The organism is Arthrobacter sp. ov407 (assembly GCF_900102895.1).
Taxonomy (GTDB): Bacteria; Actinomycetota; Actinomycetes; order Actinomycetales; family Micrococcaceae; genus Arthrobacter.
Map to the genome: position 1 here is coordinate 1 of NZ_FNGD01000001.1, position 227,964 is coordinate 227,964.

The 227,964-nt window shown below is 67.4% G+C and carries 207 protein-coding genes, 2 tRNA genes and 1 pseudogene (1 of these 210 only partly in view); 122 read left to right on the plus strand and 88 right to left on the minus strand.

All coding sequences use genetic code 11. The features are described from left to right. Positions 1–654 precede the first annotated feature (654 nt). Both purD and BLS42_RS00010 read left to right on the plus strand, forming a co-directional pair. Positions 655–1,965 carry a phosphoribosylamine--glycine ligase gene (purD, locus tag BLS42_RS00005; RefSeq protein WP_090575958.1) on the plus strand — a complete coding sequence of 437 codons (1,311 nt, stop codon included), beginning with the start codon at positions 655–657 and terminating at the stop codon, positions 1,963–1,965. A 59-nt stretch (positions 1,966–2,024) separates the two neighbouring features. Continuing rightward, a complete protein-coding gene (locus tag BLS42_RS00010; protein ID WP_090575961.1) occupies positions 2,025–2,951 on the plus strand; it encodes a phosphoribosylaminoimidazolesuccinocarboxamide synthase in 927 nt (308 codons plus the stop codon). A gap of 53 nt (positions 2,952–3,004) precedes the next feature. On the opposite strand, the gene BLS42_RS00015 is transcribed toward BLS42_RS00010, so the two are convergent. Next, entirely contained in the window at positions 3,005–4,270 is a 1,266-nt protein-coding gene (locus BLS42_RS00015; protein WP_090574554.1) for a helix-turn-helix domain-containing protein, read from the minus strand. A 130-nt stretch (positions 4,271–4,400) separates the two neighbouring features. On the opposite strand from BLS42_RS00015, the gene BLS42_RS00020 reads away from it, so the two are divergent. Continuing rightward, complete coding sequence (locus BLS42_RS00020; protein ID WP_090574559.1) at positions 4,401–4,619, plus strand: hypothetical protein; 219 nt, start codon at positions 4,401–4,403, stop codon at positions 4,617–4,619. Between the two features lie 165 nt (positions 4,620–4,784). Here the strand turns inward: BLS42_RS00020 and BLS42_RS00025 are convergent. The 5 genes from BLS42_RS00025 to BLS42_RS00045 all read right to left on the minus strand — a co-directional run bounded on the left by BLS42_RS00025 (position 4,785) and on the right by BLS42_RS00045 (position 12,477). Continuing rightward, positions 4,785–4,861, minus strand: a tRNA-Pro gene (locus tag BLS42_RS00025). Between the two features lie 140 nt (positions 4,862–5,001). Continuing rightward, positions 5,002–6,915: an ABC transporter ATP-binding protein gene (locus BLS42_RS00030; protein ID WP_090574562.1), complete on the minus strand. Its 1,914-nt coding sequence runs from the start codon at positions 6,913–6,915 to the stop codon at positions 5,002–5,004. Beyond that, on the minus strand, positions 6,912–8,735 hold the full coding sequence (locus BLS42_RS00035) for an ABC transporter ATP-binding protein (protein WP_090574565.1): 1,824 nt from the start codon (positions 8,733–8,735) through the stop codon (positions 6,912–6,914). The genes BLS42_RS00030 and BLS42_RS00035 overlap by 4 nt, the downstream gene beginning before the upstream one ends. 439 nt (positions 8,736–9,174) lie before the next feature. Then, complete coding sequence (locus tag BLS42_RS00040) at positions 9,175–10,122, minus strand: metallophosphoesterase (protein ID WP_090574569.1); 948 nt, start codon at positions 10,120–10,122, stop codon at positions 9,175–9,177. 3 nt (positions 10,123–10,125) lie between these two features. Continuing rightward, entirely contained in the window at positions 10,126–12,477 is a 2,352-nt protein-coding gene (locus BLS42_RS00045) for a transglycosylase domain-containing protein (RefSeq protein WP_090574572.1), read from the minus strand. A 37-nt stretch (positions 12,478–12,514) separates the two neighbouring features. On the opposite strand from BLS42_RS00045, the gene BLS42_RS00050 reads away from it, so the two are divergent. From BLS42_RS00050 to BLS42_RS00060, 3 genes are read left to right on the plus strand one after another with little or no spacing between them, the layout of a single operon-like run. After that, positions 12,515–12,670 (plus strand): Sp36 family protein, encoded by a 156-nt coding sequence (locus BLS42_RS00050; RefSeq protein ID WP_003797879.1) that lies wholly within the window; start codon positions 12,515–12,517, stop codon positions 12,668–12,670. A gap of 2 nt (positions 12,671–12,672) precedes the next feature. Beyond that, on the plus strand, positions 12,673–13,275 hold the full coding sequence (locus BLS42_RS00055) for a RidA family protein (RefSeq protein WP_090574578.1): 603 nt from the start codon (positions 12,673–12,675) through the stop codon (positions 13,273–13,275). A 16-nt stretch (positions 13,276–13,291) separates the two neighbouring features. Continuing rightward, positions 13,292–14,203 carry an NUDIX hydrolase gene (locus BLS42_RS00060; protein WP_090574581.1) on the plus strand — a complete coding sequence of 304 codons (912 nt, stop codon included), beginning with the start codon at positions 13,292–13,294 and terminating at the stop codon, positions 14,201–14,203. A 307-nt stretch (positions 14,204–14,510) separates the two neighbouring features. Here the strand turns inward: BLS42_RS00060 and BLS42_RS00065 are convergent, their stop codons facing one another. Beyond that, positions 14,511–15,188: a Crp/Fnr family transcriptional regulator gene (locus BLS42_RS00065; RefSeq protein WP_011693220.1), complete on the minus strand. Its 678-nt coding sequence runs from the start codon at positions 15,186–15,188 to the stop codon at positions 14,511–14,513. A 222-nt stretch (positions 15,189–15,410) separates the two neighbouring features. Between BLS42_RS00065 and BLS42_RS00070 the strand changes: the two genes are divergently transcribed. Continuing rightward, the gene (locus tag BLS42_RS00070) at positions 15,411–16,595 is read left to right on the plus strand and encodes a MarP family serine protease (RefSeq protein ID WP_090574583.1); all 1,185 of its coding nucleotides are present in this window, start codon (positions 15,411–15,413) and stop codon (positions 16,593–16,595) included. Between the two features lie 31 nt (positions 16,596–16,626). Here the strand turns inward: BLS42_RS00070 and BLS42_RS00075 are convergent, their stop codons facing one another. From BLS42_RS00075 to acs, 3 genes are all read right to left on the minus strand, one after another. Beyond that, positions 16,627–17,775, minus strand: coding sequence for a DUF2332 domain-containing protein (locus BLS42_RS00075; RefSeq protein WP_090574586.1), 1,149 nt, complete (start codon positions 17,773–17,775; stop codon positions 16,627–16,629). A gap of 2 nt (positions 17,776–17,777) precedes the next feature. Beyond that, on the minus strand, positions 17,778–18,254 hold the full coding sequence (gene aroQ / locus BLS42_RS00080) for a type II 3-dehydroquinate dehydratase (RefSeq protein WP_090574589.1): 477 nt from the start codon (positions 18,252–18,254) through the stop codon (positions 17,778–17,780). A gap of 180 nt (positions 18,255–18,434) precedes the next feature. Next, positions 18,435–20,465: an acetate--CoA ligase gene (acs, locus tag BLS42_RS00085; protein WP_090575964.1), complete on the minus strand. Its 2,031-nt coding sequence runs from the start codon at positions 20,463–20,465 to the stop codon at positions 18,435–18,437. A 432-nt stretch (positions 20,466–20,897) separates the two neighbouring features. Here acs and BLS42_RS00090 point away from each other — a divergent pair, with 432 nt between their 5' ends. From BLS42_RS00090 to BLS42_RS00100, 3 genes are all read left to right on the plus strand, one after another. Beyond that, entirely contained in the window at positions 20,898–22,322 is a 1,425-nt protein-coding gene (locus BLS42_RS00090) for a hypothetical protein (protein ID WP_090574592.1), read from the plus strand. A gap of 99 nt (positions 22,323–22,421) precedes the next feature. Beyond that, a complete protein-coding gene (gene nth / locus BLS42_RS00095) occupies positions 22,422–23,189 on the plus strand; it encodes an endonuclease III (protein WP_090575967.1) in 768 nt (255 codons plus the stop codon). Beyond that, complete coding sequence (locus tag BLS42_RS00100; RefSeq protein ID WP_090574595.1) at positions 23,186–23,866, plus strand: NUDIX hydrolase; 681 nt, start codon at positions 23,186–23,188, stop codon at positions 23,864–23,866. Before nth ends, BLS42_RS00100 begins: the two co-directional genes overlap by 4 nt. A gap of 49 nt (positions 23,867–23,915) precedes the next feature. On the opposite strand, the gene BLS42_RS00105 is transcribed toward BLS42_RS00100, so the two are convergent. Both BLS42_RS00105 and BLS42_RS00110 read right to left on the minus strand, forming a co-directional pair. Continuing rightward, positions 23,916–24,176 (minus strand): YegP family protein, encoded by a 261-nt coding sequence (locus BLS42_RS00105; RefSeq protein ID WP_090574598.1) that lies wholly within the window; start codon positions 24,174–24,176, stop codon positions 23,916–23,918. A 141-nt stretch (positions 24,177–24,317) separates the two neighbouring features. Further along, positions 24,318–26,048, minus strand: coding sequence for a bifunctional 3'-5' exonuclease/DNA polymerase (locus BLS42_RS00110; RefSeq protein WP_090574600.1), 1,731 nt, complete (start codon positions 26,046–26,048; stop codon positions 24,318–24,320). 135 nt (positions 26,049–26,183) lie between these two features. On the opposite strand from BLS42_RS00110, the gene ssd reads away from it, so the two are divergent. The 7 genes from ssd to BLS42_RS00145 all read left to right on the plus strand — a co-directional run bounded on the left by ssd (position 26,184) and on the right by BLS42_RS00145 (position 31,534). After that, positions 26,184–27,293 (plus strand): septum site-determining protein Ssd, encoded by a 1,110-nt coding sequence (ssd, locus tag BLS42_RS00115; RefSeq protein WP_090574603.1) that lies wholly within the window; start codon positions 26,184–26,186, stop codon positions 27,291–27,293. Beyond that, a complete protein-coding gene (locus tag BLS42_RS00120) occupies positions 27,290–28,630 on the plus strand; it encodes a TadA family conjugal transfer-associated ATPase (protein ID WP_090574607.1) in 1,341 nt (446 codons plus the stop codon). Before ssd ends, BLS42_RS00120 begins: the two co-directional genes overlap by 4 nt. Further along, positions 28,627–29,514 carry a hypothetical protein gene (locus tag BLS42_RS00125; protein ID WP_176803075.1) on the plus strand — a complete coding sequence of 296 codons (888 nt, stop codon included), beginning with the start codon at positions 28,627–28,629 and terminating at the stop codon, positions 29,512–29,514. Before BLS42_RS00120 ends, BLS42_RS00125 begins: the two co-directional genes overlap by 4 nt. Before the next feature lie 13 nt (positions 29,515–29,527). Next, positions 29,528–30,157 carry a type II secretion system F family protein gene (locus BLS42_RS00130; RefSeq protein ID WP_256336144.1) on the plus strand — a complete coding sequence of 210 codons (630 nt, stop codon included), beginning with the start codon at positions 29,528–29,530 and terminating at the stop codon, positions 30,155–30,157. A gap of 203 nt (positions 30,158–30,360) precedes the next feature. Beyond that, complete coding sequence (locus BLS42_RS00135; protein WP_090574613.1) at positions 30,361–30,645, plus strand: DUF4244 domain-containing protein; 285 nt, start codon at positions 30,361–30,363, stop codon at positions 30,643–30,645. Further along, a complete protein-coding gene (locus BLS42_RS00140; protein WP_090574618.1) occupies positions 30,642–31,094 on the plus strand; it encodes a TadE family type IV pilus minor pilin in 453 nt (150 codons plus the stop codon). Before BLS42_RS00135 ends, BLS42_RS00140 begins: the two co-directional genes overlap by 4 nt. Further along, positions 31,094–31,534, plus strand: a complete 441-nt coding sequence (locus tag BLS42_RS00145) for an Rv3654c family TadE-like protein (RefSeq protein WP_090574621.1) — start codon at positions 31,094–31,096, stop codon at positions 31,532–31,534. The genes BLS42_RS00140 and BLS42_RS00145 overlap by 1 nt, the downstream gene beginning before the upstream one ends. 106 nt (positions 31,535–31,640) lie before the next feature. Here the strand turns inward: BLS42_RS00145 and BLS42_RS00150 are convergent, their stop codons facing one another. Both BLS42_RS00150 and BLS42_RS00155 read right to left on the minus strand, forming a co-directional pair. Then, a complete protein-coding gene (locus BLS42_RS00150; RefSeq protein WP_256336145.1) occupies positions 31,641–34,067 on the minus strand; it encodes a DEAD/DEAH box helicase in 2,427 nt (808 codons plus the stop codon). Positions 34,068–34,216: 149 nt separating this feature from the next. After that, a complete protein-coding gene (locus BLS42_RS00155; RefSeq protein ID WP_090574624.1) occupies positions 34,217–34,909 on the minus strand; it encodes a GNAT family N-acetyltransferase in 693 nt (230 codons plus the stop codon). Positions 34,910–35,026: 117 nt separating this feature from the next. On the opposite strand from BLS42_RS00155, the gene BLS42_RS00160 reads away from it, so the two are divergent. After that, positions 35,027–35,920: an oxygen-dependent tRNA uridine(34) hydroxylase TrhO gene (locus tag BLS42_RS00160; RefSeq protein WP_090574628.1), complete on the plus strand. Its 894-nt coding sequence runs from the start codon at positions 35,027–35,029 to the stop codon at positions 35,918–35,920. Positions 35,921–35,953: 33 nt separating this feature from the next. Here the strand turns inward: BLS42_RS00160 and BLS42_RS00165 are convergent, their stop codons facing one another. Together BLS42_RS00165 and BLS42_RS00170 are read right to left on the minus strand one after the other, a co-directional pair. Further along, entirely contained in the window at positions 35,954–36,496 is a 543-nt protein-coding gene (locus BLS42_RS00165; RefSeq protein ID WP_256336146.1) for a hypothetical protein, read from the minus strand. Between the two features lie 111 nt (positions 36,497–36,607). After that, positions 36,608–37,066, minus strand: coding sequence for a hypothetical protein (locus BLS42_RS00170; RefSeq protein WP_090574631.1), 459 nt, complete (start codon positions 37,064–37,066; stop codon positions 36,608–36,610). 212 nt (positions 37,067–37,278) lie between these two features. Here BLS42_RS00170 and BLS42_RS00175 point away from each other — a divergent pair, with 212 nt between their 5' ends. Further along, positions 37,279–38,073, plus strand: a complete 795-nt coding sequence (locus BLS42_RS00175; protein ID WP_090574634.1) for a MerR family transcriptional regulator — start codon at positions 37,279–37,281, stop codon at positions 38,071–38,073. 207 nt (positions 38,074–38,280) lie between these two features. Beyond that, the gene (locus tag BLS42_RS20435) at positions 38,281–39,837 is read left to right on the plus strand and encodes a DUF7059 domain-containing protein (RefSeq protein WP_256336193.1); all 1,557 of its coding nucleotides are present in this window, start codon (positions 38,281–38,283) and stop codon (positions 39,835–39,837) included. 57 nt (positions 39,838–39,894) lie between these two features. Here the strand turns inward: BLS42_RS20435 and BLS42_RS00185 are convergent. Continuing rightward, positions 39,895–41,175: pseudogene (locus BLS42_RS00185) on the minus strand (MFS transporter); the annotation flags it as partial. 67 nt (positions 41,176–41,242) lie between these two features. Between BLS42_RS00185 and BLS42_RS00190 the strand changes: the two are divergent. The 7 genes from BLS42_RS00190 (at position 41,243) to proC (ending at position 49,691) form a co-directional block, all read left to right on the plus strand. Next, positions 41,243–41,950, plus strand: a complete 708-nt coding sequence (locus BLS42_RS00190) for an ArsR/SmtB family transcription factor (protein WP_090574643.1) — start codon at positions 41,243–41,245, stop codon at positions 41,948–41,950. 192 nt (positions 41,951–42,142) lie between these two features. After that, positions 42,143–44,881: a type I DNA topoisomerase gene (gene topA, locus BLS42_RS00195; RefSeq protein ID WP_090574646.1), complete on the plus strand. Its 2,739-nt coding sequence runs from the start codon at positions 42,143–42,145 to the stop codon at positions 44,879–44,881. Between the two features lie 116 nt (positions 44,882–44,997). Further along, positions 44,998–45,504: an SseB family protein gene (locus tag BLS42_RS00200; protein WP_090574649.1), complete on the plus strand. Its 507-nt coding sequence runs from the start codon at positions 44,998–45,000 to the stop codon at positions 45,502–45,504. Positions 45,505–45,587: 83 nt separating this feature from the next. Next, a complete protein-coding gene (locus BLS42_RS00205) occupies positions 45,588–46,592 on the plus strand; it encodes a Ppx/GppA phosphatase family protein (protein WP_090574652.1) in 1,005 nt (334 codons plus the stop codon). A gap of 112 nt (positions 46,593–46,704) precedes the next feature. Beyond that, entirely contained in the window at positions 46,705–47,046 is a 342-nt protein-coding gene (locus BLS42_RS00210) for a YciI family protein (protein WP_090574655.1), read from the plus strand. A gap of 22 nt (positions 47,047–47,068) precedes the next feature. Then, positions 47,069–48,370 (plus strand): RNA polymerase sigma factor, encoded by a 1,302-nt coding sequence (locus BLS42_RS00215; protein WP_090574658.1) that lies wholly within the window; start codon positions 47,069–47,071, stop codon positions 48,368–48,370. 487 nt (positions 48,371–48,857) lie between these two features. Continuing rightward, complete coding sequence (gene proC / locus BLS42_RS00220; RefSeq protein ID WP_090574661.1) at positions 48,858–49,691, plus strand: pyrroline-5-carboxylate reductase; 834 nt, start codon at positions 48,858–48,860, stop codon at positions 49,689–49,691. 15 nt (positions 49,692–49,706) lie between these two features. Here the strand turns inward: proC and BLS42_RS00225 are convergent, their stop codons facing one another. Together BLS42_RS00225 and BLS42_RS00230 are read right to left on the minus strand one after the other, a co-directional pair. Then, entirely contained in the window at positions 49,707–50,345 is a 639-nt protein-coding gene (locus BLS42_RS00225) for a potassium channel family protein (RefSeq protein ID WP_028277721.1), read from the minus strand. 40 nt (positions 50,346–50,385) lie between these two features. Beyond that, the gene (locus BLS42_RS00230; protein ID WP_090574664.1) at positions 50,386–51,816 is read right to left on the minus strand and encodes a TrkH family potassium uptake protein; all 1,431 of its coding nucleotides are present in this window, start codon (positions 51,814–51,816) and stop codon (positions 50,386–50,388) included. 117 nt (positions 51,817–51,933) lie between these two features. Here BLS42_RS00230 and BLS42_RS00235 point away from each other — a divergent pair, with 117 nt between their 5' ends. Together BLS42_RS00235 and BLS42_RS00240 are read left to right on the plus strand one after the other, a co-directional pair. Further along, positions 51,934–53,157, plus strand: coding sequence for an acetoin utilization protein AcuC (locus BLS42_RS00235; protein ID WP_090574667.1), 1,224 nt, complete (start codon positions 51,934–51,936; stop codon positions 53,155–53,157). A gap of 81 nt (positions 53,158–53,238) precedes the next feature. After that, complete coding sequence (locus BLS42_RS00240; RefSeq protein ID WP_090574671.1) at positions 53,239–53,787, plus strand: ArsR/SmtB family transcription factor; 549 nt, start codon at positions 53,239–53,241, stop codon at positions 53,785–53,787. A gap of 69 nt (positions 53,788–53,856) precedes the next feature. Here the strand turns inward: BLS42_RS00240 and BLS42_RS00245 are convergent, their stop codons facing one another. Then, a complete protein-coding gene (locus BLS42_RS00245; protein WP_090574674.1) occupies positions 53,857–55,206 on the minus strand; it encodes an alpha-hydroxy acid oxidase in 1,350 nt (449 codons plus the stop codon). 319 nt (positions 55,207–55,525) lie between these two features. Between BLS42_RS00245 and BLS42_RS00250 the strand changes: the two genes are divergently transcribed. The 3 genes from BLS42_RS00250 (at position 55,526) to BLS42_RS00260 (ending at position 57,367) form a co-directional block, all read left to right on the plus strand. Continuing rightward, positions 55,526–56,650 carry a 3-deoxy-7-phosphoheptulonate synthase gene (locus BLS42_RS00250; protein ID WP_090574677.1) on the plus strand — a complete coding sequence of 375 codons (1,125 nt, stop codon included), beginning with the start codon at positions 55,526–55,528 and terminating at the stop codon, positions 56,648–56,650. A gap of 197 nt (positions 56,651–56,847) precedes the next feature. Next, positions 56,848–57,069, plus strand: a complete 222-nt coding sequence (locus BLS42_RS00255; RefSeq protein ID WP_090574680.1) for a helix-turn-helix domain-containing protein — start codon at positions 56,848–56,850, stop codon at positions 57,067–57,069. A gap of 199 nt (positions 57,070–57,268) precedes the next feature. Beyond that, complete coding sequence (locus tag BLS42_RS00260) at positions 57,269–57,367, plus strand: 30S ribosomal protein bS22 (protein ID WP_003792170.1); 99 nt, start codon at positions 57,269–57,271, stop codon at positions 57,365–57,367. Between the two features lie 195 nt (positions 57,368–57,562). Here the strand turns inward: BLS42_RS00260 and BLS42_RS00265 are convergent, their stop codons facing one another. Then, positions 57,563–58,381, minus strand: coding sequence for an HAD family hydrolase (locus tag BLS42_RS00265; RefSeq protein ID WP_090574683.1), 819 nt, complete (start codon positions 58,379–58,381; stop codon positions 57,563–57,565). A 130-nt stretch (positions 58,382–58,511) separates the two neighbouring features. Between BLS42_RS00265 and BLS42_RS00270 the strand changes: the two genes are divergently transcribed. Then, positions 58,512–58,784, plus strand: a complete 273-nt coding sequence (locus BLS42_RS00270; protein ID WP_090574688.1) for a glutaredoxin family protein — start codon at positions 58,512–58,514, stop codon at positions 58,782–58,784. Positions 58,785–58,858: 74 nt separating this feature from the next. Then, positions 58,859–59,554, plus strand: coding sequence for a redox-sensing transcriptional repressor Rex (locus BLS42_RS00275; RefSeq protein WP_090574690.1), 696 nt, complete (start codon positions 58,859–58,861; stop codon positions 59,552–59,554). Between the two features lie 81 nt (positions 59,555–59,635). Here the strand turns inward: BLS42_RS00275 and BLS42_RS00280 are convergent, their stop codons facing one another. From BLS42_RS00280 to BLS42_RS00290, 3 genes are all read right to left on the minus strand, one after another. Further along, entirely contained in the window at positions 59,636–60,505 is an 870-nt protein-coding gene (locus tag BLS42_RS00280) for a polyadenylate binding domain-containing protein (RefSeq protein WP_090574693.1), read from the minus strand. Positions 60,506–60,721: 216 nt separating this feature from the next. After that, positions 60,722–61,459, minus strand: a complete 738-nt coding sequence (locus BLS42_RS20440) for a hypothetical protein (RefSeq protein ID WP_090574696.1) — start codon at positions 61,457–61,459, stop codon at positions 60,722–60,724. A gap of 206 nt (positions 61,460–61,665) precedes the next feature. Continuing rightward, the gene (locus BLS42_RS00290; RefSeq protein WP_090574699.1) at positions 61,666–62,214 is read right to left on the minus strand and encodes a YceI family protein; all 549 of its coding nucleotides are present in this window, start codon (positions 62,212–62,214) and stop codon (positions 61,666–61,668) included. Between the two features lie 213 nt (positions 62,215–62,427). On the opposite strand from BLS42_RS00290, the gene BLS42_RS00295 reads away from it, so the two are divergent. Genes BLS42_RS00295 through ccsB form a run of 5 tightly spaced genes read left to right on the plus strand, consistent with a single transcriptional unit; the run spans position 62,428 to position 67,378 of the window. Then, positions 62,428–63,093: a histidine phosphatase family protein gene (locus tag BLS42_RS00295; RefSeq protein ID WP_090574702.1), complete on the plus strand. Its 666-nt coding sequence runs from the start codon at positions 62,428–62,430 to the stop codon at positions 63,091–63,093. A 2-nt stretch (positions 63,094–63,095) separates the two neighbouring features. Continuing rightward, positions 63,096–63,716: a TlpA family protein disulfide reductase gene (locus BLS42_RS00300; protein WP_176803077.1), complete on the plus strand. Its 621-nt coding sequence runs from the start codon at positions 63,096–63,098 to the stop codon at positions 63,714–63,716. Positions 63,717–63,729: 13 nt separating this feature from the next. Next, positions 63,730–64,485, plus strand: a complete 756-nt coding sequence (locus tag BLS42_RS00305; RefSeq protein WP_090574705.1) for a cytochrome c biogenesis CcdA family protein — start codon at positions 63,730–63,732, stop codon at positions 64,483–64,485. Further along, entirely contained in the window at positions 64,485–66,260 is a 1,776-nt protein-coding gene (locus BLS42_RS00310; protein WP_090574708.1) for a cytochrome c biogenesis protein ResB, read from the plus strand. The genes BLS42_RS00305 and BLS42_RS00310 overlap by 1 nt, the downstream gene beginning before the upstream one ends. Further along, a complete protein-coding gene (ccsB, locus tag BLS42_RS00315; protein ID WP_176803079.1) occupies positions 66,260–67,378 on the plus strand; it encodes a c-type cytochrome biogenesis protein CcsB in 1,119 nt (372 codons plus the stop codon). The genes BLS42_RS00310 and ccsB overlap by 1 nt, the downstream gene beginning before the upstream one ends. 513 nt (positions 67,379–67,891) lie before the next feature. Here ccsB and BLS42_RS00320 read toward each other — a convergent pair. Both BLS42_RS00320 and BLS42_RS00325 read right to left on the minus strand, forming a co-directional pair. Continuing rightward, positions 67,892–68,881, minus strand: a complete 990-nt coding sequence (locus BLS42_RS00320; protein WP_176803081.1) for a hypothetical protein — start codon at positions 68,879–68,881, stop codon at positions 67,892–67,894. 263 nt (positions 68,882–69,144) lie between these two features. After that, a complete protein-coding gene (locus tag BLS42_RS00325) occupies positions 69,145–69,573 on the minus strand; it encodes a PLD nuclease N-terminal domain-containing protein (protein ID WP_090574710.1) in 429 nt (142 codons plus the stop codon). Between the two features lie 151 nt (positions 69,574–69,724). Between BLS42_RS00325 and BLS42_RS00330 the strand changes: the two genes are divergently transcribed. Continuing rightward, the gene (locus BLS42_RS00330; protein WP_090574714.1) at positions 69,725–70,048 is read left to right on the plus strand and encodes a DUF4229 domain-containing protein; all 324 of its coding nucleotides are present in this window, start codon (positions 69,725–69,727) and stop codon (positions 70,046–70,048) included. 98 nt (positions 70,049–70,146) lie between these two features. Here the strand turns inward: BLS42_RS00330 and BLS42_RS00335 are convergent, their stop codons facing one another. The 4 genes from BLS42_RS00335 to BLS42_RS00350 form a co-directional block, all read right to left on the minus strand. Beyond that, entirely contained in the window at positions 70,147–71,028 is an 882-nt protein-coding gene (locus BLS42_RS00335) for a 1,4-dihydroxy-2-naphthoate polyprenyltransferase (RefSeq protein WP_090574717.1), read from the minus strand. Positions 71,029–71,095: 67 nt separating this feature from the next. Further along, positions 71,096–72,241: an AMP-binding protein gene (locus tag BLS42_RS00340; RefSeq protein ID WP_090574720.1), complete on the minus strand. Its 1,146-nt coding sequence runs from the start codon at positions 72,239–72,241 to the stop codon at positions 71,096–71,098. A gap of 23 nt (positions 72,242–72,264) precedes the next feature. Further along, positions 72,265–73,218 carry a 1,4-dihydroxy-2-naphthoyl-CoA synthase gene (locus BLS42_RS00345; protein ID WP_090574722.1) on the minus strand — a complete coding sequence of 318 codons (954 nt, stop codon included), beginning with the start codon at positions 73,216–73,218 and terminating at the stop codon, positions 72,265–72,267. Between the two features lie 21 nt (positions 73,219–73,239). After that, complete coding sequence (locus BLS42_RS00350) at positions 73,240–73,680, minus strand: VOC family protein (protein WP_090574725.1); 441 nt, start codon at positions 73,678–73,680, stop codon at positions 73,240–73,242. Positions 73,681–73,908: 228 nt separating this feature from the next. On the opposite strand from BLS42_RS00350, the gene BLS42_RS00355 reads away from it, so the two are divergent. Beyond that, a complete protein-coding gene (locus BLS42_RS00355; RefSeq protein WP_143019124.1) occupies positions 73,909–75,261 on the plus strand; it encodes a hypothetical protein in 1,353 nt (450 codons plus the stop codon). Here the strand turns inward: BLS42_RS00355 and BLS42_RS00360 are convergent. Next, complete coding sequence (locus BLS42_RS00360; protein ID WP_090574733.1) at positions 75,218–75,967, minus strand: CPBP family intramembrane glutamic endopeptidase; 750 nt, start codon at positions 75,965–75,967, stop codon at positions 75,218–75,220. The genes BLS42_RS00355 and BLS42_RS00360 overlap by 44 nt on opposite strands. 143 nt (positions 75,968–76,110) lie before the next feature. Between BLS42_RS00360 and BLS42_RS00365 the strand changes: the two genes are divergently transcribed. Further along, on the plus strand, positions 76,111–77,760 hold the full coding sequence (locus BLS42_RS00365) for an ABC-F family ATP-binding cassette domain-containing protein (RefSeq protein ID WP_090574736.1): 1,650 nt from the start codon (positions 76,111–76,113) through the stop codon (positions 77,758–77,760). Between the two features lie 78 nt (positions 77,761–77,838). Here the strand turns inward: BLS42_RS00365 and BLS42_RS00370 are convergent, their stop codons facing one another. Further along, on the minus strand, positions 77,839–79,575 hold the full coding sequence (locus tag BLS42_RS00370; RefSeq protein ID WP_090574738.1) for a hypothetical protein: 1,737 nt from the start codon (positions 79,573–79,575) through the stop codon (positions 77,839–77,841). Next, complete coding sequence (locus BLS42_RS00375; protein WP_090574743.1) at positions 79,572–79,829, minus strand: hypothetical protein; 258 nt, start codon at positions 79,827–79,829, stop codon at positions 79,572–79,574. The genes BLS42_RS00370 and BLS42_RS00375 overlap by 4 nt, the downstream gene beginning before the upstream one ends. 536 nt (positions 79,830–80,365) lie before the next feature. Here BLS42_RS00375 and BLS42_RS00380 point away from each other — a divergent pair. After that, the gene (locus tag BLS42_RS00380; RefSeq protein ID WP_090574746.1) at positions 80,366–81,823 is read left to right on the plus strand and encodes an amino acid permease; all 1,458 of its coding nucleotides are present in this window, start codon (positions 80,366–80,368) and stop codon (positions 81,821–81,823) included. Between the two features lie 84 nt (positions 81,824–81,907). On the opposite strand, the gene BLS42_RS00385 is transcribed toward BLS42_RS00380, so the two are convergent. The 6 genes from BLS42_RS00385 to BLS42_RS00410 form a co-directional block, all read right to left on the minus strand. Next, positions 81,908–82,741, minus strand: a complete 834-nt coding sequence (locus BLS42_RS00385; RefSeq protein WP_176803083.1) for an aldolase/citrate lyase family protein — start codon at positions 82,739–82,741, stop codon at positions 81,908–81,910. Continuing rightward, on the minus strand, positions 82,726–83,511 hold the full coding sequence (hpaH, locus tag BLS42_RS00390) for a 2-oxo-hept-4-ene-1,7-dioate hydratase (protein ID WP_090574749.1): 786 nt from the start codon (positions 83,509–83,511) through the stop codon (positions 82,726–82,728). The genes BLS42_RS00385 and hpaH overlap by 16 nt, the downstream gene beginning before the upstream one ends. A 1-nt stretch (position 83,512) precedes the next feature. Further along, the gene (gene hpaD, locus BLS42_RS00395; protein WP_090574752.1) at positions 83,513–84,601 is read right to left on the minus strand and encodes a 3,4-dihydroxyphenylacetate 2,3-dioxygenase; all 1,089 of its coding nucleotides are present in this window, start codon (positions 84,599–84,601) and stop codon (positions 83,513–83,515) included. A 61-nt stretch (positions 84,602–84,662) separates the two neighbouring features. After that, positions 84,663–86,177 (minus strand): 5-carboxymethyl-2-hydroxymuconate semialdehyde dehydrogenase, encoded by a 1,515-nt coding sequence (gene hpaE, locus BLS42_RS00400; RefSeq protein WP_090574755.1) that lies wholly within the window; start codon positions 86,175–86,177, stop codon positions 84,663–84,665. Positions 86,178–86,186: 9 nt separating this feature from the next. After that, positions 86,187–86,891, minus strand: a complete 705-nt coding sequence (locus BLS42_RS00405) for a GntR family transcriptional regulator (protein ID WP_090574758.1) — start codon at positions 86,889–86,891, stop codon at positions 86,187–86,189. After that, complete coding sequence (locus BLS42_RS00410; RefSeq protein ID WP_090574761.1) at positions 86,884–88,365, minus strand: fumarylacetoacetate hydrolase family protein; 1,482 nt, start codon at positions 88,363–88,365, stop codon at positions 86,884–86,886. Before BLS42_RS00410 ends, BLS42_RS00405 begins: the two co-directional genes overlap by 8 nt. Before the next feature lie 221 nt (positions 88,366–88,586). On the opposite strand from BLS42_RS00410, the gene BLS42_RS00415 reads away from it, so the two are divergent. Next, the gene (locus tag BLS42_RS00415) at positions 88,587–90,488 is read left to right on the plus strand and encodes an FAD-binding monooxygenase (RefSeq protein WP_090574765.1); all 1,902 of its coding nucleotides are present in this window, start codon (positions 88,587–88,589) and stop codon (positions 90,486–90,488) included. A 330-nt stretch (positions 90,489–90,818) separates the two neighbouring features. On the opposite strand, the gene BLS42_RS00420 is transcribed toward BLS42_RS00415, so the two are convergent. The 3 genes from BLS42_RS00420 to BLS42_RS00430 all read right to left on the minus strand — a co-directional run bounded on the left by BLS42_RS00420 (position 90,819) and on the right by BLS42_RS00430 (position 92,831). Further along, positions 90,819–91,676 (minus strand): prephenate dehydratase, encoded by an 858-nt coding sequence (locus BLS42_RS00420; protein WP_090574769.1) that lies wholly within the window; start codon positions 91,674–91,676, stop codon positions 90,819–90,821. Between the two features lie 100 nt (positions 91,677–91,776). Next, positions 91,777–92,547, minus strand: a complete 771-nt coding sequence (locus BLS42_RS00425) for a dienelactone hydrolase family protein (RefSeq protein ID WP_090574772.1) — start codon at positions 92,545–92,547, stop codon at positions 91,777–91,779. A gap of 107 nt (positions 92,548–92,654) precedes the next feature. Next, positions 92,655–92,831 carry a CsbD family protein gene (locus BLS42_RS00430; RefSeq protein WP_090575991.1) on the minus strand — a complete coding sequence of 59 codons (177 nt, stop codon included), beginning with the start codon at positions 92,829–92,831 and terminating at the stop codon, positions 92,655–92,657. A 176-nt stretch (positions 92,832–93,007) separates the two neighbouring features. On the opposite strand from BLS42_RS00430, the gene BLS42_RS00435 reads away from it, so the two are divergent. The 6 genes from BLS42_RS00435 to BLS42_RS00460 all read left to right on the plus strand — a co-directional run bounded on the left by BLS42_RS00435 (position 93,008) and on the right by BLS42_RS00460 (position 97,836). Next, positions 93,008–93,481, plus strand: a complete 474-nt coding sequence (locus BLS42_RS00435) for an SRPBCC family protein (protein ID WP_090574775.1) — start codon at positions 93,008–93,010, stop codon at positions 93,479–93,481. Continuing rightward, positions 93,481–94,158 (plus strand): pentapeptide repeat-containing protein, encoded by a 678-nt coding sequence (locus tag BLS42_RS00440; RefSeq protein ID WP_090574778.1) that lies wholly within the window; start codon positions 93,481–93,483, stop codon positions 94,156–94,158. Before BLS42_RS00435 ends, BLS42_RS00440 begins: the two co-directional genes overlap by 1 nt. Before the next feature lie 108 nt (positions 94,159–94,266). Then, a complete protein-coding gene (locus BLS42_RS00445) occupies positions 94,267–95,478 on the plus strand; it encodes a thiolase family protein (RefSeq protein WP_090574781.1) in 1,212 nt (403 codons plus the stop codon). Continuing rightward, on the plus strand, positions 95,478–96,293 hold the full coding sequence (locus BLS42_RS00450; RefSeq protein WP_371129476.1) for an enoyl-CoA hydratase/isomerase family protein: 816 nt from the start codon (positions 95,478–95,480) through the stop codon (positions 96,291–96,293). Before BLS42_RS00445 ends, BLS42_RS00450 begins: the two co-directional genes overlap by 1 nt. A gap of 2 nt (positions 96,294–96,295) precedes the next feature. Further along, on the plus strand, positions 96,296–97,168 hold the full coding sequence (locus tag BLS42_RS00455) for a 3-hydroxyacyl-CoA dehydrogenase family protein (RefSeq protein ID WP_090574783.1): 873 nt from the start codon (positions 96,296–96,298) through the stop codon (positions 97,166–97,168). A 32-nt stretch (positions 97,169–97,200) separates the two neighbouring features. Further along, on the plus strand, positions 97,201–97,836 hold the full coding sequence (locus BLS42_RS00460; protein WP_090574786.1) for a GNAT family N-acetyltransferase: 636 nt from the start codon (positions 97,201–97,203) through the stop codon (positions 97,834–97,836). On the opposite strand, the gene BLS42_RS00465 is transcribed toward BLS42_RS00460, so the two are convergent. Further along, positions 97,821–98,657: an SGNH/GDSL hydrolase family protein gene (locus tag BLS42_RS00465; RefSeq protein ID WP_090574789.1), complete on the minus strand. Its 837-nt coding sequence runs from the start codon at positions 98,655–98,657 to the stop codon at positions 97,821–97,823. The genes BLS42_RS00460 and BLS42_RS00465 overlap by 16 nt on opposite strands. 188 nt (positions 98,658–98,845) lie before the next feature. Between BLS42_RS00465 and BLS42_RS00470 the strand changes: the two genes are divergently transcribed. Continuing rightward, positions 98,846–99,526: a tyrosine-protein phosphatase gene (locus BLS42_RS00470; protein WP_090574792.1), complete on the plus strand. Its 681-nt coding sequence runs from the start codon at positions 98,846–98,848 to the stop codon at positions 99,524–99,526. Positions 99,527–99,550: 24 nt separating this feature from the next. Next, positions 99,551–101,863 (plus strand): S1 family peptidase, encoded by a 2,313-nt coding sequence (locus tag BLS42_RS00475; protein ID WP_218122060.1) that lies wholly within the window; start codon positions 99,551–99,553, stop codon positions 101,861–101,863. Positions 101,864–101,977: 114 nt separating this feature from the next. Here the strand turns inward: BLS42_RS00475 and BLS42_RS00480 are convergent, their stop codons facing one another. Both BLS42_RS00480 and BLS42_RS00485 read right to left on the minus strand, forming a co-directional pair. Then, on the minus strand, positions 101,978–103,186 hold the full coding sequence (locus BLS42_RS00480) for a globin domain-containing protein (RefSeq protein ID WP_090574795.1): 1,209 nt from the start codon (positions 103,184–103,186) through the stop codon (positions 101,978–101,980). 148 nt (positions 103,187–103,334) lie between these two features. Then, a complete protein-coding gene (locus tag BLS42_RS00485) occupies positions 103,335–103,751 on the minus strand; it encodes a PaaI family thioesterase (protein ID WP_090574798.1) in 417 nt (138 codons plus the stop codon). A gap of 166 nt (positions 103,752–103,917) precedes the next feature. On the opposite strand from BLS42_RS00485, the gene paaZ reads away from it, so the two are divergent. Together paaZ and BLS42_RS00495 are read left to right on the plus strand one after the other, a co-directional pair. Then, positions 103,918–106,020: a phenylacetic acid degradation bifunctional protein PaaZ gene (paaZ, locus tag BLS42_RS00490; protein WP_090574801.1), complete on the plus strand. Its 2,103-nt coding sequence runs from the start codon at positions 103,918–103,920 to the stop codon at positions 106,018–106,020. Between the two features lie 175 nt (positions 106,021–106,195). Then, positions 106,196–106,603 (plus strand): VOC family protein, encoded by a 408-nt coding sequence (locus tag BLS42_RS00495; protein WP_090574805.1) that lies wholly within the window; start codon positions 106,196–106,198, stop codon positions 106,601–106,603. 213 nt (positions 106,604–106,816) lie between these two features. On the opposite strand, the gene BLS42_RS00500 is transcribed toward BLS42_RS00495, so the two are convergent. The 4 genes from BLS42_RS00500 to BLS42_RS00515 all read right to left on the minus strand — a co-directional run bounded on the left by BLS42_RS00500 (position 106,817) and on the right by BLS42_RS00515 (position 110,288). Beyond that, a complete protein-coding gene (locus BLS42_RS00500; protein ID WP_090574808.1) occupies positions 106,817–107,674 on the minus strand; it encodes a DUF427 domain-containing protein in 858 nt (285 codons plus the stop codon). A 101-nt stretch (positions 107,675–107,775) separates the two neighbouring features. After that, a complete protein-coding gene (locus tag BLS42_RS00505; protein WP_090574811.1) occupies positions 107,776–108,381 on the minus strand; it encodes a TetR/AcrR family transcriptional regulator in 606 nt (201 codons plus the stop codon). A 31-nt stretch (positions 108,382–108,412) separates the two neighbouring features. Further along, complete coding sequence (gene paaK, locus BLS42_RS00510) at positions 108,413–109,741, minus strand: phenylacetate--CoA ligase PaaK (RefSeq protein ID WP_090574814.1); 1,329 nt, start codon at positions 109,739–109,741, stop codon at positions 108,413–108,415. A 16-nt stretch (positions 109,742–109,757) separates the two neighbouring features. Continuing rightward, on the minus strand, positions 109,758–110,288 hold the full coding sequence (locus BLS42_RS00515; RefSeq protein WP_090574817.1) for a hotdog fold thioesterase: 531 nt from the start codon (positions 110,286–110,288) through the stop codon (positions 109,758–109,760). A 91-nt stretch (positions 110,289–110,379) separates the two neighbouring features. On the opposite strand from BLS42_RS00515, the gene pta reads away from it, so the two are divergent. Further along, a complete protein-coding gene (pta, locus tag BLS42_RS00520) occupies positions 110,380–112,491 on the plus strand; it encodes a phosphate acetyltransferase (protein WP_090575999.1) in 2,112 nt (703 codons plus the stop codon). A gap of 29 nt (positions 112,492–112,520) precedes the next feature. Here the strand turns inward: pta and BLS42_RS00525 are convergent, their stop codons facing one another. Next, positions 112,521–112,784, minus strand: coding sequence for a hypothetical protein (locus BLS42_RS00525; protein ID WP_090574823.1), 264 nt, complete (start codon positions 112,782–112,784; stop codon positions 112,521–112,523). 193 nt (positions 112,785–112,977) lie between these two features. On the opposite strand from BLS42_RS00525, the gene BLS42_RS00530 reads away from it, so the two are divergent. Both BLS42_RS00530 and BLS42_RS00535 read left to right on the plus strand, forming a co-directional pair. Next, positions 112,978–114,147 carry an acetate kinase gene (locus BLS42_RS00530; protein ID WP_090574827.1) on the plus strand — a complete coding sequence of 390 codons (1,170 nt, stop codon included), beginning with the start codon at positions 112,978–112,980 and terminating at the stop codon, positions 114,145–114,147. A gap of 60 nt (positions 114,148–114,207) precedes the next feature. Then, on the plus strand, positions 114,208–114,771 hold the full coding sequence (locus BLS42_RS00535; RefSeq protein WP_090574831.1) for a GNAT family N-acetyltransferase: 564 nt from the start codon (positions 114,208–114,210) through the stop codon (positions 114,769–114,771). A 198-nt stretch (positions 114,772–114,969) separates the two neighbouring features. Here the strand turns inward: BLS42_RS00535 and BLS42_RS00540 are convergent, their stop codons facing one another. From BLS42_RS00540 to BLS42_RS00560, 5 genes are all read right to left on the minus strand, one after another. Next, positions 114,970–117,453, minus strand: a complete 2,484-nt coding sequence (locus tag BLS42_RS00540; RefSeq protein WP_090574834.1) for a hypothetical protein — start codon at positions 117,451–117,453, stop codon at positions 114,970–114,972. A 7-nt stretch (positions 117,454–117,460) separates the two neighbouring features. Continuing rightward, positions 117,461–118,210 carry a peptidoglycan-binding protein gene (locus tag BLS42_RS00545; RefSeq protein ID WP_090574837.1) on the minus strand — a complete coding sequence of 250 codons (750 nt, stop codon included), beginning with the start codon at positions 118,208–118,210 and terminating at the stop codon, positions 117,461–117,463. Positions 118,211–118,399: 189 nt separating this feature from the next. Further along, positions 118,400–120,616, minus strand: a complete 2,217-nt coding sequence (locus tag BLS42_RS00550) for a S9 family peptidase (RefSeq protein WP_090574840.1) — start codon at positions 120,614–120,616, stop codon at positions 118,400–118,402. Between the two features lie 27 nt (positions 120,617–120,643). Then, the gene (locus tag BLS42_RS00555) at positions 120,644–121,747 is read right to left on the minus strand and encodes an LCP family protein (protein WP_256336152.1); all 1,104 of its coding nucleotides are present in this window, start codon (positions 121,745–121,747) and stop codon (positions 120,644–120,646) included. 75 nt (positions 121,748–121,822) lie between these two features. Next, positions 121,823–122,881, minus strand: a complete 1,059-nt coding sequence (locus BLS42_RS00560) for an LCP family protein (protein ID WP_090574844.1) — start codon at positions 122,879–122,881, stop codon at positions 121,823–121,825. 321 nt (positions 122,882–123,202) lie between these two features. On the opposite strand from BLS42_RS00560, the gene BLS42_RS00565 reads away from it, so the two are divergent. Further along, positions 123,203–123,532 (plus strand): hypothetical protein, encoded by a 330-nt coding sequence (locus BLS42_RS00565; RefSeq protein ID WP_090574847.1) that lies wholly within the window; start codon positions 123,203–123,205, stop codon positions 123,530–123,532. Positions 123,533–123,632: 100 nt separating this feature from the next. On the opposite strand, the gene arfB is transcribed toward BLS42_RS00565, so the two are convergent. Together arfB and rfbA are read right to left on the minus strand one after the other, a co-directional pair. Continuing rightward, the gene (arfB, locus tag BLS42_RS00570) at positions 123,633–124,055 is read right to left on the minus strand and encodes an alternative ribosome rescue aminoacyl-tRNA hydrolase ArfB (protein WP_090574850.1); all 423 of its coding nucleotides are present in this window, start codon (positions 124,053–124,055) and stop codon (positions 123,633–123,635) included. Between the two features lie 88 nt (positions 124,056–124,143). Then, a complete protein-coding gene (gene rfbA / locus BLS42_RS00575; protein ID WP_090574853.1) occupies positions 124,144–125,007 on the minus strand; it encodes a glucose-1-phosphate thymidylyltransferase RfbA in 864 nt (287 codons plus the stop codon). A 52-nt stretch (positions 125,008–125,059) separates the two neighbouring features. On the opposite strand from rfbA, the gene rfbB reads away from it, so the two are divergent. The 9 genes from rfbB (at position 125,060) to galU (ending at position 133,506) form a co-directional block, all read left to right on the plus strand. Continuing rightward, complete coding sequence (gene rfbB / locus BLS42_RS00580) at positions 125,060–126,058, plus strand: dTDP-glucose 4,6-dehydratase (RefSeq protein WP_090574857.1); 999 nt, start codon at positions 125,060–125,062, stop codon at positions 126,056–126,058. 2 nt (positions 126,059–126,060) lie between these two features. Continuing rightward, on the plus strand, positions 126,061–127,527 hold the full coding sequence (locus BLS42_RS00585; RefSeq protein WP_090574859.1) for a sugar nucleotide-binding protein: 1,467 nt from the start codon (positions 126,061–126,063) through the stop codon (positions 127,525–127,527). Between the two features lie 73 nt (positions 127,528–127,600). Then, positions 127,601–128,632, plus strand: a complete 1,032-nt coding sequence (gene paaA, locus BLS42_RS00590) for a 1,2-phenylacetyl-CoA epoxidase subunit PaaA (protein ID WP_090574862.1) — start codon at positions 127,601–127,603, stop codon at positions 128,630–128,632. Continuing rightward, a complete protein-coding gene (gene paaB, locus BLS42_RS00595; RefSeq protein ID WP_254785390.1) occupies positions 128,629–128,940 on the plus strand; it encodes a 1,2-phenylacetyl-CoA epoxidase subunit PaaB in 312 nt (103 codons plus the stop codon). The genes paaA and paaB overlap by 4 nt, the downstream gene beginning before the upstream one ends. Then, positions 128,937–129,866 carry a 1,2-phenylacetyl-CoA epoxidase subunit PaaC gene (gene paaC, locus BLS42_RS00600; protein WP_090574868.1) on the plus strand — a complete coding sequence of 310 codons (930 nt, stop codon included), beginning with the start codon at positions 128,937–128,939 and terminating at the stop codon, positions 129,864–129,866. Before paaB ends, paaC begins: the two co-directional genes overlap by 4 nt. A gap of 11 nt (positions 129,867–129,877) precedes the next feature. After that, positions 129,878–130,462: a 1,2-phenylacetyl-CoA epoxidase subunit PaaD gene (paaD, locus tag BLS42_RS00605; RefSeq protein WP_090574871.1), complete on the plus strand. Its 585-nt coding sequence runs from the start codon at positions 129,878–129,880 to the stop codon at positions 130,460–130,462. Between the two features lie 15 nt (positions 130,463–130,477). Further along, positions 130,478–131,698 (plus strand): 1,2-phenylacetyl-CoA epoxidase subunit PaaE, encoded by a 1,221-nt coding sequence (gene paaE, locus BLS42_RS00610; RefSeq protein ID WP_090574874.1) that lies wholly within the window; start codon positions 130,478–130,480, stop codon positions 131,696–131,698. A 39-nt stretch (positions 131,699–131,737) separates the two neighbouring features. After that, a complete protein-coding gene (locus BLS42_RS00615; protein WP_090574877.1) occupies positions 131,738–132,517 on the plus strand; it encodes an enoyl-CoA hydratase/isomerase family protein in 780 nt (259 codons plus the stop codon). A gap of 98 nt (positions 132,518–132,615) precedes the next feature. Further along, positions 132,616–133,506: a UTP--glucose-1-phosphate uridylyltransferase GalU gene (galU, locus tag BLS42_RS00620; RefSeq protein ID WP_090574881.1), complete on the plus strand. Its 891-nt coding sequence runs from the start codon at positions 132,616–132,618 to the stop codon at positions 133,504–133,506. On the opposite strand, the gene BLS42_RS00625 is transcribed toward galU, so the two are convergent. Next, positions 133,503–133,967: an Lrp/AsnC family transcriptional regulator gene (locus tag BLS42_RS00625; protein ID WP_090574884.1), complete on the minus strand. Its 465-nt coding sequence runs from the start codon at positions 133,965–133,967 to the stop codon at positions 133,503–133,505. The genes galU and BLS42_RS00625 overlap by 4 nt on opposite strands. A gap of 159 nt (positions 133,968–134,126) precedes the next feature. Between BLS42_RS00625 and pdhA the strand changes: the two genes are divergently transcribed. The 3 genes from pdhA to BLS42_RS00640 are packed head-to-tail and all read left to right on the plus strand — an operon-like array spanning position 134,127 to position 138,036. Next, positions 134,127–135,365, plus strand: a complete 1,239-nt coding sequence (pdhA, locus tag BLS42_RS00630) for a pyruvate dehydrogenase (acetyl-transferring) E1 component subunit alpha (protein WP_090574887.1) — start codon at positions 134,127–134,129, stop codon at positions 135,363–135,365. Further along, positions 135,362–136,474 (plus strand): alpha-ketoacid dehydrogenase subunit beta, encoded by a 1,113-nt coding sequence (locus BLS42_RS00635; RefSeq protein ID WP_090574890.1) that lies wholly within the window; start codon positions 135,362–135,364, stop codon positions 136,472–136,474. The genes pdhA and BLS42_RS00635 overlap by 4 nt, the downstream gene beginning before the upstream one ends. A gap of 2 nt (positions 136,475–136,476) precedes the next feature. Continuing rightward, complete coding sequence (locus BLS42_RS00640) at positions 136,477–138,036, plus strand: dihydrolipoamide acetyltransferase family protein (RefSeq protein ID WP_090574893.1); 1,560 nt, start codon at positions 136,477–136,479, stop codon at positions 138,034–138,036. A 41-nt stretch (positions 138,037–138,077) separates the two neighbouring features. Here the strand turns inward: BLS42_RS00640 and BLS42_RS00645 are convergent, their stop codons facing one another. Continuing rightward, a complete protein-coding gene (locus BLS42_RS00645) occupies positions 138,078–138,707 on the minus strand; it encodes a TMEM175 family protein (protein WP_090574896.1) in 630 nt (209 codons plus the stop codon). A gap of 219 nt (positions 138,708–138,926) precedes the next feature. Between BLS42_RS00645 and BLS42_RS00650 the strand changes: the two genes are divergently transcribed. From BLS42_RS00650 to BLS42_RS00665, 4 genes are all read left to right on the plus strand, one after another. Then, positions 138,927–139,742 (plus strand): MBL fold metallo-hydrolase, encoded by an 816-nt coding sequence (locus tag BLS42_RS00650; RefSeq protein ID WP_090574899.1) that lies wholly within the window; start codon positions 138,927–138,929, stop codon positions 139,740–139,742. A 117-nt stretch (positions 139,743–139,859) separates the two neighbouring features. Then, on the plus strand, positions 139,860–141,146 hold the full coding sequence (locus BLS42_RS00655) for a MinD/ParA family ATP-binding protein (protein WP_090574902.1): 1,287 nt from the start codon (positions 139,860–139,862) through the stop codon (positions 141,144–141,146). A gap of 30 nt (positions 141,147–141,176) precedes the next feature. Continuing rightward, the gene (locus BLS42_RS00660; RefSeq protein ID WP_090574905.1) at positions 141,177–141,914 is read left to right on the plus strand and encodes a GAF and ANTAR domain-containing protein; all 738 of its coding nucleotides are present in this window, start codon (positions 141,177–141,179) and stop codon (positions 141,912–141,914) included. A gap of 39 nt (positions 141,915–141,953) precedes the next feature. Then, positions 141,954–143,168 (plus strand): MFS transporter, encoded by a 1,215-nt coding sequence (locus tag BLS42_RS00665; protein WP_090574909.1) that lies wholly within the window; start codon positions 141,954–141,956, stop codon positions 143,166–143,168. A 172-nt stretch (positions 143,169–143,340) separates the two neighbouring features. Here the strand turns inward: BLS42_RS00665 and BLS42_RS00670 are convergent, their stop codons facing one another. Next, positions 143,341–144,366, minus strand: a complete 1,026-nt coding sequence (locus tag BLS42_RS00670; RefSeq protein ID WP_090574912.1) for a phosphatase PAP2 family protein — start codon at positions 144,364–144,366, stop codon at positions 143,341–143,343. 313 nt (positions 144,367–144,679) lie between these two features. Between BLS42_RS00670 and BLS42_RS00675 the strand changes: the two genes are divergently transcribed. From BLS42_RS00675 to BLS42_RS00695, 5 genes are all read left to right on the plus strand, one after another. Beyond that, on the plus strand, positions 144,680–145,729 hold the full coding sequence (locus BLS42_RS00675; RefSeq protein ID WP_090574916.1) for an o-succinylbenzoate synthase: 1,050 nt from the start codon (positions 144,680–144,682) through the stop codon (positions 145,727–145,729). 92 nt (positions 145,730–145,821) lie between these two features. Then, positions 145,822–147,918, plus strand: a complete 2,097-nt coding sequence (locus BLS42_RS00680) for a PhoX family protein (RefSeq protein ID WP_090574920.1) — start codon at positions 145,822–145,824, stop codon at positions 147,916–147,918. Positions 147,919–148,156: 238 nt separating this feature from the next. Beyond that, positions 148,157–149,965 carry an arginine--tRNA ligase gene (argS, locus tag BLS42_RS00685; RefSeq protein ID WP_218122061.1) on the plus strand — a complete coding sequence of 603 codons (1,809 nt, stop codon included), beginning with the start codon at positions 148,157–148,159 and terminating at the stop codon, positions 149,963–149,965. Further along, positions 149,962–151,695 carry a 2-succinyl-5-enolpyruvyl-6-hydroxy-3-cyclohexene-1-carboxylic-acid synthase gene (menD, locus tag BLS42_RS00690; RefSeq protein WP_090574926.1) on the plus strand — a complete coding sequence of 578 codons (1,734 nt, stop codon included), beginning with the start codon at positions 149,962–149,964 and terminating at the stop codon, positions 151,693–151,695. The genes argS and menD overlap by 4 nt, the downstream gene beginning before the upstream one ends. Before the next feature lie 212 nt (positions 151,696–151,907). After that, on the plus strand, positions 151,908–152,867 hold the full coding sequence (locus BLS42_RS00695) for a hypothetical protein (protein ID WP_090574931.1): 960 nt from the start codon (positions 151,908–151,910) through the stop codon (positions 152,865–152,867). Between the two features lie 97 nt (positions 152,868–152,964). Here the strand turns inward: BLS42_RS00695 and BLS42_RS00700 are convergent, their stop codons facing one another. The 4 genes from BLS42_RS00700 to BLS42_RS00715 all read right to left on the minus strand — a co-directional run bounded on the left by BLS42_RS00700 (position 152,965) and on the right by BLS42_RS00715 (position 157,290). Next, entirely contained in the window at positions 152,965–153,741 is a 777-nt protein-coding gene (locus tag BLS42_RS00700; protein ID WP_090574934.1) for an amino acid ABC transporter ATP-binding protein, read from the minus strand. Continuing rightward, on the minus strand, positions 153,738–154,709 hold the full coding sequence (locus BLS42_RS00705; RefSeq protein ID WP_090574937.1) for an amino acid ABC transporter permease: 972 nt from the start codon (positions 154,707–154,709) through the stop codon (positions 153,738–153,740). The genes BLS42_RS00700 and BLS42_RS00705 overlap by 4 nt, the downstream gene beginning before the upstream one ends. Positions 154,710–154,744: 35 nt before the next feature. Further along, positions 154,745–155,698 (minus strand): ABC transporter substrate-binding protein, encoded by a 954-nt coding sequence (locus tag BLS42_RS00710; protein WP_090574940.1) that lies wholly within the window; start codon positions 155,696–155,698, stop codon positions 154,745–154,747. Positions 155,699–155,904: 206 nt separating this feature from the next. After that, positions 155,905–157,290 carry an isochorismate synthase gene (locus tag BLS42_RS00715; RefSeq protein ID WP_090574943.1) on the minus strand — a complete coding sequence of 462 codons (1,386 nt, stop codon included), beginning with the start codon at positions 157,288–157,290 and terminating at the stop codon, positions 155,905–155,907. A gap of 152 nt (positions 157,291–157,442) precedes the next feature. On the opposite strand from BLS42_RS00715, the gene BLS42_RS00720 reads away from it, so the two are divergent. The 4 genes from BLS42_RS00720 (at position 157,443) to BLS42_RS00735 (ending at position 161,963) form a co-directional block, all read left to right on the plus strand. Then, entirely contained in the window at positions 157,443–158,237 is a 795-nt protein-coding gene (locus BLS42_RS00720) for a demethylmenaquinone methyltransferase (protein WP_090574946.1), read from the plus strand. Between the two features lie 12 nt (positions 158,238–158,249). Then, positions 158,250–159,611, plus strand: a complete 1,362-nt coding sequence (locus tag BLS42_RS00725) for a geranylgeranyl reductase family protein (protein ID WP_090574949.1) — start codon at positions 158,250–158,252, stop codon at positions 159,609–159,611. Next, positions 159,608–160,708 carry a polyprenyl synthetase family protein gene (locus BLS42_RS00730; RefSeq protein WP_090574952.1) on the plus strand — a complete coding sequence of 367 codons (1,101 nt, stop codon included), beginning with the start codon at positions 159,608–159,610 and terminating at the stop codon, positions 160,706–160,708. The genes BLS42_RS00725 and BLS42_RS00730 overlap by 4 nt, the downstream gene beginning before the upstream one ends. A gap of 433 nt (positions 160,709–161,141) precedes the next feature. Beyond that, complete coding sequence (locus BLS42_RS00735) at positions 161,142–161,963, plus strand: type IV toxin-antitoxin system AbiEi family antitoxin domain-containing protein (protein WP_090574954.1); 822 nt, start codon at positions 161,142–161,144, stop codon at positions 161,961–161,963. Positions 161,964–162,113: 150 nt separating this feature from the next. On the opposite strand, the gene BLS42_RS00740 is transcribed toward BLS42_RS00735, so the two are convergent. Both BLS42_RS00740 and BLS42_RS00745 read right to left on the minus strand, forming a co-directional pair. After that, a complete protein-coding gene (locus tag BLS42_RS00740; RefSeq protein ID WP_090574957.1) occupies positions 162,114–162,542 on the minus strand; it encodes a hypothetical protein in 429 nt (142 codons plus the stop codon). 20 nt (positions 162,543–162,562) lie between these two features. Next, on the minus strand, positions 162,563–163,228 hold the full coding sequence (locus BLS42_RS00745; protein ID WP_090574959.1) for a trimeric intracellular cation channel family protein: 666 nt from the start codon (positions 163,226–163,228) through the stop codon (positions 162,563–162,565). A 61-nt stretch (positions 163,229–163,289) separates the two neighbouring features. On the opposite strand from BLS42_RS00745, the gene BLS42_RS00750 reads away from it, so the two are divergent. The 8 genes from BLS42_RS00750 to BLS42_RS00785 all read left to right on the plus strand — a co-directional run bounded on the left by BLS42_RS00750 (position 163,290) and on the right by BLS42_RS00785 (position 172,269). Next, positions 163,290–164,036: a sirohydrochlorin chelatase gene (locus tag BLS42_RS00750; protein WP_090574962.1), complete on the plus strand. Its 747-nt coding sequence runs from the start codon at positions 163,290–163,292 to the stop codon at positions 164,034–164,036. Between the two features lie 131 nt (positions 164,037–164,167). Continuing rightward, a complete protein-coding gene (locus BLS42_RS00755) occupies positions 164,168–165,913 on the plus strand; it encodes a nitrite/sulfite reductase (protein ID WP_090574965.1) in 1,746 nt (581 codons plus the stop codon). Further along, a complete protein-coding gene (locus BLS42_RS00760; protein WP_090574968.1) occupies positions 165,910–166,620 on the plus strand; it encodes a phosphoadenylyl-sulfate reductase in 711 nt (236 codons plus the stop codon). Before BLS42_RS00755 ends, BLS42_RS00760 begins: the two co-directional genes overlap by 4 nt. Then, positions 166,617–167,684, plus strand: a complete 1,068-nt coding sequence (cysD, locus tag BLS42_RS00765; RefSeq protein ID WP_256336155.1) for a sulfate adenylyltransferase subunit CysD — start codon at positions 166,617–166,619, stop codon at positions 167,682–167,684. Before BLS42_RS00760 ends, cysD begins: the two co-directional genes overlap by 4 nt. Further along, the gene (locus tag BLS42_RS00770) at positions 167,684–169,108 is read left to right on the plus strand and encodes a sulfate adenylyltransferase subunit 1 (RefSeq protein WP_090574971.1); all 1,425 of its coding nucleotides are present in this window, start codon (positions 167,684–167,686) and stop codon (positions 169,106–169,108) included. Before cysD ends, BLS42_RS00770 begins: the two co-directional genes overlap by 1 nt. A 284-nt stretch (positions 169,109–169,392) precedes the next feature. Further along, a complete protein-coding gene (locus BLS42_RS00775) occupies positions 169,393–170,571 on the plus strand; it encodes an ABC transporter substrate-binding protein (protein WP_090574974.1) in 1,179 nt (392 codons plus the stop codon). A gap of 44 nt (positions 170,572–170,615) precedes the next feature. After that, on the plus strand, positions 170,616–171,341 hold the full coding sequence (locus BLS42_RS00780) for an ABC transporter ATP-binding protein (protein WP_090574977.1): 726 nt from the start codon (positions 170,616–170,618) through the stop codon (positions 171,339–171,341). After that, complete coding sequence (locus tag BLS42_RS00785) at positions 171,331–172,269, plus strand: ABC transporter permease (RefSeq protein WP_090574980.1); 939 nt, start codon at positions 171,331–171,333, stop codon at positions 172,267–172,269. Before BLS42_RS00780 ends, BLS42_RS00785 begins: the two co-directional genes overlap by 11 nt. 98 nt (positions 172,270–172,367) lie before the next feature. Here the strand turns inward: BLS42_RS00785 and BLS42_RS00790 are convergent, their stop codons facing one another. Beyond that, a complete protein-coding gene (locus BLS42_RS00790; RefSeq protein WP_256336157.1) occupies positions 172,368–174,452 on the minus strand; it encodes an alanine and proline-rich secreted protein Apa in 2,085 nt (694 codons plus the stop codon). A gap of 283 nt (positions 174,453–174,735) precedes the next feature. Here BLS42_RS00790 and BLS42_RS00795 point away from each other — a divergent pair, with 283 nt between their 5' ends. The 4 genes from BLS42_RS00795 (at position 174,736) to BLS42_RS00810 (ending at position 179,243) form a co-directional block, all read left to right on the plus strand. Further along, positions 174,736–175,032, plus strand: coding sequence for a putative quinol monooxygenase (locus BLS42_RS00795; RefSeq protein ID WP_090574983.1), 297 nt, complete (start codon positions 174,736–174,738; stop codon positions 175,030–175,032). Between the two features lie 213 nt (positions 175,033–175,245). Next, a complete protein-coding gene (cobA, locus tag BLS42_RS00800; RefSeq protein WP_090574985.1) occupies positions 175,246–176,532 on the plus strand; it encodes a uroporphyrinogen-III C-methyltransferase in 1,287 nt (428 codons plus the stop codon). Positions 176,533–176,620: 88 nt separating this feature from the next. Continuing rightward, a complete protein-coding gene (locus tag BLS42_RS00805) occupies positions 176,621–178,084 on the plus strand; it encodes an FAD-dependent oxidoreductase (protein ID WP_090574988.1) in 1,464 nt (487 codons plus the stop codon). A gap of 154 nt (positions 178,085–178,238) precedes the next feature. Continuing rightward, entirely contained in the window at positions 178,239–179,243 is a 1,005-nt protein-coding gene (locus BLS42_RS00810; protein WP_090574991.1) for a DNA topoisomerase IB, read from the plus strand. 52 nt (positions 179,244–179,295) lie between these two features. On the opposite strand, the gene BLS42_RS00815 is transcribed toward BLS42_RS00810, so the two are convergent. Next, positions 179,296–180,135: a DUF1206 domain-containing protein gene (locus BLS42_RS00815; RefSeq protein ID WP_090574994.1), complete on the minus strand. Its 840-nt coding sequence runs from the start codon at positions 180,133–180,135 to the stop codon at positions 179,296–179,298. Between the two features lie 231 nt (positions 180,136–180,366). Here BLS42_RS00815 and BLS42_RS00820 point away from each other — a divergent pair, with 231 nt between their 5' ends. Next, on the plus strand, positions 180,367–180,903 hold the full coding sequence (locus BLS42_RS00820; protein WP_090574997.1) for a hypothetical protein: 537 nt from the start codon (positions 180,367–180,369) through the stop codon (positions 180,901–180,903). A gap of 76 nt (positions 180,904–180,979) precedes the next feature. Here BLS42_RS00820 and BLS42_RS00825 read toward each other — a convergent pair whose 3' ends face one another. From BLS42_RS00825 to BLS42_RS00845, 5 genes are all read right to left on the minus strand, one after another. Then, entirely contained in the window at positions 180,980–183,748 is a 2,769-nt protein-coding gene (locus BLS42_RS00825) for a cation-translocating P-type ATPase (protein WP_256336158.1), read from the minus strand. A 28-nt stretch (positions 183,749–183,776) separates the two neighbouring features. Continuing rightward, a complete protein-coding gene (ppk2, locus tag BLS42_RS00830) occupies positions 183,777–184,610 on the minus strand; it encodes a polyphosphate kinase 2 (protein ID WP_090575000.1) in 834 nt (277 codons plus the stop codon). 391 nt (positions 184,611–185,001) lie between these two features. Next, positions 185,002–185,682 carry a FadR/GntR family transcriptional regulator gene (locus BLS42_RS00835; RefSeq protein WP_090575003.1) on the minus strand — a complete coding sequence of 227 codons (681 nt, stop codon included), beginning with the start codon at positions 185,680–185,682 and terminating at the stop codon, positions 185,002–185,004. Continuing rightward, the gene (locus tag BLS42_RS00840) at positions 185,679–186,992 is read right to left on the minus strand and encodes an MFS transporter (RefSeq protein ID WP_256336159.1); all 1,314 of its coding nucleotides are present in this window, start codon (positions 186,990–186,992) and stop codon (positions 185,679–185,681) included. Before BLS42_RS00840 ends, BLS42_RS00835 begins: the two co-directional genes overlap by 4 nt. A gap of 103 nt (positions 186,993–187,095) precedes the next feature. After that, positions 187,096–188,538, minus strand: coding sequence for a PucR family transcriptional regulator (locus BLS42_RS00845; RefSeq protein WP_090575006.1), 1,443 nt, complete (start codon positions 188,536–188,538; stop codon positions 187,096–187,098). Between the two features lie 146 nt (positions 188,539–188,684). Between BLS42_RS00845 and BLS42_RS00850 the strand changes: the two genes are divergently transcribed. From BLS42_RS00850 to BLS42_RS00860, 3 genes are all read left to right on the plus strand, one after another. Further along, positions 188,685–190,115, plus strand: coding sequence for a gamma-aminobutyraldehyde dehydrogenase (locus BLS42_RS00850; RefSeq protein WP_090576017.1), 1,431 nt, complete (start codon positions 188,685–188,687; stop codon positions 190,113–190,115). 68 nt (positions 190,116–190,183) lie between these two features. Further along, a complete protein-coding gene (gene gabT / locus BLS42_RS00855) occupies positions 190,184–191,539 on the plus strand; it encodes a 4-aminobutyrate--2-oxoglutarate transaminase (RefSeq protein ID WP_090575009.1) in 1,356 nt (451 codons plus the stop codon). A 290-nt stretch (positions 191,540–191,829) separates the two neighbouring features. After that, positions 191,830–192,702, plus strand: coding sequence for a universal stress protein (locus BLS42_RS00860; protein WP_090575012.1), 873 nt, complete (start codon positions 191,830–191,832; stop codon positions 192,700–192,702). On the opposite strand, the gene BLS42_RS00865 is transcribed toward BLS42_RS00860, so the two are convergent. The 4 genes from BLS42_RS00865 to rarD all read right to left on the minus strand — a co-directional run bounded on the left by BLS42_RS00865 (position 192,669) and on the right by rarD (position 196,712). Further along, complete coding sequence (locus BLS42_RS00865) at positions 192,669–193,628, minus strand: class I SAM-dependent methyltransferase (RefSeq protein ID WP_143019125.1); 960 nt, start codon at positions 193,626–193,628, stop codon at positions 192,669–192,671. The genes BLS42_RS00860 and BLS42_RS00865 overlap by 34 nt on opposite strands. Beyond that, on the minus strand, positions 193,625–195,157 hold the full coding sequence (locus BLS42_RS00870; protein ID WP_090575017.1) for a putative bifunctional diguanylate cyclase/phosphodiesterase: 1,533 nt from the start codon (positions 195,155–195,157) through the stop codon (positions 193,625–193,627). Before BLS42_RS00870 ends, BLS42_RS00865 begins: the two co-directional genes overlap by 4 nt. Beyond that, the gene (locus BLS42_RS00875; protein WP_090575020.1) at positions 195,144–195,548 is read right to left on the minus strand and encodes a DUF7793 family protein; all 405 of its coding nucleotides are present in this window, start codon (positions 195,546–195,548) and stop codon (positions 195,144–195,146) included. The genes BLS42_RS00870 and BLS42_RS00875 overlap by 14 nt, the downstream gene beginning before the upstream one ends. Before the next feature lie 129 nt (positions 195,549–195,677). Then, a complete protein-coding gene (gene rarD / locus BLS42_RS00880) occupies positions 195,678–196,712 on the minus strand; it encodes an EamA family transporter RarD (RefSeq protein ID WP_090575023.1) in 1,035 nt (344 codons plus the stop codon). A gap of 120 nt (positions 196,713–196,832) precedes the next feature. Between rarD and BLS42_RS00885 the strand changes: the two genes are divergently transcribed. From BLS42_RS00885 to BLS42_RS00910, 6 genes are all read left to right on the plus strand, one after another. Then, positions 196,833–198,269, plus strand: a complete 1,437-nt coding sequence (locus BLS42_RS00885; RefSeq protein WP_090575027.1) for an FAD-dependent oxidoreductase — start codon at positions 196,833–196,835, stop codon at positions 198,267–198,269. 112 nt (positions 198,270–198,381) lie between these two features. Beyond that, positions 198,382–199,761 (plus strand): GAF domain-containing protein, encoded by a 1,380-nt coding sequence (locus tag BLS42_RS00890; RefSeq protein ID WP_090575030.1) that lies wholly within the window; start codon positions 198,382–198,384, stop codon positions 199,759–199,761. Positions 199,762–199,906: 145 nt separating this feature from the next. Then, positions 199,907–201,430 (plus strand): acetaldehyde dehydrogenase ExaC, encoded by a 1,524-nt coding sequence (locus BLS42_RS00895; protein WP_090575032.1) that lies wholly within the window; start codon positions 199,907–199,909, stop codon positions 201,428–201,430. An 81-nt stretch (positions 201,431–201,511) separates the two neighbouring features. Further along, a complete protein-coding gene (locus BLS42_RS00900; RefSeq protein ID WP_090575035.1) occupies positions 201,512–201,919 on the plus strand; it encodes a DUF779 domain-containing protein in 408 nt (135 codons plus the stop codon). A gap of 101 nt (positions 201,920–202,020) precedes the next feature. Continuing rightward, positions 202,021–203,601: an amino acid permease gene (locus tag BLS42_RS00905; protein ID WP_090575038.1), complete on the plus strand. Its 1,581-nt coding sequence runs from the start codon at positions 202,021–202,023 to the stop codon at positions 203,599–203,601. 123 nt (positions 203,602–203,724) lie between these two features. After that, the gene (locus tag BLS42_RS00910) at positions 203,725–204,330 is read left to right on the plus strand and encodes a TetR/AcrR family transcriptional regulator (protein ID WP_090575041.1); all 606 of its coding nucleotides are present in this window, start codon (positions 203,725–203,727) and stop codon (positions 204,328–204,330) included. A gap of 8 nt (positions 204,331–204,338) precedes the next feature. Here the strand turns inward: BLS42_RS00910 and BLS42_RS00915 are convergent, their stop codons facing one another. The 3 genes from BLS42_RS00915 to BLS42_RS00925 all read right to left on the minus strand — a co-directional run bounded on the left by BLS42_RS00915 (position 204,339) and on the right by BLS42_RS00925 (position 207,152). Then, entirely contained in the window at positions 204,339–204,989 is a 651-nt protein-coding gene (locus tag BLS42_RS00915) for a DUF2461 domain-containing protein (RefSeq protein WP_090575043.1), read from the minus strand. Positions 204,990–205,162: 173 nt separating this feature from the next. Beyond that, complete coding sequence (locus tag BLS42_RS00920; protein WP_090575046.1) at positions 205,163–206,662, minus strand: catalase; 1,500 nt, start codon at positions 206,660–206,662, stop codon at positions 205,163–205,165. 22 nt (positions 206,663–206,684) lie between these two features. Then, positions 206,685–207,152 (minus strand): Fur family transcriptional regulator, encoded by a 468-nt coding sequence (locus BLS42_RS00925; RefSeq protein ID WP_090575049.1) that lies wholly within the window; start codon positions 207,150–207,152, stop codon positions 206,685–206,687. A gap of 100 nt (positions 207,153–207,252) precedes the next feature. On the opposite strand from BLS42_RS00925, the gene BLS42_RS00930 reads away from it, so the two are divergent. Both BLS42_RS00930 and htpX read left to right on the plus strand, forming a co-directional pair. After that, positions 207,253–208,524, plus strand: coding sequence for an MFS transporter (locus tag BLS42_RS00930; protein ID WP_090575052.1), 1,272 nt, complete (start codon positions 207,253–207,255; stop codon positions 208,522–208,524). Between the two features lie 64 nt (positions 208,525–208,588). Continuing rightward, a complete protein-coding gene (gene htpX, locus BLS42_RS00935) occupies positions 208,589–209,458 on the plus strand; it encodes a zinc metalloprotease HtpX (protein WP_090575055.1) in 870 nt (289 codons plus the stop codon). A 2-nt stretch (positions 209,459–209,460) separates the two neighbouring features. Here htpX and BLS42_RS00940 read toward each other — a convergent pair whose 3' ends face one another. Further along, positions 209,461–209,952 (minus strand): YajQ family cyclic di-GMP-binding protein, encoded by a 492-nt coding sequence (locus BLS42_RS00940; protein ID WP_018773569.1) that lies wholly within the window; start codon positions 209,950–209,952, stop codon positions 209,461–209,463. 198 nt (positions 209,953–210,150) lie between these two features. On the opposite strand from BLS42_RS00940, the gene BLS42_RS00945 reads away from it, so the two are divergent. The 3 genes from BLS42_RS00945 (at position 210,151) to BLS42_RS00955 (ending at position 213,401) form a co-directional block, all read left to right on the plus strand. Further along, positions 210,151–210,405, plus strand: coding sequence for a hypothetical protein (locus BLS42_RS00945; protein ID WP_090576020.1), 255 nt, complete (start codon positions 210,151–210,153; stop codon positions 210,403–210,405). A gap of 161 nt (positions 210,406–210,566) precedes the next feature. Continuing rightward, positions 210,567–210,648, plus strand: a tRNA-Tyr gene (locus tag BLS42_RS00950). Between the two features lie 410 nt (positions 210,649–211,058). Then, the gene (locus BLS42_RS00955) at positions 211,059–213,401 is read left to right on the plus strand and encodes a galactose oxidase family protein (protein WP_090576023.1); all 2,343 of its coding nucleotides are present in this window, start codon (positions 211,059–211,061) and stop codon (positions 213,399–213,401) included. A gap of 44 nt (positions 213,402–213,445) precedes the next feature. Here the strand turns inward: BLS42_RS00955 and BLS42_RS00960 are convergent, their stop codons facing one another. After that, a complete protein-coding gene (locus BLS42_RS00960; protein ID WP_090575058.1) occupies positions 213,446–214,012 on the minus strand; it encodes a LysM peptidoglycan-binding domain-containing protein in 567 nt (188 codons plus the stop codon). A gap of 120 nt (positions 214,013–214,132) precedes the next feature. Between BLS42_RS00960 and BLS42_RS00965 the strand changes: the two genes are divergently transcribed. The 3 genes from BLS42_RS00965 (at position 214,133) to BLS42_RS00975 (ending at position 216,204) form a co-directional block, all read left to right on the plus strand. After that, positions 214,133–214,726: a DinB family protein gene (locus BLS42_RS00965; protein ID WP_090576026.1), complete on the plus strand. Its 594-nt coding sequence runs from the start codon at positions 214,133–214,135 to the stop codon at positions 214,724–214,726. Between the two features lie 153 nt (positions 214,727–214,879). After that, a complete protein-coding gene (locus BLS42_RS00970) occupies positions 214,880–215,056 on the plus strand; it encodes a DUF1059 domain-containing protein (RefSeq protein ID WP_090575061.1) in 177 nt (58 codons plus the stop codon). Further along, positions 215,053–216,204 carry an EAL domain-containing protein gene (locus BLS42_RS00975; RefSeq protein WP_090575064.1) on the plus strand — a complete coding sequence of 384 codons (1,152 nt, stop codon included), beginning with the start codon at positions 215,053–215,055 and terminating at the stop codon, positions 216,202–216,204. Before BLS42_RS00970 ends, BLS42_RS00975 begins: the two co-directional genes overlap by 4 nt. Positions 216,205–216,250: 46 nt before the next feature. Here BLS42_RS00975 and BLS42_RS00980 read toward each other — a convergent pair whose 3' ends face one another. Together BLS42_RS00980 and BLS42_RS00985 are read right to left on the minus strand one after the other, a co-directional pair. Beyond that, on the minus strand, positions 216,251–216,988 hold the full coding sequence (locus BLS42_RS00980; RefSeq protein ID WP_090575067.1) for a VOC family protein: 738 nt from the start codon (positions 216,986–216,988) through the stop codon (positions 216,251–216,253). A 47-nt stretch (positions 216,989–217,035) separates the two neighbouring features. After that, positions 217,036–217,530 (minus strand): DUF1810 domain-containing protein, encoded by a 495-nt coding sequence (locus BLS42_RS00985; protein ID WP_090575071.1) that lies wholly within the window; start codon positions 217,528–217,530, stop codon positions 217,036–217,038. A 185-nt stretch (positions 217,531–217,715) separates the two neighbouring features. Here BLS42_RS00985 and BLS42_RS00990 point away from each other — a divergent pair, with 185 nt between their 5' ends. Genes BLS42_RS00990 through BLS42_RS01000 form a run of 3 tightly spaced genes read left to right on the plus strand, consistent with a single transcriptional unit; the run spans position 217,716 to position 219,467 of the window. After that, the gene (locus BLS42_RS00990) at positions 217,716–218,447 is read left to right on the plus strand and encodes an MgtC/SapB family protein (protein ID WP_090575074.1); all 732 of its coding nucleotides are present in this window, start codon (positions 217,716–217,718) and stop codon (positions 218,445–218,447) included. A 43-nt stretch (positions 218,448–218,490) separates the two neighbouring features. Beyond that, positions 218,491–219,033: a GNAT family N-acetyltransferase gene (locus tag BLS42_RS00995; protein WP_090575077.1), complete on the plus strand. Its 543-nt coding sequence runs from the start codon at positions 218,491–218,493 to the stop codon at positions 219,031–219,033. After that, positions 219,033–219,467: a VOC family protein gene (locus tag BLS42_RS01000; RefSeq protein ID WP_090575080.1), complete on the plus strand. Its 435-nt coding sequence runs from the start codon at positions 219,033–219,035 to the stop codon at positions 219,465–219,467. The genes BLS42_RS00995 and BLS42_RS01000 overlap by 1 nt, the downstream gene beginning before the upstream one ends. 13 nt (positions 219,468–219,480) lie before the next feature. Here the strand turns inward: BLS42_RS01000 and BLS42_RS01005 are convergent, their stop codons facing one another. Next, positions 219,481–219,915 carry a DUF7144 family membrane protein gene (locus BLS42_RS01005; protein WP_176803087.1) on the minus strand — a complete coding sequence of 145 codons (435 nt, stop codon included), beginning with the start codon at positions 219,913–219,915 and terminating at the stop codon, positions 219,481–219,483. An 85-nt stretch (positions 219,916–220,000) separates the two neighbouring features. Between BLS42_RS01005 and BLS42_RS01010 the strand changes: the two genes are divergently transcribed. The 3 genes from BLS42_RS01010 (at position 220,001) to trxA (ending at position 221,325) form a co-directional block, all read left to right on the plus strand. Next, the gene (locus BLS42_RS01010) at positions 220,001–220,234 is read left to right on the plus strand and encodes a hypothetical protein (protein WP_176803089.1); all 234 of its coding nucleotides are present in this window, start codon (positions 220,001–220,003) and stop codon (positions 220,232–220,234) included. A 53-nt stretch (positions 220,235–220,287) separates the two neighbouring features. Then, positions 220,288–220,833, plus strand: a complete 546-nt coding sequence (locus BLS42_RS01015; RefSeq protein ID WP_090575083.1) for an acyl-CoA thioesterase — start codon at positions 220,288–220,290, stop codon at positions 220,831–220,833. A gap of 78 nt (positions 220,834–220,911) precedes the next feature. After that, positions 220,912–221,325, plus strand: a complete 414-nt coding sequence (gene trxA, locus BLS42_RS01020; RefSeq protein WP_090575086.1) for a thioredoxin — start codon at positions 220,912–220,914, stop codon at positions 221,323–221,325. Positions 221,326–221,468: 143 nt separating this feature from the next. Here trxA and BLS42_RS01025 read toward each other — a convergent pair whose 3' ends face one another. Continuing rightward, complete coding sequence (locus BLS42_RS01025) at positions 221,469–221,747, minus strand: putative quinol monooxygenase (protein WP_090575089.1); 279 nt, start codon at positions 221,745–221,747, stop codon at positions 221,469–221,471. Between the two features lie 111 nt (positions 221,748–221,858). On the opposite strand from BLS42_RS01025, the gene BLS42_RS01030 reads away from it, so the two are divergent. Then, on the plus strand, positions 221,859–223,547 hold the full coding sequence (locus BLS42_RS01030) for an AMP-binding protein (protein ID WP_090575092.1): 1,689 nt from the start codon (positions 221,859–221,861) through the stop codon (positions 223,545–223,547). Between the two features lie 172 nt (positions 223,548–223,719). Here BLS42_RS01030 and BLS42_RS01035 read toward each other — a convergent pair whose 3' ends face one another. Further along, positions 223,720–224,700 (minus strand): DNA-3-methyladenine glycosylase family protein, encoded by a 981-nt coding sequence (locus BLS42_RS01035; RefSeq protein WP_090575095.1) that lies wholly within the window; start codon positions 224,698–224,700, stop codon positions 223,720–223,722. A 163-nt stretch (positions 224,701–224,863) separates the two neighbouring features. Here BLS42_RS01035 and BLS42_RS01040 point away from each other — a divergent pair, with 163 nt between their 5' ends. Continuing rightward, the gene (locus BLS42_RS01040) at positions 224,864–225,286 is read left to right on the plus strand and encodes a VOC family protein (protein WP_090575098.1); all 423 of its coding nucleotides are present in this window, start codon (positions 224,864–224,866) and stop codon (positions 225,284–225,286) included. Between the two features lie 38 nt (positions 225,287–225,324). Here BLS42_RS01040 and BLS42_RS01045 read toward each other — a convergent pair whose 3' ends face one another. Continuing rightward, a complete protein-coding gene (locus BLS42_RS01045) occupies positions 225,325–226,518 on the minus strand; it encodes an ArsB/NhaD family transporter (RefSeq protein ID WP_090575101.1) in 1,194 nt (397 codons plus the stop codon). Between the two features lie 70 nt (positions 226,519–226,588). Between BLS42_RS01045 and BLS42_RS01050 the strand changes: the two genes are divergently transcribed. Next, positions 226,589–227,964: the 5' portion of a cystathionine beta-synthase gene (locus BLS42_RS01050; protein ID WP_090575104.1), read on the plus strand. Its footprint extends 10 nt past the window's final position; only the first 1,376 of its 1,386 coding nucleotides appear in the window; its start codon is at positions 226,589–226,591; the stop codon falls past the right edge of the window.

The window sequence follows — 227,964 nt, forward strand, 5'->3', positions numbered from 1 at the left end:
ACAAGCCGGCCTCCGCCGCGAGATCCTGGGCAGTTTCGCCCGCGATGAACCGTTCGACCAAGGCGAGCTTGAATTCGAACGAGTACACCTGTTTTGTCGGCTTGGCCATCAGCGCTCCTCGACCGTGGATTCTCCACCGCAGATAGAGAAGCTGCACCGGCGAGTGAGACACACCCAGCAGCCGCGCAGCCGCTTTATCCGCGATGCCCTTCTCAAACCACGCTACAGCGGCCTCGCGCTGCTCTTCGGATAACGGACTACGTACATGCATAAAACTGCTCCCCGGGAGTCGGAACTGAATTTCTCAGTCCAACTTCCGGGGAGCAGTTCAAACCCGGGAGTGGACATGCTCACGGGCACCTAGAGGGACATGTCCAGCCCCGGTCCTCCGGCATGGACTTTTTCCCCGGCACCACGGGACATGTCCAGCCTTGGGACCCAGGCAGGGACTTTTTCCCCGGCACCACGGGACATGTCCAGCCTTGGGACCCAGGCAGGGACATGGTGGCATTGTGTCCAGTGGCCGAGGCCGGGACTGGGCATGTCCCGCGGGGACTGTCCGCGCCCGGTCGTGCGCCGCCGCGAGGATTGAGCATGTCCAGCGGCCGACACAGCTTAGGAGCCGGCCGGGTGCACCACGTACCCTTGGAGACTGTGAAGGTACTTGTCATCGGCCCCGGCGGCCGCGAACACGCCATTGTCCGATCCTTGCTCGCTGACCCCAAGGTTTCCGAGGTCCACGCGGCCCCGGGCAACGCCGGCATCAGCGCCCTGGTCCCCACATATGCGATCGACGCGAACGATCCCGACGCCGTCGCCGCGCTGGCCGTCAGGCTCACCGTGGACCTGGTGGTGGTCGGCCCGGAGGCGCCCCTCGCTGCCGGTGTGTCAGACGCCGTCCGGGCCGCCGGCATCCCCGTGTTCGGCCCCGACAAGGCCGCGGCCCAGCTCGAGGCGTCCAAGGCCTTCGCCAAGGAAGTCATGGCCGAGGCCGGCGTCCCCACGGCCATGGCCCGGGTGGCCGGCACCGCCGAGGAAGCTGCCGACGCGCTCGACACCTTCGGCGCCCCCTACGTAGTCAAAGACGACGGGCTCGCCGCCGGCAAGGGCGTCGTCGTCACCAACAACCGGGACGAGGCCCTCGCGCACGCCCAAAGCTGCTTCGACGCCGGCGGCACCGTCGTAATCGAGGAATTCCTCGACGGGCCCGAGGTCTCCGTGTTCGTCCTCTGCGACGGCAGCAACACCGTGGCCCTGTCCCCGGCGCAGGACTTCAAGCGCATCTTCGACAACGACGAAGGCCCCAACACCGGCGGCATGGGCGCCTACACGCCCCTGGAATGGGCCCCCGAAGGCCTCATCCAGGAAGTGATCGACCGCGTCGCCCAGCCCACGGTCAACCAGATGGCCAACCGCGGCACCCCGTTCGTCGGCGTCCTCTTCGTAGGCCTCGCCCTGACCTCGCGCGGCACGCGGGTCATCGAATTCAACGTCCGGTTCGGCGATCCCGAAACCCAGGCCGTCCTCGCCCGGCTCAAGACCCCCCTCGGCGGGCTGCTCATGGCCGCCGCCAAGGGCGACCTGGACAAGGTGCAGCCGCTGCGCTGGTCCAAGGACACGGCGGTAGCCGTCGTCGTCGCCGCCGAGAACTACCCGGACACCCCGCGCACCGGCGACCGCATCCGGGGCCTGAAGAAGGTCGACGCCCTGGACGGCGTCCACGTGATCCACGCCGGGACCAAGCTCGACGGCGAAGGCAAGGTCGTGTCGGCCGGCGGCCGCGTCCTGGCCGTCGTGGCGCTCGGCACCGACCTCGTGGAGGCCCGGGAACGGGCGTACGACGGCGTCGAGCTCGTCCAGCTGGACGGCAGCCAGTTCCGCACCGACATCGGCGGTAAGGCCGCCCGCGGCCAAATCCGCGTAACGGCGCCGGGAACGCCGGCCGCGTCGAAAGCGAAGGCGTGAACGTGACCGAACCCGCGGCCCCGACGCCCAAGACCACGCCCGACACCACCCCTGAGACCCTGCCCAAGGGCGGACTGGACACCCCCACGCTGGACCTGCCCGGCTGGCAGCACGTTTACTCCGGCAAAGTCCGCGACCTCTACGTCCCCGCGGACCCGGCCTTCACCGAACGCTTCGGCCAGGACTGCGTCCTGGTGGTGGCCAGCGACCGTATCAGCGCCTACGACCACGTCCTGGCCAGCGAGATCCCGGACAAGGGCCGCATCCTGACCCAGCTGAGCCTGTGGTGGTTCGAACAGCTCGGCGTCGCCCACCACGTCCTCGCGTCCACGGTCGACGGCGGTGTTCCCGCCGCCGTCGAGGGCCGGGCCATGATCTGCAAGAAACTGGACATGTTCCCGGTCGAATGCATCGCCCGGGGATACCTCACCGGCTCGGGGCTCCTGGAGTACCGCGAGTCGGGCACCGTGTGCAGCATTCCGCTGCCCGCCGGCCTTGTCGACGGATCACGGCTGCAGGAGGCCATCTTCACACCCTCGGCGAAGGCCGAAGTGGGCGAGCACGACGAGAACATCACCTACGACGCCGTCGTGGGCCTCGTGGGTGCGGACGTCGCGGCGAATTTGAGCCAGCTGACCCTGGCGATCTACACCAAGGCCGAGGAAATCGCGCGCGGCCGCGGCATCATCCTGGCCGACACCAAGGTGGAATTCGGCCTCGACGCGGCCACCGGCGTCATCACCCTGGGCGACGAAGTGCTGACCCCGGATTCGTCACGCTTTTGGGACGCGGCCACGTACCGGCCCGGCCAGGCCCAGCCGTCCTACGACAAGCAGTATGTCCGGGACTGGCTGACCTCGCCCGAATCGGGCTGGGACAAGGCCTCCGACACGCCCCCGCCCGCCCTTCCGGCCGACGTCGTGGCGCGCACGCGCAGCCGCTATGTGGAGGCTTACGAGAAGCTCACCGGCCGGACGTTCGCCTAGCCCGGACGGGTGTTCGCCTAGCCCGCCCGTTCGCCTGGTCCGGCCGGGCCGGGCTATGCTTCCGCGGAAGCGGCCTCGGCCCGCCGCTGGGCCAGCTTGATCTCGAGCACGGCGTCCAGGGCCTGCTGGACCCGGTCCGAGGCGCCCGCCGCGCTGAACTCCTTCTGGGCTTCCTCAAGGTAGACCAGGGCCTCCGCGGACTCCCCGGCAGCCTTGAGGGCCTTGCCCAGCAGCAGGGAGACCTCGCCTGCCGTGTGCCGGGCCAGCGCCTCCCGCTCGGCGTGGATCTCACGCAGCTTCTGGACGGCGGCCACGATGTCGCCGGTGAGGTAGAGCCAGCGGGCCCGGATGAAGGCGACTTCCAGCTGGTCCGTCTTGTTGCCGCCGACAATCGAGAGGGCCAGTTCGGCGCGCTCGATCGATGACAGGGTCTCGGGCTCGACGATTCCGGAGGAGAGGCGGACCGCGGCGGAGGCCTTGTTGAACCGGGCCCACAGGTCGATGTCATTGGCCGGGGAAAGCAGCCGGCCGGCCCGCTCGTGGTATTTGATCCCCTCGGGGTAGTCGTGGCGCATGAAGGCCACGTTGCCGATCACCCAGGCCACCTCGCCGGCGAGCTGCGACATGGAGTGGTCGTCCATCTGGTCGTTCATGGCCTGGCAGTACTCCCAGGCCTCATCCAGCCGGCCGCTCTCGGCCAGGGCACCGATGAGGGCGCGGAGGGCGCCGATGATCATGGTGGAGCCCTTGGGCAGCTCTGCGCAGAGCCGCACCGCTTCCTGCGCATGCTCGACGGCGGCGGTCAGCTGTCCCTGCCCCTGCGAGGCTGCGGCGAGCATCTGTTCGGCCCGGACGCCGAGCCCGGCCGACTCCGCGGCCATCGGGTGCTCCAGCAGATTCTGGACCACGTCCTTGCACTCCTGCCAGAGGCCCTGCTTGATCAGGCACTCGGCCTGCATATAGGTCATGTTCCACCACGCGCTGGTGTTCTTGGCCTCCAGGGCGATCTTGGCGGCAGCGGCGGCGTGGGTGGCGGCCACGGGATAGTCCCGGAGGTCCCAGGCCTGCCGGGCATACAGCCCCGCGAGCACGTATTCGGCGTCGCTGACGGACACCGGCTGGCTCCAGGCCTCGAGCGCCTTGGGGGCCAGTTCAAGCCGGCGGGCAAGCTCTTCGATGACATCGGCAGTCGGTTCGCGGCGTCCGGTTTCCAGCAGCGAGATGTAGCTGGGGGAGTACAGGTCGCGGCCCAGCTCCGCCTGCGTCAGGCCCCGTTCGAGCCGTTCCGCGCGGAGCTTCTCCCCAAATCCGTTCCCCACGGATACCTCCTAATTCCGGACATTCTTTGTACTAAATGCTTGACAGTCTCTGTAGAAACCATTTTACAATGTGTGTCAACAAGGGTAGTGCTGACTTGGTTAAGGACCCCAACCCATATTGAGGAACTCTATGTTGAAGAAGATTGCAGCCGGCGCCGTTTTGGCGGGCGCACTGGCATTCTCCGCCGCGGCCCCGGCCGTGCTGTCCGCTGCTTCACTTACCGATGTCTCAGACGTTGCCGCCGTCGGCAACTGGCCCGACCCCATGCGCGTGGCCCAGGCGGTGGGCAATTGGCCCGACCCGATGACCCACTCGGTGAACGTCGGCAACTGGCCCGACCCGATGTAGCAACCCCGATGTAGCAGGTCCGGCACAGCCCCGGGAGATTTCTCCCGGGGCTGTGCCGTGTCCGGACAGCGTCCCGCGCCGGGAGGATCACCGGCGCCGGGAGAACACTAAATTGTGCGGGAAACGCAAAAGAGGACCCTCCGCGTGGAGGGCCCTCTTATGTTTTGGTCGGGATGACAGGATTTGAACCTGCGACCTCGTCGTCCCGAACGACGCGCGCTACCAAGCTGCGCCACATCCCGATCCGCTGCTTCAAAAGCAACTTCACAAGAGTATCCGATCAGGGCCCCGGATGTGAAATCGGGCCTGCGGCGACGGTGGGGTGACGACGTCGCCGCGCCGACGTCCCGGCCCGGGGCGGGCCGGTCCCAGCGGGAGCGGTTCAGACCAGCGAGTCCTTCCAGGCGCCGTGCAGCCGGGCGAAGGCGCCGCCGTCGCCGATCAGCTGCGCCGGGGTGCCGTCCTCGACGACGCGTCCGTCGTGCACCACCAGGACCCGGTCCGCCGTCTCCACGGTGGAGAGCCGGTGGGCGATGATCAGCGCTGTCCGCCCGGCGCCGGGGGCGGCGCCCGGTCCGGAGGCCGCGTCCGCGGCTGGCTGCCCGCCGGCCGTGTCCGGGGTGCCGGCCTCCCGCGTGCCGGTCTCCCGCGTCCCGCGCAGGAGCCCCGCGAGGCCCTGCTGGACCATGCGCTCCGACGGGATGTCCAGCGAGGACGTGGCCTCGTCCAGGATCAAGACGGCCGGGCGGGCCAGGAAGGCCCGGGCGAAGCTGATCAGCTGGCGCTGTCCGGCGGAGACCCGGCCGCCGCGCTTGTTGACGTCGGTGTCGTAGCCGTCCGGAAGTTCCATGATGAAGGCGTGCGCCCCCACTGCCCGGGCCGCGTCCTCAATTTCCTCGCGCGAGGCTTCGGGCCGGCCCAGGGCGATGTTGTCCGCGACGGAACCGCTGAACAGGAAGGCCTCCTGGGTGACCATGACAACGTTCCGGCGCAGGTCCTCGGTGGTGAGCTGGCGCAGGTCCACGCCGTCGAGGGTCAGGGACCCGGCGGAGACGTCGTAGAAGCGGGCAATCAGCTTCGCGAGGGTGGACTTGCCGGCGCCGGTCTGCCCGACGAGCGCGACCGTCTGGCCGGCGGGGATGTGCAGGTCCAGCCGCGGGATAACGACCGGGCCGTCGCCGTAGCGGAATTCGACGTCGTTGAAGTCGATGCTGCCCCGCGCATGGTCCAGGGCAACGGGTGTCCTCGGCGGCCGCACGGTGGGGATCTCCTCGAGCAGGCCCGAGACCTTTTCCAGCGCCGCCTGGGCGCTTTGGAAGGAGTTGTAGAACATCGCCATCTGGTCCACCGGCTGGAAGAAGCGCTTGGTGGACAGGATCAGGGCCAGGAGCACACCCACCTCGAGGTCGCCGTTGAGGACCCGGAAACCGCCCGTGAGCAGCACCAGGGCCACGCACACGTTCCCGATCAGCACCAGCCCGGGCTGGAAGATGCCGTTGAGGTTGATGGAGCGGACGGTCGCGCGCCGGTAGTCCTCGGACAGGTCGGCGTAGCGCGCGGCATTCTCGTGTTCCTTCCGGAACGCCTTCACGGCCCGGATGCCGGTCATGGTCTCCACGAAGTGCACGATCAGCCGGGCCGAGACCACCCGGGATTCGCGGAAGGCAATCTGTGAGTGCTTCTGGTACCAGCGGGCCAGGAAATACATCGGCACGCCGGCGGCCAGCACCAGCACGCCGCTGCGCCAGTCCAGGGCGAACACCGTCACGGCCGTAAACGCCATGAACAGCATTCCCGAGGCCAGCGAGCTCACGCCGGAGTCCAGGAGTTCGCGCAGGGCCTCCAGGTCCGAGGTCTGCCGGGCGATGATGCGGCCGGAGGTGTATTTCTCGTGGAATTCCAGGCTCAGCCGCTGCGTGTGGCGGAAGACCCGGACGCGGAGGTCCAGCAGCATCGCCTGGCTGAGCCGCGCCGTCGAGGTCACGTACAGGGCCGTCAGGCCGGCCGCCACGACGGCCGCGGCGAGGTATGCGACGCCGGCGAACACCAGGGGAAGGTTGTCGCCGGCGCGCACGGCCGGCAGGGCGTGGTCGATTCCGAAGGCTATCAGCACTGGCCCTGCCACGCGGGCGGCCTGGGACAGGACGACGGCGCCGATCGTCAGCCAGAAACGGGCCCGGACGGGGCGGATCAGGGAGCCCAGAAGGGTCAGGGAGCGCCGCCGGACGGCCTTGCTCTCGTTCTTGCTGAGGTGCGCGTTGTCCTCATTGGCGGTGCCGAACGTTGCGCTGCTCATCGGGAAATCTCCTCGGACTGGTCCTCGAGGGCGGACAGTTCTGAATCCAGGTCCCGCGGTTCCGGGTCCAGGCTGGCGATTACGTAGCGGTAGTGGCTGTTCTGGGCGAGCAGTTCCGCGTGCGTGCCGACGGCGGCGATCCGGCCGTCCTCGAGCAGGGCCACCCGGTCGGCCAGCGCCACCGTGGAGGGCCGGTGGGCCACGATCAGAGTGGTGGTGTCCGCGAGGACCTTGCGCAGCCTTGCCTCGACGAGGACCTCGGTGTTCACGTCCAGCGCCGAGAGCGGGTCGTCCAGGACCAGCACGGCCGGTTTCGCGGCGATGGCGCGGGCCAGGGCAATGCGCTGGCGCTGGCCGCCGGAGAGGCTGAGGCCCTCCTCGCCGATCAGGGTATCCACCCCGTCCGGCAGGGAATAGGCGAAGTGGGCCTGGGCGACGTCGAGGGCTTCCTCCAGGGCCGCGTCGCGGCCTTCCGCCGACCCGGCGTCGGGCGCGCCGAGCAGGACGTTGTCCCGGACGGAGCTGGAGAACAACGTGGTGTCTTCGAACGCCACGGCAACCGCCGTGCGCAGATCCTCCACGCCGAACTCACGCAGGTCTACGCCGTCGATGGTGATGGAACCGCCAGTGACGTCATAGAGGCGGGGGACCAGCTGCAGCAGCGCGCTCTTGCCGCCGCCCGTGATGCCCACGAGGGCCATGGTTTCGCCGGGCCGGATGTCCAGGGTGATGTTCTTGAGGATCGGTTTGTCCGGGGCGTCCTCGTACGCGAACGCGGCATTGCGGAAGCTAAGGGCACCCTTGAGCCCGGCCGGCCGGCGGGGCTGGTCCGGGCTGGTGATCGTGTTCTGCGCGTCCATGACCTCGAAGTGCCGGTCCACCGCGGACTTCGCGGTGAGGGCCATCGCCAGCAGCATGCCGCAGAACTCGACCGGCGCGGCGACCACGGCGGCGGTGGCGAAGAAGGCCACGAGGGACCCGATGGAGAGCTGATCCGTGGATGCCAGCAGGATGCCGACGACGAGGCCGGCGCCGAGGGCGAGCTCGGGCAGGAGCGTCACCACGAGGCTGAAGGTGGCCAGGTGTTTGGCCTTGACGATCTCCGTCTGCCGGAGTTCCTCGGCCTGTTCGTTGAAGTTCTCCAGGGCCTCGCGGCTGCGGCCGAAAGCCTTCAGGACGCGGATGCCGTGGACGGATTCCTCGACCGTCGTGGCGAGGTCCCCGGCCTGGTCCTGGCTGCGGCGGGCCACCTTGCTGAACCGGGTGCGGAAGCGGAATCCGTAGATCATGATCGGCACGGCGGCGGCCAGGAAGATCAGGGCCAGCTGCCAGCTCATGGCGAACATCACCGCGACGCCGATCACCACGGTGAGCGTGGTGACCACCAGCATGATGGCGCCGAAGGCCATCCAGCGGCGCAGGAAGTTCAGGTCCGTCATGGCCCGGGACAGCAGCTGGCCGGAGCCCCAGCGGTCGTGGAAGGAGACGGTGAGGTCCTGAAGGTGCCCGTAGAGGGAGACCCGCATCCGGGTCTCGACCGTGGTGGCCGGATTGATGACGAACTGCCGGCGCAGGGCCACGAGGCCTGCCTCGGCGATGCCCAGGATCAGGATGAGGAGCGAGGCGCCCCAGACGGCTTCCGCACTGCCACCGGGTTCCAGGGATTCGTTGACCAGCACGCGCAGCACCTGCGGGATGGCCAGCGCCATGACACTGGCCAGCAGTGCGCAGAGCAGGCCCATGACCAGCCGGGGCAGGATTGGCCTGACATGCGGGTAGAGACGGCTGATGGAGGTGAAGAATGAACTCTGCTTGGCCATGCCTGCTTCTTAAGACGCCCGTGCATAGATAGCACCGTTGAATGTAGTTTCCTGTAGCAACTACCCTAGGCCATCCAGTGACCGGATTCACACGTTGTCGTGCGCTCCCAGCATCTCGCCCAGTCATTACGATCCGCAATGGGTCCGGACGGCGGGCGCGTGGCCGCGGGACATGCTCAGTCGTGGCGCCGACCCCAGAGGGACATGTCCAGTCCTGGCCGCAGCCACAGCGGGACATGTCCAGTCTTGGCCGCAGCGGGTGGGCATTGTGGGTCTATGCCCATCGCTCGCGACCTGGGGAGGGCATGTCCCGTGGGCGGGGGCCCGAGGGGAAGGGCGTGTCCACCCGTCAGGCCGTCCACCCGTGCGGGCGGGGGCGCGAGGGGAGGGCATGTCCACCCGTCAGGCCTGAGGGTGGGCAAGCTCAGATGCGGGCAGGCTAGGCGCGGGAGGTCAGCGTGAGCAGGACGGCTTCGGGCCGGCAGGCGATGCGGACCGGGGCGAAGCGGGAGGTGCCGATGCCCCCGGAGACGTTCACCGGCGTCGTACTGCCGTTGCTTTCCCACGTGTGCAGGCCCCGGGCCCGCCAGGTGGGAAGGTCGCAGTTGGTGACAAGGGCCCCGTATCCCGGGACGCAGATCTGTCCGCCGTGGGTGTGGCCGGCCAGGAGGAGGTCGGCGCCGGCTTCGGTGAAGTGGTCGAGGACGCGCTGGTAGGGTGCGTGCGCGACGGCGATGCGCACATGCGGGTCGGCGTCCCGGCCCTTGGTGCCGCGCGGCCAGCCCGCGTACCGTTCGAGGCGCAGGTGGGGATCGTCGACGCCGGAAAAATCGAAGCGCATGCCCTTGAGCACCAGGGACTGGCAGCGGTTGGTTAGTTCCACCCAGCCTGACATGCCGAATTCGGACCTCAGCCGGGGCCAGTCGAGTGTCTCCGGGTCTTTGCGCTGCGCCGAGGGGCCGCGCAAATATGAGGCGGGGTTCTTGAACGTCGGACCGAAGTAATCGTTGGAGCCGGGGACAAACACGCCCGGGAACTCCAGCAGGGGAAGCAGGGCCGCCACGAGAGGGTCCACACCCTTGGCATGGCTAAGGTTATCGCCCGTATTCACCACAAGGTCCGGCCTCAACTCCGCCAGGGACGACAGCCACCGCGCCTTCCGGTGCTGGCCCGGAACGAAATGTATATCGGAGAGGTGGAGGATCCGGAACGGGGCGAACCCGGCCGGCAGGATGGGGAGGGTTTCCTCCCTGAGTACGAACTGGTTCTTCTCCCAAAGCCCGTACCCGGCGGCGGCCGCCCCTGCCGCCGTCCCGATCGCGGCGGTCACGGCAAAGCCGCGTCCGATGCTTCGAACGCGGCTCGCCAGATCATTTCCCCAGGTCATCGGCTACGGCCCCTTGCTGGGCGTCGGCTTTGGGTCGGCCGGCTTCGGGTCGGCCGGCTTCGGGTCGGCCGACGGCGGCGCGGACGGTGCCGGGTTCTGCGTGGCCGGAGGCGTGAAGTTGTTGTTGTTCCCGCCGTTGTCGTTGTTGGGCTGCTGGTACGGCTCCGCCAGCAGGTTCGACGGCGGCTCCGGGAACGGATCGGTGCCGTGCGAGGGGGCGATCTCGGCCATGAACCTGGAGAACATCGGCCCGGCGATCATGTACCCGTCGATGCCCTGGTAGAACTGGCCGTTCACGGTGATGTTCTGCCCTGCGCGCATCTGGTCAAGGAGCGGGTCACCGAACCACGCCGCCGTCGCCAGGCCGGTGGTGTGCCCGACCACCCAGGTGGAACCGTTGTTGTTCGACGTACCGGTCTTGGCCGCGATCGGGAAATTGGTACGGGTGGAAATGCGTGGCTGAATGAGCGCACCGGAGCCGCGGTTCAGGACCTCCTGCAGCGCGTGGTTCACGCCGCGGGCGACTTCCGGCTTGATGGCGTCCCGGCAGTTCGTGGCCTGGGCGGGCAGCTGGGCCCCGGTCGCATCCGTCACGGACGTGATCGCGATGGGATCGCAGTACCGGCCGTCGTTGGCGAAGGTGGCGAACGCACTGGCCATGGTCAGCGGCGACGTCTGGGTGGACCCCAGGAGGTTGGCCAATTGGGACATGTTGATCTTCGGATGCGCCTCGAGGATCTTGCCGGTTTCCTTCTCAACTGTGGGCAGGCCGGAGTGCAGGCCGACGGCGTCCACGATCCTTTGAATTCCGCAAAAGTCGAGCTGAGAGGCGGAGGCGAAGGTGATCGTGTTGATCGAGTTGTAGAGGCCCTTGAGGACCGTCATGGGCTTGTAGTAGCCTTCTTCGGCATTTTGCAGGTCCTCCGCGGCGCCCAGTTGCGCGTCGTGCTCCGGGGTGCTGTAGGCGCCGGTGGTGGTGCCGCAGGAGTTCTTCCACTGGAAGCTCAGGGGGTACCGTCGCACGGAGCCGTCCACCACGGTGTTCATGGACTTGCCCTCGTCCAGCCATTCGGCGAACGTGAATGGCTTCATGGTCGAGCCCGGCTGGGCACCGCCGAGACCGTTGAGGTCATTGCCCTTCTCGTCATACTTGTCGACATTGAAATTGAGCTGGGTGTCGAACTTCCCCTTGGCCGGCAGCCACGAGGTGTTTTGGGCCATGTTGGTGATCTTGCCGGTTTTTGGCTCCACTGAGACCAGCGCGGCGCCCCATTTGTCGGGATTGGCGCCGGCTGCAGCGTCCACCTGGGCCTGGGCCACGGCCTGGGCCTTCGGATCCAGCGTGGTCTTGATGGTCAGGCCGCCGCGGAAGATCTTCCGCTCACGCTCGGCAGCGTCGGCCCCGTAGGCCGGATTGTTCAGGAGTTGGTGGAGCACGTAGTCGCAGAAGTACGGCGACGTCTTCGAATAGGCACAGCCCTGGCGAGGCTGGGTGACCTTGGTCTTGACCGGCGTCTTGACCGCAGCATCGTAGTCGGCCTGCTTGATCTTGCCCTGGGTCAGCATCGCATGGAGCACGAGGTCGCGGCGGACCTTGGCGTGCTCCGGATTAGTGATCGGGTCATAGTAGGAGGGGCTGTTCACAACGCCGGCCAGCAGGGCCGCCTGCGGCAGGGTCAGCTTCTTGGCCGTGGTGCTGAAGAAGAGCCTGGATGCGGCCTCGATGCCGTAGGCGTCCCGGTTGAAGAACACGATGTTCAGGTAGCCCTCAAGGATCTGCTCCTTGGTGAACTTCTTCTCCAGCGCGATGGCCAACTTCATCTCGCGGAGCTTGTCCCCGACGCCCTTGTTGACACCGTTAAGGAGGACCTCGTCACCCTTGCCTTCGGCCTCCAGCGAGGAGTTGATGACGTTGTTCACGTACTGCTGCGTAATGGTGGACGCACCCTGCTTGTTGCCGCGGGCGGTGCTCACGAGGGCGCGCAGGATGCCGGTGGTGTCCACGCCGCCGTGCTCGTAGAAGCGGCTGTCCTCGATGGCGATGACCGCGTTTTTGATGTGCGGGGACATCTGGTCCAGCGAAACACGGGTGCGGTTTTCGGCGTAGAGGTTTGCGATCGGGCTGCCGTCGGCAGCCAGGATCGTGGTCGACTGGCTCGGCGGATCGACCTTCAGCTCTGCGGGAAGAGTGTCAAAGAACTGGATCGAACCGCTCGCCGCGCTGCCCGAAACGGCCGCCGCGGGGACCAGGAGGCCCGCCACCAGGACACCGCAAATAGCGCTCACGCCCAGGAAAAGAAGGATCTTTCCGAGGGTGGTGGCCGTGTCGAATAAAGGGTTCTTGCCAGTCGCCATGTTTTCCACTTTACCGGCAACGACTAGGCTTTATGTCATGACCAAATGGGAGTACGCCACGATTCCGCTCATTATCCATGCCACAAAGCAGATCCTCGACCAGTGGGGCGACGACGGCTGGGAGCTTGTCCAGGTTGTTCCGGGCCCTGACGGAAACGGCCTGGTTGCCTACCTGAAGCGGGAGAAGCAGTAGCCATGAGCACCCCCTCAGAAGCCGTTCCGGCCACTCCGGCGGGCGCCGAAAACGTCTCCGAAAACACCGCTGCCGCGACGGCCGGCACGGCGAGCCACGCCGCCGGCGCGGGCGCGTCGTCCGCCGTCGAGCAGCGCTTGGCCGAACTGGGCCTGACGCTCCCCGACGTCGCGGCCCCGGTCGCGGCGTACGTTCCGGCCGTCATTTCCGGCAACCACGTCTACACCTCCGGGCAGCTGCCGTTCATCAACGGCAAGCTCGAGGCCACCGGCAAGGTGTCCGCCGGCTCAGCGGGCGCCTCCGATGAGTGCACGGTGTCACCGGAAGACGCGAAGGCCTACGCTGCCGTCTGCGCCGTGAACGCCCTGGCTGCCGTCAAGAGTGTGATCGGCGACCTCGACCGCATCACGCGGATCGTCAAGGTTGTCGGGTTTGTTTCCTCCGACCCTTCCTTTACCGGCCAGCCTGGCGTCATCAACGGCGCCTCGGAGCTGCTGGGCCAGGTCCTCGGCGACGCCGGCCAGCACGCACGCTCCGCCGTCGGGGTATCCGTCCTGCCGCTCGACTCGCCCGTCGAAGTCGAACTGATCGCCGAATTCGCCTAGAAGACCGGTCACTTCGTTGCCTCAGTTAGAACGTCGCCTGTTTGTTCTGCCCCCCGATCTCGAGGGAGCAGCCCGTAGCTGGATTGAACACGGTGAGCGGACGCCCCGTGCGCCCCGCTTTGCTTCCTCGGTGATCCTCCTGCGGGACTCGCCCACAGGTTTGGAGACCTGGCTCGGTTACCGGACGGGGGCATCCCCGCTCGGGGTCCTCGCCTTCCCCGGCGGATCGCTGGAAGCGTCCGACGACGACGCCGTCGGCTGGCTTGGCCCCTCGCCCCAGCACTGGGCCGAGCACATGGGGACGTCCGACGTCGGGCTGGCGCGCCGCCACGTTGTCGGCGCCATCCGTGAACTGTTTGAGGAGACCGGTGTCCTGCTGGCCGGCCCCGACCTGTCCACCACGGTGGAGCTGACCTCCAGGGCCGACTGGATGCGCGCCCGCGAAGCCGTGGCGGACCAGGAGAAATCCTTCACCGACCTGCTCGCCAAGCGCGGGCTCTCCCTGCGCACTGACCTGCTCAAGCCCCTGGTGAACTGGCTCAGCCCCGATTTTGCGCACCGCCGGTTCAACACCCGCTACTTCGCCGCCACCGTGCCCGTGAACCAGCAGCCCTCGTTGCTGGCGAGCAAGGGTGTGTGGGGCCGCTGGGTGTGCGTCCGGAGCGTGGTGAGCGAGCGGGACACCACCGTGCTTGGCGACGAGGTGGGCCAGGAGAACACCGTCGGCCGAACCCTGGGCGAACTCCTGGTGCCCGGCTCGGAGATCATGCTCGAGAAGATGGCCAAGGCCAACGGCTGCATCGCCTACCTCAGCTACAAGCGCAAGGCCCACGTCTACCAGCCGAAGCTCGTCGAGGAAGAAGGCCGGCTCATGCTCGAAGTCGAAGCCGCCAAGACGATTGCCGGCGACCCTCAGCGGGAACGCTAGGCCCCGGAACGCGGGTTCAGGAGGCTCTGGGTCGGGGCTCTGGGTCGGGACATGCCCTTCCCTGGCCCGCACGGCTGGACATGCCCTTCCCTGGTCCGCATCGCTGGACATGTCCCTTCTTGCCGCGTGCCGGCCGGGGACATGCCCTCCGTTGGCTCTGGCCGGTGGACATAGTGGCATTATGTCCAGTCCTTGCTGCCGGGGCTGGGCATGTCCCGAGGACAAACAGGCAGAGGAAGCCTTGGATTAACGACAGAAGGCCGGTCCCGTTCCCGGGGCCGGCCTTCGTGGTTGCTGCTGGGGATCCCTAGCGGGAACGCTGGCGCAAGCGCTGCATGTCAAGAATGACGACGGCGCGGGCCTCCAGGCGCAGCCAGCCGCGCTGCACGAATTCAGCCAGGGCCTTGTTGACCGTTTCGCGGGACGCGCCGACCAGCTGGGCGAGCTCCTCCTGCGTCAGTTCGTGGGCGACCAGGACGCCGTCGGTCGCCGGGCGGCCGAAGCGGTCCGCCAGATCCAGCAGTGCCTTGGCCACGCGGCCCGGCACGTCGGAGAAGACGAGGTCGGACAGGGAGTCGTTGGTGCGGCGCAGGCGGCGGGCCAAGGCCTGCAGCAGCTGGGCCGAAACCTCGGGGCGGGTGCGCAGCAGCGCGTTGAGGCTCTCGTTCTTCAGGCCGGCGAGACGCGTCTCGGAAACGGCGGTTGCCGTGGCCGTTCGCGGGCTGGGGTCGAACAGTGCCATTTCACCGAAAAGTTCGCCCGGGCCGAGAATGGCGAGCAGTGATTCGCGGCCGTCCGGCGACGTGCGGCCAAGCTTCACCTTGCCGGAGACGATGAAGTAGAGCTGGTCACCCTGATCGCCTTCCCGGAATACCGAGGCACCGCGTGAAAGGTCCACCTCGGTAAGTTCGTCCGTCAGCAGACGGAACGCCTCGTCGTCGAGCGTGGCGAAAAGGGGCGCGCGGCGCAATACCTCGATATCCATGAAATCTCCTGATTAGCTGTGTCGGCTGGGGCGCTTCAGCCATTCTTTCAGAATTTTGGAGCTTCTGTGACGTAGTTGGCACTGAAACGCCCGAAGGGGCCGAAAGCGCACGGCTCGGGAAGTCGGCGCAGATCCCGGCAGGCCCGCCGGGCTGGCGCCCGATCGGCAAACGTTCAGCTTACACCGCTAGAATCATGGCTGACCTGTCTGTAAGGAGCCCCGGTGTTTGGCTTGACCATTTTGGACCTGGTGTTGGTTGTGGCGCTCTTGTCCTACCTGATCCATGGCCTTCGCAACGGCTTCCTCGTGACGCTCGGAGGCATCGCCGGCTTCGCCGCAGGCGCGGTCGCCGCCTTCGTGTCCGTTCCCATTGTCAGCGGGCTCGTGGAGGACAGCGGCTGGCGCCTGACGGCGATCGTGGCCACCGCCGTCCTGCTCATGATCGTGGGGAACGGCCTCGGCACCATGATCGGACGGCGGATCCGCAGCGTGGTTCCGTTCAGTCCCCTGCAGGCGGCGGACCGCCTCGTCGGGGGAGGCGTGAACGTCGTGGTGTCCGCCCTCGTAATGTCGATGCTGGCGTTCAGCATCGGAGCCCTGGGCGTGCCGTTCGTTTCCCAGCAGCTCGCCGAGTCCAAGGTCATCGGCTTCATCGACGGCATGACGCCGACGCCGGTCAAGGCGTCGATGGCTCAGCTGCGCTCTGCCGTGATCGGCGAGGGCATACCCACCCTGCTGGACGGCCTCGGCACCGGCCAGCCCGTCGCCGTCCCGGACACCAGCACGGACACGCCGGCGCTGAACAAGGCCGCCGCGTCGGTGCTGAAAATCGCCGGAACCGCGTACCAGTGCGGTCAGAACCAGACCGGTACCGGCTTCGTGGTGGCCCCCGGGCGCGTGGTGACCAACGCCCACGTGGTCGCCGGAGTCGACGAACCGGTGGTGGAGACGCCCGGCGGCGGCGCACTGCCCGGGCGTGTTGTGTACTTTGACACCCAGCATGACCTCGCCGTCGTGGCGGTCGACGGTCTGCAGTCGGCGCCACTTCCCCTGACGTCCGATCTGCCGTCCGGCAGCGCCGCGGCCTTCGCCGGCTATCCGCACGGCGGCCCTTTCCAGTCCAAGCCGGCCAGGGTGCAGGACATCACCACCGTGCTCGTACCCGATATCTACGGCAACAATGCTGCCCCCGAGGACGTCTACCGGCTCGCCGGGGACGTGCAGCCGGGCAATTCCGGAGGCCCGCTGCTGACCATGAACGGACAGGTGGCCGGGGTTGTCTTTGCCAAGGCCACCACCGAGTCCGCTCTCGGGTATGCCATCACCATGCATGACCTCGGCCCCGTGGCGGCGCAGGCGCCGGGTCTGGGCAATGCCGTCTCGTCCGGACAATGCGTCAAGAAATAGCCGGACCGCCACCCTCCGGCTAGAGCCACAGCTAGAGCCACTCCAGGCTCTGCCCATGCGGGCCCGCGATGGCCGCCGGCTGGCCGTCCTGCAGCAACAGGAACCGGCCGCGGAGCCGGGCGTCATCCATTTCCGGGACCACGTTGGACCCGTCGGCCTGCGTAACCACCGAGTGGCCTTCGTTCGAGAGCCAGTGGCAGCCCCGCTCCGCCGCAAGATCCTCCATGGTGCGCCGGAACCGGGAGCGGCCGCCGGCATCCAGATACGCCATCACGGCGCTGTGAAAAACCACCAGGGCGGCGTCGGCCGGGGCGCGGCCAGCGAGTTCCAGGAGCTGGTCATTGAGGTCGCCGGCCACCAGCAGCGGTGGCCGTTCCTGGGCGATTGCGATCGCCTGGCGCAGCCGTTCGAGCCGGAACTCCTGCTCCGGCCAAACGAGGGCTTCGAGCCAGGCGACGTCGTCCGGGTTGTGCAAGTCCAGGGGGTTGAGATCGATCCCGGCGCGCCATACCACCTTGGGAATTTTCGCCGGCAGCGGCAGCGGCACCGGGCCCGAGGTGAGACAGTGCAGGACCGGGAACGTGCCGGGCGTGGCGCCGGCCGGCGCCAGCCGCGTTGTCCGTGCTTCTGCGGCCTCCGCCGCACCGGCCCCAGAACCATCCGGTCCGTCGGCCCGTGCGCCGACAAACTCGTAGCCGTAGCGGTCAGGGAACAGCGCCAGCCCGGCCGAGGCGCCCACCTCGATAAGGGCCAACGGCCGGCCCTCCGCAGCCGAAATCTGTGCCAGCGAGGGCAACAGGGTGGCGCATCGTCCGGCCTCGTTCGTCTGCGTGGACCGCGAGAGCACGATTTCCGAGACCTCGGCCCAGTGATCGTCCAGGAAGGTCCGGAACTCGCGGTAGGGGCCGACCTGCGCGCCGAGGAACCGCGCCGCGGCGAGGATCAGCAGCGGCTGTCGCTTTTTGTGCGGCCACTGATCGATCCGCCGGATCAATTCGGCGTCCCCGGCGATCCCCACGGCCCACGCCGCATAGCACGGGGAGGAACCGGGCGCATCGACCGTGCCGAAGTGCCGGTACCACTGCGCGGTGCCGGAATCAGTGCCGGAATCAGTGCCCGAATCAGTGCCCGAATCCGTGGCCGAGTCCCCGGCTGCCGCCGCGTGCTCCGTGGGGGACATGCTCAGTCCTTGTCCGCGTGCAGTCCCGCGAGGTATTCCACCGCGAAGCGGTAGCCCAGGATCCCGGCGCCGGCGATCACGGCCTTGCTGATGTCCGAAAGGTAGGAATGGTGCCGGAAGGCCTCGCGGGCGTGAACATTGGTGATGTGCACCTCGACCGTCGGCAGGGCAACAGCGGAAATGGCGTCCCGGATGGCCACGGACGTGTGCGTGTAGGCGCCGGCGTTGAGCACGATTCCCACCGCCTTCCCGCGTGCGGCGTGGATGGCGTCCACCAGGGCACCCTCGTGGTTGGACTGGAAGCACTCGACGTCCAGGCCGAGTGCCGCGCCGGCGTCCTTGGCGAGCTGTTCGACGTCGGCCAGCGTCGCCGTCCCGTATTTCTCCGGCTCGCGGGTGCCGAGCAAGTTCAGGTTGGGTCCGTTGAGTACCAGAATGGTGCCGCGGCCTGCGCCGCTGGCGGGGGTGGCTTCAGTCATGTCTGCAAATCTATCGCGCCGCAGCCCGCCGCGCTGTTCGTTACCGCCGCACCGTTCGCCACGGGAAGGGTGCCCGCTGCGGCGGCGCCGACCAACAGGACGGACGACGACGGCGGCGCGGCCCACCAGAGTGGGCAGCGCCGCCCCCGGCCGGTCGGCTGATCACGAAACGTGCGGCGGCTATTTCTTCAGGGACTGCGCGATCTGTGCCATCACAGTGTTGTCCGCCAGAGTGGTCGCGTCGCCCACCTCGCGGCCCTCCGCGACGTCCTTGAGCAGGCGGCGCATGATCTTGCCGGACCGGGTCTTGGGCAGTTCGGGGACCACGAGGATGGTCTTGGGTTTGGCGATCGGACCGATTTCCTTGCCCACGTGGTTGCGGAGCTCCTGGACGGTGGCGTCGCCGGAGTCCACGGCGTCCCCGCGAAGGATCACGAAGGCGACGACGGCCTGGCCGGTGGTCTCGTCCGCGGCTCCGACAACGGCGGCTTCCGCCACCGCGGGGTGGCTGACCAGCGCGGACTCGATTTCGGTTGTGGACAGTCGGTGGCCGGAAATGTTCATCACGTCATCCACCCGGCCCAGCAGCCAGATATCGCCGTCCTCGTCCTTCTTGGCTCCGTCGCCGGCGAAGTACATGGTCTCGAAGCGGGACCAGTACGTTTCCTTGAACCGCTCCGGGTCGCCCCAGATCCCGCGCAGCATGGCTGGCCACGGTTCGCGGATTACCAGGAAGCCGCCGTGGCCGTTGGGCACCGATTCGCCGAGCTCGTCCACGACGTCCACGGCGATGCCGGGCAGCGGGACCTGGGCCGAGCCGGGCTTGGTGGCCGTGACGCCGGGCAGCGGGGCGATCATTTGCGCCCCGGTCTCGGTCTGCCACCAGGTGTCCACGATCGGTGCGGGGTGCGCCTTGCGTTCACCGTTCTTGCCGGCGTTGGCACCGATGACCTCGCGGTACCACATCCAGGCTTCCGGGTTGATGGGTTCCCCGACGGAACCGAGGACGCGGATCGAGGAGAGGTCGAACTTGGCCGGGATGTCCTTGCCCCACTTCATGAATGTGCGGATCGCGGTGGGCGCGGTGTAGAGGATGGAGACCTTGTACTTCTCCACGATCTCCCACCAGCGGCCCTGGTGCGGGGAGTCCGGGGTGCCTTCGTACATGACCTGGGTCGCGCCGTTGATCAGCGGGGCGTAGGCGACGTACGAGTGCCCGGTGACCCAGCCGACGTCGGCGGTGCACCAGTAGACGTCGGTCTCCGGGTGGAGGTCGAAGACCGCCTTGTGCGTGTAGGCGGTCTGGGTGAGGTAGCCGCCGGTGGTGTGCAGGATGCCCTTGGGCTTTCCTGTGGTGCCAGAGGTGTAGAGGATGAAGAGCGGGTGTTCGGCGTCGTGCCCGACGGCGGTGTGCTCGGCGGCCGCGGCGCCGACGGTGTCCGCCCACCAGTGGTCCCGGCCCTCGTGCCAGTCCACGTCCTGGCCGTTGCGCTTGACCACCACGACGTTCTGCACGGTGTGGCCGTCGCCATCTCCCGCGCGGGACAGGGCGTCGTCGACGGAGGCCTTCAGGGGGCTGGGCTTGCCGCGGCGGTAGGTGCCGTCTGCCGTGACCACGAGCTTGGCCTCGGCGTCGTCAATCCGGGAACGCAGGGCATCGGCGGAGAAGCCGCCGAAGACCACGGAGTGGATGGCACCGATCCTGGCGCAGGCCAGCAGGGTGATGACGGCCTCGGGAATCATGGGCAGATAGACCGCGACGCGGTCGCCCTTGGCCACGCCCAACGACTCGAAGGCGTTCGCGGCCTTCTTCACTTCCTCGGTGAGCTCTGCGTAGGTGTACGTCCGGGTGTCGCCGGGCTCGCCCTCGAAGTAGATCGCCACCCGGTCCCCATGCCCTGCCTCGACGTGCCGGTCCAGGGCGTTGTAGGCGGCGTTGACCTGCCCGCCGACGAACCACTTCGCGAACGGCGGGTTGGACCAGTCCAGCGTCTGGGTGAAGTCCTTGCTCCAGCTCAGCAGTTCCCGGGCCTGCTTCGCCCAGAAGGCGGGACGATCGGCGTCGGCCTCGGCGTACTCGCCGGCGGCGACCACCGCATTCGCCGCGAACTCGGCCGAAGGCGCGAAACGGCGGTTCTCTTGGGACAGGTTTTCGAAGGCGTCGCCGTGGGGCGCCTGCGTGGCCATGGAGCCGGGTGTCTGCTGGGACATGGTGAACCTCATCATTCATCGATCCGGGCTGCGCGGCCGTGCGCGTCGCCTCCACGCCGGGCCGCATGCGCGACGTCGGGCGGCGGCAGACCGCGGCAGTGCCGCTGGAGCTGTCTGGAATAAACACTAATACGTGGGTCCGACCAAACGTGCGCCCCGTCACAAACAGCGCCGTGAGCGGTGTTTGTTAAGCGCCGAGTGGTCCGTGGGCGGAGCCGGGCGGCGGCACGGCGGAAGCATCCGGGATTCGGTAAGCCGGAGAATTCTGCTGCGTCCGCCCTCGGCTCGTCAGCTAGTGATCGGCCATCCACTTGGCTAGGCTGAGATGAAGTTGTGACATCCGATGGAGGCGACAGAACCCGCTTGCGGTTCTGTCTTTGCCTGCCGTTAGACGGCGCTGTCCAGAGTGCCGCCATGCTAAGGAGATACGGAATGAACGAGCAAAACAACGGGCAGCTCCGGGCGCCCGCCCAGAGCCAGGGTGGAACCCAGAGCCAGGGTGGAACGGCGCAGCCGGGGCCCGCCGGGTACGGGGATGCGCCACGCTTCACAGTGGACAAGAAGGCCGCGAAGAAAACCGAAGCCGTCCTCGGTCCCTTCACCATCCGTGACCTCACCGTCTTCGGCTCCACGCTGCTTCTATTCATCGCCTCGCTGTTTCCGATGTTTGCCTTGGCCTACAACCTGTGGAACCTGGGCAGTCTTTTCTTCCTGGGCCTGGGCATCGTGCTTCCGCTCATTGTCACCGCGTTGTTCGTGGCCCGCCGTCTCAGCCCGACGACCAAGATCCGGATCGGATCCCTGTCGATCGACCAGTTCGCGTCCGTCGTGGCGTCTTTCACGCTGGCCTTCTTCTTTCTTGCCGCCGCCGGGGCGTTCGTGCCGAGCATGCTGATAGCGCTCCTTGGCGCCGTGGGGCTCTTCGCGGCCACCGTCCTGGCCCGCTGGATCCCGTTCTTTGCCGGCGATTTCCTGGGCCGGGAGGAAACGCCTGCCCACATCGTGGCTCGTGAAGCTGTTGCCCCGGTGCACAAGCCCCGGGCGCCCAAGACGCCGAAGCAGCCGAAAACGGCCAAGGACTCCTCGGGAACAGACGCATCCAAGGCGGCAGCATCAGGGGCAGTCGCCTCCGGTGCGGCAGCATCCGGCACGGCCGCGGGCTGGGGCAAGCGCCCGGCCACCGGCGCCACGGCTGCCGCACCAGCTGCAACCTCACCGGCGGTGCCGTCGGCAGGGGCACCTTCGGCTGGGGCGCCTTCGGCGGGTGCGGCATCCGTTGCGGCGCCGGGTGCTGCGGCTCCCAGCGCACCGGAGACCCAGATCTCGGGCGTTGTACCGGCAGCCGGCGCGGCTGCCCCAGCGCCGTCCGCCTCATCGACGCCGTCGGCGTCGGCCCGTTCCACTGACGCGGCTGCATCCGGCGCGGAAAAGACCCAGGCCGCCGGCGTTCCGGCGTCCGCTGCTGCCGGTGCCGCTGCCGCCGCCGCCCCTGCGTCCGCCGCTGAACAGACCCAGGCCGCCGACGTTCCGGCAGCCCCCGGCGGCAATGCCCCCACCACCGTCAACCCCCAGGTCCGGCCGCAGGAGCAGGTCCGGCCGCAGGAGCCCATCGGCGCCACCGTGGATCCCGCCAGCCGGCCCGCCGAGGACGATGTCCACCCGGTGCACGAGGCGTTCTGGTTCGCCGTCGCACAGCCCCGCACCGCCGTCGACGAGCGCACCGGAGCCCCGGCGTTCGTCATTGAACCCGGCGGCTGGGTCCTTGCCCTTGAGGACCGCGGCAACGAATTCCTGGTCCAGCACACCGACGGCCGGTTGGGCGTTTTGCGGGACCTCAGCAACATCGAACGCGGTTAGCCCGCCCCCGTGGCCACGGAACCCGGCACCACGGTACCCGTCACTCCGGACCCGGGGAGCGCCCGGCCCGGTGCGGCGCGGGCGTCCGGGGAGTCTGCCCTGGCGCTCAAGCGCCGAGCGCGCCGGATCAACCGGGAACTCGCGGAACAGTATCCGTATGCCCACGCGGAGCTGGACTTCCGCAGCCCGTTCGAGCTCGTGATAGCTACCGTGCTGTCCGCACAGACCACGGATGTGCTGGTCAACCAGATCACGCCCCTGCTGTTCGCGCGCTACCCGGATGCGCGGCGGATGGCGGAGGCGGATCCGGCCGAGCTGGAGGCCATCATCAAGCCCACCGGCTTCTTTCGCGCCAAGGCCAGAAACCTCCTGGCGCTGTGCACCCGGCTTGTGGACGAGTACGACGGCGAGGTGCCGGGCCGGCTGGAGGATCTGGTGACGCTGCCCGGCGTCGGGCGGAAAACCGCGAACGTCGTGCTGGGCAATGCCTTCGGCATTCCGGGCATCACGGTGGACACCCACTTCGGCCGCCTGGCGCGGCGGTTTGGCTGGACCGAGTCGGATGACCCGGTCCGGATCGAGTCCGACGTCGCTGAGCTGTTCGAGCCGAAGGACTGGACCATGCTCTCGCACCGCGTCGTCTTTCACGGCCGCCGCGTCTGCCACTCACGCAAGCCGGCCTGCGGCGCCTGCGCCGTCGCCAACTGGTGCCCCAGTTACGGTGCCGGCGAGACGGACCCGGAGAAGGCCAGGAAGCTGCTGAAGTACGAACTCGCCCCGGGGCAGGAGGAACTGCTGGCGCGGTTGTTGGCCGAGACGCACCGCGCCGCCGAAATCCGGATGGAATCGCAGAGGAAGCAGCCGTGACCGCGCGCCAGGACCTCGTCGATCTCGTTGCCGCAGTGGAGGCGGGCACTGCGCCGGCCCCGGATCCGCGCTGGCGGGAACTCGCCGTCGAACCCGGCGAGCGGGTCCGCAGGGCCGCCGTGCTCATGCTCTTCGGCGCGTTGGACAACGTTCCGGCGCTGTCAGAGAAGTTGCTGGCACCAGCCCATTTGGACGTGCTGCTGCTGCAGCGGGCCCAAACCCTGGAGGACCATCCCGGACAAGTGGCGTTTCCTGGCGGCGGCATCGACCCGGGTGAATCCGTGGTCGACGCCGCCCTTCGCGAGGCGGAAGAGGAGACCGGCCTGAACCCTGCGGGCGTGGACGTGCTCGGGGTGATGCCCGAACTGGCGCTGCCCCGGGGTAATTTCCTGGTCACCCCGGTTCTGGCCTGGTGGGCCGCCCAGTCACCGGTCCGTGTGGTGGACTACGGTGAATCCGCGCAGGTGTTCCGTGTTCCGGTGCGGGACCTGCTGGACCCGGACAATCGGGTGATGGCAACGGTCAGCCGGGCCGGCCAGACGTTCCAGAGCCCCGCCTTCACCGTCAACGGCGTGGTGGTGTGGGGGTTTACCGGGATGATCCTTAACCAGCTCTTTGAACAGCTGGGCTGGGCCGTTCCGTGGGACCGCACGCGGCTCTACGGGATCGATGTGTGAGGCGCGCAGGGTGTGAAGCCCGCAGGGCACCGGCCTGCCGGCCGATCCGCTAGGCAGTAGCCACGGCGCTGCCCGTCAGGGGAGCAAACGCCCGTCCCGGCGACCTGCCGGCGGCGGCTCGCCTGTGCGCACCGGAACGATCGACAACCAGGCCGGTCGCGGCGTTCTCGCGCACGGCGTTGATGCCCGCCGCTGCGCTCTTGATGGAGCTGAAGAGCGGTGACACGGCCACTACCGTGCCATCCGCCGCCGTCAGCCTGAAGAAATAAGCCTTGTCGCCATCCTGCGCGATCTCAAAAATGCCAGCCAAACCTGTGCCTCCCCAATTCCTTGCGTCGTTGCAATGGCCGGCGGATCGTACGGGAATATCGCCGGCCTCTTCGAGGGTAGCCCCGTGACGGAGCCCACACACCTTACCGGCGGGTACGTTACAGGCGGTGACGGCGGGCGCTCATTTGGCGTTGTCGTACGAGTCCACTACGGCCACGCTGACCGGAAATTCCACCGGAATGCGGCCGAACAGCAGCTCCTTCGCGGCATTTGCGGAGTCCTCGATGGCCTTGATGCAGTCCCCGACGGCGCTTTCGGGGCAGTGCACCATTACTTCGTCGTGGAGGAAGAACACCAGCTCGCCAACGGCTGCGCCGTCGGACCGTAGGGCGCGCAGCCGGCGTCGCAGTTCCGCGAGCCAGCACGCCGCCCAGTCAGCGGCCGAGCCCTGGACCACGAAGTTCCGGGTGAAGCGGCCGCGCGAGCGTGCGATCGAGTCCGCCCGGCGCTGTTCTTCCGCGGTGGTGGAGTGCTGGCTCCGCAGCCAGCGCTCCGACGGCGGCGGGCTGCTCCGGCCCAGCCGTGAAGTGACGGTCCTGCCGGCTTCGCCGTCGCGGGCAGCCTGCTCGACGAAGCCCACGGCGCGGGGGTACGTGCGGGCCAGCTGGGGCATTAGCCGGCCGGATTCGCCCGTGGTCGCTCCGTAGATGGCTCCGAGGAGGGCCACCTTGGCTTTTGCCCGGTCGCCGCCGAAACCCTGGGCGGCGATGCCGGCGTAGAGGTCCTTGTCCCGGGCGGCCTCGGCCATTTTGGAATCCTGCGCCAGCGCCACGAGCACCCGCGGTTCCAGCTGCGAGGCGTCCGCAACGATCAGTTTGTGGCCGGGATCGGCGTGGACCGCGCCGCGGATCTGGCGCGGGATTTGCAGCGCCCCGCCGCCGCGCGATGCCCACCGGCCCGACACCACCCCGCCCACCACGTACTCGGGCTGGAACCTGCCGTCCTTCACCCACGTATCAAGCCACGCCCAGCCATTGGCCGCGTGGAGTCGGGCCAGCTTCTTGTAGGCCAGCAGCGGCACGATCGCGGGGTGGCTGGATTCCTTCAGCTCCCACTGGCGGGTGGTCTTCACTTCGATGCCGTTGCGGTGCAGGGCGCGCATGAGCTCCTGCGGGGAGTCCGGGTTCAGCGCCGGCGACTTCAGCAGCAGCCTCAGTTCGGCCGTGAGCGATTCGAGTTTGGCCGGACGCTGACCCGGGCCCGGGCGGGGGCCGAGGTGATCCGCGAGAATCTGCTCGTGCAGTTCCTCCCGCCACGGGACGCCGGTGTGCTGCATTTCGGCGGCGATCATGGCCCCGGCGGATTCCGCCGCGAGCAGCAGCTGCAGCCGCTGGCGCCGGCCGGCGTCAGGGACGACGTCCGCACCGGAGTCCGTTCCCGCCTGGCCAAGCGCTTCCTGCTGCGCGGCGTACTCGACGCGAAGAGCCTCCAGGGATTGGCCGGGACGCTGACCGGGGGCCGGGGCATCGAACAGGGCACCCTGTTCCGGCGGCGGGGCAGGGGGCTGCAGGCCCCGCGGCGGCTGGTGCAGCTCATCGTCCTGCGTCAGCTTCTCCGCCGCCTGTGCATAGTCGGTGTGGGCGGTGAACTCCGAGTGGGCCAGGATCGAACCGCACAACGTGAGGTCGTAGCAGCGCTCAAGCTCCACGCCGGCGCCCAGCAGCGCCGGATACCAGTCCTGTGTGCGGTGCCAGATCCAGCGCGGGTGCCGCTCCTCAAGCCCGCGCACAACCTCGGCGAGGTCGCCGGCGCTGACAAGCCGGGGTTCCGGATTGGACGGTTCAGGAAGGCCATCCGCAGTGAGTTGCTGCAGCGCCGCGCCGTCGGCGTGGGCAGCGAGCAGCAGGTACATAGGGTCAATTCTGCCTTGCTCCGGGGCGTGGTCCGTGCGCATTTCCTGGCCGCGGGTGCAGGATGGCCGCGAGGCTTGTCCACATAGCCCACAACGGCGGTTTCGCTGCGCCTCCGGCGCAGGCAAAGTGGCAGCATGAACAGGCACCAGCGACGTGGTCCGGGCTCGCCGCCTCCGCAGGAGCAGGGGCCCTGGGTCCCCGGGGATTCCGCGGAAACCCTGCTCGTCACCGGGGTCGATGTGCTGCGCAGCGAGGTGGAACGCATAGTCGCAGCGGCCGGCGGCCAGTTGCGGACGGTGCAGGACGTTGCCGAGGCCGCACCGTTCTGGGACGCCGCGGCCGCCGTGCTCGTGGGCAGCGACATCCGCGAGTTGCCGCCCCGGCGGAGGGCCCCTGCCGTGCTGCTCGGCCTCAACGGTGACGGGGACGGGCTGTGGCATCTGGCCGCCGCAGTCGGGGCCGAACGCGTCGCGGTGCTGCCGGACGCGGCCGCCTGGTTGGCGGAATACCTGAGCCGGTCCCGCGCGCCGGAAGCCGGCGGACTCGTTCTGGGTCTCACGGGCGGCTGCGGCGGTGCCGGGGCCACGACGGCCGCCATCTGGATCGCGCAAGCCGCCGCCGGAACGGGAATCCGCGTGCTCCTGATCGACGGCGACCCCTGGGGTGGCGGCCTGGAACTGGCGTTGGCCGCCGAGGACGCCCACGGGCTCCGCTGGCCGGATCTGGCCGGGGTGAGCGGCAGCATCGACCCGGCCCAGCTGGACGATGCGCTGCCGGTCGCCGGCGGATTCGCCTTCCTGTCGTGGCCGGGAACCCGGGACCGTGCGGCGGGCGTGGACGCGACCACCGTGGCCGCGGTTCTCGATGCCGCCCGCCGCGACTGCGAGCTGGTCGTACTGGATATTGGCAGGGAACGGGAGTCGATGCGGGCCTTCGCCGGTGAATGCGACCGGATCATCGTCGTCGCGCCCGCCCGGCTGCGGGCCGCCGTCGCCACGGCCTGGCTGGTGCAGGAGCTTCCACCCGTGGACACCGCGCTAGTGGTCCGGGCCAGTCCCGGCGCCGCCTTGGATGCGCCGCTGATTGCCGACTCCGTGGGGCTTCCCCTTCAGGGCATCATGCCGGACATCAAGGGCCTGGCCGGAGCAACGGAACTCGGCCGCCTTCTGGAAGCCGGCCGGCAGCGCGCCGTCCGCCGCTTCGCCGCCGGAGTCCTTGACCTGAACGGCGGAGAAGACTCATGAGTGCCCATTCGGCCGTGGAACCCGCCGAACCGGAACAGCCCAGCCGACGGGCACCGGGCCGCCGGCGCTCGCAGGGATTTCTCGACCAGACGCTGCTGGATTCCGTGCGCGAGTCCGTGATGGCCGATGCTTCCCCGGTAACTCCGTCGCGGGTCGCGGCCGCGGTTCAGGCGAGCGGACGGCTGCTCGGCACGGCCGGAGCCCTGGCTGCGGTGGAGCGCATCAGCGCGGAACTGAACGGCCTGGGCCCCCTGCAGCCGCTCACCCGGGATCCCGCCGTGACGGACATCTTTGTCAACGGGCCGGACTCGGTCTGGCTGGACCGCGGCGGCGGTCTGGAAAAGGCGCCGGTCGTCTTTTCCGGGGAGCCGCAGATCCGCGCCCTCGCCACCAGGCTGGTGGCAGCCGGCGGCCGCCGCCTGGATGACGGTTCGCCGTGCGTCGACGTCCGGCTCGACGGCGGCTACCGGGTGCACGCGGTGCTGCCGCCCATTTCCACGGCCGGAACCCTCCTGAGCGTGCGCATCCGCCGGGCCACGGTCTTCTCCATGCCCGAGCTGAGGCGCGACGGCATGTTCGGGACCGGGACTTGCGGAAGCCTGGTCCAGTCCGTGCTCGAACGCCTGGTGGCGTCCAGGCTGAGCTTCCTCATCAGCGGTGCCACCGGCTCGGGGAAAACCACGTTACTGGCGACGCTGCTCGGACTCTGCCACCCCGGGGAAAGACTCGTCCTGATTGAGGACGCCGCGGAACTGAATCCGGTCCACCCGCACGTCGTCTCGCTGGAATCCCGGCACGGAAACCTGGAAGGCGGCGGTGCCGTGGACCTTGGCGAACTGGTCCGCCAGGCCCTGAGGATGCGGCCGGACCGGCTGGTGGTGGGCGAATGCCGCGGGGCCGAGGTCCGCGAGCTGCTCTCGGCCATGAACACCGGACACACAGGAGGCGGCGGGACCATCCACGCGAATGAGGCCGCGGCTGTGCCTGCCCGGCTGGCGGCCCTTGGCGCGCTCGCCGGCATGGGCCAGGACGCCGTACGGCTGCAGGTCGCCAGCGCGATCGACGCCGTCGTGCATGTCGAGCGGTCCGAAACCGGGCGCCGTGTCGCGAGCATTGGAATCATGGAGGCCGACGACTCGGGCCTGAGCGTCGCCGTCGCACTGGACATCCAACAGGGCCAGCTCCGCTTCGGCCGGGCCTGGCCGCAGCTGGCGCACCGTCTCGGCCTGGATCCCGGGTTGGCCGGGGCGGGCCCCTCCGAGCTACAGCAGGCGCGGCCCGCCGGGCGCCCGCCGGGTTCCGGACACGAACCCCCGAGGGCATGGACGCTGCGATGACCGCCCTCCTGATCATCGCTTTGGTCCTGGCCGCGTGGCTGGCATTTCCCTCCCCGCGGGCGTCCGGTCAGCGTACCCGCAGGGCATTGCAAGCCGCCGGCGCGGGAAGCTCCGCCGCCGGCGGGCAGCCGCGATCCCGCCGGCGAAGAGCCGGCGGGATCCGTTCGCCCGGCGGGGGATCCGCAGGCACCGGGCCCGTCCCAATGACCGTCGTGGTCCAACAGTTGGCGGCGCTGCTGAAGGGAGGGCGCATCCCCGCCCGGCTGTGGGACGAATTATGGGTCCTATACGGCGGGGACGCTGCGCGGGGCTGGTCCGCGGGCCATGTGGCCGGTGCCGGCCGCCACCAGGCCCGCGCAGGCTCCGGAGCGGTCCTCGGCCCGGAGTCTGTCCGGATCCTTGCGGCCGCGCGTGCAGCCGCCCTGCGCGGGTCCTCCGTGGCCGCGGCCATCCGTCGCGAAGTCTCCGGCGGGTCTGCCGGCGAGGGCACAGTCGCCGCTGCCGCCAGGGAGGCCGTTGGCGTCCGGGCCCGCCGCGACGTGCGCGTGTGGGGCGAGCTCGCCGCATGCTTTGACACAGCCGAGGCCAGCGGTTGCCCGCTGGCCGATGTCCTGGCGCGCTTTGCCGCCCACCTTGAGACGGAGGACGACGCCGAGGCCGCCCGGCAGACCGCCCTGGCAGGGCCCCGCGCAACGGTCCGTCTACTGACCTGGCTCCCGCTGTCGGGCCTGGCTCTCGGCCTGCTGCTCGGCGTGGACCCGGTGGCGACACTGCTGGGTAACCCCTGGGGCCTCGCGGCGTTGGCCGCAGGTGCGGCGCTGACCGCCGTCGGCCGGTTGTGGTCCTCAAGGCTCGTCCGGGCCGCGGCGGAAGCCCCATCGTGACTCCGCGGCCGCCGTGAGGCCCGAACTGACCGGATTCGTGGTGGCAACGAGCCTTGCCGGTGCAGCCGTCGTAGTCCTCACACGCCCGGGTCGGGTCCGCCGGCGGCTCCGGCGCCAATTTCCGGCCCCGGCCGACCCGGCTGACCCGGCTGACCCGGCCGCCCGAGGTCCGGCGCCCCACGCCGCCGGCGGGCACGGACCTCACGGCTTCCCAGGTCTGCGGGACACCGCCATGATGCTGGAACTGATCGGCGCCATGCTGGATGCCGGAGCCGGGCTTGGCCGGTCCCTCGAACTCGTCACCGCCCTGGTGCCACCGGAACTCGGGCGGCAGCTTCGGCCGGTTGTGTCAGCACTCGCAATCGGCGCGGACTGGGACACGGCATGGCGCAGTTCCGGTGCCCGGGCGCCCGAGCTCCTCGCCCTGCGCGACGCCCTTTGCTTCGCCGCGGTCACCGGCGCCCCCTCCTCAGCGCTCCTCTATGCCCAGGGGGCCCGGCTTCGCCGCGAACGCAACAGGGCTGCCGAGCAGCGTGCGGCGGCGCTCGGCGTGAAGCTTGTTGTGCCGCTGGGCCTGTGCTCCCTGCCGGCGTTTGTGTGCCTCGGCATCGTGCCGGTCCTCCTGGGGCTGCTCCCGGCCTGATGCCGGGCCCGCCCCTGACACGAGCAGGGCGGGGGGCTTGCGCTCCGTAGCCACCCGGAGACTACCAGGCAGTTCTCCTCCACAGCCCGCCACCTATGGGCACGTTATCCACTTGGCGGACCTCGGGGCTTACGGCGCAACAACCGAGCCGGGAGAGTCGAACCAGCCGGCGTTCATGCCGGTGTCCCGTGGAAGGAAAGCAGATGTCAATAAATCAGGACACTCCCGCTGCAAGTCGCATGGACACAGGGGAGGGCGGCGTTGCCGAGGTGTACGAAATCTATCCCGGCGCCAGCTCGGTTGCCCCCGTTCAGCCGCACGGGCGCAGGAGGCCGCCATCCGCGCAGGCGGGAATGGCCACCGCTGAATATGCCATTGCAACCCTGGCCGCCGTAGGGTTCGCCGGGGTCCTCGTGTTCATCATGCGCAGCGATGAGGTCCGCGGGTTCCTCCTGAACCTCATCCGGACAGCGCTCACGTTGCCATGACGGCAGTCTGGTGTGGCTGGCGCTGTGGCAGCCGGAGGGAGCCGCCGCCAACCGCGGAGTGTCGCGGGGCGGTCACTGCGGAGTTCGCCGTGGCGTTGCCCTCGGTCGTGCTCCTGCTCGCCCTGCTGCTCGCGGGTTCGGCGGCCGGAGTGACGCAACTGCGCGTCGAAGAAGCGGCCCGCGGTGGTGCCCGTGCACTGGCGAGGGGCGCCGGGGCCGGCGAAGTGGGAGAAATTGTCCGCCGGCTCGCCGGCGACACGGCAGGGGCCGAGGTGACGGTCGACGGCGATTGGCACAGGGTCACCGTGTCCGGCCGCGTCCCAGGGGCCGTCGGTTCTCTCATTCCGTGGGTCCTGAGCGCCAGTGTGATGGCGCGTGCCGAGGTTCCCGGCGCGGCACAACAGCCCCGACTGGATGGCGCGTCCCGCTCCCCGGGGCAGGGCACCTGATGCCGCCGTTCGGTGCCGGGGCCTGCGGGCCGCGGCCCAGAAATCCGTTTCCTGACCGTGCACGGCACCGATGCCGGCCTTCAGAGCGGGGCTCGGGGACCGTCCTGGCCCTGGGGCTCGGGCTGGTGGTCATCATGGCTGTGGCCTTGCTGCTGCTTCTGGCCCAATCGGCCGTCGCGGCGTCGAGGGCTGCGTCGGCTGCCGACCTCGCGGCGCTGGCTGCCGCGGATGCCGCACGCGGAATCACGCCCGGCGAGCCCTGTGCCGTGGCCCGGGAGGTCGCGCTGAAGAACCATGCCGCGATGGTTGCCTGTTCCGAAGGCCCGGACGCCACAGTTCAGGTCCGCACCGAGCTCGGCGCCGGACCGTTCCTCGGGGCGGCTAGAGGGCTGGCCCGGGCGGGACCGCCCCCTCCGCCCGGGAGCGGGTCCACGCCGTGAATGATGCCAAATTGGCTGCGGAATGCCAGGAGCCGCGAATCTACCCGAGGCTGGTCCCGCCGACCTGCCACGGCCGTGCGCCGCCGAAATGCCGCAGGGACGCGGTTCAGGCTCGGAGCGGTTGGGCGGGCTTATCTCCCGTTGGCACGGCCGGGGCCGCCGTTGTGCCGGAGGTGCCGCTATGCATCAGTTCGCTGGCGTCTTTGAGCAACACGTCGATCAGTGTGACGGCAGCGTCCTTGTCGAGCGGGTTGTTCTTGTTGCCGCACTTGGGTGACTGGACGCAGGACGGGCAGCCGGACTCGCATTCGCAGGCCTTGATGGCGTCGCGGGTGGCGGTCAGCCACATCCTGGCCTTGTCGTAGCCGCGTTCGGCGAAGCCGGCCCCGCCGGGATGGCCGTCGTAGACAAAGATGGTGGGCACTCCAGTGTCGGCGTGAATGGCCGTGGACACCCCGCCGATGTCCCAGCGGTCGCTGGAAGCCACGAGCGGCAGGAGGCCGATGGCGGCGTGCTCGGCAGCGTGCAGGGCTCCGGGGAACTGTGCCTCGATCAGCCCGGCGCCGGTCAGCGAGCGGTTGTCCACGACAAACCACACCGCCTTGGTAAATAGGTCCCTGGCGCCCAGTTCCAGCGGTTCCTCGCCGAGGATCTCATTCGAAATCAGCGCCTTGCGCTGGAAGGAGACCACCTGGGTTGTCACTTTCACATCGCCGAAATGCACGGCCACGTCGCCCCACTGGGTGGTACGTTCCGTTTCGAGGACCTCGATTTGGGTCACGTCCCGGGCGGTGGTGTAGTAGTCGGGGTTCGCCCGGCGCACCACCACACAGTGATCGTCTTCATTCAGGTCCTCCACCACATAGCTGTCGCCCTGGTGGACATAGATGGCGCCGGTGTGGGCTTGGTAATGGGTCTGGGGCGAATCCATGGTGCCGAGCAGGGAACCGGTCTCGGCATCCACGATGCTCACCGGCCCTCCGCCATCGGCCCGGAGGTTCACCATGGCGGCGGCACTCTGCGGATGGGTCCAAAACCATCCGGCCGGCCGTTTGCGCAGGTAGCCCTGCAGGACCAGCCGGTCCAGCAACTTCTCCGACGTGGTTCCGAAGAGCTCCAGTTCGGCGAATCCGAGGGGAAGTTCCGCCGCGGCGGCGCACAGGTGCGGGCCCAAGACATACGGGTTGGAGGGATCGAAGACCGTGGCCTCCACCGAGACGTCGAAAATCGCCTCGGGGTGGTTTACCAAGTAGGTGTCCAGCGGGTCGTCGCTGGCCACGAAAGCAGCGATCGCGTCCTGGCCGGCGCGGCCCGCCCGGCCGATCTGTTGGAACAATGACGCTCGCGTGCCGGGCCAGCCTGCGACCAGCACGGCGTCGAGACCGGAAATGTCGATGCCCAGTTCCAACGCGGACGTGCTGGAGACGCCCAGCAGTTCACCTGAGCGCAGCGACTTTTCCAGGGCCCGTCGCTCCTCCGGCAGATAGCCGGACCGGTAGGCGGCCACACGCTGCGGCAGGCTGGGGTCGACCTCGTCGAGGAGGCGCTTGGCGATGGAGGAAATTGTCTCTGCCCCGCGCCTGGACTTGATAAACGCAATGGTCCGGGTGCGGGAGGACACCAGGTTGGCCAGCAGGTCGGCGGTCTCGGCGACAGCGGTCCGTCGCTCCTTGGCACCGTTTTCGCCCCGGAGTTCCGTCAGGGCCGGCTCCCAAAACGCCACGGTGGTGGACCCGTGGGGCGAGCTGTCTTCGGAAACGGCACGCACTGGTGCGCCGATCAGCCGGCCGAAGGACTGCTCGGGGTCAGAGGCCGTGGCGGACGCCGCGATGAAGACAGGTCCGGGATGCGAGCCGCCGGGGCTGTAGTAGGCGCAAATCCGACGCAGCCGGCGCATGAGGTTTGCCACATGGGAGCCGAAGACTCCGCGGTAGCTGTGGGCCTCATCCACGATCACATAGCGGAGGCGCCGGAAGAACCTGGCCCACCACGCATGGTTCGGGAGGATGCCGAAGTGCAGCATGTCAGGGTTGGCGAGGATGAAGTTCGCGTGGTCCCGGATCCAGCGCCGGGAAGCGGGATCGGTGTCGCCGTCATAAGTTTCGGCCCGGACCGTGGGGAGGTTCAGCGCCCGGATCGCGGCCAGCTGGTCGGCGGCCAGAGCCTTGGTGGGGGACAGGTAGAGGGTCACGGCGCCGTCGTCGTGGATTTTCCCGGGATCGGACCGGACCCCGAGCTCGGAACGGTGGATCGCGTCCAGGGCAGGCAGCTGATACGCCAGGGACTTGCCGGACGCCGTGCCGGTGGCAATGACCACGTGCTCTCCGGCGTGGGCCAGTTCGGCGGCCTGGACCTGATGAAGGTAAGGCTCGTGGATGCCCAGGGAACCGTAGGCGTTCACGAGATCCGGGTGGGCCCACTCCGGCCACGGAGCGTTGACGGCCTCGCGGGCCGGGATCGTTCGCACATGACGCAGCTGTTCCGGGTCCGGGCCTCGGCCCAGCAACGGAATCAAGGACTCATGCGGGTTCACTCACATATTCTTTCATCCGGCCTCAAATCGCCCGCCCGCCCAGCAGCGCGCCTGCGGCTCGGCAAATGTTCGTGCGGGACGCAGGGTAACCAAGAGGACGGTACGGTGCCCCGGACGCCCGTTCCCGGACGGGGCAAGCGCGCGGCGCCTCATTCGACGGACAGGTCCGACCCTTCGTCCGAGGTCGACAACATCAGTACGTGGCACACCATGCGCCAGCCGAGGTGCGAATAGAGTTTTTGCCCGTCCAGCGAGGCGAGCAGCAGCCCGGAGTCGACGTCGTGTTCGAACGCCTGGGCCGCCAGTGCCTTCATGATGAAGCTGCCCAGCCCCCGGCGCTGGTAGGCCGGTGCCGTCACGATGTTGTCGAAGATGGCGGTGTGTCCCACCACAAACACGCGTCCGCTCGCGGCGACGTCTTCGCCGGCGCTGACCACCGCGTGGTGGACGCCGTCGGTCCGGGACGTCGCAAGCTTGAGGTCGTCGTCCGAAAGCCAGGGGTCTTCCGCATCCTGGGTCTCCATGTCCACGATCATCATGGTCTGGGTAGCCGAGGTGACATGGATGCCATGCCGCTGTCCCAGGACCGTGTACCGGGCCGCGTCATTGGTCAGGATCGTGAGGACTCTGGCCGGCGCTTCAGCCGTCTTCGCCGCCAGCGCCGCGAACTCCGCCTCGGAGGGATCGTAGGCGAAATATTCCCATTCTTGGGTGGTGTCAGCACGAAAGGCCGCGGGGAACCGTCCCTCCCTGCGCGTCTCAAACCCGCGGCAGCCGGCCCATCCGGCCACCCAGATTTCCAGCAGGTGAGTGGTGTCTTCAACCATGGCGTCAAGACTCATGTGATGAGCGTATTCCAGCGGTGCCACAAGCAACAGGGGCCGGGTCGGGGAAGGCCGCTTGCTTATCCAATTGTGACTGTCGCTCGGCCCCCCACTCCAGCCAGTACCCTTAAAAGCGTGGCTTTAAACAGGATTGTGCTCTTTTACGGATTCACCCCCCTCGCTGACCCGGACGCCGTCCGGCTCTGGCAGCGCGCCCTGTGCGAAAAACTCGGACTGACCGGCCGCATCATCCTGTCCAAGGACGGCATCAACGCCACGGTCGGCGGAGAACTGAACGCCGTGAAGCAATACGTCAAGGCCACCCGGGAGTACACGGGATTCCACGACATCGATGTGAAGTGGTCCGACGGCGGCGCGGCAGACTTCCCACGGCTCAGCGTGAAGGTGCGGGACGAAATCGTATCCTTCGGCGCACCGGGCGAGCTCAAAGTCGACGCCGGCGGAGTAGTGGGCGGCGGAACCCACCTCAAACCCGAGGAGCTCCACGAACTCATTGACGCCAAGAAACAGCAGGGCGACGAGGTCGTGTTCTTTGACGGCCGCAACGGCTTCGAGGCCCAGATCGGCAAGTTCAAAGACGCTGTGGTCCCCGACGTTGCCACGACCCATGACTTCATCAAGGAACTCGACTCGGGCAAATACGACGCCCTCAAGGACAAGCCGGTTGTCACCTACTGCACCGGAGGCATCCGTTGCGAGGTGCTTTCGAGCCTCATGGTGAACCGCGGGTTCAAGGAGGTCTACCAGCTCGACGGCGGCATTGTCCGCTATGGCGAGGCCTTCAAGGACCAGGGCCTGTGGGAGGGCTCCCTGTACGTTTTCGACAAGCGCATGCACCTCGAGTTCAGCGGGGACGCCAAGACCATCGGCGAGTGCGTCCGCTGCACAGGGCCCACGAGCAAGTTCGAAAACTGCTCGAATCCGAGCTGCCGGACGCTCACGCTCTACTGCTCCGTGTGCGCCGCGAGCCCCGAAACCCTGCGCTGCCCCGACGGCTGCGCCGCCTAAGGCACGATCCGGATTTTTGGCTGGCCGGAAACCTCAGATACGGCTCACCCGGTATGCATAGTTCGCCGGTCCGTTCGCATCCACTTTGATCAAGAGCGACGCATCTGCGGCCAGATTCACCACGTTCACCCTGGACGTCCCGCACCGGAGACTCAGGTCCACGAGTTCGTTTGCACCGTCCTCGATGGAAAAGGACACCCGGTGGGTGCTCCGGCAAGCCAGTGTCAGGGCGTAGGTACCCTTGGGCAGCTGGGTTGTGGTCTCCTGCCGCTCCTCGTCGGCCTTCAGCGTCCCAAAACCCGTATGGAAAACCTGCCCCGCGGCGTCGGGGAGTGCATCGTGGACCCAGGCGTCCAGTTCCCCGCCCGACACCGGCTCGTCGAGGTGGGGGTCCCGGGGCAGGGCAGCGTCGGTCGGCGCAGCGGCGACGGAGGTCGATTCATCGTCCCAGTTGTCGGCGCTGTATTCATACTCGCAGCCGGACAGGACCGTCCCGAGAAACACCGCAACTGAGAGCACCACGGCGGCGGCCGAGGTGCGCTGTCGCGGCACCCTGCTCGCCGACACAGTTGGCATACCTTGAGATTAAGGCTGCCCGGGATCAAACGCCAGAGGCCAATGGAACGGACCGGACGGGCCCATCAGCGGGCACTGGCCAGGACCCCGGGACCAGACTGCGGGCGGATCCTACTCCGACGCTGCCAGGTGGTACGCATAGATGAGCGGGGCGTCCACACTGGACGTGCTGAGCGTGACCTCGCCCGCGACGGGCACCTTGATACGGGCGGTTTCGCGGCTGCCGTTGCAGGCGGCTCCTGGTTCGGTCAGTCGGCTGCCGTCCAGGCTGACGGCGAAGAACGCCTTTCCGCCCCCCTCGCAAGTCATGGTCAGGGTGTAGGTGCCGGCGGGCACACTGGAAGCGGCCCGGACGATCGGATCCCGGTTCAGGATCTTGCCGGCATCCTCCAGGACCGTCCCGGGGACCGAGGGCAGGGCGGTCGCCTTCCACGCCGGGACGTCGGCGCTCTCAATCGAACCGGCCGGGGAACATGCCGTTGCGGCCAGTACGACGACGGCGGCAGCCGCACCTGTGAGCGTCCGCCGGACCAGCCGGGTGGCCGGGGCGTGGGAGGAAGGGAAAACCATGCCTCAAACTTACCGCCTTGCAGGCTCCCGTCCGGCCGGACGGACCTCCGAGACGCCTTCTCCCGTGGACCCTTGACTTTGACGCAGCGTCAAAGTTTAGAGTCAGGGGACGGGCCGGCAACGACCGGCCGGCAGGGGAACAGCAGACCGACGGCAGAGAGAAACCCGAAGGCGAAGAGGGAACACGCCGGAGGGAACAGGAAGGTGGAGGCATGGACTGGTCCGTTCAGCAGATCGCGAAATTGGCCGGCACCACGGGCCGGACTTTGCGTCATTACGACGACGTCGGCCTGCTCAGGCCAAGCCGCATCGGCAATAACGGCTACCGGTACTACGGCCAAGAGTCCCTGGTCCGTCTGCAGCGGATCCTGCTCCTGCGCGACTTGGGGCTCGGGCTGCCGGCGATCGCGGACGTGCTCGGCAACGAGGCGGACGCGGAGCATGCACTGGGCCGGCACCTGGCGTGGCTGTTGCAGGAGCAGGACAGGCTGGGGCGGCAGATCGCTTCGGTCCGTCACACCATTGAGGCATTGCAAACGGGAGGAAAGATCATGGCGGAGGAAATGTTCGACGGTTTCGACCACACCAAGTACCGGGAGGAAGTCGAACAGCGGTGGGGCAAGGATGCCTACGCGACGTCGGACGCCTGGTGGCGCGGCATGGGGGCCGGGGAGAAGGCTGCCTGGACGGAGCAGTCCCGGCGGCTCGGCGCTGACTGGGCGGCCGCTGCGGGGTCGGGGATCACGGCGGACAGCCCGCAGGCGCAGGACCTGGCCCGGCGCCACGTCGAATGGCTCCGGGGTATCCCCGGCACCCCGGCGGCGTCGACCGCCGCAGGCGGCCCCGCCGGTGGCAACAAGGGCGCAGGTCCGGGCATCAAAGGGTACGTGACGGGACTTGGCGAGATGTATGTGGCCGACCCCCGGTTCGCCGCGAACTACGGCGGTGCCGAGGGCGCGGCCTTCGTCCGGGACGCCCTGAAGATCTACGCGCAGACCGAGCTCTAGCCGGCCCGGCCCGGGACCAAGCCCGGGGCCAAACCCCGGGACTAAACTTGTCCGGTGACTTCCTCAGCGCAAGGCCCCGCCGCACCGTCTCCTTCAACGCAGGCTCCCACAACCCAGGCTCGTTCAACGCAGGCTCCCACAACCCCGTTCACAGCCGGCAACACCCCGGACGCTCCGCGGAGCGACCTCCCCGGCCTCCTCGGGGCCCTGGCCGCGGACCTGCGGGCCGTTGGCTACACCGTGGACGGGGTTGCGGAGCTGCTCGGCGAGGCTGCGCACTCCGCCCTCGGCCGGGACCAGCTCATCCCTGCGCTGATCGTCGCCGGGCGCTCGCTCGGGGAGCCGGCGAAGGCGGCGCTCGCCGGCGTCGTGCGTCTCTGGCTCCTGTCCGAGCCGCAGCGCGCGGAGACCCTCGACGCCGCCCTCCCCGGCATCCGCACGGAGGGGCTGACTGAACTCGGGCTCGTGGAGCCGTCGGACGGCGACCTGATCCAGGCGAAGGTGGACCTGAGGCCCTACGGCTGGGACCCGACCGTGGGGGAAGACGGTGCCGGCCAGGGCGGAGCGGACCTCTGGGTGGCCAGCGATCTCGCCGCCCACCAGCGCGCAGGCGTCCTCCGCCACGACCACGTCCTGGGGATTGGGCAGGCCTCCACCACACTGGTCCAGGTCACCGCCCGCCGCCGCGTCGCCAGGGCCCTCGATCTCGGCACCGGCTGCGGCATCCAGACCTTTCATCTGTTGCACCATGCCGAGCACGTGACCGCCACGGACATCTCCGAACGCGCGCTGGCGTTCACCCGGTTCAACCTTCTGCTCAACGCCGACGAGCTGCACCTGGACCCGGCCGATCTCGACGCCCGCGTCAGCCTGCGGCTCGGGTCCCTGCTGGAACCCGTCGCGGGGGAGGACTTCGAGCTGGTGGTTTCCAACCCGCCGTTCGTCATCACGCCCCGCAGCCTCGGCGAGGCCGCCACGGACCAGTTCACCTATCGCGACGGCGGCCTGCCGGGGGATGAGATTGTGTCGTCGCTGGTTCGGGCGCTGCCCTCTGTCCTGACCCCGGGCGGAACGGCCCAGCTTCTGGGCAACTGGGAGATCACGGCGGGTGCCGGCTGGGCCGAGCGGCCCCAGAGCTGGGCCAGCCCGGCCGCCGACGTCTGGTTCATCCAGCGCGAGCAGGTGGGCCCGGAGCTGTATGCCGAGACCTGGCTGCAGGACGCCTCGGAAAACCGCGACCGCCGGCTCTACCAGGACTCGTACGCGGCCTACCTCGATGACTTCGCCGCGCGCAATGTGGCGGGAATCGGCTTTGGCATGATCTGGCTGCGGCGGCCCGCCGACGGCGCCGGGCGGGTGCTTTCCCGCTTCGAGGAGATCACGTACCCGATCGAACAGCCGGTGGGGCCACATCTGGGCGCCGCCGTCGAGCGGGCCGACTGGCTGGCCGCCCATGATCTGGCCGCCGCCCACCTGCTGGTCGCGGCGGACGTCACCGAGGAGCGGCACCAGCGCCCGGGGGCGGAACACCCCGGCGTCATCCTGCTGCGGCAGGGTGCCGGGCTGCGCCGCACCAACCTGCTCAGTACAGAGCTGGCCGGCCTGGTCTCAGCGTGCGACGGCGACCTGTCCGTCGGGCAGATCATCGGCGCCCTCGAGGCCCTGCTGGGCGGCTACGAGGGGTTTGACGGCGCCGAATTCCGCACTGGCCTCCTCGAGGAAGTGGGGAACCTGGTTCGCGACGGCTTCCTGCTGCCGGCCTGACACGGCGCTCGCCGCCTCAGCCGCCGCTTCGGCCGCCGCGGTAGCCGCCGGGGTATCGCTGGCGTCCTCCCGGCCGAACCGCGGCAGGACGTACGCCGCGAGGGCCAGGGCCACCAGGGCCCCGGCGGCCCCGGTGAGCACGAAGCTGGCGCGCACCGGCACCAGAGCGCCCAGGAGCCCGCCCAGGGCCAGCGCGCCGATGGAAACGGCTCGCGTCATCCCGCCAACGATCGCCATCGCCTGGCCGCGCCCGCTTTCCGGAATCCGCAGGATCGCGATGGCCCCAAAACAGGCGTTCAGGACGCCGCAGGCCGCGCCCGTCCCCGTGTAGGCCACAAAGAGCAGTTCCACGCTGGGCACCAGCCCCGTCAGGACCAGGAACGCCGAAGCTCCGGTCATGGAGGCCAGCAGCACGCGCAGCCGGACCCGGGGCGTCCTGATCCTCCCGGCCATCGCGGCCCCGGCCGCCATGCCGAGGCCGAAGGCTGCGGACAGGAGGCCGTACTGCGTCTCGGTGGCGCCAAGTTCGTCGCGGGCCAGGAACACCTCGAGCACGTTGGTGGCTTCGCCGACGACGATGAAGAACATCGCCCCGAGGACCAGGGCCCAGACCAGGCTGTCCCGGCGGATCAGGCGCAGTCCGTCGAGCAGCGCAGGTTTCGCCCGGCCGGCCCGTTCGGCCGCCGTGCCGCGGCGGGTCCGGATCAGCAGGGCGCCGAGCCCCATGGCGACGTAGCAGCCGCTGGCCACGGCGAACACCAGGCCGGTCCCGCCCCAGCCGCTGAGCAGGCCGCCCGCGGCGGGACCGGCCATGCCCGCAATCATGACGGTCGCCTGCATGGTGCCCATGGCCCGCGGGGTGCGGTCCTCGCCGACGATCCGCGGCAGCAGGGCCTGCCAGGTGGGTCCGGCCACCGCCTGGGCCGCGTCGAGCAGGAACGTCATGGCAAACAGCACGGGCAGATAGTTCTCCAGGTACTGCATGCCCAGCCCCATGCCGGCGACGGCGGCGGCGCTGACCGCGGAGCTCGCCGTCGCCAAGGTGCGGGAATCCATGGTGTCGGCGAGCCGGCCGGCCCACGGGGCCAGCAGGACCAGCGGCAGCGCCGAGCACAGCAGGTACGCGGCCACCAGCCAGGGCCCGGCGACAGGCGTTTCGCCGGCGGCGGCCGCGTTTTGCAGGTGCAGCATGACGCTGACGACGACGGCGCCCATCCCCGCCGTCGCAACGAACCGGGCGGTGCCGGCAATGAGGAAGTCGCGGTTGCGCCACAGGGGCTGCGCGCCGGTTGTAGGGGCCGGCAATTTATGAAGTGTCTGTTTCATAAATAGGAACATAGCCCGGCCGCGGAATAGGTGTCAAGCATTTCTTTCATAGTTTGGCAGGGCTGGATACACTGGAGGAGTGAACGCAGAAACCCCGACGGCGGAGTCAACGGCTCCGCCGGCCGCCAAGCGCCGGCACCGTCCGGAAAAGCAAGTGGAAATCACCGACCCGAAGGCGATCCGGGCCCTGGCCCACGCCGCCCGGCTGGAGGTCATTTCCGAACTGTATTCCACCCAGGCGAGCCGCACGGCCACCGAGCTTGCCGCGCAGACCGGACTGACTCCCAGTGCCATGAGCTACCACCTGCGGGCACTGCAGAAGTGGGGCATCGTGGTTCCCGCAGCCACCGCCGGGGACGCCCGGGAGCGGCGCTGGAAGGCCGCCGGCACCGATTTCACCATCCACTCGCTGGGGGGCGTGGCGAGCCCGGAACTCGCCGTCCTCGACCTCGAGCTCGACGCCTACCGCCGCCGGGCCCTTGCGTACGCCAAGGCCCGCAACGCCCGGCGCGAGAACGGCGACACCGCCGACGGCCCGTCCTCGGTGGTGCTGGCCAGCAACCTGCTGTACCTGACGCCGGACCAGCGGGCCGAACTGACGCGGCGGGTCTTCGACCTCCTGCGGGACTACGAGCTCGAGGATCCGGACCACGTGCCCGAGGGCGCCGAACGCATGGCCACGATGTGGTCGATGATTCCGGACGACCGCGGACCTGCCGCCGCGAAGCCGTCCGCCGGCAAGCCCGCCGCCGGCACTTCCGCAAAGCCGTCCGCCGGCAAGGCCTGAGGCCGCCCCGGCACCGCCGGATGTTACATCCGGAGCGCCCTCAAAGGCCGCCGGGCACCCGGTCTTATCGCGGCCGGAACCCGCCTCCGCGGGGCCGTCATTTCCGGCCGGATGCGCGGGATTCTGCAAAATATGGTGAACTAGGCGGGTATGGGCGCATCTGCCCGAGCCACCTTTTTCTGTAGGAGCACCGTGCCAAGCAAGGCCAAAACCGGCAAGAAACTCGTGATCGTGGAGTCTCCCGCCAAGAGTAAAACCATCGCCAAGTACCTCGGCGAAGGCTTCATCGTGGAGGCCTCCATCGGTCACATCCGCGACCTTCCGCAGCCCTCGGAGCTCCCCGCGGAACTGAAGAAGACCCCGCTGGGGAAGTTCGCCGTCGACATTGACAACGACTTCAAGCCCTACTATGTGGTGTCCTCGGACAAGAAGAAAAAAGTCGCCGAGCTCAAGGCCCAGCTCAAAGATGCCGACGCTCTCTATCTCGCAACCGATGGGGACCGCGAGGGCGAGGCCATCGCGTGGCACCTGCTCGAAGTGCTCAAGCCCAAGGTTCCCGTCTACCGGATGACCTTCGGCGAAATCACCAAGGAAGCCATCCACCGCGCCATGGACAACCTGCGCGATGTCGACCAGGACCTGGTGGACGCCCAGGAAACCCGGCGCGTCCTGGACCGGCTCTACGGCTATGAGATCTCCCCCGTGCTGTGGCGCAAGGTGGCCCGCGGCCTCTCTGCCGGCCGCGTGCAGTCCGTCGTCACCCGCATGGTGGTGGACCGCGAACGCGAGCGGATGGCCTTCAAGGCCGCCTCCTACTGGGACCTCACCGGCCAGTTCGGCGCCGGTTCCGGCTCCTTCAAAGCCAAACTCGCCGCCGTCGACGGCGCCAAGGTCGCCAGCGGCCGGGACTTCAACGACAACGGCGAGCTCACCTCGCGCAACGCCGTCCACCTCAACGAGGAACTCGCCGCGTCGCTCGCAGCGGGGCTGCAGGACGCCGATTTCCGGGTCCGCTCCGTCGACACGAAGCCGTACACCCGCCGCCCGGCCGCGCCGTTCACCACCTCCACCCTGCAGCAGGAAGCCGGCCGCAAGCTGCGCTTCTCCTCGAAGAGCACGATGCAGGTGGCCCAGCGTCTCTACGAAAACGGCTACATCACCTATATGCGTACGGACTCGTCCGCGCTGAGCAACGAGGCCATCACGGCCGCCCGGCGCCAGGCCTCCGAGCTGTACGGCCCCGAGTATGTGCCGCAGTCGCCGCGGGTCTACAGCGGCAAGGCAGCGAACGCGCAGGAAGCCCACGAGGCCATCCGTCCCGCCGGTGACTCTTTCCGCACGCCGGCCCAGGTGGCCAAGCAGCTCTCCGGCGACGAATTCCGGCTCTACGAGCTCATCTGGAAGCGCACGGTCGCCTCGCAGATGGCTGACGCCAAGGGCTCCACCGCCACGATCCGCCTCGGCGCCGTGACTGTTGGTAACCCGGCCGATCGCCGCGACGCCGAATTCTCGGCGTCGGGCACCGTCATCACCTTCCCCGGCTTCCTCGCCGCCTACGAAGAAGGCAAGGACGAAAGCCGCGGCGACGACGAGTCCGAGGAAGCACGCCGGCTGCCCAACGTGGCCAAGGACGACGCGCTCACCGCGACCGATATTGTCGCCGTCGGCCACGAGACCTCGCCGCCGCCGCGCTACACCGAAGCCTCGCTGACCGCGGAGCTGGAAAAGAAGGGCATCGGCCGCCCGTCGACCTATGCCTCCACCATCTCCACGATCCAGGACCGCGGCTACGTCCGGAAGCAGGGCTCCGCGCTGGTCCCGAGCTGGATCGCGTTCTCCGTGATCCGGCTCCTGGAGCAGCACTTCCACGACTACGTGGACTACGAGTTCACCGCCGACATGGAAGCCGACCTGGACAAGATCGCCAACGGCCAGGCGGCCGGACCCGCCTGGCTCAAGCACTTCTACTTCGGTGAAGACTCTGAGCCCGGCCTCCTGAGCATCGTGAACAACCTCGGTGAGATCGATGCCCGCGAGATCAACTCCATCCCCATCACGGACGAGATCACACTCCGGGTCGGCAAGTTCGGCCCGTACCTGGAAAGCTCCACCGCGACAGTGGATCCCGAGACCGGCGAAGTGGTTGAAGCGGCCCGCGCCAACGTCCCGGAGGACCTGGCCCCGGATGAGCTCACGGCCGCCAAAGCCGTTGAACTCATGGAGACCGCTGCCCCGGAGGAGCGTGTCCTCGGCGCGGACCCGCACACCGGGCACACCGTCGTGGCCAAGAACGGCCGCTACGGCGCCTACGTCACCGAGGTCATCCCCGAGATGACCGAGGAACAGCTGGCCAACCAGCCCGTTGAGTACTACAAGAACGGCAAGCCCAAGCCGCCGAAGAAGCCCGTCAAGGCCAAGCCCCGCACCGGGTCCCTGTTCGCGTCCATGAGCGTGGATACCATCACGCTGGACGAGGCCCTGCAGCTCATGAGCCTGCCCCGCGTGCTCGGCCAGGACGCCGACGGCAACCCGATCACGGTGCAGAACGGCCGGTTCGGCCCGTACCTGAAGAAGGGCACGGACTCCCGCTCGATCGGCTCCGAAGAGGAGATCTTCACGATCACGCTCGAGTCGGCGCTGGAGATCTACTCGCAGCCCAAGCAGCGCGGCGCCCGTGCCGCCGTGCCGCCGCTGGCCGAATTCGGACCGGACCCGGTCTCGGAGAAGAACATCGTGGTGAAGGAGGGCCGGTTCGGCCCGTACATCACCGACGGCGTCACCAACATCACCGTGCCGCGGAGCACCTCGGTCGAGGAGCTGACCCGGGAACAGGCCGTCGAACTCCTCGCCGAGAAGCGCGCCAAGGGCCCGGTCAAGCGCACGACGACGGCCCGCAAGGCACCCGCCCGGAAGGCCCCGGCCAAGAAGTAGGCCCGCCCACCGAATTCGCCGGAAACGCGCGGATTCGCCGGAAATTACCGGCGGATTCGCAGGTTTCCGGCGATTTCGCGTTTGCGGACCGGGCGTGGACGTGATCGAGTAGGAGTATGACTGAACAGCCCGCACACCTGGACAACCAGCCGCTGAACGAACTCGAGGAGCAGCTTGCCCGGGGGGAGCAGCCGGACGCCAACCCGGTGGATGTGATCCTCGCTTTCCTCAACAACGAGGTCTACGTGGTCAGCTCCGACGCCCTGGAGGGCCCCGACTCCCAGGTGGAGCCGCTGGTGCTGGCGAACTCCTCCGGCAAGCCCGTCCTGGCCGTTTTCTCGCACCCCAGCCGCGTCACCGAGCAGTATCTCGCCGCCGCCCCGAACGTGCTGGGCACGCAGGGCGCCGCGATCATCGGCAACCTCGGCGAAGAGCTCGGCATGGTGATCAACCCCGGGGCCGCCTACGGCTTTGAAATCGACCCGGAGGGCGTGGCCAACATCCGCCGCGACTTCAAGCCGACGGACGAGTCCGCTGACGGGACTGCCGCTGCCCCCCAGCCCACCGCCCAGCCCAGTGACCTGGCCGCGGACCGGCCGGCGCAGGACCGCGACCCGGCCTAAGACCGCGACGCCGACGGCGGTATTCTTCGCGAATACCGCCGTCGACGTTAGGCCAGCCGCTGCGTGGGGGGAATAATGGCACCATGCGTCTAGGCGTCCTCGACATCGGGTCCAACACTGTCCATCTCCTGCTGGTCGACGCCCATCCCGGCGCCCGTCCGGTCCCCTACGCCTCGCACAAGCGGCGGCTGTCCCTCGTGCAGTTTCTCGACGACGACGGCAACATTGACGACGCCGGGCAGCATGAACTTGTCGAGTTTGTCCTCGAGGCGTGGGAATTCGCGGCCAAGCACAAAGCCGACGACCTCCTTGCGTTCTGTACGTCGGCCATCCGCGAGGCCACCAACGGCGCTGATGTCCTGGCCCGGGTCAAGGAGGAAACCACCGTCACGCTCCGGGAGCTCACCGGCAGTGAAGAGGCGTCCATGACGTTTTTCGCCGTCCGGCGCTGGTACGGCTGGGGCGCCGGGCCCATCCTCAACCTGGATATCGGCGGCGGCTCCTTCGAGATGGCCCTCGGACAGGACGAGCTGCCCGAGCTGGCGATGTCCGTTCCGCTCGGCGCCAGCCGGCTGACGCGCGACTGGTTGCCCGAAAACCCGCCCTCGGCCAAGAGCATCAAGGAGCTGCGCCGCTACATCCGCTCCACGCTCAAACCCGCGGTGCGCAAATTCGAGAAGCTGGGCCGGCCCAACCTCGTCGCGGGCACGTCCAAGACGTTCCGGTCCCTGGCCAGGATTGCCGGTGCCGCCCCCAGCGCCGCCGGGCCTTACGTCAAGCGGGAGCTGCTGGCCCTGGACCTGGGGCTCTGGGCGCAGCGGATCTCGGCCATGGAGATAGAGGACCGGCTCCACCTGCCCGGCGTCTCCGAGGCCCGCGCGCCGCAGATCCTCGCCGGCGCCCTCGTCGCGGAAGCGGCCCTGGAAATGTTCGAGTTCGACAGCATGGTGACGTGCCCGTGGGCCCTGCGTGAGGGACTCATCCTCCGCCGTCTGGATCAGTTGGTGTTTGAGGGACCGATCGATCCCGCACCGCATGTGGCAGAGCAACCCCCGGCGCGGCTCCAGTCGCCGGAAATAGCTTCCTGAGGCAAGCCGGGCAGCGACGGTTTCGAGACGGTGTCGATCCGGAGCGTCCTCGATCGTGTAATTGCTGAGAGGCCGGCACACCGCCTGCCGATTCGACAAGGAGGCACCCGAAATGACGCAGTACCTGCTCAGCATTTACCAGCCGGACGGCCCTGCCCCGGACCCTGAGTTCCTCGAACCGATCATGCGTGACCTGGCGGCCCTGAACGTTGAATTGCAGGCGGCGGGGGCCTGGGTGTTCGCCGGGGGACTCCACCCGGCGGAGTCCGCGACGGTCCTCCGGCCCAGTGACGGCGAGATTCTCGTGACCGACGGGCCGTTTACCGAAGGCAAAGAGCACCTCGGCGGATTCACCGTGATCGAGGCCGAGGATCTGGATGCGGCCCTTGGCTGGGCACGGAAGCTGGCCGGCGTCACCACGCTTCCCGTTGAAGTCCGTCCCTTCCAGCACTAGCCGACGGGCCGAGGGGGCTGCGGTGGGCGACCATGGTGCAGATGACGCCGCGACCGAGGCGGACATTGCCCGCGTGTTCCGGCTCGAATACGGCCGCGCCGTAGCCGTTCTGACGCGGACGTTCGGGAACATCGATATTGCCGAGGACGCCGTCCAGGATGCTTTTGCTGCGGCGGTCCAGCACTGGCCCTCGGCCGGCGTCCCGCCCAGTCCGGCCGGCTGGATCATCACGACGGCACGGCGCCGGGCGATCGACCGGCTGCGGAGGGAGGCCTCCCGCGAGGACAAATATGCGCAGGCGGCCTTGCTGGCGGCGGCGCGCTCCGGGACCGGACCCGCGCCGGCCGCTGACGAGCAGTTCCTGGCGGAACAGTCAGGAGTCGAGGACGTGGACGATGACACTTTGCGGCTAATTTTCACCTGCTGCCACCCCGCCCTGGCCAGGTCCGCCCAGGTGGCGCTCACGCTGCGGCTTCTGGGTGGATTGACGACGGCGGAGATTGCCCGGGCCTTTCTGGTGCCGGAGGCGACCATGGCACAGCGGCTGGTCCGGGCGAAGGCGAAAATCCGGGATGCGAGGATCCCGTACCGTGTCCCGAAGGGCGCTGAACTGCCCGAACGGCTGCAATCGGTGCTGGCGGTCGTCTACCTCATCTTCAACGAGGGCTACACGGCGGGCCCCGCGGACAGCCCGGCCCGTTCGGAGCTCTGTACGGAAGCCATCCGGCTGGGCAGGCTGTTGGCGTCCCTGATGCCGGACGAGCCGGAAGCGGCGGGAGTGCTGGCACTGATGCTGCTCATTGAGTCCCGCCGTGCCGCCCGATTCGCCGCCGACGGCGGACTTGTGCTGCTCGCGGCCCAGGACCGTGGACGCTGGGACAGCGCCCTGGCCGCAGAAGGCCAGGAGCTGGTGCGCTGGTGCCTCCGCCGGAACCGTCCCGGGCCGTATCAGCTCCAGGCGGCGATCAACGCCGTCCACAGCGACGCCGCGACTGCCGGGGAGACCGACTGGGCGCAGATCCTGCAGTTGTATGACCAGCTGCTGGCCGTCGCGCCCGGACCGGTCGTGGCGCTGAACCGCGCCGTCGCGCTTGCCGAACTGCGCGGGCCGGTTGATGCGCTGGCCGCGGTAGAGGGCCTGGGATTGGAGAACTACTACCTCTTCCACGCCGTCCGCGCCGACTTCCTGGTGCGTCTGCGCCGCTATCCGGAGGCCGCTGAAGGCTACAGGCGGGCCCTGGCGCTGGCCGGAAGCGCCGCGGAACGCCGGTTCCTGGAAGGCAAGCTCCGCAGTCCAGCGTTCGGCGGGGCCGGCGCCGTTTAGGAATCGGGCCCCCGTGCCCTGATTCGGGCCGGTTAACGCCGGTTAAATGAGTAGCGCCGGGCGGTTGGAGCAGGACTTGGGGGAACTCTGCTGCCAACGCCCGGCGCACCGCCGGTTCCGGAGGAACCGGCTATCATCACTCGCACCTGTTGAGGCACTTTCTAAGGTAGTGGCCGATCATGGGCGGACGGCGAAATTTACCTGTGTATTCGCTGACAATCCAAGGGCACACCCCGGGCTGTGGCCCCCTCCGCCACCGGATCCTTACTCGGCGACGGGTCCCTTAAACGGCAAAGGCACCGGTGGTCCGCTGCGGGAAAATGGGGAAACCCGCTGAAACCACCGGTGCCGCGCAGGCATCCGCATGCCTGCTGCATCACTCGCACCCTCAATGAGGTAGCTACAACGCTAGGGCCCGAACATGTGCAATGACTGCGGCGAAGGTGTGAGCTGGCTGGGAATCACGTCCGACTGCAATGATGGGGACATGAGCAACCGAATCGCATTCCTGGGCTGTGGGTCAATGAACGAGGCAATTCTGGGTGGGCTGATCGACGGCGGCGTCGACCCGGCCGATATCGTCGCTACCGTCCGCCGGGCCGAGCGCGCGGCCGAGCTGGCCCAGCGGCACCACGGGATCACGGCCATCGCGGGCGAAGAAGAGCCCGACAACAACAAGCAGGCCGCCACTGGATCCGGCGTCGTCATCCTTGGCGTCAAGCCCGTGGGAATCGCCGATCTGGCACGGGAAATCAGCGGGTCCCTTTCACCGGACACGATCGTCATCAGCGTCGCGGCCGCCGTGTCCCTGGAGCAGCTGGAGGCGGCACTGCCGGCCGGCCAGCCCGTCATCCGCACGATGCCGAACACGCCGGCGAAGTTGGGCCGCGGCGTCGTCTCCGTCTCTCCCGGGACCAACTGCTCCGCCGGGCAGCTCCAGCACGCCAAGGACATCCTCGCGGCCGCCGGCACCGTGGTGGAGATCCCTGAAGACCAAGTGGACGCCCTCTCCGCGATCAGCGGCTCGGGCCCGGCCTACGCTTTCTACCTGGCCGAGGCCATGGCGGAGGCCGGCACGCAACTGGGCCTGGATCCGGAGCTGTCCCTGTTGCTGGCCCGCGAGACCGTCGCCGGGGCCGGCTTCATGCTGGCCGAGCCCGGCGCTGATCCGTCCGCGCTGCGCAAGGCGGTCACGAGCCCGAACGGCACCACAGAACGGGCCATCGCCACGTTTGACGAGCGGGGACTGCCGGCCATCATCGCCGACGGCGCCCGTGCGGCCGCTGCGCGCGCGGCAGAAATCACCCGGCAGCTCGCCTGAGCCGGCCCGGGCGGCCTACGGGCGTGCGGCGAACCGTTCGAGCAGGTCCACGTGGCCCGAAACGATGAGCATGTCCCGCGAGGAAACCTTGGTTTCCGGCCGCGCGTAAGTGAAGTCCTCGCCCGGGGACTTCACGCCCACAATCGTGACGCCGTACTTGGAACGGACCTTGGACTCATCGAGGGTGAAGCCCACGGTCTCGCGCGGCGGGTACATCTTGACGATCGCGAAGTCATCGTCAAACTCGATGAAGTCCAGCATGCGCCCGGAGACCAGGTGCGCGGCGCGGACGCCGGCGTCAGCCTCCGGGTAGATGACGTGGTTGGCGCCGATCCGGGTCAGGATCTTGCCGTGCGAGGGCGTGATGGCCTTGACCCAGAGGTGTTCGATCCCGAGGTCCACGAGGTTTACCGTGATCAGCACCGAGGATTCGATTGAGGTGCCCACGCCGACGACGGCGGAACTGAATTCCTGGGCGCCGAGCTGGCGGAGGGCGTCGATGTTGGTGGCGTCAGCTTCCACGACGTGCGTCAGGACGCTCGCCCACTTCTGGACGAGGGAACGGTCGCGCTCAATGGCCAGGACCTCCCGGCCCTGTTTGACCAGCTGCTCTGCGGTGGATGCGCCAAAACGGCCCAGCCCGATCACCAGCACGGGGGCATTGTGGGCGGGGCGGTTGACGGCGCCTGAGGAACTAGCCAATGATCGGTCTCTCTTCCGGGTAGTGGTACAGCTGGCTGCGCTGGCGCAGGGCCAGGCCTGCGGCAAGGGTGACCGTCCCGACGCGCCCGGCAAACATGAGCAAAGCGAGGACGTAAACGCCCGACGGCGGCAACTCTGCACTGAGGTTGGTGCTTAGGCCCACCGTGGCGAAGGCGGAAATGGTTTCAAACAGGACCCGGTCCAGGGAGGCATGGCTGATTTGCAGGAGCAGGAGGGCCGAGACCGAGACGAGGGTGGCGCCGGCGACGATCACCGAGATGGCCACGCGCATGGTGCCCTCGGGGATGGTGCGGCCGTAGATCTTCACGTCGGCGTCGCCGCGGGCCTCGGCGGTGATGGCCAGGAACATCACGGCGATGGTGGTGACCTTGATGCCGCCGGCCGTGGATGCCGAGCCGCCGCCGGCGAACATGAGGGCATCGGAGAGCAGCATGGTGGTGGACTCCATGTGGTTCTGGTCCACAAGGTTGAAGCCGCCGGAGCGCAGCATGACCGAGGCAAACAGCGCGTGCGTGATCTTCTCGCCCAGGTCCATGTCCCCGATGGTGCGCAGGTTGTCCCACTCCAGGAAGCCCCAGAGGACCGTTCCGGCGGCGAGGAGGATGAAGGAGACCTGGATGGTCAGCTTGGTGTGGAGGTTCCATTTCTTCCACCGCAGCCCGTTCTGGTGCAGCACCATGACGACGGGGAAGCCCAGGCTGCCCAGGAACACGCCGAGCATGAGCGGGACGAGGATCCAGAGATCGGTTTCGTAGGGGACGATTCCGTCCGAATGCGGGGTGAAACCGGCGTTGTTGAAAGATGAAATTGCGTAGAAGACACCGTGCCAGAGGGCCTGCGGGAAACTCTCCCCAAGGAGCAGGAACCGGGGGATGAGGACCAGTGCCAGGGCGGCCTCGATCACGACGGAGGTCACGATCACGATCCGGAGCAGCGTGCCGACTTCGCCGAGCCGGCCGGCGTTCATGGCCTCCTGGGCGATTAGCTTGCCGCGGACACCAAGTCTCTTGCTGACCATGAGCGCCAGCAGCGACGCGAGGGTCAAGGTGCCCAAGCCGCCCACGAAAATGCCGACCAGGATCACGAGCTGGCCGAAGAAGGACCAGTGCACAGCCGTGGAGACCACCGTCAGGCCCGTGACGCAGACAGCGGACGACGCGGTGAAGAACGCCTGATGCAGTGGTGTGGCCTGTCCCGTCGCGGAAGCCAAGGGCAGCGAGAGCAAAGCGGTGAAGACCAGGATCACGAGGCCGAACGCCGAGAGCGCCAGGCGGGCCGGCGAGCTGTTTGCGATGCCGTCAATGAAGTCGCGCAGGCGTGTGAAGATCCACAGGCCTTCCCGCTCCGGCATACCTGGCTGCCAGCTGGCCGGGCTCGTGGACCTCGACTGGCTTTGCGTCATGTTTTTCCTCGGTTGAAACTGCTTCCCCAAGTAGTAAACCACTAAACTCCGGTAATGGCCGGGGGAGCACCCGTGCACGCGCGGGAAGCCGGGGACCGCTCGGGTAGCCTGTGATTGATGACATTCCTGCACGGACTCGCTCAGACCGCGCTGCCGACGACGGTGGTGTGGGCTCCCGCCATGACCGCGTACAACTTTGGCCACTCCCACCCGATGGCGCCGGAGCGCATGGAGCTCACAGCGAAGCTGGCCGGCAGCCTGGGACTGCTGGCCCTTGACCACGTCACGGTGGCGGCACCGGACGTCGCCGCCGACGCGGAGCTGTGCGCGGTCCACAGCCCGGAGTTTGTGGCCGCCGTACGGCGTGTGAGCGAAAACCCGGGCACCCCCGACCACGCCAGGGGCCTCGGAACCGAGGACGACCCCGCCTTTGCCGGCATGCACGAAGCCAGCGCCCGGCTGGCCGGCGGCTCCCTGCTGGCGGCCGCCGCCGTCCTGGACGGCAGCGCGGTGCGGGCGGTGAATTTCGGCGGCGGAATGCACCACGCCTCCCGGGACCGCGCGAGCGGTTTTTGCATCTACAACGACGCCGCCCTCGCGGTCCAGCGGCTGCTCGACGGCGGCGTCCGCCGCGTGGCCTACGTCGACGTCGATGCGCACCACGGCGACGGCACGCAAAGCATCTTCTGGAACGATCCGCGCGTGCTGACTATTTCGCTGCACGAGTCCGGACTGACCCTCTTCCCGGGCACCGGGTTTGCCAACGAGATCGGCGGCCCGGACGCGCAAGGCAGCGCCGTGAACGTCGCCCTCCCGGCCGGCACCGCGGACGCCGGATGGCTGCGGGCCTTCCACGCCGTCGTGCCCCAGCTCATTGGCGCGTTCGAGCCGGAAGTCATCGTCAGCCAGCACGGCTGCGACTCGCACCGGCTTGACCCGCTCGCCCACCTGAACATCAGCGTCGATGGCCAGCGCGAGGCCGCCACGGCCATCGGCAACCTCGCCGCGCGCTACTGCGACAACCGGTGGATTTCCACAGGGGGCGGCGGTTACAACGTGGTCAGCGTGGTGCCGCGGTCCTGGAGCCACCTCATAGCCATCGCCGCCGGCCGGCCTGTACCGCTGCGCACCCCCGTTCCGGAGGACTGGCGGAACTATGTCAAAGACAAGTACGGGGCAAAATTCGGGGTGGAGCCCCCCGAGGTGATGGGCGACGACGTCGACCTCTGGTGGCGGTCCTGGGAAGTGGGTTTCGACCCCAACGACGAGGTGGACCGCACCATCATGGCCACCCGCAAAGAAGTGTTTCCCCTGCACGGACTGGACCCCTGGTTCGACTAGGTCCGGGGCCGGGTGGAGGCCCGGTACCAGGGCAGCAATTGGTGGATGCCATCTGGCGTATATGTCGCTAGTGTGGAGGGCATGGTGACAGACGACGTATTTGCCGTCATTGCTGAGGCAACCAGGCGTGACATTCTGATAGCCCTCCGCAAGGGGGACAAAGCAGTGGGGGAACTGGTCCAGGAGCTTGAAGCAAGCCAGCCCACCATTTCCAAGCATCTCAAAGTCCTCCGCGAAGCGGACCTGGTGAGCATGCGCGCCCAGGGCCAGAAGCGGTACTACACGCTCAACCCCAAGCCGCTCGCCGGGATCGCCAACTGGCTCCAGGCGTTCGACGTCGGCCCCGCTGCGACAGCGGACGCGGCCGCCGCCCTCCACCCCGAACCCAGACCCGCCGCCGTCCCTGATGGCCTGGCCGCAGCGGCCCTCGCGCAACCGGTCGCCGCGCAGCCCGCCGCAGCACTGGCCGGCCGCCCCGCAGGCAGCCCGCTCAGCCCCGCCGTCGTCATCCCGGTGGGAACGGCAGGGGAGGACAAGATGCCCCAGCAGATCGGGCGGACCGTGGGCCGGGCCGCCACCAAGGCCGCCGACCTCCTGGCCAACCTGCCCAAGTTCGGCCGCAAGAAGTAACCCTTCCCGCCCTGCGTATGCCGCCCTGCGTACGCACTCTGCCCACGTTCTGCCCACGTGCTCCGCGTGCTAGGCGCCGAGGATCCTCACGTGTTCTGGGGTGAGGTCCGCGATGCGGCTGACGCCCAGCAGGGCCATGGTGCGTTCCATGTCCTTCTCCAGGATTTGGAGGGCCCGGTCCACCCCGGCCCGTCCGCCGGCCATGAGCCCGTAAAGGTAGGCGCGGCCGATCAGCGTGAAATCGGCGCCGAGGGCCAGTGCGGCGATGATGTCCGCGCCGCTCATGATGCCGGTGTCCAGGATGATCGCCGCGTCGCTGCGGTCCGCCTTCAGCGCGGCAGAGGCCTCGGGGAGCAGGTGGAACGGGATCGGTGCCCGGTCCAGCTGGCGGCCGCCGTGGTTGGAGAGCACAATCCCGTCCGCGCCGTGGTCCACCACCTTGCGGGCGTCGTCGACCGTCTGGATGCCCTTGACCACCAGCTTGCCCTTCCACGTCTCGCGCAGCCAGTCGAGGTCGGCGTAGGTCAGGGTGGGGTCGAACATGGAGTTGATGAGGTCCGCGACCGTCCCCGTGTACCGGGACAGCGACGCGAAGGTCAGCGGTTCGTGAGTGAGGAAGTTGAACCACCATGCCGGCCGGTAGGACGCGTCGAGGACGGTCTTGAGCGTCAGCGCGGGCGGGATGGTCATGCCGTTGCGGACGTCGCGGAGCCTGGCGCCGGCGACGGCGGTGTCCACCGTGACCATGAGGGTGTCGTTTCCCGCCGCGGCGGCACGTTGGATCAGTTCCAGCGAACGGTCCCGGTCCGTCCACAGGTACAGCTGGAACCAGTTGCGGCCGGTGGGTGCGGCGGCGGCCACGGCCTCCAGGGACGCCGTGCCCATGGTGGAGAGGGTATAGGGAATGCCGGCGGCTTCGGCGGCCTGGGAACCGGCGTATTCGCCCTCGGACTGCATCATCCGGGTGAAACCTGTGGGCGCTATCCCCACCGGCAGCCGGGACGGCCCGCCCAGGATGTCGGTGCGGAGGTCGATGCTGGAGACGTCACGCAGGACCCCGGGCCGGAACTCGATGTCCAGGAACGCCTGGCGGGCGCGGCGGAGGGAGATTTCGGCCTCGGCGGCGCCGTCGGTGTAGTCGAACGGTGCCTGGGGCGTGCGGCGCTTGGCCATGTCCCGCAGGTCCCAGATGGTGCTGGCACGGCGCAGCCTGGCGGCCCGGCCGAACTCCGGCTTCTTGAACTGCATCAGGGGAGCAAGGTCGGCGTATTTGGGCACCCGGCGCTTCAATGCGGCAGGGAGCCCGCGGGCGGCCGCCGCAGCGGTGTCTTGCCCGGACGCGGAGGCCGCAGGGTCCGCGGCCGTGGCCCCGGGAGTGGTCGGAGCCTCGGGGTTGCCGGGCGGGACGGTCTGCGTCATGGCTGTCTCCGGTTCTGCAGGATCTTCAGCGTGTGCTCCAGAACACTCTAGCGGTCATGGAGACATCCCCCCGGGGCGGCGGGGCCGGCGAATTGTTACGCCCGTCGTTTGCCCCGGCCGCGGCTCCGGGGCTAGGGTCGACGCTATGACTAACCGTTGGTATGCGTATTTTTCGTTGGCTCTGGAGGGGCCCGCGTCTAACTGACACGCATCCAACTTTCCTTCAGAGCCAACAGGGCAGAGATCATTCTCTGCCCTTCGCCATTTCTCCGGCGGGTTCTGATCAGGGCCCGCTCCGCATCCGGAACAGGACCCGAACATGAGCATCGAAGCAGCACACGGCATTCAGCACTCCACCTCGAACCTGCGCGTTAGCGAGTTCACCCCGCTGCCTAGCCCGCAGGACCTCATGGCGGAACTGCCGCTGGAAGCCCGCCTGGCCGAGGTAGTCGGGCGGGGCCGGGACGAGGTCCGGGCCATCATGGACGGCGTGGACGACCGGCTGCTGGTCATTGTGGGCCCCTGCTCCATCCATGATCCGAAGGCGGGGCTGGAATACGCCCGCCGGCTGGTGAGCCAGGCGGAGAAGCACCGCGAGGACCTGCTGATCGTCATGCGCACGTACTTCGAAAAGCCGCGCACCACGGTGGGCTGGAAGGGTCTGATCAATGACCCCCGGCTGGACGGCAGCCACGACATCGCCGCGGGCCTGCGCGCGGCCCGGGCGTTCCTGCGGCAGGTCACCGCACTCGGCCTGCCCACCGCCACCGAGTTCCTTGAGCCCATCAGCCCGCAGTACGTCGCGGACCTGGTCGCCTGGGGTGCGATCGGTGCCCGTACCACGGAGAGCCAGATCCACCGCCAGTTGGCTTCCGGGCTGTCCATGCCGATCGGCTTCAAGAACGGGACCGACGGCGACCTCCAAGTGGCGCTGGATGCGTGCAGCGCCGCCGCTTCGGCCCAGGCGTTCCTCGGGATCGACGACGACGGCAGGGCCGCTCTTGTGGCCACGGCCGGCAACCCGGACACCCACGTCATCCTTCGCGGCGGACGCAAGGGACCCAACTACTCCGCCGCCGATGTTGAAGCGGCCTCCGCCAAACTCGCCGCGAAGCAGTTGAACCCCCGCCTGATCGTCGACGCCAGCCACGCCAACAGCGGCAAGAATCACCACCGCCAGGCTGAGGTCGCCCTTGAAATTGGTGCCCAGCTGGAAAGCACCGGAGCCGTGGCCGGGGCCATCGCCGGCGTCATGCTGGAGAGCTTCCTGGTGGGCGGGGCGCAAAACCTAGAGGTCAACGCCGCAGGAAAAGTTGCAGCCGCCGGCCGGGACGAACTGGTCTACGGCCAGAGCGTCACCGATGCCTGCATGGACTGGGATGTGACGGCGTCGGTACTTGGCCAACTGGCCGCCTCGGCCCGCACGCGCCGGTCGCGTGCCTGAGGGTTGAACGGGAGGCGCGGGCGCTGCGAGATTTTCGAGATTCCTGCGGAAATCGTGTGGGGATTCCTGAGAAGTCTTTCACATTGGCACCATGAGCAACTAGTGTTGCTAACACATGGTTGTTTGATGGCTCAGCATCGGCACACCGCCATGTCACCAGGTGGGGCTGCCGTTCGCTTGAGCAAAGGAATAGGGAAATGTCTACGGAGGCCAACTTCTCCAAGGCCCGTTTTTTGACCGTGGCCGAAGTCGCGGAACTTATGCGGGTATCAAAGATGACTGTGTACCGTCTTGTGCATTCGGGGGAGATGCCGGCCGTGCGGTTCGGCCGCTCCTACCGCGTGCCGGAAAACGCCGTCGAACAGTACCTCAAGGGTGCCGTCGTCGACCGGAGCGACGGCCACGCCGGAACTGGCTGAACAGCCAGCATTCACAGCGTGAAATGACCGCTTCGGGTCCCGCACTGGGCCCGCGGTCGTGGGGTGCCTCGCAGAGGCGGTACCCTGTTAAGGAACGTTTTACGTCATTGTAAGAACCTGTCAGTTGCTTCAGTCTGCTGCTTAGCCCGTGGACCCTTCCCAACAGGCAGGTACTGCATCTAGCCGGTAAGGAACTTTCGTGGGTTCAGTTATTAAGAAGCGTCGCAAGCGTATGGCCAAGAAGAAGCACCGCAAGCTGCTTCGCAAGACGCGCCACCAGCGTCGCAATAAGAAGTAGCTATACTTCGAAATGCATGAAATGCCCGTTGCCTTCCAGGCGGCGGGCATTTTTCTTGCTCCGGGCCGGTGGGAAGCTTTCGCGCCGGATCCGGACACGGGCTACGAAATCGGACACCGGCGGCCCGGATCCGCGACGCGCAGCTCCGAACGTTGGCGCGCAGGTCCGAAACGTAGGCGGAAAGCTGCGGGGGACCTAGCGGCTGGGGCCGCGGAAGCGGGAGAACCCCCGCCACAGGCCGTAGATGGCCCCGCCGACCGTCGCGGCCTTGAATCCCAGGGTGGCGGCGCGCCGGCCGGCACGGAAGTCGTAGACCGGCCAGTTGTGCTCGCGGGCGTAGCGGCGCAGCTTGGAGTCGGGATTGATGGCAACGGGGTGCCCCACCATGCTCAGCAGCGGGATGTCGTTGTGGGAATCGCTGTAGGCCCAGCAGCGGCCGAGGTCCAGCCCCTGGTCCTCGGCAATTTGCTGGACTGCGACCGCTTTGGCCGGGCCGTGGAGGATTTCGCCCACGAGCCGCCCCGTGTAGGAGCCGTCCAGGATCTCGCCCACCGTGCCCAATGCCCCAGTCAGGCCCAGCCGGGCGGCGATGACGGTGGCCACCTCGATCGGCGTCGCCGTGACGAGCCATACTTTGCGCCCGACCCGGAGGTGCTGCTCCGCCAGGGCCTTGGTCCCCGGCCAGATCCGCGACTCAATCATCTCGTCGTAGACCTCTTCGCCCAGGGCTTCGATGTCCTTCGCTGTGATGCCGGCGGCCAGCTTCAGGGCGGAATCGCGGACGGCGTGGACGTCATCCATGTTTTCGCCGCGCAACACGAACATGAACTGCTTCCAGGCGAACCCGGCAGCCTGCGGCAGGGTGAAGGCGCCGCGCTGGTGAAGCTTGCGCGCCACATGGAAAAGGCTTGCGCCCTTCATGAGGGTGTTGTCGACGTCGAAAAATGCGGCCTCGCCGTGCTGCGTCGAAGCAGCAGGCTCACTGGCCACAATGACGTGTTTCTCCTCGGGCATGCCACGAGTCTAGTCAATGACCGGGCCCGGATCGCCCGCAGGGCGCGCGACGCGACGGCGGGACGGGCCGGCCTCAGGCCGAATGCGCCGCGCGTCGACGCCGAAGCGGCCGCCGGGCTACGGTGGATGCATGGCCAAACCCGCCCACTTCCCCGATGTAGTTCTGATCACCAAAGCTGACTGTCACCTGTGCGCGGAGGCGCGCGCCGTCGTCGGCCGCGTAACCGCTGCGCTCGGTATCGATTGGTCGGAGCAATCGGTGGACGACGACGCCGGGCTGCGTGAGCGCTTTGCCGAGGAGATCCCGGTGGTGCTGGTGGACGGTGTCCAGCGGGATTTCTGGAAGATCGACGAGGCCCGCCTGACGCGGACCCTGCAACGGGTCCTCGGCCAGCCGTCCTGACGGCGGGGTGCTTTGTTGCGTGATGCGCGGGGGCTCTAGAGTGGGAAGCACAACGCGACGCAATGGAGCAGATAGTGACTTCGCTGGATTCATCTCCCGGGCCGGTCCCCGGCGGAGCCGGGACTGCCGTCAAACAGATTCCACCCGCGGCCGTGGCCCGGCTGACCATCTATCTGCGCGCCCTGACCACCCTGCTGGCTGACGGCGTGGACCGGGTTTCCTCCGAGTCGCTGGCCGAGGCCTCCGGAGTTAGCTCCTCGACGCTGCGCAAGGACCTCTCCTATGTCGGCTCCTATGGAACCCGGGGCGTCGGTTACGAGGTCCAGTACCTCAACCGCAAAATCGCCGCTGCGCTCGGGCTGACGCATGACTGGAAAGTCGCGATCGTCGGTGCGGGCAACCTGGGCAAGGCCCTGGCCCGGTACGGCGGATTCGAGTCGCGGGGCTTTGACATTGTGGCAATTTTCGACGCCGACCAGATGGTGGTGGGCAGCGAAGTGGGCTGGTTGCGGGTCAGCGACGCCGCCGATCTTGAGCCGGTCCTGCAACGGACCGGTGCCAACATGGTGGTCCTCGCCTTGCCGGCCGCGGTGGCCCAGGGCGTCTGCGACCGGGTGATTGCCGCCGGCGTGCGGAGCATCCTCAGCTTCGCGCCGGTGATGCTGCAGGTCCCCCGGGGGGTCAACCTCCGCAAGGTCGACATGGCAACGGAACTGCAGATTCTGGCCTACCACGCACAACGGGCGCAGGACCCCGAGGACGCCGACTAGGATCGGCCAGCCCTCCGGTTCCCGCGCCCGCTGAACTGTTCCCTGCTGGGCAGCTCTTGGCTGGGTAGTTTCTTGGTGCAGCTACTTCCCGAAGGGGGCTCCGGGCTGTCCGTAGGGGTTGGCAAAGGACTGGCGCTTCTGGAAATACGGCGAGGCCGCGGGCAGGTAAAGCAACACGATGGCCGCGATGCCCAACAGTGCCGCCAGTGTGGCGAGGCTGAGCGGGAAGATGTTGAAGATCGACAAAGCGGCGAACACCGTGCCCAGAATACGAGCCCAGTTCTTACCCTTGCGGACATTGAATGCGACGAGGGCGTACAGCCCGGCGCTGATCACGGCGAACACCACGATGGTGCCGATCAGGACACCCTTGATGGATTCGAAATCGACCTGCGTGCCGCTCGCTGCCATCTGCTGCTCGAACATGTCCCTGACGGCAGGGGTGTCCAGGGAACCCAATGACACCAGCATCGAGATGACCCACGCGGCTCCGGCTGCGACGATCAGCCAGAACGATGTATTGACCAACTTGGGAGCCTCGCCCGGAGCCTGCGGCTGTTCCGACGGGTACTGGGCGTATGGGGACTGGCCGTACGGGGACTGGCCGTACTGCGGGGCGTTCTGGCCATAGGCCGGCGGTGTTTGCTGGCCGTACTGCGGGGCGTTCTGACCATAAGCCGGCGGCGTCTGCTGGCCGTACTGCGGGGCGTTCTGGCCATAGGCCGGTGGTGTCTGCTGACCGTACTGCGGGGTCTGCGGGGCGTTTTGGCCAAACTGCGGGGCGTTCTGGCCGTAAGCCGGCGGGGTCTGCGGGGCGTTCTGGCCGTTAGCCGGTGGTGTCTGCTGGCCGTATTGCGGCGTCTGTGGGGCGTTCTGGCCGTAGCCCGGGGTGGATTCCCCGCCCGGCTCGGAGCCGTTGGGCGGTGAGGGCTGGACTGGCGGGTTGCTCATGAATCGGTCCTTTGCGTGTCGATCACTGAATCGGCCACCGGGACCAGTGATCCTGCCCTGCCCCCAGCATGGTTTAGCTCAACCGTACCGCGGCCCGGCCGCTGTGTGGATCATTCCTGAGAGGTATTCTCAACCCTCATTCAAAGGCCGGTACGGCTGCAGTCGGGATGCACTGGTGCTGCCAGGATCCAGCTGGTCCCCTGTGGGGCGTCAGGCCTAGAATCGGCCCCGGTTGGCGACAAACCAGGCCTGTGCGTTCGGCAGCCACATGAGCACGGTAGCCACCAGACTGATGATGAAGCCCGGCAGGTTTCCGCCCGCCCGGCCGTCGGCGAGGCTGGCACTGAGGACTGTCAGCACCAAGGAGATGCCGACAAGGATGGTGAGGGCGAAGCGGGCCCACTCCCGGCCTTCCTTCATCTTCATGGCCAGGATGATCTGAGCGGTTGCCAGTGCAAGAGCCACGATGACGAGCAGCAGCACCAGGAACCCGATAGCCGGCGCGAAGGCGATCAGGACGAAAGACCCGAACAATCCGATGATTCCGCCCAGAAGTCCCAGCAGTCCGCCGATAAGCCAGATCCAGTACGAGACCTTCAGTTCGGTGGGCATCGCAGCGACCTTGAACATGCCGGAGAGGCCGCCTACAGGCAGTGCATCGCTGAAGTTCCTGGGACGGTCAGTTGGCATCTCGAAGCGGAATCCGCCCGTAGACGCAGGCTGGCCCTGATACGCCGGTGGGGGAGCCTGATACCCCGGTGGGGGAGCCTGATAGCCGGGCGGCGGTGCCTGGTACCCCGGTGGGGGAGCCTGATAGCCGGGCGGCGGTGCCTGGTATTCGGGAGTGGACGGCGGGTTGGTCGGGGGCTGCTGTGGGCCGGCCGGCGGGACGTTGCCCGACGCCGGAGGCTGGGCGCCCGGCTGCTGTGGCGGTACATCACTCGGGTTGCTCATGGCTCTCACTGTAGACCGCCGTTTCCCTGTTATCTAGGGAATCCACAGGCCCGTCGCGGCGCCCGTCACAGCGCCCGTCCCGGCGTCAGCAGCGGCGCAAACAACAGCGCCCTGCTTCATCGCGAAGATGAAGCAGGGCGCTGGAACCGGCGGACCGGCGTCGGCCGCGGGGACCGGACGGGGTGACCGGAACCGGGTGGTACTGGTTACGCTGCGGGAGCGATGAAGGCCAGTTCCAGGTTGATGGCAACCTTGTCGCTGACCAGCACGCCGCCGGCTTCGAGGACGGCGTTCCAGGTCAGCCCGAAGTCCTTGCGGCTGATGGTGGTTTCGGCGCTGAGGCCGGCGCGGGTGTTGCCGAAGGGGTCTACGGCCACGCCGTTGAATTCGGTCTCGAGGGCCACGGGGCGGGTGATGCCCTTGATGGTGAGGTCGCCCTGGAGTTCGTAGGCGTCGCCCTTGGGGACGATGGTATTGGAGACAAAGGAGATCTCCGGGAACGTCGCTACGTCGAAGAAGTCTTCGCCGCGGACGTGGCCGTCGCGGTTGGCGTCGCCGGAGTCGAAGCTTGCGGTCTTGATCGAGGCATTGACCTTGGAGTCGGTGACGTCCTCGGCGAGGTCCAGGGTGGCTGCGGCATCGGTGAACTGGCCGCGGACCTTGCTGATGCCGGCGTGACGGACGGTGAAGCCGATCTCGCTGTGCGACGGGTCGAGGGTCCAGGTGCCGGTGGTGACGTTTGCGGGAAGTGCCATGGTGATGCTCCTTGAGTCGGGTTGGTACTGCGGTGGTTCGTCTGATCGTTAGTTGAAGCCTCAAAAGTTGAACTCTCAACTAACTGCTTCACCCAGTATAAACATGCATTTGCATCTTTTATTCCAACTCCGGGGAACATTTTTCCAAACTCATCAGTTCTACCTCTCGTAGAAGATTTCAGATCGACCGGCATCTTTGAGAAACTGGTAGACATGCCCCAAGCCACTGTTCATTTGCTCCGCCACGGCGAGGTCCACAATCCCGATGGTGTCCTGTACGGCAGGCTGCCGGAATTCCACCTCTCCGAACTCGGCCGGGAGATGGCCCGCACGCTGGCCGAACACTTCAGGGAGCGTTCCGCGCAAGGGGCCCGGATCGTCCACCTCGCCGCGTCCCCGCTGACCCGCGCGCAGGAGACGGCGCAGCCGATTGCCGATGCCCTGGGTCTCGAGATTGCCACCGAAGCCCGCATCATCGAAGCCGCCAACTACTTTGAGGGTCTCCACGTATCGAAGGCGGAGCTGCTCCGGCCCAAGCACTGGGCCCGGCTATACAACCCGTTGCGGCCATCCTGGGGTGAGCCGTACAAGGAACAGGCCGCGCGGGTCATCGCGGCCGTCCAGGACGCGCGGGTCCGGGCAGTCGAGCTGGGCGGCAACGGGGCTGAAGCCATCCTTGTCAGCCACCAGTTGCCCATTTGGGCCACGCGGCTCAGCGCCGAAGGCCGGCCGTTGTGGCACGACCCCCGCAAGCGCGAATGCACGTTGACCTCCCTCACTTCCCTGGTGTTCGACGACGCCGGCGCTCTGGTACGCGTCGACTACAGCGAGCCCGCTGCCGCCCTGCTGCCCGGTGCCGCCAGCACCCCGGGAGCCTGACCATGGCCGCGAACCGCCACGAACGGGCTCCGCTGTCCCGCCGCAGCGTGCTGACCGCCGGCGGCGCCGCGCTGGCCGCAGTCTTCGGGCTGTCCGGCTGCGCCCAGGACGATGCCCTCGCCAAGCAGGCCAAGGCCGGGGACAACAAGAATTATGTGGCCGGAGACGGGTCCGTGACCGAGTTCGCCGTCGCGGACCGCAAGAGTCCCGTGGCGCTCAAGGGGACGCTGTTCGACGGTACGGCCGTCACGTCGGCGGACTTCCCCGGCAAGGTCACGGTGCTGAACTTCTGGTTCGCCGCCTGCGCCCCCTGCCGGGTCGAGGCGCCTTCGCTCGAGGCGCTGCACCAGGAATTCAAGCCCAAGGGTGTGCAGTTCTTCGGCGTCAACCTGCGCGACGAGAAAGCCACGGCTGACGCCTTCGACAAGACCTTCAACCTGACGTACCCGAGCTTCAACGACAAGGACGGCGCCGTGCTGCTTGCCGTCTCCGGACTCGTGCCCCCCGGCGCCGTGCCCACCACCCTCGTGCTGGACAAGCAAGGCCGCGTCGCCTCCCGGGTCCTGGGCGAAATCCAGCAGGGCACCCTGAAGTCCCTCATCGCCGCCGCCGTGGCCGAGTAGCGCGGTCCCCACTGTGAACAGCCCCTTCGCCGAAGCCATCCTGAACGGATCGCTCCTGCTTGCCATTCCCGTCGCGCTCCTTGCCGGACTCGTCTCGTTCCTCTCGCCCTGCGTCCTTCCGCTGGTGCCCGGGTACCTGGGCTACGTGACGGGACTGACCGGCGTCGACCTGCAAAAGCAAAGGCGCGGGCGCATGCTGGCCGGCATCGGGCTGTTCGTCCTCGGCTTCTCCGTGATCTTCGTGCTCCTCGGCGGGGCCTTCGGGCAGCTGGGCAGCCTCATCACCGGCTCGCAAAACAGGTGGATCACCCAGCTGCTGGGCGTCCTGGTGATCGTCATGGGCGTCGTGTTCATGGGCGGCTTCGGCTGGCTCCAGCGCGATGCCAAGATCCACGCCAAACCACCGGCCGGGCTGTGGGGAGCGCCCTTACTGGGCATCACCTTCGGGCTCGGCTGGGCGCCGTGCATCGGCCCCACGTACTCCGCCGTCCAGCTGCTCAGCCTCTCCGGCGGATCGTCGGCGGCCAAGGGGGCGTTCCTGGCCTTCGTCTACAGCCTTGGGCTCGGGATCCCGTTCCTGCTGATCGCCCTGGCCGTGCGCCGCGGCATCGGCGTGATGTCCTTCTTCCGCACGCACCGGCTCGCCATCCAGCGCACCGGCGGCGGGATCCTGATCCTGCTCGGCATCCTGATGGCCAGCGGTGTGTGGGGCACCTGGGTCTCCGGGTTGCAGTACTGGTTCCAAACCGATGTGAAATTGCCAATCTGATGAGCGAGCGCGTGAACGAAACGAAGAAGAAGTCCGCCAAACCCGAGGCCGTCCTGCCCTCACTGGGTCCGTTGGGCATGCTCCGGTGGGCGTGGACGCAGCTGACCAGCATGCGCACGGCCCTGTTTCTGCTCCTGCTGCTTGCCGTCGCCGCCGTGCCCGGCTCGCTGTTCCCGCAGCGCCCGGCCAACCCGGCGATTGTCACGCAGTACATCAAGGACCACCCGGACTACGGCGGGATCCTGGACTCGCTGCAGCTCTACGACGTCTACTCCTCGGCATGGTTTTCCGCGATTTACATCCTGCTGTTCGTCTCGCTGATCGGCTGCGTGATCCCGCGCGCCATCGCGCACTACAAGGCGATGCGCTCCCAGCCCCCGCGCACCCCCGCCCGACTGTCCAGGTTCCCCGAATACGGCACCCTGGTGATTCCGTCCGACGCCGGGATCCCGGCGTCGGACGCCATCTCCGGCGCCGCAGAGCTGCTGAAGAAGCGCGGATACCGCGTCGACGTCCGGGACCGCGACGGCGCCCGTCCCTCGTTGGGGGCCGAACGAGGCTTCCTGAGGGAAGTCGGTAACCTCGTCTTCCACACCGCGCTGATCGGAGTGCTGGTCTCGGTGGCGGCCGGCGGCCTCTTCGGCTACAGCGGGCAGCGGATCTTGGTGGAGGGCGATACGTTCGTCAACACCCTCGTCGGCTACGACCAGTTCACGCCCGGCACCAATTTCCAGAGCAGCCAGCTCCAGCCGTACTCGGTCCAGCTGGACAAGTTCGACATCAAATTCGACCGTGAGTCAAAGGCAAAGTTCGGACAGCCCATCGACTTCACGGCCGCTGTGACCACGAAGGAAAACCCGGACGCACCCGCCAAGAAGGAAGTGCTCAAGGTCAACGACCCCCTGAGCCTCGGCGGCACCAGCGTGTACCTGACCGGCAACGGCTACGCTCCTGTGGTCACCATCCGCGACGGCGCCGGAAACATCGCCATGCAGGGTCCCGTGGTCGCCAAGCTCCAGGGCGAGAACTACTATTCCTCCGTGGTCATCAAGGTCCCGGACGCCAAGCCGGAACAGCTCGCCTTCGCCGGGTTCTTCCTGCCGACGGCATTCGTCACCGACAAGGGCGTGTCCTTCAGCGGTGATCCGGAGCTCATCAACCCGCAGCTGACCCTGAACTCCTACTTCGGCGACCTCGGCCTCAACGCGGGCTCCCCGCAGAACGTCTTTGAGCTCGACGTCAAGAAGCTGACACCGCTCAACGCCCGCAACCTGGCCACCAAGGGCATCGTCCTGGCGCCCGGGAGCAGCTACACGCTGCCGAACGGCAAGGGTTCCATCAGCTTCGACGGCGTCAAGCGCTACATCGGCGTGGACATCCACCACAACCCCGGCCAGCTCTACGCCCTGATCTTCGCGCTCCTGGCCGTGGGCGGGCTGGTGACCTCGCTCTACGTGAACCGCCGCCGCGTCTGGGTCCGCACCGGCACCCACGCGGACGGCCGCACCATGGTTGAGTACGGTCTCCTGGCCCGCGGTGAGGACCACCGCCTGGCCGGGGAGGCTGCGGCTATCCGCAAGCTCCTCTCCGACGAATGGCTATTGGGCGAGGACGCCACGACCGGTTCCCAGCCCGCTCCCAGCACAACGGCGGATAATGACTGGGCGGATACCGCCGCGAACGGTGCTGGCGGCGCACACGCCACCCCTGAACAACCCGCAGAAGACTTCATCCAGTCAACAGCCGGCTCTTCCGAGTCGAAGAAGGATCAGTAATGTTGTTCTCCATCAACGAAACCATGGGCCAGTACAGCGAGCTCTTCATGCTGCTGGCCGCCGGCACGTACACGGTGGCGTTCATCGCCTTCGCCTGGGACCTGGCCAAGAGCAGCAAGATGCTGCGCGCAGTGGACCTCAAGGCCGCGGAACTCGCCGCGCAGGCGACGACAACCGAGGCCGCGCGCGTGCCCGTCGGCGTCGGTGCCGGGACCGCCGGAGACGACGTTGACCGCTCCGATGCGGACGTCAGCGGCCCTGTAGGCCGTGCCGAGCGTCCGACGTCGGCCGTCTCCGGTCGCGGCACCGCGGCAGGTGCGGGCCAGACCGCCGACGGCAGCATGCGCTACGCCGGCGAGCGGCGCGCCCCCGCCCGGGTGGCCGTCGCGCTGACCGTCCTCGGCGCTGCGATTCACGCGGCCGGCGTGATCACCCGCGCGCTGGGTGCCGGCCGGGTGCCGTGGGGCAACATGTACGAATTCCTCACCACCGGTGCGTTCGTGGCCGTGGCCGTCTTCCTGCTGGTGCTGATCCGCCGCGACCTGCGCTTCCTGGGCACGTTTGTGATCGGCCTGGCCATCATCATGCTGGTTGCGGCCTCCATCGCCTTCTGGACGCCCGTGGGCCACCTCGTGCCGGCGCTGCAGAGCTACTGGCTGATCATCCACGTTTCCATCGCGGTGATGTCCTCGGCCCTGTTCACCCTGACGTTCGCCATGTCCGCGCTGCAGCTCGTGCAGTCGCACCGGCAGAAGACCATCGCCGCCGGCGGTGCCGACAAGCTCGGGTTCATGCGCCTGGTCCCGAACGCCTTGAGCCTGGAGAACCTGTCCTACCGCATCAATGCGATCGCGTTCGTCGGCTGGACGTTTACGCTCATGTTCGGCGCCATCTGGGCAGAGAAGGCCTGGGGCCGGTTCTGGGGTTGGGACACGAAGGAAGTCTGGACGTTCGTGATCTGGGTGGTCTACGCAGGATACCTGCACGCCCGCGCCACCCGAGGCTGGACCGGAACCCGTGCCGCCTGGCTGTCGATCGTCGGCTACCTGTGCGTGGTCTTCAACTTCACGATCGTGAACCAATTCTTCAACGGCCTGCACTCCTACTCGGGACTGTAAGGCACCCCAGGCCACGATTTGCCACGAATGGCCGCTAAGCTACCCCGCTTGGCGGCCATTCGTGTCAGATGAGTGGGGCGTGTGGCGTGGGGCGTGGCGTTGCGGGGCGTGGCGTGGGCGGCGCTCGCGCGGCGGCGCGGGCGCGGGGGCGGTTCGGCGTGGCTGGGCGGGCATGCGTGGCGTGGCATGGCTGGGCGTGGCTGGGCGAGCATGGCGTGGCGTTGGCGTGGGCCGCTGACCTGCGGCGAGTTTCTTTCCGGGGCTGCGCGGGCCGGCACTCCATCGATTCGCCACAGATGGCCGCTATGCCATCGTGCTTAGCGGCCATTCGCGTCCGGCGAGTGTGGCGCGGGGCGGGCACGTTGGCGTCGCCCCGGTTTCGGGCCCGGGTCGTGTCTGTCCGGGGCTCTTTGCGCAATGCGTGGGTGGGGTCATCCGGTCGGGGTTGCGTTCCGGGGCTGCGCGGGCCCGTACTCCATCGATTCGCCACAGATGGCCGCTATGCCACTGTGCTTAGCGGCCATTCGTGTCAGGTGGGAGCTGGGCGGGGCGGGCACGTTGGCGTCGCCCCGGCCTCGGAACCGAGTCGGGAGTCCAGCCGCGCTCCGTCAAGGCCGCACGCACGCGGGTAACCGCAGCCGGCTCCATCCCAGGGGCAAACGGGGTCAAGTGCCATTGGGTCAATACGACGACGCGCCATCCGGCATCCCTGGCGTTCTCATCCCGGAAGATGTCGCTGCGACGCTGGGCCGGGCTGGCATGATGCCCGCCGTCGTATTGGATCGCGATCTTTTCTTGCTCGTAGGAGAGGTCGGGGTCCTGGATCCAGCCGCCGGTCTCGTCGAACATGGGGACGTTGACTCCGGGTTCGGGCAGGCCATGTCGAATCAGAAGCAGCCGGAGTTCGGTCTCTTTGGGGGAGTCCGTGTCGGCGCGCATCAGGGAACGGGCACCCACGGCGCGACGGTAGCCCGCCCTGCCTTGCTTCCCGGCGAGGTAGGCGTCCAGAGCGTCGATGGTTGTCAATGGGTTTCTCCGCCGTAACAGGAAGTCCCCGGCAATCACCAATTCATCGAGGCTCAGTATGCCAGCGAGATCGAACCACGTCCGCAACGGGGAGGTGCAGCTCACTCTGACCCCGGGCACGATCTCCTCCGGTTCAAGTGCTTGCTGATGGCCGACCACATTCTTATGACGCACAGCCCGCTGGCCCGGCCGACTCGTCAGATGGACGACAGCCAGGTTCTCCAAGGCCTGCGGCAGGGGGAAGCCCCACAGCACTGCCGCAGACAGATGGCTCACAATTGCACCCGTCACCGCAGTCAGGGCATGCGCTCGTTCCAGCAAACTATCCGGGGTGGCGGCCATGGCGCGCACTCCGTAACAGGGGCTGACGAGATCCCGGGCCCGGGTCCGGCGTCGGCCCAGCCCGGCAGTGCGGGCCTCGGCCATGGTGAAAGGCTGGTTTCGAAGGTGCGGGGGAAGCTCACGGGGCTTGCGCATACGAGCATTCTGCTCCCGCGCCGAGGGGCCAAGAGGTTATCCACAGAGCGGGCAGGGTGTGGGGGAGGAGTGGACCGAGGGAGCAGCGGGCGCGGGCGCGGATGAGTGGCGGCCATTTGCCGGAGGTGGCCGCTTAGAGGCTGGGGTTCCGGCCATCTGTGGTGAATGGCCGCAGTTGGGGGCCGGGGAGATGCAGTTTGGGTGCCCGGGGTCTGGGGCCTGCCAATAACAGGAATGCCGGCCAGAGGAGGGCCGGAATGGTGCTACTTAGCTTCGTCGGTGCCGGGCGTTCCGGCGTCGCCGGGTTCGTGGGCATCGCCGGCGCCTTCGGTGCCGCCGGCGTCCGCGCTGCCGGCGTCGAGCTTGCGTTCCTTGGCGTCGAATTCTTCCTTGAGTTTCTTGAGCCTGTCGGCCTCGGCCTGGTTGCGGTGGCGGATTTCAAGGTTGCGGAGGAACTCGGGGTCGTCGTCGGGCGCTACCGGGTGGCTGTAGGCGACCGGTGCGGCGTCCGTGGCGCGGGGGCGGCCGATGAGGAACCACAGAGTGGCGCCGACCACGGGGAGGAGGATCTGCACGAAGATCCAGGCGGTCTTCGAGATGCCCCTGGTCAGCCGCGCGTCAGTGCGGATGAGGTCCACCAGTCCATAGACAAACACGGCCAGTATGACGATCGGAACCACTACACGGAGCATACCTTCAGTCTAGCCGTCGGGCGCCTCGACGGCGCCGGTCACTGTGCCGGTCACTCGCCGGTCACTGTGCCCGCGTGCAGGCCGCCGGCACCGCATCCGGGGAGCAGGACGGCCGAAGCGGCGCCGCCGTCCTGGCGGCTAAACTTGAGGGGTGGCTTTCCTCAAATACACCCTGATTCGGCTGGCGCTGTTTGCGCCCTTGTTTGCACTCTTCCTCTACTTGCAGCTGGGCGTGCTCCTGGCCGCCCTGTGCGCCGGGATGATGTCCTTCGCCATCAGCTTCCTGTTCTTCCAGCGGCAGCGCGACGCGGCCACCGCGACGCTCCACCACCGGTTCTCGGGCAAGGCCAAGCCGATGCGCAGCGCCGGCGAGGTGGCTGACGCCGAGGCCGAAGACCGCCTCGTGGACACGAACCCTGACATTGCGGTCCGCACGGACAACCGCCCCAAGGATACGCAGCAGCCCGGGGCCTGAGCCCCGGGCGTGGTTTCAAGCAGTCCTTGAGCAGCCGCGGCTTAGAACCCGCGGCTGAGAACCCGCGGCTCTGCAGCCTCGGCTCAGCAGCCCCTGGCTTAGAACCCGTGGCTGAGGACAAGTCCGAGTGAAAACAGCCCGGCGAAGCCGAGGTTGATCAGCCCGGTCTGTTTCAGGACGGGGATGAGGCTCTTGCGGCGCCGCCCGGCGATCATCAGCCAGGACGGCATGAGGCTGGCCGGGATCAGCAGCAGCACGACCAGCATCCACGGCCGCGCGGGGGCCAGGACGATGACCAACAGGATCGCGACGGCGAGCATCAGCACGTAGCTTTCGCGCGCATGCTTGTCCCCGAGCCGCACGGCCAGGGTTTTCTTTCCCGCCTTTCTGTCGGTGGGGATGTCGCGGACGTTGTTGGCCATCAGCAGCGCGCACGCGATCAACCCGGTGCCGATCGCTCCGATGATGGCGGCGAGGCTGAGCTGCCCCGCCTGCGTGTACGTGGTGCCAAGCGTTGCGACGAGTCCGAAGAATACAAACACGAAGACGTCGCCCAGGCCGAGGTAGCCGTACGGGTTCTTGCCGCCTGTGTAGCCCCAGGCGGCCAGCACGCAGCCGACGCCGACCAGGATGAGCCACCAGGCCTGCGTGATGATCACGAGGACCAGGCCGAACAGCATCGCCAGCCCGAACGCCGCGAACGCGGCCCGCTTGACGTGCTCAGGTCTGGCCGCGCCCGAGCCGACCAGCCGGAGGGGGCCCACCCGGTCCTCATCCGTGCCTCGGATGCCGTCCGAATAGTCGTTGGCGTAGTTGACGCCGATCTGCAGGAGCAGGGCGACCAGAGCGGCCAGCACGGCGTTCAGCAGGATGAACGAATCCATCTCGTAGGCGGCCGCGCTGCCGATCAGCACGGGTGCGATCGCAGCCGGCAGCGTGCGCAGTCGGGCGCCTTGGATCCATTGTGCGGCTGTGGCCACGGTCAGTACCTCGTTGGTTCGTTGAATACTCGTTGGTTGGTTGAAGCGCCGGCCGGAGGCGGCTTGTCTATTTTCCCTGATGGAGTGCCTCCAGCAGGACCGTCATCCCCAGGCGGTCCGGTTTGCCGTTTGGCAGCATGAGCAGCTCCGCGGCGGGCAGCACCGTTTTCGGGGCCAGGGCGCCCAGCGCCGGCCCCCAGGTTTCGTTTCGGCGGGCGGTGAACGCCGCCATGCCTTCCGGGGAGCTGTCGCCCACGGCGACGTATGCAGCCAGGGCGTGCCCCCACTCGGCGGAGGGCACGCCGGCGACAAAGGCCGCCCGCACGCCGTCGAGCCTTTCCAGCTCAGCCTGGACATGGGCGGCGGAAACCTTGACGCCGCCGGTGATGACGACGTCGTCGGCCCGGCCGAGCACGGTGAGCCGGCCGTCAGCGTCTAGTTCACCGAGGTCGCTGGTCCGGTACCAACGGACGCCGTCCTCTTCGATGAACGCCGCAGCCGAGAGCTCGGGGGCCTGAAGATACCCGGCGGCGATGGTTGCCCCGCCCAGCAGGATGCGGCCGTCGTCCTCCACGCGGACCAGGACGTCTTCGAGCGGGAAGCCGTCATACACGCAGCCGCCGCAGGTCTCGGACGAGCCGTAGGTGGTCACCACGCGCACTCCGGCGTCCCGGGCAGCGGCGAGAAGCTCCGCAGGCGCGGGACCGCCGCCGAGCAGGATGGCGTTGAAGCGCCGCAGCACCGCCAGCGTCTCGGCTGAGGGCGCGTCCAGCAGCCTTTGAAGCTGGGTGGGCACGAGCGAGGTGAACCGGATCTTGTCCGTGAGCTCCAGCGCCGCGGCGGTGAAGGCCTCCGGCGTGAAGCCGCCGGACAAGTCCATGACCCACGGGCGGGTCCCCGCAAAGAGCGAGCGGACCAGCACCTGTACGCCGGCCACGTACTGGACAGGGAGCGCCAGCAGCCACTGTCCCTCGCCCTTGAGCGCAAAGGCGGTCGCCATGGACGAGGCCGCCAGGGCCTCGACGGTGAGGACGGTCGCCTTGGGCGCGCCGGTGGACCCGGAGGTCCGCACCACGACGGCCGCGTCCTCGATGCCGGTCGTGTCAGGGAATCCCAGCACCGGTGAGCCGTCCGGCCCCACAGAGAGTTCGACGGCGGGGCCCTCGCCGTGCAGGGCAGCAGCCAGCGCCTTGAGCGCGGGCTCGATGTTCATGGCTCCGGAAATCACAGTGCGCCTTAGAAGTAGTACGGGAACGCGGACCAGTCGGGATCGCGCTTCTCGAGGAAGGCCTCCTTGCCCTCCACGGCCTCGTCGGTCATGTACGCGAGGCGGGTCGCCTCGCCGGCGAAGACCTGCTGGCCGGCCAGGCCGTCGTCCGCCAGGTTGAACGCGAACTTGAGCATGCGGAGGGCCTGCGGGGACTGCCGGGCAATGTCCGCGGCGTACTCCAGGGCGACCTCCTCAAGGCGCTCGTGGTCCACGGCCTCGTTCACGGCCCCCATCCTGACCATGTCCTCGGCGGAATATTCGCGGGCCAGGAAGAAGATTTCCCGGGCGGCCTTCTGGCCGATCTGGCGGGCCAGGAGGGCCGAGCCGTAGCCGGCGTCGAAACTGCCCACGGTGGCGTCGGTCTGCTTGAATTTTCCGTGCTCGCGGGAGGCGATGGTGAGGTCCGAGACGACGTGGAGTGAGTGCCCGCCGCCGGCCGCCCAGCCGTTGACGACGGCGATCACCACCTTGGGCATGGTGCGCATGAGCCGCTGGACTTCCAGGATGTGGAGCCGGCCCGCGCGGGCGGGATCGATGGTTTCCGTCGTCTCGCCGTTAGCGTACCGGTAACCGTCACGGCCGCGGATCCGCTGGTCCCCGCCGGAGCAGAACGAGTGGCCGCCGTCCTTGGGAGAGGGGCCGTTTCCGGTGAGCAGGACCGTGGCCACGTCCGGGGTCATGCGGGCGTGGTCCATGGCGCGGTAGAGCTCGTCCACGGTGCCGGGCCTGAAGGCGTTGCGGACCTCCGGGCGGTCGAACGCGATGCGGACCGTTGGCAGGTCGCGGACCACGGAGCCGTCGGCGCCACGCTCCACCTGCCGGTGGTAGGTCATGTCCTGGAAGTCGTCGAAACCGGACACGGTGCGCCACCGGGTGGGGTCAAAGACGTCGGATACCTTGGCGGGGATTTCGTTGCTCACAGTCCGAGTCTAGTAATCGCGTCAGCCGATGCAGAACTCGTTGCCTTCCGGGTCCGCCATGGTGTGCCAGGAATGCGGTCCCTGGCTGGCAGTCCAGAGGAACGTGGCGCCGCGGGCTTCGAGTGCGGCCCGCACGGCATCCTTGTCCGCACCCGCGAGCCTCACGTCCCAATGGACCCGGTTCTTGACGGTTTTTTCTTCCGGGACGATCTGGAACAGAATGCGGCGGGCGGGGGCTGTGGCGTCGAGTTCGTCGGGCGGGCGGATGGCTGCGCCCTCGCGCCACACGAGCTTGCCGTGGTGTTTCGTGGTGTCCGCCTCTTTGGCGAAGCCCTGATCGATCATGGAGCGGATGAACACGTCGTCCTGCGGCTCCACGGCCCAATCCAGGGTTTCGGCCCACCAGTCGGCGAGCTCGTGCGGGTTCTTGCAGTCGACGGCGATCTGGATGTTCAGTGTCATGGAAAGAACCTACGACGCCGCCGCCGGCCGCGGTAGGGGTTGATGGCGCTCATGCCCCGTCAGATACCCATAAGGGCGCTGCCGCCCGCGCCGAAGTCGCGTCACTGGATCGGCGTTTGCCTTGCCGAGTCTGTCAGTGCGATCCAAACCTCGACCAAAACGAGCATAGACTCGTCATTTGCCGCAGTAGGTGACAACTTTTTTGGGGGCACTTTGTTTAGGACGTCTTTGAAGACTGCAGGATTGTGGCTATTGCTGGTTCTGCTGCTCCTGGTAACCGCGTGGATTCTTCTGACGCTTCCTAAGTCTCCCGGCGACGGCGGGATTGCAGCCTTCATGGGTGAACTCGGGTCGGCAATTCTGGGAGCGGCAGTAAACGCCGCAACGGCCCTCGTCATAACGTTCTACGCCTTGTCGGCTCGGATTCGTCGCCGACGCCGCGACAGAATCATGGCTTCTATTCGACGAAAAGCCGAGCACGGTAGGGCCCTTGTACTCGGAGAAATGTCGATCCCGGGGATTATTCCCGTGGCGTCCTTCGGGAACGACCCCTCGTCGACGCACGTACGCTTCGAGTTTGCTCCGATGGACACCAACCCGCCCCGGGTTCCGGAGGAGTGGCAATTGCTCAGGGACGGACGTTTGCAACAGCTCGTTGCCAAGGCTGCGGCCAGTTCAGTAGTTTTTACCGACGACGAAGCCGTCGATATCGTGGCTGCGGGTGTGGTGAAGACTGCGCGTTCACGTACGGACGGTGAAACCGTCTACCAACTGGTCCCCAGGAGAACCAGCTATTTCCTATGGGCCGCAACGAGCGCACAACTGGACAGAGAACTCACGGAGGATGAGAAGATCTCCGTCAAGGGCCACGGAGCGACCTTGAGGGATCGCTGGGGCAAATGGCCGACGCGCCTCGAGGATCTCAACGGTCTTCCTGCACCTGCAAAGCTGGGTTGCGGCGTGGTCGTTGTGACTCAGGACAACTATATGGTTCTGGGGTTGCGCGGGCGGACCTTCGTAGCCAGCGATTTTGACGCCGACGTTAGTGAAACCCGCGACTCGGTTCACTTCGTTGCCGAAGGGGTATTACCCACGGATTTGGATGCCAAGCACGTGGTAAATCCGGACGTGGCTGCGTTTCGCGGACTAAGAGAGGAACTGGCGGTGGGCAACGATGTGGGGTCGTTGGCCCGAATAACGTCCCTGCGCCGGACGGGCGTATTCCTTGACACTGAGCGATGGCAGCCGTGCTTTGCCTACTTGGCCAAAGTCGACGTTACTTTTGACGAACTCAATACCTTGGTCTTGTCCGCAAGAGATTTCTGGGAAGCAGATCGGCTTGTTCCCGTTTTGTTTGACCCATTCGATGACAAGGTGAAGTCCATGATGTTGGACGTCGATACCGAGCATCGATTCGCGTCCAATCACGCGCACGCTCTGGCCTATTTCGCTCTGCTCAGCGAATTCGGCCTACCGGAGCTTCGTGACTCCCTTCAGAATCGCAAGGGGCTCTTCCCAGACAAGCGCGCGAGGGGAGCTACTGGAGCTGCTCGAGAACATTCGGCGGAATCGCGTAGATAAAGACCACCGCCAGAAGATTCTTGGAGGCATGGACGAAGTAGGAGAACATCACGTTCTTCCCGGTCCAGACGTACACGAATACCAGGACGGCGCCCATGGCGAGGTAGGGCATCAGCACCTGCAGGGTCATTTGCTCCTGGCCCACGATGTGCAGGGCCGCGAACAGGCCCACGGACAGCGCACAGCAGACCCAGAGGTTGATCTTCCGGCTTAGTTTGCCGATCAGCAGGTGGCGGAAGATATATTCCTCAACGAACGGACCCACGATCACCAGCAGCGGCACCATGAGCCAGACCGGGACCTGCTGCATGAGCGCCTGGAGACCGGCCTGATTGGCGGAGGTCTGCACCGGCCCGCTGACGGCCACGAGAACCGCGGTGAGGATGAGCATCGCCACTACGGCCAGCGGCACCATGAGCGCCGTGAACCAGGGCCTTGTGGCCAGGACGCGGAGGTCGCGGACGGCAACGCGCCGCGCGGCGGTCAGGGCAAGGAGGCCTATGGTGGCGTAAAAGATCAGGTTCACCGCATAGGACGCCACCGCTGGATTGGGCGATATCTGCAGCAGCAGCGGCTCCAACAGCGCGCCCGCCACGGCGAACGATGCGGCCACGGCCACATAGAGTCCTACAGTGATGAAATCGAGCCGGGAGAACCGGTAAAGTTCCGGCTGCGGCGCGGGTGGTGTGCGGAGAGCTGTGCCCATGTCCCCAGCCTAGCGCCGAGGCAAGGGGACGCGGTCCGGTACAACGTCCGGCAGGCGCCTCAGTGCCTCATCGGCGGCCTGTGGTGCCATACTGGGGACGCAAGCCGCCGTCGGGCAGGCTGGCACTTACTTGCGAGGACTCCTTGAGCGAACATCTCCGCCTTTCTGGCGTATCTCATGGCTATGGGGACCGCCAGCTCTTTGCCGGCGTCGACATTGCCATAACGGCCGGTGAACATGTGGCGATCGTCGGCGAAAACGGTGCGGGCAAATCCACGCTGCTCCGGATCCTGGCCGGATTCGAGGCCCCGGACGAGGGCACGGCCGTCAGCCACGGCCGCGTGGGCTACCTTGCCCAGACCCACGGCCTGCCTGATCAGTTCACCGTCAGCAACGCGATCGACGCCGCACTGGAATCGCTCCGCGCGCTGGAGGCCGAGCTGGACCGGCTGGAGGAGGGGCTGGCCGGCGCGGAAGCGGACGAACTGGAGCGCTACGGAAACCTGCAGACGCAATACCAGCTCAGAGAGGGCTACGCCGCGGAATCCCGGGTGGAGGCGGCGCTGGACAGGCTTGGCCTGGGCGGGCTGGACCGGATGCGGAGACTGGGCTCGCTCTCCGGCGGAGAACAGGAACGCGTGGCACTGGCTTGCGTTCTGGCCGATCCCGCGGACATCCTGCTCCTGGACGAACCCACCAACCACCTGGACGCCAGCGGCACGGCCTGGCTGGAGGCGCGGCTGGCAGCGCACCGCGGCACCGTGGTGGTGGTCTCCCACGACCGCGTGCTGCTGCGCAAAGTGGCCTCAACCGTGATTGAGGTGGATGCCGAACGCCGGACGGTCAACCGGTACGGCAACGGCTATGAAGGCTACTTGCGGGAGAAGGCCGCCGAACGCCAGCGCTGGGCACAGCAGTACCACGGGTGGCTGGACGCGATGGCCGCAGAACGGCTCCAGGCGGACACGGTCGCGGGGAAGATGGGCTACGCCCGCCAGCGCGACGGCGACAAAATGGGGTTCGACTTCAAGGCCGGCACATGGCAAAAGGCGGCCACCAGCAAGGTCCGCAATGCCCAGGAGCGTCTGCGCAGGCTGGAGGCAAACCCCATTGACCGTCCCCCGGTGCCCCTGAAGCTGGCGACGGATCTGCGGGCGGACGTGGCGGAGGGCCCGGCCCTTGAAGCGAAGGGGGTCGCCGTGCCCGGCCGCCTGGAACCCACGGACTTCCGGGTGCAAGCGGGCCAGAAAATCCTCATCACGGGCCCCAACGGTGCCGGCAAGTCCACGCTACTCTCCGTCCTCGCCGGCACGCTGGACCCGGCCCAGGGCAAAGTAGTGAGGCACGGCCGGATCGGCTACCTGCAGCAGGAGCTGGAACTCCCGCAGCGCCCGGGGCTGCGTCTCCTGCCCGCTTTTGCCGCGGGCCTGGGCGGCAACATCGATGAGCATGCCGAGGCGCTGCTGCGCCTGGGGCTGTTCCGGACCAGCGAATTCCATGTACCGGTGGGCAGCCTTTCCGCAGGGCAACAACGCAGGCTGGCGGTGGCCCGGCTCCTGCTCGGCGGGTTCGGCACGATGCTGGTGGATGAACCCACCAACCATCTTGCGCCCGTGCTGGTGGAACAGCTCGAAGCGGCCCTGTCTGATTTCGAGGGGACACTGGTCATGGTCAGCCACGACCGAGCGCTGGGGGAGTGGTTCAGCACCTGCGCCAAGCAAAGCGAAACCGGGCACGGGGCCGGCGCCGGAAACTGGCTCCGATACGCCATGCGGGACGGCGCTCTGGCGTAGTGGATAGATCCGCCGGAAATGGCTAACGCCCGGGCCGAGGGCGCCGGGCGTTAGCTTTGAAGCTGGAGTGCTCTGGATCTACCGGAACAGGGCCCCGTAGGTCCCCATGATGATCCGGTCGCCCGGGGTGGACTTGCGGATGTAGTCAACCACGGCCCAGTCATCGAGCGAGATGCAACCGGCAGTCGGGATCTTGTTCATGTGCAGGAAGATGGCAAAGCCTGCGTCCTGAACGATGTTGGGACGGTTGTAGTTGATGACCACACCCTGGCGGTAGTAGCCCAGGCTGGCGAACCACCACATGTTCTCGTCCCAGCCGACCCAGGAGGAGGACTCGTGGTACTTGTTGTACGTGGGCGTCCAGGGGTTGCCGCCCCACCGCGAACGGGGGTTCAGCGTGCGGTAGGAAAGCTTCGTTCCCGGGTTGCCCAGGCCGAACGCCTCGGTCACGGAAAACGACCCGGTGGGGGAGAACAGGTTCCGCGTCGGACCGGACGGTACTCCCGGCGGCTTGAACCCTGATTTGCCCACGTAGCCATCAGTCCGCCAGTCCGGCACATACGTTCCGGCGACCTTCATGCAGTACAGGTTGGTCGCATGGTTCTGTCCGTAGGCCTGGGTCCAGGTGAGGAGGACCCGGTTCGCGCCGTAGGTGGGGTACTTGGATTTGCCGTTGTTGAGTTTCTGGCACTCCGACATCCCAAAGATCCGGTATCCCGGTTTCACCGTCCAGCCGATGAACCCGCGCTGGAAGGCCTGGATGCACTGCCCCGGGACGCACTTCTCGTTGGCCAGGGGATATCCAAGGCTGCTGCGGGTTTCCCCGACCCGGAGGTAGCGGGCACCGATTCCTCCCCGGGAGATCCAGGATCCGGTTGCCGAGGACCAGTAGACGGTCCCGCCCTGGAAGCGTTGCAGGCATCCGCCGGCGGCCTGGCCGCAGGTTTTCTCGCCGGTGGGATAGCCCATGACGCCGGCTTGCGCACCGGCCGTTTTCCACCGGTTGTAGAGGGTTCCCTCGACCACCCGTGCGGGGGTCCTCGGGGACCAGAACACGGCGCCCTTCGCGAAGAACTGGGAGCAGCCCCGGGCCGTGAGCCCGCAGACCTCGGCCGAGACAGGCAGTCCGAGCCCGGCGACTTCACCCTTGGCCCGCCACAGGCTGCCGATGCCACCGCGCGACCAGATCTGCTGGATGCCCTTTGTGGTCCAGGTGAGGAATCGCCCGCTGGAGAATTTCTGGATTGTTCCGCCCGTGACCGCGGTTTCGTCCGTGACGGGATAGCCGTAGAGCGCCAGGCCGCCCTGGGCGTGCCAGCGGGGGCCGGTGTGGCCCGCGGTCCGCAGGACCAGGTGTGCGCCCGTTGCCGCGGTCCAGAAAATGGATCCGCCTCCGAACGCCTGGCCGCAGACGCCGAGGGAGCAAAGCTGATTGGCGGTCGGCGCTCCGAGGGCGCCACCGGCACCGTTGAAGGCAGCCCACTTGGCCTTAATCGGGCCCTCGACGACGACGACGGGCGGAACGGTCGGCTGCTCCGTCGCCGGTGGCTGGACAACCGGTGGCGGGGGTTCGACAACGGGCGCCGTCGGCTCCCCGGTAGTCGACGCCGTTGTTGTAGGGGTCGCGCCTAGTTCCGCAGCCGGATCGGCGGGGGCCGAGGCTGACTCAGTTGGCGCTGTAGTGTCGGTCGGCGTCGCCGTGGGGCTGGACGTCTCCTGCGGCAGCGGTGTGGCCTCGGCGAAGGCCGGTCCGACCGCCAGCGGCCCGGCCGCGAGCCCCAGGACCACCGCCGAGATGACAAGTAGTTTTTTCATGGGGCATCCTCTACGGAGACGACCGGCTTGCAGGTCCCGGCGCTGTCCTTGGTCTTGGCAAAGTTCGGTGCTGCGATCTCGGCCGACTGGCCGGCCGCAACGGTTTTGGTGATGATCGTGTGCCCGGCCACCGCCGGGCCGGCCGTGACCGCGATGGCCACGGTGAACACTCTGTTCTTGTCCGTGTTGTTGACGAGGGTGCCCTTGAAGGACCACGACCCGTCGGCTGTTGCGGTGCAGACGTGCTGCCGCAATGCGTCGGGCGCGTTCAGCGAAGTGGAAACATCGGCAGGCTCGGAGTTACCCGGCGCCGGAGATCCTGATGTCTGTGATGTTGATGGTGCTGGCGTTGCTGCGGTGCGGCTTTCGCTGGGTTCGGCGGAACCGCCGCTCGAACACCCCGCTAGTGCGAGAAGCAGCACTGCAGGCAGTAGCGCTCTCTGTTTCATAGTCCCCCCTGACTCACGGCGTTCCCGCCATGGCCTGCACTGATGTTGCAGGCGCACCGGACGGAAAGTCCCCGCCGGTTTGCTCAGGGTAATGGAAACAGGCGCCTGACCTGCGCTTTTGCGTGAAATGACCGGTGTTGTGGCGCTTTCGGGGCGGCTCCGGGTGTTGCCCGGGTCACGCCGGGGTCCTGAGTGCTAGTACGATAGATGAGCCGCGCGAGCTTCGACACTTGTGAGGTTCGGTACATGTCTTAGCCCCTGCAAGAGGGTTGGGCCCGAATTTTGTGTACCTGAATCCGCAGTCCTGTCCCGGCCATACCTCGACCTACAAGGAATCAGCTGTGCCATCACTTACCCCCACAGAACTCAAGAGCGCGCCAGCGGAATCCGCCGTCGACTCGACCCTCAGCGCCGAGGGCTACAAGAAGACCCTGAGCGGCCGCCACGTGACGATGATCTCCATGGGCGGCGCAATCGGCGTCGGCCTGTTCATGGGGGCCGGCGGACGCCTGGCCTCGACGGGCCCGGCGCTGATCTTCTCCTACGCCATTGCCGGCGTGATCGCCTACCTGCTGATGCGGGCACTGGGCGAGCTCATCATGTACCGCCAGACCTCGGGCTCCTTCGTCAGCTACGCCGGCGAAATGTTCGGCAAGAAGGGCGCCTTCCTCTCCGGCTGGATGTACTTCATCAACTGGGGCATGACCGGGATCGCGGAACTGATCGCGATTGGCCTGTACTTCCAGTTCTTCTTCCCCAACGTGCCGGTGGAAGCCTCCGCGATTGCCGCCCTCGCGCTGCTGGTGGCCGTCAACCTGCTCAGCGTCAAGGCATTCGGCGAGTTTGAATTCTGGGCATCCTGCCTCAAGGTCGGCGCCATCCTGATCTTCCTGGCCGTTGGCACCTTCATGGTGGTCACCAACGCCAAGGTGGGCGATGGCCACGCCTCCGTGACCAACCTCTTTGCCGACGACGGCGGGATGTTCCCCAAGGGCGCCCTCGTCATGGTCCTCGTGCTCAACGCCGTGATCTTCGCCTACAACGGCATCGAACTCGTCGGCATCACCGCCGGCGAGATGCAGAACGCCAAGCGCGAAGTGCCCAAGGCGATCCGCGCCGTCGTACTGCGCATTGTGGTCTTCTACGTCGGTTCCGTGCTGCTGCTGGCCATGCTGCTGCCCTCGGACCAGTACAAGGCCGGCGTGTCCCCGTTCGTCACCGTGTTCGGCCAGATGGGCCTCGGCTGGGTGGGTGACGTCATGAACATGATCGTCATCACCGCCGCGCTGTCCTCCTGCAACTCCGGCCTGTACTCGATCGGCCGTGTCTTCCGCACGATGGCCAACAACGGGCATGCCCCGCAGTGGCTCACCAAGATGTCCAAGCGCCACGTGCCGTACGCGGCCATCCTCGCGATCGCCGCTTTCTACCTCGTGGGCATCATGCTGAACATCTGGCTGGGCGGCTCGCACGCCTTCGACCTCGCGCTGAACACCGCCTCGATCGGCGTGATCTTCACGTGGGGCGCCATCTTCGCCAGCCAGATCGCGCTGCGCCACCAGAAGGGCCGCGTCTCCAGCCTGCCCATGCCGGGCTCGCCGTGGACCAGCTGGGCCGGACTGGTCGCGCTGCTGGCCATCACCGTGCTGATCGGCTTCGACACCATGACCAGCAAGACCGGCGAGGTCTTCCACCTGGGCCTCTGGACACTGGCCACCGTTCCGTTCTTCGCCCTGGTGCTGTGGCTGGGCTGGCAGAAGGTCAAGAACAACGCGCCCAAGAGCGAGCTCTACAGCTAGGAAGCGCGACAGTCTGTACAGACTGAACAAACGCGGCGGCGGCCGCCACCTTAACCGGTGGCGGCCGCCGCCGCGTCTAACGCTTCAGTAGCTGGCGGGGGTGCCTCCGGGCTCAGCCCCCGGGTCCTGTGGGATAAAGTCGGCGGCGAGAGCCTCGGAGCCGCGGGCCAGGATGGACACGTCGGCCCCGACCAGCACGAAGGCAGCGCCGGCTGCCAGGTACGCGCGCGCCGTTGGCGGGTTGAAGGCGTTCACGCCGGCGGGTTTGCCGGCCGCTGTGGCGGCGGCAAGGCAGTGTTCGACGGCGGCCCGCACCCGGGGGTGTTCCTGCTGGCCCAACAGTCCCATGGAGGCGGCGAGGTCGGAGGGCCCCAGGAAGATCGCGTCCACGCCGTCCACCGCCAGGATGTTCTCCACCGCGGCAACCGCGGCTTCGGATTCGATCTGCACGGTGACACTGACGGTTTCGGATGCGCGGGCGAGGTAGTCCGGGATCCGGTTCCAGCGCGCGGCCCGGGCCAGGGCAGAGCCGACGCCGCGGACGCCGTGCGGCGGGTAGCGGCTGGCGGCCACGGCGGCCTCCGCCTCGGCTGCCGAGTTCACCATGGGGATCAGCAGGTTCTGGACGCCGAGGTCCAGGTATTGCTTGATCAGCACGGTGTCGTTCACCGGCGGCCGGACCACTGAATGGACCGGATAGCCGTGCACGGCCTGCAGCTGGGCGAGGACGGATTCGAGCCCGTTGGGGCTGTGTTCGGCGTCGATCAGCAGCCAGTCCAGGCCGGACCCGGCGCAGAGCTCTGCAATCAGGGGACTGCCCGAGCACACCCACATCCCGGCCAGCGGACGGCCGGCAGCGCCGGTTTGGTTGCGCAGGGCGTCACGGAAGGTGGCATCGGGTTCTACTCGAAGCGGCATGTAATGCTCCCCAGCGGTCCGTAGTCGGCGTGGACGGTGTCACCTTTGTACACCCAAAGGGGCCGGGTGAACGAGCCGGCGAGGATGATGTCGCCGGCTTTCATGCCGTCCCCGTGGACGGCGATTTTGTTCGCCAGCCAGTGCACGCCGTTGGCCGGGTGGTCCAGGACGCCGGCGGCCACGCCCGTTTCCTCCACGGTCTGGTTCTTGTAGAGGATGGCGGAGACCCAGCGGAGGTCCACGGCGTCGGGACGGACGGGGTTTCCGCCCACCACCATGGCGCCCATCGCCGCGTTGTCAGCGATGGTGTCCACAATGGTCCGGCCCTCCATTTCGATCCGGGAATCCAGGATCTCGAGGGCCGGGACCACGTAGTCGGTGGCGTTCAGGACGTCGAAGATGGTGCAGCCGGGGCCGGCCAGGTCCTTCTTCAGCACGAACGCCAGCTCCACTTCGACCCGGGGGTGGGTGTACTGGTCCCACTCCACGGAGCAGCCGGTTTCCAGGACCATGTCATCGAAGATGGCGCCGTAGTCCGGCTCGGTGATGCCGGTGGCGGCCTGCATCGCCTTGGACGTGAGGCCGATCTTGCGGCCCACGAGGGTCCGGCCGGCGTCCTCGTTGCGGCGCCGCCACAGCTGCTGGACGGCGTAGGAATCCTCCACCGTCATGTCCGGGTAGCGGGCAGTCAGGCGGGGGACCGGTGTCCGGGACCGGCCGGCTTCCAGCAGTTCATCTGCAATGGCCTCGATCGTCGCGGGATCCAGCACGCTAAACCTGCGCTCCGAGCTTGAAGCCCGTCTTCTCGCCGGCGGGGCCGTCCTCTTCCTTGCGGGTGTAGGAGAAACCGTCGGCACCCACGGTCACGGCCATCTCGCTTTTTTCCTCACGGACGATGACGGGCTGCGGGTTGCCGTCGAGGTTCAGGACCAGGGAGGCCTCGGTGTACCAGGAGGGGACCACGGGATTGCCCCACCAGTCGCGGCGCTGGTTGTCGTGGACGTCCCAGGTGATGGTGGGGTTGTCCGGGTCGCCGGTGTAGTAGTCCTGCGTGTAGATCTCGATGCGGTGGCCGTCCGGGTCCAGGATGTAAAGGTAGAACGCATTGGAGACGCCGTGCCGGCCGGGGCCGCGTTCGATCCGGTCGGAGATGCGCAGGGCGCCCATCTTGTCGCAGATCTGGATGATGTTGTGCTTCTCGTGCGTGGCGAAGGCAATGTGGTGCAGCCGCGGGCCGTTGCCGCCGGTCAGTGCGGTGTCGTGCACGGTCTGCTTGCGGTGCATCCAGGCGGCGTACGTGACGCCGTCGGAGTCCTTGATGTCCTCGGAGACACGGAATCCCAGGTCTTCAAGGTATTTGCGGCCGCGCGGGACGTCCGGGGTGACCTGGTTGAAATGATCCAGCCGGACCAGTTCGCCGGCGGAGTAGAGGTCGTAGCGCTGCGTGAGGCGCTCGACGTGTTCGGTCTCGTAGAAGAATTCATAGGGGAAACCGAGCGGATCCTCGACGCGGACGGCGTCGCCGATGCCCTTGGTGAAGCCGTCCTTGCGGCGCTCGGTGCGGCAGCCCAGTTCCTTGTAGTAGGCCTCCGCGGCGTCCACCTCGGCGGGGGACTTCACCCGGTACGCGAAGGCGGCCGCGGCGGCCACGGGGCCCTTGCGCAGCACGAGGTTGTGGTGGATGAACTCTTCCAGGGACCGCAGGTAGATCGTGTTCTCGTCTTCCTCGGTGACGTGCAGGCCCAGCAGGTCCACGTAGAACTCGCGGGACTTGGCGAGGTCCGTGACCACGAGTTCCAGGTAGGCGCAGCGGACGATATCCGGGGCCGGGACGGTAGGGGTGGGGACGAAGTTGGTCATGGTGTTCTCTCTTCTTTGAAAGGGGTCTGGTTGGCGCCGGCCGGAAATTCAGGCGCCGAATTTAGGCGCCGAATTTAGGAGTGTGAACCGTGCCGAGGGTGATGTGGACGGCCTGCTGGTCGGTGTAGAAGTCGATGGACCGGTAGCCGCCCTCATGGCCCAGCCCGGAGGCCTTGACCCCGCCGAACGGGGTGCGGAGGTCGCGGACATTGTGGCTGTTGAGCCAGACCATGCCGGCCTCGACGTTCTGGGAGAAGTTGTGCGCCCGGGTCAGGTTCTGGGTCCAGATGTAGGCCGCGAGCCCGTACTTGGTGTTGTTCGCCAGGGCGAGGGCCTCGTCGTCGGTATCGAACGGGGTGATCGCCACGACGGGGCCGAAGATCTCCTCCTGGAAGATCCGCGCGTCCGGGGCGACGTCGGCGAACACGGTCGGGGCGATGTAGTTGCCCTCGGGCAAGTGCGCCGGGCGGCCGCCGCCGGCCAGCAGCCGGCCCTCGGACTTGCCGATCTCCACATAGGAGGCCACCTTGGCGTAGTGCTCCGGGTGGACCAGCGCACCGACCTCGGTCTTGGGGTCGTGCGGGTCCCCTACCACGATGTTCTTGGCCCGGGCGGCGTATTTGTCGCAGAATTCCTCGTACACGGCGCGTTCCACCAGGATCCGGGAGCCGGCGGTGCAGCGCTCGCCGTTGAGCGAGAAGACGCCGAACAGCGCGGAGTCGATCGCGGCGTCGAGGTCGGCGTCGGCGAACACGACGCACGGGGACTTGCCGCCGAGCTCCATGGACAGTCCCTTGAGGTTGGCCGCGGCGTTGCGGAAAATCGTCTGGCCCGTGGTGGTTTCGCCGGTGAAGGAGATCAGCGGCACGTCCGGGTGCTTGACGAGGGCGTCGCCGGCTTCCTCGCCGAGGCCGTTGACCAGGTTGAACACGCCGTCGGGAAGGCCGGCGTCCTTGAAGATCGTCGCCCAGAGTGAGGCGGACAGGGGAGTGAATTCGGCCGGCTTGAGCACCACGGTGTTGCCGGTGGCCAGGGCCGGGGCGAGCTTCCAGGACTCGAGCATGAACGGCGTGTTCCACGGCGTGATGAGGCCCGCGACGCCGATCGGCTTGCGGTTGACGTAGTTGATCTGGGCGCCGGGGACCTTCATGGCGTCGTCGAACTGGGCCACGATCAGGTCCGCGAAGAAGCGGAAGTTCTCGGCCGCGCGCAGCGCCTGGCCCTTGGCCTGGGTGATAGGCAGGCCGGTGTCGAAGGTTTCGAGCTCGGCCAGCCGCGCCTCCTGGGCTTCGACGGCGTCGGCGATCTTGTTCAGGATCCGGGCCCGCTCGCGGGGCTTCATCTTCGGCCACGGGCCGTTGACGAACGCGTCGCGGGCGGCCGCGACGGCGAAGTCGATGTCTTCCTTCTGGCCGGCGGCGGCGGTGGCGTAGTTCTGGTTGGACACCGGGTCCAGGACGTCGAAGGTTTTGCCGCCCACGGAATCAACGAATTCGCCGTTGATGTAGTGCTGGATGTGGGTGGGAAGGTCCTGCGGAACGTGGTGGGTGGTGGTTTCTGCGGCAGTGAACGTCATTGTTTTTCCTTACTGCTGTGTGGTCTGCGGGGTCGGGAGGTCGTTTGCCGCCGCCTGTGCGAGGTACGCGTCGAGGGTGGCGCTGCGGTGCCGGCGGGCGGCCTTTTCGATGTCATCCGGGCTGGACCCGGACTCGATGAGCTGCAGCAGCGCCTCGTGCTCGTCCACGGACTCGTGGGCGCGGCCGGGGACGAAACGGAACGTGGATGAGCGCAGGGACGCCAGCCGGTTCCAGCCGCGGTGGACGAGGTCCAGGATGTGCGGATTGGGGCAGTGCTCGAACAGGACGCTGTGGAAGTCCTGGTTCAGCCGGGTGAACCGGACGGGGTCGAAGTGCTGCAGGCATTCGCGCATCTCGGCGTTGACGGCCCGGGCGCGGGCCACGTCCGCCTCCCCGATCAACGGAGCCGAGAGGGCTGTGGCGGCGCCCTCGACGATGCTGAGGGTCTGCATCGTGTAGAGGTACTCGGTGGGGTCAATGCCGGAGACGGTGGCGCCGATGTTCCGCTCGAACTTGACCAGGCCTTCGGCTTCGAGCCGGCGGATGGCTTCGCGGACCGGCACCACGCTGACGCCCAGGTCCTCGGCGATCTTTGCCAGCACCAGCCGGTAGCCGGGGGAGTAGCTCCCGTCCACGATCCGGGACTTGACGGCCGCATAGGCCTGCTCGGATTTGCTGACCGTGGCGGCTGCGGCGCTGGCTGTGTCAGTCATGGGCCTTGCCGGCTTCCCATTCCTGGTAGCGGGTCCGCCATGCGGCGTTGAGCGGGTAGAGGCCGTCCACGCTGTGGCCCTGCTGCACCATTTCGGCGATGAAGGTTTCCTCGCGTTCCTGGGCGATGGAATCGTCCGCGAGCTCTTCGGCGAGGGCCGGCGGGATCACCAGGATGCCGTCGGCATCGGCCACGATGATGTCCCCGGGCTGCACGGTGGTGCCGCCGCAGGCGATGGTGATGTCCGTGTCCCACGGGATGTGCCGGCGTCCCAGGACCGCGGGGTGCGGGTTGGCGTAATAGGTGGGCATGTCCATGGCGGCCACGGCGGAGAAGTCGCGCACGCCGCCGTCGGTGATGATGGCCGCGGCGCCGCGGACCTGGGCGCGGAGGGCCAGGATGTCGCCGATGGTGCCGGTGCCCTTTTCGCCGCGGGCTTCCATGACGAGGATCTCGCCCTCGTTGACGGAATCGATGGCCTTCTTCTGGGCGTTGAAGCCGCCGCCGTGGGTCTTGAAGAGGTCCTCGCGGTTGGGGACGTAGCGAAGGGTCCGGGCCAGGCCCACGATCCGCTTCTCCGGCCGCGTCGAGGTCAGGCCGTCGATGCTGACGTTGTTCAGGCCGCGCTTGCGCAGCTGGGAGGACAGGGTGGCCGTGCAGACGCTTTCCAGCTTCGCCTTCAGCTCCGGGGTCAGGATCGCCCCGACGGCCGCGAGCCCGGCCGCTTCACGGGAACCATAGGCCTCCTCCCGCTGGAGGTCATCGGTCTTGGGCCGGGCGCCAAAGTCCGCGAACGGCGTCGTGTCTTCCTCCACCCGGGTGACCAGCCGGCCGGTGGTGAGACCGGCGGGTTCGCCGGCACTGACTTCCACCTCGACGACGTCGCCCGGCTTGGCCACCGAAGCCCCGGCGGGCGTGCCGGTAAGGATGATGTCGCCCTCTTCGAGCGTGAGCAGCTGGGACAGATCGGCCAAGAGCCGGGCGAACGGAAAGAGCAGGTCGCCGGTGGTGTCGTCCTGGACCAGCTCGCCGTTGTGCCACGTGCGGATTCGCAGTTTTGCGGGGTCGACGGCGTCCGCCGCGATCAGGCCCGGCCCCACCGGCGTGAAGCCGTCGCCGCCTTTGGAGCGGAGGTTGGAGCCCTTGTCCGCGTAGCGGAGGTCGTAGACGCCGAGGTCGTTGCTCGCGGTGACCCACTCGACATGGCTCCACGCGTCCTCGATGCCCACGCGGCGGGCGGGCTTGCCGATGATCAGGGCGATCTCGCCCTCGTAGCCGAGGAGTTCGCAGCCGGCCGGGCGCTCCACGCTTGAGGGGGCTGCTGCCGAACCGACTGCCAGGGACGACGACGGCTTCAGGAAGTAGGAAGGCTGCTCCGGTGTGCGGCCGCGCTGGGCTGCCCGGCTGGGGTAGTTGATATGCACCGCGATGACCTTGCGGGCCGCGGCCAGGATGTGGTCGGTGACCTGTTCCAAGAGTTACTCCTCATCGAGTACGAAATCGTATACGAAAACTATGGTCCGGGAACCGTGGAACGTCAACCCCCTTTTCGGCAATTTCCGCAGTGCTTGTAACCCGCGTCATATCTGCCGTACAGTTTTGGATTGGGAATCAGAATTCTATTATCGAACGTCAAGTTCTAATATCGAACACCACGACGGCGACAGGCCGCCACACAACGAAGTGAGGAAAGCCCGTGCATTTCCACCACCACGGCTACGTATCCGGTGACCCGCGAGTCAAGCCGGCCGCCGGCGTCGGCGTCGACCGGCCCACGCAGCTGCCCGACGAGGTTGATGTGCTGATCGTAGGCTCCGGCCCCGCAGGCATGCTCGCCGCGGCCCAGCTGTCCCAGTTCCCGGGCGTCACCACGCGCATCGTGGAGCGCCGCCCGGGCCGGCTGGCGATCGGCCAAGCCGACGGCATCCAGGCCCGCAGCGTCGAGACCTTCCAGGCCTTCGGTTTCGCCGAACGGATCATCGCCGAGGCGTACCGCATCACCGAAATGGCCTTTTGGAAACCGGACGCCGCGGACCCGTCCCGCATCGTCCGCACTGCCCGCACCCTGGACGACCCGGGCGGGATCAGCGAATTCCCGCACCTCATCGTCAACCAGGCCCGCGTGCTCGATTACTTCTCCGAGTTCATGGCCATGTCTCCCACCCGCATGACCCCGGATTATGGGCTGGAGTTCCGCGGCCTGGAGGTCACCGGCGAGGGGGAATACCCGGTCACCGTGACGATGGCCCACACCGCCGGTCCCGACGAGGGCCGGGAGCGCATTGTCCGGGCCAAGTACGTGGTCGGCGCGGACGGTGCGCGCAGCAAGGTGCGCGAGTCGATCGGCTGCACGATGGAAGGCGACCAGGCCAACCACGCCTGGGGCGTCATGGACGTGCTCGCCTCCACGGACTTCCCCGACATCCGCCTCAAATGTGCCATCCAGTCCCATGACGGCGGCAGCATCCTGCTGATCCCGCGCGAAGGCGGACACCTGTTCCGCATGTATGTCGACCTCGGCGAGGTCCCCGCGGACGACCGCGGTGCCGTCCGCAAGACCACCATCGAGCAGATCATCGCCAAGGCCAACGCGATCCTCCACCCCTACACGCTCGACGTGCGCAACGTGGCCTGGCACAGCGTGTACGAGGTGGGCCACCGCCTCACCGACCGGTTCGACGACGTCCTCCCGGAGGAGCTCGGCACCCGCACGCCGCGCGTGTTCATCACCGGCGACGCCTGCCATACGCACAGCGCCAAGGCCGGCCAGGGCATGAACGTCTCCATGCAGGACGGCTTCAACATCGGCTGGAAGCTCGGCCACGTGCTTGAGGGCCGCAGCCCGGACAGCCTGCTCTCCACCTACTCGGCCGAGCGGCAGGTCGTGGCGAAGAACCTCATCGACTTCGACAAGGTCTGGTCGACGCTCATGGCAAAGAAGCCCGAGGAGTTCGAGAACCCGTCCGAGCTCGAGGACTTCTACGTCCGCACCGCCGAGTTCCCCGCGGGCTTCATGACCGAGTACTCGCCGTCGCTGATCGTCGCCGAGGCGGCGCATCAGGAGCTGGCTACCGGCTTCCCCGTCGGCAAACGCTTCAAGTCCGCGCCGGTACAGCGCGTGTGCGACACCAATCCGGTCCAGCTCGGCCACCAGGCCATGGCGGACGGCCGCTGGCGCATCTACGTCTTCGCGGATCCGGCCGTGGCCGGAGCACCGTCGCCGACCACGGATCTCGCCGCGTGGCTGGCCAACGCACCGGACTCGCCGCTCGCAGCCACACCGAAGGGCGCCGACGCCGACGCCTGGTTCGACGTCAAGGTCATCTACCAGCAGGACCACACGGGCATCGACATCGGCACCGTCCCGGCGGTGTTCAAGCCGGAGGTCGGCCCGTTCAAGCTCACCTATCTTGAAAAGGTCTACGGCACCGATCCGGCGGCGGACATCTTCGAGCTGCGCGGCCTCGACCGCGGCGGCGTCGTCGTGGTGGTGCGCCCGGACCAGTACGTGGCCAACGTCCTGCCGCTGACGGCGACGGCGGAGCTCGCAGCGTTCTTCGCGCCCCTCCTGCGGACAGGGCGCCCCGCGGAGGTGTGACCGCGTAGTCACGGTCTCAGCGCCGGCACACGGGCACCCTTCCGATGGCGCAGTGACGCTCCCGCCCAGTTGCTGCTGACCGCACCTCTACGTACCCGCGAATTTCCGGCGGTGCGTAGAGGTGAAGCGGGGTCCGGCACCGAGTAACTGGGGTGGAGCGTCGTCACGCGGGAGCAGGGACGAACGCGGACATCCCGCCCACACCCCGGCCCAGTTCCGCTACGGAAAACGTCCCGTGACACGGCAATCGCCCGGCGCTACGGGTATACCAGCAGCGCCGGGCTTTCTGCGCGTCGCCGGCCCGGATCCGTAGCGAATTGCTGCGGGCGCTCAGCCGGGGACTGTTTGCCCGGTCCGGTATTCGGCGGCGGCATAGACGCCCAAGATGCGCACTTCGGTGGTGAAGAAGTCCAGCTCCTCAAGGGCCAGGCCGACAGGCAGGTCCTCGGGGTGTCCTTCGACGTCGGCCATGAACATGGTTGCAGCAAACTCGTCGCCCACCATGTAGCTCTCCAGCCTTGTCATGTTCACGCCATTCGTGGCAAACCCGCCCAGTGCCTTGAAGAGTGCGGAGGGGACGTTCCGGACGCGGAACAGGAAGCTGGTCACAACCGCTCCCGGCAACGACTCCCGGGACGGCAGGTCCTTTTCCGGCGCCAGGACCACGAACCGGGTGGTGTTGGACGGGTCATCCTCCACCCGCGAAGCCAGCACCTCCAAGCCGTAGATCCGGGCCGCGAGCGGGGGAGCGAGGGACAGCTTGGCTGGATCGTTCCACTCCCGCACTTCACGGGCGGAACCCGCGGTATCCCCGGCAATAACAGGCTTCAGGCCGGCACTGCGGATCAACTTGCGGCACTGACCCAGGGCGTGGATGTGGCTGTGGACCTCGGTGGCCCCCTCGATGGTGCTGCCGGGGATGCCCATCAGGTCGAAATGGATCGGAAGGAAGTACTCGCCCACTATCTGCAGACGGGATTGGGGCAGCAGTATGTGGATGTCAGCCACCCGGCCGGCGATCGAGTTCTCAATAGGAATCATGGCCAGGGCGGCCTCGCCGCTGGATACCAGCTCTAAAGCGTCCTCGAAGCTGGCGCAGGGGACGCTTTCCAGCTCGGGAAACATCTGCGAGCAGGCAATATTGGAATTGGCGCCGGGCTCACCCTGGTACGCAATTTTCTGGACCATGGTCGGTATGGTGTCATGCCGGGAGCCCACGTACCCAACCGTGACGCGGCGGCAATCATGCGGCTCAAATATCCCTGAGCCGGCGGCCGCACCCGGGCGCTCAGCCCTTCAGATGCTTGGCGAAGTGGTCCTCGATCCGCTGCCAGGCTTCCGGGGCCGATTCCGGATCCGGGCCGACGCCCATGACCCGGAAGAGCGGTCGCAGCGCCCTCGGTCCGGTCTCCACGTCGTTGAGGAAGGCGTGCCCGGCGTGCGGGAATTCCTTGATGTCGTGGGCCACGCCCACGCGGTCGAGAACGGACTCGAGTTTCGCGGCCCCATCACGCAGGGTGCGGTCCTTGCCACCGAAGTTGGCCACGATCGGGCAGGCGCCGGCGAGGGACTCCTCGGGGTTTTTGGGGAGCCTGCCGTAGTTGACGGCGGCGGCGTCGAAGCCGTCATTGGCCAGGAGCAGGGCGAAGCCGCCGCCCATGCAGAAACCGATCACGCCGATCTTGCCCGTGGTTCGGCCAGATTCCAGCAGCCAGTCCCGGGCGGTGGCCAGATCGGTGAAGGCCCGCCCCTCGCCCGCAGCCAGCGCACGCATCGTGGCGACGAGGCAGCGGCGGGCGCCCCCGTCGCTGTACAGATCAACGGCCAGCGTCAGGTAACCGGCCGCCGCCATGCGGTTGGCGTGGCGGATGGTGATGTCGTCCAGGCCGAAGGCCTCGTGGACCATCAGGACCGCAGGAAAAGGCCCTTCGCCCTCCGGCGACGCCAGATAGCCGCGCAGCACCGGCGAACCGCCGGCGGCAGCCCTGGCCCGGCTCAGGTCGACGTTGCTGAGATCCCGGCTGACGGGCTGGCCGTGCTCTGCTTCGGTCCGTGCCATGGTGTCCCCTTTATCGGCTGTGTGGGGCCATTCTCGCAAAAGGGCACAAAAAAGCGACGCCGGACGTCCCCCAAAGGAAAATCCGGCGCCGCAAAACTTTGTAGGGACTAGTCCTTCTTGAAGGCGTCCTTGGCGTTTTCGCCGACCTTCTTCGCGTCGGCTACAACCTGATCCTTCTGGCCTTCGGCGCGAAGCTGGTCATTGCCAGTGGCATTGCCAGCAGTTTCCTTGGCCTTGCCGCCCAGGTGCTCTGCTTCGTTCTGAATCTTGTCTCCGACACCCATGGTGTTGGCCACCTTTCGTTTCCGGTTGAAATTCACTGCCGAATCACCATAACACAAAGCATGCTTACTAAATCAAGGGGTGTCGCGGATGATTCTGCAGACCGGTGACGCCGGCAGTGGCGGGGCGGTTCGCGAAGGGATGACCATTTCCCGGACCGCGGGCTAGGCTCGAGGTCATGGACCACAAGACCACGCTCACGCAGCACATCAATGCTCCGGCGGACTCGGTCTGGGCGGTGGTGTCGGACATTCCCGGATCTGCCGCGACCCTGTCCGGCGTCGATTCGATCCAGATGCTCACCGACGGACCCTATGCCGTGGGCACCCGCTGGAAGGAAACCCGCACCATGATGGGGCGCTCGGAAACGGTGGAGATGTGGGTTTCCCAGTCCGAGGCGCCGTCGAACGGCCGCGGCGGCAGCACCACGGTGAAAGCCCTCCAGGGCGGGGCCGACTACACCTCCAGGTTCACACTGGCGGATCGCGACCGCGGAACGGACCTCACGCTGACCTTCGGCGCCGAAGTCATCAAACCGACTCGGTTCAGCAAGATCATGCTCACCGTGTTCGGTCCGCTGGGGATGCGCATCACGCGCAGGGCGCTTGCCAAAGACCTGGCGGACATCGCCGCCAAGGCAGAATCCCTGTGATGGTGCGGCGCGCCGCGGCGGACAAAGCTCCCAAGGTCACAGCCCCCCGCCTCGCGCCGGTCCGGCCGGGGGAACTGCAGGACGATCCTGCCCCGGAGTTCCGCCGCGGGGAACGGTACGACGGCGTCCGGTTCAGCCGCGCGTCGGCAGACGGCCTGGACCTTGGCGGTACGGACTTTGCCGAATGCGAATTCACCGGGGTCTCCTTCAACGAGACGCAGCTGCGTGGCGCCACTTTCCGTGACTGCATCCTGACCGAGGTCTACGCCCCGGTGCTGGCGGCGGCCCGGGCCAGCCTGCGGGACGTGGAGATCGGCAACCCCCGCTGGGGATCGGCAGAGCTCTATGAGTGCGGCTGGCAGTCGGTGCGGATCGACGGCGGCAAGCTCGACTATGTGAACCTGCGCGGGTCCAAGCTCACGGACGTTCAGATCAGCGACTGCATCATCAACGAGCTGGATCTGGGCTCCTGCACCGCCACACGGGTCGCCTTGAAGAACTGCACGATCGGCACCCTTGATTTCACCGGAGCCCGGCTCAAGGACTTCGACCTCCGGGGCACCGACTTCCGCACGATCAGCGGCCTGGGCAGCTTGGCCGGCCTCGTGGTCGATGACTACCAGCTCACCCTGCTCGCCCCATTGCTCGCTGCCCATCTGGGCGTCGTCGTCGCGTAATCCGGGGCATCCGGTTGACCCCCTTGCCCCGCCGTGTAATCTTTATAGAACGAACGGTCGGTAAATTGCTCTGCTGCCGGCCCCGCTTTCTTGGTGAAGGATGTTCTCATGGTCGAGGCTTTTCTTGTTGGCGGTGCCCGCACCCCGGTGGGCCGCTACGGCGGCGCCCTCTCCGCAGTCCGCCCCGATGACCTGGCCGCACTGGTGGTCCGCGAGGCCGTCTCCCGCGCCGGCGTCGATCCGGACACCATTGACGAGGTAATCCTCGGCAACGCCAACGGCGCCGGCGAAGAGAACCGCAACGTGGCCCGTATGGCCACAATCCTTGCCGGGCTGCCCCTTCACATCTCCGGCATCACGGTGAACCGGCTCTGCGCCTCCGGGCTCAGCGCCATCATCATGGCCAGCCACATGATCAAGTCCGGCGCCGCGGACATCGTGATCGCGGGCGGAGTCGAATCCATGAGCCGGGCACCCTGGGTCCAGGAAAAGCCCCGGACCGCCTTCGCCAAGCCGGGCGAAATCTTCGATACCTCCATCGGCTGGCGTTTCGTCAACCCGCAGTTCACCAAGGGCGAGCTCTCCCGGGACGGCAAGATGACTTTCTCCATGCCGGAGACGGCAGAAGAGGTGGGCCGGGTTGACGGCATCTCGCGGGAGGACGCCGACGCCTTCGCCGTCCGCTCCCACGAACGCGCCCTGGCCGCCATCGCCGCCGGCCGCTTCGCCGAGGAAATCGTCCCCGTAACCGTCAAGACCCGCAAGGGCGAGACCGTGGTGGACACCGATGAGGGCCCCCGCGCCGGCACCACCATGGACGTCCTCGCCGGGCTCCGGCCGGTAGTCAAGGGCGGCTCGATCGTCACGGCAGGGAACTCCTCCACCCTCAACGACGGCGCCTCAGCCATCATCGTGGCCTCGGAAGCCGCGATCCAGAAGCTTGGCCTCACGCCCCGGGCACGCATCATCGACGGCGCTTCCGCCGGCTGCGAGCCCGAAATCATGGGCATCGGCCCGGTCCCGGCAACCCAGAAGGTGCTGGCCCGTTCCGGGCTCAGCGTCGATGACCTTGGCGCCGTTGAACTGAACGAGGCGTTCGCGACCCAGTCCCTGGCCAGCATGCGCCGGCTCGGCCTTGACCCGGAGATTGTGAACCGCGACGGCGGCGCGATCTCCCTGGGCCACCCGCTCGGTTCGTCCGGTTCCCGGATCGCGATCACGCTGCTTGGACGGATGGAACGCGAAAACGCGAAGATCGGCCTCGCTACCATGTGCATCGGCGTCGGCCAGGGCACGGCCATGCTGCTGGAGCGCGTGTAGTGGCGGCCCCGGCACTGTCCCTCGACGCGGCTGGCTTCAGCACGCTCCTGGTCGAAGAGCGCGAGGACCGCGTGGTGGTGGTGCTCAACCGCCCCGAGGTCCGCAACGCGATCGACCAGCAGATGGTCGATGAACTCCACACGGTCTGCGCCCATCTTGAGCAGCACCCGAAAGTCCTCATCATCGCCGGCACCGACGGGGTTTTCGCCTCCGGTGCCGACATCGGGCAGCTGCGCGAACGGCGCCGCGACGATGCCCTGCAGGGCATCAACTCCACCATTTTCGTCCGGATCGCCAAGCTGCCGATGCCCGTCATCGCAGCCGTGGACGGCTTCTGCCTCGGCGGCGGCGCCGAACTGGCCTACGCCGCCGACTTCCGGATCGGCACCCCGTCCGTCCGGATTGGCAATCCCGAAGCCGGACTCGGCATCCTGGCCGCCGCTGGCGCCAGCTGGCGCCTCAAGGAACTCGTGGGGGAGCCCGTCGCCAAGGAAATGCTGCTGGCCGGTGCCGTGCTGCGCGCGGACCGTGCCCTCGCCGTCAACCTCATCACCGAAATCCATGAACCGTCCGGGCTGATGGCCGCGGCCCACGGGCTCGCCGACCGGATCGCCTCGCAGGACCCGCTCGCCGTCCGGATCACCAAATCCGTGTTCCACGCCCCGGCCGAGGCGCATCCCCTCATTGACCAGCTGGCGCAGGGGATCCTCTTCGAATCCCAGGCCAAGTTCGACCGTATGCAGACTTTTTTGGATAAGAAATCAGCCAAGAAAACAGAGAAGAAGTCAGCCAAAGATTCCGGGAAGCAGAAATAAACATGGGCAACTCCGTACTCCCCGCCAACCTTCCCGCAGCAGTCGGTGTTCTCGGTGGCGGCCGCATGGGCGCCGGCATCGCCCACGCCTTCCTGATCAAGGGAGTTGACGTCGTGGTCGTAGAGCGCGACGAGGCTTCGGCCGAGGCCGCCCGGGAGCGGGTCGAGTCCGCCGCTGCCAAGAGCATTGAGCGCGGCGCCGTGGACGGCAACCTGGACGAGATGGCTTCCCGGCTCGCGGTCACGGTGGACTACGACGACTTCGCCGGCCGGCAGCTGGTGGTCGAGGCCGTTCCCGAGGACTGGGACCTGAAGGTCACCGCGCTGCGCGGCATTGAGGAACGGCTCGCCGACGGCGCCTACCTCGCGTCAAACACGTCGTCGCTGTCCGTCAACGGGCTGGCCCGTGAGCTGAAGCGGCCGAAAAACTTCCTGGGCCTGCACTTCTTCAACCCGGTGCCGGCGTCGACGCTCATCGAGGTGGTCCTCGGCGAGCAGACGTCCGACGCCCTGGCCCATGCCGCCCGCGGCTGGGTCGAGGCGCTCGGCAAGACCGCCGTCGTGGTGAACGACGCGCCTGGCTTCGCCTCCTCCCGGCTTGGCGTCGCGATCGCCCTCGAAGCGATGCGGATGGTGGAAGAGGGCGTGGCCACCGCTGAAGACATCGACAACGCCATGGTCCTGGGCTACAAGCACCCCACGGGCCCGCTGCGGACCACCGACATCGTGGGCCTCGATGTGCGCCTCGGCATCGCGGAGTACCTGCAGTCCACGCTGGGGGATCGTTTCGCTCCGCCGCAGATCCTGCGGGACAAGGTTGCCCGCGGGGAACTGGGCCGCAAGTCCGGCAAGGGCTTCTTCGACTGGACCAAGTGACCGGCGCTTGTCCGTGCCCCTAGGATGGTGCGGTGACTTCCCTGGACCGCCCCGCGATCGCCCCCATCACGCTGACCGGCAAATACGTCGTCCTTGAGCCGCTGAGCCGGGACCACCACGACGGCCTCGTCGAGGCGGCCCGCGACGGCGAACTGTGGCACCTCTGGTACACCAGTGTGCCCGCCCCGGAACACATGGCCGCCGAGATTGAGCGGCGCCTGGCCCTGCAGGACAGCGGCGACATGCTGCCCTTCACCACGCGGCTGCTCGACCCCGCTACGGGCGGGCCGGGCCGGGTGATCGGCATGACCACCTACATGAACATCGACGCCGCCACGCCCCGGGTGGAGATTGGCTCCACCTGGAACGCGGCGTCCGCACATAGCAGCGGCAGCAACCCGGACTCCAAGTTGCTGCTGCTGCGGCACGCCTTCGAGACGCTGGGCTGCCCCGCCGTCGAGTTCCGGACGCATTGGCTTAACCACCAGTCACGCGATGCGATCGCGCGGCTGGGCGCAAAGCAGGACGGTGTGCTCCGCAGCCACACGCGCAGCAATGACGGCGCGCTGCGGGATACCGTCGTGTTTTCCATTCTGGAACACGAGTGGCCGATGGTCCGCAATGGCCTGGAGTCCAGGCTGGCCAAGCGGCGTTACGGTGCCGAGTAGGCCTTGGCCTCGTTAAGCGATGCGAAGTACGCCTCGTAGCCCTTGACGTTCGGGTGGAAGTTTTCGGGACTGGCCAGGGCCGAACGGTTGAGGTTGATCCACGGGGCCGCAGAGTTGACGCCGTGACCGGCGAAAGCGGCCCGGACATCGATGTACTCCGCTCCCGTGGCCCGGGCAGCGGCGGCGATGGAGCCGTTCAGTCCGTCAGCCAGGTGTGTGGCCTTGTAGATGAAACGGGACATCGGATCACTCTGACCGGGGGCGACCGGATCGTAGAGGTAGGGGTAGCCCGTCACTACAACCTTGGCATTGGGTGCGGCAGCCTTCACGCGCTGGATCATCGCGGTCACGTCACCGGCCAGTTTGTGGCTGGAGATCTCGCCCTCCGCGTAGGCGCTGGCGGCTTCGCACAGCGGATCCGCGGCGGGATTGACCATGGCAGCGCCGCAGGAGGCGAGGATTTCGCTGAACCGGACGTTGTTGCCGCCAGCAGTGATGGTGACGAGCTCGGTGCGCTTGTTCAGCCGCTTCAGCTGGGTGGTTACGACGTCCTGGGTCGTCTTGCCGCTGCAGGCCGCGTTGGCGACCAGCCTGATGGGTTTCGTGTGGGCAGCGAGCTCGGAATAGCTGTTCTCGCTGCGGTAGCAATCATCCAGGTACGGGCCCGCCCCCAGCCCGGCGGCGTAGGAGTCTCCCAGCGCGACGTACGTGGTCCGGTCCACCGCCTGCGCCGGCGCCGCCGCCAAACCGGCCGCCATGGCCAGGCTGGCGAGACCGGCTGCCAGAGCCGTTTGCCGGCGTCGAAGTTTCAGACTTCCCATCGTGTTCTCCTCAGTGGCCCGCTGGATTCAGCGCGCGTGCAGTGACCCCACACCCTGCCATGGTCCCATTGTGTAAAACGTTTGTGAATCCTGCCATGGATCGACGCCGGCACGTGTGCTTAGCTGTCAGGATGACAAGTCCGGCCCGGCCATCAGCGCACGCCAAGGTGAAGCCCATGCCCAGAGCGATGGAGTGGGACGGGGCTGTCAACGCGTGGCATGTGGCCGGTGATGTGTTCCGGATGGGACGCCGGGAATGGCTCACCGAGGCCGGCTGGCGGCAGGCACACCGCCGTGGCATCCGGACCGTCGTCGACCTCCGCAACGAATCCGAAATCCGGCGCCGGGAGACCGATCCGCCGGTGCGGGCGGCAGCCATGGCCGGCTTCGACGTCGTGCTGGCCCCCACCGAAGACCCGGACAACAGCGAATTCCGCGAGCTCTGTGTGCCGTACCTGAACGACCCTGTCTGCTATGCCGACAACGCCAGGCTGTTCCCGCACTTGCTGGTCGGTGTCTTCAGGGCCGTGGCCGCCGCGGAGGGCGGGGTGGTCATCCATTGCTCCGCCGGGCGGGACCGGAGCGGCATGATCGCCGCCATGCTCCAGGACCTCGCCGGCGACAGCGACGAGGCCATTGTGCGCGGCTACCAGCGCTCCATGCAGGGCATCAACGAACACCACCGGCACGCGGCCGTCCCGCATCCCCACGAGCGCTTCCTGCCCGAGAACGTCCTGATGCCCCTGCTGGAATCCCGGGGCAAAAGCCTGCTGGAATTTGTCCGGTCCCTGAACACCGCGGATTATCTGTTCCGCCACGGAGTGACGTCCGCGGAGCTCGCGGCTATCGTGGCAAAGCTCGGCAGATAGGGTTCCCGCAGGTAGGGTGGCCCGGTGAAGACTCCGAAGTTCCAGCCGATGGTGCGGGCCGCCGCCCTCGCGATTGCGCTTGCCGGCACCTTGACTGCTGGTGCGTTGTCCGCCGGTCCGGCGCTGGCTGAACCCGGTACAGACGCACAGGCCCCTGCCGACTCGACGCCGACGCCGACGCCGGTGTCGACTCCAGTAGCGGCGCCGGCCAGCCCCATTCCGGCCGCGCCCCTGCCGACGACGGCTCCGGCAGTTGCTCCGGAAATCAGCGACGCCGGACTCGCGGAGGCCGTCCAGCGCGACCTAGGCATGACGCTCGAGGAGTTCAACGCAGCAGGCCAGCTGGCCCGGCGCGCCGCCGACGCGGCGCCCTCCCTGCGGACCCTGCCCGGCTACCTGGGAATCAGACTGCAGGACGACAAGATCCTCGTCGAAGGCAACGGCGCCGAGCTGCAGGCCCGGGTGAATGAACTGAACGGAACTGGAACCGCGGCACCGTTCGTGCTCGCAGCGTCCCCACCCGAATCATCCGCTGCTCCCACGACCGCTCCCTCTGCTGCACCCGCGGCTGATCCCTCCGCGGCGGAGCTGGTGGCGTCGAGCACCGAGCAGCTGTTCCAAGCCTATGTCCGCGAGGTGGGACCCGCTGGGCTGCAGGCTGTGGCTTACTCCGGGGGCCGTTTCGTCATCCGCACCGGCGGGACCAACGTTGCAGAAGCAGGCCTGTCACAGACCCCGGACCCGCAAACTGCGCCAGCGACGACTGACGCTGCGCCCGGGAAGATTTCCCCGGCAGACTTCGTGTCCCGTTACGCCAATGTCCAGCTGGAGCAGGGGCCCCCAGTCACAACCGAAGCGGACCTCTACGGCGGTGAGGGCTACATCATTGACGCACCTCCCTGGCGGACCATATGCTCGACCGGCTTCGGCGCGTACAGCCCGGCGGGACTGCCGGTGGTTCTGACGGCGGGGCACTGCGCCGAGGACGGCACCGCTGCGGTCATCGGCCTTGAGCCCCCGACCGCGTCCCTTGCAGGCGGTTCGTTACCCCTGCCCGGCCGCCTCGCGCCGCTCGGCAGCTTCGGGTTCAGCCAGTTTGGCGGACGAAGTAACTCGACGGTTTTGAACCCCCGGTGGAACACTGGCGATCCCGGAGGGCCGGGCAACGTGGGTACCGACATCGCCGTCATCGAGGCCCTCAACGGCGGACTCAACGTCCAAGCAGCAGCGACAACGTGGGCCAACGCCGCGAACCCGGGCGCCACGGCCGTCAAGATCATCGGGACGGTTGCCCCATTCCAGGGGCAGGAAGTGTGCCGCTCCGGACGGACCACAGGCTGGTCCTGCGGGCAAGTGGACGAAACCGGCATCTACGTGGTGGGCGGAAGAACTACTGCAGCGGAAGACCTGCGGGCTTTCCGGGGTTTCCTCTCCAAAAACGTCCAGTCCAGTGGCGGAGACTCGGGCGGGCCCTGGATCAGTGGCAACTTTGCCGTGGGCATCCATTCGGCAGGCGAGCCCCGGCCCGAGCCTGGAAAGCCGCCGCTCCCGAACTTCGCCGTCGCCACGACGCTGCAGGACGCGCTTGGCAGGGTCCCCGGCGGTGTCCAGCTGCAGCTGTTCCTGACCAAGCCAACGCTCGCGACGGCCGCAACCGGAACCGTCACAGCCGGCGAGCCAATCACGGGGCACGTGAGTGCCGGTCCGGCCTCCATGGTGGCTCCGAAATCAAAGGTCCGGATCACTGTTGGGGCGCAAAAACTCGAAGTGCCGGTGGATGCTGCCGGGAACTGGCAGTTCCCGGCGCCGTCGTCGGCCGGGCAGTTCAAGTTCTCGGCTGAAACTGTGAACGGCTTCAGCCGTTCCGGGGCAGTTTTCCTCTCCGTGGTCGTATCCGCGCCCGTTTCCACCGGTACCCCCGCCCAGCCGTCAGGAATCGCCGCCTGGGCTCCGGGAACTCCCGCCCGGCAGCCGGCCGCCCGGCAGCCCGGAGTCCCCGCCCGGCAGCCGGCCGCCGAGCCGCCAGGAATCCCGGCCCCGCAGCCGGCCGCCCAGCCGCAAGGAACCCCCACCCCACAGCCGGCCGCCCAGCCGCAAGGAACCCCCGCCCATCCGGTGAGCCCGGCTCAGACGTCTAGCCCTGCACAGGTGCACGTCCCGCCGTCGGACGCCTCCGTCACGGTGAGCGGCGCGCGACCGGATGGCACGTCGTCGGGCAATGCAGGCCAGCTGGCCGGCAGCCTTGCCGGATTGCTGCCCGCCGCCGGTCTCGGCGCCGGAGCCCTGCTGCTCGGCGCCGCTTTCGTGGCGTTCGGCCGGCGCCGGAAGAGCCGCTAGCCAGGGGACTTTAGGCCCGGGCTCGCTGGAAAGCTGCGGGGTCGCCGTACGGCTCCGGCGACCCCGCAGCTGTTGGGCGAACCCGCGGGTCCGGGGCAGAACAATGATCCGCGGCTACTGGAAATCGGCCAGCCAGAGATCCGGGCCGAAAACCTCGTACTGAATGTCCTTGGCAGGGACGCCACCAGCAATCAAGGCGCTCCGGACCGACTTCAGGAACGGCAGGGGACCGCAGAGGTAGTACTCGGCGTCGTCAGGGAGTTCCACGACGCTGACATCCATGAAACCGGTGAACGCGGATCCGGACGCCGCGCCGGCCTCGGCGGGAGTCAGGAACCACGTCTTCAAGGTCCCGTCCGCCAGTTTCGCGAGATCCTCGCTGACCTGCGCGCGGAGCGGGAAGGACGCCTCGCTGTCATCGGCATGCAGGAGCATCACTTGGCGTTGGGAACCGGACTGCACGAGGTGCGAGAGCATCCCGGCCATGGGGGTGATGCCGATTCCGGCGCTGGCCATGACCAGGGGCCGGTCCGTGTACTCCAGCACCACGTCGCCGAACGGTACTGAGAGCACCACCTCGTCGCCCACCTGGACATCGTTGTGGAGCAGCGTGGACATCTCGCCGTCGGGCGTCGGAAGTCCACGGACCCTCTTGACGGCGAACTGCCGGTGCTGCCCGTCGTCGGCCTTGGTCAGGCTGTATTGCCGCGGCTGCTGCACGCCGTCAGGCATGGTCATCTTGAGGGTCACGTACTGCCCCGGAAGGGACGGCTTGACGTCGCGCTCGTCGGTCCGTTCGACGACGAACGAGACGACGTCGTCTGTCTCCTGGATCCGCCGCACCACCCGCCATGTCCGCCAGATGGTTTCGGGGGAGAGGTGCACGGCGTTGTACAGCCCGCGCTCCTTGTTGATGAGCAGGTTCGCCAGCAGCCAGTAGACCTCGTCCCAGGCGGCGGCGACCTCGGGGGTGACGGCATCCCCCAGGACATCCACGATCGCCCACATGAGGTGGTCGTGGACAACCTGGTACTGGTCCGGGCTCAGTCCCAGCGAGACGTGTTTGTGGGCCACCCGGGAGAGCAGATGGTCCGGCACCTGATCCGGTTTCTCCACGAGCATGGTGGCGAACGCCGCGATGGATCCGGCGAGTGCCTGCTGCTGGCGGCCGTCCGCCTGGTTTCCCCTGTTGAACAGGCCGTCCAGGAGGTCCGGGCGTGCCTCGAACATATGTTTGTAGAAGCGCTTGGCGATTTCCTCGACGTGCTCGCCCACTACGGGAAGCGTTGCTTTAATGACTGGAAGTGAAGTGTCTGAGAGCATGGTGGATCCCTTCCGGTGCGACCGGTGATACCCAGCGGCGCCGGGCGATTCAGCACTTCCAAGCTAACAGCCGGAGCAGCGGGCCTTCCGGGCCGATCGGCCCTACATCACCGGGGGCGACCGGGTGTAGGCGGCCTCCAGTCCCGGGTCAGGCCTTGCGGGGCAGCAGCAGGTTGGTGATCCGCAGGGTGCAGAGCCGCTGGCCGGCCTCGTTGGTGATCAGCACCTCGTGGGTGGTCAGGGTGCCGCCGAGATGGATCGGGGTTGCCGTGATCGTGATCAGCCCCTCGCGGGCCGACTTGTGGTGCGTGGCCGAGACGTCGACGCCCACCGCCGTCTTGCCCAGGGTGCTGGCGTGGATGACGGCGGCCCAAGACCCCACGGCCTCGCCCACGGCCAGGGAGGCGCCGCCGTGCAGGAGCCCGAACGACTGCCGGTTGCCCTCCACCGGCATGGTCGCCACCACGCGGTCCACGGACTCCTCGACGATCTTCACGCCCATCTTCTCGTCGAGTTCCCCGAGGGTGATCTTCCACAACTCGGTGCTGCCAGTCTCGGGCGTCATAGCGTCTCCTTTGTTGCCGGCCGGCCGTGGGCCCGGACGGTCGGTGCCGCCGCTGCTAGTGTGTGGCAGGGCTCATTCATGTACTCTAGATCATATTACCGAACGGACGGTCAGTAATGTTCCGGCCGTGTTGATCTTGCTCCCCCGTTGGAAGGACCCGTCAACGATGACCACCACAGCCGCACCCACAGTAGACACTGTCGAGATCGTTCCCAGCTTCATCCGGGGTTCCTGGTGGACTCCGGACGCCGCCTCCGCCGCCGGCGCAGCGCCGGTACTGGACGCCAGCACCGGCGAGCTCCTGGCCAAGGTCAGCACCGAGGGGCTCGACCTCGCCGCCGTCGTGGACTACGGCCGCACCACTGGCCAAGCGGAACTGGGCACGCTGACCTTCCACCAGCGCGCGCTCAAGCTCAAGGAGCTGGCGCAGTACCTCAACGGCCGCCGCGAGGAGTTCTATGCGCTCTCGGCGCAGACCGGCGCCACCAAAATCGACTCGATGATCGACATCGACGGCGGGATCGGCGTCCTGTTCACCTTCGGGTCCAAGGGCCGCCGCGAACTGCCAAACTCCCAGGTGGTGGTGGACGGCCCCATGGAGGTGCTCTCCCGCGACGGCTCGTTCGCCGGCGAGCACATCTACACCCGCATCCCCGGCGTCGCCGTGCAGATCAATGCCTTCAACTTCCCCGTGTGGGGCATGCTGGAGAAGCTGGCCCCGGCCTTCCTCGCCGGTGTGCCCACCATCGTCAAGCCGGCCACCCCCACGGGGTACGTGGCCGCCGCCGTGGTCAAGGCGATCGACGAATCCGGCATCCTGCCCACAGGCTCGCTGCAGCTGATTTCGGGCTCCGTCCGCACCCTGCTGGACCACCTGGACTACCGCGACCTCGTGGCCTTCACCGGCTCCGCCTCGACCGCCAACACGCTGAAGTCCCACCCCAACGTGGTCAAGGGCGGTGTCCGCTTCACCTCCGAGACCGACTCCCTCAACGCCGCGATCCTGGGCCCGGACGCCGTCAAGGGCACGCCGGAATTCGACGCCTTCATTAAGTCCCTCGTCACCGAGATGACCGCCAAGGCCGGCCAGAAATGCACCTCGATCCGCCGCGCGATCGTGCCGCAGGAACTCGTCGCCGACGTCACCGCCGCCGTGGGGGACCGCATCCGCGAACGCGTCGTGCTCGGTGACCCCCGCGCCGAAGGCGTCACCATGGGCGCCCTGGCCTCCCTCGAGCAGCTCGCCGACGTGCGCGCCGCCGTCCAGTCCATGCTCGACGCCGGCGGTGAGCTTGCCTATGGCACGCTCGATGCGCCGAAGGTCACCAGCGCGGACGGAAGCGTCGGCGTCGTCGACGGCGGTGCCTTCATGTCCCCGGTCCTGCTGAGCTGGGCCAACCCGGAGGTCGAGGAAGTCCACTCGCTCGAGGCCTTCGGCCCGGTGTCCTCGGTGATCGGGTACACAGACCTGGCCGACGCCGTCCGCCTCGCCGCCCGCGGCGGCGGCTCGCTCGTCGCCTCGGTCTGCACGAACGATCCCGCCGTGGCGCAGCAGCTGGTCACCGGTATCGCGGCCCACCACGGCCGCGTGCTCATGCTCAACCGCGAGGACGCCCGCAGCTCCACCGGCCACGGCTCCCCGGTCCCGCACCTGGTCCACGGCGGTCCCGGCCGCGCCGGCGGCGGCGAAGAGCTCGGCGGCATCCGCTCGGTGATGCACCACATGCAGCGCACCGCCATCCAGGGCTCGCCCAACATGCTTACCGCCGTCACGGGCGTCTGGCACACCGGGGCGGACCGCAACTTCACGCTCGAGACCGAAGGTCAGCACCCGTTCCGGAAATCCCTGGCCACGCTGCACATTGGCGATGCCATCCGCTCGGAGCTGCGTGAGGTCTCGCTGGAGGAAATCACCAAGTTCGCGAACTCCACCGGCGACACCTTCTACGCGCACACCAACCAGGAAGCCGCCGCGGCCAACCCGTTCTTCCCGGGCATCGTGGCGCACGGCTACCTCCTGCTCAGCTGGGCTGCCGGCCTGTTCGTGGAGCCCGCACCGGGCCCCGTCCTGGCCAACTACGGCCTGGAGACCCTGCGCTTCATCACCCCGGTGGCCGCAGGCGACTCCATCCGGGTGACCCTGACGGCCAAGAAGATCACGCCGCGCGAGACCGACGAGTACGGCGAGGTGGCCTGGGACGCCGTCCTGACCAACCAGAACGACGAAATCGTGGCGACCTACGACGTCCTGACCCTCGTCGAGAAGTAGCCCCTCCCGACGCTCCCTCACGTCCTGCGGGTCCAGCCCGGACGCTCCCTCATCAGTGAGGGAGCGTCCGTTGTCGGGCTGCCGGACGTGAGGGAGCGTCGCTTGTTCGGGGCGCAATTTGCACGGGCTTTCGCCCCCGCTCCGGCGTAAAATCTTGCTCGTAGGAGGTGGCGAAATGACCCTAGTACTCAATAAAGCCACAACAGTCCTGCCAGTCGATGATGCAGCGCGTGCCCGGCATTTCTACGCGGACACTTTGGGGCTCCCGCACCGTGGCGTGGCAGACGACGGAAGCGAATTGTTCGGCTCAGAAGGCGGCCCGATGCTGCAGCTGATGCCAGTCAAGGATGGAAAGCACTCAGAGCACACCACCCTGAGTTTCGAAGTCAGCGAGATCGAACGCACAGTCCAGGATATGGAAGCCAAAGGCGTCATGTTCCAGGACTACGATCGCCCGGATCTCAAGACCGAAAACCACATTTGTACAACGGATTCAGAGAAGTGCGCCTGGTTCATGGACTCCGAGCACAATATTCTCTGCGTGCACGAGAACATCACCACGGCAGCTGATTACCAGCTCTGAGGTCCGGTCCAGCCCTGGAAATTCGGGGGGACAAGATCAGGGTGGACAGAAGCGCGGCGCTCCGGCTCAGCGGGGCGCCCCTTCTGTTGTCCAGACCTTCGGACGGCCTTGGCGGACGCCGTCCGGGCTCTGCCCCGGGTCCGCCGCTGGCCGGGCGGGGGCACATTGACGCAGACACGCCGGCATTCGTCGGCGAAACGCGTGCAGCGGCCGTCAAAGTGCCCCCGGAGGGCTCGGGCGGGACCAAGGGGTTACGGGGCGGGGCTGGAGCACGCCATCGACGCTCACGTCGAGGCGCTCATTGAAGAAGCTGATGAGTCCGTGGATCTGGGCGGCATCGGGGTACCGCCTGTCATAGCTCCACGCGATGTTCCCGCCCTGCCCGGAACCCGGGTAGCTCCAGTAGCTGGCCTGGCCCTTGTAGGGGCAGACGGTCCGCTTGGGGCTCTCCTCCATCAGGTCCAGCCGCACATCCGACGGCGGGATGTAGTACCGCACCGGGAGCAGCGTCTCGTAGAGCAACTGCGCGCTGTGCGTCTTGGCGAGCGTCACGCCGTCGAGCGCCACGTCTACGTTCCTGGACGACGCGCGGATATCAACGCGGTGGAACGGATCACGCGGGTGGCCGATGATCTCCTCATCGTCCTCGAGCCAGTCGAAAGCGGCGAAATCCAGCACCACGTAACCGGCCAGGTCGGGGTCCTCGGGCCGGAAGGCGGCCCGGGGAACCGTTGCCCCCGCCGTCACGACGTCGAGTTCCTCGCCGGCACAGGTGTGCTTGCCAAACTTCGTTCGGGGGTCGAGCGACGTCGGCGGCTCGCCTCGCCGAACGGCGACCGCGTGCTCCTCGACAGAAGCCGCCGGCAGGGCCGGTGGGGCGAGCTCCGCCAACAGTTCCTGCTCCGGCACGGCAAAGATGGGGGTGATCCGCCGCGGTTCCCAAACCAGCCAGGCCTGCACCGTATCGACGACGACGTTTCCGCCGACACTTGCACGGACCCTTTTGGCGGTGGGCTCGTAGCGCAGCTCGGGGAAGGCGCCCATGAGCACCTTCGATAGTCTGGTGGCCATCCTCACAGCGTGGACCCAGCGCCCTGTGCCGTCAAATGACGCCGTCAATGACGCCGTCAATGAGGTGCCGTCAATGACAGCGGAGGCGGGGAAGGGCCCGCCTAGTTGGGGACGTGGAGGCCGTGGAACGCCATGGTGATGACGTCGTCGGCCAGCTTTTCCGGCGACAGCGAGCCGCCGGGCTTGTACCACTCGACGATCGAGTTGATGGTGCCGAACAGCAGACGGGTGACGGTGCGGGGGTCGATGTCCTGGCGGAGCGTGCCCTCATCCCGGGCCTCGGAAATCAGGGCGGCGACCTTGTGGTCGAAGGTGCGGCGCCGTTCCAGCGCGTCCCGTTCGATCTCCGTGTTCCCGCGCAGGCGCAGCAGCAGCGTCACGAAGGGCAGCCGCTCCACCAGCACCGAGATGGTCTGGCGGACCACGAACTCGAGCCGGGCATCGGCCGAACCGGCAGTGGCCCCGGGCTGGTCCAGGATCGCCTCGAGCCCGCCGAGGGCATGGTCCAGGGCGAGCTTCAGCAGGTCGCCCTTGGACGGTACGTGGTGGTAGATCGCGGACTTGGAGATGCCCAGGTTCTCGGCAAGGATGCCCATCGAGGTGGCATCGTAGCCGTGGCGGTTGAAGACGTCGACGGCGATCACCAGCACCGACTGCTGGTCATAGCCGGGGCGGCCGCGCTTGGTGGTGGTTGTTGTGCTGGGCATAGTGGCTAGTTTCTCACGATCGGGTTCTCACTCAGCCCTTGGGGCGCATGTCGTAGATCCGCCGCAGCTTGCCGTTGGACCGCTCCAGCGAGCCGGGCTCGACGACGTCGACCGTGCAGGAGGAGCCGACGTGGATCTTAATCTGCTGCTGCAGTGCCTTGGCGGCGGACGCGGCGCCCTCGATCGTGACGGCGTCGCGGCGTTCGATCTTGACGGTCAGCTGGTCCATGCGCGTGCCCTCGGGCCGGGTCAGTTCCAGCTGGAAGTGCGGGCTGAGCTCGGGGATGCGCAGGGCGATCTCCTCGATCTGGGACGGGAACAGGTTCACGCCGCGCAGGATGATCATGTCGTCGCTGCGGCCGGTGATGCGGCCCATGCGGCGGTGCGCCGGGCGCGCGGTGCCCGGCAGCAGCCGGGTGAGGTCCTTGGTGCGGTACCGGATGATCGGCAGCGCTTCCTTGGTGAGCGAGGTGAAGACGAGCTCGCCCGGTTCGCCGTCGCCCAGCACCACCGTGGGGTCGAAGGCATCGATGATTTCGGGGCGGAAGTGGTCCTCCCAGATGTGGCTGCCGTCCTGCGTTTCCACGCATTCGCCGGCGACGCCCGGGCCCATGACCTCGGAGAGGCCGTAGATGTCGCAGGCCTTGAGGTTCATGGTGGTCTCGAGCTCGTGCCGCATTTCCTCGGTCCACGGCTCGGCGCCCAGGACCGCGTACTTCAGTGACGTGGAGGCCGGGTCGATGCCCTGCTTGATCATCGCGTCGGCGATGGTCAGCAGGTACGTGGGGGTGGCCAGGATGGCGTCGGGCTTGAAGTCCTGGATGAGCGTGATCTGGCGCTCGGTCTGGCCGCCGGAGATCGGGATGACGGTGCAGCCGAGGGCCTCGGCGCCGGCGTGGGCGCCCATGCCGCCGGTGAACAGGCCGTAGCCGTACGCGTTGTGCACCTTCATGCCCGGCCGGACGCCGGAGGCCCGCAGCGAGCGGGCCACAAGCTTTGCCCAGTCGGCGAGGTCCTTCTTCGTGTAGCCCACCACGGTGGCGCGGCCCGTGGTGCCGGAGCTGGCGTGGATCCGCGCGACCTCGTGCTGCGGCACGGCGAACATGCCGAAGGGGTACTCGAGCCGGAGGTCCTCCTTGGTGGTGAAGGGGAACTTGGCGAGGTCGGAGAGCTCACGCAGGTCCGTCGGGTGGACGCCGGCCTCGTCGAACTTGCGCTTGTACAGGGGGACGCGGTCATAGGCGTAGGCCACCGTGTGCTGCAGGCGGCTGAGCTGGAGCGCCTCAAGCTCGTCGCGGGAGATGGTTTCCTCGCGGTCCAGGACAGCGTCGGTAGTGGCGGCGGCAGTTTCTTGGGTCATCTGTGGTTCCCTGTTTCTATTTCTTGGAGATCGTGCGGCTGCGGCCGCGGAACTCGGCGATGAGTTCCACCGCAGGGGCATCGGCGGCGATGTCGGCGGGGAGTTCGCCCGGGACCGTAGCGGCGGGAACCGAGCCGGCAGATGCCGCCGTCGGAGTGCCCGCGCCGGGATCGGCGGCGTAGATCTGGATGTCGTACAGACCGCTGCGCCCGGTGCTGGCGCGGCGGTTGGCGACGGCGGTCAGGACCTGGCCGCGGAAGGCTGGCTTGAGGAAGTTGATGTCGACGCCGGAGGCCACGGTGATGTTGCCCTCGTCGGCCGGGCTCGGGCTGGCCGGGTTGCAGGCCAAGGCGAAAGCAGTGTCGCCGAAGGCGAAGATCATTCCGCCGTGGGCCATGCCGAATCCATTGAGCATTTCCTGCCGGAGCGTCATCCGGATCGTGGCATGTCCGTCGTCCAGTGCGAGAACTTCGATGCCCATCCATTCGGAGGCGTAGTCGTCTTTAAGGATGGGGTGGGTGTCACCGGAAATCGTCAGTTCAGCCATGCCTCGTTGCCTCCAGCTTTATTTACCGAATGTTCATTAGGTAATCCCATGTGGGTGCCCGCTGTCAAGGGGTGTAAGTATGCTGGGACACATGGCCAAGGGAATCTATGTCAGCGCGACCACACCGGGATCCGGGAAGTCGCTCATAGCGCTGGGGCTAGCGGACACGCTGCACCGGCACGCGGACCGCATCGGCTTCTTCAAGCCTGTGGTTCACGGCAACGACGCCGCCTCGGACCCGATGGTGGCACTGATGAAGGCCCGGTTTGATCTTGACGATCAGCGCTGCCGCGGCGGCCTGACGTTCGCCGAGGTCCGCAGCCTCCTGGCCGAAGGAAAGCGCGAGGAAATCAACTCCCGCTGCGTCGAAATCTTCGCCGAATTGTCCCGGCACTGCGACGTCGTGATCGTCGAGGGAACCGACCTGACCGGCCAGGACGCCGCCGTCGAATTTGACCTCAACGCCCGGCTCGCCAACAACCTGGCCGCCCCCGTCGTCGCCGTGGTGGGGGCCAAAGGCCTCACCGCCCCGGAGGCCGCGGACGCCGTCGAGGTGGCCCGCAAGGAGCTCCTCGCGGAGCGCTGCGAACTCCTGGCGATCATGGTCAACCGTGCCGACCCGGAAGACCTCGAGGCCGTCGCCGCCGCGGTGAAGCCCGGCGCGTCCGGCCGGCCGGTCTACGTCCTCCCGGAGCTCGAGGACATCGCCCGGCCCACCACCGGCGAGGTCGCATCGGCCCTGGGCCTCGGCCAGGTTGCCGGCCTCCCGGACCTGGAACGCGATGTCCGTTCCATTAAGGTCGCGGCGATGAACGTCGCTAACTTCCTGCACGTGCTCAACGACGGCGCTCTGGTGATTGTCCCCGGAGACCGGGCGGACGTGCTCGTGGCCTGCCTGGCGTCGTCGTTCTCGCCGGAGTTCCCGGTGCCGTCGGCCCTGATCCTCACCGGAGGCCTGGCCCCGGACCCGACCATCTATTCGCTCCTGGCGCAGGCGCCGTTCCCGATTTTCACCGCTCCCGACGACACCTATGTCACCGCCAAACGCGTCTCCGAGGTCCGGAGCGAGATCTGGTCCGGGCACCGCCGCAAGATCGCCTCCGCCCTGGGGCTCTGGGCCAAGCAGGTGGACGAAACGGAGCTGCTGGAGCGGCTGCACCTGCCGCGGCCGGAACGGATGACACCGCTGCGGTTCCTGCACGACCTCATTGAGCGGGCCCGGCTGCAGCGCCGGCACATCGTCCTGCCGGAGGGGACCGACGTCCGGATCCTGCGTGCCGCCGAGATTTTGCACCGGCGGGACGTCTGCGAGCTCACCATCCTGGGCAACGAGTCGGCGGTCCGCGAGCTGGCGTCCACCCAGGGCATCGACCTCTCGGGCATGAGCATCGTGGACCCCGCGACGTCGGAGCTGCGCCAGCGGTTTGCGGAGAAGTACGCGCAGCTGCGGGCGCACAAGGGAGTGGACCTCGCCCGGGCGCTGGAAGTCATGCTGGATGGCAGCTACTTCGGCACCATGATGGTGCAGCTGGGCGTGGTGGACGGCATGGTGTCCGGCGCTGCGCACACCACCGCCCACACGATCCGTCCCGCGCTGGAGTTCGTAAAGACGCGCGACGGCGTGAAAATCGTCTCTTCGGTGTTCCTCATGCTGATGCCGGACCGGGTGCTGGTCTACGGCGACTGTGCGGTCAATCCTGACCCGAACGCGGAGCAACTCGCGGACATCGCGCTGGCCTCGGCCGAGACCGCAGCCCAGTTCGGCGTGGAGCCGCGCGTGGCGATGCTGTCCTACTCCACCGGCGGGTCGGGGACCGGGGAGGCAGTGGACAAAGTCCGGCAGGCCACCGAAGCCGTGAAGACCCGCCGCCCAGACCTTGCCGTCGAAGGCCCCATCCAGTACGACGCCGCCGTGGATGCCGCCATCGCGCAGTCCAAGATGCCCGGCTCGTCCGTCGCCGGGCAGGCCACCGTGTTCATCTTCCCGGACCTCAACACCGGCAACAACACCTACAAGGCCGTGCAGCAGTCCTCGGGGGCGGTCGCCGTGGGGCCCGTCCTGCAGGGACTCCGCAAACCGGTGAACGACCTCTCCCGCGGCTGCACCGTGGAGGACATCGTGAACACGGTGGCCATCACCGCCGTCCAGGCGCAGTCCGTGGAGCCGGCCACCGAGCCGGCACCCGCGGCTGCCCATGCCTAGTCAGCTGTTGCCCGGTCAGCTGTTTTCCGTCAGCTGTTCTCCGGCTTCGCCAGGTTGTCGGGATCTTCCTGCTTGGCGGGCTCATCGGCCAGGCCCGCCGGCGTGAGATCCAGGTCCTGCAGATCCTCGGGGGCCTCGGCGGCTTCTCCGACCTCGGCGGCCTTGAACTTTCCCGTGTCGTCCAGGGCCGGATTCGCGCCTTCGACGCCGGTGGGATCCGGCTTACCGGACCCGCTGGCCGGCTCGGTGCTGGCCGGCTCGGTGCTGTCTGGCTGGGTCGCGTCGTCAGTCATGGAAATCCCTTCGTGAGTTGTCCAGTTGGTCCGCCGACTCTAGGCGCCTGCCGCGGCTTTCGCAACGGATGGGCGTCCTTGCCAGTCCGGCAATTTATAGTGGAACCCACGGAGCGCTCCGCCAGGCTCCGGCGTGATGCCAGTCCCGACGCACCCTCCGGGTAAGCGTCGAAGCCAAGGCTTAGGAGGCCCCATGCTCGTGCTCGTCATCAACTCCGGTTCGTCCTCGCTCAAGTACCAGGTGCGCGACGTCGAGGCCGGCAGCGTGCTCACCGAAGGCCTGGTCGAGAAGATCGGCATGGGTGCCGGCGGTGAGGGCGACGGCCAGATCGAAGGCCCCCGCGACCACGCCGAGGCGCTGGAGCAGGTGGACGCGGCCATCCACGCGGCCTTGGGGGACCGCGTGCTGGATGCCGTGGGCCACCGCGTGGTGCACGGCGGGGAGCGCTTCGCCGAGCCGGTGCTGGTCAACAACGAGATCACCCGGGCCATTGAACGGCTGAACCCGCTCGCGCCGCTGCACAACCCCGCCAACGTCCTTGGCATCCGCGCGATCTCGAAGAAGTGGCCCGAGCTGCCGCAGGTGGCCGTGTTCGACACCGCCTTCCACCGCACCCTGCCCGAGCACGCCTGGCGTTATGCGGTGCCGGACGAGCTCTACACGAACCACGGGATCCGCCGCTACGGGTTCCACGGCACCTCGCACGAGTACGTGGCGCACCGGGCGGCGGCGCTGCTGGATGTTCCGGTCGAGGAGTTCGACGCCGTCATCGCCCACCTGGGGAACGGCGCCTCGGTCACGGCGATCCGCGGCGGCCAGTCAATCGACACCTCCATGGGATTCACGCCCCTCGAGGGCCTCGTCATGGGAACCCGCTCCGGCGACCTCGATCCGTCCATCCTGGTCTTCCTGGCCCGGACCGGTTGGTCTCCCGAGGACCTGGATTCGATGCTGAACCGGCAGTCCGGGCTTAAGGGCCTGGCCGGAAACAACGACATGCGCTCGGTGGTGGAGGCCGCGGAAGCCGGGGACGCCAAGGCGGCCATGGCCCTGGCGGTCGCGTCCTACCGGCTCGCGAAGTACATCGGCGGTTACCACGTGGCCGTTGGCGGCGCGAAGGCCCTCGTGTTCACGGCCGGGATCGGCGAGAACTCGCACCAGTTCCGGAATCTGGTGGCGCAGCGGCTCGGTGCCCTCGGCGTCGAACTCGACGCCGGGCTGAACCGGGAGCGGTCCAAGGAACCCCGGGTCATCTCCACGCCGACGTCGGCCCTGCCTGTCCTGGTGGTCCCCACCGACGAGGAGCGGGCCATCGCCGAGGCGACGGCCGCCGCCGTCGCCCAGGCATCGGTTGCTCCGTAACCGCCCTTATGGCGGCCCAAAACGGCGCTTACGGAGCAGTCGATGGGTAGCGTTGGAGGCATGACCGAACCCAAGCCCCTCCCTCCGCTGCCCATCCGCACCGAACGGCTAGTGCTGCGGCGCTTTGAAGCCTCCGACCTCGATGCCTTCCATGCCTACCACTCGGTCCCGGAAACCGCCCGGTTCCTGCCCCGCGAGGCCAAGAGTTACACCCAATCGATGGAAACGGTGGGACGGTACGCCAACTTCGAGTTCGAGAAGGAGGGCGACTGGGTGGCCCTTGCCATCGAGGCCGCGGACTCACCCGGGCTGCTCGGCGAGGTGGTGCTGAAGTGGCTGGAGGGGTGCGGGCAGGCCGAAATCGGCTGGAGCCTGGCCCCGGAAGCGCGGGGACGGGGCATCGCGAGCGAGGCCGCCCGGGCCCTGCTCAAGCTCGGTTTTGAGGACCTGGGCTTCCACCGGATCGACGCCAAGCTCGATGCCCTGAACACGGACTCGGCGGCGCTCTGTGAACGGCTCGGCATGCGCCTGGAATCACGGCAGGTGGACAAGTGGCACTACAAGGGCGAATGGGCCACGGAAGTGGTGTACGCCATCCTCGCGGATGAATGGAAGGCCCGCTAGCCGGGCCCCGCGGTTGAACTCGGGCAAGTCCGTCCGGGCGACGCTCCCGCCCAGTTGCTTCTGCCCGGACCACCCGGACCCCAGGAATCCCGGGGCTCCACGGGCCCGGAATCGGTTCCGGCGGCAAGCAACTGGGATGGAGCGCCACCATCCGTATGCCAGCGCGGTGTCAGGCGCGGGCCCGGCCGGACGCCAGGGCTAGGGAGCGGGAGGCGCAGTAGCGGTCGGGACGGGTGAGGCCGTGTCCGGCGTGGAAGTCGGTGCAGTCGCCGGTTCCGTACCGGTGCCCCCGGGCTGCCCTGTCTGTGCGGGCTCTGAAGGTGCCGGCGCCGGGGCTGCAGCCGTGCCGGCCGGCGCCGTGGTCCCGCCGGCGCCCGGTGACGGGGCCTGCGTGCTGCCGGGAGTTGCGCCCGGCGTGGCGCCAGACGTTGCACCCGACGTCGGGGCTGTGCCGGCCTTCCCGGCCGGGGTGACACTGGGGTCGGCCTTGATGATCGCCATGATCTGTTCCTTGTACGCGCTGAGCCGGCCCTGGATCTCCGAGAGCGGCTGGTTCTGCAGGTCCTTGCCGTAGGCCGCGATCTCCTGCCACAGCGCGTTGAGCTTGGCCATGCCGTCGCTGCTCAGGGGCCCGTCGAGGGTGAGCACCAGTTGGCTCGCCAGGGCGTAGGTCAGGCAGCGGAGGCAGTTGTAATTGGCCGCCGCCGAGAGGTTTTCCGGGACGATCACATCGGTCTGACCCACAATCAGGACCACCTGGAAGCCCACCGCCACGGCGGCGCAGTCCGCGCAGCTGGCAAAGGCGTACGCCTCGTTCTTGGTGTCCACGGTGTCGCCGTCGTCCGCCCAGACCAGGGCGAAGGCGACGTCGTAGACCACGGAACCGTCTGTGGTGTTGACCGCGAGGGACTGGTTGCCGTCCTCCTCCGGAGCGGCCGGCCTGTCGAAGGGGAACACCCAAGAAGGGGCAGCCGGAGCCGCGGTGCCCGCTGTGCCTGCCGAGCCGGCTGTGGCTGCCTGCCGGGGCACCAGAACCATGCTCAGCTGCGGCTCGTCGCGGGTGGGCTTCCGGGCGCCCTCGGGCCACAGGACAACGGTTTTGCCCGACTGGCCCTCCGCCATCTGGCCGGTGACGGTGGCCGGGAAGACTGCCGTGGTGGCGTCGGCGAGGGTGCCGCGCTCGTAGGGCTGGACCGGACGGTAGGTCTCGGCGCCGGGCCACCAGGCCCAGGCGAGGCCGGCCGTAACGGCCGCGATCGCAACGATTGCGGTGGCGCGCTGCAGGGCCTTGCCGCGGGTCTTCTGCCACAGCCCGGTGGCCAACTGGCGGACCAGGCGCAGCAGGATGTACAGGATGCCCAGCACCGGCAGTGCCAGGCAGGCGATGGCGATCACCCGCACGGCGGCGTCGGCGACGTCCCCTGCGGCGAGGCTGTGGGAGAGCATGGCCTGCTGCTTCAGGCCGTTGGCCCAGGCGGTGCCCAGGACGCGCGGCAGGGTCAGCACCATGGTGGCCATGCTGAAGAGCAGCAGGGGAACCGTGACCAGCACCCAGATGGTGACCACGGCCCGCGCCCAGGGCTTCAGGAGCCTGGCTTCGGGATCTGTCTTGCGCCACGGCACCAACGCCAGCAGGGTGGGCTTGATGCGCTGGAACAGGTCCGGGACGCCGGTAGCGTCGGCCAGGATGTGATAGCCGTCAAAGCGGACCAGCGGCATCAGCTGCCGGACCATCTGCAGGATCTGGGTAACCACCACCAGCAGCAGCGCATCGAAGCCGGTGGCCCACCAGATGCCCATGATCGCGACGGCCACGATTGCGTTGAAGTAGAGTCCGCCAAGGTCGGTGCGCAGCCGGCCGCCCCGCCCCAGCCGGTAGGAATCGGTGACGTCGGTGTAGAACGCCGGCCACATCAGGTACAGGCCCGTGCCCATGGCGCCGGGGGTGGCGCCGCCGCGGCGGGCGGCGGCGGCGTGGCCGAACTCATGGAAACCGGCCGAGAGCACCGTGACCACTAGGATCAGCAGCACCAGGCCGGGGTTGGCGAAGGCTTCATGGGTGGCCGATGCCAGCCCCTTGACCATCAGCACCCACCAGCACGCGACCAGGAAGGCAGCGGTCACAGCCACCACGATCAAAGGGTTGAAGAGCGTGGCGAACGGCGCCGTGATCTTCCGGGTGCGGTCCGGATCGGTCACCGAGTACCGGAAGCGCATGCCCAGGAGTGGGTTCGATTTCTTCACCGCGGGCTCGGAACCGTCCGCCAGCCGGAGGAGTCCGAGCGGGAGGAGCTGGGAGGTGATCAGCGTCTGGACGTTCTCGGCACTGACAAGCCGTCCGAAACTGTTGCTGACGTGCCCGGCGATTTCTTCCGGGCCCCGCTGGCCGTCGATCGCCTCGAGCACCAGGTACAGCAGGCGGGTGAGCTGGATAGTTTGGCCGTCGGAGCGGCGGACCAGGGACGGGGCTTCCTTGTAGCCGGAACCCTTCGCCTCGCCGATCAGCTGGACGCCGGCGGCCCGCACCGGCACCGGCTGCACGCCGACCGCCACGGACGACGCCGCGCCGGCAGTGCCGGCGTCGGATCCGGCGGCAGTATCGGCGGCAGAGCCGACGCCGCCGGGGGCAGGAGGGAACGGAGGGCCGTCCGGCGAGGACGGCCCTCCGTGCACAGTGCTCATCTAGGTGCTACTGCTTCAGGTCGGACTGCTGGTCAGCCGACGCCGTTGCGTCGCCGTGGATGTCCTGGTTGATGATGGCATCCTGCTGGGCGACGGCGAAGGCGTTGCTGTCGATCGAGCCGATGTTGGCGCCGACGGCCGCATCGATCGGCGCGGCGACGTTGGCGTTGGCAGCCACTGCGCCATTGATGGGTGCTGCGATGCCCGCGTTGGCATCCAGGTTCACGTCGACGTTGAGCAGGTTGCCGCTGAGGGCACCCGCGGTGCCGGCCGCGGCGCCCACGTCCGTCGGCAGTGCGCCGCCCAAGTCCGGGGCCGTGCCATCGGGCAGGACGCCTGCGTCGGCCGTGCCGGCAGGTACGGCGCTGCCGAGATCGGCTGCGGCCGGATCCGTGGCGGCGGCATCCGCTGCAGTCCCGGCATCCGCGCCGGTGCCCTGATCGATAACGCTGTCCTGGGTGGAGTCTGCCGTGGCGTCGCCCGTGATGCCCTGGTTGATGATGGTGCCCTGGTCGGCGAGAGCCTGGGACTCAGACCCGAAAGAGAGCACGTTTGCCGAGGCAGCCGCATCAATCGGCGCGGCAACGTTGGCGTTGGCCGCGATGCCGAGGTCGATCGGGGCCGCGGCGCTGATCCCCAGGTTCAGGTCGGCGTTCAGGTCCAGGACGGAGGCGACCTCCTTGTCCGGAAGGGCCGTGCCGCCCTGCGCCATCAGCTCATCATCAGTCAACGGGGTCATTCCCTGCTCAACGCTCATAACAAACTCCATATCCGGCACGGTGTCTGCTGCCCCCAGTGAGCAGTTTCTCCATCGATGTGCCTAACATCGGGTCAATAGTAAGCATGATGATCATTAATTGGGTATCGGACGCCCAGTCGATTGCTCCGCAACTGCCCTTATGGGCGCTCAAAAGGGCCGTTGCGGAGCAATCGATGGGACATTTGGCTACTTCACGCCGGCTCCCGGGCGCAGTTCGGTGGCGCCAAGGGAATCGGCGACGAACGCATAGTCCCAGGCCCGTTCGCGCCACTGCACGTACCGGCCCGAGGCGCCGCCGTGGCCACCTTCCATCTCGATCTTCATGACAATCGGCTCGCTTCCGGTGTTCACCTCGCGCAGCCGCTGCACCCATTTGGCCGGCTCCACGTAGAGCACCCGGGTGTCGTTGAAGCTGGTGACCGCGGCGATCTTCGGGTACGCCACGGCGCGGACGTTCTCGTACGGCGTGTACGACTTCATGTACGCGTACACGTCCGGGTCCGTGATCGGGTTGCCCCATTCCTCCCACTCCAGCGCCGAGAGCGGCAGTTCGGGGTCCAGGATGGTGGTCAGCGCGTCCACGAACGGGACGGCGGCAACAATCGCCGCATACTTTTCCGGCGCCAGGTTGGCGACCGCGCCCATCAGCAGGCCACCGGCGGAGCCGCCCATCGCGGCGATCCGGCCCGGATCCACCCAGCCGGATCCTGCGAGCCAGTCCGTGGCCGAGATGAAGTCGGTGAACGTGTTCTTCTTGTGCAGCTTCTTGCCGTCGTCGTACCAGTGCCGGCCCAGCTCGCCGCCGCCGCGGATGTGCGCGATCACGAACACGATGCCCCGGTCCAGCAGGGACAGCCGGGGGATCCCGAAGCCCGGATCCATGCTCATTTCGTAGGAGCCGTAGCCGTACACCAGGCCGGCCGCCGTCGAATCTTGCCGGACGGAGGCGTGGCGGAGCACCGAGAGCGGAATCTTCGTCCCGTCCGCGGCCGTGGCCCACTCCCGGGTGGCGACGTAGTCCGACGGCGAGTAGCCGCCCAGCACCGGGCTCTCCTTGCGCAGCAGGAGTTCACCGCCCGGTTGCTCCGGGGTAGGCAGCACGAAGTCGTAGACCCGCGACGGGGTGAAGTAGGAGGTGTAGCCCATCCGGATCACGGGGGCCTCGTAGTCGGAGCCCGCGACGCCGGCCGTGTACAGCTCCTCGTCAAAGGCAGGTTCCACCGCGGCGCCCTGTTCCGGGGTGCCCAGGCCGGCCAGGGGCAGGACCTGGACCCGTTCGATGGTGTCCTTGCGGATGGAGACCACCGCGTGGGTGGAGGTGACCCCGGCGCCGTTGACCCGGACCTGGTCGGAATGGGCGACGACGGTGTCCCAGCTCTGCTCGGCGAGCGGCTTTGCGAACTCCGCCGGGTCCACGAGCGAGACCATGGAATTGATGGCGTCCTTGTTGTGGGTGAGCAGCACCCGCTCCTGGCTCCGGCCCGAGGCGTCCGCCAGCAGGAACGGCTCGGCCTCGTACAGGATGCGCTCGTCGCGGGAGATCACGGTGCGCAGTCCGGCGTCGAGGTCATCAAAGCGCAGCAGGCGGGTCTCGCTGAACTCGGAGCAGCCGATGCTGAGCACCAGGTGGCGCCGGTCGGCCGAGAGCTCGAAGCCGAGCCACATGGCGACGTCGTCCTCCTGGTAGATGACCGCGTCCTCGCTGACGGGTGTGCCGAGCACGTGGGACTTCACCTGGTACGGCCGCCAAGAATCGTCCACGACGGTATAGAAGATCCGGCTGCCGTCGGGGGAGAAGGAGATGCCGTAGAAGACATTCTCGATCACGTCCGGCAGCAGCACGCCGGTGCGCAGGTCCTTGATGCGCAGCGTGAAGCGCTCGTCTCCGGCGTTGTCCACGGCGTAGGCGTAAAGGGTGCCGTCGATGGTCGTGGCGGCCCCGCCCACGGCGAAGAACGGCTTGCCCTCGGCCTCGAGGTTGCCATCGAGCAGGACTTCCTCGCCGGGGATGACGACGCCGGCCTCCACAGCCGGGGGAGTCCAGTCCGCGACGCGGTCCCCGGTGTCCTGGCCGCGCACCCGGCAGTGGATGCCGTACTCCTTGCCCTCGACCGAGCGGGTGTAATACCACCAGCCGTCCTTGCGGTTCGGGACAGAGAGGTCTGTTTCCTGCGTGCGGCCCTTGATTTCCTGGAAGATGGCCTCGCGCAGCGGCTCCTGGCGGGCGGTCACGGCCTCCTGGTAGGTGTTTTCCGCCTTGAGCAGGTCCACGACCTCTGTGGATTCCTTGTCCCGCAGCCACTCGTAGTTGTCCTCGAATGCGTCGCCGTGGTGGGTGCGCACCGAGGGAACTTTCCGGGCGACGGGAGGCTGAGGGGACGGCTGGGCGGGAGTCTGGGTCATGGACCCAATGTACCGAACAGCGGCGCCTCAATTGCCGTTCTGCAGATTGTTGGCCGCCACGTACCCGGCCAGCTTTCCCGAGCCCAGTGCGGCGGAGAGCGCGGCGGTCGCGGCCGGGTCCTGCAGGACAATCGACTGGCCGTCCCGGCTGGTCCCGATGCCGGCGGTCGGCAGTGTGAAAAACACGCCGCGTCCCGGCGCTGTCTTGCGGAGGCTGAAGGCGAGGTTTTCCAGCGACTTGAGGGTGAAGCTTGCGTCCAAGGTCACGTGCGGCAGCACCGTTTTGAGGAGTTTGCGGACGGTGTCGCGGTCCGTCAGGCTGCCTCCGGATGCCATCTTGGTGATCACGGCTTTCAGGAAAGTCTGCTGGTTCCGGACCCGCTGGTAGTCGCCATCGGCGAAGGCATGGCGCTCGCGGACAAAGGCCAGGGCCCGCAGCCCGTTGAGTCGGTTCACGCCGGCCCGAAAATACACCTTGTCATCAGTGGCGCTGGTGAATGCGTGCTTGACGTTGACGTCGATACCGCCGAGCGCGTCTGTCAAGGCCGCGAACCCCTGAAAATCCAGCATCACCGTGTGGTCGATGTGCTGGCCTAGCAGCGCCTCCACCGTTCGCGTCATCAGCGGGAGCCCGCCCAGTTCAAGTCCGGCATTCACTTTCGCGCTTCCGTAACCGGGGATGTCCACCCACAGGTCACGCATGATCGAGATGCCGTAGACGTTCCGCCGGTCCGCCGGGAGGTGGATCAACACGAGGGCGTCGCCGCGCTGATCGGAGGTGGTGCCGCCGGCCGCCTTCGCCCGCTCATTCACCCGGCTGTCGCTCCCGATCAACAAGATGTTGAGGGCGACGGCGGGTGGTTCCGGCGTGGGCGTGGGGCTGGGTGGCGTCGAGGGCGTGGGGTTGGGTGCCCTCCCAGCCGGGGTGACGGCCGGTACCGTGCCTGCGCCCGGAGCCGGGCCCCCAGTCCGCTGCCCGGTGAGGACGTGCGCCGAGACGGCGACGACGGCGACCGCGAGCAGCGCTCCCAGGAGCGGAATGATCCGACGACGACGGCCTGCCGCGGGGGACGGGGGAGTGGACGGGGACGCTGCGGAAGCCGCGGCTGCTGGCTCCGGAGCGTTCTCCATGAACGGACGCTACCACTGCAGCCGGCCGCGGACTATGGGTCCAAGGACCTCCCCTGTCGCCTCACTTGGCGGGACTCAGTTCCCGTTCTCCAGCTTGTTCGCCGCGACGTACTCGCCCAGGGTGTCCGAGGCCATCGCCGCGGAGATGTCGTGGATGGCATTGGAGTCGGTCAGCACGATCGACTGGCCATCCGTGGACGTTCCGATGCCCCCGGTCGGCAGCGTGAACATGACGGTGTTCTGTGCCCGGATGTCCTTGAGTTCGAAGGCCAGTCCCGCCACGGCCCCCGAATCCAAGGACTTGTCGACCGTGACGAACGGTGAGACAGCGCCAACCATGTTGTTGATCGTGATCGGGTTGCTTAGTGTCTGGCTGGCGATCGACTTCTTGATGATGGCCCGCAGGAACTCCTGCTGGTTGCGGACCCGCTGGTAGTCGCCGTCGGCGTAGGCGTGCCGTTCGCGCACGAAGGCCAGGGCTTGCGTTCCGTCGAAGGTGTGCTGGCCAGGGGCGAAGGACTGGCCCGGCAGCGCGTCGGAGGTGAATGGCACTTTGATGTTCACGCTCACTCCGCCCAGAGCGTCCGTGAGGCCCTTGAAACCCTCGAAGTCGATCATCGCCACGTGATCGATGCGCTGCTGGAAGACCGACTCGATGGTCTGCACCATTTGGGGCGTGCCGCCAAGGGCCAGCGCCGCGTTGATCTTCGCCTCGCCGTGCCCGGGGATGTCCACCCAGAGGTCGCGCATGACGGAGATGGTGTAGATGTTCTTGCGGTCAGCCGGGATATGCATGAGCATCAGCGTGTCCGCGCGCTGGTTGGTGGGCGTCCCGCTGGCGGCATCAGACTCGGTGGCGCCGCGGCTGTCGCTGCCCATCACCAGAATGTTCATCGCGGTGTCCGTCTTTTTCGGGCGTGTGGACTCCTCCGGGAAGGCCTGGTCAATCTTGCTGGTACCGGAGTCGAAAGTGCGTGCGAGGTTGAAGAGGTAGCCGCCAGCCACGATCGCGACGAGAGCCACCACCACGGCGACGGCGATCAGCACTTTGGTGCCTCGGCGTTTCCTCGCGGACCGCCGCTCGCTGGATCCGGCCCCGGGGACATGGTCTGCAGTGTCGAAGGGCTGTGTCATGTGTTCCTCTGAGTCGGTCGGGCCTGGTGCCCGGAGTCTATCTCGCAGTACTCAGGCTAGCCCGCCGGAGTATTGAGGGGCGCGGCCTGGACCAGTGCCAAGTGCCGGATGGTCGCCGTGGGGCCTCCCTTACAACACACCGGGGCCGCCGATCAAGACTTTTTCACCACCAAACCCGCACATAACGCGCGGTTTCCCGGATGTGAAGCGCACTGTTGCCTGGGTCACACTCCCTGCCTAGGCTGGGTGCGGTCGCAGCGTGGCGGCCAAAGCGGTCGCAGCGTCGCGGCCAAGCGGTAAATGCACGAACAGGGGAATCGTTTGAACCACAAACTCCGGGTTCTTGTCAGGCTTGACCTCGATTGCGGTCAGGCAGAAGTAGCAGCGCAGGGACATGTGACGGCGAGGAGCCTCCAAGCCTTGTACGTGGTGGTCAAGCGGGCAAACCACCTGAGGGAAGGACTCCACCTGGTGTTGGATGTCAGCCACGCCGTGGTGGAACCGGCGGCCCTCGAACAGCTGCGCGAGTGCTCAGCCACCCATCACCTGCCGGCCACCATTGATCCGCTTCAGTCAGAATGCCAGCTCAGCATCGTGGCGCCGGCGGAAACGGCCGCGGTGCCCCGGGTCCGAAGGCTGGTGGCGGCCTAGAATCCAGCTGCGCCGAGGTCGCCTCTCGAACAAGTTTCTATCTACACGCTTCCGCTGCCCGGGTTGGAAATTGTCGACCGGACGGAGCTGCCGGACGGCGCTACTCCGCTGACGGCCGCTGCCGCTGCCGTTTCGTTGCTGACCGCTGTTCCTTTGCGGCGAGGCGCCGACGGTTCGAGCCCCGGGTGGGTTTGGTCGCCCGGCGGCGGGCGGCTTCGGGAGCGAGACCCTCTGCGACGAGAGCGGAGAGCTTGGCCAGGGCGATCTCGCGGTTGCGCAGCTGAGATCGCCGCTCGGAGGCGGTCACGGTGATCACCCCGGCGATGAGACGTTGACCGAGACGCGTGAGCAGCATCAGGCGTTGGTCATCCGAAAGCGCCGCCGAGCCGGCGACGTTCCATAAAAGTTCGACGCGGCTGTCCGAGGTGTTGACGTGTTGACCACCTGGCCCGGACGAACGCGAGAACCGCCAGCCGAGTTCCGACGCGGGAATCGTGAGCGCGGGCGACACCTCCAGATCCATACAACTAGCGTTGCACAATATCCGTGCGATCAAAGCCCCCACATCTATAGGAGCCCCTGTCCTTGTTCGGCAGCAGCACGCCGCCAGATTACTGGGCCAGCAGATCCAGCAGATACCGTCCGTAGCCGCTCTTCACGAGGGGCTCAGCTCTGGCCCGCAGCTCGTCGTCAGTGAGGAACCCCAGCCGCCACGAAATTTCCTCCGGCGCACCGATAATCAATCCCTGGCGTTTCTGGACGGTTCGAACGAAATTTGAGGCGTCATTGAGATCGTCGAACGTGCCCGTGTCCAGCCAGGCTGTGCCGCGGGGGAGGACCTCGACGTGAAGTTTATCCAGGCCCAAATATGCCTTGTTCACATCCGTGATTTCCAGCTCGCCGCGGGGCGAGGGTTTCAGTTCGCGTGCAATTTCGACAACGTCATTGTCGTAGAAATAGAGTCCGGGCACGGCGTAGTTGCTCTTGGGTGTCAGGGGTTTCTCTTCCAGCGTCAGCACGCGGCCGGCATCGTCGAACTCGACGACGCCGTAGGCCCCAGGATTCTGGACCCAGTAGCCAAAAACTGAGCCTCCGTCGACGTCCGTGTACTGGCCGAGCTGTGTTCCCATCCCTGGGCCGTAGAAGATGTTGTCACCGAGGACCAGGGCCACCGAATCGTTGCCGACGTGCTCTTCGCCGAGGATGAAGGCCTGGGCGAGCCCATCCGGAGCGGGCTGGACTTTGTAGGTGATGCAAACCCCAAATTGCGAGCCGTCCCCGAGTAGCCGACGGAACGGGTCGGAATCTTGCGGGGCAGTGATAACTAGGATGTCCCTAATTCCGGCCAGGATAAGGGTGGAAAGTGGATAGTAGATCATAGGTTTGTCATAGACCGGAACCAGTTGTTTGCTGATGCCGAAAGTAATTGGATGCAGCCGTGATCCGGTTCCCCCGGCCAGAATGATTCCGCGCATGGGCACATCCTTTATGTTTATCCGAGCAACCGCAACAGGTAGGGTCTGAATCATGCAGAATCTCCTTGTCACAGGTGGCGCTGGCTTCATCGGCTCGAACTTTGTCCACTACATAATGGAAACCACAGAGGACCACGTCACGGTGCTGGACAAGCTCACCTACGCGGGCAACCTGGAGTCTCTCAGGGGCCTGCCGGAGGACCGCTTCCGGTTCGTTCAGGGGGACATCTGTGATGCCGCGGTGGTTGACGTCCTGGTGGCGGACGCCGACGTCGTGGTTCACTACGCGGCGGAATCCCACAACGACAACTCGCTGCACGATCCCCGGCCGTTCCTGGACACGAACATCATCGGCACCTACACCCTGATCGAAGCGGCACGCAGGCACAACAAGCGCTTCCACCACATCTCCACCGACGAGGTCTACGGCGACCTGGAGCTCGACGATCCGGAGCGGTTCACCGAGGACACCCCGTACAACCCCTCCAGCCCGTATTCGTCGACCAAGGCCGGCTCGGACCTGCTGGTCCGGGCCTGGGTGCGGTCCTTTGGCCTGCGGGCGACCATCAGCAACTGCTCCAACAATTACGGCCCTTACCAGCACGTGGAGAAATTCATTCCGCGCCAGATCACCAACGTGATCGCTGGCATCCGCCCCAAGCTGTACGGCAAGGGCGAGAACGTCCGCGACTGGATCCACGCCAATGACCACTCGTCCGCTGTCCTGGCGATCATCGCCAGGGGCCGGATCGGGGAGACTTACCTGATTGGAGCCGACGGCGAGAAGAACAACAAGGACGTCGTCGAGCTGATCCTCAAGCACATGGGGGAGGTGCCGGACGCCTACGACCACGTGGTGGACCGGCCCGGCCACGACCTGCGGTACGCGATCGATTCCGCCAAGCTCCGCGACGAACTCGGCTGGGCGCCGCAGTTCTCCAACTTCGAGGCCGGCATCGACGACACCATTGCCTGGTACCGGAACAACGAGGACTGGTGGCGTCCGCAGAAGGCCGCGACGGAAGCCAAGTACAAGGAACAGGGCCAGTAGGCATGCCAATCGGGTTCTCGAAAAAGCTCACCGCCCACGCAACCCCGATTCCCGGCGTCGTCCTCTACGACCTCCCCGTCCACGGTGACAACCGGGGCTGGTTCAAGGAGAACTGGCAGCGGGAAAAGATGGTGGCACTGGGCCTGCCGGACTTCCGGCCCGTGCAGAACAACATCTCCTTCAACGAGTCGGCCGGCACCACCCGCGGCATCCATGCCGAACCGTGGGACAAGTTCGTTTCCGTGGCCGCCGGGCGCATTTTCGGCGCCTGGGTGGACCTGCGCGAGGGCCCGACGTTCGGCGCCGTCTTCACCGCGGAGCTGGATCCCAGCCAGGCCATCTTCATACCCCGGGGAGTGGGGAACGCCTTCCAGACCCTGGAGGACAACACCGCCTATACCTACCTGGTCAACCACCACTGGTCCGCGGACGCCCAGGGCCAGTACACGTTCCTGAACCTCGCCGACGAGACCGCGGCCATCAGTTGGCCGATTCCCCTGGAGCAGGCCGAGCTCTCGGACAAGGACAAGGCACACCCGCGCCTGGCGGAGGTCACCCCGATGCCGCCGAAGAAGGTCCTGGTCCTCGGCGCCGACGGCCAGCTCGGCAAGGCCCTGCGCAAACAGTACGACGGCGACGCCTCCGTCGAGTTCGCCGGCCGCGGCGAGTTTGACCTCGGCCGCGAGGACGCCTACGCCGGACGCAACTGGACGAACTACACCGCGATCATCAACGCCGCGGCGTACACCGCGGTGGACGCCGCCGAGTCGGCCGAAGGCCGTGCCGCCGCCTGGGCGGTCAACGTCACCGCCGTCGCGCGGCTGGCCCGCACCGCCGTCGAGCATGACCTCGCGCTGGTCCATGTGTCCTCGGATTATGTCTTCGACGGAACGCGCGCCACGCACGATGAGTCGGAGCCAGTCTCCCCGCTGGGCGTGTACGGCCAGACCAAAGCCGCGGCCGACGCCGTGGTCAGCGTGGTGCCCCGGCACTACATTGTGCGCACCAGCTGGGTCATTGGCGACGGGAGCAACTTTGTCCGGACCATGGCGTCCCTCGCGGCCCGCGGCATCGAACCGTCGGTGGTCAACGATCAGATCGGCCGCCTGAGCTTCACCCAGGACATCGCCGCGGGGATCCGGCACCTGCTCGAGACGGGCGCCGCCTACGGCACCTACAACCTGACCAACACCGGGGAACCGCAGTCCTGGGCTGACATCGCCGCAGACGTCTACGAATCGCGCGGCAAGCCGCGGAACGCCGTCACCGGAATCAGCACCGAGGAATATTTCAGCGGGAAGGCGGCAGCGCCGCGGCCGCTCAACAGCGCCTTGTCCCTGGACAAGATTCACTCGTCAGGGTTCCAGCCGAGGAACATGAAAGAAGCCCTGTCCGACTACCTCGCCAACCCCCTCGCCGACACGCACGTCCCGGCGACCCGGGGCGTCGGCAGCCGCGACGGTGCTTGACGCATCTCCGGGCTTCCGCATATCCTGAACGAACGGTCGGTAATTATTTATCGGAAATTCATTAGGAGCAACCATGGCATCGCAGCCCCTGCAGTCAGTGCCCGCCGAGCCATCGCTGGCACGGCATGAACCGAGCCCCGAGGACGCGGCCCGGCGCGACGCCGAGGGCCAGGCCTACTTCGACAAGGTCATGGCGGAGGATTCCCGGATCGAACCGCGCGACTGGATGCCCCCGGCCTACCGCAAAACGCTCCTGCGCCAGATCTCCCAGCATGCCCACTCGGAGATCATTGGCATGCAGCCCGAGGCCAACTGGATCTCCCGCGCCCCGAGCCTGAAGCGCAAGGCCATCCTCATGGCCAAGGTCCAGGACGAGGCCGGCCACGGACTCTACCTCTACTCCGCCGCCGAAACCCTCGGCCAGCCGCGTGATCAGATGATGCAGGACCTGATGGACGGCAAGGCCAAGTACTCCTCCATCTTCAACTACCCGGCCCGCACGTGGGCGGACATGGGTGCCATCGGCTGGATGGTCGACGGCGCCGCTATCGCCAACCAGGTGCCGCTCTGCCGCGCATCCTTCGGCCCCTACGGCCGGGCCATGGTGCGGGTCTGCAAGGAAGAGTCCTTCCACCAGCGCCAGGGCTTTGAGATTCTGCTGGAACTCTCCCACGGCACCCCCGAACAGAAGCAGATGGCGCAGGACGCGGTGAACCGCTGGTACGCCCCGGCCCTGATGATGTTTGGCCCCCCGGATGACGACTCGCCCAACTCCAAGCAGTCCATGGCCTGGAACATCAAGCGGTTCAGCAATGACGAGCTCCGCAACCGGTTTGTCGGCATGATGATGGAGCAGGTCAAGGTCCTCGGCTTGACGCTTCCGGACAAGGACATCCGGTTCAACGAGGAAACCAAGAAGTGGGAGCACGGGCCGCTGGACTGGGCTGAATTCCACGAAGTCCTGGCCGGCCGCGGCCCCTGCAACGCCCAGCGCCTGGAACGGCGCCGCGAGGCACACCAGAACGGCGCCTGGGTGCGCGAAGCCGCAGCCGCGTACGCGGAAAAACAGAGCCGCAAGCAAGCAGAAAAGGTATCCGCAGCATGAACGACTCCGCAACCGAACCCCACGCAGGCAACGTCTGGCCGATCTGGGAAGTTTTCGTCCGCTCCAGCCGCGGCTTGTCCCACGTCCACGCAGGGTCCCTGCACGCACCCGACGCGGCAATGGCCTTGCGCAACGCCCGGGACCTCTACACCCGCCGCAACGAAGGGGTTTCCATCTGGGTGGTCCCGGCCGAGGCCATCGCCTCCAGCGACCCCGATTCCAAGGGATCCTTCTTTGAATCCCCGCAGGGCAAGGACTACCGCCATGCCACGTACTACACCAAGAGTGAGGGCGTGAAGCACCTGTGAGCACCACACCTGAAACTGCGGTCTCCTCAGAAGAAACAGGCGGCCACGGCGACATCTCCGTCGGTGTATCCGGTGCCGGCGCCAGCGGCGACGGCACCGCCAGCGCCACCCGCATCACCCCCGGCAACGCCCTCCGCCCGGAAGACATCGCGCTGGCCGTCAGCCGCGGCGCTGCCAAGCCGAGCGAAGACGTCGCCGAGTTCGCCCTGCGCCTGGGCGACGACGCCCTGATCCTGGCCCAGCGCCTTGGCCACTGGATCTCCCGCGCGCCGGAGCTCGAAGAGGACGTCGCCCTCGGCAACATCGCCCTGGACGAACTTGGCCACGCCCGGTCCCTCCTCAGCTACGCCGGCGGACTGGACGGGCGCAGCGAGGACGATCTCGCCTACCTCCGCCGCGAGCACGAGTTCCGCTCGGCGGCGCTCTTCGAACAGCCGAACGGGGACTTCGCCGTCACCATCGCCCGGCAGTTCGTGGTCAGCTACTACCAGTTCGAGCTCTACCGCCGGCTGACGTCCTCCACCGACTCCACCCTCGCCGGCATCGCCGCCAAGGCGGTCAAGGAAGTGGACTACCACCGGGACCACAGCGCCCAGTGGGTCCTGCGCCTGGCCCTCGGCACGGACGAATCGCGCCAGCGCATGATCCACGCGTTCAAAGTCATCTGGCCTTTCGTGGATGAGCTGTTCCGCGACGACGAGCTCACCGGACGCCTCAGCGAAGCCGGCGCCGCGCCCCAGCCCTCGAGCCTGCGCGAGGACTTCGACCGGCTCACCGGCGAGGTCCTGGCCGAAGCGGAGCTCGAGGTCCCCAACGTGCAGCCGACACCGGGCGGGGGCCGCCGCGGCCTGCACTCCGAACACCTCGGCTACATCCTCGCCGAGATGCAGGTGCTCGCCCGCGAGTACCCCGGAGCCAGCTGGTAGGCACCATGGAAATGTTTGTCTCCGATCCGGAAACCGCGGAGCGCCGCAACGCCGCCAAGGGCAACACCGCCCAGGAGAAAGCCTGGGCGGTGGCCGCCACAGTGTGCGACCCCGAAATCCCGGTCCTCACCATTGCGGATCTCGGCATCCTGCGTGATGTCCAGGTTTCGAAGGAACCCAGCGTTGACGACGGCGGGATGGTTCCCGCCGTCCAGGTCACCATCACCCCGACCTACTCCGGGTGCCCCGCCATGGACGCCATCCGGGATGACCTCACGGCGGCTTTCCACCGCGCCGGGTATCCGAGTGTCCACGTTGAAATGGTCCTCTCGCCGGCATGGACCACGGACTGGATGAGCGAGGCCGGCAAGGCCAAGCTGCAGGAATACGGCATCGCCCCGCCGAGCGGCCACACTGCTGTTGATGGCAAAGCAGTCCGGCACGCCGGCCCGGTCCGGCTGTCGCTTGCCGTCAAATGCCCGCAGTGTTCATCGTTGAACACCAAGGAACTCACCCGCTTCGGTTCCACCTCTTGCAAGGCGCTGTACGTCTGCCAGGACTGCAAGGAACCGTTCGACTACTTCAAAGTTTTGTAAGGAACAGGTGCTCCCATGACTGTTGTCCGCCAGACCGCGGCCGAAACGGCCGCAGCCACCGGCCGCCGTCGTGCGTCCTTCCACACGCTGACCGTGGACGAGGTCCGCCGCCTCACCGACGACGCGATCGAGGTGACCTTCGGCGTTCCGGCTGAGCTCGCCGGCCAGTTCGATTACCTCCCGGGCCAGTACGTCGCGCTGCGCACCACCCTGCCCGACGCCGGCGGCCAGCCGCACGAGATCCGCCGCAGCTACTCGATCTGCGCCGAACCGCGGAGCTTCGCGGACGGCAGCAGCGAGATCCGGGTCGCAATCAAGAAGGACCTGGGCGGCCAGTTCTCCACCTGGGCGAACGCCGAGCTCAAGGCAGGCGATGCCCTGGACGTGATGAGCCCGATGGGCGCTTTTGTGTCCAAGCACGGCCGGGACGGCAAAGAGCAGAACCTGATGAACTCGATGAATCATCCGGAAGAGCTGGCGGGGGAGCCCGGCTCGTTCGTGGCGATCGCCGCTGGCTCCGGCATCACTCCCGTGATCGCCATCGCCCGCACCTTGCTGGCGGCTCACCCGGAGACCCGCTTCGACCTCATCTACGCCAACAAGGCCGCCATGGACGTGATGTTCCTCGAAGAACTCGCGGACCTGAAGGACAAGTACCCGGCCCGGCTGGCGCTGCACCACGTGCTCTCGCGTGAACAGCGGATCGCGCCGCTGCTCAGCGGCAGGATCGACGCCGAGAAGCTGCAGGCGCTGCTGGGCACCGCCATCCACGCTGACGACATTGACGAATGGTTCCTCTGCGGCCCCTTCGAACTCGTCCAGCTGTGCCGGGACACCCTCGCCGCGCGCGGCGTCGCCCCGGAGCACGTCCGCTTCGAGCTGTTCACCTCCGGCAAGCCGGACCGCCCCGAGGGCAACATCGGCCGGCCCGTGATCGCGGACGAATCCAAGGAGACCTACAAGATCACGTTCAAGCTGGACGGCTTGCAGGGCGAAGTGGCGAGCCCCACCCACGCCCGCGAATCCATCCTCAACGCCGCCCTACGGGTCCGCCCCGACGTGCCGTTCGCCTGCGCCGGCGGCGTCTGCAGCACCTGCCGGGCCAAGGTGGTCAGCGGCAATGTCACCATGGACGAGAACTACGCCCTGGAACAGGACGAGCTCGACAAGGGCTACGTCCTGACGTGCCAGTCCCACCCCACCACCCCGGAAGTCACGGTCGACTTCGACGTCTAGGTTTTTTCGGCGCCCGCCTTTTCGAATCCAAGGAGCCCCATGATTTCCCTGTCCATCGCCGACGGCGTCGCCGAGGTCGTACTCGATGCCCCGCACAAGCTGAACTCCCTCGACGAGCAGGCACTCGCGGATTTGTCCCGGGCGTACGACGACGCCGCTGACGCCGCCGCGCGCGGCGAGGTCCGGGCCCTGCTGCTCCGCGGCGAGGGCCGCGCCTTCTGCGCCGGCCGGGACATTGCCGGCGTGACCCCGGAGAGCGACGACGCGCAGGCCTACCTGGGCGGGCTCGTCCGGCCGCTGCTTAAGAAAATGAGCGCCTTCCCGGCACCCACGTTCGCCGCGGCCCAGGGCGCCTGCCTCGGCGTGGGGCTGGGCCTGCTGCTGGCCACGGACGTGGTCTACGTGGCGGAGAATGCCAAGTTCGGCTCACCGTTCGCCAAGCTCGGCGCCACCCTCGATTCCGGCGGACACTGGTATTTCACCGAGCGCCTTGGCATGCACCGGACCCTGGACCTGATCTACACGGCCGAGCTCATGAGCGGCGCCGACGCCGTGGCGCAGGGCCTGTTCAGCCGCGCCATGCCCGCGGCGGAACTGCTTGGGAACACCCGGGCCATCGTGGCCGGCGTTGCCACCGGCGCCACCGGGGCGTTCAACGCCAGCAAGGAACTCGTGGCGCACATCCGCGACCAGCGGCTGGGGCTGTGGGAGGCCATGGAAGAGGAAAACGCCGAGCAGGCACGGCTGTGCAAGACCGAGGACTACGCCGAGGGCTTCCGCGCCTTCCAGGAGAAGCGCAGCCCGGTCTTCAAGGGCTGACAGGCGGCTTTGCGGGGGTCCCCGGAGACGGATTGCCCGGGTACTCGTCTTTGCTTCGAAGCATTCTCATTTCCGGACCCCGCTTGTAAAGTTCGGTTATGAGTCTGGGGAGATCTGTAACTAAAGCTGTCATACCCGCGGCGGGACTGGGAACGCGCTTCCTGCCGGCCACCAAGGCAATGCCTAAGGAAATGCTGCCGGTGGTCGACCAGCCGGCCATCCAATACGTTGTGGAGGAAGCCGTCCGGGCCGGGCTGACGGATCTGCTGATGGTTACCGGCCGCCAGAAGCGTGCGCTGGAGGACCACTTCGACCGTGAACCGGCGCTGGAGCACGCCCTCGAACTCAAGGGTGATTTCGACAAGCTGGAGGCCGTCCGACACGCCTCCCGCCTGGGCCCGCTGCACTACGTGCGCCAGGGCGACCCCAAGGGGCTGGGCCATGCAGTCCTCTGCGCCCGCCAACACGTGGGCGACGAACCGTTCGCCGTCCTGCTGGGCGATGACCTGATCGACGAGCGGGACGAGCTGCTGACCACCATGATGGACGTCCAGGCCCGGACCGGTGGCTCCGTCGTGGCCCTGATCGCGGTGGAGCCGGCGCAAATCAGTGCCTACGGCTGCGCCGACATTTCGGCGGTGCCGGGCCAGGACCATGTACGGGTCAACCGGCTCGTGGAGAAACCCGCCGTCGCCGACGCCCCGTCGAACCTGGCCGTGATCGGCCGGTACGTCCTGCATCCGGAGATTTTCGATGTCCTGGAGGACACCCCGCCCGGCCGCGACGGCGAAATCCAGCTCACCGATGCGCTGCAGACCCTCGCCGTGTCCGACTCTGAGGGCAGCGGCGTCTACGGCGTGGTCTTTAGGGGCCGCCGGTACGACACCGGAGACAAACTGAGCTACCTCAAGGCGGTCATCTCGATCGCGGCCGAACGGGTGGAGTTTGGTGAGGAGCTCCGGGCCTGGATGAAAGTGTTCGTTAGCTAGCGCGTGTCCACATCTTCGAACACAAGAAATGTCTGGGTGTCCAAGACTCCCGGCATGGACTGCAGCTGGTCGAAAATCACCCGGCGAAGGTCAATGTTGTCCACAGCGCGCACCAGCAGGATGACATCGAAGTCCCCGCCCACCAGGGCGATGTGATGGACCTCGGGGATGGCGCGCAGGAGTTCGCGCAGCTCGCGCCAGGAGTGCTGGCGCACCTTCAGCGTGACATAGGCAGAAGACTTCAGGCCGGCCTTGATGGGATCCACCAGGGCGGTGAACTTGGTCAGGACGCCTTCGCCGGTGAGCCGGGCAATCCGGGTGTAGGCGTGGGCGCGGGAAATGTGGACGTTCTCGGCCACCTGGGTCACCGACATCCGGCCGTCCCGGGTCAGCTCCGCAATGATGTTCCGGTCCACATCATCCAGCGGCACCGCCACCTGCTCCGCCTCAAGCTCTGCCATTCGTCTACAACCCCCGCCGGTAATCCAGCTCACACTTACGATTTGTCTTCCAGACTAGGGCAAAATTGTGGACTTCTCCACGATTCGCGGTGGAGGTGGATACGAAACAGCGGCTGGCGGCATACTGGGAAAGATTAGTGGCTACAGAAGGACGGACCAATGACGATCTCCGCAGACCACGCTGCGCAGCAACACGCGCAGCAGGCGGCGCAGCAAAATCCAGCCAGTGATGCCGTGAGCAAGTTCGGTATCACGGTTGAGGACTACATGCTCCCCGCCCGCCACCAGATCCAGATGGTCGGCCCCGACGGCACCCTGAATCCCCACACGGAACAGGGCACCCAGCCCGGGCACGAATACAGCCTGCCGAGCGAGGCCGAACTGCTGGCCGCCTACGAACAGCTCGTCGTCGGCCGCCGCGTCAATGACCAGAACTCCGCGCTGGTCCGGCAGGGCCGCATGGCCGTCTACCCCTCCAGCCACGGCCAGGAGGCGTGCCAGGTTGCCGCCGCACTGTGCCTTGCCGAGGGTGACTGGCTGTTCCCCACCTACCGCGACTCCGTGGCCGTTATGGCCCGCGGCGTGGACCCTGTCCAGACGATGACGCTGTTCCGCGGCGACTGGCACGGCGGCTACGACCCCGCCAAGAACAAGGTCGGCATCCAGTGCACCCCGCTGACCACCCAGCTGCTGCACGGCGTCGGCGTTGCCCACGCCGCCAAGCTGCGCGGCGAGGACACCGTGGTCCTGGCCATGTGCGGCGACGGCGCCACCAGCGAAGGCGACTTCCACGAGGCCCTGAACTTCGCCGCCGTCTTCCACCTGCCCGTGGTCTTCTTCGTCCAGAACAACCAATACGCGATCTCCGTGCCGCTCGCGCACCAGTCCGTTGCGCCCTCACTCGCCCACAAGGCCGTGGGCTACGGCATGGCCGGCGAACGCGTCGACGGCAACGACATCGTGGCCCTGCTCGCCGTCCTCGGCCGGGCCGTCAAGCTGGCCCGCGAAGGTTCCGGCCCGCTGCTGGTGGAGGCGCACACCTACCGGATGCAGGCGCACACCAACGCCGACGACGCCACCCGCTACCGGCAGGACAGCGAAGTCGCCGAATGGGTGGCCAAGGACCCGCTGAGCCGGATGCAGACCTACCTGACGGACCGCGGCCTGCTCGACGATGACCGCGCCGCCAGGATCGCCGAAAAGGCGGAAGCAGTTGCCACCCAGCTGCGCGAAGGCCTCAGCGAAGAGGTCCCCGTGGAACCGCAGGACCTCTTCAAGTACGTCTTCTCCACCCCCACCCCACAGCTGAAGGAACAGTCAGCCATGCTCGCCGACGAACTGGCCCGCGACGCCGCATCCACCGCAGCCGCATCCACCGCAACGGAGGCCGGCAAATGAGCCCCAGCATCACCACGTCCTCCGAGGCGAACGGCAACGTCAGCGCCGCCACGGCGCGCGCCGCCGCCAAGGCCGCTGTTGAGGCCGAAAAGACCGGGCCGCAGACCATCACGCTGGCCAAGGCCCTCAACACCGCGATGGCCGACGCCATGCACGCGGACCCCTCGGTCCTGGTCTTCGGCGAGGACGTCGGCATGCTCGGCGGCGTCTTCCGCATCACGGACGGGCTCACCAAGACCTTCGGCACAAGCCGCTGCTTCGACACCCCGCTGGCCGAATCCGGGATCGTCGGCATGGCCGTGGGCATGGCCATGAACGGCATGCGCCCGGTCATCGAGATGCAGTTCGACGCGTTCGCCTACCCGGCCTTCGAACAGATCGTCAGCCACGTCGCCAAGATGCACAACCGCACCAAGGGCGCCGTGAAGCTGCCCATGGTCATCCGGGTCCCGTACGCCGGCGGCATCGGGGGAGTGGAGCACCACTGCGACTCCTCCGAGGCCTACTACGCGCACACCGCCGGCCTGAAAGTCTTCACCCCCGCCACCGTGGCCGACGGCTACCGGATGCTCCGCGAAGCCATCGACTCCGACGACCCCGTCATGTTCATGGAGCCCAAGAAGCTGTACTGGTCCAAGGACCAGGTGGACCTGGACGCGCTGCGTGCCGAGCACGCCGCGAACACCGAGCGCGGCACCTCCTCCGAGGGCCGGGCCGCCGTCGCCCGCCCCGGCACCGACGCCACCCTGATCGCCTACGGGCCGTCCGTCCCGACGGCGCTTGCCGCCGCGGCCGCCGCCGCCGAGGAAGGCCGCTCGCTCGAAGTGATCGACGTCCGCTCGATCGTGCCGTTCGACGACGAGACCGTCTGCGCCTCGGTCCGCAAGACCGGCCGCGCCGTGGTGATCGCCGAGGCCCACGGCTTCGCGTCCGTGGCCTCGGAAATCGTCGCCCGGGTCCAGGAACGTTGCTTCCACCACCTGGCCGCACCGATCCGCCGCGTCACCGGCTTCGACGTGCCCTACCCGGCGCCGAAGCTCGAGCACTACTACCTGCCCGGCGTGGACCGCATCCTCGACGCCGTTGACGACCTCCAGTGGGAAGACTGACCATGAGCGAACCGAAAGTATTCCTCCTGCCGGACCTGGGCGAAGGCCTCACCGAAGCCGAGCTCGTGAACTGGCTCGTGGCCGTGGGCGACGAGATCCGCGTGGACCAGCCGATCGCCGAGGTGGAAACCGCCAAGTCCATGGTTGAGGTGCCCTCCCCGTACGCCGGCACGGTGGCCGTGCTGCACGGCGAGCCCGGCCAGACGCTCGACGTCGGCAAGCCGCTGATCTCGGTGATGCCGGTGGGTTCCGTTGGTGGCGCCGGCACGGATGATGCCGCCCCCCGTGGCGCCGCCACAGGCGATGCCGCCCCCGCCCCTTCGCCGGACGGCATTGCTGCAAGCAGCATGCCGTCCGGCTCCGGAAGGCCCGATGCCACTCCCGGGGCGGCATCGCCTGCGTCGGCTGAGTCTGCGGGTTCCTCTCCGGCTGCTGTTGCGGCTGAGGTTTACCGCGAGGAGGAGAAGGCTGGGTCCGGGAATGTCTTGATTGGTTATGGGACGCCGGGCGGGCATGGGGTTGCCCGGCGTAGCCGGGCTCCTAAGCGGGCCGCAATGGCTGAGTCTGGCAGCGGGGTTTCTGCGGCCGAGAAGGCTGCCGATGACCTGACGCTGCTGCGGACCCGGGTGCCGGGGAAGCTGGGGGCGGTTATTTCTCCGCTGGTTCGCCGGATGGCGCGCGATCATGGGGTTGATTTGGGGGAACTCCAAGGGTCGGGGGCCAGCGGGCTCATCATGCGGCGCGATGTCGAAGCCGTCATCAAGCCGTCACCGGTGGCTGAGCGCCCGGCGGTGGAGCCGGCCGCGCCCGCCTCGGCGTCCGGCACCGACGCTCGCACCGGGCTGGGCATTTCCGGACGCACAGCGGTCCGTGGAGTGCGCAAGGCGGTCGCGGCGAACATGACGCGCAGCCGGTCCGAGATTCCGGAAGCAACGGTGTGGGTCGATGTGGACGCCACGGCGCTCGTGGAGATGCGTGCCGCGCTGAAGAAGGCGGACCCGCACAACACGCCGGGCCTGCTGGCTTTCATTGCCCGGTTCGTTACCGCGGGGCTGAAGAAGTTCCCGGAGCTGAACACCCGGATCGTGACCACGGAGGATGCCGCCGGCGGCGCCATGCAGGAGATTGTGGCCTTCGACGGCGTCAACCTCGGTTTCGCGGCGCAGACCGACCGCGGACTGATGGTGCCGTCGGTGCGCAACGCGGACAAGCTCAGCGCCCGCGAACTGGACGCCGAGATCCGCCGGCTCACCGCCGTCGTACGCGAAGGCAAGGCGACCCCGGCGGAGCTGGGCAGCGGCACCTTCACGCTGAACAACTACGGTGTGTTCGGGGTTGACGGTTCCGCAGCGATCATCAACCACCCCGAAGTGGGGATTTTGGGTGTCGGGCGGATCATCGACAAGCCCTGGGTGGTCAACGGCGAGCTCGCGGTCCGCAAGGTCACCGAGCTGACCCTCACGTTCGACCACCGGGTGTGCGACGGCGGCACGGCCGGCGGCTTCCTGCGCTACGTCGCCGACGCGATCGAGAACCCGGGGTCGGCGCTCGCGGACATGTGAGCACCGCCCGGTGATTTCCGGGTGAGGGCGGGGCCGCACGGTCAGTTCTGTGCGGTTCCCGCCCTCTTCTCTGTCTGTGCGGAGAGCCACCGCGCCAGCCACGACGCCGGCAGGAGCAGCAGCCACAAAAACGGCGTGTAGGCGTTGAGGACGAACGCCGCCGGAATCGAGAACAGGAACACCAGCGCCACGGCCATGCGCGCGTAAAAGATGCGGCGGTGGACGTGGGCGGCCATCTCGCGGTCCATGAGCCCGGCGTGCTTCGCGTAGTCCCAGATGATCGCCAGCATCAGATAGACCGCGGCAATGTTGGCGGCGTACAAGACGCTCGGCCACGGAGTGGGGTCGTCCCCGTAGTCGCTGAGGATCGACGTCGGAGCGGGCAGCATGGCAATGAAGAACAACAGGGCCAGATTCAGCCAGGCCAGCTTCGCATTGAAGCGGCGGATGAGGGCGAAGTCGGAGTGGTGGGACATCCACGTCTCGGCGATGATGACGAAGGACAGGGCGTACGCCAGCAACTGCGGCCAGGCCGCAACCAAGGCGCTGTCCAGCTGCTCCGCGGGGATGCCCTCGGGCAGTTTCAGGTCCAGGGCCAGGAGGGTCAGGGCGATGGCGAAGACGGCATCGCTGAAGAACACCATCCGCTCCACGGAAGTGCCGGCATTCAACGGGAGCCACCCCCAATCGTTCGGTAGAGCAGCTGGCTCATCGACGGAAGTAGCCCACAGGCTACACCGCGGCGCGGTCCAAGACGAGGGGCGTCCGGGCACCCCGCCGCAGGTGCGGGACGGGCATGCCCTCCGGGAAATACCAGCCGACACGGGTAGAATCGAGGCCTGTAGAGCGCACCAACAACGCCGGAAAAGCGTCGGAAATACGGAGATTCAATGTCACGATGGCTCGAGGTCGGTCCGGACAACTACGTACTGACAACTCAAGGTTCCCTGCTCAACACGGGTTTGGTGGTCGGCACCGAGCGCGCCATGGTGATTGACACCGGCGGCGGCCCCCGCCAGGGCCGTGAGATCCTGGCCGCGGTGCGGGAAAAGACCGGGCTGCCACTGGTTGTCGTCAACACGCACGCCCACTACGACCACTTCTTCGGCAATGCCGTCTTCGCCGACGACGGCGTCACGGAGTTCTGGGCGCACGAGAACTGCGCGGCGGAAATCGAGGAGAACGGCGACGAGCAGCGCCGGTTCGTGGCCTCGGCGGAACCGGAAATGGCGGCCGGGCAGGGTTCCGACGCCGAGCTGGTGGTTCCGAATGCCATCGTGAAGGAGCAGCCCATCCTCGTGGATCTTGGCGGGCAGGCCGCCACCTTGTTCTATCTGGGCCGCGGCCACACCGACGGCGACCTCCTGGTCGGCACGGCGAGCACACTCTTCGCCGGCGACCTCGTCGAACAAGGTTCCCACCCGTCCTTCGAGGACTCATTCCCGGAAGACTGGGCCGACGCCCTCAGGCACCTCTCCGCGCTGCGGCACCGCTACGAATTCTTGATTCCCGGCCACGGCGAACCGTGCTCGGACGAGTTCGTCAAGACCATGGCCAACACCATGACCACCGCGGTCCGGCAGGCAATGCAGGCCACCCGGGAAACCCCGGACGACGCAACCAAGGCCATCCCGATCCTGCCGTACGGCCCCGAGCAGTCGCGCTGGTTCATCAAGCGCCTGCAGGACACGCGAGCCCACCGCTAGGGCAGTGATATTGGCAGTAATGGTAAGTGTGCTCATTACTGCCCCTAGACTTGTTCCTTGAACGATGTCAATCGAGCACTGCAGCGGTCTGCGCTGTGATCCCTGGGGGGAATGAACATGCCAGAACCGGTCGAATACAAGACCGCCAACGCCCTCGCTGAAGCTGAAGCAGCTGCAGAGCAGGCCCAACTCCCACGTCGGAGAGACCGCCGCCGCGGCGACGACTCCGACGCCTGGACAGGAACCATGCCGATTATTTCCAGCAACCAGGCCGAACAGCGCCCGAGCGCCCCCAGCAGTTCCTGGGCGGAGGCCGCCGCTGCTGCCGACGCGCCCGCGCGGCCGCAGCCTGCAAGACCGTCCAAAGATCCTGTGCTGAGGCCGCCTGCCCCCGAGGCCTCGCCTGCCGTGCCCGCCCAGCCCACCCGTTCCACGCGTTCGGCCAGCAAGGCGGCGGCCCTGGCTGACGCCCCGGTGCCCGACTTCATCAGTTCCCCGGGTCTTTTTGTCCGCGAGCAGAAGCCCCGGCCCGTCGGCGGTTTCCGCGGGGCGCTCTACAACCTGACAGGCGGCGGGCTGAACCTGGGCCCGAGTGCCAGGCAGCGTGAGGAAGACGAGCTGGCCAGGCGCATCTCCCGCCAGCTCCAGGGCAGCTACAACACGGCCGTCCTGAGCCTGAAGGGCGGCATCGGCAAGACCTCCACCACGGTTGGCGTCGGACTGACCCTGGCCGAGTTCCGGGGCGATCCCCCCTGCGCGATCGACGCCAACCCCGATTCCGGCGACCTCGTCGAACGCGCCCTCGGGGAGGGCATCTACCAGCAGCAGAGCCCGCGCACCATCACGGATCTGCTCAAGAACATCGAGTCGATCGATTCGCTCACAGCCCTGGCCCGCTACATGCACCATGCCGGCAGGCTGCACCTCATTGCCGGTGAACAGGACCCCGAGGTGTCGGATTCGCTGACGGCCGAGGAATACCTGCGGATCCGCAAGCTCATCTCGGCCTACTACTCCGTCGCGCTGATCGACTGCGGCACGGGCGTGACGCACAATGCCATGAGCGGCATCCTGCAGTCGGCGGACAACCTCATCATCGCGGCCGGCTACGCGGTCAGCGGCGCCAAACGGGCCCGCAGCACGCTGCACTGGCTGGCCAGCCACGGCTACGAAGACCTGGCCCGCAACGCCGTCGTGGTCATCACCGATAAAGACGAGGTGTCCACCCGGGTGGACAAGGACGCCATCGAGGAACACCTGTCCGGCATCTGCCGCCAGCTGATCGCGGTTCCGCACGACCGCGGAGTGGCCGACGGCGACCTCGTCACCCTTGACGTGCTCCGCCCCGAAACGCGGCGCGCCTACCGGGAGATTGCCGCGGCGATCGTCGACGGGTACGTTTAGGCCCGCCCGGCCTCCGCGGTACATTTGAGCATGGCCAACAACTTCGTCGGGGACGACGCCGCACGGCACCTCCAGGAACTTCTCCTGGGGACCGACAATGTCGAGGACTTCCTGGGCCGACTCGCGGAGTTCTCGGCCACGATGCTGAGCCGCACGACTGGCGCCGAGATTGAGTGCGGCGTTACGCTGCAGCGCCGGAAGCGGACCATGACTGTCGCGGGCAGCAGCCCGCGGGCGGTCACCCTGGACCGGATTGAGCAGAGCCTCCGTGAAGGCCCCTGTATCGAGGCGCTGCGGACCAAGTCCGTGGTCCTGCTGGCGGATGTCGACACCGATCCCCGCTGGCCCGACTACCAGCGGCAGCTTGCCGCCAATGGGTGCCGCAGTACGCTGGGCGTTCCGCTGGAAATCGGCGAAGACGCCGCCGCGGCCCTGAACTTCTTCGGGGCCGACACCGGGCTGTTCACCGAGGACATCATCGCGGAGGCGGCCGGATTCGCCGATCTCGCCGGCCGTGCCCTCCGGCTGGCGGTGCGACTCGGAACGTTTCAGTCCCGGGCCGAAGATCTGCAGGCTGCCTTGGAAAACCGCACGTCCATCGACCTCGCGTGCGGCGTGATTATGGCCCAGAACCGCTGCTCCCAAGACGCGGCCATGGCCATCCTCACCAAGGTATCCAGCAACCGAAACCAAAAGCTTCGGGACGTCGCCGCCGACCTGCTCCGGAACCTCACCAGCGCAGACGTCCGGACCCACTTCGACGCCTAAGGGCGGGGATGGTCGCGGCGGATGCCTAGGATGAAGGGGATGACCACCACACGCCTCGCCCCCTTCAGCCTCCGCAGCATTGCCGTTCCCGCGTTCGGGCCGGCCCTTATGTTCAGCCTGGGCGAGGGCGCGATCCTTCCCGTGGTTGCCCTGTCCGCCCGCGATCTTGGCGCCTCGGTGGCAGGGGCTGCGCTGATTGTCACGCTGATTGGCCTCGGATCCTGGTTCTTCAACCTGCCGGCGTCACTGATCACGCTGAAATTTGGGGAGCGCTGGGCCATCGTGGGGGCCGCGGCCGCCAGCGCTGTTGCCCTCGCCGCGGCGGCGGTCGCTCCGCTGGTTCCCGGCGGTCTCTGGGTGCTGGCGGCGGCGATGGTGGTTGTCGGCATGGCCGCCAGCGTTTTCAGCCTGGCGCGGCAGAAATACCTGACCGAGGCCGTGCCGGTCGTGCTCCGGGCGCGGGCCCTGTCCACGCTGGGCGGCGTCAACCGGATCGGGATTTTCATCGGCCCGTTCGTCGGCGCCGCCGTGATGCAGTTTGCCGGGATCAGCGGGGCCTACTGGGCCGGCGTCGTGGCCATGGCCGCCGCTGCTGCCGTGTCCGTCACCATCCCCGACCTCGAGGCGAAGCCGCTTCCGGCCGACGGCGTTCCGCCGCAGCAGCCCACCCTGCGCAGCATCGCGGTGTCCCACGCCGGCGTCTTCCTGAGCGTGGGCGCCGGGGTCCTGCTGCTGAGCGCGCTGCGTGCCTCGCGCCAGGCGGTCATCCCGCTGTGGGCCGATCATCTGGGCCTGGACCCCACCCAGGCCTCCCTGATCTACGGGATCTCCGGGGCGATCGACATGCTGGTGTTCTATCCGGCAGGAAAGCTGATGGACCGCAAGGGCCGCCAATGGGTGGCCGTGCCGTCCACGTTCATCATGGGGACGGCCATGCTGCTGATTCCGCTCAGCACGGGCTTCGTCTCGCTCATGCTGGCGGCGCTCCTGATCGGCTTCGGCAACGGGATCAGCTCCGGCCTGAACATGACGCTCGGGGCGGACTTCTCGCCGGACAACGGCCGCGGCCAGTTCCTGGGCATCTGGCGCTTCATGGCCGACGCCGGCGCCACCGGCGGTCCCGTACTGCTCTCAGCCGTCACCGCCGTCGTGTCCCTGGGCGCCGGCGTGGCTGCGACCGGTGTGATCGGCTTCGCCGCCGCCGCTGTGTTCGCCGTGACCATACCGCGCCTCAAGCACCGCCGGAACTACTGAACCCAACGGCTCCAGCTCCGGGCGGGTCCGTGCGGGGGGACTTTGGGCTGTCTTCCGCCGGCGACCCCGAGTTTCGCCGGCGTGTCCGTGTCAAAGTGCCCCCGTTCCGCGCGCCCGGGTCAGTTCCGAGATGGGGGAGCGCCGGCGACGAGGTGAATCGCGGGCTGCGCCGCTACCTGTCCCACCGTCGTGCGTGCGGCTGCCGGGCGGCCAAGCCGAACAACCACACGCCGGCCACTGTGGCGAGGTAGCCCGCAATGATGATCAGCGCTGTGCCGGCCCAGAAGTAGCTGATGGTGCTGATCTCCTGCCCGGTCGGGCCGATGCTCAGCAAGGCGTAGGCCGCCACCCCGGCCGCGGCAAGGCCGGTGAGGGCGGGAAGCGCCAGCCACACCCTGGCTGAGGCCCAGTGCCCGCCGTAGCCATTCCAGACGTTCCAGCGCGGGCCGCGGCGGATGATCAGCCAGCCGGCCGGGATCATGAAGGCGCCGACCACCAGGAACGCTGCCACGACGTCGGCGGGCCGGTGCCACTGGTTGATCAGGGTGGATACGCCCGTGGCGACGGCGAAGCTGCCGCCCAGATAGCCGGCCAGTGGCCGCCAGCGCGGCGAGACCATCAGGAATACGGCGGCGGCGGCCGAGGCCGCCATGGTGGTGTGGCCCGAGGGCAGCGAATTCAGCTCCAGCGTCTCGACGCCGCGGTACGGCCGGACGGGGAGCAGGTCCTTCAGGATCTGTGTGGCCAGGTTGGCGCCCACGCACGCCGCCATCGCGATCCCGGCCGCAGACCAGCGGCGCCGCAGGATGGTCACGAAGACCACCACGATCGACGCGATCACCACAGAGAGCGTCGGCAGCCAGTCCAGCAACTTGGTGGCGGCCTTGCCCGCGGTACCGCTGAGCTCCACCGCTTCCACGAGGGCTGATTCGTCGATGAACTGTCCCGTGGTGGTGCGGACAAAGAAGAAGTAGGTGGCGGCCAGCGCAGCGACGCAGGCAACCGTGGCCAGCGCGAACAAGGCGGCCGTGGCCTTGCCGGGGGACCACTGCGCCTGCGGATCCGGTGTTCTGCGGGCTCGGGTCCTGCGCTCCAGAGTTTCGGGCGGCCGGGCGGTGAGGACCTGTGTTTCCGGGGCCTCTGTTTCGTAGACCGGGGCAGAGGGGTCCCAAGGGGTGCGCTGCTGCCGAAAAGTCATGCCATTAAGAGTCCCACAGAACCCTGCGCACCAGCTGAAGGCCCGGCGCGGCGGGGGAGTAGTGCCCGCTAAAAAACGGGTACTCACTACTCGTGCCCCGCCGGATCCGGATCCATAAAGTCAACTGTGCCGGCGCGGCTTGCCCCCGGCAACGCTCCTTGAGCGGGGCCGGCGGAGACGAGTTTCCTGGTCCAGGAACTCAACCCCAGTCGACGCCGGCCCAATTAAGGACCTTTCCCACTTTCCCAGTGCGGCATCCCGGGACAGCTTCCCAAGACAAATTCCCGAGACAGTTTCCCAGTACAGTGGCACCATGCCCGCCCTCCCCCTGGACCCCCCGACACGTCCTGCCGCGCCCCTGCCCGGCCTCGACGAACTCCTGGCCGGCGCCCACGTTGTGAGCCTGCCGATGCGCGTGAAATTCCGGGGCATCCTGCAGCGCGAGGTCTTGCTCCTGGGCGGACCGGCGGGCTGGGGCGAGTTCTCTCCCTTCCCCGAGTACGACGACGCCGAGGCCTCCCGCTGGCTTACGGCAGCGATCGAGGCCGGCTGGGCCGGGTTCCCTGCGCCGTTGCGGGACAGCATCCCAGTAAACGCCACGGTCCCTGCCGTGCCGGCGCACCAGGTGCCCGAGATCCTGGCCCGTTTCGGCCGGGTGGACGCGGTCAAAGTCAAGGTCGCTGAACGCGGCCAGAACCTCGACGACGACGCCGCCCGCGTGGCGGCCGTCCGCGAGGCGCTGCCGGACGCCGCGATCCGAGTGGACGCCAACGGCGGCTGGAACGTGCCGGAGGCCGTCACGGCACTCAGGCGGCTCGCCGCCGTCGGGCTCGAATATGCCGAACAGCCCGTGCCGGAGATCGCGGGCCTCGCCGAGGTCCGGCGGCAGCTCCGGGCCGGCGGCGTCCCCGTGCTGATCGCCGCCGATGAGAGCGTGCGCAAGGAGGACGACCCCCTCAAAGTGGCCCGCGCCGGCGCCGCCGACCTGATCGTGGTCAAGGTTGCCCCGCTCGGGGGAGTGCGGCGCGCCCTGCAGATCGTGGCGCAGGCCGGGCTGCCCGCCGTCGTGAGTTCGGCGCTGGACACGTCGGTGGGAATCCGGGCCGGCCTGGCCCTCGCCGCCGCCCTGCCCGAGTTGCCGTACGCCTGCGGCCTGGGGACGGTGTCCCTGCTCGCCGCCGATGTCACGCAGGATTCCCTCGTGCCCGACGACGGCGCGATCACCCTGCGCGACGTCCACCCGGCACCGGAACTGCTCGACGCACACGCCGCCTCGCCGGAACGCCGGGACTGGTGGCTGGACCGGCTGCGGCGCGTGCACGCGGTGCTGGCAGCGGCCACTCCTGCAACACCAGCCCCGTGAGTTCATCTCGACTTCACCTGGGAGAAGTCTCTCGGTAGATCGCGGCTGGAAGGGTGGGCGCGACCGCAACTCACCCCATGGAAGGTCTCTCCATGTCTGTCTCCTCCGGACGCAAATTTTCCCTGCTCCCCATGCTTGGCCACACCAAAGGCAAGCGAAGCCCCGTCACCTGCGCGCTGAAGTGCGACAGCGCCTGCTCGGGCGAGGTTTGCAACACCAGCTCCAACAGCTACTTCCGTGACATCGCCTCCGCCACGATGTCCCGCCGCGCCGCCCTGGGCTTCGGCGCCGCCGGCGCGCTCGCCGTCGTCCTCGGCAACGCGGTGACGTCCGCCGGCACGGCAGTGGCCGACGGCGGCCCGGGCCTCGCCTCCGCCGCCAAGGATGGCTTCGGAAAATCCAAGCTGCAGTTCACCGCCATCGCACCCGTCGACGCCAGCGTGGACAAGCTGACCGTTCCGGCCGGGTTCACCTGGCAGCCGGTCATCCGCTGGGGCGACCCGCTCTTCAAGGACTCGCCGGCCTTCGACCTCGATCACCAGAGCGCCGCGGCGCAGGCCCGCCAGTTCGGTTACAACAACGACTACACGGACATCCTGCCGATCTCTGGCTCCAAGGACCGCCGTGCGGTGCTCTTCACCAACCACGAATACACCAATGAGTCCATCATGCTGCCGGCCGGATTCGACGCCGCCGAGGCCCGCGCGATCGGCCGTGCAGCCCACGGCCTCACGGTGGTCGAGTTGGAGCGCACGAACACGAACAAGCCCTGGAGCTACGTCCGGGGCGCCGGACTGAACCGCCGCTTCCTGACCGACACCACCTACGAGCTCGACGGTCCCGCCGCCGGATCCGCGCTCCTGAAAACCGCCGCCGATCCCTCCGGCCGGTCCATCAAGGGCACCCTGGGCAACTGCTCCGGCGGCACCACCCCGTGGGGCACCATCCTGTCCGGCGAGGAAAACTTCAACGGCTATTTCGCCGCGCCAGGAACCTCTGACGCCGACAAGCGCTACGGCCTGACCAGCAAGCCCACCGCCCGCCAGTGGGAACTGGATGACCCGCGCTTCGACACCCGCAACCCCGGGTACCAGAACGAGGCCAACCGCTTCGGCTGGATCGTGGAAGTGGACCCGTTCGATCCCTCCTCTACGCCCCGCAAACACTCCGCGATGGGCCGCTTCAAGCATGAGGGCGCCAACGTGATCGTCGCCAAGTCCGGCCACGTGGTGGCCTACATGGGCGACGACGAGCGCTTCGACTACCTGTACAAGTTCGTCTCCGCCGGCACATACCGGCCCGGCACTACGGCGGCGGACCGCAAGAACAACCTCACGCTGCTCTCGGAGGGTGACCTGTACGTCGCCAAGTTCACGGGCAACTCCCCGGCCGCCGGGTTCGACGGCGCGGGCAAGCTTCCGGCCGACGGAGCCTTCGACGGCGCAGGTGTTTGGCTGCCCCTCGTGGTGGGCGGACAGTCCAAGGTGGCCGGGATGTCCGTGGAAGAGGTGCTCGTGTACACCCGCCTCGCCGCCGACAAGGTGGGCCCCACCAAGATGGACCGCTGCGAAGACGTCCAGCCCAGCCTGCACACCGGCAAGGTCTATGTGGTCTGCACGAACAACGCGGACCGCGGCAAGCCCGGCAAGGAAGGGGCCACCGAGGTCAACCCCCGCACGCTCAACCGCGACGGCCACATCGTCGAAATCACCGAGACCGGGGACCAAACTTCAACCACGTTTGGCTGGAATCTGCTGATGGTCTGCGGCGACCCGGCCAAGAACTCCGCCGCCTACTTCGCCGGGTTCCCCGCCAGCCAGGTCTCACCCATCTCCTGCCCGGACAACGTGGCTTTCGATTCCGTGGGCAACCTGTGGATCTCCACCGACGGCGCGCCCTCCAGCATCGGCTACGCCGACGGGCTCTTCAAGGTGACCCTGGACGGTGCCGAACGCGGCAAGGTGGAGCAGTTCCTCGCCGTCCCGCGCGACGCCGAGACCTGCGGCCCGGTCATCCACGACGACGAACGCACCGTCTTCGTGGCCGTCCAGCACCCCGGCGAGGAAGGCACGTTCGCAGAACAGCACTCCTACTTCCCGGACTATGTCGCCGCCGGCGCGACGCCGAAGCCCGGCCAGGTGCGCGCCCCGCGTCCGTCCGTGGTCCAGGTGTTCCGCACCGACGCCTAGCCTCCCCCTCCCGACGCTCCCTCACGTTTGGCAGGTTTCCTTCCAACGCTCCCTCACGTTTGGCAGGTTTTCTTCCAACGCTCCCTCACTTCCGTTATTTTGGGGGCGGGACGTGAGGGAGCGTCGGGTTTTTGGGGGCGGGACGTGAGGGAGCGTCGGGTTTTTGGGGGCGGGACGTGAGGGAGCGTCGGGGGAGGTGCCGAACTGATAATTTGGGACTGTGAATAATCCGGCCGAATTGGTTGTCCCCAGAGTCCAGGCTGCAATTGCCACCGCGTTCGGCGAAGAGTTCCGGCAGACGGACCCGGTGGTCAGGCCCTCCCAGTTCGCCGACATCCAGATCAACGCCGCCATGGCCCTGGCCAAGAAAGCCGGCCTGCCGCCGCGCGACGCCGCGGCAAAGATCGTGGACGCCCTGAACCTGGACGGCATCTGCACCAGCGTGGAAATCTCCGGACCCGGCTTCATCAACCTGAGCTTTGACGGCACGTGGATCGAGGAACTGCTCAATGCAGAGTCGGTTCAAGCCGCGTCCAAGGCCACCGCGGTCACGCCGGCCGCGACGCCCCAGCGCGTCGTCGTCGACTATTCCTCCCCGAACGTCGCCAAGGAAATGCACGTCGGCCACCTGCGCACCACCGTGGTGGGGGACAGCCTCGTCAAGGTGCTCGAAGCCCTCGGCGACACCGTGATCCGGCAGAACCACATCGGTGACTGGGGCACCCCGTTCGGCATGCTGATCGAACACTGGCTGGAGATCGGCGAGGACTCCCCGGACGCGGCGTTGCTGGTGGAGGACCCCAGCGCGTTCTACCAGGCCGCCCGGGCCAAGTTCGATGCCTCCGCCACCGACGAGGACGGCTTCGCCACCCGGGCCCGGCTCCGCGTCGTTGCCCTGCAGGGCGGCGACGCCGAGACCTTTGCCGTCTGGCAGCGGCTCGTCGCCCAGTCCAAGCGCTACTTCAACGCCATCTACTCCACGCTGGGCATCAGCCTCACCGATGACCACATCGCCGGCGAAAGCTCTTACGACGCCCATCTGGCACAGCTGTGCCAGGAACTCGAGGAACGCGGCCTCGCCCGGATCAGCGACGGCGCCCTGTGCACGTTCCCCGCCGGCTTTGCCGGCCGCGACGGGCAGCCGCTGCCGCTGATCATCCGCAAGTCCGACGGCGGCTACGGCTACGGCACCACGGACCTGGCCACCATCCGCTACCGGGTCCGCGACCTCGAGGCCAACCGGATCCTCTACGTTGTCGGCGCCCCGCAGAACGTCCACCTGCGCATGGTCATGGCGACCGCCCGGGACGCCGGCTGGCTTCCGGACACGGTCCAGGCCGTACATGTGCAGATCGGCAACGTGCTCGGCGAAGACGGGAAGATCCTCAAGTCCCGCTCCGGCGCCCCGGTGAAGCTCATGGCCCTGCTCGAGGAGGCCGTGGACCGCGCCCGCGCCGTCATTGACGCCAGCCGGCCCGAGCTCAGCGAGGAGGAGCGCGCCGTAGCCGCCCGCCAGGTGGGCATCGGCGCCGTCAAGTACGCCGACCTCTCCACCGGCCACGACACCGAGTACGTCTTCGACTTCGACCGCATGCTCGCCCTCAGCGGCAACACCGGCCCCTACGTGCAGTACGCTGCCGCCAGGATCCGCTCCATCCTGCGCAAAGCCGGGGTGCTGGAGCAGGTCACCGGCGGCCCCGACGGCGGCACGCAGGCCGGCGCCCACGCAACTGGCATCGCGGCAGCCGGGGTGGGCGGGCCCGCCACGGCGATCGCCGTCGTCGAACCCGCAGAACGCGCGCTGGCCCTGCACCTGCTGGAGTTCGACGCGACGCTGAACAAGGTGCGGGAGGCGCTCGAGCCGCACCGGCTCTGCGGCTACCTCTTTGAGCTCGCGCAGCTTTTCACGACCTTCTACGACCAGTGCCCGGTGCTCAAGGCCGAGGAATCAGTCCGGGACTCGCGGCTGGCCCTCTGCGCGCTGGCGCTCCGCCGCCTGTCCGGCGGCCTGGAACTGCTGGGCATCGAAACGCCGGAGAACATGTGAGTCCGGCGGATTCCGCTGCAGCCCCCTCCACCCCCGGCGGCCTTACCGCGGTGGAGGCGGCGCGCATCGCCGTCGACACGTTGCTCGCCGCCGGTGTGCGCCAGGTGGTGGTGTCCCCGGGTTCGCGCTCGGCGCCCATGGCCTACGCCCTGGCCGAGGCCGAGGCCGCCGGACGCGTGGAGCTGCTGGTTCGGATCGACGAGCGGTCGGCCGGCTTCACGGCCCTCGGCCTCGCCTTGTCCGCCGGAGCCCCCGCCGCAGTCCTCACCACGTCCGGGACCGCCGTCGGCAACCTCCTGCCGGCCGTCATGGAGGCCAACCACGCCGCGGTGCCGCTCGTGGTCATCTCCGCCGACCGGCCCGAGGAACTGCGGGGGACCGGCGCCAACCAGACCACGGTGCAGCTGGACCTCTTTGGCGAGCACGTCCGCTTCGCTGTCGACGTGCCCGCGGGCAGCGATCCGCGGCGCGCTGTGGACACGGCGCTCAGCGCGGCCACCGGAGCCTTCGAGGACGCCCCTCCCGGGCCGGTGCAGCTTAACTTTGCCTTCCGTGACCCGCTGGTTCCGGCCGTGGGCGACGGTCTGCCCGCAGCGGCCGGACGCGGGCTGTACCGGGCCGTCCGGAATCCCCTGGCATTGGACTTTCCGGCCGCGTCAACCGCACTGCCGGAGCGGCGCACCGTGGTGCTGGCCGGGCACGACGCCGGTCCGGTCGCCGAGGCCTTCGCCCGCGCGCACGGCCTGCCACTGCTGGCCGAGCCGTCCTCCAACGCCCGCTTCGGCCCTAACGCCGTGGGGCCCTACCGGCTGCTGCTTGACCACTTCGGCGCGGACTCGGCACAACCGATTGAACGTGTGGTCCTCTTCGGCCGGCCGACGCTCTCCCGGCCCGTGAGCGCGCTGCTGGAGCGGGCCGATGTCCCCTCGGCCCTGTACCAGCCCGTCCCGGTGGCCTGGTATGAACCCGGCCGCCGCACCGAACTGCCGCTGGAAACCCTGGCGGACCTGGCGGAGTTCGCCGGCCGCGGGGCTGCCGCCTGGCTTGATGCCTGGCTGCTGGCAGGAGCCGCCGCGCAGCACGCCGTGGACCTGATTCTGGCCGCGTCCCCCGCAGCGACCGGCCCGTCCGTCGGCGCCGAGGTCTGGAAGCATGCCAGCGGGCAGTTGGTACTGGGCTCGTCGAACGGGATCCGCGACGTCGACCTCGCCGCGGCGCCGCCCGCGGAACCGCAGGCCACCATGTTCGCCAACCGCGGTCTGGCCGGGATCGACGGCACCACGTCCACCGCCACCGGGATCGCGCTGGGCGGGGGCCAGGAAACCACCGTGCTCATGGGGGACGTGACGTTCCTGCACGACGCCGGTGGTCTCCTGCTCGGCGCCGGGGAGACCGAACCCCAGCTGCGGATCGTGGTGCTCAACGACGCCGGCGGTGCCATCTTCGGGCTCCTGGAGCACGGCGCAGTCGCCGCGGCGGGGCGTTACGGCGACGCCGTCGAACGCCTCTTCGCGACCCCGCAGCGGGTGGACCTCGCCGCGCTGGCCGCGGCCTACGGCGTCGCGCACCGCAGGGTCGGCACGACGGCGGAACTCGCCGAGGCGCTGGCCGGCCCGCTGGAGGGCCGCAGCATCATCGAAGTGCGCACGGACCGGCACCGGCTGGGGGAACTGCACCGCGCCATCCGGGCCGCGGTGGCCACGGCCGTGGAAGGCCTCCCGCAGACGTAGCTGCACTGCGCCGGGCTGTACTGCACTGAGTACGATGCGCTCCGTGCCCCGCGCTGCGCAAAATACCAGTCGATACCCGAATACCCATAGCGACGGGTAACTTGCGCGTCGCCGGACGGTTTGCGCGTCGCCGAACGGAATGTACGGCGGGTTGTCCACACCCGGGAAGTTGGTCATGGCGCCGCCGGTCCCCGGGCTGCGAGTTTCGTTCCATGAACGAATTACCGAGACTGATTCTGGCCCGCGAGCACGTCCAGCAGTGGCTCACTCCGCAAGAGCTCGCCAAACGCTGCAGGTCAGGCGCGCTCGTTCGCGTGCGTCACGGCGTCTACGTCGACGGGGAGGCATGGCGGGCGCTGCAGCCTTGGGAACAGTACCGGCTCCGGGTTGGCGCTGCGGCGGAGACGTTCACGGCACCGGCAGTTTTTGCCAGGCACTCCGCTGCGTCGGTGTGGGGAGTTCCAACCATTGGCCAGCGTCATCCGGTCCATGCGCTGACGCTTCAGAACGGTGGCGGACGCTCGCGTGCCGGAGTGCGGCGGCACTACGCAGACCCGGACGGTCTCAAGGTGTCCCGGCGAGAGGGCCTCCTGGTCACGGGGAGGGTGCGCACCGTGCTGGATCTCGCTGCTTTCACGCCGTTTGTCCAAGCTATTGTTCCTTTGGACCATGTGCTCAGGCCGGACGCAGCGCAGGGGTTGCCCGCGCTCTCTAAGGAAATGCTGCTGGCGGGTGTCGACGGCAATTACACCGCTGCGGCTGCGCGGCGGATCAGGGCTGCCGTGGAGTTCGGGGATCCGCGGTCCGGGTCCCCGGGGGAGTCTTACAGCCGCGGGCTCATGTGCGCAGCCGGATTCCAACCGCCGGAACTTCAGCACGAGGTCAGGGACGGCGATGGTCTGGTGGGCTATACGGACTACTACTGGAAGAGTGCACGGGTGGCCGGAGAGTTCGACGGCGTCGAGAAGTATCTGAAACCCGAATACCTTCGGGGCAGGACCGCATCGCAGGCCGTCGTCGACGAGAAAGAGCGCGAAAACCGGATCCGGGCCACGGGGGTCCAGGTACTGCGGTGGGTCTGGGCGGACCTCATGGAGCCGGGCCGGCTGGAACAGAAGCTGGCCGCGTTCGGTGTACCCCGCCGTCGAGCCCGTTCCGCAGCGTGGCCATGACAGGAAATCTGTCCCACGATGCGCAAATGCCCTGTCGCTACCGGAATAAAGGTAGCGACAGGGCATTTGCGCATCGACAGGAAACTTCCGCGGCGAACTACAGCACCCGGCTCAGGAACTCCTTGGTGCGGGGGTGCTGCGGGTTGGCCAGGACCTCCCGCGGGTCGCCCGACTCCACAACGACGCCGCCGTCCATGAAGGTCAGGCGGTCACCGACCTCCCGGGCAAAGCCGATCTCGTGGGTCACCACGATCATGGTCATGCCGGACTTGGCGAGGTCCTTCATCACGTTCAGGACATCGCCCACGAGCTCCGGGTCGAGCGCGGACGTGGGCTCATCGAACAGCATGAGCTCGGGGTCCATGGCCAGGGCCCGGGCGATCGCAACACGCTGCTGCTGGCCACCGGAGAGCTGGGACGGGTAGTGGCCGGCGCGGTCGCCGAGCCCCACCCGGTCCAGCAGCTCCAGGGCCCGTTTCCGCGCCACGGTCTTCGACTGGCCCTTGACCTGGACCGGGGCTTCCATGATGTTCTGCAGCGCCGTCTTGTGCGGGAACAGGTTGAAGCGCTGGAACACCATGCCGATCTCGCGGCGCTGGGCGGCGATTTCCTTGGACTTCAGGTCATGGAGCCTGCCCTTGACCTCGCGGTAGCCGATCAGGTCGCCGCCCACGGAAATACGTCCCGCGCTGATGGTCTCGAGCAGGTTCACGCAGCGGAGCATGGTGGACTTGCCGGAACCGGACGGGCCGATCACGACCGACACCTCGCCCTGGTTGACGGTCAGGTCGATCCCGCGCAGCACGTGGTGGTTACCGTAGTACTTGTGAAGGCCCTCGATCTGTACCAGCGGTTTCTCAGTGGTGATCGTCATTTCGCCTCCTCCTCGGGGAAGTCCATCTTCAGGTCCGGCTCGGCCTCGGCGCTGGGGGCCACGGCTGCGGACGCCTTGGCGGCGGCGGGGTTGATCGCTGCCGGAACCCGGTTGTCCACGCCCTTGCCGTAGTGCGCCTCAATGAAGTGCTGGCCCACCATCAGGATGCTGGTGATGACGAGGTACCAGAAAGCGGCAACAATCAGGAGCGGAATCGGAAGGTAAATGCGGTTGGCCAGGGCGTTCGTGGCGAAGGTCAGGTCAAGCGTGAACGGCACGGCCAGCACCAGCGACGTGGTCTTCAGCATGCCGATGGTTTCGTTCCCGGTCGGCGGCACGATCACGCGCATGGCCTGCGGCAGGATGATCCGCCACATGATCTTGGTCTTGCCCATGCCCAGGGCCTCGGCGGCTTCCATCTGGCCGCTGTCCACGGATTTGAGCCCGGCCCGGAAGATTTCCGCGAGGTATGCGGACTCGTTGAGGCCAAGTCCCAGGATCGCAGCCACCGTGGCGGTGACCACAGTGCTGGTGTCCATGCTGAACATCTCCGGACCGAACGGGACGCCGGCACTGATTTTGGGGTAAAGGACAGCGATCAGGCCCCAGAAGAGCAGCTGGGTGTAGACCGGGGTACCGCGGAAGAACCAGACCCAGGTCCAGCTGGACCAGCGGAACACCGGGTTGTCGGACTGCCGCATGAAGGCCAGGAGGATGGCCAGGATGATCGCCAGGACCATGGAGGCGAACGTCAGCACCAGGGTCCAGGCAACGCCTTGAACCACCTTGGTGTCGAGGATGTAGGTGCCGACGACGTCCCAGCGGAAGCGGGGGTTCGTGACCAGGCTCTGCACGAAGCCCACAAGGACGCCGATGATGATGATGGCGCTGACCCAGCGGCCGGGGTGACGCACCGGAACTGCATCGTTCAGTACCGGTGCTGCCTGGCTGTCCTGATGGCTGTCCATCTGTGCACCTGCTGTGGGGCCGGTTGTGGGAATACTCAAGGCGCGACCGTCGGGTTGACTTCGGACTTGGTGATGGCGCCATCAGCGGCACCCCAGCCCTCAAGGATCTTCTTGTAGGAGCCGTTTTCCATCAGTTTGGTGACGGTCTTCTGGATGACGTCCGCCAGGGCGGTATCGGACTTGGCGATGGCAATGCCCTGGGGTGCGGCGTCGTAGACCTCGCCGAGCTTTTCGAGCTGTCCGCCGGTCTGGGTCAGCGCGTAGCCGACGATGGGGGAGTCAGCCGCCATCGCATCAATGCTGCCGTTGACCAGACGGGTGGTGATATCCGTCTGGGTCTTGAGCGTCACGATGTCGATGGGCTTCTTGCCCTCGGCCACGCATTTCTTGTTGCGGCCGGAGAGGTCCGGGTCCTCCTGGATGGTGCCGGTCTGCACACCGACGGACTTGCCGCACAGGTCATCGAGGGAGACCTTCTTCGGGTTGCCCTTCTGCACTGCCCAGCCGGTGCCGGCCTGGTAGTAGCTGACCATGTTCACCGCGGCGAGCCGCTCCGGGTTGATCGTAAAGGAGGAGATCCCGAGATCGTACTTCGGGCCCAGGGCCGGAAGGATGCCGGTGAATTCGGCAGTCTGGACCTGGACCTTTAGGCCCAGCGCGGCGCCGATCGCCTTGGCGATGTCGACGTCGTAGCCCACGGCGGTCTGGCCGTCGGTGCCGAGGAATTCTGCGGGTGCGTAGGACGTATCCGAGCCCACGGTCAGCGTGCCTTTAGTCTTAACCGCCTCAGGCAACATGGCCGCCAGGGCATCGTCCTTCTGGACCGTGCTGGGGTCAAAGCTGGCCGCCGCGCTGCCGGAAGGGGTGGCCGCGCCGCCGGTTCCGGTCTCGGAGGCGTTCGTGCAGGCCGTGAGGGCCAATGCGCTCACGGCGAGGACCGTGGCGGCCTTGAGTGCGGGGTTGCTCAGGAGCGAACGGGAGATCTGCATTTTCTTACCTTTTGTTGCAGGAGGGATGCGTATTCAAGTCGATTTAAAAAGTGTATCGCCGACAGAGAGATGTACGTCACAGAAAACTTAGTTTCACTATTGGATAACTAAACCAGACCCGAATGCAATATCTCCAATGCCCGATCTGTCTGTAATCCCGGATTTCTGGTGATTCGCCAACCCCGCTGGCCTCCCCAGCGCCGCGGCTAACAGCTGATGCCGAGCGACTCCAGCATGGGGCGGAACTTCGCCCACGTCTCGGCGAGCTCGGTCTCGGGAACCGAGCCATCCACCACGCCGCAGCCCGCGTACAGCCGGACCGTCTGCGGGGATTCGATGACGGCGCCGCGCAGAGCGATGCCCCACTCGCCGTTGCCGGCCGCGTCGAGCCAGCCGACCGGCCCGGCGTACGGGCCGCGGTCCAGGTGCTCGAGCTTGCGGATGAGTGCCCCGGCCACGGTGGTGGGGGTGCCGCAGACGGCGGCGGTCGGATGCAGCGCGTTGATCAGGGCCAGGCACGTGGGGACGTGGCCTTCCACGTCGGCCAGTTCGGCCTTGACGTCCGATGCCAGATGCCACACATTGGGCAGTTCGAGGATGAAGGGCTCGCTGTGCGCGTTCATGGCCTCGGAAAACGGGGCCAGCTGCGTGGTCAGGGACTGGATCGCGATGTCATGTTCGTGCCGCTGCTTCTCGGAGCCGGCCAGCACCCGTTCGGCGAATTCCAGCGGGGACCCCGCCATGCCGTCGGCGTCGCGGCGGTCCAGGGTGCCGGCCAGGACGCGGGCCTGTGCGGTGCGGCCCTCCACCTGGATCAGCATCTCCGGCGTGGCCCCCACCAACCCGTCCACCCCGTACGTCCAGCATTCGCGATACCGGGCGGACAGTTCGCGCAGCACCTGCGCGGCATTGACGCCGGTGGGGACGGTGGCCACGACGTCGCGGGCCAGCACCAGCTTCTCCAGGGCTCCGGTCCTGATCTCCTCGACGCCCGCGGCAACAGCGGCCATCCAGTCTTCCTCGCTGAGCGAGCCCGTGTGCAGAGTTGCGCCTGCAGCCAACGGCAAAGGACGTACGACGGCGCCACCTGCCGGCGCGGTTCCCGGCGTCGGGTCGTCCAGCACAGCGCTTTCGGCACCGTCCGTAGCGCCGCTGGCGCTGGTGCTGCGAAGCCAGCGGTCCAGGGCGGCGCGGGCGCCCGCCTCGGTGAGTTCGCCGCCGTCAAGCGTGAGCTGGGTTAGCCAAGCCTGGCCGTCACGGAGCCCCACGACGATTTCGGGGACCAGCAGGCGGGACTCGTGGGCGGAAGCTTTGGAGAAGGCGAAGGACCCAAAAGCGACCGGGCCGGTGCCGGGGCAGTCCACCGCGTCCTCGATGTCCGCCTCCAGGACCAGATGGCGCCACCAGATGTCCGCCTCCAGGAACCGTTCGGGGCCGGTGGCGGTGAACCGGGCGATCTCGCCGAAGCCCACGAGCCCGGCCTCGCGGCGGGTCCAGCAGAGGACATCGTCCCGAACCAGAAACGACGGCACGCCCCCGGGGAATGTTTCGGCATCGAGGGGGACTGTCAAGGTGCGGAACGTGCTCGTCATGATGGCACAACACTAGCCCGTGATCGCCCGTGCCGTGGAGAAACGGGCTCCGCGGGGGCTGAACGGCGCGGCCGTGGCCGTTCCCGCAGGTGGAAGCCGCGCTGATTGGCGCCCCGTTCGTGGGGACGCCGATCATTTGAGACAATGTCAGGGTGAACCGAGCATCCTTGGATAAGCGTCCGGACGAAGTAGCCACGATGTTTGACGACGTCGCCCCCAAATACGACGTCGTCAACGATGTCCTGTCGATGGGGCAGACGCGGCGTTGGCGCAAGGTGGTGGTGGAGGCCGTGGGCGTCTCGGCCGGCCAGCGCGTCCTGGACCTCGCCGCCGGCACCGGCACCTCCAGCGAGCCGTATGCCGACGCCGGGATCAACGTCATTGCCTGCGATTTCTCCCTTGGCATGCTCAAGGTAGGCAAGCGCCGCCGCCCGGACATCGACTTCATCGCCGGGGATGCCACCCGCCTGCCGTTCGCGGACAACACTTTTGATGCCAGCACGATCTCCTTTGGCCTGCGCAACGTCAACGAGCCGAAGAAGGCCCTGGCCGAGATGCTGCGGGTCACCAAACCCGGCGGCCGGTTGGTCATCGCGGAATTCTCCCAGCCCGTGGTGCCGCTGTGGCGGACCATGTACACGGAATACCTCATGCGGGCCCTGCCGGCCATCGCCGTCAAGGTCTCCTCCAACCCCGACGCCTACGTCTACCTCGCCGAGTCCATCCGCGCCTGGCCGGACCAGGACCACCTCGCGGCCTGGCTGCAGGAGGCCGGCTGGGAATCCGTCACCTACCGCAACCTCAGCGGCGGCATCGTCGCCGTGCACCGGGCCCAGAAACCGCTGGCCGGCCCCTCGACTGGCCGCGCCGCGGGTGCGGCCGCGCTGGCAGCCCACACGGGACCCGTGGCCAAGCTGCGCCGCAACATCACCCGGCCCGGGCGTTAGCCGCTACGCGTCGTGAATGTACTGATCGTCGGAGCGGGCCCGGCCGGATCCACCGCCGCCTACTACCTTGCCAAAGCAGGCCTTGACGTCACGGTGCTGGAGAAAACCAGCTTTCCCCGCGAGAAGGTCTGTGGCGACGGCCTGACTCCCCGCGCGGTCCGCGAGATCCAGAAGCTGGGACTGGCGCATCCTGAAACCGAGGGCTGGCGGCGGAACAAGGGCCTGCGCCTGATCGCCGGCGGCCGCACGATCGAACTGCCCTGGCCGGAGGTTGCTGACTTCCCGCAGTACGGGCTGATCCGGACCCGGCTCGGCTTCGATGAACAGCTGGCCCGCCACGCCCAGTCCGCGGGCGCCGTCGTGCTGGAACGCCACAGCGTCACCGAGGCCCTGCGCTCCGAAGATGGCCGGGTGACCGGCGTCCGCGCCGCGCTGCTGGACAACTCGGGGCGCAAGACCGGCGAAACTCGCGACTTCACCGCCGACGTCGTCCTCGCGGCGGACGGCAACTCGACGCGTACCGCCGTCTCGCTGGGCATCGGCAAGCGCGACGACCGTCCGCTCGGCGTGGCCGTGCGGACCTACTTCACCTCGCCGCGGCACGAGGACGACTGGATGGAGGGCTGGCTGGAGCTTCCCGGCCGCGACGGCAAACTCCTGCCCGGCTACGGCTGGGTCTTTGGCGTCGGCGACGGGACCTCCAACGTGGGCCTGGGGATCCTGAACTCCTCGAAGGACTTCGGCAAGCTGGACTACAAGCAGGTGCTGCGCGAATGGACCGCCGGCATGCCCGCCGACTGGGGCTTCAGCCCGGACAACCAGGTGGGCGAGATCCGCGGCGCCGCGCTGCCCATGGGCTTCAACCGCACCCCGCACTACTCTCCGGGACTGCTGCTGCTCGGCGACGCCGGCGGCATGGTTTCCCCGTTTAACGGCGAGGGCATCTCCTACGCCATGGAGTCCGCCCGCTTTGCGGCCGAATTCATCATCGACGGCGCGGCCCGGTCCGCGTCGGCCGGCTGGAGCGCGGCCGACGCCGACGCGCACCTGGCCCGGTACGCCGACTACGTGCGGCAGCAGTGGGGCTCACACTTCACGCTGGGCCGGGCGTTCGCCGCCCTGATCGGCAAGCCGGCCGTCATGAAACTGGCCCTCCGGACCGGCATGCCTGTCCCCATGCTCATGCGTTTCGTGGTGCGGATGCTGGCCAACCTCACCGATCCTGCCGCCAAGGGCTTCGAGGACCGGGTCATCCGGGTCCTGGAATCCCTGGTCCCCGCCACATCCAATCAGGCCACGTCCACCAAGGCCAGTGTTCCGAACTCCGGCACCGACTCCGCGGTTTCCGCAACAAAAGTTAGGGTTAACCCGTGACCAAATCTGCAGACCAAAGCTGGACGCATGCCGGACACGGCCTGCCGGGCTCTGAACCCGACCTCAACACCACCGCGATCGCCACCGGCCTCCAACTGCCGGCAGGCTTCGCGGCCATTGCGGGCGACCCCGAGCTGGGTCCCGCGCTTACGACCAACCTGGCGCGCGTGGAGAAAAGGTTGCGCGAAGCCATTGCCAATTCCGATCCCCTGGCTGACGCAACGTCGCGTCACCTCGTGGAAGCCGGCGGCAAGCGCATCCGCCCGCTGCTGACCCTGCTGTGCGCCCACCTTGGCGACGCCTCCCTGCCCGCGGTGGTGCAGGCCGCCGTCGTCGTCGAACTGACGCACCTCGCCACCCTGTACCACGACGACGTCATGGACTCCGCGCCGTTCCGCCGTGGGGCGCCCACGGCCCACGAGGTCTGGGGCAACTCCGTCGCCGTCCTGACCGGCGACCTCATCTTTGCGCGCGCCTCCATCCTGGTCTCGGAGCTCGGCTCCCGTGCGCTGGGCATCCAGGCACGCACCTTTGAACGGCTCTGCCTGGGCCAGCTGCACGAGACCGTGGGGCCGCGGCCGGACGAGGACCCCCTGGCGCACTACCTGTCCGTCATCGCGGACAAGACGGGCTCGCTGGTGGCCGCGTCCGGACAGCTTGGCGCAATCTTCTCCGGCGCCGACCAGGCCTACGAGCCCATGCTGGTCGAGTACGGCGAGAAAGTCGGCGTGGCCTTCCAGCTCGCCGACGACGTGATCGACGTCACCGGGATCAAGGTCAAGTCCGGCAAGTCCCCTGGAACCGACCTGCGCGAAGGCATCCCCACCCTGCCGGTGCTGCTGCTGCGCAACGCCGCCCGCGACGGTGACCAGACCGCCGTCGAACTGCTGACGCTGATCGACGGTGACCTCAGCTCGGACGAGGCCCTGGCCGCCGCTGTGGCCGGACTCCGGGAACACCCCGTCACCGCACAGTCCTGGGTGGTGGCGCGCGCCTGGGCCGATGAGGCCATTGCCGCCCTTGCCCCGCTGCCCGAAGGCGTCGTGAAGGCCTCGCTGACCAGCTTCGCCCACGCGGTCGTGGACCGCAGCAGCTGATCCGGCCGGCCATCCCGGTTGACCGGCCTGGCCCGCTTGATCGGCCTGGCTCCGGTCGGGCGCGTCCGATTCGCTCCATCCGGCTTGTCTGTTCTTAAACGGAATGGCCCCGGTTCCTCACAACGTCCGAGTCTTCCGTTGTGTCGAACCGGGGCCATTTCTCCGTTCGCATCAGATCCACCGGAGGCATTTGGTGAACCCAAGAAAGAGCCTATGACAGAAATGTCACACTGTCCAGAGATTTTGTAAATTGTTTGTCACGGGATTTCGTAGCTGCCGTGGCGGAATCTCCCCACCTCTGGATCGGGGAGCGCTAGAACGGTGGCGGCACGCCGTGCGGCGGCGCCAAACCCGGGGAGAATCGGCGCCGAAAGTTTCCACATAAGCGCCAACACGGCTGTTGGATCATCCGGTCCGGGGCTGTGCTGGGTTCATGGACCTCACTGGTTACCTCAAGTACGCCGGCTCGGTGGCCCGGACCGGGACGCTGTTGCAGGCTGGCTTCTCTGAGCGGAGCATCAGGAATGCGGTCGCGGCAGGGGAAATTCGTCGCCTCCGCCATGGGGTGGTGGCGCTGCCCGGGGCGCGGGCGGACTTCGTGGCTGCCGTGCTCGCGAATGGAACGCTCTGCTGCGCCTCGGCCGCGCCGTTCCATGGCATTTGGCGCCTGCACGAGCCCGAACGGCTGCATCTGCTGTGCGCACACGGCTCAGCGCCCGGAGTGGTCATCCATCGCGGAAGCCTGGTCCCGGCGGGAACTCCGCAGCCCGTGGCCAGCCTGACGGACACCCTGCTCCATGCGTTGCGCTGCCTGCCCGCGGTCGATGCCGCCGTCATGGTGGAAAGTGCCTTGCTGCAGGGCCGCACCACCCTCGATTACCTCAGGCAGCGGCTGCCGGGAAACCGGAACGGGGCCGCCCGCGCAGTCCTGGACCTGGTCGACGGCACGGCGGACTCGGCGGTCGAGGTCGTTGCCAGGCTGCTCTTTCAGAGCCAGGGAATCTACATCCAGACGCAGGTGAACCTGCCGGGGATCGGGATTGTCGACTTCCTGCTTGAAGGATTCCTGATCGTGGAGATCGACGGGAGCACCCATCTTGAGCCGGCGCAGGTCAAGAAGGACCGGGGGCGGAACAACGCCAGCACGCTGACGGGCTACGCCGTGCTCCGGTACGGGTATCACGACGTCGTCTACAACCCGCAGAAGGTCGTCGATGAGGTGTGGCAGGTGCTACGCGGCCGAGTCATCCGCTGAATTTCCCCAGGTTTGAACTTCCGACGCCGCAGAATACCCGCGGTTCGGCCGGACACTCCGGTGAGGGACGCCAAACACGGGGAGAATCGGCGGCGGCGGAGGAAGCCGGACCCCCGTGCCCCGGCTGAGTCCAGGGGAGGCCGCGGAAGCCTAGTCCTCGTCCTCGTCGTTGAAGGCCCACTCGAACATGTCGAAGACGAATTCGGAGAAGGTCCCTTCCTCGCTCTTCCACTGGCCGCGGGCGTTGTTCCGGCGGTACACGATGGGATCCGGGATGCTGAGGTCCCCCACGCGGAAGCCCCAGGTGAACTGCTCCTCCTCGTCCTCGAGGAACATGAGGAAACCCTCGTCATCGACCTCGAGCTCTTCGGGGTCCCAGAAGTAGTGGTAGGCCTCCATGATGTCCTCGCAGCCGCCGACGGCCAGGTAGAACTCGCGCAGGACCATCGGGACTTGGAACTGGTGTTCGGCCAGGGCGGCGTCGAGCTCGCCCGCCGGGAGGCCATCTTCTTCCTGCCATTCGTCTTCGAGATACTTCGGGACAAGCGCGCGGAATTTCTCGAGGAACATGTCAGTCATGGTCTTATCCTAGCTAATCCCTAGCGGTCGTTTTCCGCCGTGTCCAGGCCCAGCCGGTGCCAGCCGCGCACCGCCAGCGGAACGTACCAGTGGCGCCGCCAGGCCGTGACCCGGAAGGCGAAGACGATCCCGGCGACGGCGCAGGCAGTCACCGCGGTAAAGGTCCCCGTGAGGGACAGGATCACGGTCGATACGGACCCGGCGAACGCCGGCAGCGCGTACAGATCCTTGGGGTCGAAGAGCTGCGGCACCTCGTTGGCGGTGATATCCCGCAGCAGGCCGCCGCCCACCGCCGTCGTGACACCCAGCAGGACGGCGGCCACGGGATTCATCCCGGCCGCCTGGGCCTTCAGGGTGCCGGTGATGCAGAACAGGGCCAGCCCGCCGGCGTCGAACAGGATCAGCAGCGAAGTGAAGCGCTGGACGCTGGAGAACAGGAAATACACCAGCACTGTGGCGAGGAGGGGCGGCGCCAAATACCCCGGGTTGGTGAACGCGGCGGGCGGGCCCGCGCTGATGATGATGTCACGGATGACACCGCCGCCAAGGCTGACCACAGAGGCCAGGAGCAGCGAGCCAATGATGTCGAACTGCTTCCGCGCCGCGAGCAGCGAGCCGGAGACCGCAAAGAAGAAGACGCCGGCCAGGTCAAGCCAGACCAGGACAATGCTGAAGGAGAAGGTCATGAAGCGTCCCGGTCGATAACAAGGGGGCGGATAGGGCGGCTCCAAGGTTACGCTAACGGCTATGAATAGCCCCATCCTGATCGCCTGCGCCCATGGCACGTCGAGCCCGCACGGGGCCGCGGAGGTCAACGCGCTCCGGGACGGCATCGCGGGGCTCCGTCCCGGGCTGGACGTCCGCGAGGCCTACGTCGACGTGCAGGACCCGGACCTGCCGGCCGTCGTGACAGGCCTTCCGGAAGGGGAAACCGCCGTCGTGGTTCCGCTGCTGCTGAGCGTCGGCTACCACGTCAAGGTGGACATCGCCCGGGCCGTGAAGAGCCGGCCGGACACTCTTGCCGCGGCGCCGCTGGGGCCGGATCCGCGGCTCGCTGCGCTGCTGGATCAGCGGCTGCGCGAGGCCGGGGTGACGGACAACGACGCCGTCGTCCTCGCCGCCGCCGGCTCCTCCGACCCCAGCGCCGCACAGAATGTCGAGGAACTCACGGACCAGCTCCGTGCGCTGCGTTCCAACCGGATCGTGGCCGGCTACGGCGCCTCCGCCAAGCCCTCGGTTCCCGACGCCGTCGCCATGCTCCGCGAGGAGGCCGCCGGCGGTGCCGGTGCGGGGGAGTCGGCCGGTGCGGTGGACCTGGGCGGCCGCGTGGTCATCGCCTCCTATCTCCTGGCGCCCGGCTTCTTCCATGATCAGTTGGCCAAGGCCGGCGCGGACCTTGTGACGGCCCCGCTCCTGCCCTCGCCGGTCCTCGCCGAAATTGCCCTGGAACGCTACGACGCCGCGCTGGCCGCAGCCCCACAACACCGGCCCTGACGGCCCCCGTAACTGCACAGCCGCGTGGCTACTTCAAGGCTTTCCGGCGGTTCGTGACGAAATATTTCCCTAGGTGACTCCCCGTTTCTGAACCTTTGTGACGGCATTACGGCCGCCCCTACAGTCGATGCATGACTGATACAGCTCTAGCCGGAGCGTCCACGGACGAGGCTGCCGCCGGCCGCACCAAACGCCCCTCCCGTCCGGCCGCAAAGCCGCACGGGCAGTGGAAAGTGGACGGCACCACGCCGCTGAACGCCAACGAGACCTGGAAACAGGAAGACAACGGCCTCAACGTCCGCGAGCGTATCGAGTCCGTCTACTCCAAGCACGGCTTTGACTCGATCGACGGCACCGACCTGCACGGCCGCTTCCGCTGGTGGGGCCTGTACACCCAGCGCAAACCCGGGATCGACGGCGGCAAGACCGCCACCCTTGAGCCGCACGAACTCGAAGACAAATACTTCATGCTCCGTGTGAGGATCGACGGCGGAGCGCTCACCACCGAGCAGCTGCGCGTCATCGGCCAGATCTCCGTGGACTTTGCCCGCGACTCGGCCGACCTCACGGACCGCCAGAACATCCAGCTGCACTGGATCCGGGTGGAAGACATGCCCGAGATCTGGCGCCGGCTCGAGGGCGTGGGGCTGTCCACCACGGAAGCCTGCGGCGACGTCCCCCGCGTCATCCTCGGCTCCCCGGTTGCGGGCATCGCCAAAGACGAGATCATCGACCCCACGCCGCTGATCCAGGAACTCGCCGAACGGTTCATCGGTGACCCGGAACTTGCCAACCTGCCGCGCAAATTCAAGACCGCCATCACCGGCCACCCCAGCCAGGACGTGGTGCACGAGATCAACGACGTCGCCCTGGTGGGCCTGGTCCACCCCGAACTCGGCATCGGCTACGACCTCTGGGTGGGCGGCGCCCTCTCCACCAACCCGATGCTGGGCAAGCGCCTCGGCGCCTTCGTCCGGCCGGACCAGGCCGCCGACGTGTGGCTCGGCGTCACCAGCATTTTCCGCGACTACGGCTACCGGCGCATGCGCACCAAGGCCCGCCTGAAGTTCCTGCTGGCCGACTGGGGACCGGTGAAATTCCGCCAGGTCCTCGAGGACGAATACCTCGGCTACAAGCTCTCCGACGGCCCCGCCGCGCCCAAGCCGTCCACGCCCGGCGACCACATCGGCGTGCACGAACAGAGGGACGGCAAGTTCTTCATCGGCGCCACACCACTGGCCGGCCGCCTCTCCGGCGGCCAGCTGGTCAAACTCGCGGACACCCTGGAAGCCCGCGGCTCACAGCGCCTGCGCACCACCCCGCACCAGAAGCTCGTAGTGCTCGATGTGCCCAAGGACGAGGTGGACCCGCTCGTGGCCGAGCTCGACGCCCTGGGCCTGTCCGCCCGGCCGTCCGTGTTCCGCCGCGGCACCATCGCCTGCACCGGCATCGAGTTCTGCAAGCTCGCCATCGTGGAAACGAAGGTCACGGCGGCGACGGCGGTTGCCGAGCTCGAGCGCCGCCTGGCCGACCTCGCCGAGAGCAAGCAGCTGCCCCAGGCGCTGTCCCTGCACATCAACGGCTGCCCCAACTCCTGCGCCCGGATCCAGACGGCGGACATCGGCCTCAAGGGCATGATGCTGCCGACGCCCGACGGCGACCCCACCCCGGGCTTCCAGGTCCACCTCGGCGGCGGGCTGGCGTCCGACAGCCGCGAGGAGGCAGGCCTCGGCCGCACCGTCCGCGGCCTGAAGGTCACGGCCGGCGAGTTGCCCGACTACGTGGAACGCGTGGTCCGGAAGTTCGTCGCCGACCGCTCCGAGGGCCAAAGCTTCGCCGAGTGGGCATTCGCCGCGGAGGAGGGTGATCTCCAGTGACGGTTGCGCTCCGATCCCACGACGAGCTCAAGGCCCTCGCCGAGGCCGGCGCCGCCGAGCTCGGCTGGGACGCCCCCGCCCGCGATGTCATCGCCTGGGTGGCCCGCAATTTCGAGCTGCCCGCGGTCGCCGTCGCCTGCTCCATGGCGGACGCCGTCCTGCCGGCGCTTGTCGCGGACCAGCTCCCCGGCGTCGACGTCCTGTTCCTGGAGACCGGCTACCACTTCCCGGAGACGCACGCGACGCGCGACGAGGTGGCGGCCAACCTGCGTGTCAACGTGGTGGACGTGCTGCCGGAGAACACCGTGGAGCAGCAGGACCGGCTCCTGGGCAAGGACCTCTTTACCCGCGACCCCGCCCAGTGCTGCGCCCTGCGCAAAGTGGCTCCGCTGCGCCGCACCCTGGCCGGCTACGAGCTCTGGTTCACGGGAGTCCGCCGCGACGAGGCGCCCACCCGCACCAACACGCCGCTGATCACCTGGGACGAGGCCAATGGCCTGGTCAAGGTCAACCCGGTGGCGGCCTGGACCTTCGACCAGCTGGTGCAGTACTCCGACGACAATCTTCTTCCCGTCAACCCGCTGCTTTCACAGGGCTACCCGTCCATTGGCTGCCAGCCTTGCACCCGCAAGGTGGCGCCCGGCGATGACCCCCGCGCCGGACGCTGGGCAGGAACCGACAAGACAGAATGCGGACTACACGTATGAGAACTCAAATCACCAACGAGGACCTGGAGCTGTCGGTGCTGGACAATGACTCAGCTGAGACGCCGATTGCCGCCCAGGGAGTGGCATCGGGCCTGTCGGAGCCGCGCGCTGGGCTGATCGAAGATCAGCCGCGCGGCGCAGGGGCGGGGGCGGCAATCGGCGTCGCAGGTTCACGCCTTTCCAGCTTGGACACGCTCGAGTCCGAGGCCATTCACATCATCCGCGAGGTTGTTGCCGAGTTCGAGAAGCCTGCGCTGCTGTTCTCCGGCGGCAAGGATTCCGTGGTGATGCTGCACCTGGCCACCAAGGCCTTCTGGCCTGGCAAGGTGCCCTTCCCGGTGCTGCACGTGGACACCGGCCACAACTTCCCCGAGGTCATCGACTTCCGTGACCGCACCGTGGAACGGCTGGGCCTGAAGCTGGTTGTCGGCTCTGTCCAGGAGTTCATTGACTCGGGTGAGCTGGCCGAGCGTGCCGACGGCACCCGCAACCCGCTGCAGACCGTCCCGCTGCTAGATGCGATCCAGCGCAACAAGTTCGATGCCGTCTTCGGCGGCGGGCGCCGGGACGAGGACAAGGCCCGGGCCAAGGAACGGATCCTGAGCCTGCGCGACGAGTTCGGCCAGTGGGACCCCCGCAACCAGCGGCCCGAGCTGTGGAACCTCTACAACGGCCGGCACACCGTGGGCCAGCACGTCCGGGCCTTCCCGATCAGCAACTGGACCGAACTGGATGTGTGGCGTTACATCGAGCGCGAGAACATCGAGCTGCCGGGCCTGTACTACGCCCACGACCGCGAAGTCTTTGCCCGCGACGGCATGTGGCGCGCCGTTGGCGAAGTCTCCCAGCCGCGCGAACACGAGGAAGTCATCACCAAGACCGTCCGCTACCGGACCGTCGGAGACATGTCCTGCACCGGCGCTGTGGAATCGGCCGCCGCCACCGTGCGCGACGTCGTCATCGAGGTTGCCGCCTCGACCATCACCGAACGTGGCGCCACCCGGGCCGATGACCGCATCTCCGAGGCCGCCATGGAAGACCGCAAGAAGGACGGCTATTTCTAATGAGCACGGAAACGTTTCTCCCGGGCCCGGACCTCGTTGCCGCGGCGCTGCCCACCACGCTGTTCCGCTTCGCTACGGCAGGCTCCGTCGACGACGGCAAGTCCACGTTGGTGGGCCGCCTCCTGCACGACTCGAAGGCGATCCTTGCCGACCAGCTTGACGCCGTCGCCCGCACCTCCGCGGACCGAGGGTTCGGCGGCGAAGGGGCCACCGGCACAAAAGCGATCGACCTCGCCCTGCTGACCGACGGCCTGCGCGCGGAGCGCGAGCAGGGCATCACCATCGATGTCGCCTACCGCTACTTCGCCACGGACCGCCGCAGCTTCATCCTCGCCGACTGCCCCGGGCACGTGCAGTACACCAAGAACACGGTGACCGGTGCGTCCACCGCGGACGCCGTCGTCGTGCTCATCGACGCCCGCAAGGGTGTTCTGGAGCAGACGCGCCGGCACTTGTCGGTGCTGCAGCTGCTGCGCGTGGCGCACGTGATTGTGGCCGTGAACAAGATCGACCTCGTGGACTTCCGCGAGGACGTGTTCCGCGAGATCGAGGCGGACGTCCAGCAGGTCGGCCGCGAGCTCGGGCTGGGTTCCGACGGGGTCGCAGATCTCCGGGTCATCCCCGTGTCCGCCCTCGACGGTGACAACGTGGTCGACGCCTCGGAGCGCACCCCGTGGTACGACGGCCCGGCGCTGCTGGAAGTCCTCGAAACACTGCCGGCTGCGGACGAACTCGAGAGCCACCTGGAGAGCTTCCGTTTCCCGGTCCAGCTGGTGGTCCGGCCGCAGGGGGCGCTCGCGCCCGACGCGATCGCCGGCGGGCTCGACGCCGAGGCGTACCGGGACTACCGCGCTTACGCCGGCCAGATCACTGAGGGCTCCGTGAAGGTGGGGGACCAGGTCAGCATCCTGACGCCGGGCCAAGCCCCGCGCAGGACCACCGTGACCGGCATCGACTTTGCCGGAGACGAGCTCACCGAGGCCGTGGCCCCGCAGTCCGTGGCCTTGCGCCTGGCGGATGAGTTCGACGTCGCCCGCGGTGACACGATCGCGGCCGCGGGGACCATCCGGGAGGCTTCGGCCGATTTGTATGCTGCGCTCTGCTGGCTCTCACCCAAGCCGCTCCGGGAGGGCACCAAGGTCCTGGTCAAGCACGGCACCCGCACGGTCCAGGCGCTGGTCCGGAACGTGACGGGCAAGCTGGACCTCGCCAGCTTCGGCCTGGAGCCGACCACCACCCTGGAACTCAACGACATCGGGCACGCGCAGCTTCGGCTGGCCGCGCCGCTTCCGCTGGAGAACTACCTGCACCACCGCCGCACCGGGGCGTTCCTGGTGATCGACCCGCTCGACGGCAACACCCTCGCCGCGGGCCTGGTCAACGACCACCCCGGCGACCACGAGGACGAGCGCTACTCGATCTAGGCCACGTGTCACACGGGCGCAGCTTGTTTCCCGGTCGGTCGCCCTGTGCGGCGGTCCGGGAAACAAGCTGCCGTCTTTTGGGGCCGAATGTGACGCTGCGTGAACCCGCGTGACCCCCGGTTTCCGGGCCGTTGAACGGCGAATATGACACTCCCTATGGTGAATGAATGAAGACAAAGGAACGGTTCCCCGGCCTCCCCCGCAGGGACTTCCAGGGGCGATGTCGCCGGCGCTGACCATCCCGCCCGGCCCTTTCGCACGCACCCGAGAACAGGACTTCACCCATGTCACGCACCCCCGAAAACCCCGAGCCCGGCACGCAGCCCGGTACCACCCGGATCGTCGCTGGCGAGACCGGCAAACCCAAACGCAGGCGCACCCTGGAGATCGCCCTCGTCGCAGGGCTGGTGCTCCTGATCGGCGCCGGCGCAGCCGTGGCCTCCTCGCTGTCCCGCAGCCCGGAAACCGCCCCGGCGGCGGCCGCGGCGGACACCGGCCCGGCCACCGAGCTCAGGCTCGGCTACTTTGGCAACATCACCCACGGCCCGGCCCTGGTGGGTGTCAACAAGGGGTTCGTCGCCAAGGAACTCGGCCAGACCAAGCTCAGCACACAGGTCTTCAACGCCGGCCCAGCCGCGATCGAGGCCCTCAACGCCGGCGCCATTGACGCCACCTACATCGGCCCCAACCCGGCCATCAACTCCTATGTCAAGAGCCACGGCGAGTCGATCAGCATCATCGCCGGCGCCACGGCTGGCGGAGCGCAGCTGGTGGTCAAGCCCGGCATCAACTCGGCGGCCGACCTCAAGGGCAAGACGCTCGCGTCGCCTCAGCTCGGCGGCACCCAGGACGTGGCGCTCCGGGCCTGGCTCGGCAAGCAGGGGTTCAAGACCTCCACGGACGGCAGCGGCGACGTCGCGATCAACCCGACCGAGAACGCCCAGACCCTGAAGCTGTTCCAGGACGGCAAGCTCGACGGCGCGTGGCTGCCGGAGCCCTGGGCCTCCCGCCTGGTGCTCCAGGCCGGCGCGAAGGTCCTGGTCGACGAGAAGGACCTGTGGAAGAAGGGCGAGTTCGTCACCACCATCCTGATCGTCAACAAGAAGTTCGCGGCCGAGCACCCCGCCACCGTAAAGGCGCTCCTCAAGGGCCATGTTGAATCCGTGGCCTGGCTCAACGCGGCGTCCGCCGCCGAGAAGGCCACCGTCCTCAATGCCGGACTCAAGGCAGCCGCCGGCAAGGCGTTGCCGGCCGACGTGATCGACCGGTCCCTGAAGAACATTGTCTTCACCACCGACCCGCTAGCCGGGACGTACAAGAAACTGCTCCAGGACGGCGTCGACGCCGGCACCACCAAGCAGGCCGACATCAACGGCATCTTCGACCTCACAGCCCTCAACAGTGTCCTGGGGGAGAGTGCGGCCGGCAAGAAGATCTCCGCCGAAGGGCTTGGCAGGGACTAGCTCCTTGGCTTCCAGCCATCCGCCACAACAGTAAGGACCAGACCATGCCAGTCGTACTGGAAAACCTGGGCAAGCGCTTCGGCGACGGCGCCCCGGTACTGGACGACGTCAACGCCACCATCGAGCAGGGCGAGTTCGTCGCCCTGCTCGGTGCGTCCGGCTGCGGCAAGTCCACCCTGCTCAACATCATGGCGGGACTGGACGCCCCGACGTCGGGCGCCCTTGAAGTGCCCAGCGACGGCGCCGCCTTCATGTTCCAGGACGCGGCACTGTTTCCTTGGCTGACCGCGCGGGAGAACATCGAGCTGGCCCTAAAGCTGCGCGGTGTCGGGAAAGCCGACCGAAGGGTCCGGGCGGGGGAGTTGCTGGAGCTGGTGCACCTGGGCGAGGCGGGGGACAAACGGCCCCACGAACTCTCCGGCGGGATGCGCCAGCGTGTGTCCTTGGCCCGGTCGCTGGCCCAGGACCGGCAGCTGCTCCTCATGGACGAGCCGTTCGCGGCCCTGGACGCGATCACGCGGGACCTGCTCCATGACGAGCTCGAACGTATCTGGAAGGAAACCGGCCGGACCATCGTCTTCGTCACCCACAACGTCCGCGAGGCCGTCCGGCTTGGCCAACGGGTGCTGTTGCTCTCCTCCCGGCCCGGCCGCGTGGTGCGGGAATGGCACGTCAGCGAAGAACACCGCACCGACGCCGGATTGGCCGGCCAGCTCACCGGCGAAATCACCGCCCGGCTACGCGAGGAGATCCGCCGCCATGCCAAGTAACCAACTTCCCGTGGCGGAAGCCCCGGCCGAGACCCGCAAGGTCACCGCGGCGCTGACCCGTTCCTCCACCGGCAAGGAAGACCTGCGCGAGCTCGAGGCGGGCCTCGATTCCCTGCAGTCCGACTCCATCCGCAAGGTCCGCATCGACTGGAGCCGGATCCTGCTGCCGGTGGCTGCGCTCGCGGTGCTGGTCATCCTCTGGCAGTTGTACGTGTCCCTTGGCTTCAAGCGGCGCGACATCGTGCCCGGCCCGCTGGATGTCATCGGCCAGATCGGAACCCTGTGGGGCGAGGGCACGCTGCAGGAGGCTGTCTGGACCTCGCTGCAGCGCGGCGTCGTGGGCTTCCTGATCAGTGTGGTCATCGCGACTCCGGTGGGGCTCCTCCTGGCCCAGGTGACACCGTTGCGCCGGGCCTTCGGTCCACTGATTTCCGGGCTGCAGGTCCTGCCGTCCGTGGCCTGGGTGCCGGCAGCCATCCTCTGGTTCGGCCTCACCGACGCCACGGTGTATTTCGTCGTCTTCATGGGAGCAATTCCCTCGATTATCAACGGCCTGATCTCTGGTGTGGACCAGATTCCCCCGCAGTACCGCAGCGTCGGAAAGGTCCTGGGTGCGTCCCGGCTTCAGCTGGCCCTGCAGATCATCCTGCCGGCGGCCCTGCCCGGGTACCTCGGCGGCCTCAAGCAGGGGTGGGCGTTCTCGTGGCGCTCGCTGATGGCAGCGGAAATCATCGCCGTGGGCGGCACGATCGGCTTTGGGCTCGGCTCCATGCTGAATCAGGGCCGTGACCTGTCCGACATGACCATCGCGATGTCCGCCATCCTGCTGATCCTCGCCGTCGGCATCCTGATCGAACTGCTCGTCTTCGCCCCGATCGAAAAGCGGCTGCTCCGCCGTCGGGGCCTCCTCTCCGGCAGCACCCGCTAGGTCCCCATCGCCCCAAGCAACGCGGGGTCGGCGTCAGACAGCAGCAGGGCCCGACGGCGGGAATCGCCGTCGGGCCCTGCTGTCGTGCTCGTGAGGTACTAGCGGCGCGTCAAGGTGCCGCAGTCGCTGACTTCGAAGGCCCTTGTTCCGGCCGGGATTGTGACGATGGTCCAGGCCGCGCCGAAGTAGTTGTCAATGATGTCGTCCAATGCACCCCGGAAACCGCTGAGCGTGGCCCAGTAGCAGGAGTCTCCGGCGCTGTATCCGTAGTACGTTCCGGGCAGGATGTCGATGCCGACTCGGTATGTGCCATCGGTCGTGATCCGAGTGGACTTGGCCCCGGTGGAAGGGACGGTGGTCCACGAGCCGCAGCCGTCGGACTTGAACCCGACGTCTCCCGGGAGGATCTGGGCGTATGTCCGGGCCGTTCCAAAGTAGTTGGCATTGATCTGACTCAGGCTGCCGGAGAATCCACTGACAGCCTCCCAGTAGCATCCGCTGCCGGTCCCCGTTGCCTTGTACAGCCCCGGCTTGATCTGGGTTCCGACCCGATACGTGCCGTCACCACGAAGGACCGTCACCGGCCAAACAGGCACTTTCAGGGCCGGGCTCATGGTGACCCGGGTGTCCGAGTAGATCCGGCTGGCAGACACACGGACCGTGATGGAGCGGCCGTTGTCCGCGGCATTGAGACGGTAGGTGCGGTAGCGGGCGCCGGAGATCGCGGCGCCGTTGCGGTACCACTGGTAGGCGTAGGCCGACGGTGCCGGCGCGTAGGTGCCGACGTTGGCCGTCAGGATCGAGCCCCGAGACGTTGCCCCGGTGACCCTGGGGGCTGACTTCAACGTGATTACTGCCTTGCCCACGGAGATTGCCCGAGTGGTGGCCGAGCGGGTCGTGTATCCGGCCTTGGAGACTGTGACCCTTACGTTCACCCGGGCGCCGATGTAGCCGCTGTTAAGGTACAGGGCGGAACCGGTCCCGCCCCTGACAGCGACTCCGTTCCGGTACCACTGGTACCGGATGGTTGAACCGGCAGTCCACCCCTGAGAAACCTTCACCGTTTGTCCGTAGCGGTGGGTTCCGACTACCGTCAGCGACCTGGTGGCCACGATGGTCCCGGCAGCAATCGAGCGGGCAGCCGAGTAGCGGTCCAGCGTTGTGTAGCCGGACTTGGATGCACGCACCCTCACCTTGAGCGTCTTCCGGTAGTCGAGTGCAGTGGTGGTGTAGGCGCGGCTGACTGCGCCAACGATGGCTGCCGTTCCGCGGTACCACTGGTAGGACAGCGTGGCACCGGTCGGCGCCCACGTGCCCGCATTGGCGGTCTGCAGCTGGCCCACCTTGGCGACACCGCTGACCGTCGGTACCGGCGCCGACGCGAAGCTTCCCTTCCCACCGGTGACTTGAGCAGAAGTCAACATCACTGAGGTGAATCCCGGCGCGGAGAGCGTCACCTTGGCCCAGAGCTTCTGGGCGTCATCGGCGGCAGTCACCGTGTAGCTCGGCCCGGTCGCACCAGTGATGGAACCAGCTCCGCGGTACCACTGGTAGCCGATTGCGGCACCCTGGACCGGAGTGTTGCTCCACGTCGGTACGCTGAGCGACAACGTCTGCCCGACGACGGGTTTCCCAGCTACGGCGTTGCTCCAGCTGACCGCCACGAAGGTTCCCGGACGAACCGTTACCGGCGAGGCGGCCAGCTGGGTGCCGGGCCCCTGGGCCTCCAGCGACGCCAGCACCGTTAGCTGGACCGTCTTGCCTGTCATGGACGGATCAATGCGAAGCACGTCAGCGTCGCCAACCGCGTGGTCGGCCGCTTGAACTGTGACACCGTCGACGATCCAGCTGTACTTGATCCAGCCGGCGCCGTTCCACTGGCCGCCCGTCGAGGTGAGAGTGCCACCTACAACAGGGTCACCCTCAATAACCGGCGGGCTGACGTTTTCCGGAGCGGCGGGCGTTACTTCCACCGGCGGTGCTTCGGTAGGCGGGTCGACTGGTGCCGGTGCTTCGGTAGGCGGGTCGACCGGTGCCGGTACCTCGGTGGCCGGGCCCACAGGTGCAGGTGCCGGCTGTTCGGCGATAGTGTCTGTTTCCATCGGCAGCGCCTGTGCTGCCGGAGCCATCAGAAGACCGGCGAGCAGTGCGATGCTCCCGGCTGTGGCTACTGCCCTGGTCATACGGCCAGGGCGCGCCCGAGTACGGACGTTTTCGTGCAGAGACAACGAAGTCCCCTTCCCCCATGTTGAGACTGACCGGAGAGCCCGGCCGGAGTAAATTGTATGGCTTATCACACCCGGTAAGTGTGCGGGGTCTTGCCGGAACACAAAATGCCCGACGGCGATGCTGGCCGTCGGGCTTTCTACTGTTCGCTGGCGGCCCCTTGTTCCGCCGAAACCGCGTGCCTAGACTCACCACAAGGCCGGCGTTCGGCCCCATCCCACAACTGTTCAGGAGGTAGCCGTGGCACCGAAATTTGGCTTGCTGGCTCTGGTCGAGGCCAAGCCGGGGAAGGAACAGGAAGTTTGGGACTTCCTCAACGGAGGCCGCGAGATAGTGCTCACCGAGCCGGGCACGAGGACCTGGTACGCGTTCCGGGTCAACGAGAACACCTTCGGCATTTTCGACACTTTTGACACCGAGGAGGACCGGCAGGCCCACCTCAACGGGGCCATTCCAGCCGCCCTCGGCCAACACGGTCCGTCCCTGCTCGCCAAGGATCCGGACATCCGGCCGATCGAACTCATCGCCGTGAAGTAGGCCGAGACCTGTGCTCCCTGCGGGGCGGGGGCACATTGACACGGACGCGCCGTCATTCTGGCCCGAGATAACTGTTCCAGGCGTCAAAGTGCCCCCGGACCGCTCCCAGCCTGCGCACATATGCCCGCCAATTATGTGACGCGGCATTACCTTGCGTGAACGGGTGTTTCCGCACCGTTGTTCCGCCATGTGACGCCGCCCTATCGTCGATGCATGGCAATTCAGGACATTTACCCCACGGCGCTGCGCCTCCTCGGCCGTCCCGTGCTGGTGGTTGGCGGCGGGCCCGTGGCCGCGCGGCGCGCCAAGGGACTGCTCGACGCCGGAGCCCGCGTCACCGTCGTCGCCCCCGCCGCCTGCCCGGCGCTGTCCGACCTCGCCGACGCCGGCCTCCTCACCTGGGAGCCGCGCACCTACCGCGCGTCCGACGTGGACGCCGTCTGGTTCGTCCAGACCGCCACAGGCGACGCCGCCGTGGATGCCCAGGTGGCCGCCGACGCCGAGGCGCAGCGCATCTGGTGCGTCAACGCCTCCGACCACGAAGCTTCCGCCGCCTGGACGCCCGCCGTCGCGGTGGTGGACGACGTCAAGATTGCCGTCAACGCCGGGGGAGACCCGCGCCGTGCCATGGCCCTGCGGGACGCCGTCGCCACCGCCCTGGAAACCGGAGACCTGCCGCTGCGCCGGCACCGTGGTTCCGGCACAGGTGCAGCCACGGGCTCGGTGGCCCTCGTGGGCGGCGGACCGGGCGACACCGGACTTATCACCGTCCGCGGCCGCCGGCTCCTGGGCCAGGCCGACGTCGTGGTGGCGGACCGGCTCGGCCCGCGTGAACTCCTGGCCGAGTTGGCCCCCGACGTCCGCGTGATCGAGGTCGGCAAGACCCCCGGCCACCATCCGGTGCCGCAGTCCGAGATCAACCGGATCCTGGTCGACGAGGCCCTGCAGGGCCACCGCGTGGTCCGGCTCAAGGGCGGCGACCCGTACGTCCTGGGCCGCGGCGGCGAGGAAGCCGAATTCTGCCGGCAGCACGGCGTCGAGGTCGAAGTGGTTCCCGGCGTCACCTCGGCCATTTCCGTCCCGGCCGCCGCCGGCATCCCGGTCACACATCGCGGGCTCGCCAAGGGCTTCAGCGTGGTCACCGGCCACGAGGAACTCTCCGAAGTCCCCGCCCGTGCCGACCACACTGTGATCCTGCTCATGGGCGTGGGCCAGCTGCGCGATTCCGCAGCCTCCCTGGCCCGCGCCGGTTTGCCTCAGGGGACGCCTGTTGGCATCGTAGAGAATGGATACCTGCCGAACCAGCGGGTGACCATCGGAACTCTCGGGACCATTGCGGACCAGGCGGAGGCCGTCGGCGTCGCGAACCCCGCCGTGATCGTGATCGGCGACGTGGTCCGCGTCAGCCCGTTCGCGCCGTCGCACTTCAAGACCGCGGACTACAGCACCACCGCCCCGAACGCTCCCCGTACCACCAAGACCCGTGTACTGACCCCCTAACACCCGTCGATTGCTCCACAACTGCCGTTATCAAGCCTCAAAAGGGCGTTTGTGGAGCAACGGATGCAGAAGAAAAAGGAACACAGCCGTGTCAACGAACACCCCTGTAGGAACCGCCGCCCGCCCGCTGCGCGTCGCCGTCGTCGGCTCCGGTCCCGCCGGCGTCTACGCCGCGGACATCCTGACCAAGAGCGAGGCCGTCAAGAGCGGCGAGCTCACCGTCAGCATCGACCTCTTCGACCGCTACCCGGCACCCTACGGCCTGATCCGCTACGGCGTGGCCCCCGACCACCCCCGCATCAAGGGCATCGTCAACGCCCTGCACAAGGTCCTGGACCGCGGCGACATCCGGTTCTTCGGCAACGTGGACTACGGCACGGACCTGTCCATCGATGACCTCCGCACCCATTACGACGCCGTGATCTTCGCCACCGGCGCCATCAAGGACGCGGACCTCAACATCCCCGGCATCGAGCTCGAAGGCTCCTACGGCGGCGCCGACTTCGTGTCCTGGTACGACGGCCACCCCGACGTGTCCCGCGAATGGCCGCTGGAGGCCAAGGAAATCGCCGTGATCGGCAACGGCAACGTGGCCCTGGATGTGGCCCGCATGCTCTCCAAGCACGCCGACGACCTCCTGGTCTCCGAAATCCCGGACAACGTGTACCGGGCCCTCAAGGATTCGCCCGTCACGGACGTGCACGTGTTCGGCCGGCGCGGCCCGGCCCAGGTCAAGTTCACGCCCCTGGAGCTGCGCGAACTCTCCCACTCCAAGGACGTGGACATCATCCTCTACGCCGAGGACTTCGAGTTCGACGCCGAGTCCGACCGGCAGATCCAGAGCAACAACCAGACCAAAACCATGGTGGGCACGCTCACCAACTGGATCGCCGAGCAGCCCGAGGACCTCTCCGAGCTCACGGCTTCCCGCCGCCTGCACCTGCACTTCCTGCACAGTCCGGTCGAGGTCTACGACGACGCCGAGGCCCCCGGCCGCGTCGCCGGAATCAAGTTCGAGCGCACGGAGCTGGACGGCACGGGGAACGCCCGCGGCACCGGCGAGTTCGTCGACTACCCGGTCCAGGCCGTCTACCGCGCCATCGGCTACTTCGGTTCCGCCCTCCCCGAGGTCGAGTTCGACCACAGCAAGGGTGTTGTCCCGAACGACGGCGGCCGCGTCCTGGATGCCGCCGGCACCCATGTTCCGGGGATCTACGCGACCGGCTGGATCAAGCGCGGGCCGGTGGGACTGATCGGCCACACCAAGGGTGACGCCCTCGAAACCGTGACCTACCTGCTCGAGGACCGCGAAAACCTGCCCCTGGCCGCCACACCCGCCCCGGAGGCGATCGTCGAACTCCTGGCCGGCCGCGGCGTCGAGTACACCAGCTGGGAAGGCTGGCTGGCCCTGGACGAGCACGAGCGCGCCCTGGGCGACAAAGCCAGCGCGGCCGGTGAGTCGCACGGTGTCGCCGTCCAGCGCGAGCGCATCAAGGTGGTGCCCCGCGAGGACATGGTGGAGATCTCCCGCGGCGCCGCCGTCGAGGTCTAGCCTCCACGCAGAACAACGCGGGGTCACTTCGCGCCCATCCCGGACGGGATTATGGGCGCGAAGTGACCCCGCGTTGTTTGTTGTGCGTGGAAACCCGGGCGGTAGTCAGTAGGCTTACCGTCATGGATGAGCACGATTCGCCCGGGGCCAGCCAATGAGGCTCCGTCACAGCAACGCGTCCGGCCGCGGGTACCGCCGTGTCCCCGCCGGGACCGGGTTCAGTTACAAGGACCTGGACGGGTCCACCCTGCCGCCCGGGCCTGTGCGGGAGCGGCTGGAGGGTATCGGGATCCCGCCGGCCTGGACGGACGTCTGGATTGCCCCGTACGACAACGGGCACATCCAGGCAACGGGAGTCGACGCGGTGGGCCGGCGGCAGTACATCTACCATCCGACCTGGCGTGAGCGGAAGGACCGGCTGAAGTTCGACCGTTCGCTCCAGCTGGCCGAGACCCTGCCGGCCGCGCGCCGCCTGGTGACCATGGACCTGCGCTCCGAAGGGCTGACCCGGGAACGGGTGCTGGCGGCCGCCTTTCGGATGCTCGACAGCGGGTCTTTGCGGGTCGGCTCGGAGCGTTACACCAACGAAAACGGCAGCCACGGCCTCGCCACCCTGCTCTGCGCGCACGTCAAGGTGCGCAAGGACGAACTCCGGCTCAGTTTCCCGGCCAAGAGCGGCAAGAATTGGGAGTCGCGGATCGACGACGCCGACCTCGCCGCCGTCGTGCGACAGCTCAAGCGGCGCGGCGGCAAGGCCCGGCTGCTGGCGTACAAGGAGGGCCGCAGCTGGCATCCGGTGTCGAGCGCGGACATCAATGAGTACGTCAAGGAGCGCACGGGGGAGGACTTCACCGCCAAGGACTTCCGCACCCTGCGGGGGACGGCGGCGGCAGCCGTCAGCCTGGCACAGAGCGGCCCGCAGGCGAAAGTCTCAGCCCGGAAGAGCGCGGTGAGCCGCGCCATGCAGGACGCGGCCGCGGTCCTGGGCAACACGCCGTCGATCGCCCGGAAGAGCTATGTGGATCCAAGGCTGCTGGACCACTTCGCGGCGGGGGAGACAATCGACCCGAAGCGGCGGGATTCCGCCGAGTCCGAGATTCGCGCCCTGCTGTACCAGGAAGGCGATGTGGTTCCGCTGCGAAAGGCCGCAGGCCAGTAGCGCCGCGCCGGCTTAGTTCTGCCCGGCGCCGGTTTAGTTCTGCCCGGCGCCGCTACATCCGGCCGAAGCGTGCCCGGACCAGGGCGAACGCGCCGTAGGCGATGAACCCCGCCCCGATCGCCAGGAGCAGGTACGGGCCGAAGGGGTGGTCGCGGAGTGCCTTGAGGCTGCCGTCCAGGCCGGTGGAAGAACTGGGGTTGTTGGTGGCCGCGGCGATGACGAAGAGCAGCCCGGTCAGGATCAGGGCCAGTCCTTTCGCGACGTGGCCGGTGACTCCGAGCACGCTGATCAGCTTGCCGCGGTGGGTCCCTTCGAAGTGGTGCAGTTCGTCCTTGAACTTCTTCCCGAAGCCCTTGACGATGAAGTACACGCCGATCCCAATGATGATCAGCCCGAGGCCTACCAGGGCCGGAACCCCGAACGGGGAATGGACCAGGGCAGTGCTGAAGTCCCGCGTTGAGTCGCCGGAATCGCCGCGCTGGCCGAGCGCGAAGCCCGCGAAGCTCAGCCCGACGCTCCCGTACGCGATGGCGAGGAAGCCGGAGGAAATGAGTTTGCCCAGCTGTTCCTTGCGCGGCAGGTGGCGGCCCCGGAGGGTTGCTTCGCTCAGCTGCCAGAGCGAGAGCCCCCCGCAGGCGATGCAGGCCGCCCACATCACGGCTGGACCCCAGGGGTTGGCGGCGAGTTGTTCGATGGCGCCGGTGGGTTCGGCCTGGCCGGGCGCGCCCAGGACCAGGGCGACGGCGATGGCCCCGATCACGATATGCAGCAGAGCCATTACGGCGAATCCCGAACGTGCGACGACGTCGAGCCAAGGGCTGTTCGACGCCGCCTCGGCGGTATCGGCAGCGTCGCCGATGGCGGCTTCGATCCCGGACTCTTCTTTTGCCATGTTGATGCGGCTATTCCTCATCCGGTCCGACGGAACGGTGTTGTGCCCAAGGGGGTTGTGCCCATGGCACCGATTCTACGCGGGGCGAAGCGGCAGCTGTTTGGACTATCGCGTTGTTGGTAAGTGTGCTTACTATAGCCGAGTCATGGCCCCGCTCATGGACATGCCGCGGACCGGCAGCTTCGCTGCCCCCGCGATTCGGATCAGAAGACAGACGATAGGAAGCTCAACATGGCAGGTAATCTTGTTGCCCGATCCATTCATGACCTGACGGCAGCCGCCTGGTTCGGCGGTTCGCTGATGGGTGCCATAGGGCTCAACGGTGCCACGGCCGAAGCCAAGGACCCGGCGGAACGTACCCGCCTGTCAAGCCTGGGCTGGAAGAAGTGGGCGCCGTACCAGACGGCGGCGTTCGGGGCGCATTTTCTTTCCGGACTCGCCGTCATCTGGGAGAACAAGGGACGGATGGCCAAGCAGGACGGCGTCACCCGCCTGAGCGTCTACAAGTCAATCGTCACCCTTGCCGGTGCCGCTGTGACCCTGTACGCCGGCCTGCAGGGAGCCAAGGTGGAGAAGCTGGCCGCCGAGGGCGCCAAGGGGGCCACCGAGCCCAAGCCGGCGGCCTCCGAAGAACTCCGTTCCGCGCAGCAGCAGTTGAAGATCCTGCAGTGGGCCATCCCCGTGTTCGCCGGCTGGGTGATTGTTCTCGGCGCCAAGCACGGCGAAATGCAGCGCCCCAAGAACGTCTTCAAGGGCCTCGTTCGCTAGCAGCCGCACGTCAGAACCACCACAGACCGCTGAGGGCCGGAACATCGCGTTCCGGCCCTCAGCGTTGCAGGCGAGGTCAGGCAGGAACGGGCGCAGCCTGGTGCCTGGCCAGTTCCTTCGGCCGCGTGGCCCGCAGGATCAGCTTGAACAGTTCGCCAAGGAGGAGCAGCACCACGGCCGGCACCAGGCAGGCCAGCCACTGCGCACCGTTCAGCTGGACGGTGCCGAACAGGTCCTGCATCACGCGCATCTGGGTGATCAGCATCGAACCGACCACTGCCCAAGCGAACGCCCAGAGCAGCTTTGGGTTGGAGAGGGTGGACGGCCCGAAGGCGCTCTCCGTGGGGAAGCGCAGGTTGAGGGCGACGGTGATGTTCATGAGCCCCAGGCCAACCAGGGCCATGCTCTGGCCCACCTCGAGTGACCCGTAGCTCGTCTTGCCAATCTGCACGAGGACCAGCGTCGCGGCCGCCATGAACAGCCCGACGACGAAAAGGCGCACCATCATCGACCGGACGATGATCGGCTGATTGAATGGCCGGGGCTTGCGGTCCATGATGCCCGGCGTCGCGAGGTCCAGGCCCATCACGGCCCCAATGGGGGCGACGATCGCCATGTGGATCCACAGCACCTGCGCCGGGCTGAGCAGCGCCGTGCCGGCGATCGCGAACGCCGACGAGCCGATGAAGGCCAGGATGAACATGAACAGGTTGGCGACCTGGATGCGGATGAACTTCTGCAGATTGTCATACACGAGCCGGCCCTGCTCGACCGCGGTCACGATAGTGGCGAAGTTGTCGTCGGCCAGGATCATCTTCGCCGCTCCCTTGGCGACATCGGTGCCCGTGATGCCCATCGCGATCCCGATATCGGCCGCGGCAATGGCCGGCGCGTCGTTCACGCCGTCACCGGTCATGGCGACCACGTTGCCCTTGCGCTTGAGCACCTCGACCAGCCTGACCTTGTGCTCGGGCGCCACCCGGGCGATCACGCCGATCCCGTCCACCTCGCTGTCGGCTTCCGCGTCGCTCATCGCCGCGAACTCGGCACCGGTCACCGCGCGGCCCCTGATGCCCAGTTCGTCGGCGATTGCCGCCGCCGTGACGGCGTGGTCGCCGGTGATCATCCGGACCCGGATGCCGGCGTGCTTGGCCTTGGCAATGGCGGCCACCGCCTCGGCCCGCGGCGGGTCGACCTCGCCGATCAGTGCCGAAATCTCCAAGTCCTGCATGAGCGCCATCAGATCGCCGGATGGCTGGAACGTCGCGGGGTCGAACTCGCGCTGGGCCAGGGCGAGCACCCGCCTGCCCTGGCCGGCGATGCGGTCGTTCTCGGCGAGCACTTTCGCGCGCATCTCCTCGGTGAGGGGCTCGGCGCGGCCGCCCGGCATCCGGCCGAACGATGATCTGCCCAGGAGGACGTCGGGCGCCCCCTTCACGTAGGCGCGGATCACGGGCCGGCCGTGGGCACCGGGCATCAGATGGAACGTGGCCATGAACTTGTAGTCGGAGTCGAAGGGCACCGACGCCACCCGCGGATTGTTCCTGCGGAACTCCCGGACGTCCACGCCGCCCTTCTGCGCGAGCACGAACAGTGCAGCCTCCGTGGGGTCTCCGACGACCTCGCCGTCCTGGATGTCGGAATCGTTGCACAATGCGCAGGAGAACATCACGTAGTCCAGGTCCCGCTCGGCGTCGCCATCGGTCCGCTGGACCTGGCCGTCGAAGCTGTAGCCCTCACCGCTCACGGTGTAATGATGCTGGACCGTGGTGACCTCGCGCACCGTCATCTGGTTCAGGGTCAGGGTGCCCGTCTTGTCCGAGTTAATCGCAGACGTGGAGCCTAGCGTCTCGACCGCGGGCAGGACCTTCATGATGGCATTCTTCTTCGCCATGTTGACCGAGCCAACGGACAGGATCGTGGTGACGACGGCGGGCAGCGCATCAGGGATCGAGCCGACTGCCAACGCCACACCGATCCCGAAGAGCACAGCGAAGGATTCGCCCTGGGCCAGGCCCATCACCACGATCGCGACGAAGGCGAAAAGTGCCGCGAGGATGATGAAAATGGTGAGCCGGTCCACCTGCTTGGTGAGCGGGGACTTCTCCACTTTCTGTCCGGACAACATGTGGGCGATGTGGCCGACCTCAGAGCCCATTCCCGTGGTGGTGACAAGGATTTCGCCGTGGCCCCGAGTCACGTTGGTGTTCATGAACGCCATGTTCACGCGGTCTCCGATGCCTACGTCGTGCCGCCTGATGGCCGCGGTGTCCTTCTCGACCGCGACGCTTTCCCCGGTCAGGGCGCCCTCCTCGATCTGCAGGGTCGCGGCCAGGATCACCCGCCCGTCGGCCGGGACCCGGTCGCCGGCGTCGACCACCACAATGTCCCCGGGCACGATCTGCTCGGCGGTGAGCTCCACGACGTCGCCGTCGCGGCGCACCTTGGCCATCGACTTCATCATCTGCCCCAAGGAAGCGGCGGCCGCCTCGGCCTTTCCCTCCTGGTGATAGCCCAACCAAGCGTTGAACAGCGTCAGCACGGCGAGGCCTACGGCGGTCCCGTACTCCTCGATCACCAGGCTGACCAAGGCCGCGACCACGAGCACAATCTGCATGTAGTCCTGGTAGTGCTTGAAAAACCGTTTCCACACCGGCTCCTGTTTCGCGGCTGCCAGGGCGTTGGGGCCGTGCTCCTGCAGCCTCTGCTCCGCCTCGGCCGTGCTCAACCCGATGGACGGATCCACGCCCAGCCGGCTCGCGGCCTCCGCCGGTGAGAACGCGTACCACGTAGCGTCCGCGTCGGTCTCAGCCAACTCTGCTGCTGCTCCGGGATTGTCGGTCATGACTTCCTCCTCGTTGCCGGGGCGCTGCTCAGAATGGGGTCGGGATGTGCCGGACGGCCGGCGCCGGCTCGCTGTAATCGCCAGCCTTCTGGCGCTTCGGGAGCTCGACGTCGAGTCCCGGGAACGGCTCGTAGGGCACCTGGCTGAGAATATGGCTGATGATGTTGAGCCGGCCACGCTTCTTGATGTCATTGTGCGCGATGTACCACGGTGCCCAGGCGGTGTCGGTCGCCTCGAACATGGCGTCCCTGGCCCGGGAGTAGTCGTACCACCGTTTGTAGGACTTGAGATCCATCGGAGACAGTTTCCAGGTCTTGCGGGGATCGTCCATGCGGCTCGTGAGCCGCCGGGTCTGCTCGTCCGCGCTGACCTCCAGCCAGTACTTGAGCAGGATGATGCCGGAGTCGACCATCGCCTTCTCAACCATCGGAGTCAGGTCGAGGAACTTCTGGGTCTGCTCCGGGGTGCAGAAGCCCATCACGCGCTCCACGCCCGCACGGTTGTACCAGCTGCGATCAAAGATGACTACCTCGCCCGCCGCCGGGAAGTGCGACATGTAGCGCTGGAGGTACATCTGCGACTTCTCCCGCTCTGTCGGGGTGGGGAGCGCCACGACGCGGAACACCCGGGGGCTCACCCGCTCGACGATGCGCTTGATCGTGCCGCCCTTGCCGGCCGTGTCGCGGCCCTCGAAGACGATGCAGACCTTGGCTCCGGTGGACTTCACCCACTCCTGCATGGCAACCAGCTCGCCTTGCAGGACAGCCATCTCCGCTTCGTACTTCTTGCGGCGCATCTTCTTGCCGGCGCGCTCGTCTTCTCCGTCGGCGCTCTTGCTCTTTTTCTTCTTCTTGCCCACCATCGACCTCCTCGCGGCGAACTCGCTGGAGCAAATCACAGCAGCGGCCCTACAAATTCGATGCGACCGGCACTTTAGTCCCCGGGGGTGGGGCGGAAGTGCAGACACCCCAGTCGCGGGCACCCTCGCGCGGCGTCCTACCCCTCTTAGTGTTGACCGAGGTCGGAGCGCGGTCTACGGCACTAAGACCCTATTGAAGTGCCCGCGGAACCCGGCTCAACAGTCCAGCCGGCCCCTGCTGCTGGGCGCAGGGGCCGGCCGTCTGGACTCGGCGTTGACGCCGATGATGACGGGACTCCGCGTGCCCGCGAGCCTGGCCGCGAGGCCGGTGCGCGGGTGGCGGCCGCCACCAAGACAGAGCATCTTCCGGTCACCTTGGGAAAACCCTAGGAGACTACTCCTGGAGCCATTCCGCGCAGGAGTTCAGGTTCCGGGTGACGCTCTCGACGGCGGCAGCCTCGTCGCGGGCGGCAATCGCGGCCACGAGTTCGTCGTGGCCCTCAAGGGGCAGGCCGTTGAAGCCTCCCCGCCGCTGCTGGCGGAGCAGGTCATTGTGGAAAACGCTGCCGAAACTGACATACAGCTCATGCAGCAGCGGGTTGGCGGATGCCTGTGCCACGCGCACATGGAAATCCCAGTCGGCGCGGGCCCACGCGGGATAGTCCTCGGCCAGCCAGGCGACACGGCGTGCGGTGAGCAAGCCGCGCAGGGCGGTGAGGTCGTTCGCCGTCGCGTGACGGGCAGCAAGCCGGGCCGCCTGGGTGTCCAGCCCGACCCGGACCTCAAGGATGTGTTCTTGGGAGTGGTCCTCATACATCCGCTGCGTGGCGCCTGCGATCTCGCTCGTGGCGCGGACGTACGTGCCGTCCCCGCGGCGGACCTCGAGCATTCCGCTGTGGGCGAGCGCTTTGATGGCCTCGCGCAGGGTGCCGCGGGAGACCCCAAACGCGGCCATCAACTCAGGTTCGGCCGGAATGCGCTGCTGCAGCGTCCACTCGCCCGAGTGGATCAGGGCCCGCAGCTTGGCAGTGATTTCCTCCGCCAACGGTGGCCGGTGCGAGGCAGTGAGTGTCATGGCCGGTTTCCTTCTGAGGTGTGCGAAGTTCCTTCTGAAGAGTGCGAGGCGGCGGCCCGCAGTTCTTTTGCCCGCAGTTCCTTGGCCCGCAGCTCCTTCGGTCCCGCCGACAGGAGGTGGCCTACCGCGATCTGGCCGAGGGCCACTGCCAGAAGGAGGGCCAAGGGCAGCGTCCAGGAGTTGGTGGCGCTGTGCAGCAGGCCCATGCCGAACGGCCCGAGGGTCGCCAGCAGATACCCGGCGGACTGGGCCACAGTGGACAGCGCGGTGGTCTCGGCCGTCGTGCGGCCGCTGCGGCTGATCATCACCATGACCAGCGGGAAGATGCCGAGGCCGAAGCCCAGCAGCACCGCGGTCAGTGGTGCACAGGCAGCCGGCAGGACCAGCATGGCCAGGACGCCGAGGGCCATGGTCACAGTTGCCAGGTAGAACGCCGTCCGCAGCATCCGGGGGCGTGAGCCGATGGCGACCAGCACCATGCCGGCGGGGACGGAGACCAGCTGCATGAGTCCGAACATGAGTCCGCTGTCGGAGGCGGTGAGGCCCATCGTCACCAGCATGTAGGGGAACCAGCTGAGCACGGCATAGGCCAGGAGCGCCTGCACCGTGAAGCCGAGGGTGATCAGCGCGCCGGTGCGGGTCCGCAGCAGGGGCCATGGGGACACCCGGGCTGCCTTGCCGGCGGATGCGTTGCGGTGGGCGTGCACCGCAATCGGGAGGAAGCCGAGGCAGGCGACCAGGGCCAGGAAGCCGATCGAGCCGACGCCCGCCGAGGGTGAGCCAAGGGCCTGGGCCACCGGAACGATCAGCACGGCGGTGACTGTGGCGCCTGTGGTCATGGTCAACGTGTAGACGGCGGTCATGAGGGACGTGCGGTCCGCGAAGTGCACCCTGATGAAGGAGGGCATGGCCACGTTGCAGATGGCCAGCCCGGACATCCCCGCCACGGTGCCGGCCAGCAGCATCCCGGTGGACGGGACGCCGCGGAGCAGCAGCCCCGCCGCCAGCATCACGAGGGAGAGCAGGATGGCTTTTTCCAGTCCCAGCTGCCGGGTCAGCCAGGACGTGGCAGCTCCGGCCACCGCGAAACACAGCGTGGGGATCGAGGGGATCAGGGCTGCGATCAGCGGGCCGTAGCCGAGGACAGCCTGCAGGTCGTGGAAGAGCGCGGCGGCGCCGGTGATCCCTGCGCGCAGGTTGAGCCCGATGAGCACGAGCGCCACGACGCCGGCCACGATTACGCCGCGCGGGCGGACCGCGCCGGGTGGAGCTGTCTGGGAAAGTGCGGAAACCGCCGTGCTGCTAGCCATAACTAAAGGTTAGACGTTTGATGTTTGGGACCCAGCTTTTAGTGGCGAATATCTCGGCACATGACGCGTGCCGGAAAGCGTGCCGGTGCGGGCGCCGCGGTGGTCAGCGCGGGTGCCGGGCGCCGAGCCGCTGCACTGCCAGCGCGAGCCAGAGCTGCACCCGGTCCGCTGTCTGAGCGGGGTCGTATCCGGTGAGTTCGGTGATCTGGGCCAACCGGTAGCGGACAGTGTTGCGGTGCAGGGTGAGTTCCTCGGCGACGGCCGCCACCGAGCCGTTGTTGCCGAGGTAGCTTTCCAGCGTGGCCATGAGTTCGGCGCCGTGTGCCGCGTCAAAGGCCCGCAGCGGGTTGAGCGATTCGTTGGCCATGTCCGCCAACGGAACGTCTTCACTGGCCAGCAGCAGCGAGGTCAGGCTCAGCCGCTCGGGCTCGTTGACCGGCAGGCCGTGGCTGGCCGCGTCGCGTGCCTCGAAGTAGCTCCAGCGCAGGCCGTTGGGCTTGGTGTAGGCCCCGCCAATGCCGATCGTCGCGTGGATCCCGGCCTCGGCCAGGTGGTCGCTGAGGCTGCGGGCGAGGGCGCTGGCGCCGCTGCCGTCGTCGTGCATCACCACCACAAGGTCCTTCCCGACGACGGCGCTTACCGCCGCCCCGAGCGGCTGGGGCAGGGACGAACTCCCCAGCTGTTTCTGGTGGGCGGCGGATTCGGCGAGCAGGACCACGTTCTTGCGGGTGCTGTTGATTCCGACCCCGGCGAGGCGCCGGGTGGCTTCGGACGCCTCCAGCGTCCCGTGGATGACGTCGTCGAGGACCTGGCCCGCCAACGCCCGCTGGGCCTGGCGCTGCTTGACCATGTTGTTGAGCTCAACACTGATCAGGTTTTGGGCGTAGCCCACGATGCCTGAGTCCTCGAACGGCTGCTTCACCCACAGGGTGCAGGCGTCGCGGCGACCCGTGGGGATGGGGTAGGACGCCCAGCCCTCGGCCTTGGGCGCGGGGTGGCCGGTCACGCTGTTGTACAGCTGGGCGGTGAACTGGGTCAGGACGATCTCGGTGCGCAGCATCGACCCCAGGTGTTTCAGGAGTTCGCCGAGGCCTCCGCCGGTCAGCAAGGCGCGGGCCAGGATCTGGTGCCCGGCGATGAGCCGCTCGAGCTTGACCAGATGGTCCGCGGACTGGGCGTCGGCAACGAGCTTTCCGATCGCGATGAAGGGCGTCTCGTAGGGCACTTCAACCACCGGCAGCCCCCACCGGTTGGCCTCGGCGATCAGGGCCGGCGGCACGGCGTCATGGGTCAGGCCGACCCCGAACCCGATTCCCACCGCCCCCGCCCGCTGGACCTGACGCACGAACCGGCGCTGCTCCGCGGCGCTCTTGAGCCGCATCCCCGTCGTCAGGATCAGTTCGCCGCCGTTGAGGAAGCGCTGCGGATCCTCCTGTTCGGTGACGGCCACCCAGAGAATGTCCTGGTGCCAGGTGGTTTCGGCGAGGCCGGCCTTGGTGAGATTCAGGGACGGAACTCCCAGCAGGGCGGCGAGTGAAATGGCCATGGATTCAGGATAGCCGGGTGCTGGTCAAGCGCACTAAAGCTTCCCGGGCATGGTGTGCAGGTGCCTATTCCCAGGTTTGCCCTGCTGGCATAGGCTCGTGACCAGTCACACATCCGTCATTGGCAGTAAGAAAGAGGTTGTACACCGTGGTTCAAACCTTGCAGAACTTCATCAACGGCGAGTTTGTCACCCCCGCCGGCACAGGGTTGCTGCCCATCGTGAACCCCAGCAACGGCGACGTGGTGGCGCAGGCACCGATCTCGGTGCAGGCCGACGTCGACGCCGCCATGACGGCCGCCAAGGACGCCTTCAAGACCTGGAAGCACACCACGCCCGGGCAGCGGCAGCTCATGCTGCTCAAGCTCGCGGATGCCGTCGAGGCCAACAGCGACGAGCTCGTGGAGGCCCAGCACCGCAACACCGGCCAGGTCCGCTCCCTGATCGCCTCCGAGGAAGTGGCCGCGGGCGCCGACCAGCTGCGCTTCTTCGCCGGCGCCGCCCGCATCATGGAAGGCAAGTCCGCCGGCGAGTACTTCGAAGGCCACACCTCCTACGTGCGCCGCGAGCCGATCGGCGTCGTGGCCCAGGTCGCCCCGTGGAACTACCCGTTCCTCATGGCCATCTGGAAGATCGGGCCCGCCCTGGCCGCCGGCAACACCGTGGTCCTCAAGCCCTCAGACACCACCCCGGAATCCACCCTGGTGCTGGCCCGGCTCGCCGGTGAGATCTTCCCGGCCGGCGTGCTGAACGTTGTCCTGGGCACCGGCGAAACCGGCGCCATGATGGTGGAGCACAAGGTCCCCGGCCTGGTCTCCATCACCGGTTCCGTCCGCGCCGGCATCGCCGTCGCCTCGGGCGCCGCCAAGGGACTCAAGCGCGCCCACCTGGAGCTCGGCGGCAAGGCACCGGCCATTGTGTTCGCCGACGCCGACATCAAGAAGAGCGCCGCGGCGATCGCCGAGTTCGCCTTCTTCAACGCTGGCCAGGACTGCACGGCGATCACCAGGGTCCTGGTCCAGGATTCGGTGCACGACGACGTTGTCGCCGCCATGGTGGAGCACACCAAGACCCTGCACACGGGCTCGCAGAACGACGAGGACAACTACTTCGGCCCACTGAACAACGTCAACCACTTCAACGCGGTCACGTCCGTTGTCGAACACCTGCCGGCGAACTGCAAGATCGAGACCGGCGGCCACCGCGCGGGCGAGAAGGGCTTCTTCTTCGAACCCACGATTGTCACCGGCGCCAAGCAGACCGATGACATCGTCCAGAAGGAAACGTTCGGCCCGGTTATCACGGTGCAGAAGTTCAGCACCGAGGACGAGGCAGTGGAATTGGCCAACGACGTCGAGTACGCCCTGGCCTCCAGCGTCTGGACGACGAACCACGGCACCGCGATGCGCCTGAGCCGGGACCTCGACTTCGGCGCCGTCTGGATCAACACCCACATTCTCCTCACCGCCGAAATGCCGCACGGAGGCTTCAAGCAGTCCGGCTACGGCAAGGACCTGTCCATGTACGGCGTCGAGGACTACACCCGCATCAAGCACGTCATGAGCGCGCTCGACGCATAACGCGGCTGCCTAACTCAACCTGACGCATAACTGGCGCGCCTCAACCGCACGCTTAGAAAGGCTTTCCCATGACCACCACAGCGCATGACATCACCTACCGGCTCGAGCAGAAACGCCGCGTCCAGGCCGACTTCCCGGGCCCCAAGTCCGTTGCCCTGACCGAGCGCCGCAAGGCGGTCGTCGCCGCCGGCGTCGCGTCCAGCGTCCCGGTGTTCGTGGCCGACGCCGACGGCGGCATCATCCACGACGTCGACGGCAACTCCTTCATCGACCTCGGCTCCGGCATCGCGGTGACGAGCGTCGGCGCCTCGGACCCCGCCGTCGTCGGCGCCGTGAAGGAGGCCGTGGAGCACTTCACCCACACCTGCTTCATGGTCACCCCGTACGAGGGCTATGTCGCCGTGGCCGAGCAGCTGAACCGCCTGACCCCGGGCGACCACGAAAAGCGCACGGTGCTGTTCAACTCCGGCGCCGAGGCTGTCGAAAACGCCGTGAAGGTGGCCCGCCTGGCCACCGGCCGGGACGCCGTCGTCGCGTTCGACCACGCCTACCACGGCCGCACCAACCTGACCATGGCGCTGACCGCCAAGGCCATGCCGTACAAGACCAACTTCGGCCCGTTCGCGCCCGAGGTCTACCGCATGCCGATGAGCTACCCGTTCCGCGAGGAAAACCCGGAGATCACCGGTGCCGAGGCCGCCAAGCGCGCCATCACCATGATCGAGAAGCAGATCGGCGGCGAGCAGGTGGCCGCGATCATCATCGAACCGATCCAGGGCGAAGGCGGCTTCATTGTCCCCGCCGACGGGTTCCTGCCCGCGCTGGCGGACTGGGCCAAGGACAAGGGCATCGTCTTCATCGCCGACGAGGTCCAGTCCGGCTTCTGCCGCACCGGCGAATGGTTCGCCGTCAACCACGAAGGTGTTGTCCCGGACATCATCACCATGGCCAAGGGCATCGCCGGCGGCATGCCGCTCTCTGCCATCACCGGCCGCGCCGACCTCCTCGACGCCGTCCACCCGGGCGGCCTCGGCGGCACGTACGGCGGCAACCCGGTGGCGTGTGCGGCCGCGCTGGCCTCGATCGGCTCGATGGAGCAGTACGACCTCAACGGCCGCGCCAAGCACATCGAGGAGATCGCCCTCGGCAAGCTGCGCGAACTCGCAGCTGAGCAGCCCGTGATCGGTGACGTTCGCGGCCGCGGCGCCATGTTGGCCATTGAACTCGTCCAGGCCGGTTCCAAGGAGCCGAACCCGGAGCTGACCAAGGCCGTCGCCGCAGCCTGCCTCAAGGAGGGCGTCATCATCCTCACCTGCGGCACCTACGGCAACGTCATCCGGCTGCTGCCGCCGCTGGTGATCAGCGATGAGCTGCTGCTGGACGGCCTCGGGGTCCTGGCCGCGGCCATCAAGGCCAACGTCTAGCCCACACCCCCATGAGCTGCCGGGAAGGCAGTCCCTTCCCGGCGAGCGGTCTTGCCCGAACAACTGGGGACACAACGACAGGAGCCGCGGACACATCGTCCGCGGCTCCTGTCGTTGCTTCCTGCGCAGGCACCGGAAGATTGTGCTGCTCAGTGCCATTAGTCACCCCCTTTCGGGGCCTGCTGGACTAGAGTCGTTCCTATCCACTGCAGGAACGCAGCCCGGCCGACGTCGCCCGGAATCCCCGGGGCGCAGCTGGCGTCTGCCACAGACCCATAAGGGGTTCATACATGCGATATGTAGTCGGCTATACACCCACCGAACGCGGCGCGGACGCCGTTGCCTTGGCGTCGGCCATGGCCCGCGCGCAGGGAGCGCATCTCGACCTGGTCTATGTGGTGGACCGGCACACGCCCTATGTGGCGATGAACCCGGAAGGAAACCGGGTAAGCGCCGCGGAGCAGCAGGTCCTCTCCGCGGAACGTCAGGGAATGGAGCTGGTCCCTGAGGGACTGGAGGCGCACTTCCACGTCCGCCAGGCGGACTCGTTCGCAGCCGGCCTGATCGATGCCGCACTTGAGTACAGGGCGGGCCTGATTGTGGTGGGTGCGGCAAGCCATGGCCTGTTTAAGCGCCACACCGTGGGCAACGTGGCCAACGCCCTGCTGCACGCCGCCCCGGTTCCGGTGGCACTGGCGCCGCACGGCTACCGCCGGACCGAAGCCGTCACGCGTCTGACCCTGGCCGTGGGCCAGCGCGTCGGAGCGGAGGCGGCGATCGACGTCGCGATCGAATCAGCCGAGCGCCGCGGAGTGCCGCTTCGGCTGGTCTCCCTCGTGGAACTGGATGTCGAAGGGAACGGCGGGGAAAACGTCAACGCTGCCCACATCCACGCCAACACCGTCCTGGCCGCCGCCGCGCAGCGTTTGCCGGAGGGCCACCACGTCACTGTGGAGGTCGCCCACGGGCGCACGATCGAGGAAGCAATCGACGACCTGGAATGGGACGACGGCGAGGTCATGATCGTGGGGTCATCCCGTCTGGCGGAGAAGTACAAGCTGTTCATCGGGAGCACGGCCTTCAAGGTGCTGCGGGCGCTCCCCGTTCCGATGGTCGTGGTCCCGCGCGACTACCAGCGAGTGGATACCTTCCCGGCGGTCTGATTTCCGGAGGTCTGGGGCCGCGGGGCCAGGACCGCCCAGTATGCGGGAATGCTGCCGGGCGGTCCGCCGGCCTCCATCGGCGCTGTCTTCAGGACGGTGGAACCCTCCGCGATGAGGGTCCAGCGGTCCGCGGGGAACACGCGCGAGCGTTGCCCGGGGCCGAAATGGCCCGGTTTCGGCAGGGCGGAAATGGCCTGGCGGAGCGGTCCCGGGATCTGCCCGCCCGTTGCACCCAGCTCCCGCAGGTAGCTGAGCGCGCCGCCCGGGACGTTCGTCTCGACCAAGTAGATCCGTCCCCTGGTGCCAAGGAGGGCTTCGACGGAGCCTGCGAGGCGGGCCTGCCGTCGCCGGCTAAGGACATGGAAGACGCCGCGGACAAAGACATTGGCGTCGCCGAGTTCGCGTGCCAGCCCGGCTGCTGCGGCCGGCTGCGTGGCATCCAGGCTCCGGAAACTGAGGCCCGGGACGGGCGGTTGCGCGCAATGCGCGGCTGCCACGGCCTCGGGTGAGACGTCGACGCCCAGGACCGAGGGGAAGACTTCGGTCAGCCGCCGTGTGATGGCGCCGGTCCCGCAGCCGAGGTCGACCACGGGAAGGCTGGTGTCCATCGCGCCGGCCATTGCCTGCAGGTGGTGCCGGATCTCTTCGTTCCCGGCGCAGGGGACGGCATCCCAGATGATCGGTTCGCTCAGGGAGCCTTGGGACACTCCGCGCCAGAAGGCATCCCAGCGCCGATCCGGGCGGCTGGGACGGTGCAGGGACAGCGCCGCGACCCTTGCTGCCAGCCGGAGCGTGTCCGCCGCCCGCCGTATGTCCGCCCTGCGTGTGCCCGTTTTACGCGTGCCCGTTTTACGCGTGCCCGTTTTGCGCGTGCCCGTTTTGCGCGTGCCCGTTTTGCGCGTGCCCGCCGGGACGGGTCCGCTCACGCGATGGCACCGTCTCTGTGCGCGAGCAGATCCGTCATGTCCGGCACCGGCAGTGGACGGCTGAAGAAGTACCCCTGACCGAATTCGCAGTTCAGCTGCCGCAGCCTGTCCGCTTGCTCCCGGTCCTCGATGCCCTCGGCGACGGCGCCCAGTCCGGCCGAATGGATCAGTTGCAGGATGGCCGCGACGAATGACTCCTGTTGCCGGTCTGTGGTTAGTCCGTCGAGCAGGGACTTGTCGATCTTTGCCTGTGCGGCAGGGAGGGTGCGCAGGTAGCTGATGGACGAATAGCCCGTACCGAAGTCGTCGATCTCGATCCGGACGCCGAGATCATTCAGCGACTTCATGGTGGCTGCCACTTCCGGGCCGCCGCGCATGATCGCGGTTTCGGTGATCTCGATTGAGACATGGCAGGGATCGACGCCGTGCCGGGCCAGCAGGCTTTCGACGTAGGGCGCCAGATCGACATGGTGCAGGTCCGCAGGGGAGAGATTGATGTGTGTGCTGAAGTCCGCCGGGAGCCCCGGATCGGACTTCCAGCGGCCGGTTTGCGCGATGGCGTTCCGGAGTACCCAGTGGCCGATTTCCACGGTGAGCCCGGCCTCGTCGGCGGCGTCGAGGAAGGTATCCGGCGCCAGCAGGCCCAAGGCGGGGTGGCGCCAGCGGATCAGGGCCTCGGCGCCGGCGATGGCTCCGGTGCGCAGGTCCATGATGGGCTGGTATTCCAGCTCGAGCTGGTCGGTCGCCAGCGCCGTCCTCAGCTCCGCCACTTGGTGGACCCGCTGCTTGGCGGCCTCGTGCATGGCCGCGGAAAACACCAGGAGGGAGTCCCGGCCGCGTTTCTTGGCCTCGTGCATGGCGATGTCGGCGTCGCGGATGAGTTCCTCGCTGCGCAGGCCAGGTTCCCCCAGCCGGATACCGGTACCGGCGGTGAGGGCCACCGCGACACCGCCGGCGACGATCCTGTCCTTCAGCGATTCGCCGAGCCGGGCCGCGATCTGCAGCACGGACTCCGTGTCCTGGTCGGCGACGAGCACGGCGAACTCATCGCCGCTGAGGCGTGCGATCAGGTGGCTGGCCCCGGCCGCCGCGCGAAGCCGCAGGGCCGCCTCGCGCAGCACGGCGTCGCCCGCGGCATGGCCGAGGCTGTCGTTGATGAGCCGGAAGGAATCGAGGTCCAGCAGGATGAGGGCCGGCTGGTGTCCCGTTCCGGCCCCGGCAACGGCTGCGGCCACCTTTTCCTGCAGCAGCGAGCGGCTGGCCAGGCCGGTCAGCTCATCGGTGTTGATGACGCGCCGGAGTTCGGCTTTGGCCGCCTCCAGGAGCGCGGTCCGCTCGGCGACCCGGACTTCCAGGTCCTCGTACATGCTCTGGAGCTCTTCGGCCAACAGGTTGATGCCGGTTGTGACGGCGTCAATGCCGTCCCGTGCCGGTGAGACCGGCAGACGGTTCGACAGATCGCCCGAGGACAATACGACGATGCCGTCCACGAGTTCCTCGAGGCGGCGGTCGTCCTCACGCCCCGTCATGGCCCTGCACGGTCAGCCAGCGGACCGCTTCATCGCTGTTGGTGAAAAAGCGTGTCGGAACCGGCGCCGAATTGACGCCCAGGAAGAAGTTGGCGAGTACCCGGTCCACGGCGGATGAGCCGAGGAGGGCGATTGCCGAGGCGTCGCAGCGCTTGGCGAACACGGCCCGGGCGGCCCGGCTGACGGACTCCGTGGTGGCCATGTCGATCAGCAGCGGCGTGGACCGGCCGCCGCACAATTCATTGACACGGTCCATGGCCAGTTGGGCGTTGGGGGCATCAATGACGACGCCCCGGGCCCACTCGAGGCGCAAGATGCCGCTACTGTCGAAGTCCAGGGACGAGATGTCGCGCCCGCCCGGAGTTTCACGATCCTCTTCTGGCACCGGCAATCCTCAATTTCGCCCCAACGTGTGCATTCATGATGACACTAATGCACGGCGGCCGTGGTGCGCAGGTAGTAAGCCGCCGGGGCAGTAACGCAGGGCAGTAACGCAGGGCAGTAATGCGGGGCAGTGGCGCTAGGCGGCGGCCCGGGCCAATTTCCGGGTTACGGAGTTCTTCCGGGCAGTGTGCAGCATGTCCACGGTCAGCAGCAGCAGCGCCAGCCAGACGACGCCGAAACCGATCCAGCGGTCCAGCGTCATGGCTTCCTTGAACACGGCGAGCGCCACGATGAACTGCAGGACGGGTGCGAAGTACTGCAGCAGGCCGATCGTGGTCATCGGCAGCCGGCGGGCAGAGGCGCCGAAGAACAGCAGCGGTACGGCGGTGATGACGCCAGACGCCACCAGTAGCCAAAAATGCCCCGCACCGTTTGAGGCCAGACTTCCCGCCCCGCTGACCGCAAGGACGATCATCGTGGCCGCCGCTATTGGCGCCAGTACGATCGTCTCCACGGTGAGGCTCGTGATCGCGTCCGCCCGCGGGCCTACGCGCTTTTTGACGAATCCGTACAGGCCGAAGCTCAGCGCCAGGGTCAGCGCGATCCAGGGGAGCTTGCCGTAGGAGGCCGTCAGCACCCCGACGGCAACGAATCCGATGCCGACGGCGGCCCACTGCAACGGCCGCAGCTTCTCCTTCAGGACAAAGACCCCCAGCAATACGGAGACCAGCGGGTTGATGAAGTAGCCCAGCGAGGCCTCGACGGCCTGGCCGGTGGTCACGCCGTAGGTATACGTCAGCCAGTTCACCGCGATCAGTCCGGCCGCGATCGACAGGGGCCCGATCACCGTGCGGTTGCGGAACGCGGCTCCGAGCACCCGCCACGAGCGGGTGATCGTAATCAGCAGGACGCAGAAAAGCAGCGACCAGACCACCCGGTTGGCCACGATTTCGACGGCGCCGGCCGGTGCCAGCACGAAGAAGTACAGCGGGAGCAGCCCCCAGAGCCCGTAGGCGCCGATGCCAAACAGGATCCCCGCCGTCGTGTCCTTGTCTACCGGTGCCGGTCCAGCCGGCCGGGCCGGCGCCGGTCCGCCTGCAGCGGCTGAGGCGCTGGGCGCTGCCAGGGGGGCGGGGGACAAGGATCCTTCGGGCTTAGACACAAAACCCATAACACCGCCTGCGCGGCGCCTATTCCTGCCAATCGGAGCACGAGCCAGCCGCGACATTTAGAATAGGGGCCTGTGCGCTGTATCTACTGGCGCTGTCCCTAAGACTTAGAAGGGCTCCCGGTGTCCAACTCGGCCGAATCCACATCCCCTCGTCCCCTCCGTGTCGCGATTGTTGGCGCCGGTCCAGCCGGCGTCTACGCCGCGGACATCCTGACGAAGTCCAATGAGGTCAAAGACGGCGACGTCCAGGTCAGCATCGATCTCTTCGAGGCATATCCGGCACCGTACGGCCTCATCCGCTACGGGGTTGCCCCTGATCATCCGCGGATCAAGGGGATCGTCAACGCGCTGCACAAGGTCCTGGACCGCGGCGACATCCGGTTCCTCGGCAACGTCACCTATGGCCGGGACCTGACGCTGCATGACTTCCGTGCCTTCTACGACGCCGTCATCTTCTCCACCGGAGCCATCAAGGACGCGGACCTGGACATTCCCGGGATCGGCCTGGAGGGTTCCTTCGGCGGGGCAGACTTCGTCTCCTGGTACGACGGCCACCCGGATGTGCCGCGGGAGTGGCCTCTGGAGGCCAAGGAGATTGCGGTGATCGGCAACGGCAACGTGGCCCTCGATGTGGCCCGCATGCTGGTCAAGCACGCCGATGAGCTCCTGGTCACCGAAATCCCGGACAACGTCTACCGGGCTCTTAAGGATTCGCCGGTCACCGACGTCCACGTTTTTGGCCGCCGCGGCCCGGCCCAGGTGAAGTTCACACCGTTGGAGCTGCGCGAACTCAGCCACGCCAAGGATGTGGACATCGTCCTGTATCCGGAGGACTTCGAGTTTGACGAGGCCTCGGACGAGGCTATTCGCAGCAACAACCAGATCCGGACCATGGTCAACACACTGACGAACTGGCTCGTCGAGGAGCATGCCGAGGCCGAGGAACCGTCCTCGCGCCGGCTGCACCTGCACTTCCTGCACAGCCCCGTCGAAATCCATGACGACGCCGCGAACCCCGGCAAAGTCGCCGGCATCAAGTTCGAACGCATGCAGCTGGACGGCACCGGGAACGTCAAAGGCACCGGGGAGTTCCTCGACTACCCGGTCCAGGCCGTCTACCGTGCGATCGGCTACCACGGTTCGCCGCTGGATGAGCTGGAATACGATGCCCGCCGCGGCGTCGTCCCGAACGAAGGCGGCCGCGTGCTCGACGCCGAGGGAAACGCCGTGCCCGGAATCTACGCCACGGGCTGGATCAAGCGCGGGCCCGTCGGGCTGATCGGCCACACCAAGGGCGACGCGCTGGAGACCATCGGCTTCCTGCTGGAGGACCGGCTGACCCTGCCGCCGGCGCAGAACCCGGATCCGCAGGCCATCATCGACCTGCTTCAGGAGCGCGGCATCGAGTACACCACGTGGGAAGGGTGGATCAAGCTCGATGCCCACGAGCTCGCCCTCGGCGCCGAATGGTCAGAGGCGCAGTCCGCCATCGGGATCGAGCGGGAGCGCATCAAGGTAGTGCCCCGTGAGGACATGATCGAGATTTCGCGCGGGTAGCCGCGGGTAGCAGGGGACGGTCCCGGCTCTGGCGGGTGCTTGGCAGGCCCACTAGACTGGGCCGGACGTGGCGGCCTTCGGTACGCCGTAGAGCCCGTCCGGTGGGAGTTCAATGAGGAATCTGGTCCATCCGGCAGCACTGTTACCGCCAGCAGGCGGGGTCACCACAGCGCTGCGACAAAAGCATGCCAGCGCCGGGCACGAGGAACTGGACTCGCAGGGACTCGTTTCCCCCGAGAACCTGCAACTGCCTGGGCTCAGCAGCCTGATCCAGGAGTCGTGGCGGCGTTCCGCGCAGCTTCACGCCAACCCGGACAACCCCGAGGCGCCGCTGGCCATGGACCGTGAGGAACTCGAAGACTACCGCCGCCAGCACCCGATGGCCGCCATCATGCCCGTGATCCATAAGCTCTTGGTCCTGCCGAGCCATGACAGCGGAATGCTGGTAGCCGTGGGGGACGAGGTCGGCCGGCTGCTCTGGGTGGAAGGCGACGCCGCCCTGCAGCGCCGGGCCGAGGGCATGATGTTCGTCCCCGGCGCCGACTGGTCCGAGGCGACAGTCGGCACCAGCGCCCCCGGCACCGCGCTGGCCCTCGGCCGGGGAATCCAGATTTCCGGTGCCGAACACTACAAACGCTCGGTGCATCCGTGGAGCTGCACGGCTGTGCCGTTCCACGACCCTGATTCCGGCGCCCTGCTGGGGGTCGTGGACATCACCGGCACGGAGTCGGCCGTGGCCCCGCATACGCTGTCGCTCGTGGAGGCGACGGTCGCCGCGGCCCAGGCGCATCTGCGGGTGGAACGGCTGCAGCTCGCCGCAGCCGGGCAGTCCGCGCCGTCGCGGCGGCGGACTTCGGCGCCGAAAACGGCCGGGGTGCCGGCGACCAACAGCCTCTACCGCAACAGCCTCCAGTTGCTCGGCCGCGATCAGGCCCTGCTCAGCATTGACGGCCGCACCGTGGCCCTGTCCGCCCGGCACAGCGAGATCCTGGCCCTGCTCAGCACCCACCCCGCAGGGCTGAATGCCGGGGAACTCTGCGCACTCCTCTACCCCGGGGAGGCATCCACCATGACACTGCGCGCGGAGATGGTGCGGCTGCGCAAGGTGCTTCAGCAACTCCATCCCGGTGCCGTCCCGGAATCACGCCCGTACCGCCTGCCGCTGGACCTGGTTGCCGACGCCGGACAGGTGCTCGACTGCCTGCAGCGCGGCGCCCACCGGATAGCGCTGGAAATCTACCGCGGCGCCGTGCTGCCCCGCTCCGAGGCGCCCGGCATCGTGAAGCTGCGGGCCAGGGTCTCCGCGCTGATGCGCGAGGCCCTGCTGACGGACGGGAGCGCCGAATCGCTCCTGAAGTACGCAGCGCTGCCCGAGGCCAAGGACGACGTCGACGTCCGCATCGCCGCGCTGAAGCTGCTGGCACCGCGCTCACCCAAGCGCGCCGCCGTCGTCGCCGATCTGGAACGGTTGGACCGGGAACTGAGCGCCTGACCCGCCGCGGCAGGACGGGCGGGCCGGCTAGTGACCGGGCTCACTTCGGTTGCAACCTGACTGCAACCTTTGCGCGCCTACGCTGGTGGCAACGGGGGCCGGAAGCGCCTTGCTGCCCCCATCTTGCACAGCAAAGGAGCTAGCAATGACTGTTTACGCCCAGCCCGGTACCGAGGGCTCGAAGGTCACCTTCAAAGACCGCTATGAAAACTGGATCGGCGGCGAATGGGTTGCCCCAGTCAAGGGCCAGTACTTCGAGAACATCACCCCGGTGACCGGCAAGGCTTTCTGCGAGGTGGCCCGCGGCACCGCCGAGGACATCGAGCTGGCGCTGGACGCCGCCCACAAGGTCGCACCGTCCTGGGGGAAGACCTCCGTGGCCGAGCGCGCCGCGATCCTGAACAAGATCGCCGATCGGATCGACGAGAACACCGAGATGCTCGCCGTCGCCGAATCGTGGGACAACGGCAAGCCGATCCGCGAGACCCTCAACGCCGACATTCCGCTGGCCGCGGACCACTTCCGCTACTTTGCTTCCGCCGTCCGCGCCCAGGAGGGCCGGCTTTCCCAGCTCGACGACGACACCACCGCCTACCACTACCACGAGCCCCTCGGCGTCGTCGGCCAGATCATTCCCTGGAACTTCCCGATCCTCATGGCCGTCTGGAAGCTTGCCCCGGCCCTCGCCGCCGGCAACGCCGTCGTGCTGAAGCCGGCCGAGCAAACCCCGTCCTCGATCCTGGTGCTGATGGAACTCATCAGCGACATCCTGCCGGCCGGCGTGGTCAACGTGGTCAACGGCTTCGGCGTCGAGGCCGGCAAGCCGCTGGCCTCCAGCCCACGGATCCGCAAGATCGCCTTTACCGGCGAAACCACCACGGGCCGCCTGATCAGCCAGTACGCCAGCCAGAACCTCATCCCGGTCACCCTGGAGCTCGGCGGCAAGAGCCCCAACATCTTCTTCAACGACGTCGCCGACACCAACGACGCGTTCTACGACAAGGCCCAGGAGGGCTTCACGCTCTTCGCCTTCAACCAGGGCGAAGTCTGCACTTGCCCGTCCCGCGCCCTGGTCCAGGACGGCATCTACGACTCCTTCATGGCCGACGCGATCGCCCGCACGCAGAAAATCATCCAGGGCAACCCGCTGGACACCGAGACGCAGCTCGGCGCCCAGGCCTCCAACGACCAGCTGGAGAAGATTCTCTCCTACATCGACATCGGCAAGCAGGAGGGCGCCAAGCTGCTCACCGGCGGCGCCCGCGCCGAACTGTCCGGCGACCTCGCCGGCGGCTACTACGTGCAGCCCACCATTTTCGAGGGCCACAACAAGATGCGGATCTTCCAGGAGGAGATCTTCGGCCCGGTGGTGTCCGTGACTCGCTTCAGTGATTACAGCGACGCCATGGGGATCGCCAACGACACCCTCTACGGCCTCGGCGCCGGCGTCTGGTCCCGCAACGGCAACGTTGCCTACCGTGCCGGCCGCGAGATTCAGGCCGGGCGCGTGTGGGTCAACAACTACCACGCCTACCCGGCCGGTGCCGCGTTCGGCGGGTACAAGTCCTCCGGCATCGGTCGCGAGAACCACTCCATGATGCTGGATCACTACCAGCAGACCAAGAACCTCCTGGTCAGCTACAACGAAAACAAGCTCGGCTTCTTCTAAGCCGCATTGACCCGGGCGGGGCGGATCGGCAGCGATCCGCCCCGCCCGCACCACTTTCCGGACCAGCCAGGGAGACCCCCGATGACCCAAACCAGGCTCAACGCCGCCGTGACCCGCCCCGGCGAGGACTTCTCCCGGGTGGCGCTCACTCCCGAGGCCGTGGAGCTGCTGCGAAAGCTGTGGCTCCAGCACGGGCCGCTGATGTTCCACCAGTCCGGGGGCTGCTGCGACGGTTCCTCACCGATGTGCTATCCGGCAGGGGAATTCATCACGGGGGACTCGGACGTCCTGCTGGGCCTATTCGACGTCTCTGACGGGTTGCAGCCCCAGCCGCTCGAATTCTGGATGTCCCGGGAGCAGTTCAACTACTGGAGCCACACGCACCTGACTGTCGACGTCGTTCCGGGCCGGGGGAGCGGGTTCTCGGTCGAAGCGCCTGAAGGCAAGCGGTTCCTGATCCGCTCGACGCTGATGGACTGGCCCGTCTGAGACCCGTCTCACTATGTGGGACAAATCGGGCCGTCCAGTGGATGGACACTACGATGGATAGGTCTGTTTCCAAACCAGTTATCGAGATTGCGGACTTTCCTATGAACCTTTTCCGGACCAAATCCATCGAGCAGTCCATGTCCGACGCCGATGAACCCGGACGCAAGCTGAAGCGCTCGCTAAGCACGTGGGACCTCATGATCATGGGGGTCGCGGTTGCCGTGGGCGCCGGGATCTTCTCGGTCGGTGCCAAGGCCGCCGCGAATTTCGCCGGCCCCGCCGTGACCATCTCCTTCGCGATCGCCGCCGTCACCTGCGCGCTCGCCATCATGTGCTACGCCGAGTTCGCCACGGCCATCCCGGTGGCAGGCTCGGCCTACGTCTTCACGTACGCGACCATGGGCGAGATCCTCGCGTGGATCATCGGCTGGAACCTGATCCTCGAACTCTTCACGGCCGGCGCCGTGATCGCGAAGTACTGGGGCATCTACCTCAGTAAGGTCTTTGCGCTCATGGGCGTGGACATTCCGCCGTCGATCTCCCTGGGCGGCGTCGACCTCTACTGGGGCGCCTTCCTGATTGTTGCGATCTTCACGGTGCTGCTCGTCCTCGGGACCAAGCTCTCCGCCCGTGTCGGCAACATCTTCACGCTTATCAAGATCGCGGTGGTCCTCTTCGTGATCGTCGTCGGCTTCACGTACCTGAAGGTCGAGAACTACAGCCCGTTCGTCCCGGCGTCCGAGCCGACCGGGGGCACCGGAACCGCGGATGTCCTCAAGCAGTCGTTCTTCGGCTTCCTGACCGGTGCGGCCCCGGCCCAGTACGGAACCCTCGGTATCTTCGCCGGCGCCGCCCTGGTCTTCTTCGCCTTCATCGGCTTCGACGTCGTCGCCACCTCGGCCGAAGAGGTCAAGAACCCGCAGAAGACGCTGCCCCGCGGCATCTTCGGTGGCCTGGCGATCGTTACGGTGCTGTACATCCTGGTGTCGCTGGCCCTGACCGGCATGGTGTCCTACACGAAGCTGGCCGAAGCCAAGAACCCGACGCTCACCACCGCCTTCGAGGCCGTTGGCAACACCGACGCCGCCAAGGTCATCGCCTTTGGCTCCCTGGTGGGTCTTACCACCGTCATCATGGTGCTGCTCATGGGCCTGTCCCGCGTGGTCCTCGCGATGAGCCGCGACGGACTGCTCCCACGCTCGCTGTCCAAGACCAGCGCGGCGCGTGGGACGCCGGCCCGCCTCCAGATCATCTGCGGGGCCGGGGTGGCACTCGTTGCCGGCTTGACCAACGTGGACCTGCTGGAGGAAATGATCAACATCGGGACCCTGTCCGCCTTCGTGATGGTCAGCCTCGGCATCCTGGTGCTCCGCAAGAAGCGTCCCGACCTGAAGCCGGCGTTCCGCGTCCCGTTCGGCAAGGTGCTTCCGATTGTCTCTGCCGTCCTGTGCCTGTACCTCATGACGAACCTCGCCGTGGAAACCTGGATCTTCTTCGCAATCTGGCTGGTGATCGGCGTCGCGATCTACTTCGCCTACGGCCAGCGCCACTCCCGGCTGAACGAGAAGTTCGCGGAGGCCCGCGCGTCCGTCAACGGCCCGGGCAAGGAAAGCGCCCTCGACGCGGCCGAACCGGCCGGGTCGTCCGCGGAGGACGACGAGGACGCGCTCACCCGCTCCTGACCCCGGAGCACCCGTCCCGATAATCGAAGTCGCCGGAACGGTGCGAATTCGCTGGAACCTTCCGGCGTGTTCGCACGGTTCCGGCGACTTCGGCGTTTGGCATGTGCTCCCTAAGATGGACACATGGCCCGCCCAGCAAGACCGGAACGCAAATCAGAGTTGTTGTCGGCGATTCTCGACTACCTCATGGACAAGACGCTGGCGGAGCTGACGTTCCGCAGCCTCGCCGACGGGCTGGGCGTCAGCAGCTACGTCCTGGTGTACCACTTCGGCCACCGCGAACAGTTGATCAACGAGATCATCCGCGGCATCGAATCCAGGCTGGACAGCATCCGTGCCACCGACGTCAGGGACATCGACAGGGACGCATGGCGGGCCTTCCTCCTGGAGTCCTGGCAGTGGACGATGGCGCAGCGCAACCGGCACCTGGCCCGGCTTGAATTTGAGGCGACAGCGCAGGACGTTGTGGCCGCGGTACCGCGCGGCACCGCCCAGGAGCACTTCCGGATGCTGCACGAGAAGGCCCGGGACTGGCTCGTCATCCAGCGCATCCAGCCGGAGTTCGCGGACACCGACGCCCGCCTGTTCACCGCCGCGTTCTATGGGCTCCAGTTCGATTTCGTCGTCAATAACCAGCCCGAGGAAGCCACCAAGGCCTTTGAACTGATGATGCTGGTCTTCTTCAACAACCTCGACAGGCGCCTCGCCACCGACGGCCAGCACATCTGAGTCGGACCTCAGGGAGCGGCGTAGCGGCCCTCCCACTCCACGAGGGGACGCAGATCCTCCCAGCGCTGTGCCACTTCCTCTACCGCCCCGGGTCCGGCAAGCCAGCCGGGCTGGCCCACGTTGACCCCGGCCGTGAGGGATTTGTGCTTGAGCAGCTCCGCCCGGGGATGGTCCTTCTCGAAGCCCCGCGGCACGGTCTTCAGGCGTTCGCCCTCCACCGCGAACCCCGCTGCCTCGACCTTCTGCACGATCTCCTGCAGGGCCTCGCCGCTGGCTGGGTCGTCCACGGCACCGCGAAAGCGTGCCAGTTGGGCCGGGGTGTGGGTGTGGCAGCCGCCGCCAATCAGGAGGCCGTCGGCGCTGAGCTGGATATAGAAGCCCACCCCTTCATCCACCGCGGCGAAGGCCCCCTGCGCGGTCTTGTAGGGCGACTTGTCCGGCGAGAACCGGACATCCCGGTTAGGGCGAAAGAGCTTTGCCGGGCCGAAGCGTGGCTCCAGCTCGGCCAGCAGCTGGGTGAGCGGCTCTTTCACCGCGGCGTCGTAGACAGGCTTGTGCTCCAGCCACCAGTCCCGGTTGTTGTTCTGTTCAAGATCGGCGTAGAACCGGAAGGCGTCACTTGGAATGCCTGCGAATGGAATGCCTGCGAATGCGCTCATGCCCAAATCCTACGGAGCCGCAGTGCACGGTGGCGAGCGGCACGCGCACCCATGTGGATAACGGCAGAACGCCCCGCCACGGGGGTCCGTGGCGAGGCATTCCATTGGCTCAGACAGCCGGTTCAGCCGGCCTTCACAGCGGCCGGCCCTTCAGGCAACGTTCGACGCAGCTATCAGACCTTGTTGGCGGCCTCGGCGTCGGACTCAACCTGGCCGGCACCGAGGTTGGCGCGCAGCTTGGCGCCGAACTCGGCATCGACGTTGGTCCAGTACCGGATGGCGCGTTCCTTGATGCTGGCGTTCTTGACGCCGCTGACGGCGCCGGTGACGGTCTCCAGCAGACGGGCCTTCTCGCCGTCGTTGTACACCTCGCGGTACAGCGTCCCGGCCTGGCCGAAGTCGTTGTCCTCGGCGTGCAGGGAGTGCGCGGAGTGCGTGAGCGCGCCGTCGTTCTCCCAGCCGCCGCCCGCAACGCCAGGCTCAACCGCAGTCGGGCCGCCCACGGAGTTCGGTGCATACACCGGAACGGACGGAGCGTTGAAGTGGTAACGTCCGGCGCCGTCCTGGCTGTAGTTGTTGACCTGGCTCTGGGGCGCATTCACCGGGAGCTGGGCGTGGTTGGTGCCGACGCGGTAGCGGTGCGCATCCGCGTAGGAGAAGATGCGGGCCTGCAGCATCTTGTCCGGGGAAGCGGCGATGCCGGGCACGAAGTTCGACGGCGCGAAGGTGGCCTGCTCGATCTGCGCGAAGTAGTTCTCCGGGTTTTTGTTCAGCTCCATGGTGCCGACCTTGATCAGCGGGTAGTCCGCGTGCGGCCACACCTTGGTGAGGTCGAAGGGGTTGAAGCGGTACGTCTTGGCGTCCTCGTACGGCATGACCTGCACGTGCAGGTCCCAGGACGGGAAGTTGCCGGCGGCGATGTTTTCCTGGAGGTCGCGGATGTAGAAGTCGCCGTCAGCGCCGGCCAGGGCCTCGGCCTCGTCACCGGTCATGGACTTGACGCCCTGGTTGGACTTGAAGTGGTACTTGACCCAGAACCGCTCGCCCTCGGCGCTGATCCACTGGTAGGTGTGCGAGCCGTAGCCCTGCATTTCACGCCAGGACGCCGGCAGGCCGCGGTCGCCCATGAGCCAGGTGACCTGGTGGGCCGACTCGGGGGAGAGGGTCCAGAAGTCCCACTGCATGTCGGCGTCGCGCAGGTGGGTGCCGGGGAGGCGCTTCTGGGAGTGGATGAAGTCGGGGAACTTGATGCCGTCGCGGATGAAGAACACCGGCGTGTTGTTGCCGACGAGGTCGTAGTTGCCCTCGGTGGTGTAGAACTTCACGGCGAAACCGCGGGGGTCGCGCCAGGTGTCGGGGGAGCCCGCCTCGCCGGCGACGGAGGAGAAGCGGATGAGCATGTCCGTCTCCGTGCCGGGCTGGAACAGTGCGGCCGCGGTGTACTTCGAGACGTCCTCGGTGGTCTTGAACGTACCGAAGGCGCCGCCGCCCTTGGCGTGCACGACGCGCTCCGGAACGCGCTCGCGGTTGAACTGCGCGAGCTTCTCGATCAGGTAGTGATCGGTCAGGATGATCGCGCCGTCGGCGCCGACGGACTTGGAGTGGGCGTCGGAAGTTACGGGAGCACCGGACTGTGTCGTGGACACGGCGGGCGCAGAGATGATCTCAGTCATCGTTCTCCTTTGGTTGGGTTTCTTAGTTTCGTTCGGAAGGAAGCTGTTGGGTGCGCTGGCAGTCCTGGCAGATGCCCTGGTAGAGAACGTCCGCGATCTGGATGGTCATCGGCTTGGCGTTCGCGTCCCAGTGCGGTGTCAGGCAGGGCGCGTGGCCCACGGCGCATTCGACGTCCTCCACGCGGCCGCAACTGATGCACACTGCATGGTGGTGGTTGTCTCCGACCCGCGTCTCGTACAGCGCGGGGGAGTGCGGGGGTTCGAAACGGCGCAGCATGTGCAGATCGGTGAGATCCCCTAGGACCACATAGACGGACTGCGCGGTCAGGTCCGGCAATTCCTGCCGGGCGGCGGCAAGAATAGCGTCCGCCGGCGAGTGCGGGTGATGTTCGACGGCGGCCAGCACGGCCAGGCGCTGCTTGGTCACCCGGCGGCCGTGGGCACGCAGGGCCGCTGCCCATGCGTCGTGAGTGCCCGTGGAATCCGTCATACCCTCATTCAAACACTTATTATGACTGCCTCACAATAAGGCGGGGCTAACATTTCCGGCCGCGTCACAGTGCGTCCCGGGCCGCCGCTAGAGTTGCCCGGTGGAGAATCTTCTGGCGGACATCACGCCCGTGCGCGAAAGCCCCGCCTTCCGCCGTTTGTGGCTCGGCTCGGCCGTCTCGGCGCTGGGAAGCCAGCTGACGCTCGTGGCCGTCAGCCTCGAGGTCTACCGGCTGACCCAGGACAGCCTCTACGTGGGGCTGCTGAGCATCTTCGCCCTCGTGCCGCTGGTGTTCGGCGGCCTGCTGGGCGGATCGATCGCCGACGCCCACGACCGCCGCACAGTGGCCCTGCTGGCGTCCTCCGTCCTCTGGATCAGCACCGTGGCGCTGGCCCTCCAGGCGTGGATGCAGGTGGGTAACGTGTGGCTGCTGTACGCGATCGTGGCGGTGCAGAGCGGCGCCCAGGCCATCAACCAGCCGGCTCGCAGCGCGATCATCGCCGTCCTGGTGCGCAAGGAGCTCCTGCCGGCGGCCAATGCCCTGAACATGATGACCTTCGGCCTGACCATGACGGCCGGCCCGCTGCTGGCCGGAGTGCTCGTGGCGTGGATCGGGTTCGGCTGGACGTACACGATCGACGTCGTCACCTTCGCATTCGCGTTCTGGGCGCTGCTGAAGCTGCCGCCCATGCCGCCCGGAAAGCACGCCAGGCCGGCCGGGCTGCGTTCCATGCTCGAGGGCTTCCGCTTCCTTGGCACCCGGCCCAACCTTCGCATGACCTTCGTCATCGATCTCGTGGCCATGATCTTTGCCCAGCCACGGGCGTTGCTGCCCGCAATTGGTGCGGTCATGATCGGCGGCGGCGAGGCCACGGTGGGCATCCTGCTGGCCTCCACGGCCGTGGGGGCGTTCCTGGCCGGCGTGTTCTCGGGTCCGCTGGGCCGTGTGCGCCGGCAGGGGGCCGCCGTCGTATGGTCTGTGATGGGCTGGGGAGCCTCAATCGCGGCGCTGGGCCTGGTGGTGGTCCTTGCCCGTCATTCCGGAGCCGATGGCGTGACCGTGTGGCTGCTGCCAGCCGCCCTGTGCTGCGCGCTGGCCGGGATCGCGGATTCCGTCAGCGGAGTCTTCCGGACCACCATTCTGCAGGCCTCCACCCCGGACCACCTGCGCGGCAGGCTGCAGGGCGTGTTCGTAGTAGTGGTAGCCGGCGGACCCCGGATCGGGGACATGCTGGCAGGCGGCGCGACTAAACTTTTGAACGAGGGATGGGTCCTGCTGCTTGGTGGCGTGTTGTGCATTGCCGTGGCGTGGACATTAGCCCGCCTGCAGTCGGGATTCCTGCGCTACGACGCGCGGAACCCGGTACCGTAGCGGTTCGTTTTCTTGGTAGTTCATTGAAGTAGAGGCCATGAACTAAAAGGCATCAGGAGGACCAGTGCACAAGCATCACAACGGACTGAAGACCGCGGCCCTGTTCGGAGTGCTGTGGGCGGTCCTGCTGGGCCTGGGGGCGTTCATCGCCGCCGGGACGCGCAGTGCTGCGCCGATCTGGATCATGGCCCTGATCGGCTTGGCCACTACGGCCTACGGGTACTGGAACAGCGACAAGCTGGCCATCCGAGCCATGCAGGCGTACCCCGTCACGGAGGCCGAGGCGCCCCAGCTGTACCAGATCGTCCGGGAGCTGTCCGGCCGGGCCAACCAGCCGATGCCGCGCATCTACGTCTCGCCCACCATGGCGCCGAACGCCTTCGCCACCGGCCGGAACCCGCAGAACGCGGCCGTCTGCTGCACGGAGGGCATCATGAGGATGCTGGACGCCCGCGAACTGCGCGGCGTCCTCGGCCATGAACTGATGCACGTCTACAACCGAGACATCCTGACGGCGTCGGTGGCCGCCGCCGTCGCCGGCGTCATTACCTCGGTGGCGCAAATGATGCTGCTGTTCGGCGGCGGGGACCGCCGCAACGCGAACCCGTTCGCTGCGATCGCCATGGCGCTGCTGGCCCCGTTCGCGGCCTCCCTGATCCAGATGGCCATCTCTCGGACGCGGGAGTACGACGCCGACGAGGACGGATCCGCGCTGACCGGAGATCCGCTGGCGCTCGCCTCCGCCCTGCGCAAGATCGAGCAGGGCGTGCAGCTGGCGCCGCTGCCGCCGGACCAGCGGCTGGTCAACGCCTCCCACATGATGATCGCCAACCCGTTCAGGGGCGGAGGCGTGGCCAAGATGTTCTCCACCCACCCGCCGATGGCCGAGCGGATCGGCCGTCTGGAGCGGATGGCCGGCCGGCCTCTCAACTGACGCTAGCTGCGGAAGTTCACGAACTGCAGGTCGGCCTCGTCGAAGCCCTTGAGCAGGTTCATGGTCTCCTGGAGGTCATCGCGGGACTTCGATGTCACCCGGAGTTCGTCGCCCTGGATCTGCGACTTGACGGACTTGGGGGCCTCGTCCCGGATCAGCTTGTTGATCTTCTTGGCGAGGTCTTGGGCGATGCCCTCCTTGATGGAGGCCTCGAGCCGGAATTCCTTGCCGGAGGCGTAGGGTTCGCCGGTGTCGAGGGACTTCAGCGAGATGCCGCGGCGGATGAGCTTGGACTGCAGCACGTCGAGCACCGCCAGCACCCGCTCTTCCGAGTTGGCCTTCATCAGGATCTTCTCGCCGCTGAAATCAACCTCGGCGCCGACGCCCTTGAAGTCGTAGCGCTGGGCAATTTCCTTCTGCGCCTGGTTCAGCGCGTTGGCGACTTCCTGCTTGTCTACCTTGCTGACGACGTCGAACGTGGATTCGCCTGCCATGACTGTCCTCCTGATGGTTAGCCGGGGGCCTGATGTTGGCCGGGATGTCTGCATTCCAGCCTAGTACGGATGCCCCCGTTCTGGAGGGCGGCCGGGCGGGACTACGTTTCACAGTCGGCTCATAGCTCAATCACGGCGGGAACGAAGCCGGGCTCGGAAGAGTTGCAAGGGTTGGAACCGCTGCTGAAAGGCAAGAACATGCACCATAAGGCCGTCCGCTACGTCACCCGCACCACCGCCGCCGCTGCCAGCACACTGGCCGCGACGGCGACCTCCGTTGCCGCCGCCGCACTGGCGGCCTCCATCATTCTGAGCCCGACCCCCGATGCGTCAGCCCGCATGGACGGTGTCCACGCGGACCTGGCTCGCGCCGTCGAGCTGAACCAGGTCACCCCGGAGCAGGCGGCACGATTCGAGGCGCGGCTGGCCGGACGCATTCTCGGAGAAGCCTGATTTTCCGGGCATTTTGGCCCCTTTTTGGCCCTTTAGAGCGCCGATTCGATTCTTCGGCGGAAGTTCTGTAAAGTTGTCTTGCCCGCGGGTGCTGGAAGCGGAACGAACTGGAAACAGGCGTTCCGGGACTGGAAACCGCGAGTGATCTTCTTTTGAAGTTCGGCAGATTACCCGAGCGGCCAAAGGGGGCTGACTGTAAATCAGCTGGCAACGCCTACGGGGGTTCGAATCCCTCATCTGCCACCCTTGGAAAAGTCTCCGGAACCGTCAGGTTCCGGAGACTTTTCTGTTTCCGCCCGCGACAGCCAGGCCTGGCTCAACATCGCAGACGTAAGCGGGTGGTCCCGGCACTGAGCAAGCGACGTATCGAGTAGAGCTCCAAATACCTAGCCGGCTTGCCACCGGATCCGCGTATCGCCTACTCGTGCGGCCACCCGCTCCGATTCTTAGACTCGAAGCTCCTAGGGCAACCAGCTTATTTCGCAACTGATTGCGTCATTGCCGACGTTAGGTGTTTCATGTCTAAGCCGAAATGGCGAGTGATTCGCCACACGTCCCCACTTTTGGTCGGATTAGTGCTGATCACGGGATACGTGACGGTGACTCGGCACCACTCCTCCGACACGGCCGGATCGCACCACGGACACATCACGATGCTGCCGGCCGGCGCAATGGCGATGGCCGTGGCGCCGATGCCACGGATCGGGTGGACTGCTTCGGCCAGCGATGAGGAGACCTCCGGCGAGAACGGCCGCGCAAGCAATGTGCTCGACGGGAACGCAGCTACGCTCTGGCACAGCAAATGGACCGCGCCTGCCGTCCCGTTACCGCACACCATCACGATCGACACCAAGGCGACTCAAAGCATTTCGGGATTCCGCTATCTCCCGCGTTCCAGCGGCTCGAATGGGCGGATCGGCAGCTTCGAGATCCTCATAAGCACTGACGGCACGACCTGGGGTACCCCGGTGGCTAGCGGGACCTGGGCGGACAGCAGTGCGGAGAAAAGTGTGACGTTCGCGGCTGTGTCGGCGCGGTATGTCCGGTTGCGGGCCATCACCGAAGCTGGCAACCGTGGTCCGTGGAGCAGTGCGGCCGAGATCAACCTGCTCGCCGAGCAAACCACGCCTCCACCGCCTACAACCCGTGTGCTGCCACGCAGCGGCTGGGTGGCTAGCGCCAGCGATGAAGAGGTTAACGGCGAGAACGGCCGCGCCGCCAACGTTCTCGATGGGAGTATCGCCACAATCTGGCACAGCAGGTGGTCTCCGGCGCCGGCGGCACCACTGCCGCACAGCCTCACCATAGACATGCGCACTACGAACCAGGTCTCGGGGTTCCGATATCTCCCACGTTCCAGCAGTTCGAACGGGCGGGTCGGCGCCTACTCCATCGCAGTCAGCCCCAACGGAACCACCTGGAGTGAAGTCACCAGCGGAACCTGGCCGGACACGAGCGCGGAGAAGACGGTGTCCTTCACGGCGGTTAGCGCCCGGTATGTCCGGCTGACTGCAACTACCGAAGCAGGCAACCGCGGGCCCTGGAGCAGTGCCGCGGAGATCAATCTGCTCGGCCCACCCGCGGGTGGGGCGGAAGGGTCTTGGGGACCAACCATCAACTTTCCGATCGTCCCGGTCGCGGCGGCGCTATTGCCTGGCAACCGGCTGCTGACCTGGTCCGCCTACTCTCCCACCAATTATGGTGGCAGTAGCGGCGTCACGCAGACGTCCATCCTGAACCTCACCACTGGCGCGGTGAGCCAGACCCAGGTTTCCAACACCGGTCACGACATGTTCTGTCCCGGGACCTCGCTACTGCCGGATGGACAGATCATGGTTAGCGGCGGCAGTAACAGCTCGAAAACCTCACTCTTCAACCCTGAGACGAACACCTGGATCCCGGGGCCAGACATGAAGATCGCGCGCGCATATCAATCCAACGTGACCACGTCCACGGGCGAAGTTTTCAGCATCGGTGGATCGTGGGCGGGCGGTACCGGAAACAAGCACGGCGAGGTGTGGTCCAGCGCCGGCGGCTGGCGAAAGCTGCCGAATGTCCCGGTTGACAACATCCTGACCAATGATCCCGGTGGCGTCTACCGTTCCGACAATCATGCCTGGTTGTTTGCCGCCCCCGGTGGCCGTGTGTTCCATGCCGGGCCGAGCCGCCAGATGAACTGGATCTCCACCACCGGAGATGGCAGCATCACCTCGGCCGGTCTGCGCGCCGATAGTCCAGACGCGATGAACGGTGACGCCGTGATGTACGACGTTGGAAAGATACTAACCATGGGCGGAGCGACAGCATACGAGAATACCAATGCCACCGCGCGGGCGTACACGATCGACATCAATAACGGGGTCACTGTGGCCCGGACCGCCGACATGGGCGTCACCCGGTCGTTCGCCAATGGGGTCGCGCTTCCCGATGGCCAAGTGTTGGCGGTCGGCGGTCAGGCCACGCCCGTTCCCTTCAGCGACAACGGCGCCAGGATGGCTCCAGAAATCTGGAACCCGGCGACCGGACAGTGGACCATGCTGGCTCCCATGGCCGTCCCCCGAAATTATCACAGCGTCGCCTTACTGCTCCCTGATGGACGGGTCTTCGTCGGCGGTGGCGGGCTGTGCGGCAACTGCACGACCAACCATCTTGATGGAGAGATCTTCACGCCGCCGTACCTGCTGAACGCCGACGGCAGTGCGCGCACCCGGCCGACTATTGTGGCCGCACCGACCACCGCAGCGGCCGGCAGCACGATCGCAGTGACCACCGGAGCGCCGGTCACCAAGTTCTCCCTGATGCGGATGTCCACAGTGACCCACACCGTGAACACCGACCAGCGGCGAATCCCGTTGACGCCCACAGCGGTGGCGGGAAACACGGCGTCTCTGACGTTGCCGGCGGATCGAGGCGTCCTGGTGCCGGGCAGTTACCTGCTCTTCGCAATGGACGGCAACGGGGTGCCCAGCGTCGCCTCGACGATCAGGATCAGTTGACGACGACCAGCGGCCCCTCGGGCCCACCCACGTTAGTCCGCGGCTCAGTCGAGCGGCGGATTTGGGATGGCTACCGTTGCGCCGGCAGGCGGAATCCATTCGCCGCCGGTCAGCAGATTCAGATTGGCTATCCGCAGTGCATGGAGCGGCACGCCATAGCGGCTCGCGATGCCGGCGGGGGTGTCTCCTGCGCTCGCCCTGTACAGAAGCTGCCCCTGGCCGTCCTGGCCGGTCACGCTTCCGCCGGCCCCCAGCTGCGGCACGTCCACGCCTCTGAGGTCGATGACCTCTCCCGCGGCAATGGACACCGATTCGTTGAAACTCCTGAGGATCTCGGGAGTCATCCGGAAGTGGGCGGCGATGCCCTCCCAGGTGTCGCCGTCGACAGCTGTGTAGTGCATCGGCTGGAAGAACCCGTTCATTTCGGTCGTCCCCAGCAGGCCCGCTGGCGCCGAGGACGGTGCAGGGGCAGCGGCCGCCGGCCGCCGCGCCGGGGTTTCGCCTGGGGCGTCCGCACCGGAATCGCAGGCTGTCAGCAGGCCGGCGAGAACCGCGGCCAGAAGAACGGCGGCGGCCGGCGGGACGCGCTTTGCGCCGGAACCGTGACTCACGTTAGGTGTCCTGTCTTTCGGGGCCTCCCCCCGAGGCCCGTTGGCGCTAATTATTCCATACGTTTGATGAAACCTCATGTGCCGTCGGCGGGGCTCCGCGGGTTCGGTATAGTGCCGGTCATGGACGACAAAGCGATCTTGCACACATACCTGCGCACCCGGCGGGTCAGCCTGCTGGCAAAGCTTGACGGGCTCAGCGAGTACGACGCGCGCCGGCCCCTCACGGCCACGGGCACCAACCTGCTGGGCCTGGTCAAGCATGTGGCCAGCGTCGAACTCGGATACTTCGGCGAGGTTTTCGGCCGGCCCAGCGACCTGGAACTGCCATGGTTTGCCGACGATGCGGAGCCTGACGCCGACATGTGGGCTGCCCCCGGCGAGACGCGGGAGCAGATCGCGGAGCTGCACCGGCTCTCTGCCGTGCACAGCGACGCCACCATCGATGAACTCGCCCTGGACGCGCCCGGCGTGGTGCCCTGGTGGCCGGACGAGCGCAAGCACGTGACCCTGCACCAGATCCTCGTGCACATGTGCGTGGAAACGGCCCACCACCTTGGACACGCGGACATCCTGCGCGAGCTCATCGACGGCAGGGCCGGCCAGCGCCCGGGGGATCCGAACCTTTCGGTGCGCACGACCGAGGGGTGGGCTGATCACCGGGCCCGCATCGAGGCGGCTGCCGTCGCCGCCGAAGCAGGGGCGCCTGGCCGGTAGCACGCGCCGGTAGCACGGGCCGATAGCAGCCCGCGAACGTAGCCGGCCAGGGACTGCCGGCAACACTCCATTGTTCTGCGAGCAAAATCTCAGTTTTCGGTGAGGGGCCATCGTAGGGTTGTCCGATCCACTGTTGAAGAAGAAGGAGCTTTCGTGAAGTCGTTTGCCTGTGGTGATGTGGTTCCCGGTTGTGAAGCCCGTTGGGTGTGCAGTACGGAAGATGAAATTCTGGTCAATGTGGCCGCTCACGCTGCGTCCGCACATGGGCTGGTGGAGCTTCCGGCCGACGTCGTGCAGTCGGTCCATAAAGCCATCGTTTCCGTTAGTTGATTCACGAGGCAGGCGGCCTCCCGCCCGAGGCCGGGGCCGCTGCGGGTCCGGATTGGAACGGGCGTCTGGCGGCCGCCTGCCGAGGCGAAGGCCTTTCCGCGGCCTACCAGCCCATTGTTGATACTGCCCGCGGCACGGTGGTGGGCTATGAGGCCCTGGCGCGATTTCCGGGTTTCGCCGAAAAGAATCCTGAAGTGTGGTTTGCCGCCGCGCGCACGCATGGCCTGTCGGCCGAGCTCGAGGCGGCAGCCTTGCGGTCGGCACTCGCCGCACGCCCCACCTTGCCTGCGAACTGCTTCCTGACCCTCAACGTCTCACCGGAGCTGCTGCTGACGGAGGGGATCCGTGAGATCTGGCGCGAGCAGGGAAACCTTGGCGGACTGGTGGTTGAGCTGACGGAACAGACCCCTATCGACTCCTACCTGGAGCTTGAGCCTGACCTCAACCAGCTGCGCGCCGCCGGCGCGCTGATCGCCGTCGACGACGCCGGGGCCGGCTATGCGGGACTCCGCCACCTCCTGGCCCTGCGGCCCTCGCTGATCAAGCTCGATCGTGAACTCATCCAGGATGTGGACCGTGATGAAGCCAAACGCGCCCTGATCTCCATGCTCGGAACCTTTGCCAGCCGCGTGGATGCCTGGATCCTGGCCGAAGGAGTGGAACGGGTGGAGGAACTGGACGCCCTGGCCGCCCTCGGCGTACCGCTGGTGCAGGGGTATTGCCTGGCCCGGCCCGGGCCAGCGTGGGAGCAGATCGATCTTGACGTTGCCCACCGCCTTGCGTCGAAACCACCGGTGAGGCACCAGAGCATGATCCGGGACATCGTGGAACCCGCGACGCCGGCCGCGACGACGGCGACGGCGGCCGCCGCGTTTGATGACAACCCCGCCCTGCAGTCGGTGGTGCTGATGGGCGATCATTTTCGGCCCGTTGCGGTGCTCGACCCCGCCGCGGCGGCGCTGGGCGTGGTGAGCCCGGGAATGCGGGTCAACCTGGACACGCCGATCGGCGAGGCCCTGGCGCGCTCCATGACGCGGACTCAGGCCAGCCGGTTTGACCCCCTGCTGGTGACGGACAACGCCGGCCGCTTTGCCGGCGTCGCCCGCATGGAGCGGATGATCACGGCCCTGGCCGCGGCGGACAGCTAGGGAGTGTCTCCCGCCTGGACGCGCGTTTAGGAGTCGGGGCTCTGCCTCAGCCCGGGGTGAGGACGCAGAACTCGTTGCCCTCTGAGTCGGCGAGGCACACCCATGGCACATCGCCCTGGCCGACGTCGGCGTCAGTGGCGCCCAGAGCCCGCAGCCGGGCCACCTCTGCTGCCTGATCATCACCGGGGTACGGCTTCAGGTCGAGATGAACACGGCCACACACGGCCTTCACGGCGGGCGTGCGAAGGAACTCCAGATACGGCCCGACACCCTTGGCCGAACGCAGCCTCGCATGATCGTCGGTCACCTCGCGCAGGGTCCAGTCCATCGCCTCGCTCCAGAACCGGGCCATGGCCCGCGGATCCGCACAGCAGACCACCACCGCGGCGATCGGCCCGGTGTCCCGGTAGATCGATCGAGGCTCCAGCACGCGGAACAGGTTGCCCTCCGGGTCGGCCAGAACTGTCCACGGCACGTCACCCTGGCCCACGTCGGCGGGCGTCGCACCGAGCTCCAACAGGTATGCCACTAGCTCCGCCTGATGGGCCGCAGAGGTGGTGGTGAGATCGAGGTGCGCGCGGTACCTCACGGTCTCGGGGTCCGGGACGGTGACGACATCGACGCAGACCGCGACGGGGTCCGGCCAGACGAAGCCCACGGGTTCAACATTGGTCACGCGGGGTCCCTCGCTGGAAACACCCCAGCCGAGCGCCTCCGCCCAAAACCGGCCGAGCGCTGAGTCATTCCGAGCCTTGAAATTCACCTGAACAAGTCGCAGCGCCATACCGCCAGACCCTATACCCAGGTCATACCCGATATGGGAGGCACGCCCTAGCCGTCGGCCTGTTCCGGACCGCCTGACTTGTCCGGATCGCCGGGCTGTTCCTCCGGCAGCTGTCCTTCCAGCAGCTGTCCCGTGGCGGCGTCCTCCCGGCCGTCGAAGTAGCGGTCCAGGACATCGCGGAACGCTGACTCGCCGGGGGCTGCAAGCCCGAACAGCGTCATGGATGAGTGCAGCTTCCGCGCATCGATGCTGCCAAAAATCTGCACCGCGGACCGGCCCTCCAGGAAGGCCACTGCGGCGGCCACCTCTCGGAGGCGGGGGCCAAGGACGTCGTGCCGGATGTAGGCGCGGGCCTCGTCCAGGGAGGAGATGGCATATTTGCGGGCGGTTTCGCTGCGGCCCAGGCCTGCGAGCTGGGGGAAAACGAACCACATCCAGTGGCTCCGCTTCATGCCCGACCTCAACTCCGCCAGGGCGTGCCAGTAGGTTCCGCCGGCGTCTTGGGCGATCACGAACCGTTCGAGATCGTAGGGGTCTTCCATGCTCGCTAGGCTACGTCGCCGGGTCGCGAAGCGACAGAGCCGTGCCTGAGCGGAACAGACCCGCCACCACCGCGCAACCGTTCCACTACTCCCCAACAGGGGGTGGCGGTAGTATCAACTTCGAGAGTCCTTGGCGCACCGCAGAGTTGACCGGGCGCCACTCTCGGGCCGGGCCGGAGGGCGGGATGCAGGACGCATATGGGCTATACACCCCAACCACGCTGGTGGAAGTCGGGCTGCTACTGGCGACATTTGTCCTCTGCTCCCTGATTGGCACCGAACGGCAGGTCCGGCAGAAGGTCGCGGGCTACCGCACCCACGTTCTGGTCGGCCTGGGCTCTTGCACCTTCACCCTTATCTCGGCCTACGGCTTCGTCTACGCCCTGGCGCCCGGGGCCACCATGGACCCGTCCCGTATTGCGGCCCAAATCGTCAGTGGCATCGGCTTCCTCGGCGCCGGGGTGATTTTCAAGGGCCGGAACGCCGTCCGCGGCCTGACGACGGCTGCCAGCATTTGGGTTTCTGCCGCCGTCGGCATGGCGTGCGGGGCCGGCATGCTGTCCCTGGCTGTTTCACTGACCGCTTTCCACCTCATCACGTTGTACGTCGTCTCTCCCGTAATCAGGAAGATTCCGACCCCGGACGCCCACCGGGTCCTGCACCTGGGCTATGCCGATAACCAAGGCGTTCTGCGGAAAGTGTTGGAGATCGCCACCAACATGGGGTTCAGCTCCTCAATCCTGAGCATCAATAAGGCGGGCGATGAACAAAAGCCGCTCGTCCTCATGGACATCCGCTTCCATGGTCATCTTCCGCTGCGGGAACTCGTCCCCTACCTCCTGGATGTGCCCGGCGTGCAGAGTGTGACCGTTCGCGGCGTCGACCCGAACGAGGACGACGATGACGCCAGCGCCTGAGAACCTGTTTGAAGCCGTTCGGGATGACCGTTAGAGTCTCCGGATGACCGAGAACAGCATCGCCCTGACGGAGACTGTGCGGGTGCGGGTGTTGCGCAGGTCCGACGCCGGCCCCATGGCCGATGCCTACCTACGGAACCGGGAGCACCTGGCGCCCTGGGAGCCGGTGCGGTCCGAGGAATTCTTCACGGTCGACGGACAGGCCGCCAGCATTGAATCCAAGCTCGGGTTGTTCATCGCGGGATCGGAAGTACCGTGGGTTCTCCTGGAAGGTTCCCGCATCGTCGGCGTGCTCAACCTCAGCGGGATGGTCCGGGGGCCGTTCCTCAGCGCCCACCTCGGCTACTGGGTGGACAAGGACATGACCGGGCAGGGGATTGGCTCAGCCGCAGTGGAGTTCGCCATCCAAACCGCGTGGAACGAGCTGGGCCTGCATCGGCTGCAGGCCGCCACGCTCCCGCACAACTCCGCGTCGCAGCGGATCCTGAAGCGGGCCGGCTTTGAGGAGATCGGTTTGGCCCCCCGGTACCTTCGGATTGCCGGTTCCTGGCAGGACCACGTCCTGTTCCAGCGGATCCTGTTCTGATGGCGGCCGTTCCGGATGCACCTGTTCCGTTTGCACCGGCGGACTTTGGTGCCCTGCACCACGTTGAACTCTGGGTGCCGGACCTGCAGCGGGCCAAGGACCAGTGGGGCTGGCTGCTGGGCCGGTTGGGCTATGAGCCCTACCAAGACTGGGCCCACGGGTGCAGCTGGCGTCGCGGGCCAACGTATATCGTCGTCGAGCAGTCCCCGGCCCTGAGCGGAACCGCGCACCAGCGGACCGCGCCGGGCCTGAACCACCTCGCCTTCAGTGCGGGGACGCGGGAGCATGTGGACGCCATGGCGGGCGAGAGCCTCAGCCACGGCTGGGCCGAGTTATTTCCGGAGAAATACCCGCACGCCGGCGGTCCCGGCCACTTCGCCGCCTACCTCGTGAATTCCGACGGCTACGAAGTAGAGCTGATTGCTTCGGACTGACCGCGTCGGTGCCCTACGGGGTGGTTTGCGGAGACGCCTTTTCAGCCTTAAGCTCCTCGCCGTGGGCGATGACCGCGTAGATGATCAGCACGTCGATGGCGATGACGATCAAGGACCACCACGGCTGCGCCGGAATGAGCATCAGTTGAACCACCGCGCTGACGCCCGCGACGATCACAGCAACGACTCGAGCCCACGTTGCACCGGAGAAGAGCGCGACGGCGGTGAGGATCAAGAGCGCCCCGAGAGCCACATTCCACCAGCCCCACCCCTTCGCATCGAAGAGGAACAGCGTGCCCGGGGTCGACAAATAGTAGGTGTCGGGCCCGGTGAGCGCGACGAGACCTTGAAGGCCGCTGAAAACGCCGTTGATGATCAGAATGACTCCGGCGAAACGGACCCAACCGGTCCAGCCAGTCGAAGCAACAGGGTGATGGGCAGTACTCATAGTGCCGACCGCTTTCCGTTGAATGCTCTGCCGTCGGCCTCATGGTCGGCGCAGTCGTGTCGTGAAGCTAGTACCGATTCCGATTATGTTCCTCGCAGTCCGGGCCGGTCAATCGCTCCAGGCCGGGACGCTCGGCCGGGACGTCGCCGCGATGGCGAAAGGCCTCGCGGACCGCGCGGCTGCCGTGGATGAGAACATTGCCCTGGTCCTGCACCATGCGGACCTGCAGGAGCTGGAGGTGATCGGCGCCGGGAACTGCTGGATGATTCGCGGCGCCGGCCCCAAAGCCACCGTCTCGGTTGTGTCCGCGCGCAGATAGCCCTTCGCCGCCCGCCCCTTGGCACACTTGTTACTCGCGGGTAACATTGAATCATGCACCTCCTGTTCCGGACCCTCCTGCTGCTGTTCACGTCCTCGCGCCGCTCACCCCTGAGCATCTGGGACAACTCCTCGCTGCCGCTGCGGGTCCTGCCCACGGACATCGACATCGCCATGCACGTCAACAACGGCATGTACTTCTCGCTCATGGACCTCGGGCGCTTCGACCTCATGGCCCGCAGCGGAACCTGGAAAAAGATGCGCCGCCGGGGCTGGTCCCCGGTGGCGGCGGGGGAGACCATCGCCTTCCGCCGTTCGCTGCAGCTCTGGCAGCAGTACACCATCGAATCCAGGATCATCGGGCTCGACTCGAAGGCCATCTACTTCGAGCAGCGGATGGTGGTGGACGGCGAAGTTTACGCCCGCGCCTACATCGCCACCCGGCTGGTCAGCAAGGGCAAGCCTGTCAGCCAAGAGGAAATTATCCGCGAGTTCGGCGCCCCGCCGGCGGACCTGGAGCTGCCCGAGTGGATCCACGAATGGCGCGAAACCAATGCCCTGCCCGGCGCCAGGCGTCCGGCGCCGCACGCCTGGGCGTGACATCCGGACCCGCCTGCCCGGATGTGCCAACAGCGAAATGCCGGGGACAATCCACGGGTGCTCCCGTACCGTTGACTCATGGCTACCGTAGACATCACAGGTGAACAGTTCGCATCGACAGTCGAGGAGAACGACATTGTCCTCGTCGATTTCTGGGCCGAATGGTGCGGCCCGTGCAAGCAGTTTGGCCCCACGTACTCAGCGATCTCCGAGAAGCACCCGGACGTCGTCTTCTCCAAGGTCGACACCGAAGCCGAGCAGCAGCTCGCTGCCGAGGCCGGCATCACGTCGATCCCCACGCTGATGGCCTTCCGCGAAAAGGTCCTGGTGTTCTCGCAGCCCGGCGCCCTGAACGCGCAGCAGCTGGAGCAGGTGGTCGACGCCGTCAAGGCCCTGGACATGGAAGAAGTCCATGCCCACGTGGCCCGCTCGCAGGCAGAGGCCGCCGCCGCGGCGGCCAACCAGGACGGGACCCAGATCCCGGAAGCCTGAACGCCCACGGCTTAGTTCCACGGCCCAGTTACACGGCTTAAAGCAACGCAGGGTCACTCCGCGCCCATAATTCCCTCGGGGATTGGGCGGGCGTGACCCCGCGTTTTTGCGCGTCTACCGGCCGGGGGTTGCCGGCGGGATGACTACAGCGTTACCAGCTTGACCGGCTCGGCCAGCAGTGCGCTGAGGGATTCATTCAGGTCCTGGACGGCCGTGCCCTTGGAGTGCTTGTCCAGGTCCGCCTGGCTGGCCCACCGTTCGGTCAGCACGAGCTTGTCCTCGCTGGCCTCGGTGAGCTCGTAGCGGATACAGCCGGGCTCGTGGACCACCTCGTCAATCGCAATGTCCAAGGCGAGCTTCACGCGGAAGAATTCGCCGTCGTTGGGGATGAAAATGGCCTGAAGATCAACGGGTGCACTCATGGCAATTACCCTACCGGGCCGCCGCGCCGACGCCGGAAGATGACCCAAGATTTCATAGGACTTCCAAGCTTTGCTCTTCTTTTGCCTGCGGTCAGTTGGTAGCGTCACACCATGCTTGCTTACACAGCCGGGGACACTGACGTCCCGCTGCTCGAGGAAACCATTGGCGCGAACTTCGAACGGATTGCGGCGCGGTTCCCCTATCAGGACGCCCTGATCGAGGCGGCCGCGGTGCCCGGCGAAGAGGCCCGGCGGTGGAGCTATTCCAAGTTGAACGACGACGTCGACCGCCTGGCGCGTGCGCTCCTCGCCCTGGGCGTCGCGAAGGGCGAGCGGGTCGGCATCTGGAGCCCCAACTGCGCCGAATGGACCATCCTGCAGTACGCCACCGCGAAAATCGGGGCGATTCTGGTCAACGTCAACCCCGCCTACCGCAGCCACGAGCTCGAGTTCGTCGTCAAGCAGAACGGCATGCGGATGCTGGTCACCGCGCCGTCGGATCGGAACAGCGACTACACCGGAATGGCGCGGCAGGCGTTGGCGGAGTGCCCGGACCTGCGCGAGCTGGTTTTCCTCCCGGATGCCGGCCTGGGCGGGCTGGCTGCGGGCGAGCCGGAAAACGAGGCGGAGCGCACGTACGCCGAGCTGCTCAAACGGGCTGACGACGTCGGGCACTCCGCCCTGAAGGCGCGCATGGCGGAACTGGATCCGCACGATCCCATCAACCTGCAGTACACCTCGGGCACCACGGGTTTCCCGAAGGGCGCCACGCTGACGCACCACAATATCCTCAACAACGGCTACTCGATCGGTGAGCAGCTGGGCTACACGGAACACGACCGGGTGGTGATCCCGGTGCCCTTCTATCACTGCTTCGGCATGGTGATCGGAAACCTGGCTGCCCTCAGCCACGGCGCCGCCACCATCATCCCCGGCCGGGCGTTCACGCCCGCCGCGGCACTGGAAGCCGTGCAGGACTTCGGCGGAACCTCGCTGTACGGGGTGCCGACCATGTTCATCGCCGAGCTCGCCCTGCCGGAGTTCGCCTCCTACGACCTCTCGACCCTGCGCACGGGCGTGATGGCCGGATCGCTGTGCCCGATCGAGGTGATGAACCGGGTCATCACCGAAATGAACATGACCGACGTCGCCATTTGCTACGGCATGACGGAGACCTCGCCGGTGTCCACGATGACCCGGAGCGTGGACACCATGGCCCAGCGGACCGAGACCGTGGGGCGGACCATGCCGAACCTGGAGAGCCGGATTGTGGACCCGGTGACGGGAGAAGTGTTGGAGCGCGGCGGAATCGGCGAACTCTGCACGCGCGGCTACGCCGTGATGCGGGGGTACTGGAACCAGCCGGACAAGACGGCCGAGGCGATCGACGCCGACGGCTGGATGCATACCGGGGACCTCGCCCGGATGGACGACGGCGGGTACATCGTGATCGAGGGCCGGATCAAGGACATGGTGATCCGCGGCGGCGAGAACGTCTATCCGCGCGAAATCGAGGAATTCCTCTACACCCATCCGGATATCCAGGACGTGCAGGTGATCGGCGTCCCGGACGCCAAATACGGCGAGGAATTGATGGCCTGCGTCATTCTGAAGCCCGGCGCCGCGCCAATGGACGCCGCCAGCCTGGCCGAGTTCTGCCGCGGCAAGCTGGCGCACTACAAGATTCCGCGCTATGTGGACGTCCGTGAGAGCTTTCCGATGACCGTCTCCGGCAAGATCCGGAAGGTGGACATGCGCCAGGAGGCCGCGGCCAGGCTGGGTCTCCCGGCCGGCGACTGACAGCACCGCGTTGCTCTTGGGTGGCTGAGGCCGGGAGTGCTGCTTCGTAGCCGGGGCGGTTCCGTCCGGGGGCACTTTGGGCGCAATGTTCGACTCCGGCGCCCTGGTTGGCGGCGTGTCCGGGCCAAAGTCCCCCCGGAGTGCGGCCGGGCCCGGTTGTGGGTCGGGTAGGTCAGTGGCCGCGGTGGTCCTGGATGGTCATGCGCGGGCCGAAGGTCGGTTTCCGGAAGCCGCTCAGCCCGAGCATCCGGACCACCCGCTGCCTGTGCCCCGCCCAGGGGGCCAGCAGCCTGAGCATGCCGGCGTCGTCCGTGCGGCGGCCGGTCAGGGCGGCGCCCACGTAGGCCGCAAGGTGGTAATCGCCCACCGCGATCGAATCCGGACAGCCGTGCGTGCGCTGCACCACCTCCGCCGCCGTCCACACCCCGATTCCGGGGAGGGTCTGCAGTTTGGCCCCGGCCTCCGTGGCGGGAAGGGCGGCGAGCCGTTCAAGCGCGACGGCGGAACGCAGCGCCCGCATGATGGTTGCCGAACGCTGCGGCCCCACGCCGGCCTTGTGCCATTCCCACGAAGGAATCTGCAGCCACTGCGCCGCCGTCGGCTGGACCAGCAGGTTGGCGGGGGCAACGGTGCCGGCACCCGGCGCCGCCGTCCCGAAGCGGTACATCAGATAGCGGTACCCGCGGCGGGCCTCGATGACGGTGACCTTCTGCTCCAGGATGGTCGGCACCAGTGAGTCGATCATCCGGCCGGTTGCAGGCAGCCGGATCGCGAGGTTCCGGCGTCGGGCTTCAACCACCATGCGCGGGAGCGTGGCGTGGAACGCGGGCTCGTCGAAGCCGGACCAGTCGTCCTCGCTCCCGAGCATGCGCGGTACGGAATCGACGGCGTCCACCGCTCCGGGGCCCCAGGCCTGCGCGTCCACTGCCGGGTCCGCCCGCGGCCCGGCGGTTGCCAGGCGCAGCGTGGCCGGACCGCGCGGCGTCGTGAACGCGAGCCAGACCCCGTCCGGGGCGGTGCGGATGGAAGGGTCGCCGTGGCCGCGCAGGAGCGTGCCGATGGTTTGCATCAAGTCGAACGGGCCGCCCGGGCGCCACCGCAATGAGGCGTCCGCCGCGGCGGCGAGGCCCGCGGGGACGTCTGCAACGGTCATTCGAACATGTTCCCATGCCGCCCTGACAGCGGCCGCATCCGCAGCAACGGCGCCTGGGCCGTAGGGCCCTTAACCTCCGGCGCTGCCGGGGCTAAAATCCGGCTGTGGCGTGGAGCGCCCACGCCCGCCTCTTGGCCCCAATCCTTGTTCTTAGGAGAGTGTGATGGCTGGTGGAGTGGTACATTTCGAAATCCCCGCAGACGACGAGAGCCGCGCACGGGAGTTCTACAGTTCGGCGTTCGGCTGGGAGGTAAGCTCCGTGCCGGAGATGAGCTACGCCATGATCAAAACGACGCCGACGGATGCAACGGGCATGCCCTCCGTTCCGGGCTCCATCAACGGCGGCATGTTCCGTCGCGAAGGAGACCTCAGGTCCCCGATGGTCACGGTGGACGTCGATGACATTGACGCGGTGTTGGAAAAGATCAATGCCCTGGGCGGCAGCACCGTCACGCCACGTCAAGAAGTCGGCACCATGGGCTGGGCCGCCTACTTCCGGGACACCGAAGGCAATGTGGTCGGGCTTTGGCAGAGTGCCCCGCGCGGCGGAGGCACCGGCCCGGCGGCGGATGACATCGGCGCCTGACGCCCCTGACGGGCACGCTGGCCCCTCAGTCATCCACCTCAGTGCATCCCCGTGGTGAGCCACAGTGCCACGACCGCCAACGGGACCGTGAGGACGGCGGCGACCACGCCGGCCACGGCGAAGCCTCCCCAGCGGATCTCCACGTTGAGGGAACGGAGCCGCTCGTGCCACAGCAGGGTGGCCAAGGAAGCCCACGGGGTCACCAGCGGGCCCAGGTTCACGCCGATCAGCAGGGCAGCCAGCCGGGCCGGGGAGCCGCCCACTGGTTCCAGGGCCAAATAGGCGGGCAGGTTGTTGACCGCGTTGGCCGCCCCCGCGCCCAAGCCGGCGAGCTGCAGGAGCGCCGGCAGGCTCTCGCCCGCGCCGGCGATTCCGGACAGGAACCGGGTGAGCCCGTTGGCGTGCAGGGCATCCACCACCATGAACAGTCCGGACGTGAGCATGAGCGGGCGCCAGGGAATCATGGACCAGCGAAGGACGGAGCGCCGCCGCCAGAGGAAAAGCAGGAGCAGGGCAGCGGCCGCCGCGAGCGCCGGGATCTGCACCGGAACCCCGGAGACAAGCGCCGGAAGCAGGACCACTATGACACCGGATGCCGCGTACAGCAGCACCCGGTCCCGCACTTTATGGACCGGCTGCGGCCCGTACTCGCCGCGCAGATCCTTCCGGAAGGCCAGCCACAGCAGCACCAAGGGCGCGAGGATCCCCACCAGGGCCGGGGCCCACACCAGCGAAGCGAACGCGGCGGGGCTGAGCTTGAGCCGGTCCTGCGCCAGCAGGTTGGTCAGGTTGGAGACCGGCAGCAGCAGCGAGGCCGTGTTCGCTAGCCACACCGTGGTCAGCGCGAACGGCAGCGGCGGAATGCGGGCGTGAATGGCCAGCAGCACGACGACGGGAGTGACCAGCACCGCCGTCGTATCCAGCGACAAGAACACCGTGGAAACCGTTGCGAGGGCGATGACGAGGAACCACAGCAAGAGGACCCGGCCGCGGCCCAGGGCGGCCAGCCGCTCGGTAACCACCCGGAAGAGCCCGGCCTCATCCACCAGCTCGGTGACCAGGGACATCGCCACGACGAACGTCAGCACCGGCACGGTCCGTGCCGCCAGCGCCTGGAAGTCGGCAACCGGCAGCAGCCCGGACGCCAGCGCCGCGCATCCGGCCAGCAGCATGCCCGCGGGCAGCGCGTAGCTCCTGAGCTTCTTCAGCCGTGCGGTCCTCGTCACCGCCATATCCTCCCACCTGCCGCAGCCGTGGCCGCGCCGACGTGCCTGCAGCGCCGGAGACGGTAACTTTGTACCTATGAAGTACGCCCAGTCCGTTCTGGACCTCATTGGCCATACGCCGCTCGTCAAACTCAACCACGTGACCGACGGCATCGCAGCCACCGTCCTGGTGAAGCTCGAATACCTGAACCCCGGCGGTTCGATCAAGGACCGCATCGCGGCGAAGATGATCGAGGAGGCCGAACGAACGGGCAAGCTCCTGCCCGGCGGCACGATCGTGGAGCCCACCTCGGGCAACACCGGCGTCGGCCTGGCGCTCGTGGCGCAGCAGAAGGGCTACCGCTGCATCTTCGTCGTGCCGGACAAGGTCGGCGAGGACAAGCGGGCCGTGCTCCAGGCCTACGGAGCCGAAGTGGTGGTCACGCCCACCGCTGTCCCGCCGGACAGCCCGCAAAGTTACTACGGCGTCTCCGACCGGCTTGTCACCGAGATCCCGGGAGCCTACAAGCCGGACCAGTTCTCCAACCCGGCCGCCCCGGCGAGCCACTATGAGTCCACCGGCCCGGAAATCTGGCACGACACCGACGGCCTGATCACGCACTGCGTGATCGGCGCCGGGACCGGTGGCACGATCACCGGCACCGGCCGGTACCTCAAGGAAGTTTCCGCCGCGCGGCCCGTGGCCGAGGGCGGCGTCGTGAAGATCATTGGCGCCGATCCCGCCGGCTCGGTGTACTCCGGCGGCACGGGCCGCCCGTACTTCGTCGAAGGCGTCGGGGAGGACATGTGGCCGGCCAACTATGACAAGTCCGTCCCGGACGACGTCATTGCCGTCAGCGACGCCGATTCCTTCGCGATGACGCGCCGGCTGGCGCGCGAGGAGGGCCTGCTGGTGGGCGGGTCCTCGGGCATGGCCGTCGTGGCCGCCATGGACGTCGCCAAGGACCTCCCGGCGGAAGCCGTCGTCGTGGTCATCCTGCCGGACTCCGGCCGCGGCTACCTGGCGAAGATCTTCAACGACCAGTGGATGCGCTCCTACGGCTTCATGGCCAGCGGGGACGAGGCCTCGGTGGGCGAGATCCTCAAGGCCAAGACCGGTGAACTCCCGGACCTCGTCCACATCCACCCGAACGAGTCCGTCCGCGATGTCATCAACATCATGAACGAGTACGGCGTCTCGCACATCCCCGTCCTGTCCCAGGAACCGCCCGTGGTCATGGGCGAGGTGCTTGGCGCCGTGGACGAGCGCACGCTTACGGCCAAGCTCTTCCGCGGCGAGGCCAAACTCTCGGACAAAATCTCCGAACACATGGGAGCCCGGCTTCCTGTGATCGGCTCGCTGGAATCGATCTCGACCGCCCGCGAACTCCTCTCCGACGCTGACACCCTCATGGTGACGTTTGTCGGCGCTCCGGTGGGGATCCTGACCCGCCACGACCTCCTCGCGTACCT

Bases quoted from the DNA above. Each gene is read 5' to 3' on its own strand.
- BLS42_RS00290 (WP_090574699.1), bottom strand. From the start codon at position 62,214: ATGGCACTTCCCGCAAACGTCACCACCGGCACCTGGACCCTCGACCCG.
- BLS42_RS00125 (WP_176803075.1), top strand. From the start codon at position 28,627: ATGACCGCCCTCCTGATCATCGCTTTGGTCCTGGCCGCGTGGCTGGCA.
- ccsB (WP_176803079.1), top strand. From the start codon at position 66,260: ATGTTGTTCTCCATCAACGAAACCATGGGCCAGTACAGCGAGCTCTTC.
- BLS42_RS00435 (WP_090574775.1), top strand. From the start codon at position 93,008: ATGGACCACAAGACCACGCTCACGCAGCACATCAATGCTCCGGCGGAC.
- BLS42_RS00910 (WP_090575041.1), top strand. From the start codon at position 203,725: ATGGCCCGCCCAGCAAGACCGGAACGCAAATCAGAGTTGTTGTCGGCG.
- BLS42_RS00640 (WP_090574893.1), top strand. From the start codon at position 136,477: ATGAGCGAACCGAAAGTATTCCTCCTGCCGGACCTGGGCGAAGGCCTC.
- acs (WP_090575964.1), bottom strand. From the start codon at position 20,465: ATGTCCCAGCAGACACCCGGCTCCATGGCCACGCAGGCGCCCCACGGC.
- BLS42_RS00405 (WP_090574758.1), bottom strand. From the start codon at position 86,891: ATGACTGACACAGCCAGCGCCGCAGCCGCCACGGTCAGCAAATCCGAG.
- BLS42_RS01025 (WP_090575089.1), bottom strand. From the start codon at position 221,747: ATGAGTGCACCCGTTGATCTTCAGGCCATTTTCATCCCCAACGACGGC.
- BLS42_RS00385 (WP_176803083.1), bottom strand. From the start codon at position 82,741: ATGCCGCTTCGAGTAGAACCCGATGCCACCTTCCGTGACGCCCTGCGC.
- BLS42_RS00670 (WP_090574912.1), bottom strand. From the start codon at position 144,366: ATGACTTTTCGGCAGCAGCGCACCCCTTGGGACCCCTCTGCCCCGGTC.
- paaB (WP_254785390.1), top strand. From the start codon at position 128,629: ATGAACGACTCCGCAACCGAACCCCACGCAGGCAACGTCTGGCCGATC.
- BLS42_RS00560 (WP_090574844.1), bottom strand. From the start codon at position 122,881: ATGACACAGCCCTTCGACACTGCAGACCATGTCCCCGGGGCCGGATCC.
- paaA (WP_090574862.1), top strand. From the start codon at position 127,601: ATGGCATCGCAGCCCCTGCAGTCAGTGCCCGCCGAGCCATCGCTGGCA.
- paaK (WP_090574814.1), bottom strand. From the start codon at position 109,741: ATGACCCAAGAAACTGCCGCCGCCACTACCGACGCTGTCCTGGACCGC.
- BLS42_RS00585 (WP_090574859.1), top strand. From the start codon at position 126,061: ATGCCAATCGGGTTCTCGAAAAAGCTCACCGCCCACGCAACCCCGATT.
- BLS42_RS00420 (WP_090574769.1), bottom strand. From the start codon at position 91,676: ATGGTCCAGAAAATTGCGTACCAGGGTGAGCCCGGCGCCAATTCCAAT.
- cysD (WP_256336155.1), top strand. From the start codon at position 166,617: ATGAGAACTCAAATCACCAACGAGGACCTGGAGCTGTCGGTGCTGGAC.
- BLS42_RS00985 (WP_090575071.1), bottom strand. From the start codon at position 217,530: ATGGAAGACCCCTACGATCTCGAACGGTTCGTGATCGCCCAAGACGCC.
- BLS42_RS00120 (WP_090574607.1), top strand. From the start codon at position 27,290: ATGAGTGCCCATTCGGCCGTGGAACCCGCCGAACCGGAACAGCCCAGC.
- BLS42_RS01040 (WP_090575098.1), top strand. From the start codon at position 224,864: ATGGCTGGTGGAGTGGTACATTTCGAAATCCCCGCAGACGACGAGAGC.
- BLS42_RS00635 (WP_090574890.1), top strand. From the start codon at position 135,362: ATGAGCCCCAGCATCACCACGTCCTCCGAGGCGAACGGCAACGTCAGC.
- BLS42_RS00360 (WP_090574733.1), bottom strand. From the start codon at position 75,967: ATGGGCACAGCTCTCCGCACACCACCCGCGCCGCAGCCGGAACTTTAC.
- BLS42_RS00075 (WP_090574586.1), bottom strand. From the start codon at position 17,775: ATGTCCCCCACGGAGCACGCGGCGGCAGCCGGGGACTCGGCCACGGAT.
- BLS42_RS00500 (WP_090574808.1), bottom strand. From the start codon at position 107,674: ATGGCCACCAGACTATCGAAGGTGCTCATGGGCGCCTTCCCCGAGCTG.
- BLS42_RS01015 (WP_090575083.1), top strand. From the start codon at position 220,288: ATGCACCTCCTGTTCCGGACCCTCCTGCTGCTGTTCACGTCCTCGCGC.
- BLS42_RS00650 (WP_090574899.1), top strand. From the start codon at position 138,927: ATGTCACGATGGCTCGAGGTCGGTCCGGACAACTACGTACTGACAACT.
- BLS42_RS00925 (WP_090575049.1), bottom strand. From the start codon at position 207,152: ATGACGGATTCCACGGGCACTCACGACGCATGGGCAGCGGCCCTGCGT.
- BLS42_RS00915 (WP_090575043.1), bottom strand. From the start codon at position 204,989: ATGAGCGCATTCGCAGGCATTCCATTCGCAGGCATTCCAAGTGACGCC.
- BLS42_RS00660 (WP_090574905.1), top strand. From the start codon at position 141,177: ATGGCCAACAACTTCGTCGGGGACGACGCCGCACGGCACCTCCAGGAA.
- BLS42_RS00310 (WP_090574708.1), top strand. From the start codon at position 64,485: ATGAGCGAGCGCGTGAACGAAACGAAGAAGAAGTCCGCCAAACCCGAG.
- BLS42_RS00280 (WP_090574693.1), bottom strand. From the start codon at position 60,505: ATGAGCAACCCGCCAGTCCAGCCCTCACCGCCCAACGGCTCCGAGCCG.
- BLS42_RS00455 (WP_090574783.1), top strand. From the start codon at position 96,296: ATGGGCAACTCCGTACTCCCCGCCAACCTTCCCGCAGCAGTCGGTGTT.
- BLS42_RS00240 (WP_090574671.1), top strand. From the start codon at position 53,239: ATGGTGACAGACGACGTATTTGCCGTCATTGCTGAGGCAACCAGGCGT.
- BLS42_RS00710 (WP_090574940.1), bottom strand. From the start codon at position 155,698: ATGCAGATCTCCCGTTCGCTCCTGAGCAACCCCGCACTCAAGGCCGCC.
- paaE (WP_090574874.1), top strand. From the start codon at position 130,478: ATGACTGTTGTCCGCCAGACCGCGGCCGAAACGGCCGCAGCCACCGGC.
- BLS42_RS00625 (WP_090574884.1), bottom strand. From the start codon at position 133,967: ATGGCAGAGCTTGAGGCGGAGCAGGTGGCGGTGCCGCTGGATGATGTG.
- BLS42_RS01010 (WP_176803089.1), top strand. From the start codon at position 220,001: ATGTTCCTCGCAGTCCGGGCCGGTCAATCGCTCCAGGCCGGGACGCTC.
- BLS42_RS00870 (WP_090575017.1), bottom strand. From the start codon at position 195,157: ATGACGGGGCGTGAGGACGACCGCCGCCTCGAGGAACTCGTGGACGGC.
- BLS42_RS00860 (WP_090575012.1), top strand. From the start codon at position 191,830: ATGCGATATGTAGTCGGCTATACACCCACCGAACGCGGCGCGGACGCC.
- BLS42_RS00295 (WP_090574702.1), top strand. From the start codon at position 62,428: ATGCCCCAAGCCACTGTTCATTTGCTCCGCCACGGCGAGGTCCACAAT.
- BLS42_RS00835 (WP_090575003.1), bottom strand. From the start codon at position 185,682: ATGACACTCACTGCCTCGCACCGGCCACCGTTGGCGGAGGAAATCACT.
- BLS42_RS00530 (WP_090574827.1), top strand. From the start codon at position 112,978: ATGCTCGTGCTCGTCATCAACTCCGGTTCGTCCTCGCTCAAGTACCAG.
- BLS42_RS00040 (WP_090574569.1), bottom strand. From the start codon at position 10,122: ATGACCTGGGGAAATGATCTGGCGAGCCGCGTTCGAAGCATCGGACGC.
- BLS42_RS00235 (WP_090574667.1), top strand. From the start codon at position 51,934: ATGACATTCCTGCACGGACTCGCTCAGACCGCGCTGCCGACGACGGTG.
- rarD (WP_090575023.1), bottom strand. From the start codon at position 196,712: ATGGGTTTTGTGTCTAAGCCCGAAGGATCCTTGTCCCCCGCCCCCCTG.
- BLS42_RS00995 (WP_090575077.1), top strand. From the start codon at position 218,491: ATGACCGAGAACAGCATCGCCCTGACGGAGACTGTGCGGGTGCGGGTG.
- trxA (WP_090575086.1), top strand. From the start codon at position 220,912: ATGGCTACCGTAGACATCACAGGTGAACAGTTCGCATCGACAGTCGAG.
- BLS42_RS00470 (WP_090574792.1), top strand. From the start codon at position 98,846: ATGGAGTGGGACGGGGCTGTCAACGCGTGGCATGTGGCCGGTGATGTG.
- BLS42_RS00045 (WP_090574572.1), bottom strand. From the start codon at position 12,477: ATGGCGACTGGCAAGAACCCTTTATTCGACACGGCCACCACCCTCGGA.
- BLS42_RS00705 (WP_090574937.1), bottom strand. From the start codon at position 154,709: ATGGACAGCCATCAGGACAGCCAGGCAGCACCGGTACTGAACGATGCA.
- hpaD (WP_090574752.1), bottom strand. From the start codon at position 84,601: ATGACCAACTTCGTCCCCACCCCTACCGTCCCGGCCCCGGATATCGTC.
- BLS42_RS00425 (WP_090574772.1), bottom strand. From the start codon at position 92,547: ATGGCACGGACCGAAGCAGAGCACGGCCAGCCCGTCAGCCGGGATCTC.
- BLS42_RS00980 (WP_090575067.1), bottom strand. From the start codon at position 216,988: ATGGCGCTGCGACTTGTTCAGGTGAATTTCAAGGCTCGGAATGACTCA.
- BLS42_RS01045 (WP_090575101.1), bottom strand. From the start codon at position 226,518: ATGGCGGTGACGAGGACCGCACGGCTGAAGAAGCTCAGGAGCTACGCG.
- BLS42_RS00230 (WP_090574664.1), bottom strand. From the start codon at position 51,816: ATGACGCAAAGCCAGTCGAGGTCCACGAGCCCGGCCAGCTGGCAGCCA.
- BLS42_RS00030 (WP_090574562.1), bottom strand. From the start codon at position 6,915: ATGAGCAGCGCAACGTTCGGCACCGCCAATGAGGACAACGCGCACCTC.
- BLS42_RS00780 (WP_090574977.1), top strand. From the start codon at position 170,616: ATGCCAGTCGTACTGGAAAACCTGGGCAAGCGCTTCGGCGACGGCGCC.
- BLS42_RS00815 (WP_090574994.1), bottom strand. From the start codon at position 180,135: ATGGCAAAAGAAGAGTCCGGGATCGAAGCCGCCATCGGCGACGCTGCC.
- BLS42_RS00655 (WP_090574902.1), top strand. From the start codon at position 139,860: ATGCCAGAACCGGTCGAATACAAGACCGCCAACGCCCTCGCTGAAGCT.
- BLS42_RS00020 (WP_090574559.1), top strand. From the start codon at position 4,401: ATGTTGAAGAAGATTGCAGCCGGCGCCGTTTTGGCGGGCGCACTGGCA.
- BLS42_RS00615 (WP_090574877.1), top strand. From the start codon at position 131,738: ATGATTTCCCTGTCCATCGCCGACGGCGTCGCCGAGGTCGTACTCGAT.
- BLS42_RS00945 (WP_090576020.1), top strand. From the start codon at position 210,151: ATGCACCATAAGGCCGTCCGCTACGTCACCCGCACCACCGCCGCCGCT.
- BLS42_RS00715 (WP_090574943.1), bottom strand. From the start codon at position 157,290: ATGACGAGCACGTTCCGCACCTTGACAGTCCCCCTCGATGCCGAAACA.
- BLS42_RS00785 (WP_090574980.1), top strand. From the start codon at position 171,331: ATGCCAAGTAACCAACTTCCCGTGGCGGAAGCCCCGGCCGAGACCCGC.
- BLS42_RS00340 (WP_090574720.1), bottom strand. From the start codon at position 72,241: ATGAACATCGAGCCCGCGCTCAAGGCGCTGGCTGCTGCCCTGCACGGC.
- BLS42_RS00255 (WP_090574680.1), top strand. From the start codon at position 56,848: ATGTCTACGGAGGCCAACTTCTCCAAGGCCCGTTTTTTGACCGTGGCC.
- BLS42_RS00695 (WP_090574931.1), top strand. From the start codon at position 151,908: ATGAACGAATTACCGAGACTGATTCTGGCCCGCGAGCACGTCCAGCAG.
- arfB (WP_090574850.1), bottom strand. From the start codon at position 124,055: ATGGATCTGGAGGTGTCGCCCGCGCTCACGATTCCCGCGTCGGAACTC.
- BLS42_RS00990 (WP_090575074.1), top strand. From the start codon at position 217,716: ATGCAGGACGCATATGGGCTATACACCCCAACCACGCTGGTGGAAGTC.
- BLS42_RS00775 (WP_090574974.1), top strand. From the start codon at position 169,393: ATGTCACGCACCCCCGAAAACCCCGAGCCCGGCACGCAGCCCGGTACC.
- BLS42_RS00505 (WP_090574811.1), bottom strand. From the start codon at position 108,381: ATGCCCAGCACAACAACCACCACCAAGCGCGGCCGCCCCGGCTATGAC.
- BLS42_RS00265 (WP_090574683.1), bottom strand. From the start codon at position 58,381: ATGCCCGAGGAGAAACACGTCATTGTGGCCAGTGAGCCTGCTGCTTCG.
- BLS42_RS00790 (WP_256336157.1), bottom strand. From the start codon at position 174,452: ATGACCAGGGCAGTAGCCACAGCCGGGAGCATCGCACTGCTCGCCGGT.
- BLS42_RS00270 (WP_090574688.1), top strand. From the start codon at position 58,512: ATGGCCAAACCCGCCCACTTCCCCGATGTAGTTCTGATCACCAAAGCT.
- BLS42_RS00430 (WP_090575991.1), bottom strand. From the start codon at position 92,831: ATGGGTGTCGGAGACAAGATTCAGAACGAAGCAGAGCACCTGGGCGGC.
- BLS42_RS00200 (WP_090574649.1), top strand. From the start codon at position 44,998: ATGACTGAACAGCCCGCACACCTGGACAACCAGCCGCTGAACGAACTC.
- BLS42_RS00840 (WP_256336159.1), bottom strand. From the start codon at position 186,992: ATGGCTAGCAGCACGGCGGTTTCCGCACTTTCCCAGACAGCTCCACCC.
- pta (WP_090575999.1), top strand. From the start codon at position 110,380: ATGGCCAAGGGAATCTATGTCAGCGCGACCACACCGGGATCCGGGAAG.
- BLS42_RS00525 (WP_090574823.1), bottom strand. From the start codon at position 112,784: ATGACTGACGACGCGACCCAGCCAGACAGCACCGAGCCGGCCAGCACC.
- BLS42_RS00245 (WP_090574674.1), bottom strand. From the start codon at position 55,206: ATGACGCAGACCGTCCCGCCCGGCAACCCCGAGGCTCCGACCACTCCC.
- BLS42_RS00325 (WP_090574710.1), bottom strand. From the start codon at position 69,573: ATGCTCCGTGTAGTGGTTCCGATCGTCATACTGGCCGTGTTTGTCTAT.
- BLS42_RS00210 (WP_090574655.1), top strand. From the start codon at position 46,705: ATGACGCAGTACCTGCTCAGCATTTACCAGCCGGACGGCCCTGCCCCG.
- BLS42_RS00465 (WP_090574789.1), bottom strand. From the start codon at position 98,657: ATGGGAAGTCTGAAACTTCGACGCCGGCAAACGGCTCTGGCAGCCGGT.
- BLS42_RS00170 (WP_090574631.1), bottom strand. From the start codon at position 37,066: ATGGTTTTCCCTTCCTCCCACGCCCCGGCCACCCGGCTGGTCCGGCGG.
- BLS42_RS00845 (WP_090575006.1), bottom strand. From the start codon at position 188,538: ATGGCCATTTCACTCGCCGCCCTGCTGGGAGTTCCGTCCCTGAATCTC.
- hpaE (WP_090574755.1), bottom strand. From the start codon at position 86,177: ATGACGTTCACTGCCGCAGAAACCACCACCCACCACGTTCCGCAGGAC.
- gabT (WP_090575009.1), top strand. From the start codon at position 190,184: ATGACCACCACAGCGCATGACATCACCTACCGGCTCGAGCAGAAACGC.
- BLS42_RS00825 (WP_256336158.1), bottom strand. From the start codon at position 183,748: ATGACCGACAATCCCGGAGCAGCAGCAGAGTTGGCTGAGACCGACGCG.
- BLS42_RS00740 (WP_090574957.1), bottom strand. From the start codon at position 162,542: ATGACTGACATGTTCCTCGAGAAATTCCGCGCGCTTGTCCCGAAGTAT.
- BLS42_RS00155 (WP_090574624.1), bottom strand. From the start codon at position 34,909: ATGAGTCTTGACGCCATGGTTGAAGACACCACTCACCTGCTGGAAATC.
- BLS42_RS01030 (WP_090575092.1), top strand. From the start codon at position 221,859: ATGCTTGCTTACACAGCCGGGGACACTGACGTCCCGCTGCTCGAGGAA.
- BLS42_RS01035 (WP_090575095.1), bottom strand. From the start codon at position 224,700: ATGACCGTTGCAGACGTCCCCGCGGGCCTCGCCGCCGCGGCGGACGCC.
- ppk2 (WP_090575000.1), bottom strand. From the start codon at position 184,610: ATGGTGGGCAAGAAGAAGAAAAAGAGCAAGAGCGCCGACGGAGAAGAC.
- BLS42_RS00205 (WP_090574652.1), top strand. From the start codon at position 45,588: ATGCGTCTAGGCGTCCTCGACATCGGGTCCAACACTGTCCATCTCCTG.
- BLS42_RS00770 (WP_090574971.1), top strand. From the start codon at position 167,684: ATGAGCACGGAAACGTTTCTCCCGGGCCCGGACCTCGTTGCCGCGGCG.
- cobA (WP_090574985.1), top strand. From the start codon at position 175,246: ATGGCAATTCAGGACATTTACCCCACGGCGCTGCGCCTCCTCGGCCGT.
- BLS42_RS00810 (WP_090574991.1), top strand. From the start codon at position 178,239: ATGAGGCTCCGTCACAGCAACGCGTCCGGCCGCGGGTACCGCCGTGTC.
- BLS42_RS00035 (WP_090574565.1), bottom strand. From the start codon at position 8,735: ATGGCCAAGCAGAGTTCATTCTTCACCTCCATCAGCCGTCTCTACCCG.
- pdhA (WP_090574887.1), top strand. From the start codon at position 134,127: ATGACGATCTCCGCAGACCACGCTGCGCAGCAACACGCGCAGCAGGCG.
- BLS42_RS00755 (WP_090574965.1), top strand. From the start codon at position 164,168: ATGACTGATACAGCTCTAGCCGGAGCGTCCACGGACGAGGCTGCCGCC.
- BLS42_RS01005 (WP_176803087.1), bottom strand. From the start codon at position 219,915: ATGAGTACTGCCCATCACCCTGTTGCTTCGACTGGCTGGACCGGTTGG.
- aroQ (WP_090574589.1), bottom strand. From the start codon at position 18,254: ATGACTGAAGCCACCCCCGCCAGCGGCGCAGGCCGCGGCACCATTCTG.
- BLS42_RS00820 (WP_090574997.1), top strand. From the start codon at position 180,367: ATGGCAGGTAATCTTGTTGCCCGATCCATTCATGACCTGACGGCAGCC.
- BLS42_RS00440 (WP_090574778.1), top strand. From the start codon at position 93,481: ATGGTGCGGCGCGCCGCGGCGGACAAAGCTCCCAAGGTCACAGCCCCC.
- BLS42_RS00135 (WP_090574613.1), top strand. From the start codon at position 30,361: ATGTCAATAAATCAGGACACTCCCGCTGCAAGTCGCATGGACACAGGG.
- rfbA (WP_090574853.1), bottom strand. From the start codon at position 125,007: ATGCGCGGAATCATTCTGGCCGGGGGAACCGGATCACGGCTGCATCCA.
- BLS42_RS00445 (WP_090574781.1), top strand. From the start codon at position 94,267: ATGGTCGAGGCTTTTCTTGTTGGCGGTGCCCGCACCCCGGTGGGCCGC.
- BLS42_RS00750 (WP_090574962.1), top strand. From the start codon at position 163,290: ATGAATAGCCCCATCCTGATCGCCTGCGCCCATGGCACGTCGAGCCCG.
- paaD (WP_090574871.1), top strand. From the start codon at position 129,878: ATGTTTGTCTCCGATCCGGAAACCGCGGAGCGCCGCAACGCCGCCAAG.
- BLS42_RS00050 (WP_003797879.1), top strand. From the start codon at position 12,515: ATGACCAAATGGGAGTACGCCACGATTCCGCTCATTATCCATGCCACA.
- galU (WP_090574881.1), top strand. From the start codon at position 132,616: ATGAGTCTGGGGAGATCTGTAACTAAAGCTGTCATACCCGCGGCGGGA.
- BLS42_RS00535 (WP_090574831.1), top strand. From the start codon at position 114,208: ATGACCGAACCCAAGCCCCTCCCTCCGCTGCCCATCCGCACCGAACGG.
- BLS42_RS00090 (WP_090574592.1), top strand. From the start codon at position 20,898: ATGAACGAGCAAAACAACGGGCAGCTCCGGGCGCCCGCCCAGAGCCAG.
- BLS42_RS00485 (WP_090574798.1), bottom strand. From the start codon at position 103,751: ATGACGCCCGAGACTGGCAGCACCGAGTTGTGGAAGATCACCCTCGGG.
- rfbB (WP_090574857.1), top strand. From the start codon at position 125,060: ATGCAGAATCTCCTTGTCACAGGTGGCGCTGGCTTCATCGGCTCGAAC.
- proC (WP_090574661.1), top strand. From the start codon at position 48,858: ATGAGCAACCGAATCGCATTCCTGGGCTGTGGGTCAATGAACGAGGCA.
- BLS42_RS00680 (WP_090574920.1), top strand. From the start codon at position 145,822: ATGTCTGTCTCCTCCGGACGCAAATTTTCCCTGCTCCCCATGCTTGGC.
- BLS42_RS00665 (WP_090574909.1), top strand. From the start codon at position 141,954: ATGACCACCACACGCCTCGCCCCCTTCAGCCTCCGCAGCATTGCCGTT.
- BLS42_RS00545 (WP_090574837.1), bottom strand. From the start codon at position 118,210: ATGAGCGTTGAGCAGGGAATGACCCCGTTGACTGATGATGAGCTGATG.
- BLS42_RS00065 (WP_011693220.1), bottom strand. From the start codon at position 15,188: ATGGATATCGAGGTATTGCGCCGCGCGCCCCTTTTCGCCACGCTCGAC.
- BLS42_RS00515 (WP_090574817.1), bottom strand. From the start codon at position 110,288: ATGGCTGAACTGACGATTTCCGGTGACACCCACCCCATCCTTAAAGAC.
- BLS42_RS00905 (WP_090575038.1), top strand. From the start codon at position 202,021: ATGAACCTTTTCCGGACCAAATCCATCGAGCAGTCCATGTCCGACGCC.
- BLS42_RS00555 (WP_256336152.1), bottom strand. From the start codon at position 121,747: ATGGAGAACGCTCCGGAGCCAGCAGCCGCGGCTTCCGCAGCGTCCCCG.
- BLS42_RS00165 (WP_256336146.1), bottom strand. From the start codon at position 36,496: ATGCCAACTGTGTCGGCGAGCAGGGTGCCGCGACAGCGCACCTCGGCC.
- BLS42_RS00140 (WP_090574618.1), top strand. From the start codon at position 30,642: ATGACGGCAGTCTGGTGTGGCTGGCGCTGTGGCAGCCGGAGGGAGCCG.
- BLS42_RS00320 (WP_176803081.1), bottom strand. From the start codon at position 68,881: ATGCGCAAGCCCCGTGAGCTTCCCCCGCACCTTCGAAACCAGCCTTTC.
- BLS42_RS01000 (WP_090575080.1), top strand. From the start codon at position 219,033: ATGGCGGCCGTTCCGGATGCACCTGTTCCGTTTGCACCGGCGGACTTT.
- BLS42_RS00675 (WP_090574916.1), top strand. From the start codon at position 144,680: ATGCCCGCCCTCCCCCTGGACCCCCCGACACGTCCTGCCGCGCCCCTG.
- BLS42_RS00540 (WP_090574834.1), bottom strand. From the start codon at position 117,453: ATGAGCACTGTGCACGGAGGGCCGTCCTCGCCGGACGGCCCTCCGTTC.
- BLS42_RS00175 (WP_090574634.1), top strand. From the start codon at position 37,279: ATGGACTGGTCCGTTCAGCAGATCGCGAAATTGGCCGGCACCACGGGC.
- BLS42_RS00920 (WP_090575046.1), bottom strand. From the start codon at position 206,662: ATGACTGAGATCATCTCTGCGCCCGCCGTGTCCACGACACAGTCCGGT.
- paaZ (WP_090574801.1), top strand. From the start codon at position 103,918: ATGACCACCACAGCCGCACCCACAGTAGACACTGTCGAGATCGTTCCC.
- BLS42_RS00495 (WP_090574805.1), top strand. From the start codon at position 106,196: ATGACCCTAGTACTCAATAAAGCCACAACAGTCCTGCCAGTCGATGAT.
- BLS42_RS00900 (WP_090575035.1), top strand. From the start codon at position 201,512: ATGACCCAAACCAGGCTCAACGCCGCCGTGACCCGCCCCGGCGAGGAC.
- BLS42_RS00965 (WP_090576026.1), top strand. From the start codon at position 214,133: ATGGACGACAAAGCGATCTTGCACACATACCTGCGCACCCGGCGGGTC.
- BLS42_RS00890 (WP_090575030.1), top strand. From the start codon at position 198,382: ATGAGGAATCTGGTCCATCCGGCAGCACTGTTACCGCCAGCAGGCGGG.
- BLS42_RS00895 (WP_090575032.1), top strand. From the start codon at position 199,907: ATGACTGTTTACGCCCAGCCCGGTACCGAGGGCTCGAAGGTCACCTTC.
- ssd (WP_090574603.1), top strand. From the start codon at position 26,184: ATGAACAGGCACCAGCGACGTGGTCCGGGCTCGCCGCCTCCGCAGGAG.
- BLS42_RS00700 (WP_090574934.1), bottom strand. From the start codon at position 153,741: ATGACGATCACCACTGAGAAACCGCTGGTACAGATCGAGGGCCTTCAC.
- BLS42_RS00370 (WP_090574738.1), bottom strand. From the start codon at position 79,575: ATGAAAAAACTACTTGTCATCTCGGCGGTGGTCCTGGGGCTCGCGGCC.
- BLS42_RS00250 (WP_090574677.1), top strand. From the start codon at position 55,526: ATGAGCATCGAAGCAGCACACGGCATTCAGCACTCCACCTCGAACCTG.
- BLS42_RS00940 (WP_018773569.1), bottom strand. From the start codon at position 209,952: ATGGCAGGCGAATCCACGTTCGACGTCGTCAGCAAGGTAGACAAGCAG.
- BLS42_RS00745 (WP_090574959.1), bottom strand. From the start codon at position 163,228: ATGACCTTCTCCTTCAGCATTGTCCTGGTCTGGCTTGACCTGGCCGGC.
- BLS42_RS00350 (WP_090574725.1), bottom strand. From the start codon at position 73,680: ATGACACTGAACATCCAGATCGCCGTCGACTGCAAGAACCCGCACGAG.
- BLS42_RS00550 (WP_090574840.1), bottom strand. From the start codon at position 120,616: ATGACCCAGACTCCCGCCCAGCCGTCCCCTCAGCCTCCCGTCGCCCGG.
- BLS42_RS00055 (WP_090574578.1), top strand. From the start codon at position 12,673: ATGAGCACCCCCTCAGAAGCCGTTCCGGCCACTCCGGCGGGCGCCGAA.
- BLS42_RS00735 (WP_090574954.1), top strand. From the start codon at position 161,142: ATGGACCTCACTGGTTACCTCAAGTACGCCGGCTCGGTGGCCCGGACC.
- BLS42_RS00480 (WP_090574795.1), bottom strand. From the start codon at position 103,186: ATGCTCTCAGACACTTCACTTCCAGTCATTAAAGCAACGCTTCCCGTA.
- BLS42_RS00955 (WP_090576023.1), top strand. From the start codon at position 211,059: ATGCTGCCGGCCGGCGCAATGGCGATGGCCGTGGCGCCGATGCCACGG.
- BLS42_RS00300 (WP_176803077.1), top strand. From the start codon at position 63,096: ATGGCCGCGAACCGCCACGAACGGGCTCCGCTGTCCCGCCGCAGCGTG.
- BLS42_RS00145 (WP_090574621.1), top strand. From the start codon at position 31,094: ATGCCGCCGTTCGGTGCCGGGGCCTGCGGGCCGCGGCCCAGAAATCCG.
- BLS42_RS00110 (WP_090574600.1), bottom strand. From the start codon at position 26,048: ATGTACCTGCTGCTCGCTGCCCACGCCGACGGCGCGGCGCTGCAGCAA.
- BLS42_RS20440 (WP_090574696.1), bottom strand. From the start codon at position 61,459: ATGAGCAACCCGAGTGATGTACCGCCACAGCAGCCGGGCGCCCAGCCT.